The 230,686-nt window shown below is 45.4% G+C and carries 192 protein-coding genes and 1 pseudogene (1 of these 193 cut by a window edge); 99 read left to right on the top strand and 94 right to left on the bottom strand.

What is annotated here, in order from left to right:
• Positions 1-1,447 carry the 3' portion of an isoleucine--tRNA ligase gene (gene ileS, locus AC23P2_RS03820; RefSeq protein ID WP_487771966.1) on the top strand. Its footprint begins 2,006 nt before the window's first position, so only the last 1,447 of its 3,453 coding nucleotides appear in the window; its start codon lies beyond the left edge, outside the window; the stop codon is at positions 1,445-1,447.
• A gap of 40 nt (positions 1,448-1,487) precedes the next feature.
• On the opposite strand, the gene AC23P2_RS03815 is transcribed toward ileS, so the two are convergent.
• The gene (locus AC23P2_RS03815; RefSeq protein ID WP_487771965.1) at positions 1,488-2,012 is read right to left on the bottom strand and encodes an NADPH-dependent FMN reductase; all 525 of its coding nucleotides are present in this window, start codon (positions 2,010-2,012) and stop codon (positions 1,488-1,490) included.
• Positions 2,013-2,112: 100 nt separating this feature from the next.
• Between AC23P2_RS03815 and AC23P2_RS03810 the strand changes: the two genes are divergently transcribed.
• The 3 genes from AC23P2_RS03810 (at position 2,113) to AC23P2_RS03800 (ending at position 5,149) form a co-directional block, all read left to right on the top strand.
• A complete protein-coding gene (locus AC23P2_RS03810) occupies positions 2,113-2,769 on the top strand; it encodes a bifunctional 4-hydroxy-2-oxoglutarate aldolase/2-dehydro-3-deoxy-phosphogluconate aldolase (RefSeq protein WP_487771964.1) in 657 nt (218 codons plus the stop codon).
• 147 nt (positions 2,770-2,916) lie between these two features.
• The gene (locus AC23P2_RS03805) at positions 2,917-3,462 is read left to right on the top strand and encodes an RNA polymerase sigma factor (protein ID WP_487771963.1); all 546 of its coding nucleotides are present in this window, start codon (positions 2,917-2,919) and stop codon (positions 3,460-3,462) included.
• Positions 3,463-3,523: 61 nt separating this feature from the next.
• On the top strand, positions 3,524-5,149 hold the full coding sequence (locus AC23P2_RS03800; protein ID WP_487771962.1) for a hypothetical protein: 1,626 nt from the start codon (positions 3,524-3,526) through the stop codon (positions 5,147-5,149).
• Here AC23P2_RS03800 and AC23P2_RS03795 read toward each other — a convergent pair.
• The 4 genes from AC23P2_RS03795 to atpD form a co-directional block, all read right to left on the bottom strand.
• Positions 5,146-6,006 (bottom strand): SDR family oxidoreductase, encoded by an 861-nt coding sequence (locus AC23P2_RS03795; RefSeq protein WP_487771961.1) that lies wholly within the window; start codon positions 6,004-6,006, stop codon positions 5,146-5,148. The two genes, AC23P2_RS03800 and AC23P2_RS03795, sit on opposite strands and share 4 nt — an antisense overlap.
• Positions 6,007-6,024: 18 nt before the next feature.
• The gene (locus AC23P2_RS03790; RefSeq protein WP_487771960.1) at positions 6,025-7,554 is read right to left on the bottom strand and encodes a 4Fe-4S binding protein; all 1,530 of its coding nucleotides are present in this window, start codon (positions 7,552-7,554) and stop codon (positions 6,025-6,027) included.
• Positions 7,555-7,711: 157 nt separating this feature from the next.
• Complete coding sequence (gene atpC / locus AC23P2_RS03785; RefSeq protein ID WP_028525889.1) at positions 7,712-7,951, bottom strand: ATP synthase F1 subunit epsilon; 240 nt, start codon at positions 7,949-7,951, stop codon at positions 7,712-7,714.
• Between the two features lie 78 nt (positions 7,952-8,029).
• Positions 8,030-9,550 (bottom strand): F0F1 ATP synthase subunit beta, encoded by a 1,521-nt coding sequence (gene atpD, locus AC23P2_RS03780; RefSeq protein WP_487771959.1) that lies wholly within the window; start codon positions 9,548-9,550, stop codon positions 8,030-8,032.
• Between the two features lie 360 nt (positions 9,551-9,910).
• Between atpD and AC23P2_RS03775 the strand changes: the two genes are divergently transcribed.
• Positions 9,911-10,984: an endonuclease/exonuclease/phosphatase family protein gene (locus AC23P2_RS03775; protein ID WP_487771958.1), complete on the top strand. Its 1,074-nt coding sequence runs from the start codon at positions 9,911-9,913 to the stop codon at positions 10,982-10,984.
• A 4-nt stretch (positions 10,985-10,988) separates the two neighbouring features.
• On the opposite strand, the gene AC23P2_RS03770 is transcribed toward AC23P2_RS03775, so the two are convergent.
• Complete coding sequence (locus AC23P2_RS03770) at positions 10,989-12,182, bottom strand: ATP-binding protein (RefSeq protein WP_487771957.1); 1,194 nt, start codon at positions 12,180-12,182, stop codon at positions 10,989-10,991.
• Between the two features lie 337 nt (positions 12,183-12,519).
• Between AC23P2_RS03770 and hemA the strand changes: the two genes are divergently transcribed.
• Positions 12,520-13,791 (top strand): glutamyl-tRNA reductase, encoded by a 1,272-nt coding sequence (gene hemA / locus AC23P2_RS03765; RefSeq protein WP_487771956.1) that lies wholly within the window; start codon positions 12,520-12,522, stop codon positions 13,789-13,791.
• 210 nt (positions 13,792-14,001) lie between these two features.
• Here the strand turns inward: hemA and AC23P2_RS03760 are convergent, their stop codons facing one another.
• Entirely contained in the window at positions 14,002-15,126 is a 1,125-nt protein-coding gene (locus tag AC23P2_RS03760; protein ID WP_487771955.1) for a DmpA family aminopeptidase, read from the bottom strand.
• Between the two features lie 239 nt (positions 15,127-15,365).
• Between AC23P2_RS03760 and AC23P2_RS03755 the strand changes: the two genes are divergently transcribed.
• Positions 15,366-16,952, top strand: coding sequence for a hypothetical protein (locus AC23P2_RS03755; RefSeq protein WP_487771954.1), 1,587 nt, complete (start codon positions 15,366-15,368; stop codon positions 16,950-16,952).
• Positions 16,953-17,025: 73 nt separating this feature from the next.
• Here the strand turns inward: AC23P2_RS03755 and AC23P2_RS03750 are convergent, their stop codons facing one another.
• On the bottom strand, positions 17,026-19,044 hold the full coding sequence (locus AC23P2_RS03750; protein WP_487771953.1) for a plastocyanin/azurin family copper-binding protein: 2,019 nt from the start codon (positions 19,042-19,044) through the stop codon (positions 17,026-17,028).
• Between the two features lie 113 nt (positions 19,045-19,157).
• Positions 19,158-20,087, bottom strand: a complete 930-nt coding sequence (gene mdh, locus AC23P2_RS03745; protein WP_028525897.1) for a malate dehydrogenase — start codon at positions 20,085-20,087, stop codon at positions 19,158-19,160.
• 276 nt (positions 20,088-20,363) lie between these two features.
• Between mdh and AC23P2_RS03740 the strand changes: the two genes are divergently transcribed.
• The 5 genes from AC23P2_RS03740 to AC23P2_RS03720 all read left to right on the top strand — a co-directional run bounded on the left by AC23P2_RS03740 (position 20,364) and on the right by AC23P2_RS03720 (position 25,448).
• Positions 20,364-20,993: a Cj0371 family chemotaxis-regulating polar lipoprotein gene (locus AC23P2_RS03740; RefSeq protein WP_487771952.1), complete on the top strand. Its 630-nt coding sequence runs from the start codon at positions 20,364-20,366 to the stop codon at positions 20,991-20,993.
• 18 nt (positions 20,994-21,011) lie between these two features.
• On the top strand, positions 21,012-22,184 hold the full coding sequence (locus AC23P2_RS03735) for a glutathionylspermidine synthase family protein (protein WP_487771951.1): 1,173 nt from the start codon (positions 21,012-21,014) through the stop codon (positions 22,182-22,184).
• 422 nt (positions 22,185-22,606) lie between these two features.
• Positions 22,607-23,218, top strand: a complete 612-nt coding sequence (locus AC23P2_RS03730) for a Crp/Fnr family transcriptional regulator (RefSeq protein WP_487771950.1) — start codon at positions 22,607-22,609, stop codon at positions 23,216-23,218.
• A 524-nt stretch (positions 23,219-23,742) separates the two neighbouring features.
• Positions 23,743-24,861: a DUF6973 domain-containing protein gene (locus AC23P2_RS03725; RefSeq protein ID WP_487771949.1), complete on the top strand. Its 1,119-nt coding sequence runs from the start codon at positions 23,743-23,745 to the stop codon at positions 24,859-24,861.
• Positions 24,862-25,013: 152 nt separating this feature from the next.
• On the top strand, positions 25,014-25,448 hold the full coding sequence (locus AC23P2_RS03720) for a hypothetical protein (protein WP_487771948.1): 435 nt from the start codon (positions 25,014-25,016) through the stop codon (positions 25,446-25,448).
• A gap of 102 nt (positions 25,449-25,550) precedes the next feature.
• On the opposite strand, the gene AC23P2_RS03715 is transcribed toward AC23P2_RS03720, so the two are convergent.
• On the bottom strand, positions 25,551-26,093 hold the full coding sequence (locus AC23P2_RS03715; RefSeq protein ID WP_487771947.1) for a hypothetical protein: 543 nt from the start codon (positions 26,091-26,093) through the stop codon (positions 25,551-25,553).
• 436 nt (positions 26,094-26,529) lie between these two features.
• Between AC23P2_RS03715 and AC23P2_RS03710 the strand changes: the two genes are divergently transcribed.
• Positions 26,530-26,964, top strand: coding sequence for a hypothetical protein (locus AC23P2_RS03710; protein ID WP_487771946.1), 435 nt, complete (start codon positions 26,530-26,532; stop codon positions 26,962-26,964).
• Between the two features lie 69 nt (positions 26,965-27,033).
• Here the strand turns inward: AC23P2_RS03710 and AC23P2_RS03705 are convergent, their stop codons facing one another.
• Complete coding sequence (locus AC23P2_RS03705) at positions 27,034-27,996, bottom strand: YheT family hydrolase (protein WP_487771945.1); 963 nt, start codon at positions 27,994-27,996, stop codon at positions 27,034-27,036.
• A 338-nt stretch (positions 27,997-28,334) separates the two neighbouring features.
• On the opposite strand from AC23P2_RS03705, the gene AC23P2_RS03700 reads away from it, so the two are divergent.
• Entirely contained in the window at positions 28,335-29,492 is a 1,158-nt protein-coding gene (locus tag AC23P2_RS03700; protein ID WP_487771944.1) for a cysteine desulfurase family protein, read from the top strand.
• 2 nt (positions 29,493-29,494) lie between these two features.
• Here the strand turns inward: AC23P2_RS03700 and AC23P2_RS03695 are convergent, their stop codons facing one another.
• The 5 genes from AC23P2_RS03695 to AC23P2_RS03675 form a co-directional block, all read right to left on the bottom strand.
• Positions 29,495-30,526 carry a flavin reductase family protein gene (locus tag AC23P2_RS03695; protein WP_487771943.1) on the bottom strand — a complete coding sequence of 344 codons (1,032 nt, stop codon included), beginning with the start codon at positions 30,524-30,526 and terminating at the stop codon, positions 29,495-29,497.
• Between the two features lie 51 nt (positions 30,527-30,577).
• The gene (locus AC23P2_RS03690) at positions 30,578-31,660 is read right to left on the bottom strand and encodes a redoxin domain-containing protein (protein ID WP_487771942.1); all 1,083 of its coding nucleotides are present in this window, start codon (positions 31,658-31,660) and stop codon (positions 30,578-30,580) included.
• A gap of 129 nt (positions 31,661-31,789) precedes the next feature.
• Positions 31,790-33,499, bottom strand: a complete 1,710-nt coding sequence (lysS, locus tag AC23P2_RS03685; RefSeq protein WP_487771941.1) for a lysine--tRNA ligase — start codon at positions 33,497-33,499, stop codon at positions 31,790-31,792.
• 428 nt (positions 33,500-33,927) lie between these two features.
• A complete protein-coding gene (locus AC23P2_RS03680; RefSeq protein WP_487771940.1) occupies positions 33,928-35,037 on the bottom strand; it encodes a glycosyltransferase family protein in 1,110 nt (369 codons plus the stop codon).
• Positions 35,034-35,846, bottom strand: a complete 813-nt coding sequence (locus AC23P2_RS03675) for a UDP-2,3-diacylglucosamine diphosphatase (RefSeq protein ID WP_487771939.1) — start codon at positions 35,844-35,846, stop codon at positions 35,034-35,036. The genes AC23P2_RS03680 and AC23P2_RS03675 overlap by 4 nt, the downstream gene beginning before the upstream one ends.
• A gap of 148 nt (positions 35,847-35,994) precedes the next feature.
• Between AC23P2_RS03675 and AC23P2_RS03670 the strand changes: the two genes are divergently transcribed.
• The 11 genes and pseudogenes from AC23P2_RS03670 to AC23P2_RS03620 all read left to right on the top strand — a co-directional run bounded on the left by AC23P2_RS03670 (position 35,995) and on the right by AC23P2_RS03620 (position 47,296).
• A complete protein-coding gene (locus tag AC23P2_RS03670; protein WP_487771938.1) occupies positions 35,995-36,333 on the top strand; it encodes a PadR family transcriptional regulator in 339 nt (112 codons plus the stop codon).
• Position 36,334: 1 nt separating this feature from the next.
• Positions 36,335-37,009: a hypothetical protein gene (locus AC23P2_RS03665; protein WP_487771937.1), complete on the top strand. Its 675-nt coding sequence runs from the start codon at positions 36,335-36,337 to the stop codon at positions 37,007-37,009.
• The gene (locus AC23P2_RS03660) at positions 37,000-37,377 is read left to right on the top strand and encodes a hypothetical protein (RefSeq protein WP_487771936.1); all 378 of its coding nucleotides are present in this window, start codon (positions 37,000-37,002) and stop codon (positions 37,375-37,377) included. Before AC23P2_RS03665 ends, AC23P2_RS03660 begins: the two co-directional genes overlap by 10 nt.
• A 53-nt stretch (positions 37,378-37,430) precedes the next feature.
• Positions 37,431-37,667 carry a hypothetical protein gene (locus AC23P2_RS03655; protein ID WP_487771935.1) on the top strand — a complete coding sequence of 79 codons (237 nt, stop codon included), beginning with the start codon at positions 37,431-37,433 and terminating at the stop codon, positions 37,665-37,667.
• 6 nt (positions 37,668-37,673) lie between these two features.
• The gene (locus AC23P2_RS03650; protein WP_487771934.1) at positions 37,674-38,354 is read left to right on the top strand and encodes a hypothetical protein; all 681 of its coding nucleotides are present in this window, start codon (positions 37,674-37,676) and stop codon (positions 38,352-38,354) included.
• 263 nt (positions 38,355-38,617) lie between these two features.
• Positions 38,618-39,220: pseudogene (locus AC23P2_RS03645) on the top strand (SPFH domain-containing protein); the annotation flags it as partial.
• Positions 39,221-39,556: 336 nt separating this feature from the next.
• Positions 39,557-39,739, top strand: coding sequence for a type II toxin-antitoxin system antitoxin (locus tag AC23P2_RS03640; protein WP_472488252.1), 183 nt, complete (start codon positions 39,557-39,559; stop codon positions 39,737-39,739).
• Positions 39,740-39,745: 6 nt separating this feature from the next.
• Positions 39,746-40,894, top strand: a complete 1,149-nt coding sequence (gene hemW / locus AC23P2_RS03635; RefSeq protein WP_487771933.1) for a radical SAM family heme chaperone HemW — start codon at positions 39,746-39,748, stop codon at positions 40,892-40,894.
• A gap of 74 nt (positions 40,895-40,968) precedes the next feature.
• A complete protein-coding gene (mtgA, locus tag AC23P2_RS03630; protein ID WP_487771932.1) occupies positions 40,969-41,721 on the top strand; it encodes a monofunctional biosynthetic peptidoglycan transglycosylase in 753 nt (250 codons plus the stop codon).
• 248 nt (positions 41,722-41,969) lie between these two features.
• Positions 41,970-46,325 carry an Ig-like domain-containing protein gene (locus AC23P2_RS03625; protein ID WP_487771931.1) on the top strand — a complete coding sequence of 1,452 codons (4,356 nt, stop codon included), beginning with the start codon at positions 41,970-41,972 and terminating at the stop codon, positions 46,323-46,325.
• 77 nt (positions 46,326-46,402) lie between these two features.
• A complete protein-coding gene (locus AC23P2_RS03620; RefSeq protein WP_487771930.1) occupies positions 46,403-47,296 on the top strand; it encodes a hypothetical protein in 894 nt (297 codons plus the stop codon).
• On the opposite strand, the gene meaB is transcribed toward AC23P2_RS03620, so the two are convergent.
• From meaB to AC23P2_RS03575, 9 genes are all read right to left on the bottom strand, one after another.
• Complete coding sequence (meaB, locus tag AC23P2_RS03615) at positions 47,289-48,281, bottom strand: methylmalonyl Co-A mutase-associated GTPase MeaB (protein WP_487771929.1); 993 nt, start codon at positions 48,279-48,281, stop codon at positions 47,289-47,291. The genes AC23P2_RS03620 and meaB overlap by 8 nt on opposite strands.
• Positions 48,282-48,296: 15 nt before the next feature.
• The gene (locus AC23P2_RS03610) at positions 48,297-48,974 is read right to left on the bottom strand and encodes a 2-C-methyl-D-erythritol 4-phosphate cytidylyltransferase (RefSeq protein WP_487771928.1); all 678 of its coding nucleotides are present in this window, start codon (positions 48,972-48,974) and stop codon (positions 48,297-48,299) included.
• 4 nt (positions 48,975-48,978) lie between these two features.
• A complete protein-coding gene (gene queA, locus AC23P2_RS03605; RefSeq protein WP_487771927.1) occupies positions 48,979-50,022 on the bottom strand; it encodes a tRNA preQ1(34) S-adenosylmethionine ribosyltransferase-isomerase QueA in 1,044 nt (347 codons plus the stop codon).
• Between the two features lie 136 nt (positions 50,023-50,158).
• Complete coding sequence (locus AC23P2_RS03600; protein WP_487771926.1) at positions 50,159-50,719, bottom strand: hypothetical protein; 561 nt, start codon at positions 50,717-50,719, stop codon at positions 50,159-50,161.
• Between the two features lie 26 nt (positions 50,720-50,745).
• A complete protein-coding gene (locus AC23P2_RS03595) occupies positions 50,746-51,960 on the bottom strand; it encodes a GTP-binding protein (RefSeq protein WP_487771925.1) in 1,215 nt (404 codons plus the stop codon).
• Positions 51,961-52,056: 96 nt separating this feature from the next.
• Positions 52,057-54,432: a TonB-dependent receptor gene (locus AC23P2_RS03590; protein WP_487771924.1), complete on the bottom strand. Its 2,376-nt coding sequence runs from the start codon at positions 54,430-54,432 to the stop codon at positions 52,057-52,059.
• Between the two features lie 106 nt (positions 54,433-54,538).
• Positions 54,539-55,543, bottom strand: coding sequence for a toxin-antitoxin system YwqK family antitoxin (locus AC23P2_RS03585; protein WP_487771923.1), 1,005 nt, complete (start codon positions 55,541-55,543; stop codon positions 54,539-54,541).
• 117 nt (positions 55,544-55,660) lie between these two features.
• Positions 55,661-57,211, bottom strand: coding sequence for a DUF1501 domain-containing protein (locus AC23P2_RS03580; RefSeq protein ID WP_487771922.1), 1,551 nt, complete (start codon positions 57,209-57,211; stop codon positions 55,661-55,663).
• A gap of 25 nt (positions 57,212-57,236) precedes the next feature.
• On the bottom strand, positions 57,237-58,613 hold the full coding sequence (locus tag AC23P2_RS03575) for a DUF1800 domain-containing protein (protein ID WP_487771921.1): 1,377 nt from the start codon (positions 58,611-58,613) through the stop codon (positions 57,237-57,239).
• A gap of 139 nt (positions 58,614-58,752) precedes the next feature.
• Between AC23P2_RS03575 and AC23P2_RS03570 the strand changes: the two genes are divergently transcribed.
• The 8 genes from AC23P2_RS03570 to AC23P2_RS03535 all read left to right on the top strand — a co-directional run bounded on the left by AC23P2_RS03570 (position 58,753) and on the right by AC23P2_RS03535 (position 65,917).
• Positions 58,753-59,502: a copper homeostasis protein CutC gene (locus AC23P2_RS03570; protein ID WP_487771920.1), complete on the top strand. Its 750-nt coding sequence runs from the start codon at positions 58,753-58,755 to the stop codon at positions 59,500-59,502.
• A 99-nt stretch (positions 59,503-59,601) separates the two neighbouring features.
• Positions 59,602-61,542, top strand: a complete 1,941-nt coding sequence (nagB, locus tag AC23P2_RS03565) for a glucosamine-6-phosphate deaminase (protein WP_472488291.1) — start codon at positions 59,602-59,604, stop codon at positions 61,540-61,542.
• 105 nt (positions 61,543-61,647) lie between these two features.
• Entirely contained in the window at positions 61,648-61,977 is a 330-nt protein-coding gene (locus AC23P2_RS03560; RefSeq protein WP_487771919.1) for a DMT family protein, read from the top strand.
• A 69-nt stretch (positions 61,978-62,046) separates the two neighbouring features.
• Positions 62,047-63,813, top strand: coding sequence for a T9SS type B sorting domain-containing protein (locus AC23P2_RS03555; RefSeq protein ID WP_487771918.1), 1,767 nt, complete (start codon positions 62,047-62,049; stop codon positions 63,811-63,813).
• 33 nt (positions 63,814-63,846) lie between these two features.
• Complete coding sequence (locus tag AC23P2_RS03550) at positions 63,847-64,047, top strand: hypothetical protein (protein WP_487771917.1); 201 nt, start codon at positions 63,847-63,849, stop codon at positions 64,045-64,047.
• Between the two features lie 349 nt (positions 64,048-64,396).
• A complete protein-coding gene (locus AC23P2_RS03545; RefSeq protein WP_487771916.1) occupies positions 64,397-64,549 on the top strand; it encodes a hypothetical protein in 153 nt (50 codons plus the stop codon).
• An 11-nt stretch (positions 64,550-64,560) separates the two neighbouring features.
• On the top strand, positions 64,561-65,709 hold the full coding sequence (locus tag AC23P2_RS03540) for a cysteine desulfurase family protein (RefSeq protein WP_487771915.1): 1,149 nt from the start codon (positions 64,561-64,563) through the stop codon (positions 65,707-65,709).
• A 19-nt stretch (positions 65,710-65,728) separates the two neighbouring features.
• Entirely contained in the window at positions 65,729-65,917 is a 189-nt protein-coding gene (locus AC23P2_RS03535) for a hypothetical protein (protein ID WP_487771914.1), read from the top strand.
• A gap of 115 nt (positions 65,918-66,032) precedes the next feature.
• Here AC23P2_RS03535 and AC23P2_RS03530 read toward each other — a convergent pair whose 3' ends face one another.
• The 11 genes from AC23P2_RS03530 to AC23P2_RS03480 form a co-directional block, all read right to left on the bottom strand.
• On the bottom strand, positions 66,033-67,322 hold the full coding sequence (locus AC23P2_RS03530; protein WP_487771913.1) for a DGQHR domain-containing protein: 1,290 nt from the start codon (positions 67,320-67,322) through the stop codon (positions 66,033-66,035).
• A 12-nt stretch (positions 67,323-67,334) separates the two neighbouring features.
• Positions 67,335-67,793 carry a hypothetical protein gene (locus tag AC23P2_RS03525; protein WP_487771912.1) on the bottom strand — a complete coding sequence of 153 codons (459 nt, stop codon included), beginning with the start codon at positions 67,791-67,793 and terminating at the stop codon, positions 67,335-67,337.
• A gap of 18 nt (positions 67,794-67,811) precedes the next feature.
• Complete coding sequence (locus tag AC23P2_RS03520; protein ID WP_487771911.1) at positions 67,812-69,386, bottom strand: helicase HerA-like domain-containing protein; 1,575 nt, start codon at positions 69,384-69,386, stop codon at positions 67,812-67,814.
• A gap of 42 nt (positions 69,387-69,428) precedes the next feature.
• Positions 69,429-70,289, bottom strand: coding sequence for a hypothetical protein (locus AC23P2_RS03515; RefSeq protein WP_487771910.1), 861 nt, complete (start codon positions 70,287-70,289; stop codon positions 69,429-69,431).
• A 94-nt stretch (positions 70,290-70,383) separates the two neighbouring features.
• The gene (locus AC23P2_RS03510; protein WP_487771909.1) at positions 70,384-70,671 is read right to left on the bottom strand and encodes a hypothetical protein; all 288 of its coding nucleotides are present in this window, start codon (positions 70,669-70,671) and stop codon (positions 70,384-70,386) included.
• Positions 70,668-71,654 carry an HNH endonuclease gene (locus tag AC23P2_RS03505; RefSeq protein ID WP_487771908.1) on the bottom strand — a complete coding sequence of 329 codons (987 nt, stop codon included), beginning with the start codon at positions 71,652-71,654 and terminating at the stop codon, positions 70,668-70,670. Before AC23P2_RS03505 ends, AC23P2_RS03510 begins: the two co-directional genes overlap by 4 nt.
• A complete protein-coding gene (dndC, locus tag AC23P2_RS03500; RefSeq protein ID WP_487771907.1) occupies positions 71,647-72,984 on the bottom strand; it encodes a DNA phosphorothioation system sulfurtransferase DndC in 1,338 nt (445 codons plus the stop codon). Before dndC ends, AC23P2_RS03505 begins: the two co-directional genes overlap by 8 nt.
• Before the next feature lie 213 nt (positions 72,985-73,197).
• Positions 73,198-73,659 carry a thioredoxin family protein gene (locus AC23P2_RS03495; RefSeq protein ID WP_122933486.1) on the bottom strand — a complete coding sequence of 154 codons (462 nt, stop codon included), beginning with the start codon at positions 73,657-73,659 and terminating at the stop codon, positions 73,198-73,200.
• Positions 73,660-73,740: 81 nt separating this feature from the next.
• Positions 73,741-75,480 (bottom strand): 3-keto-alpha-glucoside-1,2-lyase-like domain-containing protein, encoded by a 1,740-nt coding sequence (locus AC23P2_RS03490; RefSeq protein ID WP_487771906.1) that lies wholly within the window; start codon positions 75,478-75,480, stop codon positions 73,741-73,743.
• Positions 75,481-75,562: 82 nt separating this feature from the next.
• Entirely contained in the window at positions 75,563-80,428 is a 4,866-nt protein-coding gene (locus AC23P2_RS03485) for a PKD-like domain-containing protein (protein WP_487771905.1), read from the bottom strand.
• An 82-nt stretch (positions 80,429-80,510) separates the two neighbouring features.
• Complete coding sequence (locus AC23P2_RS03480) at positions 80,511-83,516, bottom strand: serine hydrolase domain-containing protein (RefSeq protein ID WP_487771904.1); 3,006 nt, start codon at positions 83,514-83,516, stop codon at positions 80,511-80,513.
• Positions 83,517-83,827: 311 nt separating this feature from the next.
• Here AC23P2_RS03480 and AC23P2_RS03475 point away from each other — a divergent pair, with 311 nt between their 5' ends.
• The 7 genes from AC23P2_RS03475 to AC23P2_RS03445 all read left to right on the top strand — a co-directional run bounded on the left by AC23P2_RS03475 (position 83,828) and on the right by AC23P2_RS03445 (position 95,263).
• A complete protein-coding gene (locus tag AC23P2_RS03475; protein WP_487771903.1) occupies positions 83,828-86,626 on the top strand; it encodes a TonB-dependent receptor in 2,799 nt (932 codons plus the stop codon).
• A 41-nt stretch (positions 86,627-86,667) separates the two neighbouring features.
• On the top strand, positions 86,668-88,422 hold the full coding sequence (locus AC23P2_RS03470; protein WP_487771902.1) for an Ig-like domain repeat protein: 1,755 nt from the start codon (positions 86,668-86,670) through the stop codon (positions 88,420-88,422).
• Between the two features lie 51 nt (positions 88,423-88,473).
• On the top strand, positions 88,474-89,055 hold the full coding sequence (locus AC23P2_RS03465) for a hypothetical protein (protein WP_487771901.1): 582 nt from the start codon (positions 88,474-88,476) through the stop codon (positions 89,053-89,055).
• Positions 89,056-89,251: 196 nt separating this feature from the next.
• Positions 89,252-91,021: an Ig-like domain repeat protein gene (locus AC23P2_RS03460; protein WP_487771900.1), complete on the top strand. Its 1,770-nt coding sequence runs from the start codon at positions 89,252-89,254 to the stop codon at positions 91,019-91,021.
• Positions 91,022-91,144: 123 nt separating this feature from the next.
• A complete protein-coding gene (locus AC23P2_RS03455) occupies positions 91,145-91,267 on the top strand; it encodes a hypothetical protein (protein WP_487771899.1) in 123 nt (40 codons plus the stop codon).
• A gap of 97 nt (positions 91,268-91,364) precedes the next feature.
• The gene (locus AC23P2_RS03450) at positions 91,365-94,166 is read left to right on the top strand and encodes a carboxypeptidase regulatory-like domain-containing protein (protein WP_487771898.1); all 2,802 of its coding nucleotides are present in this window, start codon (positions 91,365-91,367) and stop codon (positions 94,164-94,166) included.
• 56 nt (positions 94,167-94,222) lie between these two features.
• Positions 94,223-95,263 (top strand): DUF3500 domain-containing protein, encoded by a 1,041-nt coding sequence (locus tag AC23P2_RS03445; RefSeq protein WP_487771897.1) that lies wholly within the window; start codon positions 94,223-94,225, stop codon positions 95,261-95,263.
• A gap of 5 nt (positions 95,264-95,268) precedes the next feature.
• Here the strand turns inward: AC23P2_RS03445 and AC23P2_RS03440 are convergent, their stop codons facing one another.
• Complete coding sequence (locus AC23P2_RS03440) at positions 95,269-96,687, bottom strand: S8 family peptidase (protein ID WP_487771896.1); 1,419 nt, start codon at positions 96,685-96,687, stop codon at positions 95,269-95,271.
• 163 nt (positions 96,688-96,850) lie between these two features.
• Here AC23P2_RS03440 and ribH point away from each other — a divergent pair, with 163 nt between their 5' ends.
• The 5 genes from ribH to AC23P2_RS03415 all read left to right on the top strand — a co-directional run bounded on the left by ribH (position 96,851) and on the right by AC23P2_RS03415 (position 99,879).
• Positions 96,851-97,330: a 6,7-dimethyl-8-ribityllumazine synthase gene (gene ribH, locus AC23P2_RS03435; protein ID WP_487771895.1), complete on the top strand. Its 480-nt coding sequence runs from the start codon at positions 96,851-96,853 to the stop codon at positions 97,328-97,330.
• 6 nt (positions 97,331-97,336) lie between these two features.
• A complete protein-coding gene (hisH, locus tag AC23P2_RS03430; RefSeq protein WP_487771894.1) occupies positions 97,337-97,924 on the top strand; it encodes an imidazole glycerol phosphate synthase subunit HisH in 588 nt (195 codons plus the stop codon).
• Between the two features lie 70 nt (positions 97,925-97,994).
• Positions 97,995-98,732, top strand: a complete 738-nt coding sequence (locus AC23P2_RS03425; protein WP_487771893.1) for a DUF2490 domain-containing protein — start codon at positions 97,995-97,997, stop codon at positions 98,730-98,732.
• A 26-nt stretch (positions 98,733-98,758) separates the two neighbouring features.
• A complete protein-coding gene (locus AC23P2_RS03420; RefSeq protein ID WP_487771892.1) occupies positions 98,759-99,229 on the top strand; it encodes a rhodanese-like domain-containing protein in 471 nt (156 codons plus the stop codon).
• A gap of 71 nt (positions 99,230-99,300) precedes the next feature.
• A complete protein-coding gene (locus AC23P2_RS03415; protein ID WP_487771891.1) occupies positions 99,301-99,879 on the top strand; it encodes a methyltransferase domain-containing protein in 579 nt (192 codons plus the stop codon).
• A 72-nt stretch (positions 99,880-99,951) separates the two neighbouring features.
• Here the strand turns inward: AC23P2_RS03415 and AC23P2_RS03410 are convergent, their stop codons facing one another.
• The 4 genes from AC23P2_RS03410 to AC23P2_RS03395 form a co-directional block, all read right to left on the bottom strand.
• Positions 99,952-100,203: a hypothetical protein gene (locus AC23P2_RS03410; RefSeq protein WP_487771890.1), complete on the bottom strand. Its 252-nt coding sequence runs from the start codon at positions 100,201-100,203 to the stop codon at positions 99,952-99,954.
• 362 nt (positions 100,204-100,565) lie between these two features.
• Positions 100,566-101,186, bottom strand: a complete 621-nt coding sequence (locus AC23P2_RS03405; RefSeq protein WP_487771889.1) for a hypothetical protein — start codon at positions 101,184-101,186, stop codon at positions 100,566-100,568.
• A gap of 322 nt (positions 101,187-101,508) precedes the next feature.
• Entirely contained in the window at positions 101,509-101,766 is a 258-nt protein-coding gene (locus tag AC23P2_RS03400; protein ID WP_487771888.1) for a hypothetical protein, read from the bottom strand.
• 13 nt (positions 101,767-101,779) lie between these two features.
• Positions 101,780-102,283, bottom strand: coding sequence for a hypothetical protein (locus tag AC23P2_RS03395; RefSeq protein WP_487771887.1), 504 nt, complete (start codon positions 102,281-102,283; stop codon positions 101,780-101,782).
• A 514-nt stretch (positions 102,284-102,797) separates the two neighbouring features.
• On the opposite strand from AC23P2_RS03395, the gene AC23P2_RS03390 reads away from it, so the two are divergent.
• Complete coding sequence (locus AC23P2_RS03390; RefSeq protein ID WP_487771886.1) at positions 102,798-103,169, top strand: helix-turn-helix domain-containing protein; 372 nt, start codon at positions 102,798-102,800, stop codon at positions 103,167-103,169.
• Position 103,170: 1 nt separating this feature from the next.
• Here the strand turns inward: AC23P2_RS03390 and AC23P2_RS03385 are convergent, their stop codons facing one another.
• Entirely contained in the window at positions 103,171-104,538 is a 1,368-nt protein-coding gene (locus tag AC23P2_RS03385) for a dihydroorotase (protein ID WP_487771885.1), read from the bottom strand.
• 74 nt (positions 104,539-104,612) lie between these two features.
• Here AC23P2_RS03385 and AC23P2_RS03380 point away from each other — a divergent pair, with 74 nt between their 5' ends.
• The 10 genes from AC23P2_RS03380 (at position 104,613) to AC23P2_RS03335 (ending at position 120,075) form a co-directional block, all read left to right on the top strand.
• Positions 104,613-107,054: a TonB-dependent receptor gene (locus AC23P2_RS03380; protein ID WP_487771884.1), complete on the top strand. Its 2,442-nt coding sequence runs from the start codon at positions 104,613-104,615 to the stop codon at positions 107,052-107,054.
• A 118-nt stretch (positions 107,055-107,172) separates the two neighbouring features.
• Positions 107,173-108,096 (top strand): DUF4249 domain-containing protein, encoded by a 924-nt coding sequence (locus AC23P2_RS03375; RefSeq protein ID WP_487771883.1) that lies wholly within the window; start codon positions 107,173-107,175, stop codon positions 108,094-108,096.
• A gap of 135 nt (positions 108,097-108,231) precedes the next feature.
• Positions 108,232-108,960: a hypothetical protein gene (locus tag AC23P2_RS03370; RefSeq protein WP_487771882.1), complete on the top strand. Its 729-nt coding sequence runs from the start codon at positions 108,232-108,234 to the stop codon at positions 108,958-108,960.
• On the top strand, positions 108,957-111,719 hold the full coding sequence (locus AC23P2_RS03365; RefSeq protein ID WP_487771881.1) for a TonB-dependent receptor: 2,763 nt from the start codon (positions 108,957-108,959) through the stop codon (positions 111,717-111,719). The genes AC23P2_RS03370 and AC23P2_RS03365 overlap by 4 nt, the downstream gene beginning before the upstream one ends.
• 24 nt (positions 111,720-111,743) lie before the next feature.
• Positions 111,744-112,859 carry a DUF4249 domain-containing protein gene (locus tag AC23P2_RS03360; RefSeq protein WP_487771880.1) on the top strand — a complete coding sequence of 372 codons (1,116 nt, stop codon included), beginning with the start codon at positions 111,744-111,746 and terminating at the stop codon, positions 112,857-112,859.
• 16 nt (positions 112,860-112,875) lie between these two features.
• On the top strand, positions 112,876-115,245 hold the full coding sequence (locus tag AC23P2_RS03355; protein WP_487771879.1) for a hypothetical protein: 2,370 nt from the start codon (positions 112,876-112,878) through the stop codon (positions 115,243-115,245).
• Between the two features lie 353 nt (positions 115,246-115,598).
• Positions 115,599-116,282 carry an RNA polymerase sigma-70 factor gene (locus AC23P2_RS03350; protein ID WP_487771878.1) on the top strand — a complete coding sequence of 228 codons (684 nt, stop codon included), beginning with the start codon at positions 115,599-115,601 and terminating at the stop codon, positions 116,280-116,282.
• Positions 116,283-116,319: 37 nt separating this feature from the next.
• A complete protein-coding gene (locus tag AC23P2_RS03345; RefSeq protein WP_487771877.1) occupies positions 116,320-117,324 on the top strand; it encodes a FecR domain-containing protein in 1,005 nt (334 codons plus the stop codon).
• A 36-nt stretch (positions 117,325-117,360) separates the two neighbouring features.
• The gene (locus tag AC23P2_RS03340; protein ID WP_487771876.1) at positions 117,361-119,268 is read left to right on the top strand and encodes an STN and carboxypeptidase regulatory-like domain-containing protein; all 1,908 of its coding nucleotides are present in this window, start codon (positions 117,361-117,363) and stop codon (positions 119,266-119,268) included.
• Positions 119,269-119,364: 96 nt separating this feature from the next.
• Positions 119,365-120,075 carry a porin family protein gene (locus AC23P2_RS03335; RefSeq protein ID WP_487771875.1) on the top strand — a complete coding sequence of 237 codons (711 nt, stop codon included), beginning with the start codon at positions 119,365-119,367 and terminating at the stop codon, positions 120,073-120,075.
• A gap of 76 nt (positions 120,076-120,151) precedes the next feature.
• Here the strand turns inward: AC23P2_RS03335 and AC23P2_RS03330 are convergent, their stop codons facing one another.
• The gene (locus tag AC23P2_RS03330) at positions 120,152-121,597 is read right to left on the bottom strand and encodes an APC family permease (RefSeq protein WP_487771874.1); all 1,446 of its coding nucleotides are present in this window, start codon (positions 121,595-121,597) and stop codon (positions 120,152-120,154) included.
• A 242-nt stretch (positions 121,598-121,839) separates the two neighbouring features.
• On the opposite strand from AC23P2_RS03330, the gene AC23P2_RS03325 reads away from it, so the two are divergent.
• Positions 121,840-122,241 (top strand): group III truncated hemoglobin, encoded by a 402-nt coding sequence (locus AC23P2_RS03325; protein WP_487771873.1) that lies wholly within the window; start codon positions 121,840-121,842, stop codon positions 122,239-122,241.
• Between the two features lie 220 nt (positions 122,242-122,461).
• Positions 122,462-122,773 (top strand): isoamylase early set domain-containing protein, encoded by a 312-nt coding sequence (locus tag AC23P2_RS03320; RefSeq protein WP_487771872.1) that lies wholly within the window; start codon positions 122,462-122,464, stop codon positions 122,771-122,773.
• Positions 122,774-122,831: 58 nt separating this feature from the next.
• Here the strand turns inward: AC23P2_RS03320 and AC23P2_RS03315 are convergent, their stop codons facing one another.
• Entirely contained in the window at positions 122,832-123,254 is a 423-nt protein-coding gene (locus tag AC23P2_RS03315; RefSeq protein WP_487771871.1) for a hotdog fold thioesterase, read from the bottom strand.
• An 80-nt stretch (positions 123,255-123,334) separates the two neighbouring features.
• Here AC23P2_RS03315 and AC23P2_RS03310 point away from each other — a divergent pair, with 80 nt between their 5' ends.
• From AC23P2_RS03310 to AC23P2_RS03300, 3 genes are read left to right on the top strand one after another with little or no spacing between them, the layout of a single operon-like run.
• On the top strand, positions 123,335-123,979 hold the full coding sequence (locus tag AC23P2_RS03310) for a histidine phosphatase family protein (protein WP_487771870.1): 645 nt from the start codon (positions 123,335-123,337) through the stop codon (positions 123,977-123,979).
• A gap of 7 nt (positions 123,980-123,986) precedes the next feature.
• The gene (gene pyrF, locus AC23P2_RS03305; protein WP_487771869.1) at positions 123,987-124,886 is read left to right on the top strand and encodes an orotidine-5'-phosphate decarboxylase; all 900 of its coding nucleotides are present in this window, start codon (positions 123,987-123,989) and stop codon (positions 124,884-124,886) included.
• Between the two features lie 3 nt (positions 124,887-124,889).
• Positions 124,890-125,867, top strand: a complete 978-nt coding sequence (locus AC23P2_RS03300) for a bile acid:sodium symporter family protein (protein WP_487771868.1) — start codon at positions 124,890-124,892, stop codon at positions 125,865-125,867.
• Between the two features lie 63 nt (positions 125,868-125,930).
• Here AC23P2_RS03300 and AC23P2_RS03295 read toward each other — a convergent pair whose 3' ends face one another.
• Genes AC23P2_RS03295 through cysS form a run of 5 tightly spaced genes read right to left on the bottom strand, consistent with a single transcriptional unit; the run spans position 125,931 to position 132,943 of the window.
• On the bottom strand, positions 125,931-128,204 hold the full coding sequence (locus tag AC23P2_RS03295) for a GH92 family glycosyl hydrolase (protein WP_487771867.1): 2,274 nt from the start codon (positions 128,202-128,204) through the stop codon (positions 125,931-125,933).
• Positions 128,205-128,241: 37 nt separating this feature from the next.
• Positions 128,242-130,620, bottom strand: a complete 2,379-nt coding sequence (locus AC23P2_RS03290; RefSeq protein WP_487771866.1) for a T9SS type B sorting domain-containing protein — start codon at positions 130,618-130,620, stop codon at positions 128,242-128,244.
• Positions 130,580-130,798, bottom strand: a complete 219-nt coding sequence (locus AC23P2_RS03285) for a hypothetical protein (RefSeq protein WP_487771865.1) — start codon at positions 130,796-130,798, stop codon at positions 130,580-130,582. Before AC23P2_RS03285 ends, AC23P2_RS03290 begins: the two co-directional genes overlap by 41 nt.
• A gap of 25 nt (positions 130,799-130,823) precedes the next feature.
• Positions 130,824-131,387: a DUF192 domain-containing protein gene (locus AC23P2_RS03280; protein ID WP_487771864.1), complete on the bottom strand. Its 564-nt coding sequence runs from the start codon at positions 131,385-131,387 to the stop codon at positions 130,824-130,826.
• 20 nt (positions 131,388-131,407) lie between these two features.
• Positions 131,408-132,943 (bottom strand): cysteine--tRNA ligase, encoded by a 1,536-nt coding sequence (cysS, locus tag AC23P2_RS03275; protein WP_487771863.1) that lies wholly within the window; start codon positions 132,941-132,943, stop codon positions 131,408-131,410.
• Positions 132,944-133,150: 207 nt separating this feature from the next.
• On the opposite strand from cysS, the gene udk reads away from it, so the two are divergent.
• Complete coding sequence (gene udk, locus AC23P2_RS03270; protein ID WP_028525988.1) at positions 133,151-133,768, top strand: uridine kinase; 618 nt, start codon at positions 133,151-133,153, stop codon at positions 133,766-133,768.
• An 8-nt stretch (positions 133,769-133,776) separates the two neighbouring features.
• Here udk and AC23P2_RS03265 read toward each other — a convergent pair whose 3' ends face one another.
• Entirely contained in the window at positions 133,777-133,998 is a 222-nt protein-coding gene (locus AC23P2_RS03265) for a PspC domain-containing protein (RefSeq protein WP_028525989.1), read from the bottom strand.
• Positions 133,999-134,302: 304 nt separating this feature from the next.
• Between AC23P2_RS03265 and AC23P2_RS03260 the strand changes: the two genes are divergently transcribed.
• From AC23P2_RS03260 to AC23P2_RS03240, 5 genes are all read left to right on the top strand, one after another.
• Positions 134,303-134,506: a cold-shock protein gene (locus AC23P2_RS03260; protein ID WP_028525990.1), complete on the top strand. Its 204-nt coding sequence runs from the start codon at positions 134,303-134,305 to the stop codon at positions 134,504-134,506.
• A gap of 124 nt (positions 134,507-134,630) precedes the next feature.
• Entirely contained in the window at positions 134,631-136,961 is a 2,331-nt protein-coding gene (locus tag AC23P2_RS03255; protein ID WP_487771862.1) for a T9SS type B sorting domain-containing protein, read from the top strand.
• 58 nt (positions 136,962-137,019) lie between these two features.
• Positions 137,020-139,485 (top strand): OmpA family protein, encoded by a 2,466-nt coding sequence (locus tag AC23P2_RS03250; RefSeq protein ID WP_487771861.1) that lies wholly within the window; start codon positions 137,020-137,022, stop codon positions 139,483-139,485.
• Between the two features lie 95 nt (positions 139,486-139,580).
• Positions 139,581-141,068 carry a GH3 auxin-responsive promoter family protein gene (locus AC23P2_RS03245; RefSeq protein WP_487771860.1) on the top strand — a complete coding sequence of 496 codons (1,488 nt, stop codon included), beginning with the start codon at positions 139,581-139,583 and terminating at the stop codon, positions 141,066-141,068.
• A gap of 290 nt (positions 141,069-141,358) precedes the next feature.
• A complete protein-coding gene (locus AC23P2_RS03240; RefSeq protein ID WP_487771859.1) occupies positions 141,359-142,381 on the top strand; it encodes a lytic transglycosylase domain-containing protein in 1,023 nt (340 codons plus the stop codon).
• A gap of 104 nt (positions 142,382-142,485) precedes the next feature.
• Here the strand turns inward: AC23P2_RS03240 and AC23P2_RS03235 are convergent, their stop codons facing one another.
• From AC23P2_RS03235 to AC23P2_RS03210, 6 genes are all read right to left on the bottom strand, one after another.
• Entirely contained in the window at positions 142,486-143,019 is a 534-nt protein-coding gene (locus AC23P2_RS03235; protein WP_122933394.1) for a YceI family protein, read from the bottom strand.
• Between the two features lie 157 nt (positions 143,020-143,176).
• The gene (locus AC23P2_RS03230) at positions 143,177-143,956 is read right to left on the bottom strand and encodes a polyprenol monophosphomannose synthase (protein ID WP_122933393.1); all 780 of its coding nucleotides are present in this window, start codon (positions 143,954-143,956) and stop codon (positions 143,177-143,179) included.
• 95 nt (positions 143,957-144,051) lie between these two features.
• A complete protein-coding gene (hemE, locus tag AC23P2_RS03225; protein ID WP_487771858.1) occupies positions 144,052-145,086 on the bottom strand; it encodes a uroporphyrinogen decarboxylase in 1,035 nt (344 codons plus the stop codon).
• A 120-nt stretch (positions 145,087-145,206) separates the two neighbouring features.
• Entirely contained in the window at positions 145,207-146,613 is a 1,407-nt protein-coding gene (locus tag AC23P2_RS03220) for an FGGY-family carbohydrate kinase (RefSeq protein WP_487771857.1), read from the bottom strand.
• Between the two features lies 1 nt (position 146,614).
• Complete coding sequence (locus AC23P2_RS03215; RefSeq protein WP_472488177.1) at positions 146,615-147,889, bottom strand: sugar isomerase; 1,275 nt, start codon at positions 147,887-147,889, stop codon at positions 146,615-146,617.
• A gap of 115 nt (positions 147,890-148,004) precedes the next feature.
• Positions 148,005-150,137 carry a bifunctional aldolase/short-chain dehydrogenase gene (locus AC23P2_RS03210; protein WP_487771856.1) on the bottom strand — a complete coding sequence of 711 codons (2,133 nt, stop codon included), beginning with the start codon at positions 150,135-150,137 and terminating at the stop codon, positions 148,005-148,007.
• A 136-nt stretch (positions 150,138-150,273) separates the two neighbouring features.
• Here AC23P2_RS03210 and AC23P2_RS03205 point away from each other — a divergent pair, with 136 nt between their 5' ends.
• A complete protein-coding gene (locus tag AC23P2_RS03205; RefSeq protein WP_487771855.1) occupies positions 150,274-151,245 on the top strand; it encodes an NAD(P)H-quinone oxidoreductase in 972 nt (323 codons plus the stop codon).
• 114 nt (positions 151,246-151,359) lie between these two features.
• Here the strand turns inward: AC23P2_RS03205 and pheS are convergent, their stop codons facing one another.
• The 7 genes from pheS to AC23P2_RS03170 form a co-directional block, all read right to left on the bottom strand.
• Positions 151,360-152,400 (bottom strand): phenylalanine--tRNA ligase subunit alpha, encoded by a 1,041-nt coding sequence (gene pheS / locus AC23P2_RS03200; protein ID WP_487771854.1) that lies wholly within the window; start codon positions 152,398-152,400, stop codon positions 151,360-151,362.
• 46 nt (positions 152,401-152,446) lie between these two features.
• The gene (locus AC23P2_RS03195; RefSeq protein ID WP_487771853.1) at positions 152,447-154,057 is read right to left on the bottom strand and encodes an amidohydrolase family protein; all 1,611 of its coding nucleotides are present in this window, start codon (positions 154,055-154,057) and stop codon (positions 152,447-152,449) included.
• Positions 154,058-154,136: 79 nt separating this feature from the next.
• On the bottom strand, positions 154,137-154,511 hold the full coding sequence (gene hpf / locus AC23P2_RS03190; protein ID WP_487771852.1) for a ribosome hibernation-promoting factor, HPF/YfiA family: 375 nt from the start codon (positions 154,509-154,511) through the stop codon (positions 154,137-154,139).
• Positions 154,512-154,697: 186 nt separating this feature from the next.
• Positions 154,698-155,534, bottom strand: a complete 837-nt coding sequence (gene kduI / locus AC23P2_RS03185; RefSeq protein WP_487771851.1) for a 5-dehydro-4-deoxy-D-glucuronate isomerase — start codon at positions 155,532-155,534, stop codon at positions 154,698-154,700.
• A gap of 9 nt (positions 155,535-155,543) precedes the next feature.
• A complete protein-coding gene (locus tag AC23P2_RS03180) occupies positions 155,544-156,605 on the bottom strand; it encodes an NAD-dependent epimerase/dehydratase family protein (protein ID WP_028524828.1) in 1,062 nt (353 codons plus the stop codon).
• A gap of 2 nt (positions 156,606-156,607) precedes the next feature.
• A complete protein-coding gene (locus AC23P2_RS03175; RefSeq protein WP_487771850.1) occupies positions 156,608-158,563 on the bottom strand; it encodes a KUP/HAK/KT family potassium transporter in 1,956 nt (651 codons plus the stop codon).
• 229 nt (positions 158,564-158,792) lie between these two features.
• Positions 158,793-160,244: an NADH-quinone oxidoreductase subunit N gene (locus AC23P2_RS03170; RefSeq protein WP_487771849.1), complete on the bottom strand. Its 1,452-nt coding sequence runs from the start codon at positions 160,242-160,244 to the stop codon at positions 158,793-158,795.
• A 39-nt stretch (positions 160,245-160,283) separates the two neighbouring features.
• On the opposite strand from AC23P2_RS03170, the gene AC23P2_RS03165 reads away from it, so the two are divergent.
• Entirely contained in the window at positions 160,284-160,925 is a 642-nt protein-coding gene (locus AC23P2_RS03165) for a hypothetical protein (RefSeq protein WP_487771848.1), read from the top strand.
• A 68-nt stretch (positions 160,926-160,993) separates the two neighbouring features.
• Here AC23P2_RS03165 and AC23P2_RS03160 read toward each other — a convergent pair whose 3' ends face one another.
• A complete protein-coding gene (locus AC23P2_RS03160) occupies positions 160,994-162,181 on the bottom strand; it encodes a phosphoglycerate kinase (protein ID WP_487771847.1) in 1,188 nt (395 codons plus the stop codon).
• Between the two features lie 191 nt (positions 162,182-162,372).
• Here AC23P2_RS03160 and AC23P2_RS03155 point away from each other — a divergent pair, with 191 nt between their 5' ends.
• The 7 genes from AC23P2_RS03155 (at position 162,373) to AC23P2_RS03125 (ending at position 174,810) form a co-directional block, all read left to right on the top strand.
• The gene (locus AC23P2_RS03155; protein ID WP_487771846.1) at positions 162,373-163,071 is read left to right on the top strand and encodes an RNA polymerase sigma-70 factor; all 699 of its coding nucleotides are present in this window, start codon (positions 162,373-162,375) and stop codon (positions 163,069-163,071) included.
• Positions 163,068-164,075, top strand: a complete 1,008-nt coding sequence (locus tag AC23P2_RS03150) for a FecR family protein (RefSeq protein ID WP_487771845.1) — start codon at positions 163,068-163,070, stop codon at positions 164,073-164,075. Before AC23P2_RS03155 ends, AC23P2_RS03150 begins: the two co-directional genes overlap by 4 nt.
• Before the next feature lie 35 nt (positions 164,076-164,110).
• The gene (locus AC23P2_RS03145) at positions 164,111-167,608 is read left to right on the top strand and encodes a SusC/RagA family TonB-linked outer membrane protein (protein WP_487771844.1); all 3,498 of its coding nucleotides are present in this window, start codon (positions 164,111-164,113) and stop codon (positions 167,606-167,608) included.
• Positions 167,609-167,620: 12 nt separating this feature from the next.
• Entirely contained in the window at positions 167,621-169,084 is a 1,464-nt protein-coding gene (locus tag AC23P2_RS03140) for a RagB/SusD family nutrient uptake outer membrane protein (protein WP_487771843.1), read from the top strand.
• Positions 169,085-169,218: 134 nt separating this feature from the next.
• Positions 169,219-170,277, top strand: a complete 1,059-nt coding sequence (locus AC23P2_RS03135; RefSeq protein ID WP_487771842.1) for a cellulase family glycosylhydrolase — start codon at positions 169,219-169,221, stop codon at positions 170,275-170,277.
• A 163-nt stretch (positions 170,278-170,440) separates the two neighbouring features.
• Entirely contained in the window at positions 170,441-172,147 is a 1,707-nt protein-coding gene (locus tag AC23P2_RS03130) for an arylsulfatase (protein ID WP_487771841.1), read from the top strand.
• A gap of 164 nt (positions 172,148-172,311) precedes the next feature.
• On the top strand, positions 172,312-174,810 hold the full coding sequence (locus AC23P2_RS03125; protein ID WP_487771840.1) for a glutaminase family protein: 2,499 nt from the start codon (positions 172,312-172,314) through the stop codon (positions 174,808-174,810).
• A gap of 137 nt (positions 174,811-174,947) precedes the next feature.
• Here the strand turns inward: AC23P2_RS03125 and AC23P2_RS03120 are convergent, their stop codons facing one another.
• The 3 genes from AC23P2_RS03120 to AC23P2_RS03110 form a co-directional block, all read right to left on the bottom strand.
• Entirely contained in the window at positions 174,948-175,286 is a 339-nt protein-coding gene (locus AC23P2_RS03120; RefSeq protein WP_487771839.1) for a HigA family addiction module antitoxin, read from the bottom strand.
• Between the two features lie 152 nt (positions 175,287-175,438).
• The gene (locus AC23P2_RS03115) at positions 175,439-176,044 is read right to left on the bottom strand and encodes an NAD(P)H-dependent oxidoreductase (RefSeq protein ID WP_487771838.1); all 606 of its coding nucleotides are present in this window, start codon (positions 176,042-176,044) and stop codon (positions 175,439-175,441) included.
• A gap of 169 nt (positions 176,045-176,213) precedes the next feature.
• Positions 176,214-177,842 (bottom strand): NADP-dependent glyceraldehyde-3-phosphate dehydrogenase, encoded by a 1,629-nt coding sequence (locus AC23P2_RS03110; RefSeq protein WP_487771837.1) that lies wholly within the window; start codon positions 177,840-177,842, stop codon positions 176,214-176,216.
• Positions 177,843-177,961: 119 nt separating this feature from the next.
• Between AC23P2_RS03110 and AC23P2_RS03105 the strand changes: the two genes are divergently transcribed.
• Positions 177,962-178,864: a LysR family transcriptional regulator gene (locus AC23P2_RS03105; protein ID WP_487771836.1), complete on the top strand. Its 903-nt coding sequence runs from the start codon at positions 177,962-177,964 to the stop codon at positions 178,862-178,864.
• Between the two features lie 70 nt (positions 178,865-178,934).
• A complete protein-coding gene (locus tag AC23P2_RS03100) occupies positions 178,935-179,657 on the top strand; it encodes an RluA family pseudouridine synthase (protein ID WP_487771835.1) in 723 nt (240 codons plus the stop codon).
• Positions 179,658-179,886: 229 nt separating this feature from the next.
• On the opposite strand, the gene AC23P2_RS03095 is transcribed toward AC23P2_RS03100, so the two are convergent.
• Positions 179,887-181,173 carry a serine hydroxymethyltransferase gene (locus AC23P2_RS03095; protein WP_183974361.1) on the bottom strand — a complete coding sequence of 429 codons (1,287 nt, stop codon included), beginning with the start codon at positions 181,171-181,173 and terminating at the stop codon, positions 179,887-179,889.
• Positions 181,174-181,301: 128 nt separating this feature from the next.
• Positions 181,302-181,877 carry a ribonuclease HII gene (gene rnhB, locus AC23P2_RS03090; RefSeq protein WP_487771834.1) on the bottom strand — a complete coding sequence of 192 codons (576 nt, stop codon included), beginning with the start codon at positions 181,875-181,877 and terminating at the stop codon, positions 181,302-181,304.
• A 75-nt stretch (positions 181,878-181,952) separates the two neighbouring features.
• Here rnhB and AC23P2_RS03085 point away from each other — a divergent pair, with 75 nt between their 5' ends.
• The 9 genes from AC23P2_RS03085 to AC23P2_RS03045 all read left to right on the top strand — a co-directional run bounded on the left by AC23P2_RS03085 (position 181,953) and on the right by AC23P2_RS03045 (position 191,603).
• Positions 181,953-182,729: a polysaccharide biosynthesis/export family protein gene (locus AC23P2_RS03085; RefSeq protein WP_487771833.1), complete on the top strand. Its 777-nt coding sequence runs from the start codon at positions 181,953-181,955 to the stop codon at positions 182,727-182,729.
• Between the two features lie 6 nt (positions 182,730-182,735).
• Positions 182,736-183,476, top strand: coding sequence for a tyrosine-protein phosphatase (locus AC23P2_RS03080; protein WP_487771832.1), 741 nt, complete (start codon positions 182,736-182,738; stop codon positions 183,474-183,476).
• 24 nt (positions 183,477-183,500) lie between these two features.
• Positions 183,501-185,945 (top strand): GumC family protein, encoded by a 2,445-nt coding sequence (locus AC23P2_RS03075; protein ID WP_487771831.1) that lies wholly within the window; start codon positions 183,501-183,503, stop codon positions 185,943-185,945.
• Between the two features lie 176 nt (positions 185,946-186,121).
• Positions 186,122-186,817 carry a tetratricopeptide repeat protein gene (locus AC23P2_RS03070; RefSeq protein ID WP_487771830.1) on the top strand — a complete coding sequence of 232 codons (696 nt, stop codon included), beginning with the start codon at positions 186,122-186,124 and terminating at the stop codon, positions 186,815-186,817.
• A gap of 107 nt (positions 186,818-186,924) precedes the next feature.
• The gene (locus AC23P2_RS03065; protein ID WP_487771829.1) at positions 186,925-187,839 is read left to right on the top strand and encodes a PfkB family carbohydrate kinase; all 915 of its coding nucleotides are present in this window, start codon (positions 186,925-186,927) and stop codon (positions 187,837-187,839) included.
• A gap of 293 nt (positions 187,840-188,132) precedes the next feature.
• On the top strand, positions 188,133-188,975 hold the full coding sequence (locus AC23P2_RS03060; protein ID WP_487771828.1) for a CPBP family glutamic-type intramembrane protease: 843 nt from the start codon (positions 188,133-188,135) through the stop codon (positions 188,973-188,975).
• Positions 188,976-189,011: 36 nt separating this feature from the next.
• Positions 189,012-189,992: a porphobilinogen synthase gene (hemB, locus tag AC23P2_RS03055; RefSeq protein ID WP_487771827.1), complete on the top strand. Its 981-nt coding sequence runs from the start codon at positions 189,012-189,014 to the stop codon at positions 189,990-189,992.
• 104 nt (positions 189,993-190,096) lie between these two features.
• Positions 190,097-191,035: a fasciclin domain-containing protein gene (locus AC23P2_RS03050; protein WP_487771826.1), complete on the top strand. Its 939-nt coding sequence runs from the start codon at positions 190,097-190,099 to the stop codon at positions 191,033-191,035.
• 61 nt (positions 191,036-191,096) lie between these two features.
• Positions 191,097-191,603 carry a DUF3299 domain-containing protein gene (locus tag AC23P2_RS03045; RefSeq protein WP_487771825.1) on the top strand — a complete coding sequence of 169 codons (507 nt, stop codon included), beginning with the start codon at positions 191,097-191,099 and terminating at the stop codon, positions 191,601-191,603.
• Between the two features lie 83 nt (positions 191,604-191,686).
• Here the strand turns inward: AC23P2_RS03045 and AC23P2_RS03040 are convergent, their stop codons facing one another.
• The 3 genes from AC23P2_RS03040 to AC23P2_RS03030 form a co-directional block, all read right to left on the bottom strand.
• Positions 191,687-193,294, bottom strand: a complete 1,608-nt coding sequence (locus tag AC23P2_RS03040; RefSeq protein ID WP_487771824.1) for an ArnT family glycosyltransferase — start codon at positions 193,292-193,294, stop codon at positions 191,687-191,689.
• Positions 193,295-193,433: 139 nt separating this feature from the next.
• Positions 193,434-195,794: a penicillin-binding protein 1C gene (gene pbpC / locus AC23P2_RS03035; RefSeq protein WP_487772255.1), complete on the bottom strand. Its 2,361-nt coding sequence runs from the start codon at positions 195,792-195,794 to the stop codon at positions 193,434-193,436.
• 65 nt (positions 195,795-195,859) lie between these two features.
• Positions 195,860-196,162, bottom strand: a complete 303-nt coding sequence (locus tag AC23P2_RS03030) for a DUF4286 family protein (protein WP_487771823.1) — start codon at positions 196,160-196,162, stop codon at positions 195,860-195,862.
• Between the two features lie 156 nt (positions 196,163-196,318).
• Between AC23P2_RS03030 and AC23P2_RS03025 the strand changes: the two genes are divergently transcribed.
• A complete protein-coding gene (locus AC23P2_RS03025) occupies positions 196,319-197,035 on the top strand; it encodes an AlbA family DNA-binding domain-containing protein (protein WP_487771822.1) in 717 nt (238 codons plus the stop codon).
• A gap of 224 nt (positions 197,036-197,259) precedes the next feature.
• Here the strand turns inward: AC23P2_RS03025 and AC23P2_RS03020 are convergent, their stop codons facing one another.
• On the bottom strand, positions 197,260-198,951 hold the full coding sequence (locus tag AC23P2_RS03020) for an amino acid permease (RefSeq protein ID WP_487771821.1): 1,692 nt from the start codon (positions 198,949-198,951) through the stop codon (positions 197,260-197,262).
• A 73-nt stretch (positions 198,952-199,024) separates the two neighbouring features.
• A complete protein-coding gene (locus AC23P2_RS03015) occupies positions 199,025-199,654 on the bottom strand; it encodes a TIGR04282 family arsenosugar biosynthesis glycosyltransferase (protein ID WP_487771820.1) in 630 nt (209 codons plus the stop codon).
• Positions 199,655-199,728: 74 nt separating this feature from the next.
• Here AC23P2_RS03015 and AC23P2_RS03010 point away from each other — a divergent pair, with 74 nt between their 5' ends.
• The 4 genes from AC23P2_RS03010 to AC23P2_RS02995 all read left to right on the top strand — a co-directional run bounded on the left by AC23P2_RS03010 (position 199,729) and on the right by AC23P2_RS02995 (position 203,906).
• Positions 199,729-201,678, top strand: coding sequence for a DUF3857 domain-containing protein (locus AC23P2_RS03010; RefSeq protein WP_487771819.1), 1,950 nt, complete (start codon positions 199,729-199,731; stop codon positions 201,676-201,678).
• Positions 201,679-201,736: 58 nt separating this feature from the next.
• Positions 201,737-202,285, top strand: a complete 549-nt coding sequence (locus AC23P2_RS03005; protein ID WP_487771818.1) for an SPOR domain-containing protein — start codon at positions 201,737-201,739, stop codon at positions 202,283-202,285.
• 98 nt (positions 202,286-202,383) lie between these two features.
• Positions 202,384-203,499 (top strand): GDP-mannose 4,6-dehydratase, encoded by a 1,116-nt coding sequence (gene gmd / locus AC23P2_RS03000; protein ID WP_487771817.1) that lies wholly within the window; start codon positions 202,384-202,386, stop codon positions 203,497-203,499.
• Between the two features lie 86 nt (positions 203,500-203,585).
• Complete coding sequence (locus AC23P2_RS02995) at positions 203,586-203,906, top strand: hypothetical protein (protein WP_487771816.1); 321 nt, start codon at positions 203,586-203,588, stop codon at positions 203,904-203,906.
• Between the two features lie 47 nt (positions 203,907-203,953).
• Here AC23P2_RS02995 and rlmB read toward each other — a convergent pair whose 3' ends face one another.
• The 4 genes from rlmB to AC23P2_RS02975 all read right to left on the bottom strand — a co-directional run bounded on the left by rlmB (position 203,954) and on the right by AC23P2_RS02975 (position 206,351).
• Complete coding sequence (gene rlmB, locus AC23P2_RS02990) at positions 203,954-204,742, bottom strand: 23S rRNA (guanosine(2251)-2'-O)-methyltransferase RlmB (protein WP_487771815.1); 789 nt, start codon at positions 204,740-204,742, stop codon at positions 203,954-203,956.
• An 87-nt stretch (positions 204,743-204,829) separates the two neighbouring features.
• A complete protein-coding gene (rpmA, locus tag AC23P2_RS02985) occupies positions 204,830-205,090 on the bottom strand; it encodes a 50S ribosomal protein L27 (protein WP_028524866.1) in 261 nt (86 codons plus the stop codon).
• A 45-nt stretch (positions 205,091-205,135) separates the two neighbouring features.
• A complete protein-coding gene (rplU, locus tag AC23P2_RS02980) occupies positions 205,136-205,447 on the bottom strand; it encodes a 50S ribosomal protein L21 (protein ID WP_487771814.1) in 312 nt (103 codons plus the stop codon).
• An 88-nt stretch (positions 205,448-205,535) separates the two neighbouring features.
• The gene (locus AC23P2_RS02975; protein ID WP_487771813.1) at positions 205,536-206,351 is read right to left on the bottom strand and encodes an Fpg/Nei family DNA glycosylase; all 816 of its coding nucleotides are present in this window, start codon (positions 206,349-206,351) and stop codon (positions 205,536-205,538) included.
• Between the two features lie 161 nt (positions 206,352-206,512).
• Between AC23P2_RS02975 and AC23P2_RS02970 the strand changes: the two genes are divergently transcribed.
• Positions 206,513-207,778 (top strand): DEAD/DEAH box helicase, encoded by a 1,266-nt coding sequence (locus tag AC23P2_RS02970; protein WP_487771812.1) that lies wholly within the window; start codon positions 206,513-206,515, stop codon positions 207,776-207,778.
• A gap of 58 nt (positions 207,779-207,836) precedes the next feature.
• Here AC23P2_RS02970 and AC23P2_RS02965 read toward each other — a convergent pair whose 3' ends face one another.
• Positions 207,837-209,114, bottom strand: a complete 1,278-nt coding sequence (locus AC23P2_RS02965) for a sensor histidine kinase (protein WP_487771811.1) — start codon at positions 209,112-209,114, stop codon at positions 207,837-207,839.
• 6 nt (positions 209,115-209,120) lie between these two features.
• Between AC23P2_RS02965 and AC23P2_RS02960 the strand changes: the two genes are divergently transcribed.
• Positions 209,121-209,807, top strand: a complete 687-nt coding sequence (locus AC23P2_RS02960; protein ID WP_487771810.1) for a 2'-5' RNA ligase family protein — start codon at positions 209,121-209,123, stop codon at positions 209,805-209,807.
• Between the two features lie 7 nt (positions 209,808-209,814).
• Here the strand turns inward: AC23P2_RS02960 and AC23P2_RS02955 are convergent, their stop codons facing one another.
• The 7 genes from AC23P2_RS02955 to AC23P2_RS02925 all read right to left on the bottom strand — a co-directional run bounded on the left by AC23P2_RS02955 (position 209,815) and on the right by AC23P2_RS02925 (position 218,484).
• A complete protein-coding gene (locus AC23P2_RS02955; RefSeq protein ID WP_487771809.1) occupies positions 209,815-211,257 on the bottom strand; it encodes a sigma-54-dependent transcriptional regulator in 1,443 nt (480 codons plus the stop codon).
• A 208-nt stretch (positions 211,258-211,465) separates the two neighbouring features.
• Entirely contained in the window at positions 211,466-212,638 is a 1,173-nt protein-coding gene (locus AC23P2_RS02950; protein WP_487771808.1) for an ABC transporter permease, read from the bottom strand.
• 5 nt (positions 212,639-212,643) lie between these two features.
• Positions 212,644-213,930, bottom strand: coding sequence for an ABC transporter permease (locus AC23P2_RS02945; RefSeq protein WP_487771807.1), 1,287 nt, complete (start codon positions 213,928-213,930; stop codon positions 212,644-212,646).
• Between the two features lie 17 nt (positions 213,931-213,947).
• Entirely contained in the window at positions 213,948-214,613 is a 666-nt protein-coding gene (locus tag AC23P2_RS02940; RefSeq protein ID WP_487771806.1) for an ABC transporter ATP-binding protein, read from the bottom strand.
• Between the two features lie 24 nt (positions 214,614-214,637).
• Positions 214,638-216,113: a TolC family protein gene (locus tag AC23P2_RS02935; RefSeq protein WP_487771805.1), complete on the bottom strand. Its 1,476-nt coding sequence runs from the start codon at positions 216,111-216,113 to the stop codon at positions 214,638-214,640.
• A 7-nt stretch (positions 216,114-216,120) separates the two neighbouring features.
• A complete protein-coding gene (locus tag AC23P2_RS02930; protein ID WP_487771804.1) occupies positions 216,121-217,371 on the bottom strand; it encodes an efflux RND transporter periplasmic adaptor subunit in 1,251 nt (416 codons plus the stop codon).
• A gap of 153 nt (positions 217,372-217,524) precedes the next feature.
• Positions 217,525-218,484: an Rpn family recombination-promoting nuclease/putative transposase gene (locus tag AC23P2_RS02925; protein WP_487771803.1), complete on the bottom strand. Its 960-nt coding sequence runs from the start codon at positions 218,482-218,484 to the stop codon at positions 217,525-217,527.
• A 243-nt stretch (positions 218,485-218,727) separates the two neighbouring features.
• Between AC23P2_RS02925 and AC23P2_RS02920 the strand changes: the two genes are divergently transcribed.
• From AC23P2_RS02920 to AC23P2_RS02905, 4 genes are all read left to right on the top strand, one after another.
• A complete protein-coding gene (locus tag AC23P2_RS02920) occupies positions 218,728-219,192 on the top strand; it encodes a (2Fe-2S)-binding protein (protein WP_487771802.1) in 465 nt (154 codons plus the stop codon).
• Positions 219,193-219,202: 10 nt separating this feature from the next.
• A complete protein-coding gene (locus AC23P2_RS02915) occupies positions 219,203-221,332 on the top strand; it encodes a xanthine dehydrogenase family protein molybdopterin-binding subunit (RefSeq protein ID WP_487771801.1) in 2,130 nt (709 codons plus the stop codon).
• Positions 221,333-221,462: 130 nt separating this feature from the next.
• Positions 221,463-222,854, top strand: a complete 1,392-nt coding sequence (gene lpdA, locus AC23P2_RS02910) for a dihydrolipoyl dehydrogenase (RefSeq protein WP_487771800.1) — start codon at positions 221,463-221,465, stop codon at positions 222,852-222,854.
• Between the two features lie 161 nt (positions 222,855-223,015).
• Positions 223,016-223,789, top strand: coding sequence for a hypothetical protein (locus AC23P2_RS02905; protein ID WP_487771799.1), 774 nt, complete (start codon positions 223,016-223,018; stop codon positions 223,787-223,789).
• Positions 223,790-223,792: 3 nt separating this feature from the next.
• Here AC23P2_RS02905 and AC23P2_RS02900 read toward each other — a convergent pair whose 3' ends face one another.
• The 4 genes from AC23P2_RS02900 to AC23P2_RS02885 are packed head-to-tail and all read right to left on the bottom strand — an operon-like array spanning position 223,793 to position 227,146.
• Positions 223,793-224,299 (bottom strand): hypothetical protein, encoded by a 507-nt coding sequence (locus AC23P2_RS02900; protein WP_122933517.1) that lies wholly within the window; start codon positions 224,297-224,299, stop codon positions 223,793-223,795.
• A gap of 56 nt (positions 224,300-224,355) precedes the next feature.
• Entirely contained in the window at positions 224,356-225,486 is a 1,131-nt protein-coding gene (locus AC23P2_RS02895; protein ID WP_487771798.1) for a hypothetical protein, read from the bottom strand.
• 39 nt (positions 225,487-225,525) lie between these two features.
• On the bottom strand, positions 225,526-226,677 hold the full coding sequence (locus AC23P2_RS02890; RefSeq protein WP_487771797.1) for a Ppx/GppA phosphatase family protein: 1,152 nt from the start codon (positions 226,675-226,677) through the stop codon (positions 225,526-225,528).
• Positions 226,678-226,696: 19 nt separating this feature from the next.
• Entirely contained in the window at positions 226,697-227,146 is a 450-nt protein-coding gene (locus AC23P2_RS02885; RefSeq protein WP_487771796.1) for a hypothetical protein, read from the bottom strand.
• A gap of 370 nt (positions 227,147-227,516) precedes the next feature.
• Between AC23P2_RS02885 and AC23P2_RS02880 the strand changes: the two genes are divergently transcribed.
• Entirely contained in the window at positions 227,517-228,176 is a 660-nt protein-coding gene (locus AC23P2_RS02880) for a porin family protein (RefSeq protein WP_487771795.1), read from the top strand.
• Between the two features lie 92 nt (positions 228,177-228,268).
• Here the strand turns inward: AC23P2_RS02880 and AC23P2_RS02875 are convergent, their stop codons facing one another.
• The 4 genes from AC23P2_RS02875 to AC23P2_RS02860 form a co-directional block, all read right to left on the bottom strand.
• A complete protein-coding gene (locus tag AC23P2_RS02875) occupies positions 228,269-228,649 on the bottom strand; it encodes a LytR/AlgR family response regulator transcription factor (RefSeq protein WP_037301173.1) in 381 nt (126 codons plus the stop codon).
• 255 nt (positions 228,650-228,904) lie between these two features.
• A complete protein-coding gene (gene mscL / locus AC23P2_RS02870; protein ID WP_183974274.1) occupies positions 228,905-229,243 on the bottom strand; it encodes a large conductance mechanosensitive channel protein MscL in 339 nt (112 codons plus the stop codon).
• A gap of 58 nt (positions 229,244-229,301) precedes the next feature.
• On the bottom strand, positions 229,302-230,192 hold the full coding sequence (locus AC23P2_RS02865; RefSeq protein WP_487771794.1) for a DUF3078 domain-containing protein: 891 nt from the start codon (positions 230,190-230,192) through the stop codon (positions 229,302-229,304).
• Between the two features lie 33 nt (positions 230,193-230,225).
• Positions 230,226-230,597, bottom strand: coding sequence for a hypothetical protein (locus AC23P2_RS02860; RefSeq protein ID WP_487771793.1), 372 nt, complete (start codon positions 230,595-230,597; stop codon positions 230,226-230,228).
• Between the last annotated feature and the right edge of the window lie 89 nt (positions 230,598-230,686).

Here is a 230,686-nt window from a genome sequence, read left to right as displayed (position 1 = left end):
CTCGTTTGAAAACGTGGTTTCGACGGGCTTGGTGTTGGACAAAAACGGCAACAAAATGTCGAAACGTTTGGGCAACGCCATCGACCCTTTTGAAACGATTGATAAATACGGCCCCGACGCTACGCGTTGGTACATGATTACCAATGCCGAACCGTGGGACAACCTCAAATTTAACCTCGACGGTATCGCTGAAGTACAACGGAAGTTTTTCGGAACGTTGTTTAATACGTATAACTTCTTTGCGCTTTATGCCAACCTCGATGGCTACAAAGTAGAGCAGTTCAACCGCGTGCCACGCGAACAACTGAGCGAACTCGACCGCTGGATTATTTCCAAAGTTTATACGCTTGTGAAAAACGTAAGCGAGCAATTTGACGGTTATAATCCGACCAAAGCAGGTCGCTTGATTCAAGATTTTGTGTGCGACGACCTTTCCAACTGGTACGTTCGTCTCAATCGCCGCCGTTTTTGGCAAGGAGAAATGAGCGATGACAAACGCGCTGCGTACGAAACGCTCCAACATTGTTTGGCGGCTGTAGCACAATTGATGTCGCCGATTGCGCCTTTCTTTGCCGATTGGCTTTACCGTAACCTTACCGACCACGTACGTGCCGAGTCGATTGAAAAAAATACGCCGTTCAAACACGAATCGGTACATTTTACCGAGTGGCATACCTACGACGAGTTCTGGGTAGATGCTGAGTTAGAACAATCGATGCAGTTGGCACAAGACATCTGCTCGTTGGTACACTCGCTCCGTAAAGGCCATAAAATTAAGGTACGTCAACCGTTGACCAAAGTCTTGATTCCTGTACTGAGCGATAAAGTTCGTGAACAAATCGAACACGTTGCTCCTATCATCATGAGCGAAGTAAACGTAAAAGGTGTTGAGTTTGTAAGCGATGATTCGGGTATTTTAAAGAAAAAAATCAAGCCAAACTTCAAAGCACTTGGGCCTAAATACGGCAAAAACATGAAAGCCGTAGGAGAGCTAATCAATGCGATGAACGAAGAGCAAATTCGTGAAGTTGAAAGAAATGGGCAAGTGACTTTGACAAGCGGCGATACGACGTTTGAGATTCTTTTGGCCGAAATCGAAATCTTGACCGAAGACGTACCAGGGTGGTTGGTAGCGAGCCAAGGTAGCCTCACCGTAGCGCTTGATGTTACTATCACCGACGAATTGCGCCGCGAAGGGATTGCCCGTGACATTGTGAACCGCATCCAAAACTTGCGCAAAGACAGTGGCTTAGAAGTAACCGATAAAATTTCTATCCAGTTGGAAAACAACAACGCAGAGCTTGCCGACGCCGTTGCGACCAACAAAAACTACATCTGCCAAGAAGTACAAGCCGTTCAGCTCGACCTCGTCGCTGACCTCAACGGCAGCGCTTCCGAAATCGAAATGGATGAGTTTTTACTTAAAGTGAAGATTGAAGTAGTGTAATCTTCCAGTTGCGTTCGGGCGATAGCCTGAACGCAACTGGCTAAAATTTAATCAATAATTCGGCTTGTTCGCGGAGGAGTTTATTGATGAGTGGGTCAATTACTTCACCATCAACAAAATTCTTTTTCATAAACGGAATTTTGACCCGTTGGGCAAGCACGTGCATTCCTAAGTAGCTAAAGACGTCGATCAAGTGGCTCAGTGCCAAAGCCGACCCCTGCACGCCATCCGAAATTCCGACCAAGGCTGCCTTTTTGTGAAGCAGCTCGCTAGGGTAGCCAAGCCCGTCGATAAATACTTTGAGCGCCCCAGGAAACGAACCGTTGTACTCGGGGACGATAAAAACATATTTATCAGATTGCTTCATTAGTTGGCGATATACATTAAAAGACTCATTTTTGCCGTTGTTTTCGTACAAAGCCGACCGAATGAAATCATCGGGCAGGTCTGCAATATCTAAAATCTGGCTTTCGGTACGGAGTTCAGAAAGCAGGGTTTGGTAAAATATAGCCACCTGTTTCGATTTAGAACGGCGGCGATTTGTACCCACAACAATGGTAATCATAGAGTTTTGGAGAAAATATTTTTAAATGTAACTCAAAACTCACCGTAAATTGTTCTGAAAAAGTTAACCAAATTGCGATTTCTCAAAAAACTATCTACACATGGCTCGTTTTTCTCGTCTTCACGTATATCAAACCTTACTCGATGTTCCTATTGTTCCACTTTTTAGCAGCCAAGATATTGATGTTTGCAAAAACGTCCTGAGCGCTTGTTACAAAGCAGGGATTCGGGTTTTTGAACTTACTAACCGTGGAGATTTTGCCCATGAATTATTTGCTGAGTTGGTAAAAACCGCTCGTACAGACTACCCCGACTTGATTTTGGGGGTAGGAACCATCATCGACCCTGCCACAGCGGCGTTGTACCTGCAACTAGGCGCCAATTTTATTGTCAGCCCAAGTTTCGATGCCGACGTTGCCAAAGTGTGCAACCTCCGAAAAATTGGCTATTTGCCAGGCTGTGCTACGTTGACCGAAATTTCGACGGCAGAGTCATGGGGCGTTGAAATCATCAAATTATTCCCAGGCGATACGCTTGGGCCTTCGTTTGTGAAAGCATTGAAAGCACCTATGCCGTGGACGACCGTACTCGTGACTGGCGGAGTAGAACCAACTGAAGAAAGCCTGCGTACGTGGTTTGGCGCGGGCGCAGATGCTGTAGGGATTGGCTCACGCCTACTTACCCCCGAAATTCTCCAAAAGAAAGATTGGGAAGCCCTCGAACTTCGCGTAAAAAACGCACTGGACTTAGTAAAGTAAAGTGCCCGTGCTAAGGGTTTCTCAAAACCCGCCTCTCGTGTGCTGAGGGTTTCTCAAAACCCGACCCTTTGTGTCCCAAAACAAAAACTTTGAAGTAGATTCCAACCATTTTAGCTTCTACAGCGTCATAAAGTCAGAACGGATTGCATGAAAGATGAACGTACGCTAGTTGAGGGGTGTCGAAATAAAGACCGCATTGCCCAACGAACGCTCTATGAGCGCTTCGCTGGACGGATGTTTGCGGTCTGTCAGCGCTATACCCGTAGCCGTTTCGAGGCCGAAGACGTACTTCAAGAAGCATTTGTGAAAGTTTTTACGCAAATCCATACCTTTCGTTATGATTGTCCGTTGGAGGCATGGATAAAGCGAATCATGATAAATACGTCGATTTCGTATTTACGGAAGGAGAAAGCTTATTTAGATCAAGCCGACGTGGACGACTATGCGGATGCGGTTTCGGAAGGGGAAACGACCATCTCGGGCATGGAATACCAGCAGCTCCTTGGCATGGTTCGTGAGTTGCCTGCGGGGTGTCAGTCGGTATTTAACCTGTATGCCATTGAAGGTTATCAACACAACGAAATTGCCCAGATGTTGGGAATTTCGGAAGGAACCTCCAAATCGCAGTATGCTCGGGCAAAGCAGCTTTTACAAGCCAAGATTTTAGAAACAAACAATACGAACTCTTCGTAGAGAGAAAAGAAGTGGGGGAAAAAACAAAGAGTTTGTACATCAATTGAATACTACAACCAACATGGCTTCTTCGGAAGAACATACTTTTGAAAACGAATGGCGGCGACGTTTCGACGATGCTTCTGAGACGCCACCTCCTGTACTCTGGGAGCGAATAGAGGCGCGCTTAGAGGAGGAGGAAGAAGAGCGCGTCATGGTGATTCCATTCTGGCAACGGACACAGCAGCTACGCTGGGTGGCCGCTGCGAGTGTTACCGCTTTGCTTTTGGCCGTGGGAGGATGGTGGCTAAAAACTAACCTTCCCGAAAAATCAGTGGCTGCTTCGACGGAGTTGGGTCAACAACCGCGCGCTGTAGAGGCCACTAAATCAGAAAACCTAAGTGTGTCGTCAGCCAAAGAAAATGACCCAAAAACAAGTTTAGCCACAAAGAGCGAACCTGTGGGGCCTGAGGTTGCCGCAGAGACGTCAACGAAAGTGACACGGGAAAAAGAACAAGTCGCTTCTTCACCTTTGTTGGGAGAGACTGCACGGCTTATGGCTAGTTCGTCTAAAAGAAATGGAGCCCAAAAAGTAAGAGCTGCGAGACAAGAATCTAAGCAACCTGCTACACCAGCTTTGATTTCGCCTTTTTCTGAACAAACAATCGCTTCAACAACGACCCAAAACGCAACGCCCAGCAGCGGTGGAAAAATGAGTGCGAAAGGGGGGACTTCAGCCGAAATACCAATGGCAGTTTTGTCAGAAGGAGGGCAGACTGCTGTTCTATCAGAAACAAAAGTAAGCCCCAAAATGACATTGGCGTTTTTAGAAAGTAAACAATTGCGGCAGTTATTAGGGCATCCAAAGCGCCAACTTTGGGTGGCTGTTCCTTCGGCACCTGCTGCGTTTGAGAAACCAAAACAGTTGCCCAAAGAATATTGGGCGTCGGTAGGCGTAATGCCAGCAAGCTACAATGCAGGGGTCGAAATAGGCAGCAGGGGAATGTTGGCGGCTGCAAGCAACACACCTTTATATAACAACTCGGCGTCGTTTAACAACTCTGCAAGAGCTTCTTCAGGTACTAACCGCTCGGCGCTTTCTTACGCGTTCCAGTGGCAAGGAGGAGTGCAGTTATCCTCACGTTGGTCGTTGGAAAGCGGAATCAACTACCTTCAAGGAAACTCTATTTATCAGGGGGTAAATGCCTTTAGTACGTTGAGTAACAGCTATATTAATAGCCTTGAAAGCGCCATTAACGTGAGTGATAATAATATTCCTCGCTATGATTTTGCGACGATTGGCTCGGACAAATCACTCGTGCAGACCTTATCTACTACGCAGGATATTAGCAACTCATATCAGTTTGTACAAGTACCAGTCCAAACGGGTTTTGCGCTTATTAAACCCAAACGTAAATTTTCATTGTGGCTTTTGGGGGGAGTTATCAATAATATTTTCTTGAAAAACTCTTTCCAGACTGGACAAGATAATACGGTGACTGTAAGTGGAAATGACAGCCCTTATCGCCGCTTATCGTTTGCGGCTACTACAGGTATGCGCCTTCAATATAAAGTAAACAAACGCTGGACTACCTTGTTGTCTGGGAATTATCAGCGCTCGGTCGGTTCAACAACCCGAGCCAATGCGGCTTTCCAAGCTCGTCCTCAGCTCATGGGCGTAGGCGCGGGAGTTCGTTATGGATTTTAGTTGACATTTTTGGCAAACTGAGCCATGGTTGTGGTCGGTTTGCCAAGTTCTTCCCACGTACTTTGAGCAGCGAATGGTTCGGGATGTTCAATCATTGCTTTGATGACGTGGTAGCCATAGTCTGCTTGGCGGTTTAGCACTCCTGCCATTTTTAAAACCCACAGCGGTAGTTTTGCCGTTTTTAAAGAACGTTTGGGGTAATGCGCCCGATAAACTTCTGCGGCTTCGTCAACCGTCAACGCTTCTGGCCCTTGTACGATATATTCTTTGCTTTGGTTGGAAAGAACCAAGAACGACTGCGCTACTTGTTTTCCATAATCAGCTCCAGCAATCCAGTAGTTTTTCACAAGTGGCCCACCTGCCAATAAAATTCTTCCTGCCTGAACCATTCGTTCGGGGAAAGTTTCCATAAACGACGATGGATAGAAAATGGTGTAAGGAATCCCCGTTGCTTTGATGCGCTTAATGGCTGCTCGTTTCCAGTCAAAAATCCACCATTGAAACCCTTGGTAAGCTTGAATAATGGAAGATAAATAGGCAATGCGTTGAATCGGAAATTCACCAACGACCGAGAGTATATTTTGGAGGCCATCCCGCTCGCCAATAAAATCAGTAGGCTGTGCCGTTTGTTCAAACGAAAGGCTTAAATAGACGCCTTCGGCTCCTTCTAGCGCCTTACGAATGGCCGACGTGTCAGCCAAATCTCCTTTGATTAAAGTGACCGATGAGGGTAAAACTTCTTTCGCTTTTTGTAGGTTTCGTACCAAGGCAGTTACCTCAAAGCCTGCTTCTACAAGGGCGTGTACAACGGGTTTGCCCAATAACCCTGTAGCACCAAAAACGGTAATTTTTTTCATACAAAGACCTTCATTTTACTACTTATTGCCAAGTAAAACCTCAGGAGCGACCATTACCCGCGAATTTTCAGAGGCATTTTCGAGGTTGAGAACACCACGCGGGCATACGGCAGAACAAACGCCACATCCTACACACGACGACCGCACGATGTCTTGGCCGCGTTGGGCGTAAGCGCGCACGTCGATACCCATTTCGCAGTAGGTCGAACAGTTGCCGCAGGAAATGCACTGACCGCCGTTGGTCGTAATGCGGAAACGTGATTTCTTTCGCTGCCACATGCCAAGGTACGCCGCCAACGGACATCCAAAACGGCACCAAACGCGGTTACCCATCATTGGGTATAAACCCGTTCCGACAACACCTGCAAAAATGCCTCCTATCCAAAAGCCGTATAACGAACGTATGCTGTAGCTATCAATAAAAAGCACCGTGGAAGAACCGCTAAAGTAAGTATATAAAACCATGGCAGTCATCACTACTGCTGCCCCCAACACTGCATGGATGAGGTAGCGTTCTATTTTCCAGGCCGCCAAAGATTTATCCGAAAGTTGTCGATAAGGGTCACCGAGGGTTTCGGCCAAGCCGCCACAGCCGCATACCCAGGAGCAATACCAACGTTTTCCGAAGAAATAGGTCAAAATAGGCACCCCTACGACGAACAATACAATGCCCCAAACCAACATGAAAATGCCCAAATTTCCGCTTTGGAGAAGGCTGTTGAGGTTATAATCGAAGAAAAAGTCGTAATCAAGCGGCCAAATATTTTTGAAATCGAAGTAAGGTTTGTTGAGACTCACCAAGATTTCGGGCAGGAGAAAGGCAACGGCCGTTTGAAAAAATACTACTGAGGCCGTCCGCACTTGCTGGTAGCGGTTGTGGCGGTATTTGATGGCCATTCTTACCCCCATAACCAACACACAAACCGTATAAATAAACCCATACAAAAACCACCGACTCGCTTCTGCACCATTAAGCGCTCGACTGATGGGGTCAACGAGCATTGTCCAGTTGGCTAAGTATTGAGGATAATAATACAGCGCAATGTAAAAAAGAATTAGAAAGGCTCCGATAATCTTGGCAATCCACCCACGGTTGGTGGAAGCATCTTGAAAAATACCGTTGTTTTTATTGCCTGCCAATTGGGTAAGTGCGGGAAGAATAAACAAGAGAGCGCCAACGATAACCAGCCCAAACGTTAGCCCAAACCATAACCAAGGCTGCTGTTTGAGCGAACCTGAAGCGGCGGCTTTGGTTATGGCGAAGCTGTACTCATCGTAGATGACTTTGTCCCATTGTTGGGCAGTGCGGTATTCGTTATTAAGGTTATTGAGAATGGTATCAAAGGCGTACGTAAATTCCCAGCCCGAGTGGAAGGTTTTTTGAACCAAAGGCTGCAAACGTACCCCCAGTGTAGCTTGGTGTTCGGGTTTGAGTTGGGAAGAAATTAGGGTAGGAGTGACGGTAAACTCGTTGAGAGTAAGGGTGTACAGCCACAACCCAAAACCTGCTAAAAGTAGATACAAACCCAGCCGAGATAAAAGTGCCATTTTCTTCAAGTATTTACGGCGAAGATACAGGAAAACCGCTTCACCTTCCCGAAAGTTCTAAAACTTTCGGGAAGGTAACCAAACTTTCGGGAAGGTGGAAAAACAAAAAGCGCGAGACAGGTTGCCTCGCGCTTTAGCGTATGTTACAAAGTGATGTTTACAAAATTGCTTCCGCCAACACCAACACTTTATTATTTAATACTTCTACCACACCACCATCTACGGTAAAGGTTTCTTTGCCGTTACCTTCAATGATGATACTGCCTTTTCCAAGTGTACTTACAAGCGCGGCGTGGTTGTTCAAAATTTGAAACTGACCTTCCGTACCAGGAAATGTTACCGCAGTAGCCTCACCTGAAAAGACTTTTTTGTCGGGAGTGATGATTTCTAGTGTCATAGTGTATCAATTTGAAAATTTGAAAATTTGAAAGATAAACGCTCTATTTCCAAATTTTCAAATCAACTCATTTTCAAATTATTTTCCCGCAGCTTCTTTCAACAAACGCTCACCTTTTTCGATAGCATCTTCGATGGTACCAACCAAGTTGAAGGCCGATTCAGGAAGGTGATCGTAAGCCCCGTCGATGATTTGATTAAAGCCTTTGATGGTATCGTTGATATCAACCAATACACCTTTCAAACCTGTAAACTGCTCTGCTACGAAGAACGGTTGAGACAAGAAACGTTGTACACGACGAGCGCGGTTTACCGTTTGTTTATCTTCTTCCGACAATTCTTCCATACCCAAGATGGCGATGATGTCTTGCAATTCTTTGTAACGTTGCAAGATTTGCTTCACACGCTGAGCACAGTTGTAGTGGGCATCACCGAGCGTTTCGGCCGAAAGAATACGGCTCGTAGAATCTAGTGGATCTACCGCAGGATAGATACCCAGCTCGGAAATTTTACGGCTCAATACCGTTGTCGCATCTAAGTGGGCAAATGTTGTTGCTGGAGCAGGGTCAGTCAAGTCATCGGCAGGTACGTAAACGGCCTGTACGGATGTAATTGAACCACGTTTTGTTGACGTGATGCGCTCTTGCATGGCACCCATTTCCGTAGCAAGTGTAGGTTGGTAACCTACCGCTGATGGCATACGTCCCAAAAGGGCTGATACCTCAGAACCTGCTTGTGTAAAGCGGAAGATATTATCAATAAAGAAAAGGATGTCGCGACCTTGGCCTGTACCGTCTCCGTCACGGAAGTACTCAGCAATCGTCAAACCTGACAATGCCACACGAGCACGCGCTCCTGGAGGTTCGTTCATCTGACCAAACACGAACGTAGCTTGAGAATCTTTGAGTACGTCGTAGTCAACTTTGCTCAAATCCCAGCCACCTTCTTCCATACTGTGTTTGAAGCCTTCTCCGTATTTCATGATACCTGCTTCAATCATTTCACGCATAAGGTCGTTTCCTTCACGAGTACGCTCACCCACCCCTGCAAATACCGACAAACCTGCGTATGCCTTTGCAATGTTGTTGATAAGCTCTTGAATCAATACGGTTTTACCTACACCCGCACCCCCAAAGAGACCGATTTTACCCCCTTTTACGTAAGGAGCCAACAAGTCGATTACTTTGATACCTGTATAAAGTACTTCGGTAGCAGTTGCCAAATCCTCAAACTTAGGAGCAGCGCGGTGAATCGAAAGTCCGTTTGACTTATCAACAGGCTTTAGTCCGTCGATAGGATCACCTACTACGTTAAATAGACGGCCTTTGATATCGTCGCCGATGGGCATTAAGATGGGGCCACCCATGTTTGTTACTTCCATGCCACGTTGGATACCTTCTGTACTATCCATTGCGATGGTGCGCACGCGGTCTTCGCCAAGGTGCTGCTGACATTCCAAAACTACCGTTTGTCCGTTCGGCTTGGTTACTGCCAAAGCGTCAAGGATAGCTGGTAAGCGATTGCCTTCCCCTTCAAAACTCACGTCCACAACGGGGCCAATCACCTGCGTTACTTTGCCTATGCTTGTTGTGTTTGCCATTATTTGTTAAATAAGCGTTATTAGTTGTTTGCGTTCCGCCGCTGCGGTTGTCCGTTAATGTTATCGTTACCCGCTAATTTTGAAGGAATTCCACTCAACGGATACGCGGATAACTATTAACTCATCCTTTCAGGCCGCAAAATTAGGCGTTTGTTTTCTGAAAGCCAAAATTCAGTTATCTCTATTTTGGATATTTTTTATAGAAATGCGCTATTTTATTCAAAATTGTTGTGCGAAAACGAGTTTACCCCACAAATCGGAGTATTATAAATCCAAATCATAACAAACAAATTAAAGAGGGTGACTGTTGACTTAGCAGTATTTTGTTAGTAACCTTGTGAAAGTTACCACTCCTACTGCTTGAAACTCTATTTGCAACTATCGGCGAGCCTTCTGCTCTTGGCAACCTTGCTTCCGTTTGTCCGAAGTGATTATTGGACTTTTCGGGTAGTAGAATTTCCACGTTTACAGAAATTTTTCCTTGGGCTAGTGGTACTTGGGTGGTACGTGGTCGTTATGTCGGTGGCGTCGTGGTTGGATTGGGGAGTGGTTGTGGCACTCATCGCAATGCTGGGGTATTTGGCGTGGCAAGTGTATCCGTTTACGCCTTTTGCTCCAAAACAACTCATCAAAACGCGCATCATCAATGCCGACCGAACTTTGAGTTTGATGATGTGGAATGTGTATCAGTACAACCGCAACGCAGCGCGTTTTCTTCGGCTTGCCCAAAAGGTGGACTCTGACGTTATTTTATTGGCGGAGACAGACTTGTGGTGGCAAGAAAATGTGCGCTCGTTGGAAGAAAAATACCCGCATCTAGTACATGTTCCGTTGGAAAATACCTACGGAATGCTTCTTTACTCCAAACTGCCACTGCTGGAGGCAAAGGTGCATTATTTGGTCGAAGAAGGTATTCCTTCAATTCATGCCAACATACAGCTTCGGTCGGGAGAAAAAGTGCAATTGTTTTGTATTCATCCGACCCCGCCCGTACCACAAGAAAACCCCCGCTCGACGGAGCGAGACAAGGAGTTGTTGCTCATCGCCGAACTTGCAAAAACAAGTACAAAACCTGTGGTTGTTTGCGGAGATTTGAACGACGTGGCGTGGAGTTACACCACCGATTTGTTTCAGAAAATGAGCGGCTTGCTCGACCCACGCCGTGGCAGAGGCTTTTTCAATACCTTCCATGCCAAGATTCCTTTCTTGCGTTTTCCGCTCGACCATGTTTTTTGTTCCACCGATTTTACGCTCATCAAAGTAGCTCGCCTTCAGAACAGTGGTTCGGACCACTTTCCGATGTATATAAAATTACAGTACGAACCCAAAGCTGTTTTGGTACACGACGAGCCGCAACCGACAGCGGAAGAAGAGCAAATAGCCCAAGAAAAGCTAGAAAAAGAAACACGGGATGAAGGCCCAGGGACTGAATAAGCCGTTACCTTCGTAATATGATTCGGAAGGTGGTGCCTTTACCTACTTCGGAAGATTTTACGTATAATTTTCCGCCGTGGTATTCCTCCACAATCCGTTTGGCCAGCGTCAAACCTAGCCCCCAGCCCCGTTTTTTGGTACTTACACCAGGTTTAAAAACTTTTTGCCAACTGCCGCGCGGAATCCCTTTACCCGTATCACTGATGTCGATAGCTACTTCCTGTTTATTGAGGGCAAACATTCGGACGTTAAGCTCGCCTGCGCCCGTCATGGCATCGACGGCGTTTTTACAAATATTTTCTACCACCCATTCAAAAAGGTTACGGTTAAGGTACATCGAACGCTCAGTGTCTAACTCGTTGATAAACTGTAGTTTGACTTTTGTGGAAATACGCCGCTTGAGGTAGTCTAAGAATGGGCCAAGGACTTCTACCATCTTTTCGTACTTCATGGTAGGTGCCGAACCGATGCTAGAAAAACGCGCCGTAATCATTTCGAGTCGGTTGATGTCTTTCTCAATTTCGCGGGTGTATTCTTCAGGGTAGCGCTCGGGGTCGGTTCGGAAGAATGACACCCAACCCATCAGTGACGCAATGGGCGTGCCTAGCTGGTGAGCAGTTTCCTTAGCGAGCCCTACCCATACGCGGTTTTGTTCGGCAGCCCTTGATGAACTGAAAATGAGGTATGCCAAAAATGCCAACACGAGTAAGCTTAGAAGCTGAGCATAGGGGTAATAGCGCATTTGCACCAACAAGGGGGAGTCGCTATAATAAATGTATTGTTTTGTCCCCATGACGTCAACCACAATAGGAGGATTTTCCTCTTTCATTTCGTCGAAGGCTTCCTTCAAAAGTCGGGTGTGCTCGGCTTCCGAAACGTTGCTGGGAATGTCGAGATTGATGTCGCCTTGGGGTTGCATGTCTTCACTGACCAATACTGTAGGGATTCGGCTTTGTTTGATATTTTCCCTAACGATTTCGAAAAGTTTGGTGTAATCTTCGGTTAAGTCGGGGTGATTGGCTTGGTATTCAATGAGTTGGGCAAAAATGGCGAGCTGGCGGTGTTCTCGGGTATCGAGGTTGTCAACGATGTTGTAGGTATAAAAAATCGAAGCGATACCGATAAGCGCCAAGTTGACACCAATAAATAATTGGTACACGTTTTTTTGGCTGTAAATGTCTATCGTTGGAAATTTCATGGGGGATACCGAAATTTTTTTTGTAAAATAAGTACAACAGAAGCATCTAATTGCTTTTGTAAGTCGTATGTAATATTGAACGAAAAATCAAAAAGTAAACATATACCTTGTGAATTGGGCTGTCAAAGGAAAAAGTTTTTGATGACTATCCAAAATATGACAAAAATCAGTTTCACAACCCGTATAAAGTCATCTTTTGAATTTTAAAAATGGTTCTAATTGCGGTGTAGCTTCTTTTAGTAGTTTATACTCATTCTAAATTATTTTTTACTCGGATTTTATTTCTTCAAAACGCGTTGTTTGAGGTAACTTTGTGAACTTTTTTCTGGCAAGTGACATGGAATATTTACAGTTTAGAAGCGTTGGCATTTCGTATAAAACAGCCCCACTAGAGATTCGTGAGCAAATTGCATTAAATGAAGATGAAGCTAAAGGCTTGATGCTCAAAGTGCAAGAGTTCTTCGGTGGGACAGATATTTTGGTGGTTTCGACTTGTAACCGTACTGAAATCTATTATAATGCGGCGGCCAACTGTAACGTTGATATTGCCAAATTACTGCTTATTCAGAAAGGGCTAACCAATACCGAAGCCTATCTACCTTATTTCATCGACTATACCGAGCCAAACCAAGCCGCTCGTCACTTGTTTGAAGTTGCCACGGGGCTGCACTCGCAAGTAGTAGGCGATATGCAAATTCCGAACCAAGTAAAACACGCTTACCAATGGTCGGTTGACTTGGGCATGGCAGGTCCGTTTTTACACCGTTTGCTTCACACTATTTTCTTTGCTAATAAGCGTGTTGCCCAAGAAACTTCTTTCCGTGATGGTGCTGCTTCTACGTCGTACGTGGCAGTAGAGTTAATCGAACACGCAACGGCGTTGAAAGCTAATCCGTCGATTTTGGTGTTGGGAGTAGGAGAAATTGGAACCGACGTTTGTCGCAATTTGAAAGAAAAAGAATACACAAATATCACGGTAGTCAACCGTACTCGGGCTAAAGCGGAGCAGCTGGCCAATGAGTTGGGTTTTGGCGTGGCTGATTTTGAGCATGTGGAAGAGGAAATCCTTAAAGCAGATGTGGTGATTTCGTCGATTTTACGCGATGAGCCTTTTATCAATAAAGCCCTCCTCCAAAAGAAATCATTGCATTCGTTCAAATACGTGGTTGATTTGTCGGTGCCTCGCAGCGTGTCTGCTGATGCCGAGCAAGTACCTGGTGTGATTGTGTATAACATCGACAATATTCAGGCCAAAGCCAACGAAGCGCTCGACCGTCGTTTGGCATCAGTGCCGCAAGTACATACGATTATTGACCAAGCATTGGAAGAGTTTAGCGATTGGTCAAAAGAAATGGTGGTATCGCCAACGATTCAAAAGCTAAAAAATGCCCTTGAGCAGATTCGTCAAGAGGAAATGGCGCGTTTTATGAAAAATTTGAGCGAAGACGAAGTCTCAAAAATTGACAAAATCACGTCGAGCATGATGCAAAAAATCATTAAGCTGCCCGTTCTTCAATTAAAAGCAGCTTGTAAACGCGGCGAAGCCGAGACTCTGATTGATGTTTTGAACGACTTGTTCAACCTCGAACAACAACCAGAGCGCCGTTAGTCGGGTGTCTGTTTCGGGTTTGCAGTTTTGGGTTTCGGGTTTCCAGTTTTGCTACTAGTCGGGTTGTGAGCAACCCTCAGCATGGCGAAAAATTCGACATTCTGCACTCTGCACTCGACATTCTATCAGTCGGGTTGTGAGCAACCCTCAGCACGGTAAGCAATCCTCAGCACGGCGAAAAATTCGACATTCTGCCCTCTGCACTCGACATTATTTTACTTTTCCATATTTCTTTAAAATCTCCAAAGTTTTAGACACAGGAAGCCGATCAATGGTATGCCCTTGGTGGCCTTTGGTTGTTTGGGCCATGAACAACGAATTGATGATGGCTTCTTCGGTGGCTTCCATCGCGGCTAGAAACAACGGTGAGGTGTCGTCGTTGCGGAGAAGGGCGTAGTTTTCTAGCGATGAGGTTGACTCGTGCGGAATCCGATAAGCCGTCGAAAACGCAATGACGTAGTCGCCGCTGCCGTTGGCCATGATTCCTCCCGTTTTGCCCAATCCTAATAAGGCTCGTTTTGCCAAACGTTTCAGGTTCCGAGCGTCCAAGGGGGCATCGGTAGCTACCACAATCATGCAAGAGCCATCGCCCGATTTGTCGAGGGTTTCTTTGAACGAATACTTGCCCAGCTCCACGCCAACGGGTGCGCCTGCCACTTCCAAAACCCCGCCAAAATTGGTTTGTACCAAAACGCCCACCGTATAACCTCCCAGTTTTTGGGGAAGCTTGCGTGATGACGTCCCAATTCCACCTTTCCAGCCAAAGCACACCGTACCCGTTCCTGCTCCCACGCAGCCTTCTTCTTGGTTGGTAGTAGTGGCGCGTTGGATGGCTTGAAGGACATCGGCGGTTTTTACGTGGCGACCTCGTATGTCATTTAAGTAACTATCGTTGGTCTCTCCAACGACAGGGTTGACCGAGCGGACATTTTCGTTTCCTTTTTGTTGCAACGTCCAATCCACCAAGGCGGCACTGCCAGCGGGGACGCTCAAAGTGTTGGTCAGTACGATGGGCGTTTCGAGGTTGCCCAACTCCGCGACTTGGCTGTAGCCCGCCAATTTGCCAAAGCCATTTCCCAACTCAATTGCCGCGGGTGCTTTTTGTTGAAAAATGTTGCCGTCGTGGGGTAAAATAGCCGTAACTCCCGTTCGGATGCTATCGCCAACGGCCAGCGTTGTATGTCCTACTTTGACGCCGTTGACGTCGGTAATGGCATTTAATTTGCCCGTAGGAAGCACTCCGATACGAACTCCCAGGTCGCGTGCACGCTGGGCGGCGAGTGGAAAAGGCAGTGAAAAAATGACACTTATTAGCAGTAGGTAGAGGCGGTGCATGATTTTTTTGAAGTATTTAAAGAACAAAAGGGCCTGATTTCGTAACAAAGAAGTAATTAAATAAATAAGTAGAATAAATTGGCGAGTGAAAACAAGGTTCTTGAAAATATGCAATTAAACGTTGGTATGATTTAAGTTTTTCTTGGATAAGTATAGAAATAAAACAATTATTTGAAAAGACGTAAAATCATTGGTGTAATTTTGCGTTTAATTCAATCAGATGAGATTTTGAAGCTACCATGAGATATTCCATTCATTTCTTTTTCCTGTTATTTATTCATTTTCAGACAATCGTATGCGCCCAAGACAACCGCTCTAATTTCCACATTGAGCTGCCTAATGAGCCAAACTGGAACGTGGTGCATGAAGGAAGTCGTATTGAGTTTCGCCTAAAAGCCCTAGGGGGGAAGTCGGATTCGCTGATTCACTTCACGGTAAAACAGGGCTTACTCGATGACATGAAGTTTGACTCGACTGGGTATTTTGAGTGGGTTCCTTCGTATGATTTGGCCGACCGAACCAACACGCAGAAGTCGATTCAGTTGATTGTTGAAGCCAAAAATAGCCAAAATGAAACCGCAACACGTTCGTTTGATTTGAGGGTCATTCACGTCAATCGGCCACCACAAATCGACATTCTGAAGCCGTTTTACGTCCAGAATCGTACGCAGAACATTTACCAAATTGATGCTAATGCGTTGAAGGATGAAGACAACGACCCGCTTGCGATTATTCCCGTCACAGAAACCCTGCCCGAAGGCGCCAAGCTATCGGCAGCGGGCGAATTGACGTGGCATCCTTCGATGACTCAATTCAATAGCTTGAAAAATAAGCCCATCTACATCGACTTTTACGTAGAGGATCAACCAAGCAAAGCGCGGGCCAAAGGACGCCTTAAATTAGAGGCTACTCAAATGGACTTGCCGCCCGATATCATTCAGATTCCGAAGGGAGATGCCTTCAAGGCCAAGGAGAATACGACCATTAATTTGAAGTTCTTTTTGTCGGACCCTAACGGTGACGATGACATTGAAGCCTTTGATTTTGTGACTGATAACCCCGACGTACCTTCCAAAGCGTTGGTGAAAAATACCAATAACCAATACGAATTTATCTGGACGCCTACCTACGATTTTGTAAAAGACCCGCACGATTCGTTGTCGTTTTATATCAATTTTTTTGTGTTGGATAAAGAACAAAATCGAAAAGAACAGAAGATTCGGTTTACGATTATGAATGCGGTCAACGAAATTGAACGTGACCGTCAGTTATATTCTTTGTACCGAAACTCGTTGGTAGAAGCGTGGAATTTGGTGACCCAACTTTCTGAAAAAGAGCAAGAACTCAAGAGGGCGTACTTAAAAGCAAAAAAAGGAAAGAAGAATCGCTCGATGGTCAATGCGTCGTTGGGGGCTACTACGGGTTTGTCGCCTGCGTTAATAAAAACGGCTCAAACCAAAACGATTGTAACGGCGATTGGGGGAACGACCATTGCCACAATTGGGGCACTGGAAGCGGCCGAAGTAATTGGAAAACCATTGCGGGATTTGCTCGACCGTTACAATTATGTATTGGAAAAGAAAATAGAGATTCAGAACAAAGGCGATGTTTTTGCGCGGGAGTTTGCGCTGAAAGCAGCCCGTCGTCAAAACGATTATGCCAAAAAACGCGATGAATTTAGGGCGGCTTTGGCTATCAAAGGCTTGGTAACGCTGGATTTGGATGCGGGTTGGGAGAATAAAAAGGAAGCGACGGATAAGGCGATTGGAAATACATTCAAAGATTTTACACCGTTGGAAGTAGGAAATCGCTCGCGTCCGCAGTAATCCACTTGGTATTTCACTCATAAAAAAGGCGTTCCAAACAATTTTTGGAACGCCTTTTTTGTATCATATCTGTTTACTTCACCACTTTCATTTTACCTTGCATCAAGGTATGGTGTCCTGGAAAAGTACAAAGGAAAGTGTAATCGCCAGGTTCAGAAGGAGCGACAAAATAAATGGTCTCACTGGTTTCTGGCTGGAGAATGTTGGTGTGAAACAATACATTCGCCGATTTAGGAACGTATTGCATGTCAGAACCTTTGAGTCCGAGTTTAATGGCTGCTTCGCCCGTTGGATTGGCGGTGCCAGGTTTTACAAGGACGCAGTTGTGAAGCATGTCGTCGTTGTTGTTGAAAACCCACTTGATTTTGCTTCCTGCTTTCACCTGAACATCCGTAACGTCGAACTTTAACCCAGGTTTTGTGCCCAAAATAATTACTTGGTCGGGGCCATTGCTCCAACTCGCAGGCTGTTCAATCACCCGTTTAGGGCTATTACTGGCTTTGGCAGGAGTCGTCGTAGTGGCAGCAGGCATGGTATGACCCGCGTGGGCGTTGGCATCGGCCATTTTGGCGGGCGCAACCACGTTCCATTGCGACGTTGGAATTTTTTCACCGTCAGGAATTTCGTTCAATGTATAGTATCCTACATTGTGCAAAAGAGGCAAACCTGCTGCTGAACGAATGCCCTCGGCTTTGACTTCGTGGATATAGCCAAGTTTTAAGCTATCCAATACAATCCGCGCTTTGAGGCCGTTATCCGCGACTTGAATGTGCTTAATCACCCGCTCAGAAGCGCGGATGATAGGGCTGCCGTAGGTGCGATGATATTTGTAAGTAAAGGTATTAAACTGATATGAGGCAGCGTCTTGGGCTGTTTTCTTGTCAACGGGTAACGTAAACTCTACTTCAAAACCATCGGGAGTTGCTTTTACGGTTTTCATTTCAAACGGTGTTTTACCCGTCCAAACCAAGCGTTGAATCCCAAAATTGTCTTTTCCCGTCGCCGACCAGCCACGGCTTGTTTGTCCGACAAACATCGAGCCGTCGAGCCCCCAAACCATTCTCAAAATTCCCGATTGGAATCCTTCGCGGAAGGGGAAACAGATTCCTTGCCAGCGTCCTTTTACTTTTTCGAGCATAACACGCATGATTTTGCTGTGCCCTTGGTCGCCGACAAACAATTGTCCTTCAAAAGGCCCAAATGCCCCTTTGGTCATGTCTTCGCGAATATCGGAGGTAGAAATTCCCATCAATGTATGCGGAAACCATACGGCAGGAGCTTTCAATCCAGGAACACGCTTGGCTACTTCGTAAAGCGGCTCGCCCGTATCAGGAATGTCTTCTGTCTTGAGTTTAACAGGTGATTCGGGCTCTTGGCTCCAGCGCAAACCTGCGGGGTTTCCCGCAAAATCGCCCGATTCGAGGTGAGTCATGCGCCCCGAACCTACCCAGTCACCTTGGTTTTCGGTGTAAAACATATCCCCGTTTTGGAGTGCAACATAGCCCGCAGGCGAACGAAGCCCCGTGGCGATGGGGGTCATGTTTGCTTTATCGTCAAACTTCAGCAACCAGCCGCGCCATTTGGCTAAACTCGCGCCACGGCCAATCCAGTCGAGGTTAAGCGTGACGAGCAAATCACCGTTGGGTGCTTGTACTGGGCCGTACGAATATTCGTGATAATTTCCCGATAGTGGCCATTTGTAAAACGATTCGTAAATGTCAGCAACGCCATCGTTATCTGAATCAACAAGGTGCGTGATTTCGCCGCGTTGAGATAATAAAAATGAACCATCGGGGCGGTACAACAATCCAAGTGGCTCGTGGAGACCGTGGGCAAAGCGTTTGTAAGAAGGTTGCCCCGAGCCTTTAAGGTAGGGATTTGTAATCATCCACACTTCTCCACGGCGGGTAGAAGCAGCAAGGCGGCCGTCGGGTAAGACTGCCAATCCACCCACTTCCAATTGAACTGTTTCGGGGATAGGCAGGGTAACAATACGGTAATAGTCTTCTTCGGTCATGGGGCGGTTTTGGGCCTGCCCTGCGAGTACCGATGTCAACAAAACAATGAGAGAATAAGCAATTCCTTTTTTCATGAACAACTATCTTAATTTTTCAATACAAAGGTCTAAAAAGTCCGTCTTTACCCAAAATAAAAGCGGAGTACTTCGAGTACTCCGCCCAATTTTTCTCCTCCAAAGAGGAAATATTACATCGTTGTAAGCACATTGTTCATCGCACGAACAGCATCTGCTGATTTTGCAAAGGCAGCTTTTTCTGATTCGCTCAAACGAAGGCTGATGATTTTTTCCCAACCACCTGCACCGATTACCACTGGTACACCCATGCAAATGTCTTTTTGGCCATACTCGCCATTGAGATATACTGAGCAAGGGAAAATACGTTTTTGGTCACGAACGATGCTTTCTACCAAAGTAGCTACTGCTGCACCTGGTGCATACCAAGCCGACGTACCAATCAATTTTGTCAAAGTAGCACCGCCCACCATGGTGTCAGCGGCTACTTGTTGCAATTTTTCTTCTGACAAGAAACGGCTCACAGGGATACCGTTGTAAGTCGCCAAACGAGTCAAAGGAATCATGGTAGTATCACCGTGACCACCGATTACCATGCCGTGAAGGTCGTTAGGTGACGCATTCATAGCGAATGACAAATACGTTTTGAAACGTGCGCTGTCCAAGATACCACCCATACCGATGATACGCTTCTTAGGCAAGCCCAACTCTTTGAACGCCAAGTACGTCATGGTGTCCATTGGGTTAGAAACGATGATGATGATGGCTTTAGGAGAGTATTTCAAAATGTTTTCTGCTACGCCTTTTACGATACCTGCGTTGATACCGATAAGTTCTTCGCGCGTCATACCTGGCTTGCGAGGAATCCCTGAAGTAATTACAACGACGTCCGAACCTTTTGTTTTTTCATAGTCACCCGTTGAACCGGTAATTTTTGTATCAAACCCGTTCAAGGTAGCTGTTTGGAACATATCAAGGGCTTTTCCTTCCGACAAACCTTCTTTGATATCGAGCAATACTACTTCTTGGGCCAATTGACGGCGGGCGATGTTGTCAGCACAGGTAGCACCTACTGCACCTGCCCCTACTACGGTAATTTTCATTAGGAATATGAATTTTTGGTGAATTAACAGTTTTTTAAAAACGCCGTAAAGATAGGGTGAAAACCTTTTGAAGCTACTCTTAGCGGTATTTTTAATGCTAAAAATAGATAGTTTGATGCCGTTCATCCATTTTTCACAAGGAGACTGTTCTTGGAAATTGCTGTTCATCCCAAAATGATTGTGAACCGTATAATCACTACCTTACCTTTGTATTACTGTTTTCGGCCATGAAATGTTAATTTTAACCAATTGATTATTACTACAACCTTTACTAATATGACACTTAAACGAAACGGGGCGGTGATTAAAACCGTTCGAGAAATTACGATAGGAGCTGCTTTGTCGGTGGCGTTATTGAATGGAGGAATGTTGCTTCAAAGTTGCGGAGGCTCGTCGGATGATGACCGCCAACAAGCAGAAGCGCCCTACAAAGGCCGTCCCGTCAAAACTTACATCACCGAAATGAAACCAGGTGAATTTAAAATCACGGATGAAGTAGAGGTGAAAACTGCGTCGGAAGCGGGGGCGATTGTGCGTTACTTCGACGGCCGCCGCGATACCCTGAGTGTAGCAGAAGCACAAAGACTGGTAAAAACCGACTCCACAACGCGGGATTATTACAACAACCCTAATCATTATCATAGTCATTATCACCGTAGTTCGCTGTCGAACGCACTACTTTGGGGCGGAATGGGGTATATGCTAGGGCGTAACAATTCATCTCAATTTTATAATGAACAACGTGAACGTCAGTACAGCTCGGGGGCGTATGCCAACTCGTCGGTGTATTCGCGTTCGTCTGGTATTCACGACAACTACCACAGCCACCGCAAAAGCGTGGCGTCGCGGCCAAGTAGTAGCCGTAGTGGATTTTTCAGTCGCTCAGGGCGCAGTTTTGGGGGCTAATTTTTTTATATAACAACCATGATACGAACAAATTATTTGAACAATAGCCCTGAAACCCAGCTCCGTAATGTAGGGTGGGATTGGATGCTTGGGGCCGATACGCTGCCTTATTTGACCAACGAGGCTGTGGCGATTAAGGCGTACGAGGCTGAGGCGTACTACAACGCCGCTAACGAACTCTACGAAATTTTTGCCGAAGCGGCCCAGCACGCCATCGACCGTCAGCTTTGGAAAGAAATGGGCATTCCCGAAAACCTCATTGAGCTGGTCAAGCTGACGTGGGAAGATGAGCGGCATTGGCACATTTATGGCCGTTTTGACTTGGCAGGTGGAGTAGGGCGGGAGCCTATCAAACTCATTGAGTTTAACGCCGATACTGCTACTTGTATTCCTGAAACTGCCGTAGTGCAGTGGGCGCACCTCAAAGCCAACCAAATGGACGAGAGTAAGCAGTTTAACAACGTTTATGAGGCATTGAAGGCGCAGTTTTCGGAACTTCGCCAGCGCAATCGTCACTTAAACCCGACCTTGTTGTTTTCGACCATGCGCGATGCTCCCGAAGATGATACCAACGTGGCCGTATTGGGCGAAGCCGCGCGGGAAGCAGGCTTTGACGTGGAGTTTAGCTACATCGACGAGATTGAGTTTTCGCCTACGGAAGGGATTTTTAGACAAAATCCTCAAAATGGGCAATTTGAGTCCTTCGATTTTTGGTTCAAACTTGTGCCTTGGGAGTACATCGGTTACGAAGAACCAGAGTTGGCGGGCTTACTGACAAGTATCGTTAAAAACGGGAAAGCGGTCATCATCAATCCCGCCTACACCTTGCTTTTTCAGTCGAAATACATTTTAAAATTACTCTGGGATTTATACCCTAATCACCCATTACTATTGCCGACTTCTTTGCAGCCTTTTGCGGACAAAACGAGCGTTGAAAAGGTGCTTTTTGGACGAGAAGGAGCCAATGTTCGCATCATTGAGAGCAACGGCTCGGTCGTTTCGTCGGCAGACGGTGACTACGGTGAGTACGAAAAAATTTACCAAGAATACGTCGAATTTTCGCGCGATGCCCTCGGAAAGCGCTACCAAGCAGGTGTTTTTTGGGCTGGAGAAGGCTGCGGCTTGGGCTACCGTCGCGGCGGCAAAATCATCGACAATACCGCCCAGTTTGTGGGGCACATTGTAGAATAACGACTTCGTAACAGAGTGCGCCTGGTTGTGAGCAACCAGACGCACAGCGATGGCGCGAGCGTTACGCTCGTGCCATTTATTTAGAGGCTTCTAGCCTTGTTTTCTTCCCTTCATTGGCTTACGGAGAAGATTAATTAAAATTGTACTTTTCCGTTTTATTGCTTTCTTCGGTACTCCTGTAGTTTATTGTTGATACCAGGCAAATGGGCTGTAAGTGGATGTCTTCGTTTCCGTGAAACATTGGAAAAAATGCAATTTTGTGTTGATTTCACGGGCAAAAAAGTAGGTTTCACGGTTTTTGTCAAAAAAACGGAATTCTTAATTTGGAATTCTCCTATTTTTTTATTCAAATTTGTTATAGCAGTACTTTTGATTTCTTTTGAAATATTGTTGTATTTTTCAAGTAAACAGCCTAGGTAGTTATGATAAGTTTTATCCAGCCCACTTGTTTTAGTACAGCGATTGACAAACACCTGTCGCTCTCGCCTGATTGTAAGTTTGCCTTGATGGAATGTGTAACACAACAGAGATTGGAAGGGCAAGAACTCCTTTTGGAAAAAGGGCAGACCAATGACAGGTTTTATTGGGTAGAAGAGGGATTGATTCGTTTTTTTGCAGATGCAGATGCAGATGCAGATGCAGACGATGATATAACCACTGGGTTTTGTAGCGAAGGTGATTTTTTCTGCGCCTTCAGCAGTTTTTTTTCGCAGAAACCCTCGACAGAATCCATCTGTACGGAAGAACCTACGATTTTGTTTTCGATTGGGTATAAGGACTTGCAAAAGCTTTTTGGCTTATATCCAGAACTGAGCCACGCTTTTTGCAGTTTGTACGGTCATTTATTGGAAGCATATCACGCCCATACAGCTTTGCTTCATTATCGTACGCCTGTTGAGCGTTATGAGGCATTTTTGGGGTTACGTCCACATTTGTTGAACCGTGTCATGGTCAAACATATTGCTTCTTATTTGGGTATTCACCGCGTTACCCTTTGTAAAATACGCAAACAGCTTACCCCCAAAAAAGCATAAATTTTGTTGTTTACTGAATTTAGTAGTTTAAACTACATTGGGTTAAAAAAAGATTGATTTGCTTTAGTAACAAGTAAGCCCCCCTGCATCTTGGCGGACGTGGAAGGCTTATGGGTCTAATCTTTCTACATATAAAAAATATTTTTGTACGTAATACTGATTCAGAATAAATATGAAGCAATTTTGGCCTGCCAATAACTTGGATATAAGTGCTTTGTTTAACAAAAGTTGTACATTTAAAATGTAAATCACTATATATGTATTGATTTTTTAAATATTTCAAAAAAATAATACACTGAGAATCAATAAGAAGGCAGTTCTATTGAAGTATGCTTGTGTTTTTAATAATATGTTTAACTTAAAACGTTTAATTTATGAATAATTTTTTAAAATTTAAAAAATGTTTATTGTTAATAACAATTTTATTTGTTTTTTCTTGTAACTAGCATGGGCTTGATCCTAAAATAAATAATGAACCTTTAAAGATAAAAGATTTTACAATATCTGAAGCTCAGAATTGGTATTTGAATAGTCAAAAAAATGCTCGAATAAATGGAGAAGATAAAAAACCTATTTGGGGAGATGCCAACAAGGCGCAAATTAATGAAAATCAGGACGCAATTATTGTACCTGTTGTGATGAAAAATCCTGTTGGGTATAAAATAAATGACAGAAGGGAGGGAAAAGAGATAAAAGAAAATGATAACTTTGTAAGTGCTGATGTAAAGATAGATTATGTCTTTATAAAAGATTACACTACTCAAGAAATTAAGCAACTAGAACGAAGAATAATAAGTGATGATGACTACTACTTGAAAAATAAAAAAATTAAAGTTAATTCTAATGATTTTGATGGGTATGTTTATTTTTTTAATCAGAATGAGAAATTGGAGTATGGTCTAATTTATAAAAATGGTAAGATACAAGGTACGATTGGGAAAGCACCAAAAAATGCCAAAACTAGTGCACAAATTGAAGTATGCACAGCATGGTATAGTAGGACTTGCTATGGAGTAATTTGCGGGGAGTGGCAATATACGCACACTACCTGTGAGACTTATTCTGTAGCAACAACCACCTCGGCTGGTTCGTCTATTTCTTTAATCGGTATAAGTAGCGGTGGAGGTGGAGCCACTATCCAAGATATTTTGTCTGTTTCCTCTGACCTTACAAATCAGTGGAATCAACTTACTCAGGCTGAACGAAATTATTTTACCATCAAACCTTGGTTATTAATAGATGCTTTGAGTGCAAAAAAACGAGCAGGGTTTTGGACAGAATATTATTACTGTACACCTCCTAATTCGGACTATCTTACTGGCGATAACAATGCAAATGCATTTAAACACTCTGTTTGGAGTGCCACTTTATCAATGCTTGTAGGCCCTCGAACTGCTTTGGAGATTACTGATGCCCATGAAGATGACGAATATCTTTTAACATTATCTGGGCAGATGGATTTACACAATAACGACTTGGGAATCAATATTTATAAGCAACTAAGCGTGAGTGATAGAAATCAAACAAAGATAGTGGAAAAGGTCTTACAATCTATTGCTAACGGAGAAGGGAAAAGAATATATACAACTTCATCAGGAGCACAGCATTTAAGCCCAACCAATGCCAGTGATAAATGTAATTAAATAAAATAGATAGCATGAGTATTCATTTGTGCTATCTATTTTATTGTCTGATTGATAATATTTTGTAGGAAGGCTAGATGTAGGTGAGGTATAGGCTGGCATCTACATTCGCCTAGCCTATTTTCTTATTAAATAAAATAACCAAATAGTATATGAAAATATTTTTAAAATATATCCTTGTTTATCTGAGTGTTGTATTGGCGATTGTATTGCTAATAGTTGCTCCTGTGATTTTTCGGAAATGTGACGAAAATGTTGATGATTTTGCAGAATTTGAGGTAGTTAACGTTACTAAACCTATTATATTTAGAGACCAGATAACTGGATATCAAAAATGTACTGGCACTTCTCCAGCAACTATAGATTTAGTAATAAATGGAACGTTAGATGGATGGGCAACAGTTACCTTTAGCCGTTCTGCAAGCGGAGCAGTAACATCTTCTGATTTAAACTTTAAATTAGATAAAGGAAAAGTATATATAAATAAGCGTTTAAAATATTATTCCCAAGATGTTTGGATAAAGTTTACTCCAGAAGGTAGCCGTAATGGAAAATTAAAAATAAAATCTAGGATAAATAATTTGTAAGTATTTTAACTAGGAAATATTTAATTTGCTTTTTTGTATCAATAAGTTTTTGCTTTTAGGTAGTACTCTTTTGCAATACATTTGCCAACCAACTGTTGATTGCTAGCTATTTTCGGGATACATTTCAAATGTAAATCTGTATTTTAATGATAAAAATTGTTCAAATTTGAAATTCTTAAAAGAACTTGGGGGGTAAAAATGCCAGTCATTATTTGGGTTTGTAATTTCTTGTACTCTAAATTTGATAGGGGTTGTAATTACCAAGCCTTTCATTTGATGGTTATCTCTGAATTTTTCTATTGCTTCTAGCTCTATTCTCTTATAAAGAGACTCAGTGTCTTCTTTAGAAAAAGTTATTTTGAATGGGATTAATAAAATTGGAGTCTCTGCGTTTAATTTCCCTTTTAATGCTAAATAGAGCGATTGGTCGGCTTCAAATTGGTAAGACTTACTTTTGTGTTCATTCACAGTTAGTTCGTCTATTTCTTTATAGTTCACCCCTAGTTCTCTAAATACTTCTATTAAATGCGTATTATACCCGAACGTAGAAACATCAATAAGATTAACAGAAAAAGCAGTTCGGAAGGTGATATTAGTGGGGGTAAATAGTTCTTTGTGTTGGATAATTATGTCTGTGGTTTTCATAAGATATATAGAATTAGTAAAAATTTCAAAGTATTTGATAGAATGTTGATTTTTCAAATTTACAAAATATACCTATAAATTCATTTTAAATTCTTTAAATATTGTAAAATTTTCTTAACATTTAAAGAGTTTAAAATAAGAAAATATCTAATACTATTACTGGGAAAAATTTTTCATGACAATAATTGAAATATTTATGAACTTTTATATGCTCTTTTATTTAAAAATTTAATTTTTAGTAATAATGATAAAAATTGTAACAAAGACAGCTTTTGAAATCTTAAAAAATGAAATATTTTTCAATGATATAAATATTAGATGTCTGATTTCAATATTTACGTAATACATATAAACAGTTGCAAATATTAAATTTATCTTAAAAATTAACCTTACAACGCAATTAATTGGGGTGGTTACGTTGTGCAAATTTTAAAAAATGAAAAAAGGAATCCATTTATTTTTGATGCTACTAGCTGTCGGTATCTCTTGCAAGCCCGACTATGTTACTGTTGGCAAGAAGCTTGAAGGCTCTTGGCGTTTGGAGTGTTTCCAATACATAGATGAAAATAACCGATTAATAGTTGTCGATACACCTCCAGCTATTGTGTTGAATTTTACCGATTCAAAAAGAAATGGAATTTTGTCTTTGGGAACAGATTCGCGTTCTTTTGAATACAACTTTGGCCCTGACCAGTGCAACATTGATGTAGCGGATGAAACAACACTCCCCATAGAAGCTATTGGAAAAGTTCAGGTTTACTCTTACGCCTTTAGAGATAAAAAGAATATTCAGTTTTCTATTGACAAAGAGTACAACTATTCGACCAAAAAGATAATAAAGAATGTGGAATATACTTTTGTAAAGCAATAAGGACTAATTTTTTAGCTTAGGAAAAGCTCGTTTAAAACACAACCTCTGGATGTGAGTATCCCGCTGCACCTAGCCATTCAAAAACTCCAACGCCCTACGTTCGGCCCACGAAAATTCGTCGTTGGCGACCATAAAACCGACGTGGCCACCTTCTTTGGGCGTTTCGACAAAAATAGACGGGTTTTTCTCCGCCAAAAACGTAGGTACACAATCGGCGTTGAGAATGGGGTCGTTTTGGGCATTACAAATGAGGACTGGAATACTGACGTTTTCAATAAAATGAGCAGCGGAAGCTTGTTCATAAAAATCGTCGGCATCGCGGTAACCGTTGACGGGGGCGGAGAAAAAATCGTCAAAGTCCTTCCACACTTTCACCTCTTTCAGTTTGGTTAGGTCGATTCGGTTGGGGTACAGTCGGTCTTTTTCCGTGATTTTTTTGAGGAGTTTTTTCTTGAATCGCTCGCGGTAGAGTCGGTTTTGGGGTAAATCTAACAACTGAGCGCTTGTTTTTAAGTTGGTTGGTGCCGAAAAGGCCGCAACTCCCCGCACAACGTCAGGTAAATTGTTTTGCCTGATACCGACGTACTTCAGCGAAATATTCCCGCCCATGCTATACCCCACGAGCGAAACGTTTTCGTAGTGCTTGGTGCGCAGCGCATGGTTGATGACCTCGGCAATGTCGCCTGTTTCTCCGTGATTGTAAAGCCTAAAAGCGCGATTCATCTCACCACTGCACGAGCGGCAATTCCACGCCAAAACATCCCAGCCGTTTTGGGCAAATAACTTCGCCGTTCCTTTTACATAATGCCGATGTGAGTCGCCTTCGAGGCCGTGGGTGAGCACCACCAACTTTTTGCTACCCGTATCGAGCCAGTCGAGGTCAACAAAGTCACCGTCGGAAAGTGTCAGTCGTTCACGTTCATACGCTACCCCTTTGACTTTACGAAAAACACTTGGAATAACGGTTTGCAAATGCCCATTGAACAAATAACGCGGTGGGCCAGGATAAGTCGAACGGTGAATGACGGGCATACGGAGATTTTTTTTGCACAAAATTGCGGCTATTTTGGCGAAAAGCGTGTGCCCGTGGGATTAAAATGTGCTTCATTCCTAGAAACTTATCTTTCATTAGAAGATGTTATGGATTTGGAAATTGGCTCATTGGGCAATGATTTATTTTGCATATTTCTACGAAAAGCAGATGTACGCTTTCCCAATGACTTCATTTTCAAAAAAATATAAAGACAAAGAGAAGTTAAAAACCAATACTCAATCGACTCGGTAGGTTGTTGGGTTTAAAGATTCCCTTTATTTTTGCGTATAGTTGTTGAAACAACTAAAGTTTTCCACCTTTACTAATCTCTTTTTGTATGATTCGTTCAGTTGCCGACCGTATTTATTTAGACAACGCCGCTACCACTCCTATCGACGCGGAAGTAATCGAAGTTATGCTCCCTTGGATTACGGAGCAATACGGCAACCCGTCGTCGATTCATGGGCATGGGCGTATCGTAAAATCGGCGATTGAACAAGCACGCAAAACCGTGGCGGGACTGCTCAATACGTCGCCTTCCCAAATTTTCTTTACCTCGGGAGGAACTGAAGCCGATAACACGGCCATTCTTTGTAGCGTGGAGGCGTATAACCTTACCCACGCCATTACTTCGCCGCTGGAACACCACGCCGTTTTACATACGTTGGAGTACTTGGCCAAAGTAGGAAAAATCAAACTAAGCCTGGTCAATATCGACAAAAAAGGCCACGTGGACTTAAATCATTTAGAAGAATTGTTGAAGACCAGCCCACGCTCGTTGGTTTCGTTGATGCACGGCAATAATGAGATTGGCAACTTGTTGGATTTGAATGCAGTGGGGGAGTTATGTGAGCAGTACAACGCTATTTTTCACAGTGATACAGTACAAACCATGGGGCATTTGCGCCATGATTTGAAGAACTTAAAAACGAACTTTTTGGTCGGGGCGGCGCACAAATTCAATGGCCCTAAAGGAGTTGGATTCTTGTATGTCAATGATGTGCGTATTCATCCTTACATCCACGGCGGTGCGCAAGAACGGAATATGCGTGGCGGAACAGAAAATGTATATGGAATTGTGGGTTTGGCCAAAGCCTTAGAAATTGCCTACCGCGATATGGACAGCCACCGCGCACACCTCGAAAACCTTAAAAAGCGAATGATTGCGGGCTTCCGCGAAAAAATAGAAGACGTTCGTTTCAACGGCGACTCAGCTAACCTTGAGCGTAGCAACTACACCGTTTTGAACGTGAGTTTACCTCCATCGGATGTCAACGATATGCTGTTATTCAATTTAGATATTGCCAAAATTTCAGCTTCGGGTGGAAGTGCGTGTTCGAGTGGTTCGGAAGTCGGCTCGCACGTATTGTCGGCGTTGGGAGTGGCTCCCGAGCGCGGCAATGTTCGTTTTTCGTTTGGCAAATATAATACCGAAGCCGAAATCGACTACGCCGTAGCGACGGTAGCAGATATGTATAAAACGGTTGGGGTATAATTTTACCAAGAAATTGTGACTCCTTCGGTGAGGGGGTGTGCCATGCAAGTCAACACTTGTCCGTTGGCGATCTCCTCATCGGTCAGTACTTCGTTATATTCCATTTCCACTTCCCCTGAAGTACAAAGCGCGATACACGCGCCACATCGCCCTGCGCGGCAAGTATAAGGCAATGGCCAGCCTGCTACAAGACCTGCGTCAAGTAACGTTTGATTTTCGCGGACGGCAATCGTTTGTTGCGCTCCTCTAAAATTCGCCAAAATCGTTTGGGCAGGATAATGTTTAGGCGTGGGAGGTTTGGATTCAATTACAAAATGCTCGCGTTGAAGTTGGTCTTTGTGAAAACCCATCGTCAACAAACTGATTTCCACCATTAGCATATAATGGAACGGCCCACAGGCATAAAAGCGAGCATCGGAAAAAGGTGCTCCGTTGAGGGTTTGTTGAATAATTTCTTCCAATAAGGTGCCATTGAGGCGCGCCCAACGCAGATTTTTGGCATTTCCCCACAAAAAAATAACCTTCAATTGTTCCGAATGGTCGGTTTGAAGAGCGGTAAGTTGGGCGTAAAAAATGGTGGATTCTACCGACTTGTTGCTGTAAACTAGGGTAATCTGGGTAGAAGGGTGATTGGCTAAAAGTTCTTTGGTCAAGGCCAAAAGTGGCGTAATTCCACTTCCAGCAGCCAACAAAAAGACGTGCTTTGGCGGATGAGCGGGAAGCACAAATCGACCTGCGGGAGGCAGACATTCCCAAACGTCGCCCACGCGGCTATAATCGAGCAAAGGGCGGGAAATCAGGCCATTGGGAACACGCTTTATCGTAACTGACGGAAGCGTATCGACTGATGGAGAAGAAGAAAAAGAAAATGACCGACGAACTTCGTGCCCGTGTTCTTGAAACAAAAACGTCAAAAATTGCCCCGCTTGGTAAGTCAGCGGCTGTCCATCGACCGAAGCTAACACAAAGGTTTTGGCATCTTCGGTTTCTTCGATGATGCCTTTAATGGCTAATCGTTGCGTAATGGGAGTCATAAGGGTATAAAAAAGGCGAGGTGCTTGACCTCGCCTGCAAGTAGTCAAGTATTATTTTACTTCTTTGTCGGGCATCAGTTCGGCGAGCTTTTTGGTGAGTGCTTCACCTCGTAAGTTCTTGCCGACGATTTTACCATTGGGATCTAATAAAAAGCTGGCAGGAATCGAATTGATGCCGTATTGCACAGCCACTTCGTTTTGCCAGTATTTCAAGTCCGAAACGTGTGTCCATGTCAATTGGTCTTTTTCAATGGCTTTAAGCCAAGGGTCTTTTTTCTGATCAAGTGATACGCCCAAAACCGTAAACCCTTTGTCTTTGTAAGCGTTGAATGCCTTTACCACATTTGGGTTTTCTTGACGACATGGGCCGCACCATGACGCCCAAAAATCTACCAATACGTACTTTCCACGTAAAGATGAAAGCGAAACGGGCTTTTCGTTGACATCGTTTTGGGTAAACTCCATGGCCATTTGCCCAACCGCCGTTTTGGCGTTTACGTCAATTTTTTTCTTCAAATCTTTGGCAAAATTTGACGTTAGTGCGTCACCTTTTAAGTACCCATACATGCTCGACAATTCGCTATCTTCACCGTAGAAGAAACGGCTACGAACTAGCCACGCACTTACCAACGACTCAGGGTTTGATTGAATAAACTCTTTAGCTTTGGCGGTAATTTGATCATCAATTTTATCGACTTGTTCGTTGAACTCCTTGTAAGGTTGCTTTTTTTGGTAGGCATCCATGAGTGCAGCCATAACAGGGCGTCGTTCGTTGTTAAGCGCTGCAATAGAGGCAGTATAACGCGACAAGTCATCGTTGATACGGGTTCCTGATACGCTTGAGTTTTCAAGTTCTTCGAGGCTACCAGCAAACGTTAGTGTGGCGTTTTTTTCCACAAAAAACGAAGTTTGCGTTTTGCCTACGCGTAGGTAAGCGGTGGTAAGGTCTTCGATTTGTCCTTTGAAATTAAATTCACCATTGACTGATTTGAGTGAATCGGTGGTTTTTCCGTAGCGGAGGTAAATGGTCTGGTCTTTTACTCCTTTGATGGCACCTGTCACCGAAAAGGGTGCGGGGTCGGCTACGGCTAAAAACGGAAGTAGTGCGAGGCACGACAATAACAGTTTTTTCATCGCGAAATGGTTTTGAGTTTCAGTGAAATGTAAATGTTTCGGAAAGATAAGGGGTATTTGGTAGAGTGCCAAATTGGGTAGGGGTAAAACTAAAAAAGCGGAGAATGTTCTCCGCTTTTTGCAATTATTTTAGCCAATCCAAGCCTCTACGTCTTCTTTTTTCGGCATAGGAGCGTCGATTTTCAATTTCTTGCGGAGACCACCCAAGTCGTTGAACACCTTGTTGGGGTTGGCGGCTTTGAGGGCGTCGATGGTCAAGAAACCCATTTTTTGGAGGGCAGGTACCCAAATCGCAGGTACACCTTGCGCCAAGTAATCGGCTTCGGTAGCCATTTCTACTTTCTTTTCTGGGCGCATTTGTGGGAAGAACAATACTTCCTGGATGCTCGTTTGGTCGGTCATCATCATCGTCAAACGGTCGATACCAATCCCAATTCCCGAAGTAGTCGGCATGCCGTATTCGAGCGAACGGATGAAGTCCTCGTCCATCGCCATCGCTTCTTCGTCGCCGCGCTCGGCCAAACGAAGCTGCTCCTCAAAGCGCTCGCGCTGGTCGATAGGGTCATTGAGCTCAGAATACGCATTGGCCACTTCTTTTCCGTTGATAAACAACTCAAAACGCTCCACCAAACCAGGTTTGCTGCGGTGCTTTTTGGTCAATGGCGACATCTCGACGGGGTAGTCGATGATAAACGTTGGTTGAATCAAGTTGCCTTCTACTTTGGCCCCAAAAATCTCGTCGATAAGTTTGGCTACGCCCATGGTGGCGTCGGTTTCGATGCCCCACTCTTTGCACTGAGCGATGAGTTCTGCTTCGGTTTTGCCTTCTACGTTTATGCCCGTGTATTTTTCGATGGCTTCAAAGATGCTCAAACGCGTGTAAGGCCCCGCAAATTCGATTTCGTTGCCCCACGATTGTATTTTGGTGGTACCGTTTACGGCGATGGCTACTTTTTCGAGGATTTCTTCGGTAATGCCCATCATCCAATTGTAATCTTTGTAAGCCACATAAAACTCCAACGACGTAAATTCTGGGTTGTGGGTACGGTCCATGCCTTCGTTGCGGAACATTTTTCCGAACTCATACACCCCGTCAAAACCACCGACAATGAGACGTTTGAGGTAAAGCTCGTTGGCGATACGCATGTACAACGGCATATCGAGCGTGTTGTGGTGCGTTTTAAACGGACGAGCAGTCGCTCCTCCGTGGATGGGCTGAAGGATAGGCGTTTCTACTTCTAACCAGCCCTTATCGTCGAAAATCCGACGCATGGTGCTGATGATGCGAGCGCGTTTGATAAAAATATCTTTGACGTGGGGATTCACAATCAAATCCACGTAGCGCTGGCGGAAACGTTGTTCAGGGTCGGTAAAACCGTCGTAGGTTTTACCATCCGCTTCTTTTACCACAGGAAGTGGGCGAAGCGATTTGTTTAAAATTTTAAATTCCTCAACGTGGATTGAGATTTCGCCCGTTTGAGTGGTGAAGACGTACCCTCTTACCCCGATGATATCACCGATGTCAAGCAATTTCTTGAAAACAGTATTATAAAGCGTTTTGTCTTCGCCTGGGCAAAGGTCATCGCGACGGAAATACAGCTGAACGCGGCCTGTGCTGTCTTGTAATTCAACAAATGACGCGCTTCCCATGATACGGAAGCCCATCAAACGGCCTGCAATAGAGATGTTTTTATAACTCAGCTTATCGTTTTCGTAATTTTTATGAATATCGGCTGCCGTAGCGTTTACCTCAAATAATTCGGCAGGATAGGGGTCAATCCCCATTTTCATCAAATCTTCGCGCTTTTGGCGGCGGAGGAGTTCTTGTTCGCTCAACATTTACTTGGTTGTTTTAAGCCCCTTACCCCTCGCTGGGGAAATTTATAGATACGGGACTATTCGTTGTTTTTTTTAATATTGCTGCAAAATTAGATAAAAGCCTCCAAAACCCACTCACTCAATGAAAATCTGCAAAATCATCATCAAAGATTTTCACCAATAAATGATAGAATGTTATAGGTAACCACATTAAGATGAAAGGCGACTATTCATTGCTCCAGATGAGCTAAATCTTCGTAGGAAGAGGAAGTTAAGTATGAAAAAAAGCCCCATCGGGGCGACCGACACTCGGTGAAAGATGTCACCCCGATGGGGCTTTTAGGAGATATTTGTTCGCTTTTTCTACTAAGATTTCGCCTCTCTGAGGCTTCTTTGTTTTAATACGTTTAACCTAGTTTTGGAATCAATGAGGCTAAAAGCCAGTGTTTTTACACCTTCTCAAATTCAGATGCAATAACCTCCAAAACCTGATTCCCAAGCGCAATTTCTTCTAAATGGACCAGAAAAAGAGAGGTTGCCTGGCCGCACCATTCTTGAAAAGGGGCTTGGGCAGGTACGTGATTGGGAAGGTAATCGAGGAGCAGCGACAAGTCAAATTCTTCGGCGGTAATCCCCGCGCCTGCCCCTTGTGCATCGAGCGCGTTGCAGGCTTGTTCGTAGTGCGCAGGCACCATCAGGGCAGGCTTTCCCAAATACATAGCCTCACAGACCGATTCAAATCCAGCGGTAGTTACCAAGGCCGTGCAACGGGACATCATATCCAAAAACTTAGCTCCATCGACTTTATGAAATGTGAGTGTTTCGTCGAAATAGTGGTCGGGTTGGTCCCAAAAGCAATGTAAATGCACTTCGGGATGTTGCAAGTGCCAGTCAATCACCGTCTTACTCATGGCGGCGTAAGTGACATAGACCAGAAAAAAAGGTTCTTGGGTAGGCGTTAGCGCTTTGACCGCTCCACGAAGGAGGGGCGGGACGGTCACGATGCGGTGGTGGGTAGGAATAGCAGTGGGATAAAACGAAAGCGCCAGCAGTTTTTGAGCGCGCACCGCCGTAAGGCGTGTATTGATTTTTAACAACCAATGGTCTAAGCTGCGTTTGGCAGGAAATGTAAAATCGTTGCGCAAGAACAAATAATGGTGCCCAACGGCGACAATCGGAACCGCAGGTCGATAGGTGAGTGCGTACAAACCACCAAGCACATCATAAAAATTGACAATCACGTCGGGTTGATGATTTTGAACGTGGGCGTGAATTTCTTTGAGGCTTTTGACGTAGAGAGGAATCCGAAAAAGATGATGCGTAATCGTTTTGGAAAAACTAATACCCCGTTTTCCCATAATCAAGTGTGGGCTGTTAAAAGGGTGAATGTCAGCGGAAAATGAATCGTAAAAGAAAGCAGGTAATTGCCGCCCTTTTCCGATTCCGACGAGTCCAGCGGCTATTTCGTGGCCATTGGCTTGGAGTAGTTGGGCGAGAGAAATCGCCTGTGTTAAGTGGCCGCGCCCCTCTCCTTGAATAATAAATAGAAACTTACTCACGATGCAGCTCGCTCTTTTACGCCAAAAAATTCGGATACCGTTGGTTCGTCTGCTTTGCCCATTTGGGCTTCATTATAGTAAACCAACGTCCAGTTGCCGTCGTGGTCTTCGACCAAAGCAGTGAGCGATTCGACCCAGTCGCCTGAGTTCATGTAAAGTATGCCGTCAATGTCGCGCATGGCGGGTTGGTGTATGTGCCCGCAGATGATTCCGTCGCAGTTACGAGAGCGTGCTAGTTCAGTCAGTTTTTCTTCAAAATCAGAGACGTAGTTAACAGCCGCCTTGACTTTTTGTTTGATTAATTGCGAAAGTGAATAGTAAGGAAGCCCGCACCAATCGCGGTAGTTGTTGTATAACTTGTTGATCCACAGTAAGAATGTGTAGCCTGCGTCGCCCAAATACGCCAACCATTTCATGTGCGTTGTGATGCTGTCGAAGACATCGCCGTGGGTAACGTAAAACCGTTTTTGTCCCGATTTTAGGATGTAGTCTTTGCGAATTTGAAACTGTTTCCCGAGGCGTAAGGGCATGATTTGGTCCAAAAAATCATCGTGATTACCACGAATATAAATGACCTTGGTGTGGTAATCATCCATCATTTTTAGCACCGTTTTGAAAAAAGCCGTGTGCCGACGCTTCCACGTACCGTATTTTTTCAGCTGCCATCCGTCGATGATGTCACCGTTTAAGACAAGCCGTTTGCATTTGTATTGTTTCAAAAAATGGGTGACTTCTTTGGCCTTGGAGCCACTGGTACCGAGGTGAACATCCGAAATCACGATGGTACGATAGTGCGTCTTCTGCTTCATGTTCGCAAATTGCACTTCACCTATTACTTAATTATTGCCTGATTATTAATGTTTTACTAAATTTTTTGGCGGAGGCTAACAAATGGGTAATGTAAAAAAAATAATACCTCAGGTTTTGATGTATCAATTCCTGAGGTATATTTGTGGCATGAACAATTCACAACTATACAAGGGCAGCCTTTCGCTGATTATTCTGAAATTATTAGAAGAAAATAAGCGAATGTATGGCTACGAGATGACGCAAAAGGTCAAAGAGCAGACCAACGGAGAGCTTGTCATCAACGAAGGAGCGCTGTATCCCGCGTTGCACAAACTAGAAGCCGACGGGTTGCTGACGGTGGCGGTAGAACAAGTGGGCAACCGCCCGCGCAAGTACTATTCGTTGACGGAGAAAGGCGAAGCCGAAACCATCAACCGCTTAGAAGAACTCGCCGATTTTGTCAAACACATGCAATTATTACTTAATCCTAAACTATCGCTTGGCTAAAATGAAACGAGAACTGAGTTATGTCGATGTGAGTCGCATAAGTACCTATGTGGAAGCAATGGGAGTAGATTTCTATGATGTACAAGTAGAAATTGTAGACCACATTGCGTCTGAAATAGAGATGCAATTGGAGGCTCTTCCTGAACGAAAATTTCAAGAAATGTTTGATGAAACGCTGGCAAATTTTGGAGATTTTGATACAATTGTCTTTGAAAAACAATCGCAAGTGATGCGGCAGTACAATCACTATTTCAAGCAGACAATAAAAGCGTTTTTTAAATGGCCTAGAATTGTTTTTACAGCTTCACTAACTCTACTTTGTTACATAACACTCACGACTGTGCCTTCTTCTAGCATCGAAATAGTAAAAGATGTCCTTTTTTGGGGAAGCATGGGGCTTGTATTTGGCTATTGTGGGTTAACTTACTGGCGTAATCATCGTCAATACCACAAGCTTTGTACAACTCACATTTTAGGATGGTTTCCGCTTTTTGTACAGTTTCCACAAGGACTTATTTGGTTGACAAAGTACGCCGAAAAATACCGAGAAGAATACCCATTGATGTTTGCCTTTGTGTATTCACTTTCTTTCATTGCAATCTGGGCATTTATAGAATCGTATGAAAAGATACGGAGTTATGGCAGAGAAAAATACCTGAAAGTGTTATGGCAATGATATTACAACTAACAGATAACCAGATAAATGCCTTGTATGCCTTTGTAGAGCGTAAAAATGTTAAATTTTACGATTTACAAATTGAATTGGTGGATCATTTGGCCTCAAAAATTGAGCAAAAATGGATAGAGGCTCCTACGCTTTCTTTTGAGGAGGCATTGGCGAAGGTATATGAAGAATTTGGAAAGCAAGGCTTTTATGAGTTGATTCAACGTGCCCATGTTGCTGCGCGTTCCAAACACCAGAAAACTTGGTGGCGATACTTCAAACAATATTGGCAACTACCTCAACTTGTTATTACATTTTACTTTGGGGTGGTGTATGGATATTTTTTGAACGTATTGGTTATAAAGAGGGCATGTGGATAAACTTAGCCGCAATTCTTACGCACGCGCTTGTGTCTATGTATGGTTTTTTTAGAATGATTCGTAAACAAACCCTACGCCTAACCGTCATGCCTTACTTGCGTACTTATCCTTTTGAAGGATGGATTTTGACCCTTTTGTTCATATTGACCTTTAAAAGTTCAACCCCTGTTCCAGTTGAATTGATGAGTGGTATCATTGCCATTAATTGGTTAATGATAAAAGCTGCTTACGATGCTGATGCCGCTTTATTAAATGAGCAGCGTAGTTTGTACCCTAAAGCTTTTGCGTAAATAATCATGAAAACACAACTAACAGATACCCAGATAAATACCCTTTACGCCCTTGTTCAGAAAAAAGGGGTTACTCCTTTAGATGTTCAAATTGAACTCGTTGACCACTTGGCGACCGATATAGAAACACAGCTAAATAATGAAGCCGCAATCGGTTTCGAGGAAGCCTTGGAACGTAGCTCGTCCAAATTTGGTCGTTGGGGGTTTGATTATTTTTTGCAAAAAGCAGAACAAAATGTTAGTAAACGGCAATCCCGATTAATGTGGGAGGCATTCCTGAGCTTTTTTCGCTGGCCTAGAGTTATGTTTACAGCTACGTTTGCTGTGTTATTTTGGTACCTTTTAGTGAATGGGTTAGACCCAAAAATTGTTCGTAAAGCTGCACTGGCAATTTGGATAGTTATTGGCTTAGGTTATGGCTTTTTTGCGGTTTGGCGGCACTCAAAAATGAACAAACAAGTCGCACTGGCTAAACCGCCTGTATGGCTTGGGCTGTGTGGTCAGTTGCCTGGCCTTCTTAATATGTTATTAGGGGAGTTTTGGCAAAATAGCTATTCTACCGAAGCATACGCGATTTGGGCGACTTTTTTTGTAGTACTCTGTACAACGTTTACGTGGGCGACGATAGAAATCTACGAACACCTCATGGCCGAAAGTAAGCGCCTTTATCCGCAAGCTTTTGCGTAACTCTAAACCCCCGTGCAGACGGTTACTGATAGAGAACCGTCATACGAAACGTTCTTCCTTCGCGCATCACGAGGTTTTGAGAAACCTCGCTTGGCAGATTTGAGAATCTGCCAGCACAGTCCATCACCATTTATTCCGTCAACCTCATTTCACGAAAAGCCCCGTATGCCGTTTATAAATGCTATTGGCCGTTAGTCCGATAGCAGGAGAAAATTTGCGCTTTTTAAGATAGTATTGTAATATCATTTTAATATCAAAATACTATGAAAGAAAAAGAACTTACCTCAGCCTCTGGTTACGCATTTATTGGAATGGGATTCGCCTTATGGATTTTTGGTGGAATGATGGCGAGCGCCCAAACGGGCCTGTTAGCAGGAATATTGTTCTTGCTAGGGTGCATTATGTTCGTGGGTTTGACGGTTATCAACCCCAACGAAGCGGCTGTTACTACTTTCTTTGGCGAGTACGAAGGAACCATGAAACAGAATGGGTTACGTTGGGTGAACCCCTTGTATCGTCGTCGGAAAATAAGCCTGCGAGCGCGTAACCTCAATGGCCAAAAGCTAAAAGTAAACGACAAGATGGGAAACCCGATTGAAATTGCGGCGGTCGTTGTGTGGAACGTGGAAGATACGGCTCAGGCGGTATTTGAAGTCGATGATTATCAGAAATTTGTTGAAATTCAGTCGGAAGCAGCAGTGCGGAAATTGGCGGGTTCTTATTCTTACGATACCATCGAAGATGAAGAAGCTGATATGACCCTGCGCGACGGTTCGGGTAAAATCAACGATATGCTCGAACACGAACTAAACGAGCGTTTGGTGCGGGCGGGTGTAAAAGTCCTCGAAGCGCGTATTAGCCACTTGGCGTATTCGCCCGAAATTGCGGGGGCAATGTTGCAACGTCAGCAGGCGTCGGCGGTGGTAGCGGCTCGTAAACAAATTGTGGATGGTGCCGTGGGAATGGTCGAAATGGCTTTGGCTAAACTCTCTGAGAAAGAAATCGTTCACCTCGACGAAGAACGCAAAGCGGCCATGGTGAGTAATTTGCTGGTGGTTCTTTGCGGCGAAAAATCGGTGAGCCCCGTGGTCAATGCGGGAACGTTGTACAACTAAGCTTTTGTACTATTTGTACTTATGGAATGTTTAGAGATTTGTCTGAACATTCCTTTTTTGCGTTATTTACCATTATCTTTTTATTCAATGGCAACCGAAAAAAAGGCGTTTGTGCTCAGAATCAGCCCCGAAATGCTCAAAGAATTGGAACAATGGGCTCAGGAAGAGTTCAGAAGTACCAATGGCCAAATCGAATACGTGCTGAGTGATGCGCTCAAGAAACGAAAAAGAGCGCCGAAACAACCTAAGAGCCCAGCCTCGCTGGAGTAAGTACCCATGCACTTATACCTTCATATTCCTTTTTGCAAACAAGCTTGTCACTATTGTGATTTTCATTTCAGTACCCAGTTGAAATCAAAAACGGAGATGGTCGCGGCTATTTGCCGAGAAATCGAATTACAACGCGACTATCTGCCAACGCGAACGCTCGAAACCATTTATTTTGGAGGAGGAACGCCCTCTATTTTGACTCCAAACGAATTGGAACAAATCATCGAAACGATTCACCGCTTTTTTAAGGTAGAATCAGGGGCTGAAATTACCCTTGAAGCTAATCCTGACGATTTAACATCTGAAAAGCTCCGCGTGTTGAAACCGTTTGTGAACCGTTTAAGCATTGGTTTACAGTCGTTTTATGAACCATATTTGCGTTTTATGAATCGGGCGCACAACGCGCAGGAGTCGGAGCAATGTGTAAAGCTGGCCCAAGACCACGGGTTTGATAACCTGACGATTGACCTGATTTATGGCATGGGCCAGGCACATTTGGGGATGGTTCCAACGGTCAGTGACGAACAACTCTGGCAGCAAGACCTCGACAAAGCAATGGCGCTCGGAACGCCGCATATTTCGGCCTACAACCTGACGATTGAGCCCCAAACAGCTTTGGGAAATTGGCTCAAAAAAGGAAAAATAAAACCCGTTGACGAAGACCTGTCGGCGCGGCATTTTGAGCAGATGGTTCGCTTCTTGAGGCAAGCTGGGTACGAGCAATACGAAATTTCCAACTTTGCTAAAAATGGCCAATATGCCCGCCACAACAGCAGCTACTGGAAGCGGCGGCCGTACTTGGGCGTTGGGCCGAGCGCGCATTCATTCAATGGTATTTCGCGCCAGTACAACGTGTCTAATAATGCCCTGTATCTTCGTGGTATTCAGCTCGAAAAGCCTGTTTTTGAACTAGAAGAATTGTCAGTTTTTGACCAAGTCAATGACTATATTTTGACGAGCCTTAGAACGATTTGGGGCTGTGATTTGGCGGTTATTTGGGGCATAGGGAAAGTTGACTTGCTGGAAGAACAAAAAGCGTACGTTGAAAAATTTCTTGAAAAAAATTGGGTAGAAGTAAGGAACAATGTGCTGTATCTCACAGAGAAGGGGAAATTATTTGCCGACCGAATTGCCTCAGATTTGTTTTTAGTTTGAACAATTGGATTCATTTTTCGATTTTTGTTACACTAATAAGTCACACTATTTTGATAACCACTTTTTAGTCCTCTATGGCTGTTAACCGAATTCGTCCCAACACTCCTCCATCTGCACCCTTGCCCAAAACAAAAAGTTGGAAGTCTATTCTAACGCGTTTTGTGCTAAAGAGCATATTGTATTTTCTGGTTGGGTCAGTGATTTGGGTGACAGTGCTCAAGTTTGTGCCCGTTTGGTTTACGCCATTCATGCTTGTACGAAAAGTGGAGGCCATTGCGGATGGTCGCAGCAGTAAAATTTATTCAGATTGGACGCCCATTGAAGACATGTCGAAGGAAGCGCCTTTGTCGGTTGTAGCTTCCGAAGACCAGCTTTTTCCCGAACATTGGGGCTTTGATTTTAAAGCGATGGGCAACGCATTTCAATCCAATTTGAAGGGGAAAAAAATCAGAGGAGCAAGCACTATTTCACAACAAGTAGCCAAAAATGTCTTTTTATGGCAGGGCCGCAGTTACATCAGAAAAGCCTTAGAAGTATATTTTACGCTTTTAATTGAGGTAATCTGGGGAAAAGAACGTATCTTAGAGGTATATCTTAACGTAGCTGAAACAGGCAATATGACTTTTGGGTATGAAGCCGCCGCTCAACGTTTTTTCCAAAAATCGTCGGCAAACCTAACTCGCACAGAAGCAGCACGCATTGCTGCCGTATTGCCAAGTCCTTTACGTTTTTCAATTAAAAACCCGTCGAGTTATACGCTGAGACGTACACAGCAAATAGCTCGCCAAATGCGAATGTTGGGCCGAGATTATACCGCAAAACTGTAAGAATATGCTTATATTCTAAGGTGAAATTGCTCAAAAGTGGCTCATTATGTGTATGTTAACTTGTTTTTGTGTCGGCAGAAAAGTATATTCTACTAGATATATCAACTTTTGGCATAATTATTGCCTGTAAAATTATACTGTACCAATTACCCTACGTAAATTTAATTGATTGATTTTCACAGAGTTGTCCTCTTGTGGTGGCAAAACTGTAACATCATTTTAACGAGTATTAACGATGTAGTAGGGGCATGATTCGAAATGTTTTACGCATTATTGGGTGTGCGGTATTTTGGGCCGCGTGGCTGCTTCATTTTGAAGTACGCGCTCAGGCTGTACCCTGCGGAACTCCCCACGAAAATACGGCAGAGATTCAAAGCCGAGAAAATCGAGTCATTCAGCTGAAACAAAAGTTTGCCGAACAATATGCAACGGCTGCAATCCAAACGGTTCAGTATATCCCAATTAAAGCGCATGTACTAAGAAGAACAGATGGCACAGGCGGACTCAGCATCGCAGATCTCAACATCGCACTTGCTCAAGTCAATTCATACTACACTAACGTAGGCAGCGGACTCCAGTTTTACTTCTGCGGTTCTCCCAATTACATCAACAACACGAACCTCTACGATTACGACAATACGGAGGAGTCCACCCTCTGTAATGCCAACGATGTGACGAATGCCATCAACGTTTATTTCCCCAATACCATACAGTTTGGCAGTTTGGCCGTATCAGGATACGCGTACTTCCCAAGTACGTTGGCAAGCACCAATCGGCTTTTCGTACAAGCCAGTAATGCCACGGATTTGCGAACATTTACCCACGAATTAGGCCATTATTTTAATCTATTACACACTTTTCAAGGAAGTACAGACCCCAATTTAGCCAACCGTGAATTGGTTCAGGGAGGCAACTGCGCAACAAAAGGAGATTTGGTTTGTGATACTCCCGCCGACCCATACGGACGGGATTCGGTAAGTTTGCTCGGCTGTAGTTACACAGGAACGGCGCGAGATCCCCAAAATCAATTGTACAATCCCTCGCTCTCTAACATCATGTCGTACTATCCCATTGCGTGCGGTAATACTTTTACGGCAGGGCAAATGAACCGAATCAGCGGAGGGGTTTTGTTACGAACCGATGGCGCAAATCAGTATTCGCTCACTTGCGGCTCGACCGTCACAGGAGCTAACGTACCAAGCAACTTGGCAGGCACACTGGGGCCATCGGGAGTGACGCTGACATTTACCGATAATTCATCCAATGAGTCAGGGTTTATTATTGAGCGCTCAACGACCTCCGCCACGGCGGGTTTTGTGCCTATTGGTGGCATTGCCCCCAACGTTACGACCTACTTAGATCAAACAACCACCGCTTTTACGACTTATTATTATCGCGTAAAGGCATCCAACTCTTCGACCGACTATAGTGCTGTATTCATTATCACTACTGGGCTCAACTATTGTACTCCAACCTACACTACGCCGTGTTCGACGCTCCAAGTATTGATTGATGATTTTATCTTGAAACAGGGAGCCACAACCATCATTAACAACGTCAATTCTAATTGTTCGGCAGGTAATTTTGGAGATTATACATCCACGCCTTACAATGTAACCGCAGGTAGTACATACACGTTTACGGCGAGGGCTACTTCAGGTGGCGTTGGTACTTATTTTGACCAACACATTACAATATGGCTTGACTATGACCAAGATGGGGTTTTTGAGGCATCCGAAAAGGTGTATCAAAGCACGGATATTTCTTCGACAAGGATGAACCCTACGGCAACCAACTCATTTACAATCCCAGTGACGGCAAGCGGAACGGTACGTATGCGGGTACGGTCAAGTTATAACTCGGGGTCGGGTAGTACTGTCACCGATCCTTGCGTGAACCTAAATTATGGAGAAGCAGAAGACTATAGCTTAATTGTTTCAGGGGCGTCGCCGCCTTCCATTACAACGGGTAGCGTCACGCCCAGTACCGTATGTGCTGGTCAAAGCATTAGTGTTAGTTTCACAACGGCCAATTTAACTTCTACTTCGTACGTCGTTCAGTTGTCGGATGCGGCTGGAAATAATTTTGTTGATATTCCAACAACAGGAACAAGTAGTCCATTGACTGCGACAATTCCTGCTGGAACGTTAAGTGGAACAGGCTATAGAGTTCGTGTCAATTCTGTTTCGCCGAGTGTAACGGGTTCAAGCAGCGCAACTTTTACCATCAATAGCATTCCCAGCGCTCCCTCCGCGACGACGCCAATTAATTATTGCCAAAACCAAACGGCGGTAGCGCTGACGGCCACGGGCAGTAATTTGTTGTGGTACACCGCAGCGACGGGCGGTACAGGTAATTCGACTGCGCCAACTCCATCAACGACGTCAGTGGGTACCACCAGTCATTGGGTATCTCAAACGGTAAGTGGCTGCCAAAGCAATCGCACAAAAATAGACGTCATTGTCACGGCCACGCCCAGCGCTCCCTCCGCGACGACGCCGATTAATTATTGTCAAAGCCAAACGGCGGTAGCACTGACGGCCACGGGCAGTAATTTGTTGTGGTACACCGCAGCGACGGGCGGTACAGGTAATTCGACTGCGCCAACTCCATCAACGACGTCAGTGGGTACCACCAGTTATTGGGTATCTCAAACGGTAAGTAGTTGCGAAAGCAATCGCACAAAAATAGACGTCATTGTCACGGCTACGCCCAGCGCTCCCTCCGCGACGACGCCGATTAATTATTGTCAAAGCCAAACGGCGGTAGCACTCACGGCCACGGGCAGTAATTTGTTGTGGTACACCGCAGCAACGGGCGGTACAGGTAATTCGACTGCGCCAACTCCATCAACGACGACAGTGGGTACCATCAGTTATTGGGTATCTCAAACGGTAAGTGGTTGCCAAAGCAATCGCACAAAAATTGATGTGAATGTGACGGCTACGCCAAGCGCTCCCTCCACGACGACGCCGATTAATTATTGTCAAAACCAAACGGCGGTAGCACTGACGGCCACGGGCAGTAATTTGTTGTGGTACACCGCAGCGACGGGCGGTACAGGTAATTCGACTGCGCCAACTCCATCAACGACGACAGTGGGTACCACCAGTTATTGGGTATCTCAAACGGTGAATAGCTGCGAAAGCAATCGCGCAAAAATTGACGTTGTCGTGAGTTCTACTCCACCAGCGCCTTCAGTAACAACTCCTGTGAATTATTGTCAAAGCCAAACGGCGGTAGCACTGACGGCCACGGGCAGTAATTTGTTGTGGTACACCGCAGCGACGGGCGGTACAGGTAACGCTACGGCACCGACACCTTCAACGACGACCGCGGGCATAACCAGTTATTGGGTATCTCAGACACTAGGCAGTTGTGGTAGTAGTACCCGAGCAAAAATAGATGTCGTCGTTACAGCCACGCCAAGCGCTCCCGCCGCGACGACGCCGATTAACTATTGCCAAAACCAAACGGCCGTAGCACTGACGGCAATGGGTAGTAATTTGTTGTGGTACACCGTAGCGACGGGCGGTACAGGCAACGCCACGGCACCGACGCCTTCAACGACGACCGCAGGCCTAACCAGTTATTGGGTATCTCAAACGGTAAGTGGTTGCGAAAGTAACCGTACTAAAATTGATGTGAATGTGACGGCTACGCCTGCTGCTCCTACAGCTACGTCGCCAATTAACTATACGCAAGGACAAACAGCAAGCCCATTAACCGCTACGGGTACATCTTTAAAATGGTACACCGTCCCAACGGGAGGAACATCTAATACGACAGCCCCCACACCATCGACGACAGTAGTGGGAACAACCAACTATTATGTATCTCAAACGCTAAGTACTTGTGAAAGCCCAAGGGCAACCATTGTTGTAAACGTTACTTCTACGTCAACCTCTGTGGCGTGCCCAACCATAAAGATATATTTGGAAGGCGTTTGGGGAAGTACCGAGATGTCAACGACGCTCAACCAACAAGGACTATTACCTGGACAAACGCCCGTAAGTCCCTTTGGCGTAGCGACTCCTGCTGGTCAGCCTTATAAAACAGCTCCTTGGAATTATTTGGGCACAGAGACGGTAAGTTCTTACGACAGCGATGTGGTGGACTGGGTGTTGATTTCACTACGAACGGATGTAACCAATGCCTCCTCAATGGTTTATCGTACGGCAGGTTTACTTCGTAAAAATGGTAATGTGACCTTAGTAGCGGCTTGTCCTACCTTGTCCACTTCGCAGTCTTATTATGTACTGGTAGAACACCGAACACACGTGGGGGCGGCGTCTCATATACCTGTAGCCATTGCAAGCAATAAAATTACGTACGATTTTACCCAGCAACAGTCCTATATTCCTTCCAATGCACCTGCGTCGGGGCAGATGCAGGTTGGAGTTGTTCACTGTTTGTTTGCGGGAGATTCAAACAAATCCTCTTTTTCTGAAATCAATGCCAATGACTCAAGTACTTGGCGCCTGGACAATGGGAAATTTGCGCGCTATTTACTGACTGATTATAATTTAGATGGAGAGGTAAATGCCAATGACGATATTCTTTGGCGGAAAAACAACGGAAAATTTTCAGGCGTAAGTTTCTAAACCGGCATATTAATTGTGCAATATAAGTGGCAGGCTGTTAAGGGCTTTACAAAAATCGAACCAATTATTCGGAAAATATGAAAAAGTTTAATCTTCTATCTTTTTTATTTGTCGGGGCGCTATTGATGAGTGCAACTTTTGCTAAGGCCCAAGGACGTTATGAAGTGAGGCTTGTTCCAGGGAGTTATAACTGCGCCAAAGATTCGGTGACGATGTGCGTAGAAATCCGTGCTACTTCTGCCGACAGTGCCTTTGTAATGGGAAATGCCAATATTTTGTTGACTTATCCCACAAACCAGTTGAGTAACCCCGTTTACAGAAGTCGTGGAGTATTTAGTGGAGGTACCTATTCGTTGCTTGGAATGACCCGGACGCCAGGAGACCCAACCAGTGCATTAAGTATTAACATCGTAAATAATGGGGTGAATGGAGAAGGAACAACGGTGGATACCAACTGGAAAACGGTGGCGTGTTTGGCGTTTAGTACCGCAGGAAATACCAGCAAATGTTATAGTATGTCGGTGAGCTCAAGCAATCCTTCAACGGTCGTGACAATGGCCTATCCTGATCCTGCTGACCCACAAAACAATATGTCATTGACAAGGCAAGTGTCGCAAGGAGCGTTGACGCCTATCAATAACCAGTGCCCAGCTACACCTACTGTGTCGTTGTCGGGCGGAGGAACAATCGCAGCGGGAGGAAGTTCTACTTTGACCGTTACGTCTCAAAATAGCGTGTTACCAGCGACGGTAGCGTTAAGCGGTGGAATTTCGGTAATGCTGACGCAACAAGAGCCTAGCAAGACGATTACGGTCACCCCAACAAATACAACTACTTACACGGTACAGAGCGTCACGGGCGATTGTGGAACTGGGACTGGACAAGGAACAGCGACTGTCACTATTCAAAGTTCTGGCACAGACTGCTCAAATGTTAAGTGTGTACCCGTAACTTTCCGAATTATTAACTAGGGAAGTTTTTAAAAATATCTAAAAGATAGGTGGCTGCTTTAATAGGCAGCCATTTTTCGTTTTCGACCTGTGCCTCCATCTCGTGAAGTTGCTGGAGAACTTTGGGGTGCTGATAAAACTGCTCTTCTAAAGCATACCGAATCAGGCTGTGCATCCATTCAAGGCTTTGCTGCTGACGGTTTCGGTGGAAAAAGCCGTTTTGTTGTACTTGCAGCGTAAACCGCTCAATCATTGTCCAAATATCATCCAAGCCTCTATTTTCGAGGGCTGAACAGGTTTTTACCTGTGGATACCATCCATTTTCAGTGGGGGGAAACAAGTGAAGTGCATTTTGGTATTCAACTACTGCTCTTTGGGTAGCAGGCTGATTGGTGCCGTCGGCTTTGGTAATGACAACGGCATCGGCCATTTCCATAATTCCTTTTTTAATGCCTTGAAGTTCATCACCTGCGCCTGCGAGCATTAACAAAAGGAAAAAGTCAACCATTCCTTTGACCAAAGTTTCAGATTGACCCACGCCCACGGTTTCGATAAAAATTACTTCAAAACCAGCGGCTTCGCACAAAAGCATCGTTTCGCGGGTTTTGTTGGCTACTCCCCCGAGCGAACCACTGGAGGGCGAAGGCCGAATGTAGGCCAAGGGGTCGTGGGAAAGTTCTTCCATGCGGGTTTTATCACCCATGATACTTCCCTTAGAGCGTTGGCTGGTGGGGTCAATGGCCAAAACCGCGAGTCGTTTGCCAAGACCCGTTATTTTTTTGCCAAAAGCTTCAATAAACGTGCTTTTTCCAACACCTGGTACACCCGTAATCCCAACGCGAATAGAACGCCCAGTATGCGGCAAAATGAGCTCTAAAACTTGCTGCGCTAGTTCTTTATCGGAAGGAAGCTGACTTTCGATGAGGGTGATGGCACGACTTAAAACCATTCGGTTGCCCGAAAGAACGCCTTCAACATAAGCCTGAACTGAAAGACGATGTCGCAAGGGAGTGACTTTTAGTTAGTGATGAGAACCTAAAAAAGCCTCTGCCCAAAGGATGTCTTCGGGCGTTGTGATTTTAATGTTTTCGTAGGCACCGTCGATGAGAGTTACTTCACGGCCCGCAAAGTTGAGAACGCTGGCACAGTCGGTGAAAAAAGGCTGCTCAGGAGCGTCAAACGCTGGTCGCATCCAATCGAGTCGGAAAGTTTGGGGCGTTTGAACGAGTTGGTAAGAAGCGCGTTCGGCTGATTGATTGCTACCGTCTTCGGCCACAAATCGGAGAGAATCTTTGAGCGGAACGCTCGTTACGGCAGCGCCTTTTTCGGCGGCAACCTCAAACCCTTTGGCAATGATTTCGGGGGTAACAAACGGGCGAACCCCGTCATGAACAGCGACGAGTCCTTCTTTTGCGCTGATGCGTTGAAGTCCGTTTTTAACCGATTGAAAGCGGGTACCACCGCCAGTAACGGTGACAATCGGAGGGTAGAATTCGTGCTTGTCGCAGAGCGCGTACCAAGCTTTCATTTCGCTGGCTGGGAGAACCAGAATGAGCTGCAAAGAGAAATCATACGAAAGGAATTTCTCAATGGTGTGCATTAAGATGGGTTTTCCGCCAATTTCAATAAATTGCTTTGGCATCTTTTTTCCCATGCGTGTTCCGCTTCCCCCAGCGACGATAATGGCAAATTTTGTCATTTGCTTAGATGATCAGCATGGCATCACCGTAGCTGAAAAATTTGTATTTTTCTTTGATGGCGATATCGTAAGCTTCCATGATTAGCTCATGCCCACCAAATGCGCAAGTCATCATCAATAGAATTGACTCAGGCAAGTGGAAGTTGGTCAATAGCGCGTTTGAAATCTTGAAATCGTACGGAGGGAAAATAAACTTATCCGTCCAGCCTACAAATGGCTTAACGCGATTGTTGGCTGAAACCGAAGATTCAAGCGCTTTAAGAGAAGTTGTTCCAATGGCACAGACTTTCTTCTTATTGTCCAATGCGTTGTTGATAATCGCTGTACTAGGCTCAGAAATGGCATAGTTTTCTGAGTCAGTTTTGTGCTTGGTCAAGTCTTCTACATCCACTTGGCGGAAAGTACCCACACCCACGTGTAAAGTGATAGGAGCGAAATTAATTCCCTTGATTTCCATGCGGCGCTGAATCACCTTTGTAAAGTGCATTCCAGCGGTAGGGGCAGCTACGGCGCCTACGTGTTGGGCAAAGATGGTTTGATAACGTTCACGGTCGGCATCTTCTACCTTGCGCTTGATGTCGCGCGGGAGGGGAGTTTCACCTAGTTCGTCGATGGCGCGCATGAGTTCGTCGTGGTTGCCATCATACAAAAATCGAATTGTACGGCCCCGCGAAGTAGTGTTGTCAATGACTTCTGCTACCAAATCGCTATCGCCAAAATACAATTTGTTTCCTACCCGAATCTTACGTGCGGGGTCAACCAATACGTCCCAAAGGCGCATTTCGCGGTTAAGCTCACGCAACAGAAATACCTCGATTTTAGCACCTGTTTTTTCCTTCTGTCCGTACAAACGAGCAGGGAAAACTTTGGTGTCGTTGACAACCATCACGTCGCCTTCGCTGAAGTAATCTATAATTTCGGAAAATTTCTTATGTTCAATTTTCTTAGTTTGACGATTTACCACCATTAAGCGGGAGTCGCCACGATCGGCTGGATAGAGAGCAACAAGGCTCTGAGGAAGGTCAAACTTGAACTCGGACAGTTTCATATATCTTTCTTATCTAAAAGACACCTCAAAAAATTAAGACCGCAAAAGTAGTAATAAATAAGCGATTTTCAGTTACTTTGGTGCTTTTTTTTAGAGACCCCCCTTCCTCAGAGGTTTTGTGAATTGAGTTGGCACTTTAAGGAACGAGTGTCAACGGAAAAGTAACGTTGGCATCGTCGCTACCAGGGGTAACCGTTCCATTTTTTACGGGTTGGCCATTAACGGGTGGTTGGTGGCGGAGTTGTACTTTGATTGTGCCTGTACTTGCTGCGCCAGTTACCAATGTACCAGTCAAACCAACGGGTAGGTTACGGCTGTCTTTATCAGTAGCAGTGTAAGTAAACAAGCTAGAAGCGCTTGGTGTTACAACTACCAAGTGTTCGTCGGCTTCTTCCAAAATCTCACTAGTGATGCTTTCTGCTGGCGACACACTTTCGTTTAAAAATTCTACCTCCAACTTGTAGGTACGACTTGGGCGTAAAGAAATAGCACTGATAGTTGGGGCAGTACCACCGTCTCCGTCCAAATCCTTCCATTCAAAGGTCTGTGCCGTCGTAGTTCCGTTTTCGGTAAATTTCAAACGTACAGTTGTGATTAGTTCGTTTTCGTCTTCTGGAGCAGGTTCTTCTTTTTTACAACTTCCAAGCGTTAAAACTAAACCTAGTAAGATGAAAAGTCGGGTGTGATAAAGTGACATAGTTTGATGGATGTGTTTAATGAAAATTATAAAACAGGAAATGGGTCAAAAAAGCGTTTGTTGGCTTCCATTTCTTTGATTTCAGTTTCGGTGCAAAGACAAGCAATGAGTTCTTGCTCAATCGTTTTTGGGTTTAAGTCTTGTCCAATAATCACAAGTTCGTTTTGGCGGTCGCCAAAGCGTTTATCCCATTTACTTTCGATTGATTTTTTATTTGCAACATAAGCAGAGTAGCGGATTCGCTCGTTAAAAGGCATGCTACACCACCAAACACCCGCGCTTTCGGCGCGGAGTGAGCCGCCTGCTTGGCTCCAGTTAATGGCTTCGTCGGGACGAGAGGCTAGCCAAAAAAGCCCTTTGCTGCGGATGATACCCGCGTGCCAATCGTTGGAAAGGTAGTTCCAAAAACGCTCTGGATGGAAAGGGCGCTTGTCGCGAAATACGAACGAACTGATTCCATATTCTTCGGTTTCGGGGGTGTGGCCTTTGCCCGATGCGGTGTTTTGTAACTCTTGAATCCAGCCTGCCGATTGCTCGGCTTTGTCGTAGTCAAAAAGGCCCGTGTTCAGAATCGTTGAAGGAGGTACTTTGCCAAAAGTTGTTGGAACAATTTTCGCAACAGGGTTTAAGGACTTGATGATGGCGGTCAACTCTTGCAGTTGCGCTTTGGTGACCAAGTCCGTTTTGTTCAATAAAATGATGTCGGCAAACTCAATTTGGTCGGTCAACAAGTTGACAATCGTCCGATAATCTTGTGGGTCTTCACTGAGTTGGCGTGTTTGAAGTGTATCTACTGAACCAAAATCTTTGGCAAAATTGAAGGCATCCACCACCGTGACCATGCTGTCGATTTGTGCCCATTGAGACAAATCAATGCCGTTTTCTTCGTCCACAAACGTGAAAGTTTGCGCCACAGGAACAGGCTCAGAAATCCCCGTGCTTTCAATGAGCAGGTAGTCAAAACGGTTTTCTTTGGCCAGTCGCTCTACTTCTATCATCAAATCTTCCCTGAGCGTGCAACAGATACACCCATTCGACATTTCAACGAGTTTCTCTTCGGTGCGCGAAAGGGTATTTTCTCGCGCTACAAGTTGTGCGTCAATGTTGACTTCACTCATGTCGTTCACAATGACCGCGACTTTAAGTCCTTCTTTGTTGTGAAGTACGTGGTTGAGTAGGGTGGTTTTACCTGCCCCCAAAAAACCTGACAGCACGGTTACGGGCAACTTTTTCTGTATCATTAATGAGAGTTTTTGCAATAGTGTTGCAAATGTAGTTAAAGTTTTAATTGCATCAATGTTGCAATTAACTTTTAGTCAGAATTTTTTGCGGAGGAATCAAAACGTATAGCGAAGTTTCAGGGAGACATTGCGTCCTTGTTCGGTTGCAAAGTAGCGAAACCGATTGAGGTAATCTCGGTACGAAGTATTAAGCGCGTTGTGAACCGAAAAAGTCCAATGTAATTGCGACGATTCTCTGCGCGAAAGCATACCACCCATGTTCATATTCCATAAATGGTAAGCCGAAGGAGGTTCCATGAAATCACTGTTAGGCGGTACACGGCGTTGTTTGTCCACCCAAAGGTGGCTGAGCATTACATAGGTATCTTTGGAAGAAAGCACTTTACCAACGTTCCAACGCAGTTCGTTTTCGATGCGATTGGCGGGAATAAACACCAAATATCCCTGCTCACGGCGGTCGTAAGCGCGTAAATAAGAGAGTTTTAAACTATGGGAAAAGCGTTGTGGGATGACATCCCACTGAGTATCAAGGTCAAAACCCGTAAAAGTAGCGTCGGTTTGAGTGTATTTGAAGTACGGAAATGCGCCACGGATGGTCAAAATGGGTTCGGCTTGGGGCTTTAGGTAAATAAAATCAGAAATTTGGTTGTGATACATTCCCAATTCCCCCTTAAAACGTTGGCTAGTGTATTCTACACTTCCGATGAGGTTATAAGCCACTTCGGGTCGAAGGGTTTCTTCGCCTTCTTCGTACGAGGCCGCTCCGTGATGAACGCCTTTGCTGTACAATTCATTGGGCGTAGGCGGACGCCAAGCTGTCCCGAAATTGGCTCGAAACGACAACTTTTCGTTGGGGGTATGAACTACGCCAACGGTGCCCGAACCATTATTAAATGAGTGGTGGCGCGGGTCAGGAGTAGTGCCAACGAAGCGAAATACATCCAATTGACGCCAATCAAAACGAGCGCCAGCTTCCAACTCCCAGTGTTGAAATACCCAACGTTCTAGCCCAAAAATGCCGATATTGGTTTGCTCAAAATCAGGAATCAGTGGCCGCCCGTCCGTAAAATTGTACTGATACAGTCCACTTAATCCAAGTTGTCCACTCATTTTACCGTTGCCAAGTGGCTTGTGGTCAAGCACAAGGTCGCTGCTAAGGGTAGTGATACGGAATAGTAGCGCGGGGATAGTGGCCGCTTGCGGGCCGTGCAAGTCATACTCGGCCCGACGGTTAAATTGCCGCCCGACGGTCCAGCTAAGTCGGTTGCCGTTAAAATTATAAAATGCTTTTCCTTTAAGAAGGTTATGGAGAATGAGCTGGTTGGGGCGTTCGATGTGGCGGGTAAAGCCCGTTTTGATAAATGGTTCGCCGTTTTTGATGACGTTTAATAAATCGGAAGTACTCCCAATGTGCGAGCCCGAAAAAATGCCAATATTATTCTGAAATTGGCTAAAAAATGCTTCAACGCCAAAGCGGCTGCTTCGGTAGCCTGTTGTGACCGAAAAGTTGTTTTCTCGCACGCCCGTATTGGCCATAAAATAGTCGGGCGTTCGGATATTTCCACCGTTTTTGAGCGTGCCTTGAATACGCCAAGCCCAGCCTTTCCACTGAGGTAATCCTCCTTGCAATGTACCTGATACAACCCCAACGCGGCCATTAGAAAATGCAGCAGCATTCACTTCGCCACGCAGGCGTGGGCTTTTTGGCAGCTCGTCGGGCTCAACCAAAATAACGCCCGCAATGGCATCAGAGCCGTAGCGAACGCCCGCCGCACCTTTGACGACGGTTAGGCGTTTGGCAATAAATGGGTCGATTTCGGGTGCGTGTTCTGAGCCCCATTGTTGGCCTTCTTGGCGAATCCCGTTGTTCATAATGACGACCCGATTGCTGTGCAGACCGTGGATGACGGGTTTACTAATCGTCGCCCCAGTTTGGAGGGTCGTGACGCCCGATATTTTTTTGAGTGCATCGCCAAGGGTTTCACCGCGTGTGAGGTCGAGGGCTTGGCCTTCTAAAAGGCTACTTTTCTGTGAAAGAGGCGTTTGGATGCGCCGTGCCACAATTTCGACGTCCTGAAGGTGAACTTCATCTTCGCTCAGGTTGAGGTCTTCTTCGGCGCTGTGTTCAAGAACAATAGACGTTTTGATGACTTTGTACCCAACAATTCGGCATTCGAGGGTGTATTTTCCTTGGCAAATTTGGTCGATTTTATAACGCCCTGAAGTGTCCGTTGTGGCAAAAAAGGAAGTTCCTTCGATGCGTAAAATAGCCCCAACGATGGGTTGACGGGTTTCACGGTCTTTGACTACTCCCTTGATGAGACAGTGGCAATCTTTCGTGGTTTGAGCGTAAGCGGAGTGAAACAACAAAAAAAGAACCCATCCAGCGAAGAATTGATGCTGCCAACGGCGTTTTGTGCGCGTCGGGTGCAGTGGGAATATTGGGAAAGAAGGAGGTTCTTTTTTATTCATTTTGGACAAAAGTACTTCATCTGCAACGAAGTTGCAACTGTAAAAAGTTCACTAAAAAACCTGTTGGCGAAATTCTTTCTAAAAAGAAGTTCCAACAGGTTTTAGCTTATTTTTCAGACTCTTCGGCGGTGTCGGCGTCTTTGGGGCGTTCATAAATGAGTTTGCCCTTATCGTCCCATTCGTTGAGAACCACTGCTTCGCCGTCTTCGTACCAGTAGCGAGGGTAGCGGGTTACTTTTTTGCGTTGGCGGCGGTATTGGTAGTATTCGTTCCAGGTTCCGACGGGGAAGTCGTTGTCGTATTGGCCTTTGACCATGAGCTGGCCTCCGTCATAAAACATCAAATAATCACCTTTGCGTTTACCAAATTGAATTGGAATCACTTCCCGCACTTTGGTGTGGGCCGAATCATAATATGTCACCCTCGACTCGGCAGGAAAGCCATGTTTCCATTTGCTTTTGTCCAACAATTTATAATCACCATCGTAACTTTCCCAGCGTCCATCTTTGGTGCCGATGTAATAATTGCCTTCTTCGACCAAATTTCCCGACACGTAGCGTTTGTACGGGCCGTGCAAAATCAGCGCCGCTTCTTTGTCTTTCATCACAGATTTGGTAATGATACGGTTGCGGGTATCGTACCAATACACGTCCAGCCCATCGTAGGTACGAGGTTGGCGGTACTCTTTCAAAACGTGAAATTCGATTTGGGTAATGCGGTCGCCACTCCCCGTGCTAGAAGTCATGCGGTTGATGGCAAGTCCTTCGTAATCGGTATGGTATTTTTTCTTTTTCTGCCTGCGCGCCTTTTCTTTTTTCTTAATATCCTTGATTTTGAGGCCAAGGTCGGGCAGCGTTTCACTGAAAAACTCTTTAGCATCTGACGGTTTGACGGATTTTCCTCCGACAGTAGCACCAACTCCAAGGTTAGGTGTGGCGATGCCTGCTTTTTGGAGCATGCTATCAGCCTGCGCTTTTCGTTCTTTAAGTTGTTGTGATTTGGTTTTACTCGACGAAGGGTTTTGCTCTTGTGCAGCAGCTGTAAATGCCAAACAAAGCGTAACAAATGCAGGAACAAAGCGGAAAGAGGACATACTCGAATGCAAAAACATGGTAATTCTACGTGTTTGATACGAAACTAACGAATCATTTGCCAAAATTATACCAAATTTTAGAACGTTGCGCCGTTGATTTTGTTGTGTGCCCAATTATTCCTCTTGTTTCTGGCGTTATGCTTTTAAAATGCGAATCACTTTTTGCCCTGCGTCGCATTTCATTGCACACAAATAAGGGCCTGGCGTCCAATAACTTCCTTCAACAATTTCTGAATATACTCCCGCGGCCATGTTGCCTTCCTTTAGGGTGCCTACTTCACGCCCCATCATGTCATATAGGCTGATTTTGACGTACATGTCTTTTTTGAGTGAGTACAAAAGAGTGGTGTAGGTCGTGAATGGGTTGGCTCCGCTTTGGTCAAACGTAAACTCTTGGTTGGTAGCCACGTATCCACTTGTCGATTGGCGGAAAATGGGAAGCGTTGAAAAAGTTTTTCCTCCCATAATGCCTTGTACAGTGTTTGTTTCGACGCCGAGGTGGTCTTGCAAAATACTGGCGTAAAGTTGCCGAAAATCGTACTCAAACTTGATGTCGCCGTTGCCATCGAGGTCGCTCAATACTGGATTTTTCCCCAATACTCCACCCCGAACGCCCGAGCCAATCACGAATAAAGGTGCTGCCGAACCGTGGTCGGTACCCATAGTGCCATTTTGTGATACCCGTCGGCCAAACTCCGAAAACGTCATGACCACCACTTTGTCGGCCAAGCCGCGTTTTTCCAAATCTTTTTGGAAAGCAGCGACGGCATCTGATACAGTTCGGAGCAGATTGGCGTGCGTACCAGTGTTGGTGGCATTGGCTACTACTTGGTTGGCGTGGGTATCAAAACCTCCAATCGTGGTAAGATAGATAGGAGTTTGAAGCCCACCGCCAATAAGCTCGCTCACAATTTTGAGCTGACTCGCCAAGTTTGTCGTAGGGTAGGTGTAAAGATTTTTGAGGGACTTGTCCCACTTTTGTTTGATAATGCCCGAGTAAGCCACCGATTGGGTCGCTACTTGCCGCATAAAACGGAGTTCGTCGCCCGCAAGCGTATCTGGAACAGGCTCATTGTCGATGGACGTTCCTGTTACTAGGTTGTAAAAATTGGTTGGGTTGCTAAACACTACCCCCGTTGACCCTAAGTCTGTTTGAATCAACAATGACTCCACCGAACCAAGCTGAATGGCCATGGGTTCTTTGGGAATTTGCAGGGGAAATCCTGGGTAAAGTTTGGTGAGGTAACGCCCAATCCAGCCTTCGTCCCAAAATTCGGCGGCGTCGGAGCCTGTCAGCCAAATATCGGTAGAACGAAAGTGTGAACGATTCGGGTTGGCATAACCAACATTCTGGACGACAGTCAGTTTGCCTTTATCGTACAGTTCTTTGAAAGCCGCCATCGCAGGATTGAGCCCCATCTGACTTGTAAGGGGTAACACGTTTTCCTTTTTGATGGCAATGTTGGCGCGCTTGTTATAGTACAACGGGTTTTCGTAAGGCACGACGGTATTCAAGCCGTCGTTTCCACCTGCGAGCTGGACTAGCACCAAGATTTTTCCGTTGGTTGCTTCCATGTCGATGGCAAATGGATTATGGGCAAAAGCTTTGACGGACATTCCGCCCATTCCAAAAGCGACCCCACCCGACAAAAAGCTTAATTGCTGTAAGAATTCTTTCCGATTCATAAGTTGTTTTCAGGATTGAAGGGGGTTACGCAAATTGAAATTCGGGCAAACGCATAATCGCCTTGAGCAATGCTTTGATTTGGTTGTCGGCACCAGGGGTGCTCGTGGACCAGTTAGCGAGAATTGTACCGCCCAGCAATGTCGCAAGGAGCGATTGTTTTTTGGCAGTACTTACAGGAAACTGCAAAAAGAGCCCCACCATATCGTCCACCAACTTGGTGGCATCTTCCGATGTTTTGAACGTACGAGCGTAGGAAACAGGCGTATTGATTTGTTTAAATTGGGTAGCTCTAGCATTACCCATGGTGTTGACTATATAATCGGAAAGGCTGCCGCGCGTGACAAAGGTGGTTGAGCTGATCCAATCGCGTTGCCCTACCCATCCTTGCACGTCTGGGGGATAAAAAAGCTGCTGTTGAAGTGCTTGCGTTTGCGTATAGATGTAAGGCCAATCGTTGGAGGTATTTACTTGCTCGCTGGTTAAATCAAATGCTTTGAGCATTCCAATGGTGACTTCCATGGGGTTTTTGATTTTGGCGCCTCGGTACTGTGGATTAAAAAACTCCTCAGAAGTAAGCATGAACTTTAATACGGGGCGGACTTCGTAATTGTTTTTACGAAACACCTCCGCCATCTGTTTGACAAAAGATTCGTTGGGTTTATAAAACACAAATTCTTTGAACAGCTTACGGCAGACAAATTCGGCCGCTTCGGGTTTTTCGAGAATCAGGTCCACCACGTCGCCGTGTTTGTAGTTGCCCGTTTTTCCAAAAATTGTTTTATTGGTATTGGCAAAGCGGTTTTGGTTGAATACTGCATTGAGCCCATTCACTTGCCAACCCGTAAAAGCAAGTGCGGCTTGTTTGATGTCGTTTTCGGTATAATTCCCAACGCCAAGGGTAAACAACTCCATGATTTCGCGGGCGTAGTTTTCGTTGGGAGTGTTGCCATTGCTCAAGCGGCCATCCAGATAAATCAACATGGCAGGGTCGATGGAAACGTCTTTGGTTAATTGCCTAAAATTTCCCCATGCCGAACGCCGAAATAAGTTGTTTTGAATGTACAAATGCTGCGGGTAGTTGACCTTATCTCGTGCCGAAACGAAGTGATTATGCCAGAAAAGTGTCATTTTTTCTCGCATATTTGTACCTTCCGACAGCATAAGGTCGTACCACCAGTACGTCATGGCGCGGTAGCGGTCGCCTTCGAGTGAGTTATTCACAGGCGTTTCTGTTACCCAGTCTCCTGGAGAGCGAGGAAGAGGTCGGTCGGCCAATAACTCCTTCTCAACAAAGTCGTTGAGCGTTGTATATGATAGCGCTTTGTCGAGGTCTTTGCGAGAATAACCAAACAAGCAACGAGACAGCAGGTGTTTGGCGTTAGAAACATCCCACACTGGCATAGTAGATAGTGATTAAAGGGTACTTTGCTGGTAGCATTTTAGGTTAGACAAAGGTATATAAAAAAGGTTTAATTAGGGAGGTAAGCCTTTTTTAGTAGCCCAATGAATCAATAAAAAAACAAACCAAAAATAAGTAAGAATGCAGGTAGAAGTTTGTGCTTTTTCGATTGAGTCGTGTTTGAATGCCCAGCAGGCGGGAGCTACCCGCATTGAGTTATGTGGCGGGTTATACGAAGGAGGAACTACACCCAGTTACGGGTTGATAAAAAGAGCCAGAGAAGTAACAACGCTTCAACTATACGTCATGATTCGCCCCAGAGGAGGGGACTTCTGCTACGATGACGAAGAGTTTTTAGTGATGAAACAAGACATCGAATTGGCCAAAGAATTAGGGGCAGATGGTGTCGTGTTTGGGTTGCTTTTACCAACGGGCGAAGTGGATGAAGTACGTACGGCCGAATTGGTCGCATTGGCGAAACCCTTACAAGTAACTTTTCACCGTGCTTTTGACGTGGCCAAAGAGCCATTTGAGGCATTAGAGGCGGTTATTCGGACGGGAGCAGTGCGTATTTTGACGTCGGGACAAGAAAATTCGGCTTTGGATGGCGCGGAGTTATTAACACAATTAGTCAAAAAAGCCGCAGGACGAATAGACTTAATGGCAGGAAGTGGAGTAAATGTTATGAATGCTGTGCGATTGGCGCAAACAGGCGTGCAAGCGCTCCACCTAACGGGCAAGGCCGCTCGAAAAGGCCAAATGATTTATCAGAAGGAAGGGGTGAGCATGGCTTCTGTATTACCCACCGACGAGTACGAGATTATTTACAGTGATGCGCTCAAAATCAGGTCAGTAGTTGAAGCTGTGAATGATAAAAAAGACAATTATTAAATTTTTTTATTAATTTAAGTCGCTTATTATCTTACAAATAGATACCTTTGTAGCCGTAAACTACTCCTTCTTTTGACAAACATGATTACCGAACCTTTAATGATTCAAGCACAAGCCGCTGACAGCAATTTGTCAAACGGTATGGTAGGTCAGGCTATCACCTACGAAAAAATTCCGACTCAGATTTACGCCGATGCCAAAGATGCTTCGCGCGCCGTGGCGCAAGAAATCGCTGATTTGATTCGGGCCAAGCAGAAGGAAGGCAAAAATTGTGTGTTAGGCTTGGCGACGGGGTCGTCACCTAAAACGGTGTATGCCGAACTTATCAAAATGCACCGTGAAGAAGGATTGAGTTTCAAAAACGTAGTGTCGTTCAATTTGGACGAATACTACCCCATGCAGCCCGATTCGATTCATAGCTACGTGCGTTTTATGCGCGAGCAATTGTTTGACCACGTGGACATTCCAAAGGAAAATTATTTCATTCCTGACGGAACGGTACCTTCGGCACTTATCGCTGATTTTGCCCAGCGTTATGACAATAAAATGAACGCAATGGGTGGTATCGACTTCCAACTTCTTGGAATTGGAGGAAACGGCCACATTGGTTTTAACGAACCAGGGTCGTTGATTAATTCACGTACTCGTTTGATGACCCTCGACCACTCTACCCGCGCTGCGGCGGCCATGGAGTTTGGAGGGCTGCACCATGTACCGAAAAAAGCGATTACGATGGGGGTTTCGTCCATCATGAACGCCAAACGAGTGGTATTGCTGGCTTGGGGTGAGCGCAAAGCTCCAATGATTAAGTCGTCGGTAGAAGGCCCCGTGAGTGAGCTTGTGCCTGCGTCGTACTTGCAAGCACACCCTAACGTGGCGTTTTTTGTAGATACGCGAGCTGCTTCAGAACTGACCCGAGTGAAATCACCGTGGTTGGTGGATACTGTTGAGTGGGACAACTCAATGATTAAGAAGGCGGTAACGCATCTTTCGTTGACACTTCAAAAACCAATTTTGAAACTCACTACCAAAGATTACAATGACAATGGTATGAGTGATATGTTGGCTGCCCACGGTTCGGCATACGATATTAATATCAACGTTTTCAATCAGTTACAGCATACCATTACAGGATGGCCAGGTGGTAAACCAAACGCCGATGATACGCACCGCCCTGAGCGCGCGCATCCTGCGAAAAAACGGGTGATTCTCTTCAGCCCACACCCCGACGATGATATTATCTCGATGGGTGGGACTTTCCAGCGTTTGGTGGATCAGGGACACGAAGTTCACGTTGCGTACCAAACGTCAGGGAACATTGCCGTTGCTGACGATGAAGCGTTTCGCTTTATCGACTTTGTGGTGGATTACAACCAGAAATTCGGCATTGAAAGCCCTGCGGCGATGAAGATTTTTGAAGATGCAAAAGCGTTTTTGAAAACAAAAAAAGACAGCGAAATAGATACGCCAGAAGTACGTTATGTAAAAGGCATAATTCGTCGTGGCGAAGCAAAAGCAACTTGCCGTTTTGTTGGAACGGGGCATTTCCATTTCCTTGACATGCCGTTCTACGAAACAGGTACAGTACAGAAAAAGCCAATTGGCCCAGAGGATGTTAAAATCATTGCCGATTTGATTGAAGAAATAAAACCACATCAAATCTACGCGGCGGGCGACTTCGCCGATCCGCACGGAACGCACAAAGTGTGTTGGGATGCTATCGAAGCTGCTTTGGGACAATTGAAACACAAAAACTTCATGAAAGATTGCTGGGTATGGTTGTACCGTGGCGCTTGGGCGGAGTGGGATATTCACGAAATCGAAATGGCCGTACCAATGAGCCCCGACCAAGTAGTGAAGAAACGGATGGGTATCTTCAAACACCAATCACAAAAAGACGGGGTGGTGTTCCAAGGCGAAGACTCGCGTGAGTTTTGGCAACGCGCCGAAGAACGCAACAGCGGAACCGCCAAACTCTACGACCAACTTGGCTTGGCTGAGTACGAGGCGATGGAAGCATTTGTTCGTTGGCATTTCTAAACTAGCGTATAGGTTTCCAAACCAATAATTTTTGAGCATCGGTCGGTGAATAACTGGCCGATGCTTTTTTGTGACTTATCTTTGGTTTTTCAAACTCATTCTTACATGCGCACACTTGTTTTGTTGTTTTTTTCCAATGTCTTTATGACAACGGCTTGGTATTGGCACCTCAAATACAAAGAAACATCGTTGTGGAAAGTCATCCTTATTAGCTGGCTAATCGCCTTTTTGGAGTATTGTATTGCAGTGCCTGCCAATCGCATCGGCTCGTACGAATTCAATGCTTTTGAGCTTAAAACCATACAGGAAGTGGTCAGCTTGACTGTGTTTGTAGGGTTCGCCGTTTTTTACCTCAAAGAAGAGCTTCGTTGGAACTATCTTGTGGGCTTTGCCTTGATTATACTTGCTGTTTTCTTTATCTTTAAGAAGTGGTAATGCCTTCACGTGCAACAGTTTTTTTGAGATGTGCGTATAGGTTGTTAGGGCACTCAAAAAACGACGGCAATGAAGAAAATTCTATGGATATTAGGGTTTTGGTGGGGAGGTTGGCTGTGGAGCTATGGTCAGGTAGATTGTGGAAATATCGGTTTTGAGACGGGAACAACCCAAGGTTGGACATTGACCAACGGAAGCATTGGTCTTGCAGGCATTCAGCTTATTTATCTAAATGAAGTTGCAGGTACGTACGACAATGGCCACCTGATTACCAAACGAAGCGATGGCAATGACCCCAACGTCACACGTGAGGCTTTGCCAATGGTGGCGCCAGGGAGCCAATATTCGATTCGGATTGGGAACGGCACAGCTAACCGTGGGTCGAAATTTGACCGAATTAAAACCACCTTCATTGTTTCACCCGATAACACCCTTTTCCAGTATCAATTTGCGGTGGTTCTTAACAAAGACAGGGATGATACCCATCTGTCCCACCAAAAACCTGGCTTTAGTTTGCTGATTTATGATGAAAATAAAACGCCGATTGCGTGTAGCTATTACGATGTGCAACTAACTAGAGCAGGGGTAGTTGCGGGATTTAAAGTAGAGAGCACCACGGTAGAATACCGCCCTTGGACAACGGGTGCGATTGATCTTCGTAATTACATTGGGCGAAAACTGACGGTTGAGGTGACAGCCCACGGGTGTACACAACGAGGCCACTATGGCTATGCTTATTTTGATGCTCAATGTTTAAAAGCAGAAATCAAACCTACCTCGGTATGCCCCGACGCAAACGGCGATTTGACGCTCGTTGCTCCCAACGGTTTTGCCTCCTACAAATGGAATACGGGCCAAACAGGCACGAGTATTAAAATTAAGCCTAAAATAGGCGATAAGTACTTCGTGAAAGTGGTAGCGCCGTCGAGCTTGGATGAGTCTTGTGAGTTACAGTTGGATTATACTGTCAAACACCAAAAAGCAGACACGACCATTACCAAAACCATTTGTGAGGGTGACAGCTACACTGTGGGAACTACGGTTTATCGAACCTCAGGAAAGTACGTTACAAAAATAGACCGTGGGGAAAGTTGCGACAGTACGGTCACGCTCAATCTCACGGTTAAACCCCTGACGCGGTATGCCCAAAAAGTGACAATTTGTGAGGGGCAAAGCCTGACCGTAGGAACGTTTAATTATACGACTGCGGGGATTTATACAACGACCATCTCGCGTCCTTCACTTTGTGACAGTATCGTTACGACGACGTTGGTGGTGGACAAAATAGAACTTTCTATACAACCCACCGAAGTAGTAGTGGCAGAAGGAGATAGCGCCCAGCTACGTGCGACGCTGGTTTCGGCTTTTGCCAATGCCAACTATACCTATCGCTGGGAGCCTGACCGTGGGCTTTCGTGCCCTACCTGTGCGGTGACTTGGGCTTACCCCGAAATGACGACAAAATACAAGCTGACAGTCACCAATGCGGATAATACCTGCCAAAAAGTGGCCGAAGCCCGCGTTAGAGTTAGTCAGTGTGGGATTTATACGCCCGATATTTTTTCCCCCAACGACGACCGCCAAAACGATGTGTTCTTTGTCCAAGCGGGCGATTGCGTCAAACAAATCAAAGAAATGACGATTTACAGTCGTTGGGGCGAAGTCATTTTTCACCAAGCCAATGTTCCCATTTCTCAGCCTGCGTATGGTTGGGACGGTAAATACCTGGGGCAGTTGCTAGGAGTAGGTACGTTTCCCTACCGAATCACGATTGAGTTTACCGACCCCGAAGTGAACCCCTACACGTACACGGGTGTTGTGATGTTGATGAAGTAAGGATAGGCTACTACTCGAATCGACCCAGGCGTCTTGCAAACAAACGGCTTGACCTGCACCTCAGTTTCTGTTGAACCTTCGCACGTACTGACGGCCTTGGGAATGACTGAGATCGAGGCGTTTTCGTGTATTCATTTCAGCTTGGGGCGGTTTAATCAGGCCAATGAAATCCCGCAGGTAGTAGAGGCGGTGAAAGAGGTATTGGGGCAGTTGCGGGCTATGAGTGGGAGATAAACAAATATTTTTTACGTCTTTGTCACGCTGGAAGCGTCTGAAATCGTTGTGGGAAGGGAGTTGTGCGTTATAAACGCAAACCAACTTGGTTTTTTAGAGATTCGCCCCGAAGGCTTACGGGATGAGCGCAAAGCAATCATCCAACAGCCCCAGCGGGGCGAAATCTTAGTAGAAAAGCGCCATTCTCCCCGTCCAAGAAGCCCCGTAGGGGTGGCATGAGGTTCGCTAATTTGTCACGCTGCAAGTACTTGGAATCGTTGTGGGAAAGGTGTCAAGTGTTATAAACGCATCTTTCAGAGGTTCGCGTTACAAACGCAAACCAGCTTGATACCCATAACCATCCGCAAAGGTGCTGATTTTGCAACCCGCCTACGGGTGGGACGGTAAATACCTGGGGCAGTTGCTAGGAGTAGGTACGTTTCCATACAAAATTACCATCGAATTCGTCGCCCCCGAAGTGAACCCCTACACGTACACGGGTGTTGTGATGTTGATGAAGTAAGCTATTTCTCGATGATTTATTTAGACAACAACGCTACTACCCGAATCGACGCTCGTGTTTTAGAAACAATGATGCCGTTTCTAACCGATAATTTTGCCAATGCTGCTAGTACGCACGCTTTTGGCGTTGGAGCAAGTGAAGCTGTTAAAACAGCCCGCCAACAATTAGCGGATTTAATAGGTGCCCAAACCCATGAAATTGTATTTACGTCGGGGGCTACGGAGGCCATCAATTTAGCTATCAAGGGGGTAGCCGAACAATACCAAGCCAAAGGAAAGCACATTATCACACTCCAAACTGAGCATTCGGCGGTATTGGACGTCTGTCAATACCTAGAAACCAAAGGTTTTGAAATAAGCTACTTATCTGTTCAATCTGACGGGTTACTAGATCTTGATTTATTGAAAAGCACACTTCGTAAAGACACAATTTTGGTAGCGGTCATGGCCGTCAATAATGAAATTGGGGTCATTCAACCGTTAAAAGAAATCACGCTATTAGCTCGGGCAGTTGGGGCATTGCTAATGACCGACGGCACGCAAGCGGTGGGAAAAATGCCCCTGAATGTGGACGAGTTGGGAATTGATTTAATGCCAATGTCTGCTCATAAATTCTATGGCCCTAAAGGTGTAGGAGCGCTATTTGTGCGACAGCGACGACCAAATCGTGTTAAATTAGAAGCACTTTTGCACGGGGGAGGGCACGAAAACGGGAAACGTTCGGGTACGCTCAACGTGGCTGGCATTGTAGGTATGGGTAAAGCGGCGGAAATTGCCCAAAAACAACTCAACACAGATGCCGAACGCGTTGGACAACTGCGAGATGTCCTCGAAAATGCGCTCTTAGCCATCCCTAACACTCGTCGCAATGGCAGCCAAACGCACCGTCTTTACAATGTCACCAATATTCTTTTTGAAGGCTGTGATTCTGACGCACTTATCATGGGTTTAGAAAACATCGCTGTCTCCAACGGTTCGGCCTGCACCTCGGCTTCTGTTGAACCTTCGCATGTACTGATGGCCTTGGGAATGACTGAGACCGAGGCGTTTTCGTGTATTCGTTTCAGCTTGGGGCGGTTTAATCAGGCCAATGAAATTCCGCAGGTAGTAGAGGCTGTAAAGAAGGTGGTGGGGCAGTTGCGGGCGATGAGTGGGGGGTAAACAAATATTTTTTACGCCTTTGTCACGCTGGAAGCGTCTGAAATCGTTGTGGGAAGGGAGTTATGCGTTACAAACGCATTTTTCAGAGGTTCGCCCCGAATGCTTACGGGAGGAATGCAAACCAATCATCCAACAGCCCCAGCGGGGCGAAATCTTAGTAGAAAAGAGCCATTCTCCCCTTCCAAGAAGCCCCGTAGGGGTGGCATGAGGTTCGCTAATTTTTATCACGCTGCAAGCGTCTGAAATCGTTTTTACAAAGGTGTTATGCGTTAAAAACGCACCTTTCACAGGTTCGCGTTACAAACGCAAACCAACTGTAAAAGCTAATCTTTACGATTTAATATTTTACTTAAAATTTCTTCTTCACCTTCTTTCAGTGTAACAGGGAAGCCATTTGCCCAAAGCATTAGCTTACGTAAACGTGAACGACCCACACCAGAAGCTTGAAAATAATTATTAGTAAAATCTGCATTTTTTAAAGGTTCCAAATATTTATTAAAGTCGTTTTCATTTTGATTGATTTCTAAAACTTTTTTTAACAAATCAAAAAGAGCCAAAATGCCAACGGTTTTAATGATATATGAGCCTTCTGATGCTTTTCCCCAGAGTTTTTCGGCAGCAATTTTAAAAAAGGATTTTACAGTTTCATAAATACTATCGTCTTGAATTGCAAGATACTTTTGTCTTAAAGGAGAATTGTCTTTAATATCATTAAGCATTTGCCTTTCTCTTCCACCACCAATACCAAAAGGGAATGTTTTCTTTTTAGTCAATTCATTACGGTCTCTTTTCGGATTTGCAGATATTAAGTTGAGAATTCCATCTACTATAGTGGCCATTGAAACATACCAGCTTGAATTGTTTTTAAACAGCCCTTTTGGATCTCTGGGAGCCACTTTAATTCTTCGATAAATAGGAGAATCTGACTTCATATTTAATTTTCGCGCCAGAAAAACGGCCAGTTTATCGGGTGTCCACGCATCAGATCGTTCTTCTTCAACATTAAAACCAAATTGTTCTAATGCTAAACTTCTATCTACTTTCTTTTGGTTACCATTAATTGTAGCAAATAGGAAAGCTTGGTAAGCATTATCCGCACCAAAAAATATTGAACATGGAATTTCAACGTCAAGCCTTTCTGGATTTTTACTTTTTTCAAAAGCATGAATTCTGTGCTGACCATCAATAATAGCAGCTAAAGGTCTATCTGTAGGAATAATGATTTTAACAAGACCTTGCTCTTCATTAATTATTTCAACTGTCCATTCATAAGATGCTTCAGTGGTGCTTTCACTGATTGCATCTTGTTGGTTACTTTCGAATTCCTCATCCGAACCAAAATAACTGCGACCATCTGGTGTGTAATTAGCTGCAAGTACAACGGAATTAGGAAATGCCATTTCCACAGAATCAATATAATCTGCGATTTCCTTCAAGCGTTTATCGCTTTCAGCTCTTTGAGAACCTCCTAAAAGATTCTTTCCAGAATCTCTCCGATACTCTAACGCTTCAGAAAATGTTACTTTTAGTAAATCTTCAGCAGTCATTTTAGTAACATAAAAGTCCCCAATTGGTTGTGAAACTTTTAAAGCGTATATTTCTTTAAATATCATATCTAAAGGAAATTATTTAGTTGGGTCCCCCCCTAAAGAACTGTAAGGGTCGGAACTTGGGGGCATATAATAAGAAATCCACCAAACTATATAAGCCGCGAATAAACCTATGATAGAACAGTCAATGGCTTTTGATGTATTTTTATCCTTTACATTTTTCATTAAAAAAAACACAACAATGGTGATAATTACTACAAAGATTATCCAACCATAAAATTCAATACTTTTAAACGGATGGTTGGTCATTTTAAACAGTTTTTTTATCCTATCAATAATTCCAACAGTAATTAAGCCAAGAAAATAAGTCATTAAATTTAAAGGCGTACTTTCATAAACTGCTTTTGAAACCGTCGTAGAGTTATAATAGTCAATAGCAGCAGGTAGCCATACTCCAATAGAGTTGAATACCATAATAGCTATAATAAAATAAAATATTTGTTCAAATAAATTGCCCCAAAAACCCTTTTCCATGGATAATTCAATTTACAGTTAAACATTCTTCCAAAACTGCCCCACCTCAAACAACTCCCCACGCGAAAACTCCTTTAAATTCGATACCGCTTGGCCTTTTTCGATGCGCTCCATGCTGCGGGCTAAGACCGTGCCTTCGCGTTCGGAGAGGCCGAGGAAACGCTGCATGGTTTTGAGGTTTTTGTCTTTGATGTTGAGCAAAAAAGCGTTTTCGCACTCGCTCGAAAAATCAAAACTCGGTTGGTTGAACTCCTCAATTCCCTGCGATACCAACATCACCACTACACCCTTAGAACGGATTTCGCGGAGCATACTTTCCAAGAGTCCGTGGCTTTTTTTGTCTTTGAACAACACGTGGGCCTCGTCAATCAGCAATACGTAGCGCAGGGCTTGGTAGTCGCCGTTGAGGGGGGCGTTTTCCATGTTCATAAACGTGTTATAAACGTAGTTTATCGCCAAAAACGTCGCCGTAAAACGTACCGTTTTGTCCAAATCGCCTGAGAGACTAAAATAGTAATTTTGATTCAGAAAGTTGTGGTTGGGCGTGGGCTGCGAATCAAATAACTCGTATTCGCTCAAACTTTGAATGATTTGGGTCAGCGTGTCGGGTTTTTGGCCCGTTACCAAAAACAAGCGTTCGGCAATATCCCCTAAGCTGGGGTAAGTCCCTGCTTTGGCAAAAGCAAAGGCTTCTTTGGTGGCGTCTTTCAGCATTTGCGCCTGTGCCGCCCCAATGCGAGGGGCGTAGGTGGTTACGATGTCCACAAACTTGCTGATGCCCATCAGGCGTTCTTTCTCGTTGATAAGGTTGATGAATGCCAACGGATTCAGTGGAAAAGGCTGCTGCGGGGCGTTGATAAAGGTAGTATTGGTACGTTCAAAAAATGGACGCATTTGTACTACATCGTCCTGCTTTAAGCCTTTGAAGTCCAAGTACATAAAATTAATAGTTCCGCCCGAAATCTCCGAAAACTGCCGCAACAGTTCCAATGCAAATTGGGTTTTGCCCGTGCCGCTGCTGCCTGCCACGGCGGTGTGGGCATTGTTGCGGATGCTTTTGTCGTTGAGCGTTACGTAAACGGGTTCGTTGTTGTCTAAGCGCGTACCTACGTGCAGTTTGAGTGGGCCATCAAACGCGCCTTTTTGGAGACGCAGCGAACTGTTGGGAACACTGCCCAACACGTTGACTTCGGCGAGTACGTCGGTGCCACGTTCGATGTGTTCCATCAAAAAATCAAAGCCGCTGTATTGACGATTTTCGGCAAAAATCTTGAACAAACGCTCCAAACCGTCGTCAATGTGCATTTTTAGGTACTTCGGAATGTCGCGGTCGGTATGGTGAATGTTGTAATGCTGACAAATCAACGCTACGTACAAATCTCGGTACGCCCCAAACAGAATGTCTTCTTTGTATTCTTTGCCTCGGCTGTCTTTGGCCATTTCGAGCGATTCAAACCGAATGCCTTTAGAGAGTGAATACGATAGCGCAACCCTCGCCACAAAGTTTTCGGGACCACCCTGCGGAAAAAATTTGCGGGTGAGTTCCGTTACGACGGTTTTGTTGGCTTCGGATGTTTTTATATTGATAAGCATGGCGACAAATTCCCTCCCTCACTGGGGAGGGTTAGGGTGGGGTTAATTATACAACTCGTTATATTTCTCAAACAACTCAGTGGGTGCTACGGGTACAAACTCCGAATGGTCGGAGGTACGATTGACGATGAAATACGCCCCTGCCACATGTTCTATGAGTAAGCTATATTCGCGTTCGGTGAGTTCTTTGTTGATAAGCGGGAAAATAATGACTTGCTCCGCAATACTCGGGTAAAAGAACTGAATGATATTTCTGGCGTGTTCTTCGTCGAACTTCTGCATCGGCGAATCAATGAATACTGGAAACTCAATTTCAGATTCTTCCACCAATCCGCGTAGCAAGGCGGTGGCGTACATTTGCTGTTCGCCTTTGGAAAGTGAGTCTTTACGAATGCGTTCTTTGCGTTTGTTGAGCAGGTGAATGTCGATGTCTTCGCCAATGATTTCGACCTCTACTTTGTGGACAAACCCTTTTTTGTGCATCAACATTTGCAGCCCTTTCAGAATCTGCGTTTCCAACGATTTCTTCTTACGTTCTTTAAACTTCGCGACGTACTCACGCAGACCGTTGGCCAGAAGATCCGAAATGTTGTCTTTGGCTTGGTTGCGTGCTGAGATGTCAAACTTTTTGGTCAACTCGCTTAATTGACGTTCTTTTTGGGTGATTTCGTTGTGTTTGACCCCAATTTCGATTTCCAACTCACGAATACGTCCGTCTAATTCAGCGATTTGACGTTCCAATTCTACTTTTTTGTCGCGGTCAGCCTTCACAACGGCATCGTCGGCAATGGCTTCGGCATCGGCAATGCGGCGGCGTACCTGTACATAATCGTTACGTACCTGGTTGTAGTTTTGGGTGATACGCTTAAATTTCTCACGAAACGAAAGTTTGAGGTTTTGCAAAAGCGTATTGAGTGCCTCGCGCTGCGAGTCTGAATAATCGTGTAATACCTTGAAGTCAGCAGGAATGTCGGGAAAGACTTGAAGAGGAAAGGTTTTATTGTTTTTTTATCTTTTCAGCGTATGAGCTGGTAAAAGGCTCAGAATTAAGCAGTTTGTTAATATTTTCGGCTATTAAAATAGCATGTTCTTTTGTGTCAAGTTTTGAAATCCTATTTGGATGAATAATTGGTTGACCGTTTTTGTCCTTTTTCTGCTTCCATTTTGGCCCTGAAATCCATAGTTCTCCATTTTCAAAAACTTGGTACATAATATAGCTATCTCCCTGTTTTCCAATAGCAACATCACCTTCCCATTTCAGAGAATCTATAATTTCTTTATTCATTTTTTAAACACATTTTTTCGATGCCATTCAAAATTAGCCAATGACGGCCAAAAATCCCTATCGTCTGGCAGACAGATTGTTTTACCTTCAATTTTTGAAAAACTATACTCACTTTGAGTATTTTCCTTGAAGGAAGGGGAAAGTATCACTTCATAGCTGTCATTGACCGAAATCAAGCCTCGGTCAAAAGCGCGATGAAGGTTGGGGCAAAGTGCAATTCCATTGCTCAGACTATTGTCGAAACTTTTGGCAAATGGTACAATATGACAAGCATCTACCATCGTAATTGTAAACAAAGCCGAAACCCGAAGCCCTGATATACAGCATGATTCGTTGTAAATTTTCACCAGTTCGCGCCTAAAAATCGTCCCTCGGTTATAGACTTCGATTTGATATGTTTCGGGGTCAAGACGTTTTTTGAGGTTTAGTAACTTGGTTTTGTATTCAGCGGAAGGTTCATAAACTTCGTTTTTTAAATTATCTAAATAGCCATCTTCTTGATTTTCAATCGGCTGTGTAGATTTTTGGGGAAAGTATGTTTTTAAAACCATTTGTTTTAAAACTGCTCGACTTTCTTTATTTAAAAGCAATGAGGCCAAATTTTGGTCAATTTCAGCATAAGCAACGGCGGCACTCAAATTACCAAAACTTCGCATGGAGCCTGGGTTTTCAATCCATATTTCACAACCAACATTAGGGATTAATTGCCACCAACTTCCTTTTTCGCCCGACAGATGATAAAATGGTAAAGCAAATCGTTGGTCGTGGTTGGTTGTTACAAGTTGATTCCAAAATACTGAAAAAGAATGAGTTAACTCTGGTGTAATAAAGATACGATTGTCCGTAATTCGGTCTAATTCGTATTCATGAATAATGGCAAGAAGTAAAATAGGTTTGTGAGGAGCACCGCCTTTTTTTGAATCACGGTGAAGATGCGTGAAAGCGTGAATGTAATATTCTAAAATTTGAACGAGGTTAGGCATACGTCATTTTCTTCTTCAACAAATATTCATCCAAGAGGTTTTCAATGTCATTTTGGAGGCCGCGTTTTTTAACCATGAGTGATTTGGTTTTCATGATTTTGAGCGATTTCTGAATCAGTTCTACGTGGTCGGGCTGAAAGACCTCGCGCAGTAGCTTTTCCTCTTCCCGAAATTTGTCTTCGTGCTTACTCATATCAATCGGTGTTTCGTAAATGCGATTATAGATATCAGATACTTTATGATTGAATATCCCGTCGCGGTACCATAACACCTGTATCGCTACGAGTTCCTGATGTGAAATAAGTTGCAAGGTTTCACCCTGCTGTAATTGTATTTCGCGTTGTGCTTTCAATACCATTTCAAGTATTTTAGCACGATAGTCAGCTGTGTAGGGACCCCAATCTTCCTCTTTGTCTGCTTCTCGGATTTTAAGCCGATCTTGACGACGAAATACCTCTCGTACTTCGCGGTTATTACGGTTGAGTACGAGTTCGTCGCGCAGTTCCATCAGCGGCCACATCCATTCTTCACCATTGGTAATCAATCCTTCCATTGATTTATCCCGATTTACCACGGTACATACCCAACAACCAAAACGGCTATTACCACAAGAAGGAGTTGTATCATCAATTACTAAGGGGCAATCACCACTGTTTGCATTACGGTAGAGTGTTACCAACTCTTTATGTGTACCACCCCACGGGGGCGGGACTTGCATCAGGTATTGCCACAGCTCATTGGTTTCAATATCTTTAATTGGAGCATACACAAAAGCATTAGGTAAAATATGCTTACGGAGACGCTGCCCTTTTACCTCGTATTTTTTTATACTTCGAGCACGGTTGGCACTTTCAGCCGAACGAGTTCCTAACAAAATAATTACTTCACCTTTTTGGCTTATTTGCGTTTTGATAAATCGCGTAGTGGGGTCAATTTTAAGGCGCTCCGTACACCAGCGAAATGAGTTACTAGGAGCAGGGTAGCCTAGCCCTAAAAGTTTTACCCAAAAAGTATCTTCCAATACAGGCGTAGTGCGCTGTATTTTAAAGGGCATACCTTGTGCGACGCCCGCTTCCTCGATTCGGTGCAAAGTACGTTCAATAAATTGAACAATTCGTGGATTTTCTACCAGTGTATCATTACACACAATGTACACATCCCGAAAATAACGAACGCCTTCAGGTATTTTTTTCAACGCATTCCAGACCAATTGCAAAAGCATGGTAGAATCTTTACCACCGCTAAATCCGATAATCCACGGGCGATTATCGTCCTCTGCAAGGTACTGATCCAAGATTTCTTCTTCTATAAAAGACAAGATTTGAGACATACTAAAGTTCGTTATCAACTAAAAGCACTAATGGTTGTTTTTTTAACCATCGGGCAAATTAACCAAAAAAATGACTTACTAATGCGAGAAAGGGGCATATTTCGTTGTTTGATAAATCCAACAAAGCCTGTGCCATATATTCTCCAAAAAATACAACTAACGACAAAAAAAGCCGTGAAACTCACGGCTTTTTTTGTCGGGTTAAGTACCAAATTACTTTTTGCCAGTCACCGCTTTGGCGAATTTAATAAGCTCTGGGCCGTCCATGATGGCGCCTAAGTGCGTGGTAACTAATTTGCCATTTCCATCCACAAAGAAAAGCGTAGGGTAGCCTTCGATGGGGTAGCGGCTGGCCAATTGTGGGCCTTCGCCGATTTCCATGTCCTTTTTCACGTTGATGAACGTAGCGTTGAAATAATCGCCGACGTCTTTGCGCGTAAATACATTTTTTTGCATCATTTTACATGGGCCACACCAGCTTGCGTAGGCATCAAAAAAGATGATTTTTTTCTCTTTTTTAGCCTTTTCGAGCACTTTGGCCCAAGGCAAATCCACAAATTGAATGCCATCTGCTTTAGGGGCAGTGGTAGAAGGTGCAGGCGCAGAGGGAGTGGTCGCTGCCATGCCTGTAAACAAAACAGCGGCTATGGCGAGAACAAAAATGAAACGTTGCATCGGTTTAGATAATTAGATTGTCAATTCGTTTGAGCATAAAACGCAAATTTCGTGCAAAATGGTTTGCTCAACCCATAAAACTTACCAAATCAATGAATAACGTACGGTACCATTGAGTGGTAAAAGCAATTCTTGTTGTCCACCAACGTTGCGAACTACGGGCTTACTCTTAGGGTCTATTCGTACAAAATAACTTTGTCCATTTACTTCGTAAAGTCCTTTTTCGAGCTGTGAAATGCTATTTCCACTCACCAAACGTACGTAGCCGTTGGGAAGGTTTCCGTTGATAGTACGCGTTAAACCGCCATTATCGGGCGTTATTTCGTCGGTAATATCGGCATTATTGAGGCGATAAGTGGTGGTTGGTACACCGTCGGGCGATAAGCGATATCCTTTGTAGGTGAGCTGCGAGAGAGAATCGGGCCAAGCCGCATTCATATCGGTCAGCACTGCCCAATCTACCTGACCTTTGGTCGTTGTTGTTGTGCCCATTGGGTGTAAAATTTGCGGTTCGCCGCGTTCGTACCACATTTCGGTAACGTTGGCAAAAGGCCCTTTCCAAAACTGCAACAATGAACCCCAATTGAGGTCTAACGTATAATGTACACCTTCAGGCGTGCCTACCGAAAGGCAGTGGGTGCGTTTGTTTTTTTCGCCTTGGCGTTGGATAAACGAGCGTACCAACTCAGCTTTGCCTCCCGTCGCGGTTACTTCGATGGTCGGGATGGGCTGTGGTTCGGGCACCGACGACAATACGTGAAGTGGGTACGGACGGACGCCTTGGGTCGAAACCATCATGCCAAGGGCAGGGCGGCGCCAGGTAAATTTGTGGAAATCTAGGCGGAATGGGTGTGAACCTTTGGTCAGATGCACTGTGGCTGGGACGTAGTTTTGCTGAAAATCATTCCATTGGTAAGGAAGTACTTGTTTGCCATCTATCTCCAGCGAAGCATTCGACATGTAGATAAGCTGAATCAGGTAGTCGCCTTCTTGGACTACGTCCATGTTTCCTTCATAAACCAAATAAAAGCTGTTGTTGCCAACACCCCATTCTCTGGTCAGGATAGAGGTTGTGTCTTTTTTGAGAATATTTTCACTCAACAATGCCTTCGGGCGGTCGTTTCCTGCTTTGTAAAGGGTATAAGTGAGGTTTTTTAGGGTCAATGGGTGCGTATCGTTCAGCAATTGATAATACACATTTTTAAACGCCACATTGCCTGAGGTAACCTCCAAAGCAATGCTTGATTGAGAAGAAGGAGCTGCACTTAAAAAAGTGTTTTCTTGAATCACCGACCCATTGAGGGTGAGTTTTTCGATTTGTGCTGCCGACGTTTTGGTGGGGCGTTTAAACTGAACCAATAATTGCTGCCAAAGTCCAGGTGCTTTACTGGCATTTTGAAGGGGCATAAGTCCTGCTATCGACCCACTTGCGCTACCATCGAGCTTGGGATTTTTCCAACTATCGCTCAGCTGGATGTCATAGCCACCTGGAAGTTTCACTACGGCACTTCCTGCGGGCGATAACATAAAATCAAGTTGCAGAACCACATCGCCTGCGCCTAATTCAGTGGTGGCTTTCGCCGCAGAACTGCCGACCAAAATCCCCGCTGCTTTGTCAGAAAGAGCGGTTGTTTTTACAAAATCTTTTTTGTCGGGGTGCATCGTCACCGCCTGTGCTGACTTCCAGCTTCCTGTGAGTTGAAACGCTCCTCCTTCGTGGGTGGGGAGCTGGGTCATGCCATTTTTTTGGGCATGTACTGAAAAAGCAAAACCGACTGCCAAAAGAAGACAGCCGGCTTGATATGCAATGCGTATTTTCATAGTCAAAAGTGCTTCGGCTTACTTGTTTACCTTTTGCAAAGGTACGTTTGTTTCGACAAACAAACTCCGAAGTACTTAAATTCTACTGCACTTTTACGATTTTTCGTCGCGCTATGCGCCCATTTTGTTCTGCATTTAGGAAATAAACCCCTGGGGTAAGCGTCGTAAAGTCAACCTCGTCTCTGCTGGTGGCCGTTTGTTGCCGTAACAAAACGCGCCCGTAGCCATCGGTGACGGTAATCGACGCAGGCGCACCTCCTTGGATTTCGATGGTACAACGCGTTTGAACTGGCACAGGATAGACGCTCAGCCAATCGCTTGACTGGTTTGGATTGACCGACAGCAACGGATTGACCGTTAAGGTAAGGCGCGAGGTGGCTGGGCCGTTTCCGCAACCGTTGCTAATCGAAACGATACGATAGAGGTTTGTTTTTGCAGGACGTACGGTAAACTCAAAAGGCGAGACGGTCGTTGAAAACGTGGTGTCTTTTTGGGCCAAACTATCACGGTAGGTCACGCGCCAAGGATTTTCTCCCGTAAAGGCAATCGAAAGTTTGGCGCTTTCAGTTTCGTAAATGTTCGCTGGCCCCGAAATGGTCGCCGTTGGTAATTCCCGCACTACAATTTGTACAGGGCTTACTTTTCCTTTTACCGTAAAGTTAGAGGCAACCCCAATCACCCGCACAAAGTAGGTTCCTGCCGTGGCCGTGGCGGGTACTGTGGCTTTTAATGGCGTACTTGAGCCTTCCGTCGAAATGGTTTGGAAGCTGGCATCGTCGTTTGTCTTTGAGATTTGGACGCGAAACTGGGTATTTGATGGGAAGAAATCCGATGAAAAATAGGGAATATCGAACGTTTGCCCCGCACATACGGTAGTAGCACTTGGATTACCAACGTCGATGGTGGCTACCCGTACATTGATGGTAGCACTTCCCGCTGGACTCCCTTCACCGCAATTATTGGTAATTTTTGTTACCGTAAAAATGGTAGATTCCAACGGGCTCACTGTGATGTTGGTCGGGTTTTGAGACGAAGTAAAGGTCAGCCCATTTGATAGCGTGTACGTCCAAGGGCCTTGGCCTGTAAATGCAATTGACAATGGCGCCGACTGGCCTTGAGTGATGGTGCCTTCGCCGCTAATGGTTGCACTTGGGAGTGGCTGAATGACAACTACAATTTCGGCACGTGGACTTTCACAGCCATTGGTGCCTGTTTGGGTCACATAAAAATTGTAAGTACCTGGCGTTTGTGTTGGTGGAATATTCGGTGTGCTCTGAGGCGTGCCCCCTGTTTTGTTGGTATTGTACCATTTTAAGGCGGTTCCTGTAGCAGATAGTGCCTGTGGAGTGGCATTCTGACAAGTCACGATGGGCACTTGACTTACCGTAGGCAATGGCGTCGTGCGTACGTTCACCCGAATGTCAGTACGAGGGCCTCGACAGCCATCGCGTAGTTGTAACACCGAATAAGTTCCTTCAAAGCCCGTGTCAGTGGTAATGGTAGGAATAACCCCCGTTTCGCTGCTGTTAGGATAAATCCAAAGCAACGACTCGCCCGTTCCTTGCACTTTGGCATCCAACTGAATGGCGGGGTCAAACTGGCAAAGAAGGTATTCTTGCTTTGTGACTTGGGCCGAAGGAGGGAGGGGTTTTACGACTACTTGCACTTGGCTACGCTGGCTTTCGCAGGTATATTGATTGGTCTGCGTAACGTAATAGCTTGTTGTGATGGAGTTATCGGTTGAGTTGTTGGTCGATGGGGTAGGGGCTACGCCGCTTCCACTGCCACCCGTTGCTTCGGTGTACCATTTGATGTTGCTTCCATTGGCGACCAAAGCCGTGGCGTTGGCGGTTGCACAATAGACAACTGGTGAAGCGGAGGTTGGGTTGGCAGGAGTTGGGTTGACAACGAAGGCAAAGGTCGCTGTTTTTCCAGTACAAAGAGAGGTTGCTGGAACAACACTAATGGTGGTTGACACTACCCCCTGCGAGTTATTTAAAGCGTTAAATCCAGCCGCAATATTTCCTGTGCCTGCCACGCCAAAGCCGACGTTGGTAGGAGTTGACCAAGTAAATGTCGTGCTTGGCGTTGCACTTGTAAATGCGATAGCGTTTCCTTTTTCTCCCGCACAAAGGGTAATATCAGCGATGTTACTAGCAACTGGGCTTGGATTGACTGTAATGGTAAACGTCTTGGCTGTTCCTTCGCAGGTATTGGCGGTTGGGATGACGCTTACCGTAGCGGTTGTGGCGGCAGCGATAGGGTTTGCTACTGTATAACTTGTGATATTACCCGTGCCTGTTGTTCCAAAACCTACGTTAGTCGTGCTTGTCCAGGCGTAGGTGGTGCCTGAGGTAAGGCTTGAGAAAGAGATAGCAGGAGCAGTTACCGTTCCACAATACGTCAAATTGCTAAGCGTCGTGACCACTGGCGTTGGGTTGGCAGTGACGGTGAATGTTTTTACAGGGCCAGTACACGTCGCGGTTTTGGCCGTAACACTCACAGTTGAAATGATGGGTGCTACACCGGCATTGGCTACTGTAAATGCTGCAATATTTCCCGAACCCGACGTTCCAAATCCAACATTGGCCGAAGATGTCCACGTATAGGTACTTCCCGAAGTGGGACTCGTAAAAGCAATGGCGGCGCCTGGGGCAGTATTACAGTAGGCCACATTGTTTACGGTCGTTACTTTAGGCGAGGGGTTTACGGTAATGGTAAATGTTTTAGAGGCTCCTACGCAGGTATTGGCAGTAGGCGTAACGGTGATGCTGCCCAAAACGACAGAGGCGCTATCAACAGTTGTAAAAGCCGAAATATTTCCTGTACCCGCCGTTCCAAAACCTACGTTGGAACTACTTGCCCACGCGTAAGTAGTTCCCGCTGTGGAACTGGTAAACGGAATCGCACTCGCACCTGCATTGCCACAATAAACGGCATTCGCGACGGTGCCAACAACGGGCGTAGGATTGACAGTGATGGTGAAAGTTGACGCTGGGCCAGTACATGTTCCTGTACTCGGTGTGACAGTGATAGTACTGATAACAGGGTTTGAGGTGGCATTGGTGGCGGTATAAGCAGGAATATTGCCCGTTCCCGAAACCCCAAATCCTATGTTTACTGAACTTGCCCAAGTGTAGGTCGTGCCTGTAACAGGGCTAGAAAATGTGATGGCCGAACCCGAAGCCGCATTACAATAGACGGCGTTGGTAATGGTGTTGACCGTTGGGGCGGGATTGACAGTAACAGTGAAAGTTTTTGGTGTGCCTGGACAAGCTCCAACGCTAGGGGTAACTGTCACCGTCGCAACGACGGGGGTAGTGTTAGAACTGATGGTGGTGTAGGCAGGGATATTGCCAGTACCTGACGTGCCAAAGCCCACATTTGCGGTGCTTGTCCAGCTGTAGGTCGTACCTGCCACAGGGCTAGAGAAACTTATCCCTGCTACTGGAATTCCACCACAAAAGGCGGCATTGGCCACGGTATTTACGCTGGTAGTGGGGTTGACAGTGACGCTAAAAGAAGTGCTGTTGCCTGTACATCCTCCCACCGAAGGGGTGACAGTGACTGTGGCTACTTGTGTACTTGCTCCTGCATTAATTGCCGTGAAAGAAGGGATATTTCCAGTGCCTGAGGTACCAAAGCCGACGTTTACTGAGCTAGTCCATGCGAATGTTGTACCCGCCGAGAAGCTTGTCAAGGCGATGGCAGCGTTGCTGTTTCCATTACAAGTAATCACATTTGAAATGGTGTTGACGGTAGGTTTGTGCTTGACCGTGACCGTGAAAGTCGTTGGAGTACCTGAGCATCCACCTACGCGCGGTGTAACAGTAATGGTGGCAGTGACGTCAGCATTGCTATTGTTATTGGCAATAAAGGCAGGGATTGAACCCGAACCCGAAGTGCCAAACCCAATATTGGCAGACGATGTCCAATCAAACGAAGCACCTGGCGAAGAACTGGTAAAGTTGATGGAAGGTGCTGATGTATCGTCGCAATAGGAAAGGTTTGAAATAGGATTGACGGTAGCATTGGTCGGGTTGACCGTCACGTTGAATGACTGGGCTGGCCCTGGACATCCGTTAAGATTGGGGGTCACGGTGACGGTCGAAGTCACCGAAGAAGTACCTGGGTTGGTAGCGGTGAAAGCAGGGATAGAGCCCGAACCAGAGTTTCCAAATCCTACGTTGGCCGAACTGGTCCAGGTGAAGGTCGTACCAGCAGTTGGGCTGCTAAAATTAATCGCCGAGTTGGCCGTGCCATTACAAACATTGAGGTTTCCTACGGCGTTGACTGTTGCGACGGGGCGAATGGTCACATCAAAACTAGAAGCAAGTCCTACACAGCCATTGACCGAAGGGACAACGGTCACATTAGCAGTGACATTTGAAGTTCCATTGTTGACGGCGGTAAAGCTAGGGATATTTCCTGAACCCGATGTGCCAAAGCCAATGTTGGTGGAACTTGTCCAAAAGAACGTTGCACCAGCACTAGAGCTGCTAAAAGAAATACCACTCACACCTGCTCCACTACAAGCGGTTACATTACCGACAGGGTTTACGGTGGCAACGGGGTTGACCGTAAATGACGCACTGCCTGCCGAAGTAGTCAGCCCTGAAGTGACGCGTATTTTGTAACCTGATCCTGCACTTGTACCCACGGGGATGTTGGCCGAAATGGGACTAGTATTGCCCGAGCCAATGACGTTGGGAGTAGCAGGGAAGACCCCCGCAGCGTCCGATAGCTGCACCGAAAAAGTAGGAGTTCCTGCAAAGCCTGTTGCACTAAACGATACCCGTACTCCTTGGCCAGCGCAATAGCCACCCGCAGGGATGACACCCGACGTACTGGTGACTATAACGGAGCTAATACTTTGAGCTGCACTCTCAAAAATTACCCCACAAACCAGCAAAGCGGCGCAGCTTAGAAAAAGTAGTTTTTTGAACATAATCCGTTAATGTATTGATTTTGATAAAAACGCTTAAAATTACCTCTTTATTGATACATCATCACTTTTCAAAGAATGAGATTTATTTTCCGTCTTTGAGAATGGCCTGATAGACGATTTCGTGAACCCTCCGACGGATTCGTTTTCGGTTGATTTCATTGTTTTCGGCATTGGGATGCACGCGGTTTGACAGCATCACAAATACCAGTTCTTCTTTAGGGTCAACCCACACCATAGTGCCCGTAAAACCCGAATGCCCAAACGAATTAGATGAAGCAGTCGCCGCCACAAAATTGCTCTCCCCGCTGGTGGGAGCTTTGTCCCAGCCTAACCCACGATGATGGGCCGAGTCGTACATTTTAGAAAAGAAGGGTAGGGTTTCTTCTTGAAAATACCGACGGTCGCCGTAGTGTCCTTTTTGTAGGTTCATTTGCATCAAAATGGCCAAGTCATAGGCTGTGCTGAACAAACCCGCATGGCCTGCAACTCCGCCATAAACTGCCGCCATTTGGTCATGAACTGTACCCCGAAGCAACTGATTTCGGTACGAAAAGTCGTTTTCAGTAGGTGCAATCTGACTTTCTGGAAAACGCCCCAAGGGCAAATAGGTCGTCGTCATCATTCCGAGTGGTTCGTAGAAATTTTGACTCAAAAACTCATCTAACGGCTGATTGGTGATTCGTTCTACCACTTTTTGTAGCACCAAAATCCCCAAATCACTATACACAAACGAATGCTTCCCATTGACTTCTTTGCGCATCGGCGACTGGATAATGCCTTTCCAGACCGAATCGCGCAGGGCGGGTTTGGCAAAAAGCTTGGGGGCAATTTGCATCGAATAGACGCTGTCTCGAATCGAGCTGTAATACTCGGTCATCAGCCCGCCGCCGCCTGTTTTGGTACGTTCCCAAAGTTTGGGATAAAATGATACCAAGCCCGACCGATGCAGCAGTAAGTCCTCGATGGTAATTGCCGCTTTGTTTGTTCCTAGAAGTTCAGGCAAATAGTGTGCCGCTTTTTGTTTTAAGTCCAAAACACCTTCTTCGTGTAAGTACATCACGGCTTGGAGGGTAGCCGCTACCTTGGTCACCGACGCTACGTCGTAGAGGGTTTCGTTGGTTACTTTTTCGGTGAGGTTATCGTAAGTCAAGGTGCCATAGCTCCGCTGAAACACCATGCGTCCTTTGCGCGTCACTACTACTTCACAGCCAGGGAAAATGCGCGCCTGAATCGAGCGTTCGACGAGGGTGTCGATTTTGTTCAAAACCTCAGTACTCATACCGACTTGTTCGGGATAGCCGATTTGTAGGCGGTTGAGTGGTTTGGTGATGATACCCGTTCCTAACTCATACGTGTTTTCAACGGAAACGGGCAATTTGCCTTTGAATGGCAACGCTCCAAAAATCTGCTCCGCAGCCACTACTTCAAGATCGGGGAGGTTCTCGTAGGCACATACTACTGCGGAGGTAATGGGCAGTTGTTTCAAGGCGTAAGGAGTGGCAAAAATGCTCACAATCACCTTGGCTTTTTGTTGCAAGCGGTTGAGAAGCTCAACCGTGGCTGGCGTAATGGTAAAAGGACGATTAAAGTTGCGTCGGGTATCGTGCAAACTAACCATCACCACGTTGGCATTGGCTGCTTGTGCCACCAGACCTTCTATCTCTTGGTTGGTGGTAGGTTTGTCGGCATACACAATATGCTTGAACGCGGCATATTTGCTCAAAGTTTGTTGGAACAGATTGATACCGCCGCCCCCGATGGCAATCGAGGCAAAACTACAAGTGTCGAGCGATGAAAGTGGCAAGAGTTGGTTGTCGTTTCGTACCAAAGTAACGGCTTGTTCGCACAAATCACGCGTGAGGGCTTTTACTTCGGGGGCTTGCAGTGATGCGTTGAGGGCGACAACAGGAATTGGCTTGATAAGGTGCAAGCCTGTCCAGTACTTGGCCCGTAATATTTTTCGTACTTTTTCGTCGATGACGTCCACAGGAATCGTCCCTCTCGATACCCCTTCTTTGATACGCCGCACCGACTCAATCACGCTTTCGGGGTACAGCAGTACATCATTTCCTGCTACCAATGCTTTTATGTTAGCTTCAACGGGCGTTCGGCCACGCGTTACACCTTTCATGTTCATGGCATCAGTAAAGACCAATCCCTGAAAGCCCATTTGTTTTTTGAGTAAATCGGTTACTATTTTTTCAGAAAGCGAAGAGGCAAGGTGAGGACGATTGTCAAGAACAGGAACGTATAAATGCCCCGTGATAATTCCCGTAAGGCTGTCGGCAATCAGTTTTTGAAAAGGATATAAGTCAGTTTGGGTTAAATGGTCGGTCGAGTGTGAAAGTACAGGTAAGGTAAAGTGGGAGTCGGTGCCCGTATCGCCATGTCCAGGGAAGTGTTTGGCAGTGGCAATCACCCGTTGGTGTTGAAGCCCTTTCATATACGCAGCCGCTTTTGCGGTTACATTCTCACGGTCTTCTCCAAACGAGCGTAGTCCAATCACGGGGTTACGCGGGTTTGAGTTGATGTCGGCCACGGGTGCGAAGTTGACTTGGATACCCGCTAACTGGCACTGACGGCCAATCATCCGCCCCATTTTATAAATATATTGATTATCCTGAATGGCGCCGAGGGTCATTTGTTTGGGAAAATCGTCGATGCTGTCGAGGCGCATTCCCAGCCCCCATTCGCCGTCGATGCCCACCATCAAGGGTACTTTTGAGAGTGCTTGATAACGGTTTACGAGTTTTGCTTGGCGGGAAGGCCCTCCTTTAAAGAAAATGAGCCCGCCGATATGATGATTTTTGATGAGATTGTCCACGTGCCGATAATAGGTTTCATTACGGTCTGAGTAGGTGGCAATCATAAAAACCTGCCCGATTTTTTCTTCAAGGGTCATTTGGCTAAAGACACTATCTGCCCAGCGATTTGCTTCAAAAACCGCTTTCGAGGGAGCATTGTCTTCTTTTAGCGCCCATTGCGTAGGCTTTTCGTCTGCCTCTTTGTGATAAGAGCCTACTAGCCCCATCACAACGCCCACACTTATGATCACTCCTGCAATAGAATTCGTCCAAAAAATCTTCATTTCACTGATTTAAAAATAGCTACAAAGTTACTAAAACCTCTCCACAAAAATTGTACAAAACCGATATTCTGGTACAATTTAACCTGAACTGTTTATTATTTATAAACTAAATTTAACCAATGCGCCATTTCTTGAAACAGGTTGAATTATAGGTACTTATCCGCTAATTTTTCAAATATAACCTAGCCGTAATACTGGGTTAACATTGACTTAATATTGCACTTCTACCTTTGCAGCGCAATCCTGATAAAGGATTTATGACACCAAATTGAATCAAATATTACAACTCACAAATGTTGACCATTCAAAAAATGTTACGACAATTTACTGCCTTATTGGCGATGCTTCTTCTGAGTTTTGCCACTTTTGCCCAAACAGGAACACTTCGCGGAACCATCACCGATGCCAAAACAAAAGAAACACTCATAGGCGCTACCGTTCGTGTTGTAGGAACCCAATTGGGCGCTGCCACCGACGTAAACGGATTCTTTTCGTTTGCCAAAGTCCCCGCAGGAAGCTACAGCGTAGAAGTAACCTACGTTTCTTATAATACAGAAACGATTTCAAACGTAAAGATTGAGGCTGATAAAGTAACGGAAGTCAATACAGCACTCATCGAGTCTGCCGCTACCCTCGCCGAAGTAAAAGTAGTAGCAAGACGCCAAACCAATACTGAAGTATCGGTCATTAGCGAAATCAAAGCTTCACAAAATATTGTTAGTGGTATTTCATCGCAGCAAATCGCTCGTTCGCTCGATCGTGACGCGGCGCAAGTAGTAAAACGCGTGCCAGGAATCACCATTGTAGGTGATCGTTTTATCACGATTCGTGGTCTTAACTCGCGATATAACAACGTGATGCTTCACAATGCCTTCACGCCTTCAATGGAAACCGACGTGAAAGCATTTTCGTTTGATGTTATTCCTAGTGGCCAAATCGACCGTCTTCTTATTTATAAGACACCTTCGGCAGACCTTCCTGGCGAATTTGCGGGAGGAATTGTTAAAATTTATACCAAAAGCATTCCTGATCAAAATAGCATTACCCTTGATTACAGTTTAGGTATTCGTCAAGGAACGTCCTTCGGAGAATTTAAAGAATCAAAACAAGGCGCCAATTATTGGACAAGTTTTAACAACGGTTATTTAGATCTTCCAAACAATTTTCCTAAAGACTTGCGTGCTGTGAGCAACAACCCTGCCTTAATAGAATTAGCAGGCCGCTCGCTTCGTAACGAATGGGTGCCAGTAACTTCTACTGCCACGCCTGATCAACGTGTTTCTCTTACAGGAAACTTTAGAATGCAACTTGGCAAGGTTCAAATCGGTAATATTACGACTGTTAATTACAGTGAAACACGTCAGTTTACAGCCACTGATCGTAACGATTACAATATTGGCGCGGGTAATTCTATCGAAACATTATTTGAGTACGACGACCAATCGTATTCCCGCAATAACCGCGTAGGTATTTTGCACAACTGGGCGTTTCGTTTTAATAGCAATCACACCATTGAATTTAAAAACTTATTTAATCAAATCAGCAATGGTCGTTATGTGTTCCGTTCGGGTCAAGACATTGCCCAAAACTACCGTCCTAACAACCACTCATTCGACCAAGTATATCGTGGTATTTACTCAGGTCAGTTGACAGGTAAACACAAATTTAACGATGACAAAACAGTGATTGATTGGGTAGCTGGTTATAATAATTCATACCGTGACCAACCCGACTACAAGCGCTATCGTTCGGATGTTTTAGATGCTTCTACGGGAAGAACCGAGATTTATATTCCAGTAGGGCAAGCACAAGCTTATTTCTTGGGACGTTTTAGTTCACAAATGGACGAAACAGGATTGACAGGTGCGGCCAACCTAACGCAGAAAGTTGGAGCGGGAGACAAAGAAATTGAGCTTAAATTTGGAGGGTTCTTTGAGCAGAAAGACCGTACTTTCAAAGCGCGTAACCTAGGATACGTTCGTGGCGGAAACTTTAATCCTGCCCTTGCTGGTAGCGATATTAATACGCTTTTCCAGAATATTCGGAACGATGGTGGTATCCGTATCGACGAACAAACCAACCCCAACGACTCCTACACATCGTCTAATACGCTACTTGCGGGCTATGGTTCTGTCAATATTCCATTCACGAAAAAGTTCAATGCTATCGTAGGTGTGCGGGTTGAAAATAACCGCCAGCAAATGAATAGTACGTATTTAGGAGGAGCAGCAGCACGAGTTGATAACAAAATCACAAGTGTACTACCATCTGCAAACCTTACTTATAATTTTACAGAAAAGACCCTTTTGAGAGCAGCTTACGGCATGACTGTAAACCGTCCTGAGTTTCGCGAGTTAGCTCCTTTCTCATTCTTTGATTTTGATTTCAACGTCGTTTACGAAGGAAATCCAAACCTCAAAATTGCGACTATCCAAAACATGGATTTACGCTGGGAACACTATCCTACTCCATCTGAGCTTATTAGCGTAGCTGCTTTCTATAAGTACTTCGACACGCCTATCGAGTCAACGGTTGACTTGGGTTCTACGGGGTTAGGTTCTAAAACGTTTATCACTAACAATGCCGCAAGTGCTTACAGTACAGGTATCGAAATCGAAATCAAAAAAGGATTAGGAAATGTACTTCCAGGCTCACGTATCTTTGAGAAAACGAGCTTGTTGTTCAATACGGCACTCATTCGTAGCCGTGTTAGCCTTGGCGACCGTGGAGTTGGCCAATCAGATAACCGCCCGCTTCAAGGACAATCACCTTACATTGTCAACGTAGGTATTAACTACAACGACACGAAAAAAGACTTCCAGCTTAATATCCTCTACAACGTTATTGGCCGTCGTATCATCGCTGTAGGTTTTGAAGCATACCCTGACTTATATGAAATGCCACGTAATATCCTAGACGTAACTTTCTCGAAGGGATTAGGCCAGCGTTGGACGCTCAAAGGAGGTATTCAAGATATATTGAATCAACCTTGGCGCATCATGCAAGATTCTAACAAAGACAATAAGTTTGAATCTGACAAAGATTTCTTTGTTCAGAAGTACCGCACAGGCCAATTGGTTAGCCTTGGCTTCTCGTATCGCCTTTTATAATTTATAAATCAATTAGTAAGTAACACAAAACAAACAAACCGATGAACTTTCGTCGTCTAGCCCACACAGTCCTCACCCTTGGGGTTCTGTCAATGGCATTGATTTTCAATGCTTGTAAAAAAGAAGAAGAAATCGGACCAGCACCAGTAATCTCACCTGGTAGTGCGCTCACAGGAGTAGCAGGTTCTGTTGCCAAAATCACTGCTACCATCAATGCCGCAGAAGGTCTTCAGACATTAACAGTATTGAAAAACGGCCAAGCATTTGATAGTAAGGCATACACGGCAGGTGAAACAGCTGATAGCTATACCAAAGATTATACAGTAGAAAACTTGCCAGTAGGCTCAAGTGTTGTATTTACATTCCAAGCCACTGATACTAAAAACCAAACTTCAACCGTAGCGACTCAAGTAGTGACAGTTTCGGCAGTACCTGCAAAAACAGTGGTAGAAGTAAGAGGCGTACTCACTGGAAACGTATCTTGGACAAAAGATAAAATTTATAAACTCATCGGTTTTGTTCGCGTAGGCGCAGACACGACTGAGACTTTCTCATCGACCGCTGGAACAGGTACATTGACAATTGAAGCAGGAACCACCATCATTGGTGACCGCGCATCAAAAGCAACATTGATTGTTCAGCGTGGTAGCAAAATCATTGCAAACGGAACTGCAGATGCTCCTATCGTTTTCACTTCTGAGCGTGCTGCTGGTCAGCGTGAGTCGGGTGACTGGGGTGGCTTGGTGATTTGCGGAAGAGCCGTAAACAACCAATCGACTGGTGATAAAGGAATTCAATTGGAAGGTAGCTACAAAGGCTGGCACGGTGGTTCGGATGATGCCGATAACTCTGGCTCGTTGAAATATGTTCGTGTAGAATACGCTGGGGTGCCTATCAACCCTAACCAAGAAGTAAACTCTTTCACATTCGGTTCAGTTGGTAGTGGTACCACAATGGAATACTTACAAGCTTCTTATGGTTTGGACGACTCTTTTGAGTGGTTTGGTGGAACCGTAAATGGTAAATATCTTATCGCTTACCGTGGTTTAGATGATGATTTTGATATGGATTTTGGTTTCCGTGGAAATCTTCAGTTTATCATTGGGATGCGTGGTGCTACTTTGGCTGACCAATCGGGTTCAAATGGTTTTGAGGTTGACAACGACGGTCAAGGAACTGCGGCAACGCCTTTTACGTCTCCTGTAATTTCAAACGTAACTTTGATTGGACCAAAAGAAACCAATGCAACTTCGATTAGCCCTCAGTTCCAAAACGGTATGCACTTGCGTCGTAACAACAAAATCAAAGTATATAACGCAGTTGTAACTGGTTATCCTAACGGTATTTTTATTGATGGAACAACTACTCAAGCGAATGCCAATTCAGGTGACTTGGTTCTTAATCGTGTCGTTTTAGCTGGGGTTGCTGGCTGGGGTACAGACGGTTTTGGTCAAGGAACAACGGTAGCTCCTATCGGCTTTGCGGTACGTGATGTAAATACTGCGACTCCTGCTGTGGCTATTACAGTTGGTACTGCGAAGCCATCAGAGTGGTTTGCTGCACAAGCTGGTAACAAAATTCAAAATTCATACGCTGGTTTAGGTTTAAACCAATCTATATTCCAAGCAGGTACTCCTACTCTTACTTTAAGCAACGGCGGTACACTTGCAACAGGTGGCGTTGTGCCAACAGGTTCGTTTTTCTCGGCAGCAACTTTCATTGGTGCTTTTGGGTCGGAAAACTGGACTGCAAAATGGTCTAACTTCAACCCTGGTACAACAGATTATAGCAAATAATAATTGCTTCTTATATTTCGGGGAGTCTTTTTATCCAGACTCTCCGAAACTATGAAAACACAATTTTCAACCGCGTTCTTTCTCTTTATTGTTGCTTTAAGCGCCCTGTTTTTTGGGGGTTGTAAAAAAGACCCGTACCAAGCAAAAACGTACTTTTCACAAGCCGAACAAGATACGTTGTTGACCAACATCATTACTTATACGAGTCAATACGCCCGTGGAGCGACTAATGCCACCCGCTTCGATGCCAAGTTTCGTCAGGAGTATGTAGGTCGGTTGTCGCAGTATAAGTTGGTTAACTATTTCATTGCACCCGACTCTACGCATTATTTCTTTATCACCCGTCCCGTAGGCAGTGGGATGTTTAGAAGAGGAGTAGGAGGGAAGTTTAAATTAGGGGCAAAGTTGATGCCCACCGAGTACGAAGAGCTTTGGTGTACACCTCATCTTAAGGAGGAAACCGTGGTACTTGAACGAGGCGGATTTTTGTTCAAAGCAATGACAAAAGAAGGAAATATCGACAAATACTTGACCATGAAAATGTACGTTGAGTGGCCTGACTCCACCCTCAAGTACGATAAAAACATTCACGAATGGGTACCTAGAAATAACTCAGGTATCACGTCGGAATAAATTCATATTGGTGTCAGATTATTCTTAAAAGTCGAGGGCCTTGCTCTTGGCTTTTTTATAGTATTAAACTAGTTGAATATGAGGTGTTTTTGTTCGTTTGTGTGGTGCTGCAATGGAGCTTAAAACAACCAGAAACGTTGCGCGGAAATCAGTGGTGGACTTAGATTAGATAGATGTAAAGATTCTTAGCCAATCAATGATAACCAAAGTGGAATTTATAAACGTAAACCGTTCAATAGTTACGATGGTAGTGTTGGGTCTGGCTTTAGCTTTCAACGCCTGTAAAAAAGAAGAACCTATTGGTCCTGTCCCAATCCTCACGGCAGGTATTGCTGCTAATGGCTTTGTTGGTACTACTGTTAAAATTACGGCCAGCATCAACGCCCCCGAAGGCTTGAAAACCCTTGTTGTATTGAAAGATGGACAGGTTTTTGACCGTAAATTGTATAACAACGCCGAAAAGTCCGATTCTTATAGCAAAGATTATGTGATTGAAAACCTGCCCGCAAGCACATCGGTTGTGTTTACGTTGCAAGCCACCGACCTGCGTAATCAATCTTCAACCATTGCTACGCAATTGGTAACGGTATCGGCCGTGCCAACCAAGCAAGTGGAGGAAATAAGAGGCGTATTGTCGGGTAAAATTACATGGACAAAAGATAAAATCTATAAACTAATTGGTTTTGTGCGGGTAGGTGGCGACACTTTGTCCGATACTCCTTCCAACGTAGCTACGGGCGTTTTGACCATCGAACCAGGTACCGTTATCATCGGCGACCGTGCCTCAAAAGGTACATTAATAATTCAGCGTGGTAGCCGAATCGTTGCAAACGGAACGGCAGAGTCTCCTATTGTGTTCACCTCGGAGCGTCCAGTAGGTCAGCGTGAACCAGGCGATTGGGGTGGTTTGGTAATTTGTGGAAAAGCCGTAAACAACCAAGGTACAGGAGTACAATTGGAAGGTAGTTTCAAAGGCTTCCACGGGGATACAAACGATGCCGACAATTCGGGTTCTTTGAAATATGTCCGCGTAGAATTTGCGGGAATACCGCTCAATCCCAGCACTGAATTAAGCTCTTTCACTTTTGGTTCGGTAGGTAGCGGCACAACCATAGAATTTTTGCAGGCATCTTATGGTTTAGGTGATTCTTTTGGATGGTTTGGTGGTACTTTTAACGCCAAATATTTGATTGCTTACCATGGTTTGGACGACGATTTAGACCTTGATTTGGGCTACCGAGGCAATCTACAGTTTATGGTTGGTATCCGTGGTGCTGCATTGGCCGATCAATCTGGTTCAAATGGCTTTGAAATAGATAACGATGCCCAAAGTACCTCCAATATCCCATTTACCGCCGCTACTATTTCAAACGCAACATTGATTGGTGCCAAAGCAACTGCTGAAACAGTGATTTCAGCACAGTTTCAGAACGGTATGCACTTGCGTCGCAACTGCAAAGTAAAAATCTACAATAGTGCCGTCACCGCTTATCCAAATGGCGTTTTAATTGAAGGTAACAACACCTTGGCCAATGCTGCCAATGGTTCGTTAGTATTGAATCGGATTTGGGTGATGGGGGTAAAAGGTTGGGGGGCAAACGGATTCGGTTTGGCAACATCGGGTACACAAAGCGTTCCTTACGGCTTTCCTGTGCGCGACTTTTCTACGCACACAACGCCTGTGGCACTCAATAACATTGGTAGTCAAAAACCCTCGGCTTGGTTTGCTGCCCAAACAGGCAATAAAGTCATGGATAGTTATGATGGGAGCGGTTTGAGTGCTAGTTTGTTCGCAACGGGTACTCCTACTTTTACCTTGTCCAACGGCGGTTTATTAGCTACTGGTGGGCTTGTACCAGCGGGGGCTTTCTGGTCGCCTGCTACGTTTATCGGTGCTTTTGGCTCAGAAGACTGGACGGCTACTTGGTCTAATTTTAGCCCAGGTACAACCAATTACAACATATAATCGCCCTTTTTCAAGGAGTTTTTGCGTGAACTCCCCGAAATCTATGAAATACAATTTGTCAAATTCGTTCTTTGTTTTTTTGTCTTAGTGTAGGATTATGAAGGCAATCCTTACCAAGTAAAAATGTATATCGACAAATACTTGACCATGAAGATGTACGTTGAGTGGCCTGACTCCACCCTCAAGTACGATAAAAACATTCACGAATGGGTACCTAGAAATAACTCAGGTATCACGTCGGAATAAATTCATATTGGTGTCAGATTATAAGAAAGACTGGGGGCGATTGTTCTCAGTCTTTTTCTTTATACCCCTACGTTGAAAACTACTAACCCACATACTTATGAACTCTCGTTTACTTACTCTAGGTATTTTAACCCTACTTTCATCCGCTGTTTTTGCCCAAAACGGTACAATTCGGGGTGTTTTGCGTGACGCATATACGCAACAACCTGTTAAGGAGGGCTATGTTCAAATTCAAGAAAGAGGCATTCGTGTTTTTACCGATGAAAACGGGTATTATACCCTTTCCAACCTACCAGTCCAACTGTATCGAGTTGATTTTTCGGCGCCAGGTTATCGAACAAGGTCGGTGCCTAACCTTAGTGTAAAGCCCAGTCAAATTACGAACGTCAATATCGTACTTGAGCCTATCTATATCCAAAAAGGACAACTCGGTCGTTATGCAAGTTTAGAAACAGAAAGTATCGCCGAGAGTCAAGCTGCTCAATCTATCGTGAGTGGATTAAACAAAGGGCAACTTCAAAAAGCAGCAGAACAAGAAACCTCTTATTTACTACGCCAAATTCCTGGATTAGCCATCAGCGATGCTCGTTTCTTGACGATTCGTGGCCTAAACCCTCGCTACAACAATTTCCAGTTTTCTACTACTTTTCTATCGACAACCGAGTCCGACACCAAGTCATTTCCTCTCGATTTGTTACCAGCTCAAGCACTCGAAAAGATTACCGTCTTCAAAAGTCCTTCTGCCGAACTTCCGAGCGATTTTGCGGGAGGTGTTGTTCAGTTTAGTCCCGAAACAATGCCTGTCCAAAATTCACTCCAAGTGGAACTTACCGCGGGCTATCGCCAGGGGAGTACGTTTTCAGCTTTTCGAAAAGCCGACAATGGTCCGCATTATTCATTAGGATTCAACAACCAGTACCAAGATATTCCTACCAATTTCCCCAAAAACCTTAATTCTCTAGGGGGGAATACCCAAGCATTGGCCAATGTTGGTACCTTGTTGAAAAATAACTGGGTAGCTAACGCATCAACAGCCCAGCCTAATCAGCGGCTTGTTTTATCGGGTGGGCTAAAACTACTCGACACTCCAAGGCTTAAAATAGGTAGCTTTTCGGCGTTTAGTTATCAAAATCAATACAGTAAATTTCAAATTGAGCGGGGAGATTATAACCAAAATCAGGGAGGAACAGAGTCTCCCATTTTTCAATTCAATGATACCCAATACAACCAAACTATTCGATTGGGAATTTTACATAACTGGGCATTTCAATTCAACAAAGCTCGTATAAATTTTAACCACTTATTGTCTCAGTCGAGTATTGGGCGATATGTAGCTCGTACGGGGCAGCACATCGAGTTTAATTATCTTCCTAATGACCACGCATTTAACCAGATTTACGCAACACATTATTTGGGTCAGCTCGAGGGGAATCATCCGTTGAATGACGAAAATACCGCCTCTGTTGATTGGAGCGTAAGTTATACCTATTCTCACCGAAACCAGCCTGATTTTCGGCGTTATCGCTCCGACTTTGAACCATCCACTGCTACAAGTACCTTGTACGTTCCCACTGGGCGGGCGTTTTCATTTTTCTTGGGACGTTTTTCTTCCCTCCAAACCGACAACAGTATCGCAGCTAACCTTGCGTTAAAAAAGCAAATTTTACTCAATCAACAGGAGGGACGGAAAGGGCAGTGGAGCGTGGGGGTATTTGCCGAACGTAAAACGCGTTCTTTTGCGGCTCGAAATTTGGGATATATTCGCTCGGCTACTTCCACTTTTTCCACGGAACTGCTCGCTGGTTCTATCGACGAGCTCTTTGCCCCTGCCAATCAAAATCCCGTGACAGGCATTCGGATGGATGAACTTACCAATGCCAGTGATAGCTATAAAGGAGACCTGCAACTTTTGGGAGGATTTGCAAAACTAAGCTTGCCTCTGACGACAAAACTAAGTGTGATAGGGGGCTTACGAACAGAAAAAAGTCTTCAACAGCTTACAAGTAATGAAGTTAGTAATGAAGCCATTGTACGCACCCTTGACAACCTAAATATCCTTCCTTCTGTCAATGTTACTTACAATCTTTCCACCACGACTTTGTTGCGTTTGGCGTACGGGCAGACCATCAACCGACCTGAATTTAGAGAACTTGCTCCTTTCAACTTTTTTGACTGGGACTATAACTATATAGTGAGAGGAAACGAGCTGAAACAGGCCCAAATTCACAACTTTGATGTTCGTTGGGAACGTTACCCCTCTCCCAATGAAGTTATTAGTATTGCCGCTTTTTTTAAATATTTCCAAAATCCGATCGAAACAGTCGTTGAAGCTGGCGGGGGAGGAACAGGAGGTTCCAAAACATTTACATTTACCAATGCCCGAAATGCAACCAACGCAGGAATAGAGGTCGAAATCCGAAAGTCGCTCGCTCCTAATCATTCTTCGGCCTTACTTAAAAACTTACATCTTGTTTTTAGCGGCTCAATCATTGCAAGTAATGTAAGTTTAGGGGAAAAAGCATTGGGACAATCGACAGCTCGGCCACTTCAGGGGCAAGCTCCATTTCTCATCAATATGGGATTTAATTATACAAACTCAACGCGTGATTTCAGTGCCAATTTGTTTTACAATGTGATGGGTAAACGAATTTTTGCGGTTGGTTTTGAGGGGTATCCTGATTGGTACGAAATGCCTCGAAATGTAGTAGATATTCACCTTACGAAACAATTCAATCAACGATTTTTGGTTCGTTTGAGCATAGATGATCTATTGAATCAAAGCGCCGTTATTTTGCAAGATGGTAATCAGAATGGGCGCTACGAACGCTCCCGTGACCAAATCATTCAGCGTTATTCTCCAGGGCAACTCATTCAAATTGGAGTTGGGTATAAATGGTAATTTTGTGCGAGCGAGTAGAAAGTTTTAACAAACTGATTTTCAGTCTAAAAAGAACCATGAAGTCTGTTTTTGTATTTCTCTTTCTACTCGTTGGCTGGACATACTCTCAGGTGTTTGGCCAGCCTTCGCTTGGTCAACAGATGCGTACTTCCGCCGAGGCGTTTCTTAATAGCTTGTCAGCCGAGCAGAAAAATGAAGCCAATCTGGCGTTTGATTCGGACTGGCGTTATGATTGGAACTATACCCCGCGTTCTCGTAAGGGGCTTCCACTCAAAAAGATGAACGAAGCCCAGCGAAAAGCCGCTATGCAGTTGTTGGAAGTGGCTTTGAGTGAAGTGGGAAAAGCAAAAGTCAACGACATCATAGCGCTCGAATACGTACTGCGTCAAGTAGAAAAACGCCCCGAAAACGACACCTATCGCGACCCTGAGAACTATGCTTTTTTGGTATTTGGTACACCCTCAGCCAAACAGCCTTGGGGATGGAGCGTAGAAGGGCATCATATATCGCTGCATTTTACCCTCGTGGGTGAGGCGATTGAGTTTTTACCCAGTTTCTTTGGGAGCAATCCTGCCCTGGTGCTCCCTGGTTTTGTCCAAGAAGGAAAACAAGTGCTAAAAGAAGAAGCCGACGCTGCGTTTGCCCTTTTGCATTCGTTGACCCCCGCGCAACTTGCCAAAGTGGTACTTTCGGACAAAGCACCAAGCGATATTGTCTCAACCAACACACGGCGTGTCATGCTCGAAAAACGCGAAGGGATGCTTTGTGGAGAAATGACAGCCCATCAGCAAGAACTTTTCACCCAGTTACTCCAAGTATATTTTCAACGTTATCACGTTACGCTCAAAAACCAAGCCCTCAAGAAGCTCAGCAAAGCCGATTTAGCGTCCATTGCCTTTTGTTGGATGGGCGATCAAGAACCTATCAGAGGCACAGGTCGAGGGCATTATTACCGCATTCATGGGCCTACGTTTTTGATTGAATACGACAACACCCAAAACAACGCCAACCACGTTCATACCGTCGTTCGCGATTTAACCAACGACTGGGGCGAAGACCTTCTCAAAGCCCATTACGAAGCGGGGCATCGAAAATGAGCGCCCTACTTAACAATCTTTGCCGTAACAGGTACACATTTTTGAGTGACACATTCGCTCGCAAGCGCATCGGCTTTTTTAAAATTGGGAATGCCGTAACCCAGCAAATAGTCAGGTGACTGGGCTTGCGTACCCGATTGTTTGAGGTAGTTCATTACCTGAACGTTGGTCAGGTTGGGATGCGCTTGCCAAAAACCCGCTGCCATCCCTGCCAATAATGGTGCCGCAAAAGACGTCCCTTGACTGTACGCATAACTACCACTGGGCGTAGCCACGACGACAAAACTACCCTGCGCGGCTACATCGGGCTTCACTCGCCCATCGGCGGACGGACCAATGGAGCTAAAACTGGTTCGAATACCCGCAGGATTGACCGCGCCTACTGCCAGTACCGAATCACCGTCGGCTGGTGCAGTAATGTATTGCCAAGGGGAACTTCCCGAGTTTCCAGCCGAAACCACCACCAAAATACCCGCCTGCGCGGCCAAATCAGCGCCACGGGTGGAGAGCGCTACGTCGCCGTTCATTTGGGTATAGGTATAGTTTTGGGCAGGGTTGTCAAACTCACTGTAGCCCAAAGAAGAATTGATGACATCCACCCCAAGACTGTCGGCGTACTCTGCGCCAAACACCCAATAGGCTTCTTCTATCTTAGTTTCGGTGGCATCGTCTTCGGTGCGAAGTAATACATACGAAGCTTTATAAGCGGTGCCAATGAGCGTATCGGGCATATAACTTGCCATGCACGAAAGCACGTTGGTACCGTGGCTGTGGTCATCGTACACATTCGTTTCGTTATCGACAAAATCAAAGGTTGTAAGCACCCGATTTTCGTTAAACAATGGCTGCAAACTTGGGTGTAGGTTGGCATTCTGAAATCCGCCATCAAGTACGCCAATGAGCATTCCTTCGCCCCGATACCCCGCCGAGTGCATACTATCGGCACAGAGCATTTTTACTTGATTTTCCGAAAAACCGTACCCTTCGGTCGTGGTTGTTCCCCACTTGTCCGTTTTATTGTTGGAAAGATTTTCAGCCGATACCCGTGCGTTGCGAATGTCGCCGTTGCCTTCTATGCCTTTGACAAAAGGCAATGCCAAAATTTGCGAAAGTGTGGTGCTGTTGGTTTCGACGAGCACACCATTGAGCCAACGCGTTTTGTACAAAACCTTCGCGCCTAAGTTTCTGATTGATTGAATGTAAGAAGTATTCGGGGGGAAATCGCGTTCGGAAACGGCAATGTGTTGCCGCTGACGGCGAGCAATGGCTCGGGCCGATAAGTATTGCTGTGGATTGGCCGTAGAATACGACGACCCTGTTTTGTCTTTGAAATAAACCAAGTAACGATTTTGGCTTTGCGCTGTTTCAAAAGCCATTATCCATATACCGACTACTAATAAAACTTTGCTGAAAAGGTTGCTCATCGTTTGTTGTTATTCACCTTTTAGCTCTGAGCAAAGATGATGCTAAACTTTACAAATCTTGGAGGCTGGTCTGATAAAAAATGGAATGTTGACGCTAATACCCTAATTTTGCGGAGGGATAGGTTTTTCTTTCCCCCAAACATCGTAAACGACCAACTCACCCATGTCATCTGCTGATAAAAATCTGAGCGTTTTTACCACCGACGGTTTGCCTGACATCACCAACAAAAAATTTGTGATTGTAGTAGCCGAGTGGAATTCGGAAGTAACCGAAGCTTTGTTTCAAGGAGCCTACAAAACGCTTGTTGACCACGGAGCGCAAACCCAAAATATCATTCGTGCCAATGTTCCAGGAAGTTTTGAGCTTAGTTTTGGCTCACAAGTATATGCCCAAAAAGCCGATGTGGACGCCGTGATTGCCATTGGCTGCGTGATTCAGGGAGAAACCAAGCACAATGACTACATCAACAACGCCGTAGCACATGGCCTCACCGACGTGGCCTTGAAATACAACAAGCCCGTTATTTTTGGCGTACTTACCCCCAACACCCTCCAACAAGCCCTCGACCGTGCGGGAGGCATCCACGGCAACAAAGGCGATGAAGCCGCCATCACTGCCATCAAAATGTTAGGTCTTAACTAACTACCCATGAAAACTGTCATCATCAAATATAACGCGGGCAATGTGCAGTCGGTGATGTATGCCCTCGACCGTATCGGGGCGGCGTACGAATGGACCGACGACCCCGAAACCATTTTGGCGGCTGATAAAGTGATTTTCCCAGGCGTAGGCGAAGCCAGTACGGCCATGGCCTATTTGAGAGAACACCAACTCGACCAGCTCATCCCGACCCTGCGCCAACCCGTTTTGGGCACTTGCGTGGGGATGCAACTCATGTGCCGCTATTCGGAAGAAAACGACACCACTTGCATGGGGATTTTTGACGTGGACGTACTGCGTTTTCCGCGCGTATCGGGTTTTAAAGTGCCCCAAACGGGCTGGAACGATATTTATGAGTTGAATAATCCACTTTGTACAGGACTCAACGAGCACGACTACGTGTATTACAACCACGGGTATTATGCCCCCCTTTGTGCGCAAACGGCCGCCAAAACCAATTACATTTTGGAGTATTCGGCGATGCTGCAAAAAGACAATTTCTTCGCCGCTCAGTTTCACTCCGAAATCAGCGGAAATGTAGGGCAACGGATTTTTGAAAATTTCCTGAAATTATAATTAGAGATGTGTCGCTCATCACTTATCAGAGCGGCACATTTTCCTACGACTCAAACCCTTACGTATTTCCTTGCGCTCTTTTCTACTGCTTTTAGTTGGCATTTGCCTATCTCTCAACGGGCTTTCGCAAGAGGCTCATTATCCGCACTTTACTTTGTGGTCGCGGATTCAGTTGGCCAAAGAACCTACTCCCAACTGGAAAATTTCTGGCACGCTCCTCTGGAGACGTCAAAACAACTACACTGATAACCCTCACAATCCCCTGACGAACCCGCTGATGGTGGGCGGGCAAACACAGCTAACTTACCGCAATACACCGAATACATTTTGGGTACACATTGCTCAGGTCAGTTATATGAAAACCAATCAGTTATTGGGTAAAACGGAAGATTTTAATGCCCCCATCGGGCAAGAAATTAGGTATGCAGGTGGGATAGAATTTAACCAAGAAAAAGAGGGTTCTAAATTTACGTTCAGGGAGCGGTTCATGCAGGAATTTCGTTTTTTTAAAGCCAATAATTATCGACCGGTAGGCAGGGTACGCGCCCGCGCTACTGCTCGGTACGAACTTACCCCTTTTATGAGCCTGAATGGAGTGACTGAAATCCTTTTCCACAACCCGCCTTTGCTTCCTAATCAACGGGCGTTTCGTTTTCATCAGTTTTGGCTCGGAGGCAGTTTTTTGTGGAGCTTAAGCGAACGAGTTAGCCTCGAAACAGGTTATACCTTCATTCATGGTCGTCGGGCTACCAATGTGGAGTTTGACGAGCAAAACATTCTTAATCTTCACTTAGCCGTTGATATTTGATGCGCGCTTTTGTTTGCTTCTTACTTATGTTTTCGTGGTTGAAACCCAACGCTCAAACCAACAGCCGTGCCTATAAAGTAATGCTGGAGGGAATGTACAAACACACAGTACCTACGCTGAGTTGTAATGAGTTAAAGAAAGAACTTAAAAACGTTGTGTTACTCGATACCCGCGCCAAAAACGAATACGATGTAAGCCATCTTCCAGATGCGCGTTGGGTAGGCTACGATGAATTTAATCCAAAATCCGTGGCTGATTTGCCGAAAAACACCCCAATTGTGGTCTATTGTACAGTGGGTGTTCGTAGTGAACGGGTGGGCGAAAAACTCAAAGCCGCAGGTTTTCAGAACGTTCGCAACTTGTACGGGAGCATTTTTGAGTGGGTCAATCAGGGTAATACCATCGTGGATAACCAAGGCAAACCTACCCAAAAAGTTCATGCCTACTCCCGTGTGTGGGGCGTGTGGCTCAACAAAGGCGAGAAAGTGTATGAGTGAGATTGGAGTTGTGAGAGATGAGTGATAAACGATGAGTTATGAGAGATGAGTGATAAGACTGATTGAAAACTATGGATAATTTTCTAAACAAAAACTACTGGGACGAACGCTATTTACTGGGGCAAACGGGCTGGGACATTGGCCACGTATCTCCTGCGTTGAAGCAGTATTTTGATACGCTTACCGACAAGCACCTCCGTATTCTTATTCCTGGGGGTGGAAATAGCTACGAGGCTGTCTATCTACTTGAGCAAGGTTTTAAGAATGTCACTGTCGTTGATATTTCGGAAGTGGTATGTCAGCGCTTGACGGATAGCTATGGGGAAAAAGGGTTACGAGTCGTTTGTGCTGATTTTTTTGAACATTCAGACACATACGACCTCATTGTGGAGCAAACCTTCTTCTGCGCCCTTTCGCCCTCATTGCGAGGGGATTATGCTCGGAAAATGGCTGAATTGCTGTCGGAAGATGGACTACTCGCGGGGCTTTTGTTCAACCGTACATTTGAAGGTGGGCCACCTTTTGGCGGAAGTGTGGCAGAGTACCAAACCCTTTTCGACAAAGCTGGTTTTAAGGTTGCCTTTGATTTAGCTCCTGCTTCTATTCCACCACGCGCGGGAAGTGAGGTGTTTTTTAGGGCAAAAAAATAGACGCCACCCACAAAGGCAGCGTCTATTGGCAATCCTAAACCTAACTACATTAAAAAAATAGGATACAAATGATTAGTCGGCAAGGGTGGTTAGAAACCGAACGATTTTAGAAACCGTCGAAACCGCTTGACGAGTGCCTGCGGCACCGTTCTGCGCTTGCTGCGTCACTTCTTTCAAAAGCGAACGCTGTTGCACTACTTCCTTTTTGACTTGGCTTGCCTCTTGCATGGCTTTGCGGGTAGCAAAAACATTGTGTGGGCGGCCAATCGCAAAGGCGGAAGAACTTAACAAACACAGAACGGCGGCGAAGGTAATGGCTTTCATGACTGTATGAGTTTTGATTGTGATTTTAATGGTTGATTTGTTCTATGGCTGAATGTCGGAACGCCGAATCGTTGAAACAAAGATATATGTTTTGTCTGGTATTATGCAATACAAAGTACCTTGTTTTTTGTTTGAATCGTGTTAAGCGGCAAATTTTAAGGACGAATGGTAAGCTATTTTTTTTGTACTGAAATAATTCCTTTCATCCAATAACCGTTGCCCTTAGCGGCGTCGATTATATGATGCAAAGGTGATACGAAAGGTTGCATCACACCAAAAAAATTTGACAAACTGGCTCTTCTGCCCGATGAATCGGGTAAAATGCTGGGTGAAACGAAAAAGGGATTGTTGAGGTGAATAGGTTAGGGTTCTCTTACGTACATGATTTTTCTTTCCCCCAGCACCGTCAATACATCGTTGTTGATGTTGTACCGTCCTTCTTTTGATTCAAGCACAAATGCTCCCGATATAAAAATGGCAGAATAGAGATACTCATTTACGATGTACCACCTAAGTTCGAGGGGAAGAGAATCTTTTTCTGAACCTAGACCCGTGCCTTCTATTCGCATCTCTCCCTCTTTAAAGAAGTGTTTTTTAGTGTGGCTACGAGGCAGTTCATTTTTATAATCTGTCTCAGAGATAACCTTCCATGTTCCTACCAAATCGGTATCAAGCTTGGGTTTTGCAAAATACGCTTCTAAATGGAAGGTAGTATCGTTGTTTTTACGTTCTAACCTTAGCGAGACGGTCGTTTCTTGAAAAGGGGGAGTGTGGTTCAAAAAAACGATATTCGCGTCCAATTTATCGCTCCTCACTGTTCCCGCCAGAGGGGAGGTACCGAGCGTTTTATGATGTAAAAGGGTTTTTAACTCCCCGTTCATTAAAGTCCCCTCTAAAACATGATTGCTGTAATAACTGGTGTGAAGCGTACCTGTGACCTTCTCCTTAGAAGCTTTGAGTAACAACACACATGGCTGTTCCATGAATATACCCTCATATAAGCCTACTAGATTCTGTTGGGTGTAGGCAGAGGTAAATAACGAGAGATAGCTAAAAAGAAAATGGAATAATCGCATTGAGGAAGGTTGATGACTGCTAAATAATCAATATCTTAAATTATAAAAACCGTATAAGTCATATAAGAGATTATAAGATGGTTTGATGTTCTCAACTTATATGCCCTTATATGTCTTATATGGTTGCAAAATAACTACCTTTCAAACCGCTTTTCTTTTTAGCAATTCGACAGATTCATGGAAAAGTCACTTTTAAAAGAAGACAACCAAAAAGGATTGAAGGATGACATTATGTTTTCCCCAACCTACCGATACTATTTATCAAACCATAAGCGATAATGACTAAAGCTAGGGTTGTAAGCAACAATACAAAAAAGTCGCTTTTAGGATCAAAGAAAGACCTAGCAACAGCGTAAGCTCCAGGGACAATCAGGCACAAATGAAGGCCGTAAGCAATCGCTTTTCGTTGGGAAGAATCGGATATTTTTGCATTAGATATACTAATGAATAAAACACCTACTGATAATAAAAAGTATCCGTAATTCATAGATGATTTAACGCTACTTAAAAATTTTTGAAAATGCCCTTGTGCCTGGAATTGAACCAGCAGCTCCCCATATGACAGCCTGGCCACCTACCTCCCACCAATCAGTATCTTGATTATTTCTTTGACTCCACAGAGAAGAGCCTGCACCAGCTAATGCCCCCACAGCATCTAAACCTACCCATAATGGTACTGCTAATGAACCAGAAACTCTACCATTAGGAGTTGATGTCCAAAAATTATATGAATTTTCTGCGACTGAAATCATGTATGAAGATACTCTTCCTTCTCCTTCCTCAATTTTAAATGAAGAACTCAACCAATTATTTTTAATTTTTTGTAACTGAGGTAAAAAATTACTGTAGTCCCCTAATTTATCGGTTTCTTCAATTATTTGTAAAGTCTGTAGTAAGATTTGGTTCTCTTTTTCTGAGATAATCTTACCATCAACAAGCACCTTAATATCACTTCTTAAACCGTCAATGACTCCTGACGTTCTGCCTCCTCTGTTCTTAAACACAGAGTATTTAGCATTTGTTGTTGATATGGCATTTTTTAAAGTTTATTTTCCCCCTTGCACCATTACAAGGCAAGACGAAAGTAGAAGGCCGCTAATACAAAAACAAGGTGTCGGTGCATGGATATATTCAGAAAAGATGAATATTCTGTATATATCTAAAAAATACGCTGATTATCAGGTAGATAAGTGGATATATTCATTGGTTTTTGGTTATTGACAACATCACTATCAAATCTACCTATAATAAAGCATATATAGTATAAATAAAACAAGAATCTTTTCTGTACGTATAGTATCCATGGTTCAGAAAAACACATTTTGTTCACGGCAAAAAATATAGGTTTCACGGGCTGAAATGTAGATTTCACGGTTTTGGAGGTGTTAGAGAGCAGAAGATAAGGGCTGTTTTGGAACTTTCAAAGGCAATATTGACAACGAATGATTTATTGGTAAAATTTGTAGAAATGAAAAACTCCCCTTGAAGCTGTGTCAAACAATTATCTACCTTTTACGTATGAGATATTACATAGGGGCAGCCCTCCGCCAAAAACGAGTGTCATTGAACTGGAAACAAAAGTATGTGGCTACTGCATTGGGTATTTCGCAGCCACAATTAAGTCGTATCGAAAACAACCAAGAAGGAGTTACTCAAGAAGAACTTAAAGCAATCGCTCGGCTTTTTAATACAACTACTGAGGAGTTTCGGTGCGCAGCAGCTATTCACTTGTCATTACACAACAAGCCTAATGAGAATGAAACGATTCAAGAAGCGTTAATTCGTCTTCAAGAGGTCTCTCAACAACTGATAGGTATTATGCTAGAGCTTCAAACTGATATGCAGTCGTTGAGAGACGAAAATTTTTACTTACGTAGGCGCACAGGCTAGCCTACCGCTCAAACCGCAAACGCTTCCCCTTTGCTGATTCGTCAAAAACGCCATTGGCATACACCAAATGCCCCGATACAACGGTATGCGTTACGCGGGAATGAAGCGTTGTTCCTTCTAAAGGCGACCAACCGCACTTGAAAAGAATGTTCTCTTTCGTCACTGTCATAGTGTCGTTCAAGTCCACCAATACCAAATCGGCCCAGTACCCTTCGCGGATGTAACCACGGCGGTCGATGGCAAATACGTCAGCAACGGCATGGCTCATTTTTTCTACTACGCGTTCGATTGAAATCTTACCCTGTTGTACAAACTCCAACATCATATTGAGTGAATGTTGTACCAACGGCAAGCCCGACGGGGCCTCCCAGTAACCTTTCGATTTTTCATCCCACGTATGTGGCGCGTGGTCAGTCGCAATAACGTCGATGCGGTTATCGAGCACCGCCTGTAAAATCTGAGCTTTGTGATGCGCGGCCTTAATCGCGGGGTTGCATTTTATTTGTGTTCCCAAGCGGCGGTAATCTTCCGAATCAAACCAAAGGTGATGCACACACGCCTCCGACGTAATCCGTTTTTTACGTTTTTCGGACATCGCCACGGTTGAGTCTCCGTAAGCCCCCACCTCAAACAGGCTGGTTTCTTCACCCGTCGAAATATGAAGTATATGTAGGCGCGTTCCGTGTTTTTTGGCCAATTCTACCGCCATCGACGATGATTTGTAGCAGGCTTCTTCGTTGCGTACCAGCGCGTGAATGTCAGGTCCCCATCCCCCAACGGGGGCATTGTTTTTGTAATATTCAACATTTTTACGGACAGTATCTTCGTCTTCGCAGTGCGTTGCAATCAAGCAAGGAGCGTTGGCAAACAGTTTTTCGAGTACCTCTGGAGCATCGACGAGCATGTTTCCTGTGGAGGAGCCCATAAAAATTTTTATCCCACAAACGTCGGGACAAATGGTTTTCATTACCTCGTCGTAGTTATCGTTGGAAGCGCCCATAAAAAACGAATAGTTGGCCAACGACGTGTTGGATGCAATTTGGTATTTGTCTTCTAACAGCCCCTGTGTCAGTGCATTAGGGACAGTGTTTGGCATTTCCATAAATGAAGTTGTTCCACCCGCTACTGCCGCTTTGGCCTCGGTATAAATCGACGCTTTGTGGGTAAGACCTGGCTCTCTGAAATGCACTTGGTCGTCGATGACTCCTGGAAGTAAGTATTTTCCTTGGGCATCAATCAGTTGCGAGGCTGATAAATGGCTCAGATTTGCCCCGATTTGTTCGATAAAACCGTCTTTGATAAAGACATCTTGCGTGGTGATTTTGCCCTCGTTGACAAGACGTGCATTGGTAATTAGAAGCGTAGCCATACTATATAACAAAAAAGCTCGTTAAAGAAATTGAAGTCAAACTTAGCACTCATTCACTAAACAGCCATCACCTTATGCGTTTATTTTTATGGGCTTGCCTGCTCTCTCTATCTACGTATGCACAACAACGTTATACCATCAGCGGCTACGTCCGCGAAACTGGTAGCCAAGAACAGCTTATCGGTGTCAATGTTTACTTGCTTGGAACGACCACAGGCACCACCTCCAACACCTACGGCTTTTACTCGCTTACCCTCCCCGCAGCCGATTCGGTCACACTGGCTTTTTCCTTTGTTGGCTACAACACCGAAATCCGCACGGTTAAACTTCAAAAAAACCTCGAACTCAACATTTCGCTCGAAGCCCTCGGAAGACAGCTCAACGAAGTGGTGGTCTCTGGCAAACGCGAAGCCGACAAAGTGAGCCAATCGCCCCAAATGAGTCGTATCGACATTCCTGTGCAGCAAATCAAAAAAATCCCTGCTTTTCTGGGCGAAAAAGACGTGTTGCGGGTTATTCAGCTCATGCCAGGGGTTCAAAAAGGGTCAGAGGGACAAACGGGCATTTATGTGCGCGGCGGTGGCCCTGACCAAAACTTGATTATTCTGGACGACGCGCCCGTTTATAACGTCAGCCATTTATTTGGGTTCTTTTCGGTTTTTAACGGCGATGCCCTCAAAAGCGTCGAACTCACCAAAGGTGGATTTCCTGCGCGTTTTGGCGGACGGCTTTCGTCGGTGTTGGAACTGAATATGAAAGAAGGGAACAAGGAAAAACTACACGGCGAAGGTGGCGGCGGACTCATTGCCAGCCGTTTGACGCTCGAAGGCCCGCTCAAGTTTCGCAAATCAGCCCCAGCCAAGTCTTCTTTCTTGATTTCAGGACGGCGTACCTACCTCGACTTACTAGCTCGGCCACTCATTGCAGCCGAAAGTAACGGAGCGAGTTCGGGAGGCTATTATTTTTATGACCTCAACGCCAAGTTGAATTATGATTTTGGGCAAAAAAATAAACTCTACGCCAGCGGGTACTTTGGTAAAGACCGTTTTTTCTTCCGCGATAAAAGTACTTCTTCCACCAGCGAAGGCGGTCTCAATTGGGGAAATGCCACGGGAACGCTGCGCTGGAATCACCTTTTTAACGAAAAATTATTCTCCAATGCCTCGTTAATTTTTAGTAATTATCAGTTTCAGATTTATGCCAAAGACAGCGAAACAAACGCTACCACGACTAACCAATACGAACTTCGTTATACGTCGGGGGTGAGGGATTGGGGATTAAAATACGACGTTGATTATTTCCCTAACCCACAGCACGCCTTGCGATTTGGGGTGTCGTCAACCCTACACCGATTTACGCCCAGTGCAGTGGTGGTAAAAGACTCAGACATCGACCGTTTTTCAAAAGAAATTGAAGCCATCGATAACCTAGAATCGGGCGTTTATGTGGAAGATACGTGGAAACCTACGTCTTGGTTCAAGATGAATGCAGGGTTACGTTTGAGTTATTTCAAAGCTGAAAACCAGCATTACCTCCGCCCCGAACCACGCATTTCGACCGCCTTTATGCTCCGCCCCGACTTGTCGTTTAAGGCATCGTACGCGCGCATGAACCAATACATCCATTTGTTGTCTAACACAGGCATTGGCCTTCCTACTGATTTGTGGGTGCCATCGACCGACAAAATCGCTCCGCAGCAGTCGAGTCAAGTAGCCGCAGGTTTTGCCAAAGATTTTGAAAAACAAGGGCTTGCGCTCACCATAGAAGGGTACTATAAAAACATGAACAACATTGTCAACTACAAGGAAGGCTCTAGCTTTTTACTGATTGACGACCCGTCGAGTGTCGATAAAGTACGTTGGGACGATAACATCACCAGCGGGCGCGGCTGGTCGTACGGCGCGGAAGTGTTGTTACAGAAAAAAACAGGAAAGTTTTCGGGCTGGATTGGTTATACCCTATCGTGGACACAATGGCAGTTTGCTGAACTTAATTTTGGACAAAAATTCTTCCCGCGTTACGACCGTCGCCACGATTTATCGGTGGTTGGTATTTACGAAATCAGTCCGCGCATTACACTTTCAGGAACGTGGGTATATGGCACAGGCAATGCCCTGACGCTACCGCAGAGCAATTACAAGGCGTATCAACATACCCTAACACCGCAGGTTCAATACACCGACACGGGCAATGGTACCTATGCCCCCTTCATCTCTAATTCGCCTTTTAGCTACGGCCGTACGGTCAACGACTATGGGCCTAAAAATAGTTTTCGGGCTGAGCCTTATCACCGTTTTGATTTGAGCTTGCAGTTTCACAAGAAAAAGAAATACCACGAACGTACTTGGGAGTTGAGCATTTATAATCTGTATAACCGACGCAATCCGTTTTTCTATAATCTTACCTCACGGCCTGTCTATGATGCCAATGGGCGTCCTACGGGTAGCCAAAATGTCCTACAGCGCATTTCGATTTTCCCAATTGTGCCAACGGTGAGCTATAATTTTAAATTTTAAACTTAGGTCAGACGGTAGTCAGACCTCTAGTATCGTACGGCCTGACTACCGTCTGACCTCTAGTAAGTATCGTACGGTCTGACTACCGTCTGACCTCTAACCTCGTAACAACAAAAACATGAAACATATACGCATTTTCGGAATCATTCTTCTTGCTCTTGGTTTCTATTCGTGCGAAACCCTCGTCAACGACGTTGACCCCGACCGTTTGCCCCAAACCGATTTGAAGCTCGTGGTGCATGGGTACTTGTCACCCCAAGATACCCTGATCACCATCCATGTATATTATAGTAATACTTTTTTTGGGAATGCTTCTTTTTACGGTCTTCCAGCCACTTCAATGAACGATGCCACCGTAACACTGTCTTCGCAAGGGAAGAGCATTGTACTCCCTTTTAGTACCAAAACCAGCAATTATAGCATCCGCTCTAGCGAATTTCCCATCGTAGAAGGGCAAACTTACACGCTAAAAGTGGAGCGAGACAACCGAGTGGCAGAGGCTTCATGTACCGTACCTCAGGCTGTGCCAATTCAGCAGGTACTTCAAGATTCGGTAGCACGCAGCAACTCATCTAACCCTGCTGCTCCCAAAGATTACTTATATACGTTGAAATGGAAAGACCCCGCAGGACAGGCCAACTACTATCGCGTAGGTGGATACGTTTACCAAACCCAACGAATCCAGACAAGTCCAGGGAAGTTTAACGATCAGCCTAGCTTCAGCAATTTGAGCTTTCGGGAAAATAACCGCTCACGCGAGTTCATGACTGACAAGGATGTAGATGGTGGGCAACTCAGTTCTGGTCCTGGGCGATTTTTTAATTATTTTTACTCCAACACGACTCCATCACCTTTCACTTTTCATTTTGTAGAACTGTCGCTCATTAACTGCGACAAAACATATTACGATTACCATGAGGCCATAGAAAACTTTAACGAAGACAATCCGTTTGCCGAGCCCTTGCTGATTCCGTCCAACATCAAAAACGGGTTGGGTTGTTTTGCTGCCTTTAATCGAAGTTCCGTTGTTATAAAGAAATAAGTGGATCAATTGCAACACCCACATTAGTAGATGCGTAAAAGTAGCTGATATTGTGGGTGTTTGCTTTACAGTAATTATCCTATAAAATCAGCTTTTAAGTTCGGTATTATTTTGCACTTCCTTTATTCACACTACATGAGCAAACTTTTCCTTTCGTTTCTCTTTGTTTCTCAATTGGCACTTACAGTACTGGGGCAAACGGCCAAAGTAGCCGCTACTGCTCCACAAAAGCCTATTACAGAGACTCTTTATCAAAATGCAACGGAGCTTTCGCAGCACCTGTATAATGGTCAGCGGTACCATATCTATGACAGTCGCTCAAAAGACCATCAGTTTTTTCAGGTAGAAGATTGGCGGCCAGGAAGTTTTGACTACGATGGGCAGCATTTTGAAAATATCCCAATCATGTATGACATCGTCAAAGACCTCCTAGTGATTTATTACCAAGGGCGTTCGGGATTGATTCAGCTACAGAGCGAACGGGTCAGTCGTTTTTCGTATATCGATCACCATTTTGTGCGAATTGAGCAAAATAAAGCGCTCGGGACGACCGTGCCAACGGGTTTTTATGACTTTCTGTACGATGGCAAAACCAAGGTAGTGACCCGCTGGACCAAGCAACGGCAGGAACAAATTGAGAGCAACAGAGTGAATGTCTATTTTTTGCCCAAAAACTTTTTTTATATTCAAAAAGAAGGGGAGTTTCATCTTATTACGTCCAAAAAATCGGCATTGGCCTTGTTTGGAGAACATAAAAAAGAACTAAAAAAACACCTCCGCGAAAAGCGTATTAAGTTCCGAAAAAACCGCGAAGAAGCCCTCGTTACAATTGCTAAACACTATGATCAACTTGTCCACCCATGAAAAAACAGCTACTTATTTTCTTCTTGCTCAGTGTCTTTGGTAGTGTGACATGGGCGCAAAACAAAACCGAAAAACGAATTAGTATTACGCTCACCGAAGGTACTTTTGAACAGTTTGTGAAAGAGGCAGAAAGCCAAACAGGTTGCTTTTTTTACTATGAAAAAGGATTAATAGATAGCCTAAAAATTACCATTCAAGCTCAAAATCAGTCGCTGACGAGTGCGTTGTTACAGGTGTTCAAAGGTACCGATTTTAAGTTTTCTATGGATGAGCAGCAACGCGTTTTTGTTACCTCAGATCAGGCCATCATCACGGCGCTTCCTTCTAATCTCTTTGAAGGAGATGACACTCCTGCTGATCAGAATCAATACGTAGCTCCCACCACCGACGAGTCGGACAAACTGCTATCGACGGCGGAAAGTAAGACCTATAACATTGGTCCTCAGCGCCAGCGTATTATGGAAGGCAAGTCGGCTATTTCGGGTTATGTGCGAAACGCCGTTACGGGAGAGCCCGTCATCGGTGCGGCCGTCTATATCGAGTCTCCGTCGATTGGAGTTACGACCGATGCCCTTGGCTTTTTTGCGCTCAAGATTCCGAATGGCAAACATACCCTCAAAATAAAGAGCGTTGGGATGCGTGACACCTACCGCCGTATTGTGCTTTATGGCGATGGGAAACTGGACATTCAAACCCAAGAGAGCGTGACTGCCTTAAAGGAAGTGTCGGTTGTGGCAGGAAAAGATGTCAACATTGCAGGTACGCAAATGGGGCAATTAAAATTGAGCATCAAAACCATGAAACAAGTGCCAACGGCGTTTGGCGAAACGGATTTGCTTCGGGCGGTATTGACGCTTCCAGGGGTGAAGTCGGCCAGTGAAAGCAGCGTTGGGCTCAACGTACGGGGAGGTTCTACCGACCAAAACTTGATTTTGCTCAACGATGCAGTGATTTATAATCCGTCGCACTTATTTGGATTTTTCTCTGCTTTTAACCCCGATGCCATCAAAGAAATTGAGCTTTACAAAAGTACAATTCCTGCACGTTATGGTGGGCGGTTGTCGTCGGTACTTGAAATCAATGGCCGTGACGGCAACAAGAAAAAGTTTGTCGGTTCGGGTGGAATTGGGCTTTTGACAGGGCGTTTGTCCGTCGAAGGGCCTATTATCAAAGACAAAACATCGTTCTTGGTGGGGGGGCGTTCAACTTATTCTAATTGGCTTTTCAGACGTTTGGACAACAATGCTTTCAACAAAAGTACCGCCAATTTTTACGACGTCAACCTCCAAGTGAGCCACGAGGTCAACCAAAAAAATAGCTTGACGCTTTCGGGTTATTTTAGCAATGACAAATTTAAACTCTTTGGCGATACTGCCTACGCTTACCGAAATCAGGTAGGGTCGTTTAAATGGAAACATACCTTCAACTCCAAGCTGTACGGTACGTTTACGGGGGCATTTAGTAAGTATAATTATTCGGTGGGCACTTCGCGCGTTCCCATCAATGCCTTTGACCTTACCTTCGACATTCAGCAGAGCAATGCCAAGCTTGATTTTACGTATTTTCTCCACCCAAAACACACGCTTGATTTTGGGGTAAGCAGTATTTTATACAAACTTTCGCCTGGCACTATCACGCCTGCGGGAGAAAAATCACTCATTCTTCCTGATGTTTTAGAACAAGAACAAGGCGTCGAAAGCGCAATTTACATTGAAGATCGCTATGACGTTAACTCGCGACTTTCGTTGAGTGCGGGCCTGCGCTTTTCTACCTATTCATTTTTGGGGCCTAAAACAATCAATAATTATACGGCAGGGTTTCCCATTGAAAAAATCTACCTAGATGGTACGACCGAATACGGAAAAGGCAAAAATATTCGTAGTTATCAAGGCCCCGAATACCGCATTTCGGGCCGTTATCGACTAACAGATAATACGTCAGTTAAAGCAAGCTATAACACGACTCGCCAGTATATTCACTTGTTGAGCAATACAATGGTCATGTCGCCAACCGACATTTGGAAACTCAGTGACCCCTACATTAAGCCGCAGTTGGGTAGTCAGTGGGCGGTAGGGTTTTATCGAAATCTTCGCGGCAATAAGCTAGAGTTGTCGGTTGAAGCATACTATAAAACCATCCAACATTTCTTGGATTACAAAGGTGGAGACTCGTTGATCATGAACCACCACATCGAAGCGGCGGTCATTTCGACAACAGGGAAAGCTTATGGAGTGGAGTTGATGGCCAAAAAATTGACGGGAAAATTGAACGGCTGGGTAAGCTACACCTATGCGCGTACCTTACTTAGGGCCGACGACCGCACGTCGCCAGAAGCACCAAACAACGGAGACTATTATCCAAGTAACTATGATAAGCCCCACGATTTTACGCTTGTTAGCAACTATAAGTTTTCGCACCGTTTTAGTTTGTCCTTCAATTTTACTTACAGCAGCGGGCGGCCTTATACCCCGCCTATCGGAAAGTACGTGCTAGAAGGAGTGCAGCGTATTTATTATGCCGAACGCAACCAATACCGAATCCCAGATTATTATCGGGTGGACTTTTCGATGAACGTAGAGGGTAACCACAAAGTCAAAAAGTTGGCGCATAGCTCGTGGACATTTGCGGTGTACAACTTGCTGGGGCGAAAGAATCCTTCGTCGGTGTATTTCCGTTCGCAAAATGGCATCATTCAGGGGTATATGCTGTCGATTTTTGGCCGACCGATTCCTACCATTACGTATAACTTTAGGTTTTAACCTCTTCATTTTCACACTAATTACATGAAAAAAATACTTTCGTTTGTCGTTATAATAGTAGGGATTTTGGCGCTTGAAGGGTGCGTGGTGCCTTTCTCTCCTCCAGAGGTCTCGACGCCTGGCCGATTTTTGGTTGTGGACGGTTTTCTAAATACCAACGGAGTCGATAGTAGCAGCGTGATGCTAACCTATACCCAAGTAGTTTCTAATAAAAATACTTTTACAACAGAGCTCAGAGCGCGGGTGACTGTGGAGGGCAACAAAGGCAGTATTTATACTTTTACCGAAATCGGGAAGGGACTGTATCGGCTTCCTGCTCAAAGAGTCAACTTCTCTGAGCAGTTTCGGATTCGTATCAAAACTGCTGCCAACAAGGAATACCTGTCGGACTATGTCGAGGTGAAACAAACACCCCCGATTGATAGCATAACGTATAAAATTGCGGCTGATAAAAGCTCAGTGCAGGTTTTAGTCAATACCCACGACCCCCTTAACAAAACCCGCTACTACCGCTGGCGTTTTGAAGAAACTTGGGAGTATCATTCGCCCTTGATATCGGTCTATGAAATCAAGAACAAAGCCATCGTAGATCGTACTTCTCTTATTAACGTTTGTTGGCAAACGGCCCGTCCTTCTACGATTTTGTTGGCATCCACCGCAAAATTATCGCAGGATGTTATCAACGATTTTCCTGTGACAACGATTACGGCTGCTTCCAACAAACTCCGAGTAAGGTATAGCATTTTAGTAAAACAAATCGGGCTGACGGAAGATGGATTTGCGTATTGGAATTCACTTTCAAAGACGACCGAAAAAACAGGAAGCCTTTTTGATCCACAACCGTCGCAAGTGACAGGGAACATCAAAAATACGGCCAATGTGCAGGAGTTGGTATTTGGACATTTTAGCGCCGTTTCGCCCCAAGAAAAACGATTCTTCGTCCCTGTGACGCTCGGATTTCCCGTTTTCTGCCCGCCTTCAGATACCCTTAGTTTGGCCGATGCCCTCAAATGGACGGATATTATTGTGAGTCAGTATTACCCAGAAGGCGCGCGCTTCCCTGATTATATCGTTGGTACCTCCGAATGTGCTGATTGCCGAAGACAAGGTGGTACGCTTGTTCGTCCTAGTTTTTGGTAAAAAACCTCCTTATGCTATGAAATCCCGTTTTCTACTGACTTTATATTCTATTTTTTTGCTTGGGGGAGCCGCAGGAGTGGCCCAAAACCCGACGCAGCAGCTGACCAACTACCGTCAGCAAGTACCACAAGAAAAACTATTCTTTCACCTCGACCGACCGCTGTATCTGGTGGGTGAAATGATTTGGTTTAAGGCGCACTGCGTGGATGCGGCCTTGCATACGCCATTGGACATGAGCAAAGTGGCTTATTTGGAGGTGTTGGACAAAGACCAAAATCCTGTGTTACAAACCAAAATCACGCTCGACGGTGGCAAAGGAGTGGGTTCGGTGTTCATTCCGCCGTTTTTGGCCAGCGGTAACTACTTGGTGCGTGGCTATACGCAATGGATGAAAAACTTCAGTTCAGAATTTTATTTCCAAAGCCCCATCACCATCGCAAATCCGTTTAGCAAACCAGCTGCCGCCCCCACTACGGCAAAAGCAACAACGCCTTACGATTTGCAGTTGTTTCCCGAAGGAGGGCATTTGGTGCAAGGACTCGAAAGCAAAGTGGCGTTTAGGGCTGTGGGCGAAGATGGAAAAGGAATAACATTTCGGGGACGGGTTGTCAATCAACAAAACGATACTGTAGCCCGTTTTGAGCCGCATAAATTTGGTATGGGCACTTTTGGATTTGCCCCGCAAACAGGTCAGTCGTACCGTGTTTTGTTGCAAGATGCTCAGAGACAATGGTTTGTTTATAGATTTCCTGATGCGTTGGCGCAAGGGTATGCCATGCAAGTGAGCGAGTCAACGGCTAATACGCTAGATGTCATTGTTCGAGCCCAAGGGAAAGAAGGTGCTGTATCTTTATTGGCACATACCAAAGGAATTGCTAAACATGCCGCTCAGGCTACTTTCCAAAACGGTCAGGCGCGCTTTAGTCTCAACAAAAACTTGCTTGGTGATGGCACTTCGACTTTGACAATTTTTGATAACAACCAAATGCCCGTTGCTGAACGCTTGTACTTTAAGCGTCCAAAAGAGTCGTTGACGGTTTCGGCCCAAGCGAGCAAAAGCCAGTTCAACGTTCGCGAAAAAGTAGAACTAGACCTTGGAGCGCAGATAGGCACCACTACGACTGCCGCCGATTTGTCGGTGTCGGTCTTTTTGGTGGATTCACTGCCTGCGCCTTCACCTGTGTTTATCGACAGTTATTTAGGGTTAAGTTCCGACCTCAAAGGCAACGTTGAGTCACCCCATTATTATTTTCAAAACGATGATGATGTCGCACTCGATAACCTGATGCTGACCCATGGTTGGCGACGTTTTACTTGGGATGATGTCACGCAGACCAAACCAAAATTTGCCTTCCCTCCCGAAATGACGGGGCATTTTATTACGGGAAAAGTGGTGGACGCCAAAACGGGCGCGGCTGTTCCTGACATTGATACTTATTTGGCCGCTCCAAGCAAACGCCCTCAGTTGTTTGTTTCAACGAGCGATTCTTTGGGGCGTATTTTGTTTGAATTAAAGCACTTTTTGGGGGCAAAAGAGGTCATTGTTCAGACCAATACCCGCAAAGACAGCACCTATCGCATCGAAATCAACAGCCCTTACTCCGACAAAATGTCTTCGTATGTATTGCCTAAGTTTTCGTTTGATGCGTCGTGGAAAAACGATTTGCTGACCCGTAGCATTAATATGCAAACCCGTAATTCATTTTTGCCCAAATCGGCTCAACAGATGATTACCACCGAGGCTGATACTTTGGCCTTTTTTGGAAAACCCGATGAAAAGTATCAACTAGATGCCTACACGCGTTTCCCTACGTTGGAAGAGGTAATGCGGGAGTATGTGCCAGGGGTGGCTGTTCGCCGCCGACAAGGGAAGTTTATTTATAGGGTGTATGACAAACTACAGTCAAATGTCCCGTTTGAGGAAGAGCCGCTTGTGATGGTGGACGGCGTGCCGATGTTTGATACCGACAAAGTATTGACCTTTGATCCGCTAAAAATCAAAACTTTACAGGTGATTGATGGCCTTTACTACCTTGGTCCAGTATCGTTTCCAGGCATTGTGAGTTATTCTACTTACAAAGGTGATTTGGCAGGTTTCCCCATCGACCCACGCGCGTTGGTGCTTTCGTACGAAGGCGTACAGGGAAAGCGGGAGTTTTATGCACCGCGTTACGATGCGGCCGAGCAGCTTAAAAGTCGTGTCCCCGACTTTCGTAACCATCTCTACTGGAATCCGCAGGTAATGACGACAAGCAACAAACAAACCCTCAATTTTTACACTTCAGACCAAGTAGGTACGTACCGAGTTGTTGTACAGGGCCTGACCGACAAAGGTGTTGCAGGTAGCAAAACGTTTACTTTTGAGGTCAAAAAATCGTCTTTGTAAAATACGTAGCAGGGGAAAAAAATCTTCATTCATTAGGGGTAATCTCAGCCCTAATCAGGTTAAACGCATTTAAAAAAAGTAGCCTCAGCGAGGCTAAATCTTAGTAGAAAAAAGGGCAAAGGTCATTCAAAAGCCCCATTGGGGTGACATCTTTCCCCGAACGTCGGCCGCCCCGATGGGGATTAGGGGGATTTAATTCATTTTACTACTAAGATGTAGCTCCTCTGGAGCACTAAATAGTGACTTTTTATTGTAGTGCGTTCAACCTGATTTTACCAAAGATAACATTCTTTTCAAAAAATATTTCTTCGACTCATAGGGGGAAGGCCAGACTTGGGTTGTCATAGGAGCAAATGAGTGCTTTATCCGTCGTTTTCGACAACTCGTCACAAAAAGAAACAGTAGGTTGGCCGCAAAATCGTACTTTTGCGCCAAAACGAAGGGAATCCTATTACGTGCAATTGTCGGACACACAAATACTTATAGCCATTAGGGAAGGCGACGAACGGGTTTTCGAACAAATGTTTCGGAAATACTACGGAGGACTATGTACCTACGGGCGGTCGATTTTGCGTGATGAGGAAGAATCAGAAGAGATTGTTCAGAACGTATTTGTGGGTATTTGGGAGAAACGCGCCGAGTTAGAAATTACCCAGTCGTTGAAGTCGTACTTGTATCGGGCCGTGCATAACCACTGTTTGAATCGTATTAAACACCAAAAAGTGCGCGACGAACACCAACAATACACGCTTTATTCCCAAGAAGAAGCGTACGAGTCGGTGAGTCAGACGGTGTATAAAAACGAACTCGAAAGCGAACTTGCCAAAGCGATAGGGAAGTTGCCCGAACAATGTCGGGTGATTTTTAAGTTAAGTCGTTTTGAGGAATTGCGTTACCAAGAAATTGCTGATCAATTGGGGCTGTCGGTCAAAACCGTCGAAAACCAAATTGGGAAAGCGCTCAAAATATTACGCGCCGAATTGGCAGACTTCCTGCCTGTGGTAGCGATTATCTATTGGTTGACCAGAAATCTGTGAGGTTTACGAAAATTTAGTGCATGACAAAAATTTACCCATGAGTGCAAACGAACCCATTTCGGACGATTTACTGGCGCGGTACGTGGCGGGAATTACCACCCCCGACGAGCAAGCGCAGGTAAAAACATGGCTGGCCCAATCGACCGACCATGTGCAGGAATTGGCGCGTTTTGAGCGGGTATGGGAGGCTTCGGCGCAGGTGCGCACTCCTGCAATGGAGGTGGACGTGGAGGCAGCTTGGAGTAAGGTAAATAAGCGAATAACTGTTAAAAACGAGCAGTTTGAGCCGAAAGTGTTGCCGTTGCGAAAACCCTCTTTTGCCGCATGGCGCGTAGCAGCAAGTGTGCTGGTTGTGCTAGGTTTGGGTTGGCTGGGGTATCGTTGGATGACCCCGATCGAAAAAGCCGAAATCGCTGTGGTGAAGACCCAAAGAAATACGTTAGAGCAAACCTTGCCTGACGGAACAAAGGTGTTTTTAAATGAAAATTCTACCTTGACTGCTGCCGCTGATTTTAACGAAGAAACGCGCACGGTCACGCTGAAAGGGGAGGCGTATTTTGACGTCAAACGCGATGAAACGCGGCCTTTTATCATCAATGCCAACGGTACTGAAGTACGGGTGTTGGGGACATCTTTCAACGTAAAAGCGTACGACAGCCACGTTCGAGTGGCGGTCACGAGCGGGAAAGTGCAGTTTTCGACCCCAAAACAAAAAGTAGTGTTGGTGAAAGACGAAGCCGCCGCTACTTCCGAAGCGGATACCATCATCAAAATGCCTGCGTTGAATTTCAACGAAATGGCTTATCGAACGAGGGTGTTTGTGTTTGAAAAAACCAATTTGAGCGACGTCGTTGCGTCGCTGCGCGAAGGTTACCACGCCGATATTCGCCTCAGCAGTCGTCGGTTAGAAAATTGCCTGTTGACGGCGCGTTTTGAAAAAGAAAGTTTAGATACCACGCTTTCCGTCATTGCCGAAACGCTGAACCTACGGGTCGTTCGGCGGGGAAATTCCATCTTATTGGATGGAAGCGGATGTGAATAATGTGCTTCACAATCAACTGTTTACCAACTGACAGCCATGAAAATTTGCTTACAAACCATTGGGTTTTGTCTCGTTTCTCTTTTCTGTTTTGCCCAAAAATCGGTATTAGATAAACCCGTTACGGTACGCGTTGCCAACGAACGTTTGGAAGAAACCCTCAAAATGATTGGAGACAAAAATGGGTTTAGTTTTTCGTACAATCCCAGTGATTTTGACCTCAATCGTCGCGTGTCATTGAGCACGTCGGGAAAGGCGGTTAGGCAAGTGCTGGACGAGATTTTTAAAGGAACAGCCACCTACAAAGAACGCCGTAATCACGTTATTCTTCAGAAAGTTACCCCAACAATCGAGCCTCCGAAAGAGGTATTTATCAACGGATATATTTTTGACCAAGAAACGGGCGAACGCATTGCCCAAGCGAGTATTTACGAAAAACGAACGCTGGTTTCTGCCGTGTCTAATTCAATGGGTTATTATCGGTTGAAATTGCCAGCGGCCTTGCCCAATCCTCGTTTGGAGGTGCGGAAAGAGAAATACCTCGGAACGAGTATGCCCATCAACAACCAATTGTCGTTGGACATTGGCCTGATTCACATGAAGATAGATGGTAAGACTGAGCCTATTCGTCCGCAAACGCTTCCTTCGACGACAGTAGCACGGAAAGATACCTTCAAGGTGAAAGTGCCAGTGGCACCGCTGCCTGTGTTTGTGGCTTCGGCAGATACCAACGATGTTCCTGCCCAAAAACGCGAGTTGAGATTAGATAAAGTCCAAGAAACTTTCGTGGACGCTTTTACGACGGCCAAGCAAGCCGTTCACATCAAAAACGTGGATGATACGCTCTATCGCCCCTTTCAAGTGTCGTTTTTACCGTTTATTGGCACCAACCACGTGTTGAGCGGACATGTTGTTAATGCGCTGTCGTTCAATGTGATAGCGGGTTATTCGCTAGGGGTCAATGCTTTGGAGTTTGGAGGGCTGGCCAACTTGGTGCGTTGGGATGTCCACGGGGCACAGTTTTCGGGTTTTGTCAACCTCGTTGGGCGCAATGTCTATGGCTTGCAAGTATCGGGTTTTGGCAATGCTGCGTTTAGAAACGTGGAAGGGATGCAGTTTTCGGGTTTCGCTAACCTCACGGGCGGGCACCACAGCGGGATTCAGGTGGCAGGTTTTGCTAACCTAACGGGACGTAGTTTTAGCAACGGCCTCCAAACGGCAGGCTTTGCCAGCGTGACACTTGGGAGTTTGCACGGTGCTCAAGTCAGCGGTTTTGCCAACGTTGTGCTCGGAAATACGCGTGGGATGCAACTTAGCGGCTTTGGAAACGTCGCACTCCGTCGTTTGAGAGGAGTACAAATCAGCCCGTATTTCAACTATGCGGGTATTCACGAAAAAGGACTACAATTAGGTTTATTCAACTATGCCGACTCGTCGGGAGCAATTCCGATTGGACTTGTTAGCTACGTCCGCCGCAATGGCTACCGTCGTTTTGAAATCAGCAGCGACGAACTCAACTACGCTAACCTAACCTTTAAAACGGGCGTACGTGGTTTTTATAACATCGTGACGCTAGGAGGTAGTTTTGGAGTGGCCGACAAACCCCTCTATACTTTTGGCTACGGAATCGGCAGTTCGGTGTATTTTGGGCGAGGCTGGGCTGGAAACTTGGATATAACCGCCAACAAAATCATGGAAGCGACCAACCGCTTTGATTCTTCAAACGGCATGTTTTATCGGCTGAGTCTGGGATTGGAAAAAAAATTGTCAAGACAGCTGGCGTTGTTTGCAGCGGGTACCTGGACGGCGCTCACAGCGGAGCCTGGTTACGTCAAGGCTGACTTATCGCGTCTGTATCAGCCACTTCCAGCCACTACTTTGCGCGATGGTCTTGATTTGACCAATTGGCTCGGTTTTCAGGCGGGAATTCGGATTTGTAATCGTTAACAATCATTAACGACGCGCGCCGTTACTTGCCAAAATACGGAGCGTCAAAAGGTCGTTAATTAGGAAATAATCGTTTACAAAACCATCTTCGATGCCATGAAAAATTTCGCTTTTATTCGTTCAAATGTTGCTTTTATAGTAGGATTGATGTTCCTCGCCGTGACTACCCAAGCGCAAGTGTCTATTGGAGCGCGTGGCGGAGCATCGTTGGCCAAAACCACAGGAAACGGTGGTTTCATTGAAAACTTCACGGGAAATCTTAATTATATCGTCAGTGGAAACGGCGGGGTATTTTTGCAAGTGCCCATCTCTGGTGGTTTGTCATTCCGTCCTGAAATCGCCTATACGCAAAGTGGAGCAGGTATTTCTTCCAACGATTTGTTGGATTTGGTAGGTGTAAACCTTCCGTTGGGCGGGTCGCTCAAACAGCGCCTTACGTACATTCAAGCGCCGTTGTTGTTGCAGTATGAGTTTGGAGATGCGGGCAATCGGGTGAAACCTTACGTGGTAGCAGGCCCTACGTTTAGTTATTTGGCCGATGGCAAAATCGTGAGCCGTGCCGATTTGATTATTTTCCGTACCCAGCCCAACCGCACGAGCATCGGTTTGGGAGGTTTCAATCGGTTTGAAGTAGGTGGAGCAGGAGGGGTAGGATTAAGCTTCGATTTGGGAGGTGCCAAACTTTTTGTAGAAGGTCGTTATCAACGCGGTTTTACACGGGTATATGATACACCAATGGTGCAAGTACCTGTACATAACCAGAGCTTTACGGCCTTGGCAGGTTTTTCGATTCCATTGGGGAGATAGAAAATTGAGTTTATTGGGCATAAAAAAAGTGGATGAGGTCAAGCCTTATCCACTTTTTTTGCGCGCTTATGAGAAGTTATTCTTGATTCAAATTACTTGTCTTACGACTATATAAAAAGTAAATCACTACCCCTAACGCTCCCCAAACAAAGAAAGCGATGATGGTATCAGAACGTAAGTTATACATTAAGTATAGGTTTGTCAAAATACCAAGTGTTGCAATGATTGGTAAAGCAGGGGCTTTGTAAGGGCGTTCGATGTTTGGTTCACGCACGCGCAATAACCAAACCGCGCCACAAATCATTGCAAAGGCCAAAAGAGTACCTGAACTGGTCAGCTCTGATACTTTGTCAATGGGAGTAAAGGCTGCCACACAAGATACTACAAATCCTACTAAGATAGTGCTTTTCCAAGGGGTTTTGAAAGTGGGGTGTATTGCTGCAAAAAAGCTTTTAGGTAATAAACCGTCTTTAGCCATACCTAAAAAGATGCGGGTTTGAGAATACATCATAACGAGCATTACCGAAGTTAAACCTGCCAAAGCTGCTATCGTAATGATATATACGGCCCATGTGATGCCATTGTCAGCAAAAGCTTGCGCTACGGGTGCTTTCAAGTCAAGTTGGTCAAATTTAACCATTCCAGTAAGTACCAAAGAAACCAAGATATAAAGAATAGTACAAATGACCAATGAAGCAATAATCGCAAATGGAACATCCTTTGTGGGGTTTTTAGCCTCACCAGCCGAAGTAGAAACGGCATCAAAACCAATATAAGCAAAGAAAATGATACTGGCAGCGGTTACCACACCTTGTAAACCATAATGACCTTGGCCAGCGTCGTCGATTATACGTTCAGGGATGAAGGGAGTCCAGTTGGCAGTGTCCACGTAAAAAGCACCTACTACAATTACAAAGATAACAGCAGTGGTTTTGATGGCCACAATGATGTTGTTGGCACCTGAGGCTTCTTTAATGCCTTTTACTAGGACGGAAGTTACAACCCAAGCAATTAAAAAAGCGGGTAAGTTGCAAGCAAACCCTCCATCGTAACCTTTGGAAGCAGCTGTGATGGGGTCATTGACAAGCCAAATGGGCAAATGAACATTAAAAAGATGAAGGAATTTTTCTAAATAACCCGACCAGCTTACGGCTACAGTCGTGGCCCCCATCATATATTCCAAAATTAAGTTCCAGCCAATAAACCACGCAAAAAACTCGCCCACGGTGCCATACGAATACGCATAAGCGGAACCTTCAACTGGTAAAATTGAGGCAAATTCGGCATAGCAGAGGGCCGCAAAAGTACAGCCAATGCCCGCAATCACGAAAGAAAGTGCCAAAGCAGGCCCAGCAAACTGATTAGCGGCAATACCTGTAAGCACAAAGATACCCCCACCAATAACCGCCCCTATGCCAAGTGAGGTAAGTTCCCACCGTCCCAGTACACGTTTTAATTGGTTGTTTTTAACATCAGCTTCAAAGGCCGATAGGGGCTTTTTACGCCAAATAGAATTACTCATATGAATTTGGTTTTTAGAAAATTAGGTTTGGTTTGTGATTCAAATACGGTTGAAAAATACGCGGTTATCGGGTTGTTACCAAATAAATGAGACGAAAAGTTATTTGATAACGAAATGTTTTGCTTTTTGAAACATGTGATAGTGAATAACTTAGCGCGCAATTTTGAACGCTGGTGCTGACTTTTGTCATACTCGTTTCGCGACAAAGGCACCTATTTTGTGACACTTTTGTTAAAAAACGTATGCGAAAACAACTTGAAAACCGAGCTGACGTAGAACTATTAGTGAACAGTTTCTACCAAAAAATACGAGAAGATGCCGAGCTGGGTCATATCTTCGATGAGGTCGCACAGGTGTCGTGGGAGTTACATTTACCCAAGATGTATGATTTTTGGGAAGGGATTCTCTTCGGAACGCTTAACTACAACGGCCGCCCTATGCCGCCGCACTTCCGCTTGACGACCAAATACACGCTTACGCCCGAACACTTTGACCGATGGCTGGCGCTATTCTTTCAAAATGTCGATGAGCTTTTTGAAGGAGAAAAAGCCGATGATGTCAAGTACCGTGCATACAGTATTGCCACCATTATGAACAACCGGGTGCAGCAGGTCAATGAACAAGTTCGTGTCGAGAATCAGTGATGTTATTTGCCTCAAAGTCAAAATTTTTAGCCTGAATTGTAGCCGATATACTAAATAGTTTTTTGGTTTTTGGTAAATTATTTTTGCTGTTTTTTGTAATGATGAACTATTTTATTGTATTATATTAACAATATCTTAATGTAAGTGGCTGTATATCATTGACTTGATTTGGATTTATTTTATATCTTTGCCCCTGCGAACTAAATAACCAAATAACGCTATGGCAATTGCAAAACAAGTATTGAAAAGCAAACCTGTTTGTAAAGTAACGTTCTCTCTTTCAGCTGACGAAGTCGCTGGTGCAAAAGATGTTGCTCTATTGGGAGAGTTTAATGGTTGGGCTACCGAGGCCGCTACAAAATTGAAGAAACAAAAAGATGGTTCATATAAAGCTATTGTAGAGTTAGAAACTGGAAAAGAATATGCTTTCCGTTATTTGCTCGACGGTACTACATGGGCCAACGATGAAACGGCTGACAAGTTCGTTCCAACGGGTGTATCTTACGACGAGAACTCAGTAGTGGTTCTTTAATCGGTGTGACAATTTTGAACAAACCCCTCCAAGCGTCATGTTTGGAGGGGTTTGTTGTTTATGGAGTTGAAAGAATGGCCATCGTTAGGCGACTGATGCAGACGAGTTTGCCGTCTTCAGTTGTGATGCGGATTTCCCACACGTGCGTGGTACGGCCGATGTGAATCGGGGTGGCTTTGCCATATACCCAGCCGCTTTTGACGCCGCGTATGTGATTGGCATTGATGTCAAGACCAACGGCATACTGATGCGCCGATTCGGGTAAGATAAGGTACGAAGCAATACTGCCAACGGTTTCGGCCAATACCACCGACGCCCCACCGTGAAGAATCCCAAAGGGCTGATGCGTGCGGTGGTCAACGGGCATTCGAGCAATGACGTAATCGTCGCCTACTTCTACGTATTCGATGCCCAAATGACCCGCAATTGTATTATTATCTAACTGTTTGATGCGTTCGAGCGCATTATTTTTGTTGAACATAGCTAAAAGGGGTATTTTTGTCGTGTCGTCAAAACTAGGCGATTTCATTCGATTTTAAACGGATTTTACGTAGATTTTACATGTCTTCTAAAGTTATTTACCTCATCCGCCACGGTGAAACCGACTACAACCGACGAGGAGTTGTGCAGGGAAGCGGAATAGATGCTGAACTCAACGAACTCGGCCACGCGCAAGCCCACGCGTTTTACCAAATCTATCAAGACGTCGCTTTTGATAAAATTTATACCTCCAATCTCATCCGCACCAAGCAAAGTGTTAAAGGTTTTTTGGAAAAAGGGCTGCCGCACGAAGCCTACGAAGGGCTCAATGAGATTAGTTGGGGAGTGAGAGAAGGGCGCACACCCAACAGCATGGACAACGACTACTACCGTTGGTTGATTGAAAGTTGGCAAAAGGGCGAAATTGAGCTACAAGCTGAAGGAGGCGAAAGCCCCGTGGATGTCCAAAGTCGTCAATTGCCCGTCATTGATTTGATTCTTTCTCGCCCCGAAGAAAAAACGGTCTTAGTAGCGATGCACGGTCGGGCCATGCGGGTGCTGTTGGCGACCATCTTTAAGCGCCCATTGCACGAAATGGATGAGTACTTACATACCAATTTGGGGCTGTATCTCCTGCATTACGATTATACTACCGAAACTTTTTCGATTCAAAAACACAACGATATAGCTCATTTAGAGTTAGTTCCTCCGCATTTATTAGCCTAACCAAGCGATGACCAGAGACCAACTGATTGAACAGATAAAGCGAAAAAAATCTTTTTTGTGCGTAGGACTCGACCCCGACCTCAAAAAACTACCAAAGCATTTGTTGAAAGAACCCGATGCTATTTTTGAGTTTAATAAACGCCTGATCGATGCCACCGCGCCGTATGCCGTAGCGTATAAACCCAACATCGCGTTTTATGAAGCCCTTGGGCCGCGCGGATGGAATAGCTTACAGCGCACCTTAGCCTACATTCCAAAAGACTGTTTTACGATTGCCGACGCCAAGCGCGGCGACATTGGTAACACTTCGTCGCTGTACGCCCAAGCTTTTTTTGATAAAAACTCGTCGGGAATGTCGTTTGACAGCATCACGGTGGCACCTTACATGGGTCGCGATTCGGTGATGCCGTTTTTGGAGTTTAAAGACAAATGGGTGATTTTGTTGGCTTTAACCTCAAATGAAGGAAGCGCCGATTTTCAGACTCATTTGCTCAATCCCCAATTGTCACGCAACGACGATGATGAATTGGGGTTGGCCAATAGCCAGATTGTCGTAGAAAATCAAAATGAATACGTGTTTGAGCGCGTGCTGCGTGTGTCGCAAGAGTGGGGAGGTGCCGACCGCCTCATGTATGTTGTGGGTGCTACCAAAGCCCCGATGCTCAAGCAAGTGCGGAAAATTGCGCCTGACCACTTTTTGTTGATTCCAGGCGTAGGAGCGCAAGGCGGAAGCATGGAAGAAGTGTGCAAATACGGCATGAACAAAGACTGCGGATTGCTCGTCAATGCCGCTCGAAGCATTATTTACGCCTCTTCTGGTACTGATTTTGAGCAAAAAGCCACCGAGGAAGCAAAACGGATGCAGCAAGAAATGGAAGCCCAATTGAAGGCATTTGGGATTATATAAGCTATGATACAGTTACTCGCAAAGGTAGGCATCAACGGTTTTTTCTTTTGCCTGATTGGAATGATTGGGCTTGCCTATCTTTTCCCTAGTTTCGGTACCGAACAAAGCCCGCTTCACTTGCCTCAAATTGCTGAATACGGTGTGTCGGTGATTTTCTTTTTTTACGGCCTGAAACTAAGCCCCGAAAAGCTAAAAAAGGGGCTAAGTAACTGGAAACTTCACCTGCTGATTCAATTGACGACGTTTGTGTTTTTTCCGTTAGTGATTATTGGGCTAGGCAAGGTGCTACCAATCGACACATCGTCGCTGTTGTGGACGGGAGTGTTTTATTTGGCGGCCTTGCCTTCTACGGTCTCATCGTCGGTCGTCATGGTGGCGATTGCGGGTGGAAACCTACCTGCGGCGATTTTCAACGCCAGTATTTCAAGCATCATTGGCATTTTTATTACGCCGCTTTGGATGAGCAGCGTGTTGGAACAGCAAGACGCCAACTTTGACGTGACGCACGTGATTATTCGCTTGTGTTTGGAGGTGTTGCTGCCCGTGGTGCTAGGGTTTTTGCTCCACAAAAAAATGGGTAAATGGACCGAGAAGTACAACAGCGCCCTTCGTCTTTTTGATCAAAGTATCATTTTACTGATTGTTTACACTTCGTTTTGCGAGTCGTTTACGGGAAATATGTTTAGCAACCACGCTGCGCCGGAGCTTTTCCAGTTGGGAGTGAGTATGTTGGTATTTTTTCTCGTAATGTTTGGCCTCATGAACGCCATCAGTTACGCCCTGAAGTTTAACCGACCCGATCGGATTACGGTCTTATTTTGTGGTTCCAAAAAATCCTTGGTACAGGGGGCGGTGATGGGCAAAGTCCTGTTTCCGAACCCTGAACTGTTAGGAGTAGTGCTTCTGCCCCTGATGATGTACCACGCCCTGCAGCTGATGGTGGGGAGTATGATTGCGCAACGGATGGGGGATGGGAGATAACACAAAAGCGTTATGTAAGACTTAGCTTACATAACGCTTTTGTGTTATCTATAAATGAGTTAGCTACTTCCTAGAAAACGAATACGGAAAACTGCTCACTTCCGTACCACGGGTTTGATTAGGCGTGGGCGACATGGTAAAGTTCAAACTTCCGCCTTGTTGTAAGGCGTGGTGCTCCACGAAGTTCTGCGTATGAGGTTTGCCATTAAAGACTAATTGCTTCACATACACGTTTTTGTCGCTGTTTTCGGGGGCCGTGATGGTGAGTTTTTTGCCGTTTTCAAACGTCATCGTCGCGCGTTTGAACAGCGGACTTCCCACTACGTATTGCGTGGTGCCTGGGCATACGGGATAAAAACCTAACGCACTAAAAACGTACCAAGCCGAAGTCTGTCCGTTGTCTTCATCACCACAGTAGCCGTCGGGAGTAGGTTGGTAAAGCTTATCCATGATTTGGCGAATCCAGTACTGCGACTTCCACGGTTGGCCCGCGTAGTTGTACAAATACGGCATGTGCTGAATCGGCTGGTTTCCGTGGGCGTATTGGCCCATGTTCATAATTTGCATTTCGCGGATTTCATGGATTACAAACCCGTAGTAAGATTCGTCGAAAACGGGCGGTAATACAAATACACTGTCTAGTTTTTGGGCAAAAGCTTCGCGTCCACCCATCAACGACGCCAAGCCGTCCACGTCGTGGAACACCGACCAAGTATAGTGCCAGCTGTTTCCTTCGGTAAACGCATCGCCCCACTTAAACGGATTGAACGGCTTTTGAAAATCACCTGCCTTGTTTTTGCCGCGCATAAGTTTGGTTTCGGGGTCAAACAAATTACGGAAGTTCTGATTGCGTTTGGTAAAAAGTGCGATTTCGCTTTCGGGGCGTTTTAGTGATTTGGCCAATTGTAAAATACAAAAATCGGCGTAGGCGTATTCAAGCGTACGGGCCGCATTTTCGTTGATTTTCACGTCGTAGGGCACGTACCCAAGTTCGTTGTAATACTCGTGGCCAAAACGCCCAACTGAACTCAACGTACCTGCGTGGTCGGTATTTTTGAGAATAGCTTCGTAAAGGGTATTAATATCGTATCCGCGAATCCCCTTGATATACGAATCAGCAATCAACGAGGCGGAGTTCGAACCAATCATACAATCGCGGTGGCCTGGGCTGGCCCATTCGGGCAAGAAGCCACTTTCTTTGTACGCATTGACCAACCCTTCCATAATTTGGGCGTTTAGTGTCGGGTACATCAGTGTGAAAAATGGAATGGCCGAACGGAAAGTATCCCAAAAACCATTGTCGGTAAACATGTAGCCAGGCAAAACTTGGCCGTTATAGGGGCTGTAGTGGACAACCTGGTTTTGGGCGTTTAGCTCATAAAATTTACGAGGGAAAAGCAAAGCGCGGTAAAGGCACGAGTAAAAGGTGCGGATTTGCGCATCGGTGCCGCCTTCTACGGCCAAGCGACCGAGTTCTTGGTTCCAGGCTTTCTGACCTTTTTGAAGGGTAGCGTCGAAGGTATCGTTGCCAAGCTCACGGGTGAGGTTGAGCGCGGCTTGTTCGGCACTAATAAACGACGACGAAACTTTGATTGTCACTACTTCGCCTTTTTTGGTTTTAAACCCAATGACTCCACCTGCGTGATCGGCTTTCATTTCGAGGGTATTTTTTGACAACGTTTTGTCTGACCAAGTGGCTGAGTAAGTAAACGGTTTGTCGAAACGTAGCTCAAAGTAATTCTTAAAATTGGGCGGAACGCCACCGCTGTTTTGGGTGCTGTAACCAATGATTTTTTGTTGTTCAGGAATAATCTTGATATACGAACCCTTGGCGAAAGCGTCGATGACGACAAAAGCGCTGTCGGTTTTGGGGAACGTCAAACGGAACTGCGACGCGCGTTCGGTAGGAGTGATTTCTACCTGGGTGTCGTGGTCGGCAAGATAAACGCTGTAGTAATGAGGCTTTACTACTTCTGCTTTGTGCGAAAACCAGCTTTGGCGAGCATCTTCGGTAAATTTGAGTTTTCCCGTCACGGGCATGATAGAAAACATCCCGTAGTCGTTGATCCATGGGCTAGGCTGGTGGGTTTGTTTAAAACCCCGAATTTTGTTGGCGGTGTACATGTACATCCAGCCATCGCCGTTTTTGCCCGTTTGGGGGCACCAAAAGTTCATACCCCACGGCAATGCCACGGCAGGATAGGTATTGCCAGTCGAAAGTTCGTGGCGTGAGTCGGTTCCCATCAACGGGTTAACCCACTGGGTATAGTCGATTTGGGCGTACGAAAATGTAGCCCCTAATAGGAGAAGGAGGGTGGTACGAATAAATGTTTGCATGAATAACGAGTAAATTTGACGCGATTTTACGATAAAATTATCGAATCACGCTCAAACTCCCCGTGAATTTGTGCGCTACCTCCCGAAGATAAATTTGGTAGTAGTACATTCCGACGGGCACGAATTCGCCGTTCCAGCGGCCATCCCAAGGCGTGGTGTAGCCTTTGCTACTAAAAACGACATTTCCCCAGCGGTTGAGTACTTCTATGGTGCAGTTGGGATATTCCGTGATTCCCCCAATTTCCCACGTATCATTATTGCCGTCGTTGTTGGGCGTAAAGCCGTTTGGAATGTTCAAGTCAATGACGAGTACGGTGATTTTTTTCTCCGAAACACAGCCTTCGGGTGTACTTACGGTGAGGGTGTAGGTGGTGGTTCGATCGGGGCTTGCGTAGGGGCGTGGCGCAGCGGGATTGCTCAAGCCAATGCTCGGAAACCACGAAACTGTCGAATTGAGCGGGGGAAGTATTCGTAGTTCTACGCTGTCTCCTTTCACGATGATCCATCGGTCAGTACCATCGATGCGGGGCGGGGGCGATAACCTTGCCAAACGAGTGGCTTTGCCCGAACACCCTTCGGGATTGGTATAAGTGTAGGTGATGGGGTACGAACCTGCGGCTAAGTTTTGTGAAACAAAGCGATTGCCTGTTACGCCATTGCCGCTGAACACGCCACCTGCGGGCGTTCCTCGGAGGGTGATGGCTTGGAGAGTAGTGGTACAAAGTGGAGCAATAGAGTCTAACGTAACTTTGGGGGAAGGCTTGACGACAATCTCTAAAACGAGCGAACGCGTGGCACAGCGTGTAGCTGTGTCAACCACTGCCACGCTGTATTTTCCTGATTTTTGCGGGTATAATTCGTTGGTAATGACCGAAAAAATAGGAACCCTGTCTTGGTACCAAACGTACTCGTAAGTTTTGACATCGGGAGTGGAGAGTTTCACCGAATCGTTGGTACAAAAAATGGGCGGCCCCGAAATAGAAATGGGAGCAGGTGGGCCAGCGACCAATTTGATAATAACACTGTCTTTGGCTTGGCATTGAGAAACGCCGTCGGTGGCGGTTACTTGGTACATACCAGCTTGTTTGACATAATATAAGGTAGAGGCGTTACTTCCTACGGCTTGCCCGTTGTATTTCCAAGCCACGGTAGAGCCTGCCGCCGTTTCGATGCTCAAATTAGTGCTATCGCTATCACAAAAAGGAAGTGGGCGGCTTGAGGTTATCTTGACAGAAGGTGTACTTTTGAGGTTGACAGTGGTGGTGTTGGTAGTAACCTCTTCAGCGCTGCAACTTTGGGCAAAACGTTTGAGAAGCGTATAAACGCCTGCTTGTTTCACAACTAGAGATGCTGATGTATTCCCTTCTATTTTTTTTCCGTCGCGCTGCCATTCGTAAGCCCATTGTGGGTCTTCATCGTCGGGTTTTAGCACTGCGCTGTCGATTCCACACATGGTTAATGCCGATACGTGTCCGTTGGACTGAGTCGTAGGAACGACGCCAGAAGTGGCTGATTTTACGTTGATAAAAACAGCCGAAGGAGGGGTGGAAACGCAGTCAACGACTTGGAAAACAAACTCTCTTCGTACTTCGCCGATTTTTGCTCCGTTGCGGTATTCTTCACAACGAACGGCAAAGGCAAACGAACCTAGCTGCGAGGCGTTGACGGTAATTTTACCCGTTTTAGGGTCAATAGTTAAGGGTGTTTTGCCAGAAATCGCTTTTGTACTGTCAAAACCATTGGCCCAAGCGGTGCGTTTGTACGGGCCTGACTGCGCCTTGGTAGGGAAAGTCCCGCCGCCATCGGTAGAACCAATAAATGGCGTGACGATGCTGTAGGTAAGTTCGTCTTTGTCGGTATCGGTGGCACTGAAATCGGCTTCTACATCTTTTCCTACGCAGATGTATTTTATTTCGGGTGCTTTAAAAACGGGGGAACTGTTGACGGTGGCAAGCGGAGGTAGTTCGGCGTAAAAAACAAGTCCAACGCGGCTGGGCGTTTGAATATTAAGCAAGTTGCCGTTGCGACAGCATTCTTCCCATGCCAAATAAAAGCCGCCCGCAGCGTTGTAAGCCGCTGTCGAAAATGTAGCATTGACCGTGTAACGAATCAAGGTGTTTTTAGCATCCGACGGACTGCCAACGCAACGAGCATTGGTGTAGGGGAGTTCTTGTTTTGCAACGCGCACGAGCGTTAAATCTTCAATTCTGCTGTTATCGCTTTTACGAAAAATCGACACAAAGGCGTTGTCTTCAGTGCTGCGGAGGTTTGCGTCGTAAATGAGCGTGAGCGTGATGGTGAAATCGTTAGAAGAAGTGCTACGGCGGGTCACTGAAATGTCACCGCCAATGATGTGATTGGCCCAACTGTTCATACTACACACCACCAAAACCACCGCTGTTAACCAACTTTTCATTGTAAAGGGAATTTATTTTGCTGGAAAGTGCGTCAGAGACGCTACGCCATGCCTGCCCCGATTGGATGGAAAATGCGTCAGAGACGCTAAACCGTATCCGCCCCGACTGGATGGAAAATGCGTCAGAGACGCTAAACCATATCCGCCCCGACTGGATGTCGGGGCGAGTATTGGGCAATAGCAAGCAAAATTTACGCCAATTTTTAGAAAGCAATCGTATCACCCACTTTGACACCATATTTGTCGCAGTAGCCGCCGTTTACTTCCACTACGTATTGTGCTTCGCCATAGGAAGGCAAACTTTCCTCTGAATAAGGCTTTGCATTTTTCTGAATAGAGACGATTTTTTTGCCAGCGTCAACGTAAATAATGTCCAGCGAAATCATCGTGTTTTTCATCCAAAACGATTGCGGTGTAGCTTGTTCAAACACAAAAAGCATTCCTACCGAATCTGAAAGATACGGCCGAAACATCAGCCCTTTGGCGCGTTCTGCATCGTTTTCAGCAATTTCAACGTCGATTTTGCGAAGCTGTTGACCTCCACGTAAAAAAACAACTTCGCCTTCTTTCGTAATGCCGCTGCTCGTAGCGGCTGGAGCCGTAGCAGGTGTCGAGCTTTCGGGGAGCGCCGATGGCGCAGGGGCGTCGGCTACTGGTGCAGCTTCGTTAGGGTCTGCTACTAGCAGAGGTCTTGCGATGTACAAAACCCCTGCCAGTACAAAAATGGCTAACAAAATATAACTGAAGTAAGCGCTTCTCTTTTGCATGAATGTGATTGGGTTATGACTTACTCCTCGTATGCCCAGTCGATGCGGTGTTTCATGTCACGGATGACTAGGTTTTGAGCTTTGAAATACGAACGAATTTGGTCCACTTTCTCGTATTGTTGGGCGGCTTTGTATTCGCGGTACAGGTTGAGCATTCCATTCAAAACGGCATCGTTTTCACTGCGTTCTTCTACCAAGCCCAGAATTTCTTCCGTAAAAATGATAAAATTGTTTTTGAGGGCAGCAAATCCGTCTTCTCCCAATGCCGCAGGAACAAGCTGATTCAAATAAAGCATGTTGATGTATTTCAACATGTTAAATAGCTGCGCGATAGCCACGGCCGTGTTTAAGTCGTCGTTCATGGCATCGTAAAATCCTTGAACCGACTTCTGGATGTCAGCGACTTTCTTCTCATCCACCTGAACGCAAGGCGTTGATACTTTCAAACCTACTTCATCGCTGCTAGTGGTTACTTCGGCAGGGATATACACCATTTCTTTGATGGCTTTTAACCCATTCATTAGGCGTTTATAGGCTTTGTGTGAGCCTTTTAAGGCGTCGTTGGAGAAGTCAAGCGTACTTCTGTATTGCGACTGTAGCATGAAGAAACGGCTCGTCATAGGACTGTAGGCTTGGTCGAGCAGCGGGTGGTCGCCAGCAAACAGCTCGCGCGGTAAAAACGAATTTCCCAACGATTTGGACATCTTCTGCCCGTTGACGGTGAGCATGTTGGAGTGCATCCAATAACGCACAGGGTCGGTACCGTTGATGCCCGTTCCTTGCGCAATTTCGCATTCGTGGTGTGGAAATTTAAGGTCCATTCCACCACCGTGAATATCAAATTGTTTTCCTAAGTATTTGGTACTCATGCAAGTACACTCTAGGTGCCAGCCTGGAAATCCTTTGCCCCAAGGTGATTCCCACTGCATGATGTGCTCGGGAGCGGCTTTTTTCCAAATGGCAAAGTCGAGCGGATTGCGTTTTTCGCTGGTTCCTTCGAGTTCGCGGGTTTCGGTCAAAAGTTCGTCCAATACCCTGCCCGAAAGCTTTCCGTAACTGTGGCCTTGGCCGTTATATTTATTGATATCAAAATAAACCGAACCGTTTGATTCGTATGCCAATCCTTTCGAGATTAAGTCTTTGACCGCCTCGATTTGTTCAATCAAGTGGCCTGTAGCGGTAGGCTCAATGCTCGGCGGACGGAAATTGAGTTGGTCCAACACTTGGTGAAAATCGTTGGTATAGCGCTGGACGATTTCCATGGGTTCCAATTGTTCCAATTTTGCCATGCGCCCTATTTTGTCTTCACCTTCGTCGCCGTCGCCTACGAGGTGGCCCACGTCGGTAATGTTACGCACGTAGCGCACTTTATAACCTATGTGTGAAAGGTAGCGAAACAGCGTGTCGAACGTCAAAAAAGTACGTACGTTCCCAAGGTGTACGTAGTTATAAACCGTCGGTCCACACACGTACATTCCTACGTAAGGGGCATTGATGGCTTCAAAAAGTTCTTTCTGTCGGGTGAGGGAGTTATAAATTTTGAGTGGTTGGTTCATGAGATATATAAGTTGCTACTATTCAAGTTTTAGACTAAAATTTAAAACAGGTTAGCAGCAACATCGGAAGTAGGCGATAGTAAATTTTGTGATGGGCATAGTTAGAAATAGAATAAATGAATGCAAAACTAACAATTTGTTGTGGCATCGTGTACAAAATCCGTGCTGGAAGTTCAGTATTTGCGGATGGAACTGTAACTTTACCGGATGAAAAAACCTTTTATCGTTGGTATCACGGGCGGGAGTGCATCGGGAAAAACGTATTTTTTGAATAGTTTGATGGGCGCATTTTCAGAAGATGAAATTTGTCTCATTTCACAAGACCACTATTATCGTCCTCGGAACGAAGTCCCTGTGGATGAAAATGGGGTTCATAATTTTGACTTACCTATTGCCATCAACCATCGTTCGTACGCCGAACATATCATTCAACTTCGAGAAGGCAAACCAGTTGAAAAACTAGAATATACCTTTAACAATCCCAATATTATTCCGCAAATGCTAACTTTTCGGCCTACTCCCATTATCGTGGTCGAAGGTATATTTGTGTTTTATTTCAAAGAAATTTCGGAGTTACTTGATCTGAAAATATATATTGACGCCAAAGAACACATCAAACTCAAGCGACGTATTATTCGTGATCAGGTGGAGCGTGGATACGACTTGACCGACGTGCTTTACCGTTGGGAAAACCACGTTTTTCCTACTTACGAACAATTTATCAAGCCTTCCAAAGCAGATGCAGACCTGATTATTCCTAATAATCGTCATTTTCACCGTGGCTTAGAAGTCGTAAAATCGTTCTTAAAAACAAAAGTATCCTGATTAGTAACTTACCATTCCCAAATGGTAGGATTTTTGTGACGGCGCAAATGTTTGCCAATTTCCATCCAAAAAGCCATGGCTAAATAAATGATGATGGGAGAGCCAAACGTCAGGAACGAGGCATAAATGAAGTAGAGGCGAATGCTGCTGACCGAAATGTTGAGAACTTCGCCCAACCTCGAACAAACGCCAAAGATTTGGTTTTCAATAAAATATCGGAAACGGTACATAATAGCGTTTTAGAAGAGTTTAGAAGCGAAATTACAGAACGAAAATGTGAATGTCAAGCCTTTTAATAACAAGTTAGATAACTTGACATGTAACATTTATTTTATAATTTTGTTTCAAGGTTGCATCAAAACTTCATTGTGAATGCAATGCAAAGATAGTCAAGGCATTTTTCTGATAGTGAGCCTTTTACTTTTTAACTCATTGATTAGCGTTTGTCGGGCCTTTGTAATGTTCTTATAAATGAGGTGATTGGCAATCAATCCCTTAAATTATTTTCTCATTTTTCTTAATTTTAGTAGTACAATGCAAACAGGAACAGTAAAGTTTTTTAATGAAGCAAAAGGGTATGGTTTCATTATACTTGACGAACCGGGCGACAAACAACAAGAAATTTTTGTACACGTGACTGCTTTAGGCGGCCTTGTCATTCGTGAGAAAGACCGCGTTGAGTTTGAGGCTGTGGAAGGCAAAAAAGGCGTGAATGCAGCGAAAGTAAAGAAAATATAATCTTTACGTTGGCAAAACGTGATGGGGAACGCCTTAAAGCGTTCCCTATTTTTTTGTCCAGATGCCTTTGGCACGATTTATGATATTTTTATTAACTGAAAATTTTTAGGGTTTACAGTTATTTATGAAAGTATCATTACCAATCGGCTTGTTTTTCTTGGCAACACTCCTAGCTCAGCTCAGTTGGGCAAGCAGTGTGCAAGATTGCGATGGATTGTCGGCCCCCACGATAAGTAGTGAAAAGCAAGTAACGTGTGCTGGACAGCCGATTATTTTGAAAGCAGCAGGGTGCAGTGGAACCGTGATTTGGTCGAATGGCAAAACAGGTAACCCACTGACGGTATATCCGTCACAGACAACCACCTACACCGCCTATTGTCAAAAAGATAGCTGCAAAAGTGCTTCATCAAATGCTCTCCCCATTACTGTTACGATTCCAGCAACGCCTGTTGTAAAAGCCAATAAAACGAGCGTCTGCTTGGGCGATACTGTTACCCTGACGGCCACGGGCTGCACAGGGAACTTCATTTGGTCTAATGGCATGTTGGGGGCGAGCATTCAAGTGCAACCCATCAACACCACAAAATATACGGCCACCTGCCGTACCGAAGGCTGCGTAAGTTGCTTTGCTGACGACGTCATCGTGTCCGTTGTAGGAGGAGAACCATTGCTGATTTCTGCAACGAAAGCGGCAGTATGCAAAGGCGAAAGCAGTACACTGACAGCCCGAGGAAATTGCAGCGGGCAAATAAAATGGTCAACGGGAGAAATCGGAAAGAGCATTACGGTCAAGCCCGAGACGTCCACTAATTATTCAGTGTTTTGTGCATCGTCGGTTTGTAAAGCGGTAGAAAGTACCCTACTACTGGAAGTGGCACCGCCCGTAACGCCCGTACTAAAAGCATCCAAAACCGTCATTTGCCAAGGAGAGGAAGTAGTATTAACCGCAGAAAGCTGCAACGGTGCAGTGCTTTGGAATACAAATGCCCAAGGCCGAACCCTTACCGTAAAACCAACGCAGCAAACCCAATATACGGCTATTTGTGTGCGTGGCGAGTGCCAGAGTGGCGTGTCTCAGCCAGTGGTTATTTCGGTACAGAGCCAAGCCCCTGCTACGCCCGCTGTGGTTGCCCAACTCAAAAATAGTTGCCCATTTGTGACGGTAGATTTATCGAGCGCGCTTCAACAAAAAGCCGCTGAAGGGGTTTATTACGAAGCCCGAATGGGTAACTCGCCTACGTCAGCGTTGGTAGCTGATGTGGGAGCCATCTCCGAAAATCGCACTTACTATTTATTCGCACGTAATGCCAATGGTTGCTACAGTGCGCCAGCGGCGGTGGCGGTGAGCATTACGCCTTGCGACAAGCCATTGGCAGTGTGTATTAATAACCCCGCGACGGCAGTCATTACCATTACGGAGCGTACAACCATTGGAAACCACTACCTTGAAGGTAAAATCGGAGGCTCGGCCAGCTCGGGAACTTGGAGTAGCAATGGCACAGGAACGTTTAATACCACCAACGGACTGTCAGTGATTTATGCCCCTTCGCCCGAAGATCGTCAGGCGGGAAAAGTGACGATTCGGTTTAGCAGCGACGACCCCGATGGAGCAGGCCCTTGTCAGGCAGGTTCGTCGCTGGTTGAGCTCAAAATAGATGCAAATACCGACAGGCCGAAAGAAATGGTTGGGGTTAATAAAGTAGTAAAAAGTTGGAAACGACTCAGTACCAATTTGTTCGAAATCGAATACAGCATTCAGGTAGTCAACATGGGTGCCAACGACCTCGTGGAAGTGCGGATGGTCGATAGCCTCGACAAAGTGTTTAACAACGGCGCTGTGATTGTGGGAAAACCGTCGGTGGTGGTGATGGACCCTGTCACGAACACCGAAGTAAAATGGGGACTAGACACTACCTTCACGGGTAGAAATGGCAACTATGAACTGCTGATTCCTGAAGAGTGTAATCTAACGGCAGGGCAGGCACGGGAGGTCAATTTCAAAACAACCATAGATTTTACCAACGCCCAAGACTCGGTTTTCTACAACACAGCTTTTGTAACAGCATTGGACATGAACGGCCATCTCTGCGCTGATAAATCTGCCAATGGCAACTGGCCCGACATTAACCAAAACGAAGACCCTACCGATGATGCAGAACCAACGCCCATCGCTTTAAATACCCTCCGTGGTGACGATAAAGATGTGTTTATTCCTGAAGGTTTTTCGCCTAACTCAGACGGCATCAACGATTTTTTTGTGATTAAAAAGCCAACCGCCCTCAAGGCTTCGGTGGAGATTTACAACCGCTGGGGAGGGATTGTGTATCAGGCCGATGACTATAAAAACGACTGGAACGGAGGCCCGCAAGGGGCACTTACGACAGGAACTTATTTCTATGTTATTAAACTGAGCGATGGACGCGAGTTTTCAAGATTTTTGACAATAAGCCGTTAAGTATCGTTCGTTAAAAAATTATTAAGGAGGACCCTACTGGGTAAAAATGCAACCACCCATGAATAAACTCAAGCATCTTTGTTTAGCTGCATTGGTTTCAGTTTCAGCAATGGCACAAACGCCCGTTCGTGAGACGTTGCTCCAACAAGCCAATCGTCAGTTTGATACACAAGCTTACGCCAAGGCAATTGCATTGTATCAAGACGTTATCGACGATGGGTTGCTTCCCGCTAGCCAACGTCAGATAACCTTTCTCAACATGGGGTATGCGTATCTCCAATTGGGCGATAGCGAAAGAGCAGCTAGTTTTTACCAGCAAGCATTGGCCGAAAAAGGGCTTTCGGGAGGGCTTACTACGCACTATTTACACTACGCAAAAGTGTTAGCCAACCTTGGACAGATGCAGGAATCGCAACGGTATTTTGAGCGCTACCAAGCTGAAAAACAGCAAGAAGGACGGCAAATGCAAAGTGCTCAAACCTATACCAAAAAACGAATTACGTACCGTTTAGATTACTTGGGAATTAATACTTCTGACGCCGAATTTAGTCCTATGTACTATAAAGAGGGCTTGGTGTATTTATCGGGGAAGACGTCGGTGTCTTCGGAATCAACTCAAAAAGGATACCTCGATTTGTTTTATATTCCTAATCGCGATGAAATCAAGGCAACGACCACGCTTCATTCGGATGGAACAGAAACAAGTGGCAAAGAAACCAACAGACCCACAGCCTCAGCCTCCAAAAGCAGCCGTCTGGGCAGCGATGCCTACACGCGCCCTACTTCCAACGATTCACGTACTTTGGGCAGCTATAACTCCTACGGACTTAACACCGAAGCGGCTACGTCCACGGGCGAGGTGGCCAAACCAGGGAAGCCAGTTTCGTTTAGCAAAGAATTGAATACCCGCTTTCACGAAGGCCCTGCAACTTTTAGTGCCGATGGCTCACGCATCATCTTTACCCGTAACAACTTCAATGAAGGTCAAAAAGGGATGAGCGAAGATAACAACATCAAATTAAAGTTATACACAGCGCAGTGGGGAAATGGTGACTGGACGAACGTGCAGGAGCTTGGGTTTAACAGCGACGAATACTCTACCGCCCACCCAGCGTTGAGCAAAGATGGCAATTTGTTGTATTTCGTTTCAGATATGCCAAAAGGTATGGGAGGGAAAGATATATACGTGTCGCGTTGGGAAAATGAACAGTGGTCGAAGCCCGTCAATATGGGGAAAGAACTCAATACCCGCCAAGATGAAGTATTTCCGTTTGTGGATGAAGTAGGGAATCTCTATTTTTCTACGTCAGGAAGAAAAGGTGGATTGGGTGGCCTTGACTTATACTATGCTGTGCTGAGCAAAGACGGAACCAAGGTGATTGAGGTCATTCATTTGGATGCTCCTATCAATTCTAAAGCCGATGATTTTGGCATTGTAACCGACGGGGCGCGTACTACGGGGTATTTTAGCAGCAACCGCCGCGAGGGCGACGATGATATTTACCGCTTCACGCGTGAAAGCTCGTTGTACGAATGTCGGGAGCTGTTATTGCGCGTGTTTGATGCAGAAACCATGCAGCGCCTCGACAGTGCAACGATTGCCATTCGTTCCAAAATAGGAGGAGAGTCAACCGAGAAAACACTTCAGACCGATGCCGATGGCTGGGCACATCTTTGTTTGGCGTCGGATAACGATTTCATTTTTACGGTGTCAAAAGAGGGTTTTATTGATAATACGGTCGGTTTTTCTACCCATCATCTGACCGACGACAAACCCACACGGCTAGAACTTAGTTTGGCACATCCTGCGGTAGTTCAAACCATGGTGAGCCAAAACGAAGACCCTCAAAAAAAAAAAACATCCCTGACTGATTCGCTTCAACACCTCAAACATTCGCGCGTTAGGGGAATCGTACGAACCGAAACCGACCGTCAACCGATTGAAGGAGTATTGGTAAGGTTACGAAACGAATGTGATAAAAAAATATACGAAACGATTACAGGGCCTGATGGTAAGTATGATTTTGAGATTTTGGAAGGCTGCGACTATACCTTGATTTACTCCAAAGACACCTACGGTACAAACACCCTCAAAATCGCCAGAGTACCGAAGAAAACCGCACCAAAAGTATTGTCAAACGACGTGGGGTTACTAAAAAAGGGGGATATTGTGCAATTAGATAACATCTACCACGACCAAGGTAAACGCACCATTAGCCCTGACGCCGCCCGTGAACTGGACAAGCTAGTGGCTACGATGAAGCGTTACCCGTCGTTGCAAGCGGAGATTCTTTCGCATACCGATAGCCGTGGTGAAGCTAGTCGCAACAAAACAGTATCCCAAAATAGAGCACAAGAAATTGTTAACTATATGGTAGCAAAAGGCGTGGCCCGTAAGCGATTAAAAGCAACGGGAATGGGCGAAAGTATGCCAGTAAACGGGTGCGTTGATGGGGTGATTTGTACGGAAGCCGAATACAGACGCAACCGCAGAACCGAATTTAAAGTGGTAGAAATCAGATAAACAACGCTTTTTTTGAGCAAACGCCATAAATCGTCTATTTTTGGTGCGTCGGTAGGTGTATTGCCTTTCCGTATAACCATTATAACTACGAAAAAATGGGCTTTCGCTCTTCGCTTAGTAAGCCGCTGGCTCGGTATATCGCTAACCAGCAACAAGGGTGGATGTACAACGCACCCGCCGCTCAAGACAAATGGCGTCAGCGCCTGATTGGTCAAGCCAAACATACGGTGTTCGGACGAGACCACTTTTTTAAGGATATATATTCGTACGAAGATTTTAAACAAGCCGTCCCTGTTCGTGATTATGAAGACTTGAAAGGGTATATCCAACAAGTCATCGACGGGCAAGACGATGTCTTGTGGCCTGCTAAACCGATTTACTTTGCCAAAACATCGGGTACTACTTCTGGTACTAAATACATACCTATTAGTAAAGACTCTATCTCCAATCACATTGATTCGGCGCGTAATGCCCTTTTGAATTACATTCATGAAACAGGCAAAGCGGAGTTTTTAGACCAAAAACTTATCTTCTTGTCGGGTAGTCCTGTTTTAGATACCAAAGGAAGCGTGCCCACGGGCCGTTTGTCGGGTATCTCTAACCACCACGTGCCCGCTTACCTACGCACCAATCAAATGCCTACCTACGAAACCAATTGTATTGAGGAGTGGGAAGAAAAACTAGAGCGTATTATCGACGAAACGATTCATCAGCCGATGTCGCTTATCTCGGGCATTCCGCCTTGGGTGCAGATGTACTTTGACCGTATCATTGCGCGTACGGGCAAACCCATCAAAGATGTTTTCCCTGATTTTCAATTGTTTGTTTATGGTGGGGTAAATTTTGAACCTTATCGTGCCAAATTATTTGACTCGATTGGTAAAAAAATTGATTCGATTGAAATGTACCCTGCTTCGGAAGGTTTTATTGCTTACCAAGATTCCCAAGATGCTGAAGGGTTGTTGTTGTTGGCCGATACAGGTATTTTTTACGAGTTTATTCCTGCCGACGAATTTTTCAACGAAAACCCGACTCGCTTGAGCCTCGAACAAGTGGAAGTGGGTAAAAACTACGCCTTGATTATCAACAATAATGCGGGACTTTGGGGGTATTCGATTGGCGATACGGTTAAGTTTGTTTCCAAAGACCCTTACCGTTTGCTGGTAACGGGACGCATCAAACACTTTATTTCGGCTTTTGGCGAACACGTCATTGGCGAAGAGGTGGAAAAGGCACTTCAATACGCGATGCAGCGCCACCCCGAAACGGAAGTCGTAGAATTTACCGTGGCTCCGATGGTGACCCCTTCAGAAGGACTACCTTATCACGAGTGGCTCATTGAATTTGCAACACTTCCTAATAACATGGAGCAGTTTGCAAAAGATATTGATGAACGTTTGGCAAAATTAAACGTCTATTACGATGACTTAATTTCGGGAAGTATTTTACGGCCGCTTAAAATCAATGCCCTGCCCAAAAATGCGTTCATTGATTACATGCGTTCGCAAGGGAAATTAGGTGGGCAAAACAAAGTCCCTCGTTTGGCAAATGACCGAAAAATAGCCGATGCTTTGGCCAAATAACCAATAAAAGCCCCAAAGGCCAGAAGAAAGGTTGCTGTAAAAAGGCAGCCTTTTTTTATTGATTTTTGCCCGTAAAAACAGCTAAGAATTAGGCACGGTTTTTGATTTCTTTGTGATAAAACGTAGAGTGGTTTTTTGCAACTACCTGATAATCTACCGATAAATAATTGGGTAATTGTACAATTTTTTACTAACTTTACGTTAACAAAGCAAAATCAGCTATGGAAAAGCGGCGTCCTGTGACTTTTTTAAGACTATACGTCGCAATGTTTAACTAACCAAAATTTGTTTTGAAAAGGAAACAATGTCTTATTCTTTCAACACTTCTGTTGTACACAGTAGGAGCGCAAGCCGAGGGCTTTAACGAATCTACTTGTATCCGTTTTTGTGACGAACCATTGCCAGTTTACGAAAAGCAGGTACTTACTTATTTTCAATCTGCGTTGATGCATACAGCTAGTATGCCCCTTCACGAGATAAAACCTCGCGCGCAGAAATTCTTTCGTGTGATTGAACCGATTCTAAAGCAGTACCAAGTCCCTTCAGATTTTAAATACCTGTGCGTAGTCGAAAGTGCACTTGAAGCAAAGGCAGTTTCACACCGAGGTGCTTATGGGTACTGGCAATTTATGCCACAAACAGCCCGTGCGATGGGCTTAGTCATCAACGGAAACGTCGATGAGCGGGAAGATTTAGTGAAATCTACACACGCTGCTTGTCAGTATTTTGTCAATCTGTACCACGAACTTGGGTCGTGGTCGATGGTAGCCGCTGCTTATAACGCAGGGCCTACCAAAGTAAGAAAATACTTGGGTAGGCACGGTAAAACGGGGTATTACAAACTTCGTATCAGTGCCGAGAACCGTAAGTATCTCTACCGCGTATTGGCGGCAAAAGAGCTCTTTACGCGCCCAGAGGTATATGCACCAGTGATCCTGGAAGAGATTTCTCTCGTTAAATTTATGAAGCAGTTTGGACTGGCTTTGGGCTTGGTAGCACCACCTAAAATTAAGGTAAAACCAAATGCTACCAACGAATTGCAGCTTGCGGAAGTTGTAACTTCGCTCAATGAAGCGATGGTAACAGGCTTTGAAGAGCTAATACCGCTTTCGTTCAAACGAACAGGGGTATTTCATTTTCCTTATAATGAGGAAAAAGCAGATCTCGAATTGGCACAAAATTCGGAAAAGCACCAGCGCTACATTTGGTGGCGTGCCATCCGATTAAACTACCGCCGCCGCAACGACCTCAAAGCGCTGTTGGCTGAGTCGCGTAGCTTAGACTTGCAGATGCCTTCGCCTTTGGCGGCGTAGGGTCTCCAATATTACCAACAAAAATGGCGATTTTCATTTGAAAATCGCCATTTTTGTTTTTTAGTAGGTTGATGAAGAGAGGTGTTACTTTCTATCAATGCTCATTACGCTTGTTTCGCTACTTGGATATTGAAGTGAAGTTTTACTTCGTCACTTACTACCACACCACCTGCTTCGGTTACTGCTCCCCAGTTCAAACCAAAATCTTTACGGTTGATTTTTCCTGTAAGTTCAAAACCTGCTTTGGTATTTCCGTAAAAATCTACCATTTGACCACCGTAGTTAACGGCAAGGCTGATAGATTTTGTTACACCTCTAAGGGTCAAGTCTCCCGTAAGTGTAAATTCATCATCACCTTTTTGAACAAATGACGTAGAAGCAAATGAAAGTGTAGGGAAGTTTTCTGCATCAAAGAAATCAGCGCTCTTCAAGTGACCATCGCGCTGTTCCATGTTGGTGTCAATGCTGTTTACATCGGCTGTAAATTGGATGCTCGCACCGTCGAAGCTATCGCCTTCGGTTTGAACTGAACCTTCAAATGATTTGAAGCTACCCGTTACGGTTGAGATCACAAGGTGCTTTACTTTAAACTGTACTTCTGAGTGTGTTGGGTCGATTACCCATGTTGAAGTTGCCATTGCTGTATTGTCTTAATTGAGTTATATCAAAATTGATGATGCAAATATATATGTATATACATATAATGTCAATACATTTTACGAAAAATATTTTTTACAACATAAAAAAACCGCTTTAGGAGTGTCTAAAGCGGTTTTTGGGAAAAATAAAATTGGATTACGCCATTTCAGTAATGCCCATGATAGGCACCTCTTTCGGCTCATTATGGCGAATGTAGGTTTTAAAGAAGCTGCGAATTTTAAGATAAAGTACGCCTAGTACGGCTTCTTTGAAAATTTTGGTGGACATTTTAGAAACGCCTTTGGTACGGTCGGTGAAAATGATGGGCACTTCCGTAATTTGGTACCCGTATTTCCAAGTATTAAACTTCATTTCAATCTGGAAAGCGTAGCCCACAAACTTAATGTCGTCGAGACCAATGCCTTGAAGCACTTCGCGTTTGTAGCAAATGAAACCCGCCGTAGGATCCATGATTTGCATACCCGTTACGAAACGCACATACACCCCCGCAAAGTAGGACATTAGTACGCGCCCCATTGGCCAGTTGACCACGTTAACACCCTTGATGTAACGCGAACCAATCGCCATGTCGCTACCGCCTTCGGAACAGGCTTGGTAAAGGCGTTCTAAATCAGCAGGATTGTGCGAGAAATCGGCATCCATTTCAAACAGATAGCGGTATCCTTCCCGAATTGCCCACTTGAAACCGTGGATATAGGCCGTGCCTAGTCCTTGTTTACCTTTTCGTTCCAAAATATGTAAGCGACCAGTAAATTCGTTTTGAAGCTCTTTTACTTTGAGTGCAGTGCCATCGGGCGAGCCATCATCCACAATCAGGATGTCAAAAGGCTGCGAAAGACCCATCACACGGCGAATAATCGCTTCAATGTTCTCAATCTCGTTGTACGTCGGAATCACTACCACACACTCTTTCATAGCTTTAGCGGGTTTGGGGATAATAACTGCTCTAATACAAAAACGATTCCAAACTATGATAAGTATGTGACAAAATCGTTAAAAAGAGTTAATTTTTATAGGTTGCTAGAATATTCCTTCACAGTGTCAATAAAACAACGCACTTTGTCTGGGTCGGTGTCAGGATAAACGCCGTGTCCTAAGTTAGCGATGTAGTTCTGTGTTCCAAAAGTATCTATCATCTTACGCACCTCTTTGCGAATTTGGTCATAAGGCGCGTACAATACGCAGGGGTCGAGGTTGCCTTGAAGGGTTTTGTTAGGAATTAGCACGCGCGACTCAGCGGCGTCCATGTTCCAGTCCAGTCCTACCACCGAACAGCTCAATTGTCCAATTTCTTGGCGGGCAAAAAACGCTCCTTTGGCAAAAACCGTAACGGGGGCTTCGTTAATGGCATCGCAGATTTGTTTGATATAAGGCAACGAATACTCGCGGTATTGCTCTGGAGAAAGAATTCCTGCCCATGAATCAAAAATCTGAACCAAGTTAGCACCTACGGCAATTTGGGCTTTTAAATACGCAATGGTGCTGTCGGTGATTTTTTGAAGCAACTTATGTGAAAACTCAGGGTCGGCATACAGGGCTTTTTTGGCTACCGAAAATGTCTTTGACCCACGGCCTTCTACCATGTAGCAAAAAATAGTGAATGGAGCGCCCGCAAAGCCAATGAGTGGTACGCGGCCGTTGAGGTCACGCTTCACGATTTTGATGGCTTCCAGCACATAGCCTAAGTCCGCTTCGGGGTCGGCAATGCGCAAGGCGTCGATATCGGCCGTAGTTTTAACAACGTTCGGAAATACGGGGCCGCGTTTTTCTTCCATTTCATACGGCAATCCCATGGCCTCGGGCACTACGAGAATGTCAGAAAAAATGATGGCAGCATCTACGCCCAACAAATCAACGGGCTGGATGGTCACTTCGGCGGCTAGCTCGGGCGTGGTGGCCAATTGGATAAAACTCCCTGCTTTCTCGCGCACAGCACGGTACTCGGCTAAAATTCGACCCGCTTGACGCATCATCCAAACAGGTACACGTTCGGTTTTTTCTCCGCGTGCAGCACGCAGAAACAAGTCATTTTGTAGTAATTCCATACTGCAAATGTACGAATAAGCGGGCAGTTGAGATGGGGGTAGGGGTAGAAATATCCGTTTAATAAAAAAGCCGCCAGCGGGTTTGACTCCAATTGGCGGCTAGGGGTTTATAGAGAAAGGTTACGATGCTAATCCGTCGAGGGAAAGATGGCTATTGTAAAAACGTAAATCAATCAAATCGGGAGGGAGTGTTTTGGTGTTCCAGTGGCGGTGAATGCTCAACGCCGCCCCCAACGAAGTCGCCTGGGCTACCGATGCCGCAAATACCTCTAGGTCAGGAAAAGCCCCTGCCAACAGATTCATATAAATTGGGTTTTTGGAAAAACCACCGTCCACAAAAATCCGCTTGACAGTTGAGCCTCTTAAAACCAACTCCGTCGAAATGATTTGCTGACCGACAATGTCCAAAATCAACTGGTGATACGCTTGCTCATACGATTCAAAGGCCGACAAATCTCTTTTTCCAAACAACCCTTCCGTCATCGGAGGTTTTGAGAGGCTTTCAAAGTCGATGCCTTCGGTTTTTTTCTCGGTTTTGAGTTGCTGAATGATGGCTGCATCAAACGCTACTTTTTTGTAAAAATCAAGGTCTTTTCCGAAATGCGTCGCCAATCGCTTGGTTTGTAGCTCGTGTTCGTAGCCCGCAAACAAGCGAGATGCCTTCACAGGTTTGCCGTTGTACTGCATGTAGCACAAACAGTCGTATTGAAGCTCTTCGGCTGTGAGTGGCGTATGATTGTAAGGGTTGAGGCTAATGCACCACGTGCCCGTTGAAATCAATACAAAGGGCTCTAAAAAGCTAACCAAGTACGGAATCAAAGCCGATGAACTATCGTGCAAACCGACGCCCACAATGCGCTCTTGCTCATTGAGCACATGAGTTGAAACCACGTCTGCGGGTTGAATAGGAGCAAGTTTATCCCCGATTTGCTCCTTGGATACCCAAGCGTGGTAATCATTCGTATCAAAATCCCAAAGGTTGGTATGGCAACCAATGCTCGTAATATCGGAAGCAAATTGCCCCGAAATCAGCGAACTTACGTATTGGGGTAAGTGCAGGGAATACTTTATTTTTTCAAACAACGCAGGGTTTTCGTGCTTCAGGCGATAAATAATCATGCCCGAATTGAGGCTACCTAAAATAGGGGAGGCCGTTTTGCGAGAAAATTCCTGTTCGCCGCCGTAGGTATCATAAAATTGGTTCTTGAGTGCCTCAGGGTACGGTTTTAGGTAATTGTACAAAGGAGCAACGGGCTTGCCGTCTTCGCCTACGTGAACAAAACTTGCTCCGTAGGTTGAAAAATTAATGGCTTTGACGTCGTAGTCTTCTAGCGATAACACTTCTTGGAGCGATTGGATGACCCAATCAGTCAAGAGGTCAACGTTTTCGCAAGGGTCGCCGTCTTCGTCGGTTGTTTCGGGAAATTGCCCCGATTTTTCCAAAACGATACGGTAGTTTTCGTCAAAGAGAAATACTTTTTTGTTGGTTTTACCAATGTCCAATACGGCACAAACAGGAGTTTTCATCTTACAGACCAGTCGCTACAGTTTTAAGACCACGTTCGGCGATGAGATTTTCGCGTACTTTTAAGTGACGGAAAAGCCCCAGCGGGTTCAATGCCCCGCCTGCCCGAAGGCGAGCTTCGGCTACGATTGCGCGAACGTCGGTACGGAACGCATTTTGGAGAATTTCTTGGCAACGAACCACATCGCTGACGGCTTGGGCTTCTTCAAGGGCTTTTCTATCGACCGAAAGCGCTTGGGCATAAGCCATCATAATTCCTTCTACAGACTGTAGTAAGTCTTCTAATGGGTCTTTGACGTTGTGCGAAGCATCAATCATCCAGCCCAAATCAGTCGCATGATTCATGCCACGGGCGTCCATACCGTCCACCAATTCATTGAAAATAAGGAACAACTGGTAAGGCTTCATGGCACCTGCCGTGAGGTCGTCATCGCCGTATTTAGAGTCATTGAAGTGAAAACCACCGAGTTTTTCTTCCATCAACAAAAGCGCAACGATTTGCTCAATGTTGGCGTTGGGCAAATGGTGTCCCAAATCAACGAGCGTATAGGCGCGGTCGCCGAGTTTTTGTACGTACGAATACGATTGCCCCCAGTCGCCTACGGTCGTCGAATAGAAGTTAGGTTCATAGGCTTTGTATTCCAAGAACATCTTCCAGTTGTCGGGCATGGCCGCATAAATCTCGTGAAGACTTTCAAGGGTATTTTGGTAAGCTCTACGGAAATTGAGTTGTCCAGGAAAACACGAACCATCCGAAAGCCAAACGGTCAACGATTCCGAACCAAGCTCGATACCGTGCTTAATTACTTCAATGTTATGTTCAATGGCTTGTTTACGAACGCCTTTATCAACGTTTTGTAACGAACCAAACTTATAGCTTAACGCTTGGTCGGCTTGGTCTTGGAAGGTATTGGAGTTAACGGCGTCAAATTTCAAGCCGTGTTGTGCTGCCAGCGCTTTAATTGCTTTGGCATCTTTTGGAATATCCCAAGGAATATGGAGCGAGATTGCGCCCGATGCTTGATTCAAGGCGTGTAATAAACCTACGTCTTCAATTTTTTCTTCGAGGCTGCGCGGTTCGCCACCACCAGCAAAACGGCCAAAGCGCGTTCCGCCCGTTCCAAGTGCCCACGAAGGAATGGCGATTTGAAAATCAACCAATTTTTGAATGATGGCTTCGGCATTTTCAATTTCTGAAACAGCGAAGCTCAAACGGCGTTGATGTCCCGTAAGTAGGTCATCGTTGTGCTGTTGTATTTTATACTTTTCGAGTTGCATGGTAAGAATTGGGATGAAGAAGTCAAAAAGCAGGTTATACTGATAAAATCTAACGCCTGAATTCAGGCGTTAGATTCGAGTATTAAACTAACCTATGATGAAAAAACAATTTTTTTTAGCGAACAAACGCCATGGCTACTCCGCCATCTACGTTCAAAACGTTACCCGTTGACTTGCTGAGTAAGCCTCCTACGAATGCGAAACAAGCGTTGGCGATATCGTCGGGAAGGATGGCTTCGTTGAGAAGCGTGCGTTTGGCGTAGTACGCAGGAAGTTCTTCGATGGTAATGCCATAAGCTTTGGCGCGCCCTGCTGCCCAGCCACCTGCCCAAATGTTTGAATCAGCGATTACGGCGTCTGGATTGACGGTATTAACGCGAATTTTATCTCCGCCCAATTCGGCTGCATTCAGGCGACTCAAGTGTAACTGAGCTGCTTTGGCCGAGCCGTATCCTGCGTTGTTTGGCCCCGAAACAAGGGCATTTTTACTTACAATATTGATGACATCGCCCCCAAAACCTTGCTTGCGCATCACTTCTACGCCCGCTTGCGTCACAAGGAACTGCCCTTTGACGAGGATGTCGTACAAGCGATCCCAATCTTGAAGGGTATGGTCTTGGATGGGTTTTGAAATACTGATACCTGCGTTGTTGACGATGATGTCAACCCCGCCAAACGCTAAGGACGCGGCATCCATCGCATCCACGATGCTGGCGGCGTCGGTTACGTTAAGGAGCGTAGTCGATACGGAATCTCTGCCAAACTTCTTGACAAATTCGTCTTTCGCCCCTTCAAGGCGTTCTTCGTTGATGTCATTAAGAACTACAACGGCGCCTTCTTCGGCAAACTTTTTGGCGATAGCTTTACCAATCCCGCCTGCGCTACCAGTCACCAACGCTACGCGTCCTGATAAAGCTTTGGGTTTGGGCATCCGTTGGAGTTTGGCTTCTTCCAACAACCAATATTCAATATTAAAAGCTTCTTGACGGGGCAATGCTGTATATTCTGAAACAGCTTCGGCGCCTTTCATTACGTTGACGGCATTGATGTAGTACTCAGAGGCCAAACGGGCCGTCGTTTTATCTTTTGAGAAGGTAAACATCCCCACGCCTGGGTACAAAATCACGACGGGATTAGGGTCGCGCATGGCAGGGCTATTAGGGTGTTTGCAAGCTTCGTAATATTCGGAGTACATCGCACGGTAGGCTTCAAACGCAGGCGTCAATTTAGCTTTGATGGCCGCTACGTCTGATAGGTCTTCGTCGGGAGCAAGTTCAAGCACCAACGGAGAGATTTTTGTGCGGAGGAAGTGGTCTGGGCAAGAAGTCCCGAGGGGAGCCAATTTGTCCAAATCGTTTGAGTTTACAAACTCCAATACGCGTGCATCGTCGGTGAAATGTCCCACCATTGTGCGGTACGAAGAGCAGAAACCACGCAAAATGGGTGCTAACTTAGATGCTTGTTTGGTACGGGCTTCCACAGGAAGGCTCTCGATTTTTGGGCCTCCGAATACAGGACGCGTCTTACCATAATTTGCTTCTAAGTATTCGGCGCATTTTTCAATGACTTCGAGGGTATTGAGGTAACTTTCGTACGCCGTGTCACCCCACGTAAACAAACCGTGCGAGCCAAGCATAATACCACGTAATTTGACACCGCGCGAAGCGGCCTCTTCCAAACAAGCGCGGAGCTGAAGGCCAAGCTCAAAACCTGGGCGTTGCCAGCCTACCCAACCTACTTCACCACCAAACAATTCTTCGGTGATTTTCTTCCCGTCTTTGGCCGCGGCAATGGCAATGGCTGCATCTGGGTGAAGGTGGTCGATGTGCGCAAATGGTAAAAATCCGTGGAGAGGAGTATCAATAGAAGGTGCTTTTGAGGCGAGATCAAAGATACAGTGGTTGAACAATTCTACCATTTCATCTTCAAACTCCACACCACGATAAACGTTTTCGAGGTTTCGTAAGCGCTCCATGTACAATGCCGCGCATCCTGACTTTTTGAGCGTACCAATGTCTCCGCCTGAGCCCTTTATCCACATTACTTCGACATCTTTGCCAGTAAGTGGGTCTTTATCCGTAATTTTAACGGACGTGTTACCGCCTCCGTAGTTAGTCAAACGAAGATCGGCGCCCAGAATGTTGGAACGATAAATAAAAAGAGCTACTTCGTCGCCCGCGAGTTCGGCGGCTTTGGCTTCGTCCCAAAGATAGCTCACATGTTTGAATTGCGTGGTAGTCGCTGACATGGTGTTTTGTGCGATTATGAATAGTATAGTACCTGTTCTGAGATTGATAGTACAAATTTAGGTGACGCTTCTTGGGATAGTGTCATGTACCTTCATGGACTATTTTTATATTTTCTTATCTTTTATTTTTACGACCATGAAAGCAATGATTGTTACCCAAACTGGAGGGCCTGAGGTTTTATCTTTAGAAGACCGTTCTGTCCCTATTTCTACTGGTACAAAGGTGCTTATCCGTGTTTATGCGGCGGGCATCAATCGTGCCGATATTTTGATGCGTCAAGGTCGTTACGGGATTTCGTCGCAGCCACCTACCGAGCCGCTGGGGCTTGAAGTGGCGGGGATAGTGACCGAAATTGGCGAAAATGTGTCGCGCTGGAAAGTGGGTGATAAGGTGTGTGCACTCATCAAAAATGGCGGATATGCCGAGTACGCCTTGGCCGAAGCAGACCATTGTTTGCCTGTTCCAATGGGCATGTCGTTTGAAAAAGCTGCTTGTTTGCCCGAAACGACAATGACGGTTTGGAGCAATGTGTTTCAACGAATGCAATTAAAAACGGGCGAAAATTTTTTGGTACACGGAGGCACGAGCGGGATCGGTGTCACGGCGATTCAGTTGGCAAAGGCGTTTGGCGTGCAAGCGTTTGCTACGGCAGGCAGCGATGAAAAATGCCGTTTCTGCGAAGAGCTTGGCGCAGTTTGTTGTGTCAATTACAAAACGCAGGACTTTCTGGAGGAGCTAAAACCCTACGGGATGGACGTGATTTTGGATTACGTGGGAGGCGATTATACGGCCAAAAATATCCGTCTGCTACGCACCGATGGTCGTTTGGGCTTTATTGCGAGTTTAGGCGGGGCACAATCTCAGTTCAATATTTTGGAAGTAATGAGCAAGCGAATCACGATTACGGGAAGTATGCTTGCCCCGCGCGACGACGCGTTTAAGGCGCAGTTGGCGGCCGAGGTGGAAAAACACGTTTGGCCGTTGATAGAAGCTGGTACGTTTGAGCCTATTTTGTATAAAACTTTCCCGTTAGAAGAAGCCGCTGAGGCACATCGCCTGATGGAAAGCAGTGAGCACATTGGGAAGATTGTCCTTCGTATGAAATAAAAAGGTCGGGTTGTAAGCAACCCGACCCACGTTTTGTGCTGAGGGTTGCTCATAACCCGACCAATGTTTTGTGTGGAGGGTTGCTTACAACCCGACCGAAAACATTCAATCTTTTTAAACTCCTTCAAACTGACGCAAGAAACGAACGTCGTTTTCTGAATAAAGACGAAGGTCGCGAACGCCGTAACGGAGCTGAGCAATGCGCTCAACGCCCATCCCAAACGCAAAACCTGTGTATTCTTCGGGGTCGATGCCGCAGTTGGCCAATACGTTCGGGTCAACCATGCCACTTCCCGCAATTTCTACCCAACCCGTTCCTTTTGAGAGGCGATACGTTTCTTCGGTATCGGTACCTAACCAAATGTCAATTTCGGCGCTAGGTTCGGTAAAAGGGAAAAATGAAGGACGCAGACGAATCTTCACGTCTTTGTCGAACATCTCTTTGGAGAAATGATAAAGGGTATCTTTTAAGTCTTTGAAACTTACGTTTTTATCGATGTAAAGCCCTTCTACTTGGTGGAAGAAGCAGTGAGCGCGGGCCGAGATGGCTTCGTTGCGATATACCCGCCCTGGCATAATGGCGCGAATAGGCGGTTTTTGACGCTCCATCATCCGAATTTGTACGTTGGACGTGTGCGTACGCAATAGCATATCTTGAGTAGGGTCTTCGGCGTTTTTAGCCACAAAAAACGTATCCTGCATTTCGCGGGCAGGGTGGTTTTCGGGGAAATTCAACGCAGTGAAGTTGTACCAGTCTGACTCGATTTCGGGGCCGTCGGCTACGCTAAAGCCCATGCGCTCAAAAATTTCGATGATTTTGGCGCGTGCCAACGTCAGCGGGTGAATGCTGCCTAGCTGGTTTGAAGCAACCGGTAGGGTTAAATCAATGGCTGGGCCAGCATTGCCACCGTCGTTTGACTCGAATTCTGCTTGAATGGCCGTAAAACGGTCAGTAGCAAAGTTTTTGAGGGCATTCAGTTCTTGCCCTACCACACGACGGGCTTCTTTTGGGATGTCTTTGAGTCCTTCAAACAAGGCTTCGACCGCCCCTTTTCGACCTACAAATCGCTGGCGGTATTGTTCTAACTGCTCTTTGGTAGCAACTTCAAACTGCTCAATTTCTTGATATATCTCTTTGACGCGTTCTGTTAGCATGGGGGTGATTGGTGACTTTAATAGGTGCAAAGTTAAACATTCTTCCCTATTTATTGCTACCTGATACTTTGCCTGCTTTTTGGGGAATACCAGGCTGAGTGATTTCAAAATTCTCCTCTTTTTTAGCGTCAGCCACAATTTTACGAACATCAGCCAAAAGCTTTTTGGCGTCATAAACAATGCCATCTTTGACGGTATATTTTACGCCACCCGTACGAACTACCTCGTTTTTGTCGTTCAGACGAATCGCGCCTGTGCCGTAAAGGACTTTCAAATTGGCCAGTGGGTTTTCTTCGGTAATGACAAAATCGGCCAATTTTCCAATTTCAACCGAACCAATTTCTTTGTCCATTCCCAGTGCTTCTGCTCCTTTGATGGTGGCTGCCCGAATGACTTCCATCGGGTGGAAACCTGCTTCGCGGAGCAGTTCTAGCTCGCGGATGTACGCAAAACCGTACAGTTGGTAAATAAAGCCTGAATCAGAACCCGTTGTTACGCGACCACCTCGGTTTTTGTATTCGTTGATAAACGCCATCCACAACCGATAGTTTTCTTTCCACGCTACTTCTTGTTCCGTGCCCCAATTGTGCCAATACGACCCGTGCGAAATTCGGCTTGGGCCATAAAAACGCCAAAGCGACGGCAGGGTATATTCGTCGTGCCACTCTGCGCGGCGGGCGAGCATCAGTTCGCGGTTGGCTTCGTAGATGTTGAAAGTAGGGTCGAGGGTAAAATCTAGTTTCAACAATTCTTCCATCACGTAATTCCAACGTTCTGAACCTGGTTTAGCGGCTTGCTTCCACAGTTTTCCTGCTTCTTCAAAACGATTTTGCTCATTGTTATAATTATAGTCAGCAGGGTAGTTTTGTACGGTTTTGTCGTCAAAAAGGGCTTCTGGTAAGCCATACCAGTGTTCCATACTGGTGAGCCCCGCTTTGGCGGTCGCTAGTACGTTCATACGCGCTACTTCGGTTTGGGCGTGGTGGCAAGCCGAGCCAAGGCCGAGTTTTTTGTTTTCTTCCAGTGCCGCCTTGAACACATCGGGTTCGGCGCCAAAAAATTTGATGCCATCGGCACCTTTTTGGGCGTTTTGACGTACCCATTCGCGGGCCTGTTCGGGGCTTGTGATGAAATCTTTCGCGCCTTGTCCAAACACCGTGTAAGCCTTGATGCGTGGGGCGGTAATCAAGTTTTTGTTGCTTTTTTCTTTTTGGTCAAGTACCCAGTCGAGCCCGTTGCCGCACGACGGGTCGCGAACGGTAGTGACACCGTGGGCCATCCAAAGTTTAAAAACATACTCGGCGTTGGCTCCTTGCTGAACGCCACCGATGTGTCCGTGCATATCCACAAACCCAGGCATGAGGTACATGCCTCGGCAGTTCAGTTCTTTGTCGGTGGAGCTTGCTTTGATGCCGTCTTGGGCGGGCATACCAGGGTAGCCTGCTTGGCGAATTTGGACAATTCGGTTGTTTTCAACCAAAATATCCATGGGGCCGATTGGCGGTGAACCGGTGCTATTGATGATGGTAACGCCCCGAATAATAAGGCGTTTGTGAGGGCCATCACCTTCGGCGCGGTTGGGGGCTTTTTGGACTTGAGCCAAGAGCCCAAACACTTGAAAGCAAAGAAGAGAGGTTAGGAGAAGTTTACTTTTCATATAGTGTCAAAAAGGTTGATGAGCAAAAATTAAAAAAGAGCGAGGACCGCATCCTCGCTCTTTTTTGTGAAAATCTGACTTATATTTCGTCGATTTCTACTTCTTCTTCTACTTCTGTGCCGCTTTGGGCATCTTTGATGGTTTTATTTTCTACCCCTTGGCGTTTCTCTTTGAACTTCTTGATTTGGCTTTTGAGGGCTTCAAGGGCGAGGTCGGTGGCTTCTTCAAATGACTTGCCTTTTTCTTTGACAAATAGCTCACCGCTAGGTACTTTAATTTTTACTTCTAGGATTTTATCTTTGACTTTACTGCTTTCGCTTTTATCTAATCGGAGATAAACTTCTCCTCCTGTTATTCGGTCATAGAACGTTTCGAGTTTTTCAAGTTTTTTCTGAATGAATTCTAGCAGTTTTGGATCTGCGTCGAAGTGGATAGCGTGCATTTGCAGTCTCATAATTTTACGCTTTAAGTTTAACAATCATTTGCAACCGCATTCGTGGATTTAAAAAGGGTAAAAAATAGCGGTCTGTCACAAACAGACCGCTATTTTCAGGACTTCGGTCCACCTGTCACGATTGTGAGTCTAAACTGTGTATTTATTTTGAGAAAATCAAGGACTGCGGCTACTTTTTTTGAAATTTTATTTCAACTCGCTCAGGGCCAACGTATCCATGTCGGTATAGACATAGTTCTCTCCTGCCATCGCCCACAAGAACGAATAACTTGTTGTACCAGCACCCGCGTGAATCGACCAAGGGGGTGAAATGATGGCTTGCTCGTTGGCAACCAATAAGTGCCGCGTCTCGGCGGGTTCACCCATAAAATGGAAAACGCGGTGGGCGTCATCTAAGTCAAAGTAAACGTAGATTTCGGTACGGCGGTCGTGGACGTGCGGCGGCATGGTGTTCCACACGCTGCTGTATTTCATGGACGTCATACCCATCACCAGCTGACAACTTTCGAGGCCATCGGCATGGATGTATTTATAAATGGTACGCGTATTGGCCGTTTCGGGTGAGCCCATATCGGCTGGGCTTGCATCGGCGGCTTTCATCATGGCCGTGGGTACGGCGCGGTGAGCGGGCGTTGAAACAAGGATAAACTTAGCAGGAAATTCAGGGTCAAGGCTTTTGAAAGTGACGGTTTTATTGCCTTTACCAACGTACAAGCAGTCCCGCTTTTGAAGGGTAAACAACTCATCTTCGACCATCACAAAGCCATCGCCACCGATATTAAGAATGCCCAATTCGCGACGTTCTAAAAAATAGTCGGAGCGAAGTTCGTCGTAGGTTGGCAGTTTGTGCAACTGGCCGACGGGCTTAATTCCGCCCACAATCATGCGGTCGTAGTGAGAATATACAAAATGGAATTGGTCGGGGACGAACATTTTTTCCATCAAAAACTCTTCCCGAATACGTTGAGTCGTATAATTTTTAAAATCGACGGGATTGGTCGTATGGCGTACCTGAATGTGCATGAGTAAAGGTTATTTTAAGATTGGTTCTAAGGCTTTGTTGTTTTGGTCGAGCCATTCGGTGATTTCTTCTACAATTTGGCGAACGCCAATTTCTGGTTTCCAACCTGTCAGACGAGTCACTTTGCTGTTGTCTGTAATGTACATCCGAATATCCGCCGTGCGGGTTTCGGGTACTTGTTTGATTGGAATGGTTTTACCCGTTACTTCTTGGCAAATTTGGGTCAATTCTTGGAGCGACGTGCTGCTTTCTACGCCTCCACCTGCGTTCAAAATTTCGCCATTTACTTGGTCGATGTTGTGTAATTGCCAATCAATCAAACGGTACAAATCTGCTACATGGAGCATGTCGCGGGTTTGTTTTCCCGTACCACCGTAGCCAAAATACCCGAGTTGTTGTTCCCAATAGTGTTTGGCAATCCAAAGTACCATCACACCTTGATCGACTTTTCCCATTTGCCAAGGCCCAGTGATGACGCCACAACGGTTGATGATGGTACGAAGGCCATAAAACTCGTTGTATTCTTGAATCAAAAGCTCAGAGGCGAGTTTGGTGGTGCCGTACAACGAACGAGCGCCGTCGAGCGGGAAATCTTCGGCAATTCCCTTAGACGATACGCCTTTTACGGGTTGGTCGTCGGTGAGAGAAAAGCGCGTTTCTTCTTCCACAAAGTTCAACGTTTCAATCGTTTTGATGGGGTAAACGCGGCTCGTTGAAAGGAATATAAAATCAGCTTTGTGCTTGAGGGCGTAGTTGAGGCAGTTGACCGTCCCGAACAAATTGGTATTGATGAGGTAGTCGGGCGTTCCGTCAAGCCCTGCCAATACAGAAGGCTCGGCCGATGCTTCGATGACCGCATCGACGGCGGGCAGCGAGTCAAAGTCTTCTTTGCTACGAATGTCTCCGTGGACATACGTAATGCCCGCTTGGGTCAATCGAGAAACGTTAAGTTCTGAACCTTTTCTTTTTAAATTATCTAAGCAAAAGATTTCGTACGATGGGTAATTGGTTTTTAGCGCAATGGCTAGTGATGAGCCTACAAAACCAGCTCCACCTGTGATTAATATTTTCATTTTTAACTATAAATACGTTTTAATTTAATGTTTTCGGCTGGACGAATAATGAGCGGTACTTTCTCGATTTTTACCGCGCTACTGTCAAGTCCAAACCATTTGTCTTCGCTGGTGGTAAAGCCTTTGATAAAGAAATACGCTTTCATAATGGCTTGTTCAAACAGCGGAAGTTCGTTTTCGAACGACAAGAACTTCTCTAATACTACAAACCGAAAATCGCCGATAACATTGTGTCGGTTGAGCGATTCATAGCGGCTTGTGATGTCAACTTCCTTGTTTTTTACCATTTCTTCAATCACTTTTTTGAAGTAAAGGTTGACCCGTTGTTCGATGCGGAACCCTAGGCGGAAGTTTACCCGAATGACATCGTCAGGCTCGATGACATTTACTTTGTACTCCATTGTATATGGGTCATCGGTGGTATCGACGTGGACAAACCAGTAAATATCGGCGCGTTTGGGACGCTTTTGGAAGATGGAGTAAATCACTTTTGATTCAATTTCCGACATACGCGACGCGTTACTCATAAAAATAAGGTGGGTAGCGTATTTTGGAATCGAAATGTCTCGGCTTAGTTCTTTGAGCGAATCTACGTAGTCATTGAGTTTGACGTATTCGGTCAAACGGAGTTTGATATAAAATGCTCGGTACCACACAAACATCAATCCTGCAATCATGGAGCCAATAACGAGGGATACCCACCCACCGTGCGTGAATTTTACGAGATTGGCGATCAAAAATGAGCCTTCTATGGTAATGTAAATTGCCATAAAAATAATTACTCCCCACATTTGGTATTTTTTGGCGTAGAGGTAATACGACATCAATATAGTAGTCATCAACATGGTCAGGGTAATGGCAAGGCCGTACGCAGCCTCCATAGCAGATGACTCCTTGAAATACAATACCACACCTACGCAGCCCAACCACAACAATAAGTTGACGCTTGGTACGTACAACTGTCCTTTTTGGAGACTTGGATAACGCAAACGAACTTTAGGCCAGAAGTTGAGGCGAATGGCTTCGCTTACCAGCGTAAATGACCCCGAAATCAAGGCTTGACTGGCAATAATAGCCGCCGAGGTCGCAATCGCAATTCCAGGAAGAAGAAACCAGTCGGGCATAAGCTCATAGATAGGACGGCGTCCATCCAGCGATTCTCCTGCGTGTGAAATTAGCCAAGAACCTTGACCGAAGTATTGGAGAATTAAGCAAATCTTAACAAATACCCAACTTACGCGGATGTTGGCACGACCACAATGCCCTAGGTCAGAATAAAGGGCTTCTGCCCCCGTTGTACACAAAAATACCGCTCCTAACAACCAAAAACCTTCTGGTTTTTCAAACAATAACTGATAGGCGTAATAAGGGTTGATGGCCCGTAAGATAGTCCAATCTTTGGCAATCCAGATGATACCGAACGTGCCCAACATGGAAAACCAAATAAACATAATGGGACCAAAAGCACCGCCCACTTTGTTGGTACCGAAAACCTGCACCAAAAACAGCGCGGTAATAATCCCAATGACAATAGGGATGGTTTGAATATCAGGATAGATAATCCGTAACCCTTCAATGGCGGAAGAAACCGAAATAGGTGGCGTGATGATACCATCGGCCAAGAGGGCAGCTCCCCCAATAATGGCAGGTACTGTGAGCCATTTAGCATGACGGCGTACGAGGGCATAGAGCGCAAAAATCCCTCCTTCGCCGCGGTTGTCGGCTCGAAGAATCAGTACTACGTATTTGACAGTAGTTTGGAGGGTTAGTGTCCAAAAAACGCAGGAAAGGGCTCCCAAAACCGTTTGAGGCGATATGATAGGGTCTTCCTTAAAAATGCTGTCCATCACGTACAGCGGAGAAGTACCAATGTCGCCGTAGATAATCCCAAAAGCAATCAATAACCCAGCGGCTGAAGCTTTGTCTAGGTGGTGGTGATGCCCGTTATTACTTTCCATGAAAAAAATATTGTGAATGAATAATTGAAAACACTATCTGGAAGGGTGCTATTGGTGAAAGAAGACCAAAAACATGGATATGCCCTAAAGCGTAGTTTATCAGTGGGTTTTTTAAAAAATCGGACAAATATAAAAGTCTGTAACATCCGTTGTTCTCGGAAGGCCAAAATTATTCGTCATACCTACTAAAACCGAGGTAAATACCTGCTAAAAGTCATAAAATCACCCACTAAAGCTGCTTTATCCATAGCATCAACCAGTCAGTTTTTAGAAAAAGCGCAACGATAAGCACCGTCAGCGCTACTACCAAGGCCATTCCAGCAGGCTTTGGGGTGTCGTGGTTAGTTTCTGGCGCCTCCTTAAAAAACAGATAAAAGGGTATTTTGAAGTAATAGACCAAGGAAATGACGGCGTTGAGTAGCCCTACCACCAAGAGCGTGGTAAGCAAAGAAGAAGGGGCGGTGGTATTGGCTTCCCAAAGGGCAGAAAAAACCAAGAGTTTGGAGGTAAAGCCCGCCGTGGGAGGTAAGCCTACCAAAGCCACCATGACTATGACAAAACAAACGGCAAGCACGGGCAGTTGTGCCCCTTTGCCTGACAAGGAAAGTAATGTTGGGCGGCCAGAGCTCACCAAGTCAACCAATAAGAACGCGGCGAGGTTGGTCAAGACATAAATAACAATATAGAACGTAGCGCTTTCAAAACCTGCTTGGCTGAAAGCCACCACGCCTACGAGTGCAAAACCCGCTTGTGCGATGCCTGAATAAGCCAAGAGTCGCTTGAGGTCGTTTTGCCAAAGTGCCGACAAATTTCCTAGTAAAATGCTGCTAAGTGCCAAGAGTGCCATTAGTTGCTGGAAATCGGCAGGGAGCGCGCTCAACAACCGCATCAATAAGAGCAGCGCAGCGGCTTTGGGGGCAGTTGATAAAAAGGCAACAATAGGCGTAGGGGCTCCTTCATATACGTCGGGTGCCCACACGTGAAAGGGAACCAAGGAGAGTTTGAAAAGAACGCCACCAAGTGTCAGAAAACCGACAATCAATATAATGACGGGGTGGTTTTGGGCAAGATGATTGGCAAAAACTTCGCTTGTGAGGTCGAGTGAGCCCGTCATTCCGTATAGAAATGAAAGGCCATACAGCATAATGCCTGAGCTCAGTGCACCAAAAAGTAAGTATTTAATCCCTCCTTCGGCGGCCAACTTTCCTTTGCCAAGGCTTGCCAACAAATACGAACCAATTGAAACAAGTTCAATCGACAAGTAGAGGCTAAGGCCATTGACGGCCATGGTCATAAAGCAAAGCCCCAGTACAATGGCGAGTAGAAGGGCGTAAAACTCAGGCGGTAATTGGGCGTGAGTGACGCGTATATGTAGAAGAACAAAAAGGGTAGTGATCAGTACAAGCCCCTTGAAAAAAACAGCCTTGGTGTCAAGATAAAGCAGGTGGTGAAATAAATAGCCTTCGGGGGCGTTCCATTGGAGAATGACCAACAGCAGCCCAGCTAAACTTAGTCCAAACGCTGAAAACCACAAAATGGCGGATGTCTGCTGTGACCAACGCGTTAGTTTCAATACTAACTCGGCCGTAACCAACAGCAGAAAGGCAAAAGCCAGCCATGTTTCGGGCACAACCCGTGGAAGACTTTCGATGATATGGAGTAAATGCTCTTTGAGTTGCAAGGTCGTTCGATTAATTTGCCAGCAAAAGTACAATTCAACATGAAAAAGTCATTACTCTGTCTCGGATTGATTTTAGCGACCATCGCTGCCCATGCCCAAGGAATGTTCATTCAAGACATCAACGGGCGTCCTATTTTTGAAAACGGCTATACCGAAATCGAAGGCTCGCCTTACCTGAAAGATGAGTGGGTGAGAGGAACGGTGAAAGCCAAACACAACGGCAAAACCTACGAGTTGGCCAAAATGCGGTACGACACGTACAAAGATGAACTGGAGTACGAAGAGAACCAAAAATCGTATCGGTTTAGCAGTGAGATTACCGAATTTGCCACCACAGATGGGGTTTTTCGTAACAATTTCCCTGCTTATGAGTCACTTTCTGGACGAAATTTTTACCAAATACTGTCCGACGGAAAAGTGAAGTTGTTGAAACGAACAGTGACAAAAATACAGACCGAAAAACTGTATAGTTCAGCCACAACGACGAAGCGTTTTGCCAAAGAAGAGTTTTTGTATTTGTATAAAGACGGAGCGATTATTCGTCTTAAAAAAGATAAGAAGGCGTTGTTAGAAGCTCTCAGCGATAAACAAGCCGATTTGGAGGTGTTTATCAAAGAGCAAAAAATTAAATTCTCGAAAGAAGAAGATTTCTTGCGCGTGATTGAGCGCTATGAGCAGTAAAATAACTTAGGCGTCAGAGACGCAAAACCATGCCCGCCCCGACGGAACGTCGGGGCGAGAAAAAATAGTTAAGCTAATGCCGCTACCCCTGGAAGCACTTTGCCTTCCATATATTCGAGAAGGGCACCACCACCTGTCGATACGTAGCTTACGCGGTCGCCGTAGCCAGCGTTGTTGATGGCAGATGCTGAGTCTCCTCCACCGATGAGCGAAAACGCATCATTTTGCTCCGTCGCCTGAACCACCGCTTCGGCAATGGCGTTGGTACCTGTGGCAAAGTTCGGAAACTCAAACACGCCCATTGGGCCGTTCCAAAGAATCGTTTTAGAATTACGAACGGTTTCTTCAAACAATGTGATGGTTTCTGGGCCGATGTCCAAACCTTCCCATCCATCTTCGATTTCTCCCGTTTTTACGATTTGGCGGTTGGCATCATTTGAGAAAGCATCCGCGCAAACGTTGTCCAAAGGCATTAAAATATTCACGCCTTTTTCTTTGGCTTTTGCCAAAATTTCAAGCGCTAATTCTTGCTTATCGGCTTCCAAAAGCGATTTTCCAATCCTTCCACCCAAGGCTTTGGTAAAGGTATAAGTCATACCACCGCCGATGATAAGGTTATCTACTTTGTCTAATAAGCGCTCAATGATAAGGATTTTGTCCGAAATTTTGGCACCTCCCATGATGGCCGTAAATGGGCGTTCGGCTTGTTCCAACACGCGTTGTGCGTTGTCGATTTCGGCCTGCATGACGTAGCCACACACGCGGTCTTCAAAAAACTGACCGATAACGGCCGTCGAAGCGTGGGCGCGGTGAGCAGTTCCGAAAGCGTCGTTTACCCAAACATCGCCTAGTTTTGAAAGTTTTTCGGCAAACTCAACGTCGCCTTTTTCTTCTTGCTTATAGAAACGAAGGTTTTCCAACAACAAAACTTCGCCTGGCTGAAGCGCGGCCGCTTGTTCGGAGGCCGAAGCACCGATGCAATCGTCAGCAAATTTTACAGAGACACCCAAAATCACTGAAAGTGGATTGATAAGGTGCTTGAGCGAATATTTTTCGGTCGGGCCATCTTTCGGGCGACCTAAGTGCGACATCAAAATGCAAGAACCGCCGTCTGCCAAGATCTTACGAATGGTAGGTAGCGTAGCTTGAATACGAGTGTCGTCAGTAATTTCAAATTTTTCGTTGAGAGGAACGTTGAAGTCAACGCGAATGAGGGCACGTTTGCCCGCAAAATTGTACGAATCTACGGTTTTCATAGGATTCAAGTGGGTTGAAAGATTATTTTTCAGGGCAAAAATAGTTTTTTCGCTCTATTAACCCTAGTAAAAGGCCATTTAGCCGTGTTTTTGGTGAAATTCTTGGAAAAAGAAAAAAAAATCTACGAATTGACTAAGGGGAGAAGCCGCTTTTTGTGACTTACCTTATAGAACCCGAAAAAAAACGATCCATGGCCGAAAATCAACCGAGCCAACCCCAGCCTTCTAACCGTCCGTTTCAAAGGCCAGATGTTGAGCCAATACTCCTTGACGTTGAGTATCTTATCCGACAAGCGTTTGAGGAAGATGCACGGCGAGGCTATGAACTGTTGTTTCGGCGCTACTATCGCCCGCTGTGTAGCCAGGCGGTGCGTTTTGTGTATTCAAGGGCGGTGGCCGAAGATTTGGTGAGCGAAGTATTTTTTAGCTTTTGGAAAAACCAAGCGCAGCTTCACATCACAACCACCTACCAAGCTTATTTGTATTCGGCCGTTCGGAAGCGGGCGTATTCGTACTTACAGCGCGAGTTTCACCAAGAGATGACCATTACCGACGAGAATGCAGAAGGTATCAATAACAATGTAGAGATTGATCCAGAGCAGTTGTTGCAATATACCGAATTATACCAGCGCATCGAAGAAACTGTGCGTACGCTGCCTCCGCAGTGCCAGCGGGTGTTTGTGATGAGCCGCTTTGAGGGGAAAAAACACCGCGAAATTGCCGACGAGTTGCAGATTTCACCCAAAACGATTGAAGCCCACTTGAGCCGAGCCTTGTCACAATTGCGACAAGTACTGCGAATGGGGCTTTTTTGCGGACTCATGTTTTTTGTTCCAGCCACTTCGCCTTCCGAAATATCCACACCATCACCAACCTATTGTCATCAATGAACAAGGCCATAATGAAAGAACTGCTGTTTGCGCATTTTAGCGGACGCTCAACGGCACTTCAGCGAACGACGATTGCCGATTGGCTACAACATCCCGAAAACCAGCTTTTGTACGTGGCTTGGCTCGACGAATGGGAGCGTCAGCACCTTCAGTACATGGCCGAAGAAGAGGAGGCTTTGGCATTACTAAACGAGCGCATTGAGGTATGGGATCAGCAACAAAATATAGAAGAAACAGAAGAAAGCTCCGAACTGCCCGTTCGCCGAAGGTTTACCTTTAGCCAGTGGCTGGCGGCGGCTTCGGTGGTGTTGGTATTGGTGGCAGGAATGTATGCAGGAAGAAGTTATATTTTTTATCAAACGATTGAAACGGCTTTCGGAGAAACTCGCCAACTGACCTTGCCCGACGGATCGCAAGTTTCGCTCAATGCCCATTCGTCTTTGCGTTTCCCTCGGTTTGGATTTGGCCCACGCTCACGGGTAGTGTGGCTGACGGGTGAGGCTGCTTTTTCCGTAAAACATACTCCAACGCACCAACGGTTTTTGGTGAAAACTGCCCGTGGGGTACAGGTGGAGGTGTTGGGAACGGAGTTTAATGTGTTTGACCGCCCCAGCGGAACCAAAGTCATATTGAGTAAAGGGGCAATTCAGCTCAATTATACGGGAGCTAAAAAAGCGGTGAGAAGCTTGCGGTTGAAACCAGGCGATGCCGTCAACGTGGATGCTAAAGGAAATCTGACGCAGATGCGCATCGACGAGCCCGAAGTAAGTTCAGCTTGGAAAGAACATCGCTTCAATTTTAACAGCACGCCCGTTCGGGAAATTGTGGAATTACTCCACGACAACTACAACTTGCGGGTTGTCCTTAAAAATCAGGAGATTGGCGAACGAACAGTGACGGGCTCGTTTCAGGCCGATGATGCAGACGAGTTTTTACAAGTAGTGGCCGAATTGCTCGAAATCAACTACAAACAAAAAGATTCCACGGTTACATTTTTTGAATAAGACCCAAACTTTACCCTTTTCTAACTACACTGTTTATGCGCTCTATTTTTATCCCAACTACGCTGGTAGGGTTGCTTACTGGCGCGTTGTTGGTCGAACCTCAACTTGCCAATAGTCAGGCAATGGCGATGGTCAGCTCACAACAACGCCCCACATACTCCGCTCCATCAGCGACGACCACCCGCCTTTCGGATGCCTTAAATGGGCTGAAAGCCAAGTACAAAGCTGACATTTTGTTTGAAGACCGAACCGTAGCTAATCTGACTGTTCCGACCGATGTGTTGGCGGGAGCTACTTCGCTTGAAAATGCGCTCTCTCGTTTGTTAAAGCCCTTTAACTTGCGTTATAAACAAGTAAAAACAGGAACTTGGGTGGTATTGGCCAAAAAATCGTCGGCTTCGGTCGGGGAGGCCCGATTTCCCGTTACGCCTATCAACGAAGAAAATCAACCCCAAACCGACCCCGCCTCCAACAGCTCATTGACCACGGTTGAGACGTTAGGGCCGCTCGAAACCCGTGCCGAAGAAGTGACCATTAGTGGAACGGTAACCACCGCAGATAATAACGGGGTCATCCCAGGAGCAAACGTAGTTGTAAAAGGAACAGTCCGTGGTACAACCACGGATGCCAACGGGCGTTATCAATTACGTATTCCCGAATCGGTAGGAAAAGCGAGTGGATTGGTGCTGGTGTTTTCGTACGTTGGTTACGAAGCACAAGAAGTGACGGTGGGCAACCGAACCGAAATCAACGTTCAACTGAAAGAAAGCGACCAATCACTCAATGAGGTAGTGGTTGTAGGATACGGAACCGTACGCAAAAGCGACTTGACGGGCTCGGTGATGTCGTTGAAAGCCCAAGATTTGACCCGTGGCTCCAATATCAACCTTCAACAAACCTTGGCAGGGCGTGCGCCTGGGGTGCAGGTTTACCAAAAAAGTGGTGAGCCAGGTTCGGCTATGAGCGTGCAAATCAGGGGAATAACTTCCATTACGGGAAACAACGATCCGCTGTATGTAGTAGATGGCTTGCCCGTAAACGATGGAACGGCGATTGGGTCGGCGAGTGCGGGGGGAACTACCAGCAACCCCAACAATCGCACACCACTCAATAGCTTAAACCCTGCTGATATTGAGTCAATAGAAATTCTAAAAGATGCCTCTGCTACTGCCATTTACGGTTCGCGCGGAGCAAACGGAGTGGTACTCATTACTACCCGTCGAGGCAAGGATGGGAAGCTCAAAGTAGAATATAATGGAACACATGGTGTACAAAAAGTGGCCAATACGCAGCGTTTTTTGACGGGAACGGAATATACCGATGTCATCAATTCCATCATTGATTTGGGAAAACTTTCGACCCCAAAAGTGACGGGAACCAACGCCAACACCGATTGGCAAAGTTTGTTGCTTCGTGATGCTCCCATTCAGTCACACGACCTTTCGTTTAGTGGGGCAGGAGGCAATACCCGTTATTACATTTCGGCGGGTTATTTCAACCAAGACGGGATTATGCTCAAATCGGGAACGAGTCGTTATAGCGCCCGAATGAACCTCGAAAACGGGGTGGCCAATAAATACAACGTAGGGGTAAGCCTGAACACCTCTTACACCAGAGATTACTACAATGCAACGGGAGTAGGGCTAAACGATAACGCCAGTGCGCTGTACATGGCCCAAAATTATGACCCAACGGTGCCTGCTTATAACCCCGACGGAACGTACTATCGCTCGTCGTTGATGGCACCGATGGATAGCCCGTTGGCGGTGATTAATGGACAGTATGGGATGGGAGATACGTACCGTACGTTTGGAAATATTTATGCCGAATATTATTTCTTGCCTTCGCTTTCGGCCAAAGTCCGCGTAGGAGCTGATTTCAACGACAACCAACGCTATTTTTGGATTGACCCCAGTACGTTGACGGGGCTTTCGTACAACGGTTATGCCGATGTTCGCGATGGAAAACGAGGTTACTACCTGACGGAAGGAACGCTAAATTTTAACAAAGAAGTTAAAAACCATCGCATTAGCGCCGTGGCAGGAGCTACCTACGAACGCTACACTTCAAGTTCTATCATTGCCAATTCGCGTTCTTTTGCCTTGCCCGATCTCACGTTCAATGCGCTCGGTACGGGTGATAATACCCTGAATGGCGTAGGAAGTGGTCGTCAAGAAAATAAATTGGTGTCGTTTTTAGGGCGGGTGAACTATTCGTTTAACAGTAAGTATCTGCTAACGCTGTCGATGCGGGCCGATGGCTCGGCGCGTTTTGGCCCCAACAAACGTTTTGGTTATTTCCCGTCGGCGGCTTTGGCGTGGCGAATTCAGGACGAGGCTTTCTTGAAAAATGTAAACTTCTTGAGCGAACTTAAACTACGCGCCAGCTACGGCGCAACGGGCAACCAGCCGACCATCAACTATTTATATTTCTCTACTTTTTCGGCAGGACGCAATGCCGTTTTCAATGGCAACCGCTACAGTTCGTTGCAGCCATCGCGCAGCGCCAATCCTGACTTGCAGTGGGAGTCAGCCGTGCAAGCTGACTTAGGGATTGATTTTGGTTTCTTCAATGGTCGCCTTACGGGTAGCATCGACTACTATAACCGTAAAACTTCTAACCTTCTTTACGACATTCCACAACCAGCGAGTACGGGTTTTGGAAGCCGCATCGAAAACGTAGGAAGTATGCGTAATACGGGAGTTGAGCTTGCTTTGAAGGGTATTTTGACCGATAAAAACGGTTTCCGTGTCGATGCTGGTTTTAATATAACAACTCTCAAAAACAAGGTGTTGAGTCTTGGTAAAGTGCCTCAATTTATCGGGTCTGGCCCAGGCAGTATTGGCCAAGTGAGTATTCTGAAACCTGGCGAATCCATTGGCTCGTTTTATGGCTACCTCGTGGACGGCGTTTGGCAAACGGGCGAAGACTTTACCCAAGCGCAATCAGGGGTGCGGCCAGGCGATTTGAAATACCGCGACCTTGATGGAAATAAAGTTATCAATGCCAACGACCGAGTGGTGCTTGGCAAATCGCTGCCCGATTTTTTCTATGGTTTCAACACCAGTGCTTCGTACAAAACCTTGGCATTGGATATTTTCTTGGAAGGCTCACAAGGCGCAAAAATGCTGAACAGTAGCTTGGTGGACGCGTATTATCCAGTAGATTATCGTCGGAATAAATTGGCGGTTCCGTACCTAAACCGTTGGACACCGACTAATCCTACCAACGATTACCCTTCGTTTTTGCCCAACGACGTGCAAGGCCAACGCCAAGTAACCAACAAAACCGTCGAAGATGCTTCGTATTTACGTGTTCAATCGGTGCGGTTGTCGTACAAAATTCCCGTACCTAAAAACCGCTATTTGGGCAGTGCTTCGGTGTTTGTGAATGGTCAAAACCTGTACAATTTTACCAAGTATTCAGGTGCTGACCCAGCAGCCAATGCTTTGGGAGACAATATTTTACGGATTGATTACAATACCTATCCGCTAACGCGTACTTACACAGTGGGGGTTAATTTGCAATTTTAAATGACAAATCAAATGAGACAATCATTCAAATATAGCTTAATCATCGGAGGGTTTCTGATGTTGACTTCATGCGAAAAAGCACTGGAAGTATCGCCGAGGTCTGAGTTTTCGCCCGACAACGTACTCACGTCGGAAAGCGGCATCAAAGCGTTGCTTTTTTCAGCGTACGCACACCAGCAAACTCAATCTAATTCGCGCTATGTAATCAACGATTCGGAAGTTTGTACCGACATGGGTTTTAACACGGGTGGCGCTGAAAATGGACAACTTATTCAGTTAATTAATTTTACGTGGGATCCGACGCTCGGAACGTTGGCGGCCGATATGTGGGATCCTAACTACCGCGTGGTACGTGATGCCAACGGGGTGATTGAAAACATTGGGAATGTGACTGCGGCGGAGTCAACCAAAAAACTTTATAAAGCCGAAGCGCGGGTCTTGCGGGCCCAGGCGTATGCACTTTTGATGACTTTTTTTGGAACGGTACCCCTGCGGACTTCCACCACACAACCCGCTGATTTGGCACGGGCAACGGAAGAAGAGCTAAAGGCGTTTGTCGAAAAAGAAATCACGGAGTCGATTCCCGATTTACCTGACCCAGGCAAAGAAGAAACCTATGGGCGTTTCAGTAAAGGCGTGGCATACAGTATTTTGGCAAAATTTTACCTCAATACCAAACAATGGCAAAAAGCGGCCGATGCTGCCAAAGCCGTGATGGATTTTAACTACTACGCCCTTAATCCTGACTTTGTGGGGATGTTTAGAGTCGAAAACGAAGGTGCGGCCAACCGTGAAATGATTTTGACCCTCCAATGTCGCCCCGAAGATCCTTTTGGTAATTGGTACCAAGCAGGAGCACTGCCTCCAGGCTACAAAAGCAGCCCGCAGTTCCCGAATTTTATCTATAAAACCACTATGTCGAATTTTGCGACGCAGTACCGCTTGCGGACGGCATTTACCAGTTCGTTTGTGCCTAACGACAAACGTTTGCAGTTGATTTGTACCAGCTATGTTAATACCAACAACCAAACCGTCGATTTATCAACGGGGGATAATGCGCGTAGTTTTAAGTATTGGGATAACAATACCGTTGGGAATAACAGTGGAAATGATGTCCCAATACTGCGTTATGCCGATATTTTATTGACCAGAGCAGAGGCGCTGAACGAACTCAATGGCCCCACAACGGAGGCATTTACGTTGATCAATCTCGTTCGTACACGGGCAGGAATTCCCAATTTGACCCAGACAGACACTCCCACAAAAGAGGCTTTTCGGACGGCCATTTTTAGAGAAAGAGGCTGGGAGTTTGTTTCGGAAGGCAAACGCCGAGAAGACCTCGTTCGTCAAGGGACGTTTATCTCATTAGCACAAGCGCGCGGTATCACCAATGCCAAGCCCGAACGCGTGCTGTTTCCGATTCCACAAGCGGAAATTGATGCCAATAAGCTTTGTGTCCAAAGTCCTGGTTATTAATGGATTAATGGGGTGTTAGGTTTGTAATCAATGGCAGAAAAGCATAAAGGGTATTAGTTTTTGGCCAAAAGTGTCTTAAACTATTGATTGTAAACTTTTCACTGTGAACTAACTATCTAACAAATCATCATTTTATGAAACAAGTAACACTTTTTGCGATTGTTTTGCTCCTCACGGTATCTACCCTCAAAGCACAACCTCGCTGGACGGCTCAACAGGCAAACGACTGGTACAAAAAACAGGGTTGGATCAGAGGTTGTAACTTTCAGCCAAGCACGGCCATCAACCAATTAGAAATGTTTCAGGCGGAGTCTTTTGATCGCCAAACCCTTGATAAAGAACTAGGCTGGGCCGAACAATTGGGCTTCAACGCCATGCGGGTGTATCTGCACCACATTGCGTGGACGACCGATGCGCCAGGTTTTAAAAAACGCCTCGACGAGTACCTCGCTATTTCGAGCAAGCACGGAATCAAAACCATTTTTGTGTTTTTTGACGACTGCTGGAACGACGAATACCACCCAGGCAAGCAGCCTGCCCCTAAAACTGGCGTCCATAATAGCGGCTGGGTACGCGACCCAGGTACGATGATTCACAACCACCCAGATAGCTTGGGAATGTTGGAAAAATACGTAAAAGACGTGATGACGACTTTCAAAAACGACAACCGTATTTTGTTGTGGGATTTGTACAACGAACCAGGTAATAACCAATACTTCGCCAAAAGTTTGCCTTTGTTGAAATCGGTGTTTGCGTGGGCAAAAGAGGTAAATCCTTCGCAGCCAATCAGTGCAGGTGTATGGAGCTGGGGTGAAAAATTCAAAGAATTGAACAAGTTCCAAGAGGAGAACTCAGACGTGATTACGTACCACCACTACGGCTACGTGGACAAGCACAAAGAATTGATTGATAAACTTCGCCAGTACGGACGCCCGATGATTTGCACCGAATACATGGCGCGTCGCAACGGTAGCTTATTCCAAACCATCATGCCGATGCTGAAGCAAGAAAACATCGGTGCCATCAACTGGGGCTTTGTAGCGGGTAAAACCAATACGATTTATGCGTGGGGAACACCAATGCCCGATGGCAAAGAGCCTGAGTTGTGGTTCCACGACATTTATCGCACCGACGGAACGGCTTTCAGCCAAGACGAAATCAGAACAATTAAATCCTTGACAGGGAAAAAATAACAATTCTTTGGTAATTGTTGACACAGAGTTCCACGGAGTACTTCACAGAGTTTCACGGATTTTGAAATTTTTTTTGTTTTTGATAATCACCGAATGAACCTCTGTGTAAAACTCTGAGATACTCTGTGTCCACAAAAAATATCGAAGTACTAAAATTAAGAGTATGAAGAAAAAAGGGGTAGTGGCTTCGGTGGGTTTAGCCGTGGCAGTGTCGGTAGGGCTAACGGCGTTTTATTCAAAACCGTCGCGTTCAAAAGCGGATGCACGTCCGAACATCATTATCATCATGGCCGACGACATGGGGTATTCGGACCTAGGCTGCTATGGCGGCGAAATCAAAACCCCCAACATCGACTACCTCGCCAACAACGGGCTGCGTTTTACTCAGTTTTACAACACATCCCGTTGTTGTCCAACGCGCGCCAGTTTGCTAACAGGTTTGTACAACCACCAAGCAGGCATTGGTAAAATGACCGACGAAGAATCGACACCAGGGTACCGTGGGCATTTGGCCGAAAATACCGTGACCATTGCGGAGGTATTGAAGGCTGCGGGTTATCAAACGGGTATGACAGGAAAATGGCACGTGTCGAACACCATCGTTCAGAAAAACCCCAAAGATCAGCTCGATTGGCTTAACCACAAAAAGGACTTTGGCGATTTTGGACCGCTAAACCAGTACCCTACTGCGCGTGGTTTTGATAAGTATTTTGGGAACATTTGGGGCGTAGTTGACTTTTTTGACCCTTTTAGTTTGGTGAATGGGACAAAACCTGTGACGCAAGTTCCAAAGAATTACTACCACACGGATGCCATTAGCGACTCCACAGTAGCTTATATTCAATCGTTTGCTAAGTCGTCGTCGCCGTTTTTCTTGTACGTGGCACACACCGCCCCGCACTGGCCGCTGATGGCCCTGCCTGAAGACATTGAAAAGTACAAAGACACGTACAAATCGGGCTGGGATGCGATTCGGAAAAACCGTTACGAACGAATGGTGAAAATGGGTTTGATTGACCCCAAAACCACGCCATTGTCGGAGCGTTGGGATAAACAACAAACGTGGGAAGCAAACGCCGATAAAGAATGGGACGCACGCGCCATGGCCGTTCACGCGGCGATGATTGACCGCATGGATCAGGGCATCGGCCGTATGTTGCAGACACTACGCGAAACGGGGCAGTTGGAAAATACCCTCATCGTCTTTCTTTCGGACAATGGGGCAAGTCCAGAAAACTGTGCGGCTTATGGCCCAGGTTTTGACCGCCCCAACGAAACGCGCGACGGTCGGCCTATCTCGTACGATTTGAAAAAACAAGTGATGCCAGGGCCACAGACATCGTTTGCGTCGATTGGGCAGCGTTGGTCAAACGTAGCCAATACCCCTTACCAGTACTGGAAAGCAGAATCATCCGAAGGAGGTGTTCGCACGCCAATGGTGGCGTTTTGGCCCAAAGGAATCAAAGCGAAAAAAGGAAGTTACAGTGCTCAAATGGGGCACGTAATGGACTTTATGCGTACCTGCGTAGAAATTTCAGGAGCAAAATACCCGCAGACGTTTCAGGGGCGTACCATTTCGGCCTCGACGGGGCAAAGCCTCGTGCCTGCATTTCAGGGAAAAACCAACGGAGGGCATACGAGCCTGTTCAATGAGCACTTTGGCGCGCGTTATGCACGGTCGGGAAGTTGGAAGCTGGTTTCAGCAAGCCGCGATACTACGTGGCAGTTGTTTGACTTGGCCAATGACAAAACTGAAACCAATAACCTCGCGGCCAAGTACCCCGAAAAAGTAAACGAATTGAAAAAACAGTGGCAAACATGGGCTAAAACCCATCAAGTTTTGCCCAAGCCTAGCACGGTCAGACGATAGTCAGACCGCAGTAGCTAACTATGAAGTTGTCAGACAAACCTCCTGAGGGAGAGGTAGAATGTTTGTTTTCTTTCCAGAACATAAGCAGTTTCTGGTAGAGCAAGCATCACCTCTCCTTTTGGTATATATTAAATTAACCTCTCAAATTCATTAATCATCACTGTATGTTTAACAACAAACCCGCCATCTTGTTACTTGCCCTGAGTGGATGCCTTTCCCTGACGGACGCAGTCGCACAGACGCTACGTCCGCCTTCGTACCCACTTGTTACGCATGATCCTTATTTTAGTATTTGGAGCAACACCGACCAATTGACCGAAGGCCCCACTCGCCACTGGACGGGGCGTCCGCATTCGCTCGAAGGCATTGTTCGGGTGGACGGCAAGTCGTATCAGTTTTTAGGAGCTCCTCCAACTTTATACCAAGCATTGTTGCCAACGGGCGAAAACAAACCGTACGAAGCGCTTTATACTACAGTGAAGCCATCGGCGGGCTGGGAACAACCTGATTTTGTTCCCCAAGGCTGGAAAACGGGCTCGGGTCCTTTTGGTGACTCGCCTGCTTCGCGTACACCGTTTCACAATGGAAAAATTGACAAAGACGGAATTTTTATCCGTCGCGAGTTTAACTACGACGGGCAAGTGGATGCTTCTAAGCTTTTGCTGACCCTTATCAACGACGACGATGTGACGGTGTACCTCAACGGTACGCGTATCTTCACAAAGCCTTGCTGTGCAGGCGAATACATCCATTCTCCGCTTTCGGCCGAAGGCCAGAAGGCGCTTCGTAAGGGGCGTAACGTGTTGGCGGTGCATTGCATTAGCCCCATCGGGGAGTCGTTTGTGGATGTAGGGTTGGTAAGTGTCGTTCCTACGGCGCAGGCGGTCACAGCTACGCAAAAGAAAGCCACCGTCACGGCGACCCAAACCAGTTATGTATTTACCGCAGGGCCTGTGGAATTGGACGTTAACTTCTTGTCGCCCCTGTTGATGGATGAATTGGAAGTAGCCGCTCGTCCCGTAAGTTATGTGACGTTCTCCACGCGTTCGTTGGACAATAAACCCCACTCGGTACAAGTGTATTTTGGCGAATCGGCCTTGGTCGCTACCAACGTGCCTTCGCAAGAAGTAGTGGCCGAAACCAAGAAAGACGGCAAGCTCGTTTATGCGTCCGTAGGAACCAAAGAGCAGCCTGTGTTGGGTAAAAAAGGTGATAACATCCGCATCGACTGGGGCTATGCGTACTTGGCCGTGCCTGATGCGGCAAGCAGTGTGGTGACGGGGAATCCTGACCAATTGAAAAACGATTTTAAAGCAAAAGGTCAATTGACGGCTACTTCTTCGACGGTCTCAGGAACAGCGGGCGAGTTGGCCATGGCGACGGTCGTAAACTTTGGCAATGTTTCGGGAAAAACCACGGCTAAACACTTGCTTTTGGGCTACGATGATGTGTATTCGGTACAGTATTTTGGTCAAAACCTCCGTGGATGGTGGCGCCGCGACCCTGCTACGACCATGCTGAAAACGTTACAAACCGCCGAGACAGACTACCAACGTTTGGTCACTAAAAGCACGGCATTCGATAAAAAAATGTACGATGACGCGACCAAAGCGGGTGGAAAATCGTACGCTGATTTGTGCCAATTGGCCTACCGACAAGCGATTTCAGCCCACAAAATCGTGGCAGGGCCGAAGGGGGAAGTGTTCTTTTTGTCGAAAGAAAACTTCTCGAATGGGTCGATTGGAACGGTGGACGTAACGTATCCATCGGCTCCGATGTTTTTGTTGTACAACAACGAATTGGCCAAAGGGTTACTGCGCTTCATTTTTGATTATAGCGAATCGGGACGTTGGAAAAAAGACTTCCCTGCGCACGATATTGGTACGTATCCGCTTGCCAACGGCCAAACTTACGGCGAAGATATGCCCGTGGAAGAAGCAGGAAATATGATGATTTTGACGGCGGCTTCGGTAAAAATGGACGGTAATCCAAGCTTTGCGCGTGAACACTGGCCGATGTTGACCAAATGGGTGGAGTTCTTAAAACGCGACGGTTTCGATCCTGCCAACCAACTTTGTACCGATGACTTTGCGGGGCACTTGGCGCGTAACGTTAACTTGTCGGCAAAGGCCATTGTTGGAATTGCGTGTTACGCTCAAATGGCTGCGCAATTGGGTGAGCAAAAACTAGCCGATGAGCATTTTACGTTGGCGCGCACCTTGGCCCGCCGTTGGATGGAGATGAGTGCCGACGGTGACCACTATGCACTTACGTTCGACAAAACCGCAGGAAGTTGGAGCCAGAAATACAACATTGTTTGGGATAAATTGCTCGGTTTGAACGTGTTTCCGAAAGAAGTTGCGCAAAAGGAAATCGCGTTTTACCTCAAAAAACAACAAGCGTACGGTCTTCCGCTCGACAGCCGCAAGACGTACACCAAGTCGGATTGGATTGTGTGGACGGCAACCATGGCTGATTCGGACGCCGATTTTAAAGCGTTGGTTGACCCCGTATGGAAATATGCCAACGAAACCCCAACCCGCGTACCACTTTCTGATTGGCACGAAACTACCAACGCCAAGCAGGTAGGTTTTCAGGCTCGCTCAGTGGTAGGAGGGTATTTTATCAAAATGCTGGCAGAGCGTTTGGAAAAAGGGAAGTAGAGAAGATTAGTCTTTCCAAGTTTCAAAAACTTGGAAAGACTAACTGTTTTTCAAAGCTAAGGTTAAACGTATTTAGAAATCCTCCAGAGAAGCGCAAGTAACGAAACAAAGCTCCATCGAGAGATAAGATGTCGCAGCTATCCCAACATTGCTTCTAACAACTTTATTTGACGAGGCTCGGGAAGGTTAAGTTTTCGGATTGACCTTTGGGCATTGTGGTAGGCTGTTACACGATCGTATTGGCGTTGTAGATTCAACCAAAATTCAGCTGAAATATCCAAGGTTTGTTCTAACCGTAAGGCCATCTCAAGTGATACTCTTCGTTTTTTGTTTAATAATTGGCTGATAATCGCTTGACTTACCCCCATTTGAGTGGCGAGGGTTTGCTGAGTCAGATTTCTTGCCTCTAATTCGTCTGCCAGTAGCTCTCCTGGATGAGTAGTTTCCGAAGGTATTAATTCACTTGCTTTCTTCATGATAAACCTACAGATTAAACTAAACAATCATGTGGTAAAATTATAACATAGTATGTTATAAAACAAAAAAACATATTTGCCAAGACGAAATTGAAGAAATAAATACCAAAAAAGTCTTTCCAAGTTTTGAAACTTGGAAAGGCTAACTGTTTTTACTTCCCAAACACAGTACGAAGGTGCTCAAAATACTCTACTTTGAACGAAGCAGTCAGCTCAGGCGAGCCGTTTTTTTCAACATCGTGAAAATGCTTGCTAGGCAGCGGTTCTAGTCCACAAAAAGCATTCATGCGGTGGAAGGGAAACAACACGCCATCATCGACACTTCGGCCTTGAAAAAACTCTTCGGGCAGCGTAAAAGCAGTTTTAGGAGCATTCCAAGTCGTAGTGACTAGGTAGCGAGTTCCTTGCATCAAGCCGCCCGTTCCGTAGTTTCGTTCGGGGTTACTGGCCTTTCGTCCGTCGCTGTAATACAGTCCCTTCCGATGTCCAGCCGTAAGTACTTTATCGAAATATTCTTTCAAAGAAAAAGGAAGGTACATCCACCAAATGGGGAAGTGATAGATGACGACGTCGGCCCACACAAATTTCTCCACTTCTTCGTTGGCGTCGTAGTTTTCTGCTCCTACCTGCGTGATTTTTAATTCAAAGCCATTTTCAGGGGTAAAAAATTCACTGTCCCACTCGGTAAGGGTAGTGTTGAGGCGGCCACCCGAATGGGCAAACGTTTTTCCGCCGTTGATAACCAATATTTTTTGCATTGTTTTTCGGTGTTGTGAATGACAATGCAAAGGTATTTGAAGGGTATATGTAATAAAAATAATACAAATTATAGAAACGTATAAATAATATTATATAAAAAATAGTTTACCCGCAGACATTTGCCAACTGTGCGCAAGCAAGTACATCTGCGGGTAAAACTAGAAAACCTTAAAAAATGTAATCAGTACTCAAAAAGTTAGAATCGTGGTCTCGCACGATGGTATTTAGCAACACCTTGTTACTTTCGGTCAATTTGGTGGCTACCAACGAACGAATCGAAAAGGAACGAAGCGCGTCAAAAACCGAAAGTGTTCCTTCGGCGCTGTCTTTGCGCCCCGTGAAAGGAAATACGTCGGGGCCTCTTTGCGCCTGACAGTTGATATTGACGCGGCTGACAAGGTTGACAAAAGAATCAATCAACTGAGCCACTTCCTTGGAGTCTTCACTAAAAATACTTACCTGCATTCCGTGCGAGGCATTGACTTGGTAGTCGATGGGTTCGTCGATGGTTTCAAAAGGAACGACGGGAATAACGGGGCCAAACTGCTCTTCGTGGTAGAGTTTCATTTGATTGTTGACGGGATACACCACCGCTGGAAACACAAACGACGCTTCGGTATAGCCTCCGTTTTCGTTCTGGACACTTGCCCCGTGCGCAATCGCATCGTCAATGCACGCTTTTAAATAATCGGGTTTGTCTTCTTCGGGTAGGGGCGTGATTTTGACGCCATTTTCCCAAGGTAAGCCTGGTTTTAAGGCCGAGACGGCTGCATTGAGTTTTGCAACAAACTCCGTGGCGATTTCTTTTTGTACAAAGATGAGCTTCAACGCCGTACAACGCTGCCCGTTGAACGAAAGCGCCCCAAGGATACACTCGTTTACGGCCACGTCGATGTTGGCATTTTTGGTGACAATGGCCGCATTTTTGGCGTCAAGGCTCAAAATAGCGCGGAGGCGGTTGACTTTTGGGTGCAATTTTTTTAGGCCGTTGGCTACTTTACTTGAGCCAATAAAAGCCAATACATTTACCTTCCCGCTTTCCATAATGGGCGAAATAATTTCTGACCCTCTTCCGTACAGCGTGTTGACGGTTCCTTTGGGGAAAGCTTCTTTAAAGGCATTGAGTAAAGGATAGTGCGCCAGTACCCCATGTTTTGGAAGTTTGAAAAGAATGGTGTTGCCCATAATCAGGGCAGGAATGAGCGTAGTAAATATCTCGTTTAACGGATAATTAAAAGGTCCCATGCTCAGTACCACGCCCAGCGGCGCTCGGCGGATTTGGGCAATGGTTCCTTCGGCTTCTTGAAAACGCGACGATTCGCGGTCGAGGTCTTTGAGGGCGTCAATCGTATCGTTGATGTAATCGACAGTACGGTCAAACTCTTTGGTGGCGTCGGCTAGCGTTTTCCCGATTTCCCACATCAATAGTTTGATGACTAAATCCCGCTGTTGAATCATCAAATAAACAAACTTCTGCATACAATTAATCCGCTCGCCGACGGTCATCGTAGGCCATTCGCCCAGCCCATTGTTGTAGGCATTGACAGCGGCATCCAACGCTTCCAAGGCTTCTTTAGGCGAAGTACGCGGAATACTTCCCAAAAGTTTACGTTCCAAACCATTGTCGGTTGGAATGCAAACTGGCGAATAAATAGACGTAACGGGGCCATCCCACTGGACAAGTTCACCGTTTAAGAGGTATTCTCGCTGGTGTACTTCTTCTAATCTAAATTCTTGGGGAATGGCATCTTCTCTTTTAAAAATGGGAGAGAAGGGGAGGTGGGCTGTTGTTGGCATGAGATAGATGTTTTAGTCTCTTTTCAATTAGGTAACAACAACCGTTTAAGCTGGGTTCTAAAGCATTTATATATATTTTTATTTATAGTATATTTGTATTAATATCAGAAAAATTATAAATGCAAACAAACTTAGAGTGGTTTCGCACCTTTAAAGCAATTTACGAAACAGGAACGCTGAGTGGGGCAGCTAAGCAGCTTTTTGTGTCTCAGCCTGGGGTTGGGCTTCACCTCAATGCCCTAGAATCTTACACAGGATATGCCCTGTTTGAGCGAACGGCCAGAAAAATGATACCTACCGAAAGGGGGCATCTTTTATACCAACAGATGCAACATTCGCTCAATGTGTTGGAAGATATTGAAAGCCGTTTTCGCCGAAAATCGGGCAAAGACCGCCCGACGGTGAGCATGGGAATGTGCGTAGAAACGTTTCAGCAGGCGCTAGAAAAGCATATTCCCGAATTGGATTTTAACTTAATTATGCAATTTGGCGAAAGCGAAAAGCTGATTGATGCGCTGGAAAACGGGGTGATTGATTTGGTATTGTCCTCCCAAAAGAAAAATGCCCTCAACATCGAATGGGAGGCGTTTACGACGGAACAGTTGGTGGTGGTAGCGGGGAAAAAAACGGATTTGACCGACTGGCAAACCCTCAATTTGAATAACAAAGAAGCGTTGTTGGATTGGTTTGGCGAACAAATCTGGTACAATACCGCCTCCGATATGAAGCTGCTGAGTCGGTTTTGGGAAGCTAATTTTGAGACCCAACCCGAGTTTGTTCCCAATTATATTGTCCCCAATAAGTTTTCCATTATTCGTTGTTTATCGGTGGGCAAAGGCTTGGCCGTTTTGCCACACTTTATCTGCCACGAGGCCCTCAAGCAAGGCGACATTACCCTGCTCTGGCGAGGCTACACCGAAGTCACAAACACCCTTTATTTTGGGAAAAGAAAGAATAGCTTACAGGCGGCACCAATCGCCCGTATCGAAACCCTATTGAAAGGCGAATTTAGTGAGGCGTAACTAACTCGTTCAAGGAATTATGACAGAATTGTTGTTGTTTTGTTCTTCTAAGTGAAAAAAACGTCCCAATATGCTCCGTTACGAGTTCAAAGACCTCATATTGTTTGAAAACGAAGACTACATCGTTATCAATAAACCTCCGCACGTCGCTACCATCAACGAACGTACCGCTGATAAGTCGATAAGTATTTTGCGCATGGCCAAAGAATACAGCCATGATGCCCAAGTTGCCCACCGCCTCGACAAAGAAACGTCGGGCGTGTTGGCTATTGCCAAAAATCCTGCGGCATATCGGCACATCGCCATGCAGTTTGAGTACCGTGAAGTTACCAAGCGTTACCATGCTGTTGCCAACGGTGTACACGATTTTGACAGTATCTCGGTATTTTTACCCATTGCGCCGCTCAAAGATGGTACTGCCGTGAAAATAGACCGTCAAAATGGAAAAGCAGCCGAAACCGTTTTCTTTACAAAACAGGCATTTCGGAAACATACGTTGGTAGAATGTATCCCCATTACGGGTCGAATGCACCAAATTCGGGTGCATTTACAGTGCCTCAAAGCGCCAATCGTTTGCGATCCTACCTACGGCGGAGCAACTGTTTATTTGTCAGAATTGAAACGGAATTACAATTTGAAGAAAGATGCAGAAGAGTTGCCCATCATTCAGCGCGTAGCTTTACACGCCTTTTCGCTCACATTCAGGCTTATGAACGACGAAACAGTTGTCATCGAAGCCCCTTATCCTAAGGATTTTGGGGTATTGGTGAAGCTGTTGGAGAAGAATAGTTAACAGCTTTTGTCATACCGACGAAGTTTGTCATACCGACGAAGGAGGTATCTAAACCATAGGCACTTTTTTGTCGGCATACGACGAAGTGATAGACCTTTCCTTCGTCGAGGTGACAAAATGTTTCGGTTTCCTGTTTAGGGTTTGGGGTTTGCTGTTTAGGGTTTGAGGTTGTGAACACCTCCAACAGTAAACCCCAAACAGTAAACCTTCAAACAGGAAACCGAAAAAACTACTTATAAAGAGGCACTTCTGCCATCCAGTTGTTTACTTCTTGTTTTACGGCGTCGATTTTTGCTTCGTTTTCAGCGTTCATCAATACCGTATCCATCAAATCCACGATACGCTCCATATCTGCTTCTTTCAAACCACGGGTTGTCATGGCAGGCGTACCTACACGCATTCCCGACGTAACCATCGGCGACTTTGTATCGAAGGGAACCATGTTTTTGTTCACCGTAATGTCGGCTTTGATAAGCGTATTTTCGGCCAACTTACCTGTCAAACCTTTGCTGCTCAAGTCAATCAACATCAAGTGGTTATCGGTGCCGTTTGAGATGATTTTGTAACCTTTATCGACAAATGCTTTCGCCATTGCTTGGGCATTTTTGCGTACTTGGTGAGCGTATTCGGTGTAGTCATCGCTAAGCGCTTCGCCAAAAGCGACGGCCTTGGCTGCAATCACGTGCTCAAGTGGCCCGCCTTGTGTACCAGGGAAAACGCCAGAATCCAACAACGAAGACATCGAGCGAATGTCGCCTTTTGGTGTTTTGAGGCCAAATGGGTTTTCAAAATCGTTGCGCATCATGATTACCCCACCACGAGGCCCACGAAGTGTTTTGTGGGTAGTAGTAGTAACGATGTGGCAATGTTCCAATGGGTCGTTCAATAAACCTTTGACAATCAGACCTGCTGGGTGAGAAATATCAGCCAACAACAACGCGCCGATTTGGTCGGCGATGGCGCGCAAGCGAATATAGTCCCAGTCGCGGCTATAAGCAGACGCCCCGCAGATAATCATTTTAGGGCGCTCTTTCAAAGCTGTAGCTTCTACTTTGTCCCAATCAATAAGACCAGATTCTTGTTCTACACCGTAGAAAAACGGCTGGAAGTATTTACCCGAAATATTCACAGGCGAACCGTGCGTCAAGTGCCCACCGTGTGCTAAGTTAAAACCTAAAATTTTGTCGCCAGGCTGCAAACATGCCAAGAAAACGGCCGTGTTTGCCTGTGCTCCCGAGTGCGGCTGCACGTTTGCCCACGTAGCACCAAACAGCTCCTTGAGGCGGTCAATCGCAATTTGTTCGATTTGGTCCACCACTTCGCATCCACCGTAGTAGCGTTTGCCTGGAAGGCCCTCGGCGTATTTGTTGGTCAATACGCTTCCTTGTGCTTCCATTACTTGCGGAGAAGTAAAGTTTTCAGAAGCAATCAGCTCAATTCCAGACTCTTGGCGGTGGTGTTCTTTGGCGATTAAATCAAAAATTTGGGTGTCGCGGGCAATCGTGGTAGAAACCATTGTATGTACGATTTTGGGATGATACAAAATACGATTTGGAAGAAATTTTCCGCAAAGGTACTGCTTCCGAACCACATAGACACACCCAAGCTTGAGAAAATTAGAATTTTGTAGGGTACTGGGCTGATTTACAACAATCGAAACGACATTCGATGGTAAGAACAGGGGCCAAACTCCCGAATGCCTGCCCGATGCACGGGCGTAGGATAGCCTACATTTCTTTCCCAACCATAGTGAGGAAACTCAACCGCCAAACGCTCCATGAGGTCGTCGCGGTAGGTTTTGGCCAGTACTGAGGCCGCCGCAATGCTCATAAATTTGGCATCTCCTTTTACAATGCAGGTGTGGGGTAAAAACGGATAAGGCGTAAAGCGATTTCCGTCCACCAACAAATGCTCGGGGCGTAGCGCCAATTGATCAACGGCACGGTGCATGGCCAAAAAGCTGGCTTTAAGGATGTTAATTTTGTCAATTTCTTCGTTAGATACTTCGGCGATGGCCCACGCTAAGGCGGCCTCTTGTATGTCGTTACGCAGGGTTTCTCGTTGCTTTTTATTCAACTGCTTCGAGTCGTTGAGCAGTTCGTTGGAGTAGTCTTTGGGAAGAATCACGGCCGCTGCTACCACAGGCCCCGCTAGGCAGCCCCGCCCCACTTCGTCGAGGCCCGCTTCGGTGAGTTCTGCATGGTAGAAAGGTTTTAGCATACATCGGGTATTTTGGACAGGCGGGCAATTTACGTATTTTTGTTTCGAGGTTATCCCTCCTCGCTATTTTTTGCTATGCGTTTTATCGTTTTGCTTCTTCTTTTTTGTGGCCCTCTTTACGCCCAAAAAAATACCTCAGATACCACAAAAACCACTCAGATGATTGGTAGTCAGCCTGAGTTGTTGTCAGATACGACAGAGTACCGTCTTAAACCTGGGGATCGTTTGCGAATCCGAAGCCTCAACGCGCTTGAGATTATTTTCCCGCAAAGTGGCAACATCGCCGTGGCCTCTACGTCCATGTCGTCAGGACAGGCAGGGGCTTCTGCCTATTTGATTACCGTTGACCGCCATGGCCAAATCGTTTTACCACAGGTGGGGCGCGTCAAAGTGGCGGGACTGACCAAAACGGACGCCACCAAGGCCATAGAACAGTATTATAAAAACCTCATCAACGAGCCCATTTTTGACATTGAGATTTCTAACCTACAAATCAGGGTATTAGGCTCAGTAGGGAGACAAGGCATGATTTATCTTGAAAATGAAAAATTGACCTTGGGAGAGGTCATTGCCATGTCGGGAGGGATTGATTTTGCAACGGCCGATAAAACCATCAAACTGATTCGGAAACGCTCAGGCGTGCAGCAAGAAGTCAATTATGACATCCGCAACCTTGGCGACCCCGCCGTGGCTAATATTCCCGTTTTTGACGGAGATTACGTGTTTGTCCCGCCTTCTAAGTGGAGCCTTCGGATTGTTAAAAACCAAAGATTCTCTAGTATATTGTCGCCAGTAGTCATTGGACTTAACGCCGTTGCGGTTGTTTTAGGATTGTACCTTACACTTAAATAGCAGCAGATGTTTTCGTTTTTTAAGAAAAAATCTTCTAGCGCAACGGTTCCTTTTTCACTCGATTTCATGGAAAGTGATTGGCATTGCCACGTGCTTCCTGGCATTGACGACGGTGCGCCCGACGAAAACGTGACCTTGGCAATGTTGCAGGAGTACGTACAATTAGGCATCAAGAAAATTGTGGCTACGCCCCACGTTCGGGCCGATTATTTCAAAAATACCATTGAAACTATCCAAGCTGCCGCCGCAAAAACCAACGCACTCATTGAAACCCATTCGCTTCCTTTGGTGCTGGAAGCATCGGCGGAATATTATGCTGACGAAAATTTTGTCCAACTCATTCAGGAAAATCAGCTGTTACCCATCGAGGGGCAGTATATTCTATTTGAATTTTCGATGCAAGCGCCTAGCCTTTGGGGGCACAAACTGATTGAAAAAATTCAACAAAAAGGATACACGCCCTTGCTCGCGCATCCCGAGCGCTACCGATACTGGCACGGCAAGCCGAGGGAATGGCAAAGTCTAAAAAACAGAGGGGTTTCTTTTCAGCTAAATTTGCTGTCGTTGGTGGGGCAGTATGGTTCGGCAGAACGAAAAGCGGCCGAACAATTGATGGAAAAAGGGTATTATGAGGCATTTGGTACCGATGCACACGGGCTTCATCACTTACAAAAATTGAAGGATTTGGAGCGAAACCCACACTTTGACACGTTACAACAATTACCTTTGCTCAATCGTTTGGGGTAAACAAATTAGAGGGAAACAGCTATTATGCAAAACGGAAACTGGAGCCAATCACAAGATAGATACACTGAAGTATCCGCCGACATTGACGTTAAGCGGATTCTTAAAGTCATTCTAAGTCGTTGGTATTGGGTGATTGGTGCCTTGGTTTTGACCGTCGGCGGATGTGCTATCTTTCTTCAAGTGGCCCATCCGCGTTACATGGCCGAGATGGTGTTAAAGTACAATGATAAACAAACCGAGCTCGACGAACTTAACCGCCTCATTCAGTCTGATGAATCTAATTTAGAGTACCTTACCGAACTGTATGTCATCAAATCGGAAGAAGTCATCAACGGGGCGATTAAAAAGCTCAATTATCCGTTTACTTTTTATCGTGAACTTACCTTTCGTCACGATGACGTGTATCCATATCAGCCTTTTACGGCACAGATTATCTCTTACGACCACAGTAAGTTTCAGTTTGGGCTTTTTGAAATCAAACAGTCTGGCCTAATCACCTATAAGACCAAAGACGAAACGGAAAACCTAACCTTCGATTTATCGAAAGATACCCTAGTTTCGGTACGGGGACTTTCGTTCAGTGTCAAATCTGTCGAAAGGCTTTCTCAGGATTATGTATTTTCTTATAACGACCTTAACGACCTGCGTGGGCGCCTTGACGGCGGGATTAAAGTAACCGAAGAAGGAGCGAGTTTGCCCATTTTAAACGTGTCCTTTTCGTACTACAACCGACAGTTTACGCAAGATTTTCTTCAAAAACTCATTGAATCGTACGAAGAATATAACCTTGAACAAAAGAAGAGGTCGTCCAATTTGACGATTAATTTTATTCAGGAACAAATCAAAATCTACGCGACGGCACTTCAAAAAGCGTCGTCGGAGTTAGAACGGTACAAACAACGCAGTTCGGTGCCTAGTTTGCAAGCTTCCATGTCGGACGTAATGGGGCAAATGACCCAACTTGAAGCCCAAAAAAACACCCTAGAAATTGCAAAATCGTACATTAATTTGCTCGAACAAAGCCTGAGCAATCGTTTTGAGCCCGTCAATGTGGGTAGTTTAGGACTTGATGGTACCAGCGACGGTGTCCTTCTCAAGTTAGTCTCAGATCTCAATCGCCTTATTCTTGATCGGAAAGCTTATATCATTGGTAAAAACCTGAGTGTCAATAATCCGATTGTAAAAACTGCCGACGACGAGATTGACCGCGTGCGGGAGCAGATTCTCGCCAACATCAAGGTACAGCGCCAAAAAAATGAGAGTACACTGGGCATTATCAGCCAGAATTTGGCGCTAATTAAAAGCCGAATGAATGCCTTGCCATCGGTAGAACGCGAGCTGGGGTACCTTCAAAATGACCGTGATGTTAACGAAAAAATATACCTTTTGTTGATTAACAAAGAGATTGAAACCTCGATTGTAAAAGCGGGTGTTTTACCGTCGTTTACGGTACTTACCCGCAGTTATGCGTATCAAATTTACCCACAAGCGCCGCGCCTTATTTCGGTGTCGCTCGTTTTGGGGTTATTGATTGGGTTTGGTTCAATCTTTTTGGCCCGTTTTGCCAACGGAAAATTTACCGAAATTTCCAAAATTGGCGCTGCCGAGCACGTCAATTTGCTGGGACTCATTCAGCGATTTCCGCACAAAATCTCCCAAAACGAAAAAGATTTGCTGCATTTTCTGGAAAACCGTTCGTTGTTTTCTGAATCGGTCAACAGCATTCGTACCAACCTTAGCTTTTTGACCGACGTCCCAAGTCAGCAAGGAAAATTGTTGGTGATTACATCAGAGCTTTCGGGCGAAGGTAAATCGTTTGTGACGCTAAATTTGGCGACGTCTTTGACCAAAATTGGGAAAAAAGTGCTGGTGGTTGTGTCGGACTTGCGGCGGTCGAACATGCACCGTTATTTTAACCACAACAACAAAATTGGGCTTAGCACGTACCTGTCGGGAAAAGTAGATGATTTTCACCAGACGATACACCATTCGGTCATCGAAAACCTCGACTTTATTCCTGCGGGGCCTTCGCCTTTTAACCCGACTGAGCTTATTCAAAATGAGCGCTTTGAGGCATTTGTTGCCAGTGCTCAGCAAGAGTATGATTTTGTGTTGGTGGATACGGCTCCCGTTGGTTTGGTGTCGGACAACGTTCCTTTGTTGAAGAAAAGCGATTTGGTGATTTACATCATCCGTTGGTTGTACTCGAACAAAGAATCGTATTTGTTGGTCAACCAAATTGCGGAAGAATATAAAATTAAAAACGTGGGCGTTATCATCAATGATTTTTACAAAGATGACCTCTACGCCAACCTCATGCCAGCGGCTTATTATTCGTCGAAAGGCTACGGTTACAGCTACAAGCAGACTTACGATTACTACGGCAAGAAAAATAATTACTACCACAACGAGACGCCATCCAAATCTATTTGGCGAAAAATGATTCGTTGGGTAAAAAAAGAACGCTAGAGAATGCGCAGATTTTGGCTGTTTTTTTGTTCTGACGAAATTTTTGGCACTGTTGTTGTCGAGCAAAAGAACAAAGTCACTTAAATAGGCGCTCAATCCGTATAAAAAATAGCTGAGTTCTTTTTGAGTTTCAAGAGTTTTCCTAATTTTGCACTCCAATTTGAAAATCAATAGTAATGAGCAATAAAGACACAGATTCGGGGCTTGATTTTTTAGAGAGCCCAGAAGGTTTGGCAGGAGAGTTAACCAAGTTTGAAAAAAGCATCGAAAAAAACCGCAATATCTTCGTCATTGCGGGGGGAGCAATTGTCGTTGCATTAGCAGGATGGTTCGGATATAACTATTACGTAAGTAGCCAAGATGAGCAAGCTCAAGCTGCTTTGTACGCTCCTGTTTTTGCCTTTGAATCCGATTCGCTTAATAAAGCACTCAAAGGAAGCGCAGGTAACCCAGGTTTGGCGGCTATTGCTGACGAATACGGTGCGACACCAGCAGGTAACCTTGCACAATTTTATGCAGGTGCAGCTCTTTTGAAGCAAGGCAAATTTGATGAAGCCATTGAGCGTTTGAAGTCTTTCAGCTCGTCTGATTTGTTGGTTCAAGCCCGTGCTTACTCATTGATTGGTGACGCTTACATGGAAAAAAATAGCGTTGAGGATGCCATCAGCTACTACCAAAAAGCAGTTGATTATAAGCCAAATGCGTATTTTACACCTTCATACATGATTAAGCTTGGTGTGGCTTACGAAAAAGCAAAGAAAAACACGGAAGCGATTGAAGTATATAGCCAGCTGATTGAGAAATATCCTCAATCGTCAGAAGTGCTAAACGCGAAGAAATTTAAAGGTTTCCTCGAAAGCGCTGCCGAATAAGTACAATATGGAAAATTAAGGAAAAGGATAAGGCTGCTATGGCTTTATCCTTTTCTTTTTTAGAACAATACAATCATCTATTTTTTTACTGATTAACAACGAAAACTATGAGTTTGCTAACCGTTGGGTCGGTTGCTTTTGATGCCATCGAAACCCCTTTTGGAAAAACCGATAAAATTGTAGGTGGCGCGGCTACTTACATCACGCTGACTGCTTCGTACTTCACCAAAAAGAACAACATTATCGGGGTTGTGGGCGGTGATTTTCCAAAAGAAATGATTGAGACCTTAGAAAAACACGGTGTCAACACGGAAGGATTGGAAATCAAACCAGAAGGAAAAACATTTTTTTGGTCGGGTAAATACCATAACGACATGAATAGCCGCGATACGTTGGATACACAGCTCAACGTATTTGGCGATTTTGACCCTGTTATCCCTGCTTCTTACCAAGATTGTACCTACTTGATGTTGGGCAACATGGTGCCAGCGCTTCAAATGGCGGTATTGGATCGCCTCAATAACCGTCCAAAGTTTGTGATGCTTGATACCATGAACTTGTGGATGAACATTGCCCTCGAAGACCTCAAAGCCGTCATTGCGAAAGTAGATTGCTTGACGGTAAACGACGAAGAAGCGCGAATGCTTTCGGGCGACTACTCGTTGCGCCGTGCGGCAAAAACCATCATGGCGATGGGGCCTAAAACCCTTATCATCAAAAAAGGCGAACACGGCGCGCTCCTTTTCCAAGGCGACGAAGTATTCTTCTGCCCAGCGTTGCCGTTGGAAGAAGTATTTGACCCAACGGGCGCTGGTGATACCTTCGCAGGTGGCTTCATTGGGTATTTGGCAAGTACCGATGACATCAGCTTTGCCAACATGAAACGCGCGATTGTGTATGGCTCGGCCATGGCGTCGTTCTGCGTGGAGAAATTTGGCCCTGAGCGCATCATCGACCTTACGCAAGCCGAAATCGACGCGCGTGTGCAAGAGTTTGTGCTCTTGTCATCGTTCCATATTTAATAATTAGTCCCGATATATTTATAAGGGGTGTACGAAACTTTGCAGGTGATTAGCAAAATTAAACACATAGACCACATAAAATTTTTACATAGCACACAAATCTAAAGGTCGATGCGTCGGGCTGATTTCTTTGTTTACTATGTGTTTATTCTAACTGTGCCCTACGTGTTTTAAAAGGAATCCTACTAAATCCTGCATTTATTCGTACACCCAATTTATAAGAGTAATTACTTCTCTTCTATCGGGGCTTTTCTATTAGAAGGTATTTATCAAAAATCGTTACTTGCCAGGCGATGAAACGGGAAATTCTTTCAGAAATAATAACCTACCTCTTCCTATTACTGATAGGGGTAGGACTTATTAGATGGATTTTTAAGAAACTATTTAGAAATCGTACTTCCCTTATAATCATCCTTCGCTTTTGGGCTTTTCTTCGGCAGCCTTATTATACCGACCATGCAGTTCCTGTTTCTATAACGCCATTGCGTTGGCTATGGCAGTTATTTAGAGTAAATTTTGGAATTACTCTTTTTGTAACGATTATTTCAGTTACATTAGCCAAACTCATAGAGCAATTAACTTCTCTCAATTTTCATCGAGACCATGTGTATAGTACGCCTTACCAAACACTGTTTTTCTTGGTAATATTTGCCCCAATTATAGAAGAAGGGATTTTTAGATTATCGCTACGGCTCTCTCCCTTTAATTTAGCTTTCATGATTGGTCTTGTAGGAGCATATTTAGCTTTACCAGTCCTATCCTCATGGTTTCAATTTAATACTTATATTGTCTTGGCTATTGCATCTTGTGTGCTATTTATGCCAACGTTCGTTTTGGTAATACGTCAAGCATCTATAATAGAGTGGCTTTATCCAAGATTCAAAAAACACTTTCGTTGGATCTATTATTTCTCGTCCATTTCCTTCGGATTTATTCATCTCAGTAATTTCGACAATATAACCCTGTTTCATTACCTGCTGGTCCCATTACTGACACTGCCTCAGCTATGTTCAGGTTTTTTTTGGGGTTACATTCGAATGCGCTATGGAATTGGGTATAGTATGGCACTCCACGCACTCAACAATCTGATACCTGGATTGTTATATATACTATCGCATCGGACCGAACTCTCTTAGAAATACAATTTATTGCTCAAAATCAAAAATCAGTTCATGAATTACGCCATTACTCGTCGCCCTCGTCGCAATCGCCAATCGGCGGCCATTCGTGCGCTTGCGCAAGAAACTACCCTATCCGTCAACGACCTTATCTACCCGATGTTTATCGTGGAAGGAAGCGGCGTACGGAGCGAAGTAAAATCGATGCCAGGCATTTACCGCCACTCGCTCGATACCCTTTTGGAAGAACTGAAAGAGGTCACTGATTTGGGCATTAAGTGCATCGACTTATTCCCGAATTACCCCGAGGATAAAAAAGACAAATACGCCACCGAAAGCTACCGCGAAGGAACGTTGTATCTTGATGCGCTCAAAACCATCAAAGACAAATTTCCTGAGTTGGCGTTGATGACCGACGTCGCCATGGATCCTTACAGCAGCGATGGGCACGATGGGTTGGTTGAAAATGGAAAAATTCTCAACGACGAAACCCTCGACATCTTGGCCAAAATGGCGGTTGCCCAAGCACGTGCAGGAGCCAACATTCTTGGCCCCAGCGACATGATGGACGGTCGCGTAGGTTTCATTCGTGAGGCGCTTGATGCTGAAGGTTTTACGGACGTGAGTATCATGTCCTATTCGGTCAAGTACGCCAGTGCGTTTTACGGCCCTTTCCGCGACGCGCTTGATTCGGCACCCCGTTTTGGTGACAAAAAAACGTACCAAATGAACCCTGCCAACGTACGCGAAGCCCTCATAGAAGCGGAACTCGATTACCAAGAAGGGGCTGATTTTTTGATGGTCAAACCTGCATTAGCGTACTTGGACGTCATTAAGACGTTGAACCAAAACTTTGATTTGCCGATTGCGGCCTACAATGTTTCGGGCGAGTATGCGATGATTAAGGCGGCGGCTCAAAACGGCTGGCTCGACGGCGATCGGGCTATGTTAGAAACGCTCATGTCGATTCGGAGAGCGGGAGCCAAGATTATCCTCACGTACTTTGCTAAAGAATTTGCGTTGCTACAAGCGTAAAGCACTACAATTTTCGCCTTTTCTATACGTTTTGTGAAAAGTCACATCCTCGGCTGTAAACGGGTGTGGCTTTTTACTCTCAGCTATAAACATACATTAGAAAGATGAAAAAACTCATTGGGGGCTTGATGTTATTGATTGTGGGTTTGGTCGGTTGTAAAGAAGATGATCCTCAGCCCAAGAGCATTTCCGACGTATTGATAGACCAAGCCGACTTGACTATTTTGCGGGCGGCCATTAGCCACGCGGGGCTTCAAGATGCGTTTAAAACCAGTACCGTTACGTTGTTTGCGCCCAACGACGAGGGGTTTAAAGCTTCAGGCTACGCCGATGCGGGAGCCATCACTTCCCTTCCTCCTGAGCAAGTCCGTGCCCTGATTACCAACCACGTCATTACCTCATCACTGCCTGTAGAGTCGATGCCATTTGGGCTGAACAACCCCGTAAAAATGATGTCCAACGCACGCTTGTTTTTATCAAATCCTGATGGGGTGCCGTACCTCAATCAGGGCAAAAGCGTTAAATCAGACATTCAGGCCAATAATGGGGTGATACATATTATCAATAGGGTGATTCCAATTCCCACGCAGTCGTTGGCCCAAATCATCAAAAATACCCCCGACTTTAGCCTGTTTCGTCAGGCAACGCGGCGTGCCATTGCGGGCGACCCTCGTCTAGCTACATTTTATGCCGATACATTAGGTTCTTTTCCCGTTGACCCTGCTTACACGATGTTTTTACCCACTAATCAAGCCATGATTGCGGGGAAATTTTCGCAAGCAGAAATCAACGCCACTAGCCCGATTGTTTTGGCGCGAATTGTGTCGTATCACATCATGTTGAGTCGGCTTTTTTCAAGTTTTATGGGAAATTCTACCTTGAACATGTTCGACGCTTCTTACACGGCAACCCTTGCCTCCAAATCAACGGGGTTGACGATTACAGGGCGGGCAAACCCGACTCAGCCTGCAAATATTACCAAAACCGACATCACGGCCACCAACGGACTTATTCATGTGATAGATAAAGTTTTGATTCCGTGAGGCGGGAACGTAAATTTGTAAAAAATTGTATTGAACGTACTGTCAATTCATCCACGAACGCATGAAAAGTCTTGTAGTTGCTATTCTGATTAGCGCCGTTGCTTTTACGGGCTTTATAACTAATCAAACCTCCGAGCAAAATGAAGGAGGGGCGAAGTTTCGGTACCGCGCACTTTCGGGAAACAACCCCGTGAAAATTTCTTGGGAAACACTCCGAGATGTGACTTTTAAGAAAAAATGGTATCCCGAAGAGTCTGTTTATATGTTATACCCAACATTTGGGCCTAACATTAATAAACTCAATGGAAAAGAAATATTGTTGACGGGTTATGTACTTCCCATCGACGCCGAGTCGAACCTATACGCTTTGTCGGCTTTCCCATTCAGTGCTTGTTTCTTCTGCGGAGGCGCAGGGCCTGAGTCGGTAGTAGGGTTGAAGTTCAAGAAAAATGGCCGTAAGTTTAAGACCGACGAGCGTCATACGATGCGTGGTATTCTAAAACTAAACGCTGATAACATCTACGAATTGAACTATAACATCGACGGCGCAGAAATTGCCGACGAATAGAATCCTAAAACACTCAAAGAAAAGCCCCTGAAGCATTACGTTTCAGGGGCTTTTCTTTGAGTACTAACAAATCTTCTTTCCACTTACCGAGCCAATTGACGTCCATCGTACACGGCCAAAATAGTGTTCCCATCCACTTTAATATTGTACAACTCCTTCGTGTAGGGTGAAGCATCTGACCGATAACGAAACTCTGTGATAAAATAATCACACTCCAAGTCGGCGCGCTTCGACGTGTCTCGCACGGAGGGTTTTAGGTAAATACAATCTAGTCGCTCCCGCTCCGATTTATCCAACATCATTCGATTATAAACCCCTGGCGTCAGGTTGGCAATGACCTTAATGTGCGGTCGTTTGTCGTGTTGGACAATCCATTCTAACCCTTGTTTGTACGATAAACCCCAGTAGTCGATTTCAAAGTTTTTAGCGATGGGCTGGCCCGCAAACACATTGAAGTATGTTTGCTGAAACGGATGGTTGAAGACCATCCACCCGCCAATTAGGACCAATTGCACGAGTACGATGGCTTGACTAACCCTCAACACCAACGGCTGCCGTTTCCCCCACTCAAAAACCTCATTTAAGCCATATAAGGCAATCATCAGAAACGCGCCGTAGGTAAAATAGAGCTGTCTCCAGCCGTCGTACAGCGTAGAATTTAGCAAAATGACTAGCGCAAACGGAGCGACGCTTATCACCAAGAAGGTAAGTTGCGTACGCCAAGGTTCAAAGTTGTCCCAAAGCGCCGAGAATCGTTTTACGCTGTCTTTTAGGATGCTTGCCACCCCCAGTATCCACAGCACCAAGTAAAGAAGTGGAGTGGTAATGACGACGTACCCGATGATGTAATACCACGGTAGCCCCATCGCCATCATTCTCTCGCCAAAAAATAACACCTCGATGTTGGCCCGAAACTTACTCATATTGGCAAGGGCAAACTGAAAGTTGGCCAGCGGAGCCTCCCACAGAAACGGCCAAAACATCACCGTAAACGCTGCCGTAAGCACGACATAAACGCCTAATTTGAGCGCGATGGCGCCAGATTTTTCCCGTAAACGAAATCCATCTATCACGCCCCAACCCAGCGCAATAGCAGGAATGATGATGCCCGTAAGGCGGATATTGATGGCAATGGCCGAACAAATACTAAACAGCAGCAAGTGACGCCAAGCGTAGGTTTTGAGGAATTGGAGCAAAAAATAGGTGCTAATGATAAAAGCCGAAAGACAAACGATGTCTTTGCTATTGTAAAAAGACTCGGCAAATATCCTCGGACTTAGCATCAAAAACAACGTTCCCAGCCACGGAAGCCATTTGTTGGTAAAAATGCTGGCGGCGGTGGCGTAAAAAAAGAGCGTAGAGAGGAAGAAAACCAAGAAGGTCATCAAGTGACGGTAGTGGTACAGTTGTTGGCTTTTGTCGTCGGAGTTGTAGCCGAGGGCTTTTTCGCCAATGACCAGCGGGATGTCAAACACCACCCCGTAGTCTCTATCATAGTACTCCTGCAACTTGGGAATATCTTTGCTGGGCGCTAAAAACCCCAATTTCTCACCCACGTATTGGATAGAAACAATCCCATTGGCCCGATTGATTGGTTCATCAAACGAAATACCGTAGTCTTTATACGTGGCCAAGCCGAGTAGGAGATAGGCACTAAAAAAAGCAATGACTTGCCAATTGGTTATTTTCATTCTTTATGTGATTTGTTAACAAGTGTACAAAGATACCATCTTCGGTTACAACTACATCGTTACAATAAAAGCGACTATTTATTGCTCCAGAGGAGCCAAATCTTATAGCCACTCATTGTCTATTCTCTGCTACTACCTATCAGTTTACGGCAATTACCTTAATCCTAATATCAGTATTTCGCCCTTTGTCGTCGCTGCACGAGATTTTTACGTTGCCTAAGGGAGGAGTTACAAAAAGGGGCGTTTGCGGGGAGGTTTTCTGGTACAAACGGTCGTTGAGGTACCAATACACCTCTTTCACGTCGTTGGCTGCTTGGCAAGCGAGTTGTAATTGTTGCCCTTCTAAAAAATACTCACTGCCGTCGTTGGGACTAGTGATAATTGGAGCACCTACTTCCAATACCCGCGTACACGCAGGATTATGCGGCGGGATTTTGACGTAAGGAACGCGGTTAAGTTCGTAGTACGCTATCAGCTCGGGGGCAAGATTGGGGTACAGTTTTTTGGCGTAACCAGTATCAGGCAGGCACTCCGTACAGTACGAACGCTGTCCCGTCGGGTCGGTAAACACCCATTTTAAGTGTTGACACTTGCGCGTATGTGACACGCCCATGATGGCGTAGTCGAGGAGTTGGTGCGTACAAAACTCGCTCGGTACGTCGCCGCTTTCTGCACACACTTTTCGGCGAACAACGTCAGGGGCTGATTTGAACCAACCCGTGGGAGAATTATAGTCGAGGGTGTTAAAGATATCGAACAACAGAGGGGTGGCAATATTAGCGCCGTTGAGCTCAGGAACGCCCGCTCCCGAAAAGTTCCCCACCCATACCCCTACCGTAAAACGGCGGTTGTAGCCAATGCTCCAAGCGTCTTTTTTGCCGTACGAAGTACCCGTTTTCCACGCAATGCGCGGCAAATGGTAGGTATTATCAAAGTTATTGGGCAAATCGGGGCGCGTTACTTGCGTTAAGATGTTGTTGATAAGGTATGTGGCTTCTGGAGAAATTAATTGCTCTTCCGCACGGATAGTTTTGTCCTTCAGGGTATTAGCTTTTTTGCTCCCTTCTCCTGAAAGGAGAAGGGCAGGGGGTGAGGTTATCTTTACTTTGTCTTCCACAGTATAATGCAGCCCCCTTAATTGTCCTTCGTGCGCAAAGGCCGCAAAAAGACGAGTCAGTTCTTCGAGGGTAACGCCACAGCCCCCCAAAATCATCGACAAGCCCAATCCTGCTGATTGCTTTTTGACCGTCTGAAAGTCAGCTTTTTTCAAGTACTCAATCAATACCCCTGGGGTAAGGTCGCTGAGGACTTTTACGGCGGGGATGTTGAGGGAGTTGGCGAGGGCAAACTCAACGGTCACTTTGCCATTGAACCGTCGGTCAAAATTTTCGGGCTCAAAGCCGCCAAAATTGGTCGGAACGTCGTTGAGGGTCGTCTTCGGTGTAATCAATCCTTTATCAAACCCCACGGCGTACAGCAAGGGTTTCAGCGTACTACCTGGCGAACGTACCGCCCGTACTCCATCCACTTGACCGCCGTCGTAGGGGTTGTTAAAATCGGCCGAACCTACGTAGGCTTCTACGTTCATGGTTTCGTTGTTGATCACTACCACCGCCGCGTTATGGATGTTCATGCTTCGCAGGCGATTCACGTAGTTGCGGGTGAGCTGCTCGGCTTGGGTTTGGCGCGCAGGGACGAGGCTACTTCGGACGATGGGGAGTTGAGGATATTGTTTCCGTAAACGAATCGCCAAGTGTGGGGCCAATTTGGGTGCTTCCCGACGCTCGGCTTGGAGAGGTTCGCGCAGGGCGTCTTCAATCACCTGTGGTTCAAACAACCCCGCTTTCTCAAAGCGTTGCAGCCATTTGTTTCGTTCTTGTACGATGTAGGGGTTTTTACGCCCCAAACGTAGGCTAGAAGGACGGTTGGGGATAATTGTCAGCGTCGTGATTTCGGCTAAACTCAACACTTGGGGCAATTTTCCAAAGTACAACATCGAGGCTGATTTAATGCCTTCGACGTTGCTGCCGTACGGAATCAGGTTGAGGTACAACTGTAAAATTTCGTCTTTGGAGTAGTGCGCTTCCAGTTGTAGCGCTCGCAACATCTCAATGATTTTGCTCCCGTACGTCCGTTTTCGGGGTTCGAGTAGGCGCACCACCTGCATCGTAATGGTGGATGCCCCCGAAGTTCGTCGTCCCGTGGTGAGGTTTTTAGCCAAGGCCCTACCTACCGACACGGGATTGATGCCAAAGTGGTAGTAAAAATAACGGTCTTCTTTTTGGAGAATGGTCTGGCGAAGTAGGGGCGTAATCTCGTCGAGTTCGGTGTAGAGTCGCCATTTGTCTTCTTCGTTGAGGAAGGCATGCAGCACTGTACCGTCTGATGCCGTCACCAACGTTGAGTAGCGAGGATTTACCCGAAAAGGGAAGGTTAAATCAATCAAGAAAAACAACAAAATAAGGCTTGAAGGAAGCCAAAAAGCCCATTTTTTTGTCATGCCCAGGGCACTTTTCAACAACTGTTTGGTGGTTTTAGAGGCATTCGGCATGACAAAAAACAGCGTTAAACTTCTTCCAGAAGCGTTCTAAATGACACGTACTTATTAACGTAACGGTCGTGGTGTTTCTGTTGAAGCTCCGATGAGTGAAGTTGTTGATACGTAAAATAAGCCTCCATTGATGGAAAATAGTATTGACAGGAATACGTGATTCCTTCACTCTCAATTTCGGTAAGTAAGCGAAGCAATTTGCTGCCTTCGGGTAGTCCTGTTGCCATTACTTCGGGCATGTGTATTGCCTTCATCCACTTCAACCAGTCTTGTTCGATGGCTGGGTCAATGTTTACTGTGACGCTATACAGAATCATATTTGCGTTTTTTTTGTTTTAATTGTGGGTGCAATATTTAAAAAAATGAGCAGCTTTTCGGTACCACAAAAAAATAATGTTCGAGCCTTGGGGACTTCGTCAGGAAATAGTAGTTTTAGTCAACACATTCGTTCCTCCGAATTTAGACCCTTTCCCATGGACTACAAAACACTCCGCGAATTGGTCAGACAGGGTGAAGGAAAGCACATTGAGTTTAAACTCAAGACCAATCACCCCGAAAAAATTGTCCGAGAAATCGTCGCTTTCGCCAATTCGGGCGGTGGCTACCTTTTTATCGGAGTAGGCGACGACCGTAGCATCAAGGGCCTCAAGTACGCCGACGAAGACGAATACCTGCTCGTGCGAGCCATTGAAAAATACTGTTCTCCTGGCATTGAGTACGAAATCGAACGAATCCCTATTGGGGAAGAACGCGATGTCTTGGTATTCACCATTTTGCCTAGCCCCAAACGCCCTCACTACGTTTTGCAACCCGCCGAAACTTCCTTGGCGATCGCAAAAACACCAACCACGGGCACGCAGAAGGGTAAGCCACACGCAGTGCCCCAAAATAACCTCGTCAAAAAAACCTACATCCGCGTAGCCGACCGCTCGATTCAGGCGAGTTGGGAAATGCGGGAAATCTTACGCCGTCAAGACGATGATCGTAACGTCAAGTTTCAATATGGCGATAAGGAGCGAAAGCTTATGCAGCACTTAGACCAGCACCAAAGTGTGACAGTAGCAGATTTTGCAAGCGTGGCGGGAATTTCGCGAAATATTGCCTCAAAAACCCTCGTATTACTTGTTTTGGCCAATGTTTTGGATGTTCATCCCGACGAAACAGTTGATCGTTTTACGGTACACGCCTAGCTTAAAAACAAAATCCGCTTTCTCTAAAAAAGAAAGCGGATTCTTGTACTACCTAAACCTCTACCATTATACTAATTTCGATGTCACCAGTTCTATAGTCACATCGAATATGGTACTAATAAAACTTCATTAAGAAGAAAAATGTTCGCCAGCTTAGACAAATTTGCAAAAAAAGGTTCGCGAATAGCTGGTATCTGAACAAGGCTCGGTGCCTAGTTTTTCTATTATTTTCCGATCAAATTACTTTTCCGATAACCGTAGCCAAAGTAAATCACTAGGCCGATAATCAACCAAATCAGGAACATTATCCAGTTGGAGATGCCTAATTCGGTCATCAGATACAAATTGGTCAAAATTCCCAAAACAGGAAGTAAAGAAAAACTTTGTAGAAAACTTGCGATGGCTAAACCCAACCATGCCAACCACAGTACAATCAATAATGGCTTTTCTGTGAGGTGTTCTACAAAACCTCCTTGTGAGTAAGTCCAAGCCAAGGCCGCAACCATCAAGACGCCTACGGTATATTTCCCGTTTACATAAGGCACTTTAAACTTAGAGGGAGTTTTATGCTTGTCGAGGTACAAAATACCCGCACACACGATGATAAACGCAAACAACGTTCCTACACTGGTCAGGTCGGTGACAAATTTCATGTTCATAAACAACGACGGAATGGCTACCAATACCCCCGTCAAAATCGTAGAAAATGAAGGCGTTTTGTACTTGGGGTGAATTTTACCAAACGACTTTGGCAACAACCCATCGCGGCTCATCGTCATCCAAATTCGTGGCTGACCGATTTGATAGGCCAACAGTGCACTCGTCATGGCCACTACGGCACTTACAGCAATAATCCCTGATAATGACGACAAAAACGACTTTTGCCAGCCTACCGCATTTTGAGAAACACTTTTGAACACGTAGGCCAATGGGTCATCTACTTTGAGTTCTTTGTGCGATACCATACCGTTCAAAACGAGGGCAATTGTTACGTACAAAATCGTACAAATAATAAGCGAATAAATAATCGAACGTGGCAAGTCGCGTTGCGGATTCTGGCATTCTTCGGCCGTTGTTGAAACGGAATCAAAACCAATAAATGAGAAAAATACGGCCGACACACCTAGTAAAACCCCATTCATACCATTGGGGGCAAAGGGCTCCCAGTTTTCAGGGTTTACGTAAAAAGCACCAATGATGATAACCGCTAAAATCACAATCACTTTAAACAATACCAACGCATTGCCCGTCGTACGGGATTCTTTGATACCGATGTAGGCCAATACAGTAATAAAAACCGTCACCAATGCCGCAGGAATATTCATCAACACCTTGAATCCGCCAATCATGGGTGCCGTACGGAAGGCTTCTTCTTGAGACACCAAGCGTGGATTAGGCACTCCTCCTGCCTTTATTACTTCCTGAAATTCGTTGAATCCATCGCGGGCTGAGATAAAATCTGTGGCTAAGTATTCGGGGAAATGAATGCCAAATCGCTCTAACATTTCCATAAAATACCCCGACCAACCGATGGCAATCACCATGTTACTAACGGCGTATTCCAAAATTAGCGCCCAGCCAATAATCCAAGCCAATAGCTCCCCAAACGAAACGTAGGTATAAGTATAGGCACTTCCACTGACGGGAATTGTGGAGGCGAATTGGGCATAACACAAACCTGTAAACGCACAGGCAAAGGCAATAAAAACAAATAAAAGTGAGACTGCTGCTCCGCCGTCGTAGCTGGCGTTTCCGATGGTACTAAAAATTCCCCCTCCAATGATGGCCGCAATTCCAAACGAGGTCAAATCTTTTACACTCAAGACTTTGGCCATGCTGCCGTGGCCATCTTCGCCCGTTTTGATGTCGTTCAAAACTTGGCTCACCGATTTTTTCCGAAAGAGAGAGTTACTCATCGTGACTATGATTTAGGGTTTAGTTGTTGAATCGAATTGGTAAAAATAGGAATTATTGGGATACCTTCTAGCATTACGGTGACGGAAGCCGTGCAGATTCCCGTAAATAATCCTCCCACGTATCCACGTCCGACAGGGTTTCGCCCAGCCAAAGGGAAGTGGAGTGCGCTTGGGCATCCGCCAAAGTCTCCGCCAAAAGCGACGGCTGACTCCATGATTTGTTCTCAAACAAAAAGTGGTGCATCAGGTTCATTCCCAGTAAATAGTATCCACCATCATCGGCAGGGCCTATCACTAGATTGTGCTGCTGAAGCTCAGAAAATGCCTGAGAGAGGTGATGCGCCCGCAAAGCGAGGCAATCGCTGCCCACAATCACCACGCGTTCTGCGTTGTCGTTTAGTTCTTCTTCAAACGCGGCTTTCATTCGAGCCCCCAAATCGGGTACATTGGGTTGCATTTTTTTGAGAAAGCCCAAATCTGACCAGCTATCCTCAGGGTTTATAAAATCTCCGTAATAAATCACCACTTTTTTCTTTTGCGCTGCTTCATCGACCAAAAACCATTCATAAATCACTCTTTTTGTGTGACTTAGTAACTCAACATACACTTCTACGGCCTTTTCATCACCTACCGTAGCCGCCACTCGGGTCTTTACTTTTCCTCGAACTGGATTTTTTACAAAAACAATAAGCGTACAATTCATTCGTTTGCGTTGGATAGTTGACAGAAAGATAGTAAGATTGACAAAAATTAACGTTGTACCCCCTTGCAAATTTCATGAAACGACTCCTTTGGATAGTATTCCTCACCACATCAGTGCTCCACGCTCAAAATGTAGCTTTCAAAAAACTCATTGACAGCAGCCCTCTTGACACCAAACTGGCTACGTTGACCGATAGCGAACAAAAAGAATCAGGCGTGATGCTCCGTCACCAACTTTATGTTGAATATGCCTTCGATTCACTTGGGCAATTATCGTGCTTACAAGGTATTGTGAAGCGCATTCGCATCAATGACTCCAAGGCCATTGAAATGTACAATAAAATCGTCCTGCCTGTTCCTAACACCAACGACCTTATTTACCTCAAAGCCCGCAGTATTAGCAAAAACGGTACGGTCAAAGAAGTAGGAATGGAGGCCGTTAAAGAATTGGAAGAACAAGGACGGGTCTATAAGATTTTGGCCGTAGAAGGGCTTGAGATTGGTGGAGAATTGGAATACACCACGCTTTTTCGCCGTAGTAGTTCGCTGTTTGGGGGCGAAATTCTCCAAAGCGACATACCCGTTCGGAAAGTAGAAGTAAAAATTATTACCCCAGCTTACCTTCAATTTGAAGCCAAGGTGTATAATGCCCCAGCCACGATTTCGTCGGATACCCTCAACGAAAAGCGTACGCTTTCGGTGGGACTTCAGAATCTCCCGCCTATTTATGAGGAAAAGTACGCCAACCTCAAAGCCAATTTAATCCGCCTCGACTACAAGCTTTCGTATAACCTCAGTCGCGGCCCTGAGCGCCTCTATACGTGGCAAAGCGCCGCCGAAACGTTCTTTGATTACCTTCGGTCGGGGATTGACGATTCCAAAAAAGACATTGACGCGTTGCTGGCCAAAGAAAAAATCAAAGGATTAGCTCCTGAGTTGGCTGTAAAAAAGTTAGAAAATTACGTCAAAACCAACATTGCGCTGAAAGAAGAAGAGGATGCCGACGTGGCTTCGGACGTACTCAAAAAACAGTATGCTTCAAAAGCAGGCATGATGAAATTATACATCGCTGCCCTCGAATCGTTGAACATTCCGTACGAAATTGTCATTGGATGTAGTCGGACTGATGCGGTCTTTGATCCAAAATTTGAATCTTGGAATTTTTTGGATGAATACCTGCTATATTTCCCAACTACCAAGAAGTTTTTGGATCCAGGCAGCCCAATTTTCCGTTATGGAATGATTGACCAAACGATGGAAGGGAATCAGGCATTGTTTATCAAAAAGAAAAAAGAAGGCAACGACATTGTGCCCGAAAGTGAGGTTCGATTAGTACCCTTTTCAACCATCGCCGACAACCACGACGATTTGCTGGTGGACGTGTCGTTTTCGCCTACCATGGATCAAATTCAAGGCAAAGTAACGCGCCAAATGACGGGGCACCAAGCCGCTCAATTGCGCCCATACTATCATTTTGTGAAAGCGGAAGAAGAACGCAAAGCGCTTACCAACGAAATTGTGAAATCAACCCTCAAGCCTGACGTTACTTATACCAACCCCCAAATCAAGAATACCAATCTCAATTCAGACGAAGTCAACAAACCTTTTATTTTTAGTGTCGATATTGTGCTAAAAAGCGTGGTAGAGCGGGCTGGAAAAAAGTATTTGTTTAAAGTAGGAGAATTGATTGGGCCACAGGTAGAAATGTACAACGAACGCGCCCGTCAGTATCCTATTGATATGGGCAACGCTCACGCCTACAAACGCCTGATGAAAGTGAAGATTCCAGAGGGATATAAAGTGAGTGGTTTGGAAAGCCTTCGCCGCAACATTACGGATGGCAGAACTCCCGCAGTAATGGGCTTTATTTCTGATTATAAATTGGAAGGCAACCTGCTCACAATCACTATCGATGAGTTTTACAAGGAAGTATTACAACCGATTGATATATACGAACCGTTCCAGAAAGTAATCAATGCGGCGGCTGATTTCAACAAAGTAACGCTCTTGTTAGAGAAAAAATAAAACTCTAACGGAGATTCCCTACTTTTGTATTTCAGAAACAGATTAATCGCTTTTGAGCATGATTTTCAAGTATTTGGCATTGGGAATGGCGTCGGCAGTACTATTAATTGGCTGTGTTACCTCCAAACCCGTCGGCACGAAATCAACCACCACTGTGGATCCTTATAGTACGTATGACGAAGACTTTACGGCGATTCGTCCCCGTTACAAAGAAACTGTAACTTCGGAAAGCGCTACGGCCAAAAAGCCTGAAGTAAAACGCGTACTGTCGGATCAGCCGTTGCACATCAATCGTCAACTCGATGCAATCGTAGATACCATTGCGACCCGAAACAAGTCGGTGCGTTTTGCAGGAGGGTTTCGTATTCAAATTTACGTAGGAAATACGCGAAAGGAAGCCGATGAAGCTCGTTTGTATTCCTATCAAACCTTTCCCGAACTCAACCCCTACATGGTCTATAACCAACCGACCTATCGAATCAGGATTGGTGATTTTATGACACGTTTGGACGCTGAACGCTACCTTCAGCAGGTACGCAATCGCTATGAATCAGCAGTGATTGTGCCTGAGAAAATAGATTTGAAGAAGAGTCTATTGGTAAAATAGTTACTTTTGTCGTTCTGTTTTTGTCAAAAGATTAGATTGATTGCTTAACACATAGTTTTGCCTCCTTGTTGGTGGCGTGACTCTTTTTATAAATTACAATGAAAAAACGCGCACTCATTACGGGTATCACGGGTCAGGATGGAGCTTATTTGGCCGAATTTTTATTAAATAAAGGGTACGAAGTTCACGGTATCAAACGCCGTAGCTCAATGTTCAATACCCAACGTATCGACCACCTCTACGAAGATCCTCACGAAAGCGACGTTCGTTTGGTACTCCACTACGGAGACTTATCTGACTCGACCAATATCATTCGATTGATTCAGGAAATCCAGCCTGATGAAATTTATAACCTCGGGGCACAGTCGCACGTGCGAGTGAGTTTCGACGAACCTGAATACACCGCGCAAGTCGATGGCTTAGGTACGATGCGCATTTTGGAAGCAGTTCGTTTGTTGGGCCTTACCAAGAAAACGCGTGTATATCAGGCTTCTACCTCCGAATTGTACGGTTTGGTACAAGCCGTTCCTCAATCAGAAGCTACGCCTTTTTATCCACGCTCACCGTATGCTGTGGCCAAATTGTACGGCTACTGGATTACGGTCAATTACCGCGAGGCGTACGATATGTTTGCGGTAAATGGTATTTTGTTTAATCACGAATCTCCTCTTCGTGGCGAGACGTTCGTGACGCGTAAGATTACTCGCGCCGTAGCACGTATCGCTTTGGGACTTCAAGAGAAGGTATTCTTGGGCAATCTTGATGCTCAGCGCGACTGGGGTCATGCTAAAGACTATGTCGAGGCCATGTGGTTGATGTTGCAACAAGAGACCCCTGAGGATTTTGTCATAGCCACTGGTAAAACCACCTACATCCGTGATTTTGTGCGCATGGCATTTGCGGAAGTGGGCATTGAGTTGGAATTTAAAGGAGAAGGGGTTAACGAAACTGCTGTTGTTACAAAGTGTAACAACCCAAGTTATCAACTGCCTGTGGGCAAAGAAGTGGTAGGCATCGATCCACGTTATTTCCGTCCAACCGAAGTTGATTTGTTAATTGGTGACCCTACCAAAGCCAACACAAAGCTAGGGTGGATTCCTAAGTACGATCTTCCTGCTCTTGTGAAAGAAATGGTGGAAGCAGATTTGGACATCTTCAAGCGCGACCAATTGCTCGAACGCGAAGGTCACCGTACATTGAACTACTACGAATAGTATATATTTTTTTATAAACAACAACGCCCTGAAGCTTCGGCTTTCAGGGCGTTGTTGTTTACTCTCGACAAAAAATAGAAGCGTTAATGAGCTTTTTAAAGTTGTATGTGCGTTTTGGAAAGAATGAAAATGATGCTAAATTTGATAAAGCCATTGAGCAACTCCTAAATAAACCAAAAGAAACAATGGGAATCGTAGAGTTTGTATTAGAAAGAGAACGTCGCCTTGGAGAGAAAAAGGGCATCAAGAAAGGGCTTGAAAAAGGAATTGAGCAAGGACGCCATGAGCGTAATTTTACTTTTGTAAGCAGGCTTCTCAAAGAAACTGATTTTGATGACGCCAAAATAGCTGAGTTAGCTGGAGTTACCCTTGAGTTTGTTCAAATTGTACGTCAACAAAACGCATGAGGCGGATTTTGAAATAGCCCGCCTCATAACCATTTGGATATGTATGTTTATCCCCGTTGGCGGGCTGCCTCGTAGATAATCATTCCCGCAGCAACTGATACATTCAACGAAGCTACTTTTCCAGTCATTGGAATTTTTACGGCCATATTTGCGCGGCGAATCACATCAGTGGATACGCCGTCTTCTTCCGAGCCCATTACAATAGCCGTAGGCGTTGTAAAGTCAATATTTGAAGCAACTTGCGCTGCTTTTTCGGTACAAACCACTACCTGAACACCGCTATCTTGTAAATACTGCACTGTATCTATCAAGTTATTTTCACGGCAAACGGGAAGGTGATTGAGCGCACCTGAAGAGGTTTTGAGCGCATCGCTATTGATTTGGGCCGCTCCACGCATAGGGACTACCAACGCATGAACACCCATACATTCAGCCGTACGGGCAATAGCTCCAAAGTTACGAACATCGGTGATGCGGTCGAGGAGCAACAATAACGGTACTTCGCCTCTTTCATAGATGTCAGCCAACACGTTATGAAGCGAAACGTAGCGAATCGCCGACATAAACGCAATGACCCCTTGGTGATTTTTTCCAGTAATATTATTCAACTTTTCTATCGGAACGCGCTGAACTGGTATTTCGCGCTCGTTGGCTAGCTGAACTACTTCGGCGAAGCTCTGCTCGCGATAGACCATAATTTTATCAATTTCGGTCCCTGCGCGGAGCGCTTCTAAAAGCGGTTGTAACCCAAAAATAAGCTCTTTTTCGCGAGCCTTGTCCACGGGTCTAGTGGTATGAATGCGGCGTTTGGGATTTTCGTCTCGTTGGTATGCCATGGGAATATTTTTTAGAGCATGGTAGCAAAAAACCCGTCCGAATATCTTCAGACGGGTTTTTTACCAAAATTTCTCTGTAAAAAATGCTTATGCTTCAGCCAATTCGATATGAACAAATGACTTGTTGTCACGGCCACGGCTAAACTTAACCACACCGTTTGTCAAAGCAAAAAGCGTATAATCGCGGCCTACACCTACGTTACGACCTGGGTGGTATTTAGTACCACGTTGACGAACGATGATGTTACCCGCTACGGCTGGCTGACCACCGAAAATTTTAACGCCAAGGCGTTTACTTTCTGATTCGCGACCGTTTTTCGAACTACCTACACCTTTTTTGTGTGCCATTTCTTTAGGTATTTAAAAATTTCAAAAAGCTATTTAAGAAAAAAATTAAGCTACGATTGTGTCGATTTTAACCTTAGTCAAAGCTTGACGGTGACCGTTTTTCTTCTCGTATCCTTTACGGCGTTTCTTTCTGAAAACGATTACTTTCTCTCCCTTAAGGTGTTCTACGATTGTAGCCTTTACACTCGCACCGTTTACCGTCGGTGCGCCTACGCTGATGGCACCTGCATTGTCCACCAACAAAACTTTGTCAAATACGAGCGCAGCGTCCAAGTCACCTGCCAAACGATTGGTGAAGATTTCTTGGCCCTCTTCTACTTTAAATTGCTGTCCCGCGATTTCTACGATTGCGTACATGATGATTATGATTAAAACAGTTTTTTCCAAAAATGGAGTGCAAAAATAATGGATTCTGTAGGATTTAACAACTTCTGTTTGAAAAATATTAGGGAATTACTTGACATACAGGGCAAAAGTACGTAGCTCGCCCGCCTACTCGGGTCTGCACAATGTCGGCATGGCCTTCGGGGCAGCGTTTGTGCTGGTCAGGCGTATTAAATGGTGATGTATCCCATTCACGTGCGTGAATCAAAAACGAGCGTGGAAAAAGCCCATAATTCGCCTCGTGTTCGATGGCAGTACGCAATACAAATCCAATCGCTGAGTGAATCCGCTCAAGCTCTGACGTAGTAAGTCCATTGGCCAGCCGCTCGGGATGTACTTTGGCTTGAAACAAAACTTCATCGACAATCCAATTACCAATGCCAGCGACGGTGCTTTGGTCAAGGAGCACAGGCTTAATCGGAGACTTACGTTTTTGGATATTTTTAGTCAATTGTTCCAAGGTAATTTCTAAACCATCGGGGGCTATTTTTTTTCGTTTCAAATAATCTTCTACGCTAGCAATTAGCCCAATGCGCTCAAATTTTCGGGGGCAAATAAAACCCAAATTGAAACCAGAACGAAACACAAAAACGATGCGCGCGTGGCGAGGCCGAGGCAACGACGAGTGATAATATTCCAAATCGCCCGTCATCCCAAAATGAAGATGTAGCGTGTGATCTCTGTCCGTAAATGCAAATAAATTTTTGCCTACCCGCCGCGTAGCGACAAACAACTGTCCCACAAGAACTTCTGTCAACGTAGAATAGTCTGTAGTAAGCAGTTTTCGGTCTTCTACCTCGATGGCCTCAATCACTTGATTCAAGGAAGTGGCTTCAAAATAATGGCGGTAGGTTTCGACTTCGGGTAGTTCAGGCATAGTTAACTTGCATTAGTTTTTGTTTAGTAACCATTTTTGGCACCTATTTGATTTCGATTTGCCCTGCTTTTAAGGAGGTTTTTGGCCTAAAAGCGCACTTAGTGCCAAAACACCAATCTACTTCGTACCTTTGCAAAATCAACCTCTGATATTAGCTGCAAATGAAGTTTGAAGATTATCACATCTCTGGCGTTGTTAAACAAAACCTTGATAAGCTAGGTTTTCGCCGCCCTACCGATATCCAGTACAAAGCAATTCCTTCTATTTTGAAAGGGGAAGATGTGCTGGCCATTGCCCAAACGGGGACGGGAAAAACCGCAGCGTTTGCGATTCCGATTCTTCATTTGTTGCACGAACGCAAGCGTAACTCACGTCGCCCCGATGGCGTAAAATGTGTAGTTATGGTTCCCACCCATGAGCTTGCCATTCAAATCACGGAAGTATTTGAGCGTCTTGGCCGTGGCACGGACGTGAAAACATTAGGGCTATTTGGAGGGGTTTCGCAAGATCCTCAGATTTCTCGCCTTGACAAGGGAGTGGACATTGTAGTGGCTACACCTGGGCGTTTGTTTGACTTAGTGAGTCAAGGGCATCTTCGCCTCGAACGCGTGGAACTCTTGGTGCTCGACGAAGCCGACCACATGCTCGATTTGGGCTTTATCAAAGACATTCGTGATTTACTCAAACACTTACCACGCCGCCGACAAACCTTGTTTTTCTCGGCTACGATTGATGATAAAATCAAGAAATTAGCTTATTCTATCATTCATAGCGCGGCCATTCGAATTCAGATTTCGCCCAAAGACCCCGTATCAAAAAACATAGACCACTTTGTGACGCACGTTGAAATGGATGACAAACGCTTCTTTTTAGAACGCCTCATCAACGAACACGCGGACAGCAAAATTATGGTGTTTGTGCGAACAAAAGTACGTGCCGAACGCGTGGCCCATGCGCTCGAACGTATGGAGATTCAGAGCATGACGCTGCACGGTGATAAAGAACAAAAAGAGCGTTCGTTGGCATTAGGGGCCTTTAAAAGTGGAAAAACAAAGGTGTTGATTGCCACCGACATCAGTGCACGGGGTATTGATATTCCCAACGTTGACTACGTTGTTAATTACGATTTGCCCGATGAAATTGAAAATTATGTACACCGCATCGGGCGTACAGGCCGTGGAACACAACGCGGGAATGCGGTTTCGTTTTGCAGCACGGAAGAAAAACCCAAACTTGCCGCGATTGAAGAATACGTAGGAAAACCCATTACGGTGCTTCAACTCAGTAAAGCCGAATACGAGGGCATTGTGGACACGAGTAACGACCCCGCAGGAAATATTAAGTCACTTCTCCAAGAAATCGAAGACCTCGAAGCCGATAAAAAACTCCGTCAAGGGAGAAAAAGAGGGAAGAAAAAACGAGGGTAGGGGAGAGCAACGCCTCTCCTTTAAAGTTTTTTCTCAAGAAAATCTGACGGTGAAATAATTAAAACCCCACCCGAAACACCGTTTTGCCCACTTCTTCGGTTTGGAGGGAGGCGGAGAAACCGTGATTGTGCAAGATTTCACGTACGAGCGTAAGGCCAATTCCTTGGCCATTTTTTTTGCTGGAAAAAAACGGCGTAAACAACTGAGAAGCAACCTCGGAAGCAATGCCAGCGCCATTGTCGATAATCTCTAACTGCGACGGAGACGTTTTGAACGTAACCTTTCCCCCGCTGCTGATACTCTCAAACGCATTTTTAAGCACATTCACGAGTACTTGCTCGAGCTGCTGTCGGTCGGCTTCTATAAAAATCGGTTTCTCAAACAGCTCCCACTCAAACGTTATCTGACGTTCACGGGCTTGGTATTCCACTAACTTGGCAATCGTATGCAGGAGCTCGTGCAAGTCGATTCGGTATTTTTGAGGAGCAGGAAGACGAACGATGTCCGCGAAATTGCGCATAAATTGATTGAGGTGGTCGTTTCGGTCAATGGCCACTTGCACCGCACTTTGGACATCGGGGCTTTCGTCCAAATAGTACAAGGTCGAGTCTAAAATCGAGTTTACGGCCCCAATCGAATTGTTGACCTCATGGGCCATCAGGCGAATTACTTTTCCGTAAGCATTCTTTTCTGCCGCCAGAATCTCCGCCGTTAGTTCTTCCAACATCACAAAATACCTAGGAAAACCACGGTCGATAAAATGGGCTTTTTGGCATTTGAACAACGCTACCCCGTTGAAATTGAACGTGCGCGCTTCACCCGTTTTTAAGCGGCTCAAGGCTTGTAAAATGGGATGCGAGCTTTCGGTCAGTGACTGTTGAAGAAGCTGCCGAGCGGGCACTCCCAATATTTCTTCGGCCTTGGGGTTGAGGTCGGTGATGTGTTGGTCAAAATCCAACATCAATATGCCCGTTGGCGAAGTGGCAACGAGTTTTTGGAGAAAATAATGCTGTTCTTGTTGTTGCGTCCGTTCGGTACGAAGTTGGTCAATCATTTGATTATACACTTCAATGAGTTGATCCATTTCGTACTTGCCCGTTTTTAAAAACTTAACGTTAAAATCGCGGTCGTGAATGGCTTCAACTCCCGTCATCAACAGCTTTAGCGGCTGAATGAGGTCTTGATATACCTGCCATGCAAAAAACAGCGAAAGCAAAATGAACGCCTCCGAAAGAATAAACAGCAGCGGTTTTGTAAAAAAAATAGCAAACGAAAGTCCCAAGGCTACCAAATGAATGATAGCAATAAAAACAATAAATTTGGTGCCTAGTCTCATAACTCCATGAATTTAGAAGCGCATTACCATCAGATGTGGGTGAAGGCCAACGAAGGATTCGCGAAGGGTCTTTTTGAGTACGACTCGCTGATTGACTCTCCCGCTGATACACGTCGTGGTATTACGCTTATTGCGCGGCCATCGGACGAAAGTAAGCAGCGGGTTTGCGCGATGCTTGATGCCTTACTTCTCCAAGAACCTCAGCAATATTACTATCCTTTGGCGGATATTCACCTTACTGTGTTGTCGATTATTTCGTGTTACGAAGGTTTTTTGCTTTCAGCGATTCATCCGCAGGAATACATTGACCGAATCCATGAGGTTATCAAAAAATATGCAGGTTTTCGGGTGCGTTTTTCGGGCATTACTGCTTCCTCAAGCTGCGTACTTGTACAAGGTTTTCCGATGGATGACACCCTGGCAGCCATTCGCAACGACCTCCGAACCAGCTTCAAAACGTCGTCGTTACAGCATTCTATTGACAAACGTTATAGCATTCAAACGGCGCATTCGACTGTGATTCGCTTTCGTGTTCCGCTCGTGCAGCCCGTTGCTTTTGTGGAGCGTCTTCAAGCATTTTGTGCCCACGATTTTGGTACGTTTGACGTCAATATGCTAGAGCTTGTGTACAATGATTGGTACCAACGCACTGAAAATACGCTGCTGCTAGAATCGTTTTATTTGGGTAACTAGCCCAGCTTTACTCATCCTCAAAAGGGATATTAAACTTCTCCAATCGTCGATACAAGGCCGAGCGGGTGATACCCAGCGATTTAGCCACGCGCGCAACTTTACCTCGGTGAAACTCCATGGCACGACGAATCATCTGAATTTCCATTTCTTCGAGCGTCATGCTTCCTACGTCGGGGAGGGGCGAAGGAGGTGTGAGAGACGTCGAACTTTTACTCCCTTGGTAGTTTTGCTGAAAATCGCCAATCGTCAGTACGTCGTGGTGGCTAATCAGTACGGTTCGTTCTACCAAATTCTTAAGTTGTCGAATGTTGCCTGGCAAGTTCAGATTTTTTAACCACTGAAGCGCCTCCCGCGTCACTTCCAAATGAGGCCGTTGGTAGATTTGGCGTAAGTTATCCACAAAAAACTCAACCAATAGTGGAATATCACTGGGGCGCTCTCGCAAGGCAGGCAAATGCACCGTAATCAGGTTGATTCGGTACAGCAAGTCCTCCCGAAACGTCCCTTTTGCTACCATTTCTTCGAGTACACGATTCGTGGCGCAAATCACGCGTACGTCCACCGACTTCGTTTTACTACTTCCTAGCACTTCGTACGTACGGTCTTGCAGTACCCGCAACAGCTTGACTTGACTACTGGCATCGAGCTCACCAATCTCGTCCAAAAAAATCGTCCCTCGATTCGCCATTTCGAAGCGTCCCGTTCGGTCAAAACGGGCGTCGGTAAAAGCTCCACGCACGTGTCCAAACATTTCGGACTCAAAAAGGCTGGTCGAAACACCCCCCAAATTTACCTTCACAAAGGGCCGTTTACTGCGTTGGCTATTTTGGTGAATGGCTTCCGCAATCAACTCTTTCCCCGTCCCGCTTTCTCCCAAAATCAGTACGGAAGCGTCGGTTTGAGCAATTCTCCCAATCGTTTGTAAAATTTGGACTAACTGCGGTGATTCTCCAACGATTTGTCCAAAATCAAACTGTTTGTCCAACGCGCGGCGGGAAAGCGCAGTGGGCAAAGGGCGAGGGGTAATCGGTGAATAATTTGTGTTTTCCTCTTTCCTTTCCTCCTTGCCCTTTGCTTCAGAATTGGCCAGAGACAACGCTGTCCGAATCGACTGCATCAGGTGGGCATTTTGCCAAGGCTTATTGATAAAATCGGCAGCGCCGAGTTTCATTCCTTGTACGGCCAAGTCGATGGTAGCCCAGCCCGTAATGAGAATCACGGGCAGCGTTGGTTTCAAGGTTTTTAGCTCTTGAAGCATTTGTAATCCATCTCTGCCCGAAGTTTCGTTGGAAAAATTCATATCGAGCAATACCAATGTCACTTCGTGCCGCTTCAGTATCCGAAACGCGTCGTCGGGGTTGTGCGCAACGGCCACGTCAAGCCCCTCCTTCCGCGCTAAAAGCGAAAGCGAAGTACAAACGGCAATATCGTCATCAATAATTAGGAGCATAAAAAATGGGGCATTGGGCAGAGGGCATGGGATGATGCTATTTGAGGGCTTTTTGAAAATTCGTAATTTTTCTACTAAGATGTAGCTCCTCTGGAGCAATCAATAACCTTTCTACATTTTAATGCATTCAACCTTATAAAGAAATACGCTAAAAGCTCGAAAATTAACAAAGATACACCGAATTTAATACCCCCATGCCCTCTGCTTTTTATTCTTCATGAAGCACAACCGCAGGCTGCAACACTGACGCTTGGCGGCTTGGGTAGAAGGCACAAATACCTACCAAAACGTAAATCAAAATTACGGCCAGTAACATCCCAATCAAATATACACTTGCTTCGACGTCGAAAACATTGAGTAACGGAAATTGCACGGCAAAAAACAAGCCCAAAATCAAACCGAACGTGGCGATGACTGCCGTTTCTCCAATAAAATGCCATAAAATAGCCCCTTTGGTAGCACCCATGGCTCGACGTACACCGATTTCCTGCTTACGGCGATTGATGGTCTGAAACAACACCCCAAACATTCCTAAGGCAACATTAAAAACCAAGAAACCGCAGATAATCAACAAAATCAAGACAGGTACCAAGACCAAATTATTACGGTTAGATTTCATTCCGTCCATCTGCTGAATCTCAATCGTCCAATCTTTGCCAAGGCGTGCCAATTCGCGCACAATTTTGGCCTCAACCTCCGCCCCACTTCCTGGTTTAACCTTTAGCACCATCGTATCGTCCCACTTTTCAGAGGGGCGGAAGAGGCTATTATCCAGTTCTTGAAAATCACTTTTGTGTTTGTAATAATCGACTACGCCCACCACTTTCATTTTTTTACTTTTTTCCGCCTCTTCGCCCCCCCCGAAGATTTTCCCAACGGCGTCTTCTGTGCCTAACAAGTCTTTGGCCAAATGTTTGGTAATGACCACAGGGACAAAGGTGCCCGCCATATCGGCCTTGGTAAACCAACGGCCTTGGGCTACTGTCATACTCATTGCTTTGGGAAAATCGGGTTCTACTGTGATGACATCACTCGATACCGTTTTTTTATTATAGGCAAAACTGTTGCTCATCGTGCTAAAAGTAAACGGAGCGTTGGAACTTGTGTAAGAAAAGCTTTCTACCTCGGGATACTGCTTTAATTGTTGGCTAACCAGTTCTTTGTATTGTGCTTTGGTCGTATCGTTTGAGGTATTGAAGTTGATAAAAGCCACCCATACGTTGTTGGTTTCTAACCCAGCAGGCGTCATGTAGTTTTGAAAATTATACACTCCAAGCGAGCATACGGCAAACAAAATCAGGAAAGAAAAAAAGATTTCGGTCATCATCAGGGAGTTACTTTTTCTTCGCTTCCAGATGAGTTTAAACAAATGTTTTATCATGGCTTTTAATATTTTAACGCATCTACTACCTGTAACTTTGACATTCTCCAAGCAGGGTACACTCCCGATAACAAACCAAATACCAGACTTACCAGAATAGCTATTGAAAACACTTTCCAGTTGAAACTCAAGTCGATGTAAGGAATGAGGTCGCTCTGATTTATGTAAAAAATCACGAGCGACGATAGCACCAAGGCGATTACAGCACCGATGAGCGTCAGAATGATATTCTCAACCACAAACTGCATGACCAGTGTTTTACTCGATGCGCCAAAGGCTTTTCTTACCCCAATCTCAGACGCTCGTTCCATGATTCGACTCATGTTGATATTGACCAAATTGATGGCAGGAAGCGACATAAATAAGAAAATGATTCCGATCAGGAGCGAGATAATGAAGGCAGAACCATCACCGTCACCCGAACCTTTGAGCTCGCGCGTAAAGCTTACAAAATAGGTATCGGCAAACACGTATAACTTGTCTGGATTAAACCATTTGTCGCCTGTCTTTGTGGGTTTGATTTTGGCCGCAACGGCTCTAAATTCTTCCTGTAGTTTAAGCTTATCTTCTGGGTTGTTGGGTAAAATAAGTGCGATGTAATCTCCTCGTAAGGCGGTCTTTTTTAAATCGGCTTTCGACGTGTTGTAGGGAAAATACAAATCCGAAGTTGTGTGAAGACGCGTCACTGGGCATCCTTTGACAACCCCAATGATACGGTATTTTACGTTATCAATTTCAATCATTTTGCCCACCGCCGACTGGCCTTTTCCTACGTATTGGTCACGCACATGGTCGTTGATTACCACTACGTAGTCGTTGTTGGCGATGTTCTGAGCAGTGTAGCTTTTTCCTTCCAAAAACTCGAACGAGGTAACGTCCCAAAAATTTGCATCGGTATAGCGATACATTACCTTGATTTTGTGATTATTTAGGTAAATATTAAGGTTGTTGAACATACTCACTGCCGCTACTTTGGCAGGAGTTTTGAGCGTCCGAATGTAGGTGTTGATAAACGAAAAACTCACAGGTCCTGAGCTAGAACCGCCGTTTTTGGTGTCTTTTTCTTTAATATTCCATACATAAAGCGAATTGTCACGATTAGCTTCAGGATAACCAGCGGCGACCAAATGGTCAAAAAAAGCGGTCGTCACCACCAAAATGGTGAGGGTAAAACTGATACCAAACAAGCTGATGAACGTAAAAAACTTTCGACGTTTTAGCACAGCAAGGGTGATTTTGAGGTAGTTAGCCCCTCGCCCCCCAATGAGGGAGTTTGAGAATAATGTTTTCATTGTTTCGATTTGGGTTTTTAGGATACTTGTGAACCGTCAAACAATCGCACTAAGCGATGGGTACGTTTGGCCATGTTTTCGTCGTGCGTTACCATCACAATCGTTGCGTTATCGCGCTGATTGAGCGTGAGTAAAATGTCCATAATCTCGTTTCCCATGTTACTGTCCAAATTTCCCGTTGGCTCGTCGGCCAAAATGATCTCAGGTTGCCCTACAATGGCTCGCGCGATGGCCACGCGTTGCTTTTGTCCACCCGAAAGTTGGTTGGGATAGTGTTTCATGCGGTTGCTCAAGCCTACTTTTTCGAGCGCTTCCGAGGCCAAGCGACGGCGTTCGGTACCCGACACGTTGCGGTAGAGCAAGGGCAATTCTACGTTGTCCAATACAGGTAAGTCATTAATCAAATGGAAACTTTGGAAGATAAACCCGAGGGTTTGGTTCCTAAAACTCGCCAATTGCGCATCCGAAAGACCATTAGTTTGTTTTCCGTCGATTTCTACCTGTCCCTTCGAAGGCTCGTCGAGGAGCCCGATGATGTTGAGTAGGGTACTTTTTCCGCAACCCGAAGGCCCCATAATGGACACAAATTCTCCTTTTTCGACATTCAAATTCACTTTGTTGAGCGCAACTGTTTCTATCGTGGCTGTGCGATAGACTTTTTCGATATTTTTTAGCTGTATCATGGTTTATTGTTTTATTTAGTTACGTTAATTGGTTCTCCCCTTGGGGGCTAGGGGGCTATTGGTTTCAAAATCGTACAAAGTCAACTGACGGAGTCTATAATAGGCTCCCCAATAATCGCGCAAGGCATAAATATAATCGCGCTTGGCTTGGTCCTTTTCGGTAAAAGCAATGCTCAAGTCCGTAATGCTTAAGTTGCCTAATACGTAGCGTTCTTGGGCTATTTTGTATTTTTCTGAAGCAATACTGTCGGCTTCAATGGTGAGCGCCAACTGGTCGCGAAGCATCTCAAAGAGAGATACTTGAGTGTATATTTCCTGCCGAAAATTTTGCTGGTCTTGCTCCACAGCATACTGCGTTAGCTGGCGCTGTGCTTCGGCGGTTTTGGTACGCGACTTCGACCGTCCCCAGTCCAAAATCGGGATATCAAGTTGTAGTTCAACGGTTTGTTGGTCTTGGGGTTTACGGTACAGCTCAGGCACGGTTAGCCCTCGGTTCGAAAATCCCATCGTAGCCATCAGCGTAGCATTGAGCCCGTTATCGCCTTTGGCTTTGGATACAGCTCGCTCTGCTTCTAATTTTCGACGACTAAATCCGATGGCATCGGCCCGATTGGCAAATGCCTCCGTTATGGCCTTGTCCGTTGACAATACCATTGCAGTAGGAGGGCGTGGAGTATTCAAAACTATCTTTCCCTCGTTTTGAATACCGATAAAACTTTTCAAATTGAGCGACGCGATTTCTAAATCACGCTTTGACACGCCTACTGCTTTTTGGGTTTTGAGCAACTCCAACTGCAATTGAAGAATTTCGTTACGGCTTGTTTTTCCCAATTCAAACTTCTCCTTGGCTACTTTTAGGATATTATCGGTATTGGTCAAGTTCGTTTCGGCAATCTGTAAATTGACTTGTGCCAACAGCAAATCAAAAAACAATCCACTGGCCTGCAACGAGATTTTCTCCAACGATTCTACATAGGCTTGTTGGCTTTCATTAAACTTCAATGGCTCAATTTTTTTGTCCCACTTAAACGAGTTGAAACGAAGCAAAGGCTGCATGTACCCAACTGCAAAAGGAGTACCGTTGTAAAGGGTATTTTTACGGTCAAAATCGTCAAAACGCTGCAATTGCGACGTGGCATAAATACTTCCACCCGTCGCCGCAATACTCTGACTTAGGGACAAATTGAGGGACGAATTGTTGTTGCGTACGGGTTGAAACTGAATCGTCCCATCGGGCTGACGCACTTCAATAAACGACCGACTAAACGCGGGTAAATTCCCGTTGAGCGTCAATTGAGGCTTGTAGTTCGACAAAAAAGTGCGGTACTCCCAATACTTTGTTTCTTTTGTCGTAGCCGCTTGTCGCGCCGAAATCGACTGACTACGAGCCATTTCTACTACTTCCGAAAGCGTCAGCCCCGCTTGCCCCCAAAGTAGCCCCCCTTGTCCCCAAAAGGGCATTATAAGTGCAAAAAATGCGGATATATATATCTTTTTCATGCTGCTGTTAGGGAATAAGTTCGACCTCTTTCGCGTTTTTAAACTTGCTCATGTCCGAGATAATCACCTTCTCTCCCGCTTTAATACCTTCCAAAATCTCGACATAATCAAAGTTGGCTAAGCCCACCTTTACTGTGCGACGCTCGGCTTTTCCGTCGTTGCGAAGTACAAACACATCCTGAACAGGAACTCCTGTAAAACCAGCGCCATTGGCAACCCGAACGACTTTTGAGTGCGCATCCGTAATCGGAAAGACTTCGACCTTCATTTTAGGGCGTAGAAGCTTATGCCCTTTGTCGTCGAGTTGAATGTCAAAATTGACGATGTTATTTTGAACTGAAGGGGAGATATTCGTCAACGTACCTCTAAGCAATGTCTCATTGACCCTGACCACGACTCCCATACCGATTCGGATTTGTTCGGCATAATTATCCGAAATAGCTCCAATGATTTTAAAACCACCCAAGTCGGCCAAACGCGCCAGTACTTCCCCCTCTGATACTTTCGAGCCAATGTTTTTGTTGACGTAGGTCAATACCCCTGAGCGGTTCGCCGTGATATTTGCTTGTTGCAGTTTGCGCTGAAGCTCCTGTAAATCTTTCGCCTGAATTTGCGCTTCGATTTCTGACTCTTTGATGTCGGCTTTCACCGTTTGTTGCTTAATCCGAATATCATTTTCGAGTTGGCGTTTTTCGAGTTGGGCAATGCGCAAGGTCTGTTCTGCTTGCTCAATGGCTTCGCGCGTGCCACCTCCAGCCCGAAAGAGTCGTTTGGCATTTTCGACTTCAGCGCGAAAACTATTGATTTTTAACCCTTTGATGGAGTCGTTGATTTTCAAGTCATAAACACTTTTATCCAACTCCCAGCGAAGTTTGACAATGCCGTTACGCTTTAGTTCGAGTTGGTCTTTTTGTTTGTCAAAACTTAGTTGGGTAAACTCTTTGTCCAATTCCAGAATCTTGTCACCTACTTTCACTGAAGCCCCAGGCTCTAAGTACGTTTGCTGAATGACGGCAGTGATGGGGCTGGTAATAACGGCCTCAAAATCGGGCTGTACTTCCCCCGATGCTGTGAGGGTATTTTCAACGTCTCCTACTGCTGCGGTAGCGAGTCGCACGTCTTTTTGGTTTATGCTATTTCCAAAGGAATTTCGCAGCAACCACACTGCAAGGACAATTCCACCTGTGCCTACAGCTATCCAAAGCCAGCGGCGGCGCGATTGTTGCTTTTTACTTTCTTCTGGTAACTCTCTGTCCATTTTTGAAAAATTTTGGCTGTTTCTCTTTTAATGGCTTCAATACCCGTACCAGAAGTCAATTGTCTATTTATCAAAATATTAGCTTTATTTTAAAAAAGAAAAAGTGTTCGTTATCGAACACTTTGTTTGAAAATGGAACACGGCTTTTACAAACTAGCGCAATGCCTCTATTTCTTCTTGGGTCAATCCCGTTAAGCGCATAATTATTTCAACGGGCATGTTTTCAGCAAGTGCAGAACGTGCAATCGCCTTTTTGCCTTCCATCATTCCTTGTTCTCTTCCTTGTTCGATGCCTTGTTCTCTTCCCTGTTCGATGCCTTGTTCTCTTCCTTGCTCAAGTCCTTGCTCAAGTCCTTGTTTTAGTCCTGCTTGCAAACCCGCAAGGTGCCCCTCCGAAACTGCTGTATCAATCACATTTTTTAAATCTCGGTAATATTTTAAACTGGCTTCGTACCCTGCCAACTCAGCCGCAGAAAACTTCGCGATTTCGGCCGCTTCAAAGAGTTTAGTGAAAATTTTTTCTTGCAAAGCTACAGGGCGTTTTTCCAAATAAGGCAAGTGTTTTAGAACATACAACCACTTATCATAAGGCGTTTCGAGTTCAGCCTCAGTCTTCGTAAAATGGGGCATTTCGAGGTAAATAAACGTCAGTTTTTCGTAAAAAATACGATTGTGTTGGTCTTTCAGTTTTACTTCGTGGCGAACTTCTTTTTTATCGCTGTCTTCCGTAAAAACAAAGTCTAGTATCCCAACCGTATATATCTCAGCTAGTTTAAAATTCCAATCCCCACGCTGTGCTTGTTCTTGAATTGGGAAGGAAGCATAAAACACACTACGGTCTTTGAAATAGTTCTGCTTCGCTTTTTGCATTTCTACAATAAAACGCTCTCCGTTTGTTCCTACACAATACAAGTCAAAAATGGCTTTTCGGTCGAGTTCTTTTTGACCAATGTGTTCATTTTTGGAATAGGATAAATCAGCAATTTTGTGGCGGCTCGGTAATACTACTTCGTTCAAAAAATCAATCAGTAAATCCTTATTTGGTTCAGAGCCAAAGAGTTTCTTAAAACCAAAATCAGTAAAAGGATTAACGTATTTGTCTTGTAAGGCCATGAGCTACTAATTTTAAACAAAGTTACCCTTTTATAGATAAACTTTAACGATGAATTACTTTTGTATTAAGTCTAGCTTTTAGACTTAGACGAAATCAACCACCCAAAGTATCAAGCTGTTACCTAGTTGGGTTATTAATCTTGAATCTCCCACGATTCGTCGCGAAAAATAACCTTTCATTGGGTCAAGGCTAACTTTTTAGACTGACTTTATGTTATAGTTCCAACTTTAATCTTCTCTAACATGGCATTATTTCAACTCAAAATCAACGGCAAAAACTATCCTGTTGATGTCGATGCCAATACCCCACTTCTATGGGTATTGCGCGACCATCTCGACTTAGTTGGCACTAAATACGGCTGCGGAATGGCCATGTGCGGTGCTTGTACGGTACATGTCAACGGTGACGCAACGCGCTCGTGTGTTCTTCCAATTTCGGCAGTTTCTGCCGCCAACATCACGACCATCGAAGGGCTTTCTGAAACAGGGACTCATCCCGTCCAAGAAGCTTGGGACGAAGTGGATGTGCCTCAGTGTGGGTATTGCCAAGCGGGGCAAATCATGACAGCTTCAGCTTTACTTTCTAAAAATCCCAACCCATCGGATAAAGATATTGAGGAAGCAATGGTCGGCAATATTTGTCGATGTGGTACTTACCACCGTATTCATGACGCAGTAAAAGTGGCGGCAACTAAAATGAAAAAATAACCCTACGAACATGAGCACAAATCAATCCAGAAGAGATTTTTTTAAAACGACTGCCGCCGCAGGTGGTGGCTTGGTGTTGGGGTTTAGTTGGTTCTCCTCGGAGGCTTTTCAACCTCAAGTGGTGGGCACAGCCGCCGCTGACGCCATCGACTTTAACGCTTACTTAGCAATTTCTCCCTCAGGGACTGTTACCATATTTTCGCCCAATCCCGAAATTGGTCAGGGTATTAAAACGGCGTTTCCTATTATCGTTGCCGAAGAACTTGATGCCGACTGGGAAAAGGTAAAAGTGGAACAGTCACCGCTTGATACAAAAAAATTTGAACGCCAACTAACGGGCGGAAGCGGTGCGATTCGCCACTCGTGGGAACGCCTCCGCAAGGCAGGCGCTACGGCCCGAGCATTGCTTATCGAAGCTGCTGCCCAGCAGTGGGGCGTACCTGCCAGCGAATGTAATGGGCAAAAAGGAATGGTTGTACACAGTTCTGGTAAAAAACTTAGTTACGGTGACCTTGCCGTTGCGGCCTCCAAATTGCCCGTTCCAAAAGAAGTCAAACTCAAAGCCACTTCGTCGTTCAACCTCATCGGAAGCCGTGTAAAAGGGGTTGACAACAAGGATATTTTGACGGGTAAAAACCTATTTGGGATTGACTACAAACGCCCAGGTATGCTCCATGCTCAAGTTCAACGCCCGCCTGCGTTTGGCCTTAAATTGAAATCTTTTGACGCCACTGACGCCAAAAAGATGCCAGGGATTGTCAATGTGGTTTCGTTTGGAAATAAAGTGGCGATTGTGGGTAAAACCAACTGGGAAGTAATGCAAGCCCGCAAGGCGGTGAAAATTGAGTGGGAAAAAGAAAAAGACCTTGAAAGCTCTGCCGACCACGACCGTTTGTTCAAAGAAATGCTCAATAGCACCAACGTCACCGTTCAACGCAAAGATGGCGACGTCGAGGCTGCTTTTAAGAATGCCCATAAGGTTATTGAGGCAGAGTACCAGTGCCCATTTTTGCCCCACTCGCCCATGGAACCCATGAACTTCTTTGCCCATTTCAAAGGAGATAGCATTGAGTTGGCGGGGCCCAGCCAAACGCCCGAAGCAGCGCAGAAACAAATCGCCAAGATGCTCAACATTGCCCCTGAAAAAGTAACGTTGGAGCTTACGCGCATGGGGGGGGGGTTTGGACGCCGACTCAATACGGACTATGCCGTTGAAGCAGCGGAGCTTTCAAGCATCATCAAAGCGCCCGTGAAAGTAACTTGGACGCGCGAAGACGACATGACGGGAGGTATTTATCGCCCTGCTGTTCGTTATCGTTTCAAAGCTTCTATTGACAAAGCTGGCAATATGACGGGCTTCATGCTCCACGGAGCAGGTATGAACGCGGGTAATTCTACTCGCCAAGACAATTTCCCCGCTGGTGCTGTCGATAACTTGTTGATTCAATCCTCTGATCATAAATCTCCGATTACCACTGGCCCTTGGCGTGCTCCTATTACCAACTTCTTGGCCTATGCCGAGCAAGCGTTTTTGGATGAAGTCGCGGCGGCGGCGGGCAAAGACCCTGTTCAGTTCCGCCTTGAGCTTTTGGACAAAGCAGAAAAAAGCCCCGTCGGTAAAATCACTTATGAAACTAAGCGCTTCCGTGAGGTAATCAAATTGGCAGCCGAAAAATCAGGCTGGGGCAAGAAGAAGAAAGGCATTTCTCAGGGCTTTAGTGTTTATTTCTCTCACGCTTCGTACGTGGCGCAGGTAGCAGAAATGACAATGGCCAAAGGAAAGCCCGTGTTAAAGAAAGTGTATGCGGCCGTTGACTGCGGAATCGTCATCAACGAAAGCAGTGCCAAAAACCAAATTTACGGCGCAATCGTCGATGGAATTGGCCACGCCATGTACGGCAATTTAACCTTTAAAGACGGAGCTCCGCAACAAGAGAATTTCAACAAGTACCGCCTCATTCGATACAATGAAGTGCCAGATATTGAAGCTCATTTTGTGAATAATGGCATCGAACCAACAGGTTTGGGTGAGCCTGCACTTCCTCCAACGGGAGGGGCATTGGCCAATGCGATTTTCAAAACAACAGGAAAACGCCTCTACAATCAGCCATTTGCCGACCAAGATGGGCCACTCGGTTAGGGTTTGCGGATAGTTACTTGTCAAACCAACTTTTAAGCCTATTTTTGCGTTCGTTTTCAGGGAGGTTGTTTGCTTTCCCAGCAACAATCTCCCCACAATTCGAACATCCAACTACTCAAAATTAGAAGAAATGGCTTCACAGTACGATGTAATAATTATCGGCAGCGGGCCTGGTGGCTACGTAGCTGCCATCCGTGCTTCACAATTGGGCTTGAAAACAGCCATCGTTGAAAAAGAACACCTCGGTGGTATTTGCTTAAACTGGGGCTGTATTCCTACCAAAGCATTGCTTAAAAGTGCTCAAGTTTTTCAGTACATTAACCACGCCAAAGACTATGGTATCACGGTAGGTAGCGCAGAAGCTGACTTCGGTGCTGTTATTAAGCGTAGTCGTGATGTTGCCAACGGGATGAGCAAAGGGGTAAACTTCTTGATGAAGAAAAATAAAATCGACATCATTGATGGCCTTGGACGCGTTAAACCTGGCAAAAAAGTAGAAGTAGAAAACGACGGTAAGAAAACCGAATATACGGCCAACCACATCATTATCGCGACAGGCGGCCGTGCTCGCCAACTTCCTAACGTACCTATTGACGGTCAGAAAGTAATCGAGTACCGTAAAGCCATGTCGCTCGAAAAACAACCTAAATCGTTGTTAGTGATTGGTTCTGGAGCGATTGGTGTTGAGTTTGCGTACGTTTACGCAAGCATGGGCACGAAAGTAACCATCGTAGAATTTATGCCAAACATCGTTCCAGTAGAAGACGAAGAAATCTCGAAGGAATTGGCAAAACAATACAAAAAACTTGGCGTTGAAATTTATACAAATTCAAGCGTTGAGAAAGTAGATACAAGTGGCGCAGGCTGCGTGTCAACGGTAAAAACTCCTTCGGGCGAAATCAAAATTGAAACCGATGTGGTACTTTCGGCCGCAGGGGTTGTTGCCAACATCGAAAACATCGGCTTGGAAGAAACAGGCATCAAGTTGGAACGTGGCAAAATCGTTACGGACGATTATTACCAAACCAACGTTCCTGGCTACTATGCCATTGGAGACGTCACCAAAGGCCAAGCCTTGGCGCACGTTGCTTCGGCAGAAGGGATTATTTGTGTAGAAAAAATCGCAGGTGAACATCCGCACCCGCTCAATTACAACAACATCCCAGGCTGTACGTATTGCTCACCTGAAATTGCGTCGGTTGGATACACCGAAAAAGCGGCGAAAGAAGCGGGCTACGAAATCAAAGTAGGTAAGTTTCCTTTCTCAGCCTCGGGTAAAGCAAAAGCCGCAGGCGCTCCCGAAGGATTTGTAAAAGTGATTTTCGACGCGAAATACGGCGAATGGCTCGGTGCACACATGATTGGTACCAACGTAACCGAAATGATTGCCGAAGTAGTGGTAGCTCGTAACCTCGAAACGACAGGCCACGAAATCGTTAAATCGGTTCACCCTCACCCAACCATGTCTGAAGCCATCATGGAAGCGGCTGCCGCTGCCTATGGCGAGGTGATTCACTTGTAAGACAGAACTTTGGTAGTACCTAACTACCTTTAAAAAAAGCCCTTAGCTCGTTTGGTTAAGGGCTTTTTTCGTTCTTATTTTGCAATAATTAAACCACTCATCCGTTTTGGATTGCGAATTAACACCGCAATCACCACCTTCGCGTCAAATCTCACATAGCCATGACTCGTCTCTTATCCTACTTTATTGTATTCGCTACAAGTGCATTCTTTTTTGCCTGTTCTACTGAAAACGAAAAAAAGCCCGTTACCGAAGGCCCTGTTTATACGTTGGTTTTTATGGATAAAACCCAAAGTGTAAACGTGAACAAAGCCTTTGTTACGCAAAAATATCAGCAGATTCTTACCGATTTGGTCGAACAAAATATTCACCAGAAAGGCGATAAAATGGAAGTATATTTTATTCACGAAAACACCCAAAAAGCCCGCGCATTGTCGCTTACTTGCCGCACCGAGGTGGACGATGTTAGCCATATGAACGCCACTGACCGCGAGGCAGCTGAAACCACCGCTGACCTTGGCATTCAGCGGGAGCGCATGATTTTCTTGAAGCAATTGTTGGCAAAACTTAATGTGCAGAATGTAGGAGCTTCGCAGCGTCAAACCGACATTTGGGCGAGCTTGCCCGTTATTACCAAAGCCGCTGAAACGGGTGCTGAGGTACGGGTATATTACCTAAGTGATATGATTGAAAGCATGAAAGGCACCAATCGCCGTGATTTTCACTCTAACCCTCCTAAAGACAATGCACAAGCAGATGAATGGGCCAAGGCCGACGCAAAACAAATGCAGCAGTATGCCCTTAGTGCGGTGTCTATCAAAATTGCGTTGCCGTTTGAGCCTACAAGTAGCACCAAAGAAAACAACCCTACGGTGACGCAGTATTGGACAACTCTCCTTCAAGAGTTAGGAGCTGGTTCGGTAGAGGAATTGTAGTAGTTAGCCAAAGAGTTTGCGCCATCCCCATAGCAACAACACAAGCAGCAACGCAAAAATGACTAGCACGTACTCAAATTTGAGGTACGAGAAAACCACTATGCGCGTACGATCCACTATCCACATAATGGCAATGGTGGCAAAAATCATAAGTACTAAGCCACTCAGCTTTTGAAAACCTGGTATATAATCAAATGACACCACGTTTCGGCGAATTAGCCACAGGGTCAGAAACATGGAGAAAAAAGGAAGAATCTGGGTATAAATGTTGAAATCAAAGATGCTTCGCCGTTCAAATAGAAATAGATACACGTTGAGGGTCACGGAGAAAATCCCTGGAATACAAATCAAATAAATCAAGAACGCATAGAAGTAATTCCACGGGGGAATATGGCCTTCATTTTTACCTAGAAGTCCTGCCAAAAACGCCATCAATGGCACGACTGCAAAATAAAAAAGCACCCAGTCTGGGCGTTCTCCAATTCGGTCAAAAAATTGTTGTAAGGTCATGGGTTGCATCAAAAAAACTTCCCGAAAGGTTGTAGCTTTCGGGAAGTTGCATCATCCTAATTAAAAATATCCGTAATACCGCCACCCGCATTTTTTTGCTCAGAAGTGAGCTTATAATTTGGGTTTGAAATCCGATTAGAGTCACTTACTTCAAACTCGCCTCCTTTGATTTGGTTGGCAAACGTCTCCAAGCGAGCGTAAGCGCGTTCATCGTTTGGATTAAAGTCTCTTACAATGCTGTCCAAATCGCGAATGTTTGCTTGGGTGCTGGCAATATCGCTGGCAATTTGTCCCGAAATCACTTCCAACGCGTAGTCCAACTGCCAATCTTGGCCTTGACCTAGTACCTTGCGAGCACGAGTGGTAGCGTTGTTGGCCGCAGCCATCGCACGAGACTCTGTTTTAAGCAAGTTAATACTCGTTGCAAAATCTTTCAATTTTTCGTCAAACGCGTGGCCGTAGCCTACCAACTTGCGGTCAAGTTTGGCAAACACATTGGCACGAGACCCAAAAGTGTCCACCAATCGCTTGTAAGTTTCTGCTTCCGAAACTGCGCGATTTCCGTCGCCAATGGCTGCGTTAAGTTTGCCTTCAAGTTCTACAAAATCATCGGTTTCGCGTGCGTTATCGCCTCCTTTTTCCACCATTTTGTCCAACTTTACTTTCAATGCTTTGGCCTCTTCTTGGCAATACACTACTTTTTGACCTGCATCTTTGGCTAGTTTCTCGGCTTTCACCGCTTCTTGTTTCATTTGAATCTTACAAGCGTTGATTTCGGCCTTTACTTTTTCAAATTGTTGACGCGAATCTTTCATTTTGTCTAATTGGTCATCAAGTTCCGCAAAAGGATCCACTTTAATCAAAAACTTGTGTAATCCGCGCACCAATCGACGAAATAGTTTAAAAATAAACGGTGCCAACATTACGCCTAATACTACCGTACCTACAACCACCAATGCGGCCAGTGCCTTTGTAAAAGCCGCCACAATGACGGGTAGTACGAACATAAAAAAGCCGTATAAAATCCCCAGCATCAGGATAAGCCCCACAAACCATGCAATGGATTTTTCGCCTTTTTTCCAGTTAGCCATGTTTTCTGGCAACACTTTTAATTTATTTTCTCCGCCATCTAAATGTTTTAAGATAGGCAGGTCACTCAATTTTGTCAATGCTTGATTATTGTCCATGAGAAAAAGAAAATTGGTTATACTTTGTCAAAAATAGGTTTATTTAGCTTGAAAATCACCTTTGTATGTATCATATACGGTGGTGTTGATCCAATACGCATCTCTGGTAAAGTAGAAGGTTTTACGTTCTGGGTTGCCGATTTCTCGAATCGCTTGTAGCACCAACGATATCCCCGCTAGACACGCGTCGCGGTTATATACTTTTTTAGTGGCTTTGTCGAGGTCGCGCACCATCAACTCTTTCAGCTTCGCATCCTTGACGTTATCAAACTTTCGAGTTTCAAACTCCGACCAGCCGTCGGGAGTGCGAAGCATGTTGTAAAACTTCAACAAATCGTCGTACTTAAACTCGATGATTTCGTCCTGCACTTTCTCGGGTACCAACCACGTGATAAACTGGTACGAAACCCCGCCTGTGGTATAAATGATGTTGCGCGTAGCCGAACGAATTTCTGGGTTATCATTGAGCGACGAACGAATCAGCGGCGCAATTGAGTCTTCGACCATACTTTTCAAATCCTGAACGTAAGCTTCAAATCCGTTGGTACGTTTCAAGATACGTTCCGACAAGCGGCGGGCGCCGTACTCGATGTTATACGATTTGAAGGTATAACGTTCGCGGCCATCAGCACCTACGTACTTTTGCAAAATGCCTCCTTTGGTATTCCCACCGCCCACATCGACCAAAATTGCGGAATCGAAGTCTTCGCGGGCTAATCCTGCCCTTGCGCCGTAGGTCGCTTCCGCTTTGGCAGGCATATTAATGTTTACGCGCATACCGAGGTTTTTCTGGGCTAAGGCGTCTAAGTCACCAATGTTAGAAGCAATATTGACCCCCGAAGACGCATAAATGATAAAGTCTTTGTTGGTCAATTTATACACCGACTTCACATCTTCCATCATTTCTTGTACAAAGGCAATCGCTTCCTGAATATCAGCGGGGCGAAGCTTACCACCGTTGGTCTCCATGCCTTTTACCAGTCCTACGGTTTCTTGGCGGTCATAGACGAGTTTATAGCGCAGTTTGTTGTTTTGGAAATAAAAACCAACCACCGAAAGTTTCACTCCCTGCGAGCCAATATCAAATCCACCGCGATAACCTGCGTACTTGGGGGTTTGGGCTACTGTTTGAAGAGCTACCATGCAAAATGCAAGTAGCATGAGTAAGCCCTTATTTGTGTATTTTTTCATGTTTAGAGAAATTTTAACCCTAGATATCTACTTCAACATCTTCGTTGTTCTTCGACTTCTTTTTAGGTTTTGTTGGTTCTGCCGACTCTTTTTTCGTTACCGATTTCTTGGTCGTTGTTTTTGCTTTTTTAGGTGCCGTAGTCGTCACCTTTTTTGCAGGTTCGGCCGCTTTTGCCACCGCAGGAGCCTCATCAACGGCTACGTCGCTTACGTTAGGCTGAGCTTTATCTTCTACTTTTGCGGGCTCTTTGCTATCCGAAGCAACTTTATCCGTCGAGACCGAAGTACTTGCTCCATCTGATACCGCAATGGTATCAGCACTCGTCGTTGTTGTTGCTGTTTCTTCTTTTCCGTTTTCCAAAATATACCAAGCAGAGCCACCTAACACCCCTGCAACGACCAAAAAGATGAGTACTTTTGAAAAAGTAGTGAGTTGTGACCAAAATCCGCGTTCTTGTTGAGGTTCCATGATTGGTTAATGATTGTTAATTGTTTTTTGATGTAATAACTAGGCTGCCAAGTAACAGACGAAGTACTGAAACTATTTTAACAGAACCAAGCAAGAATAGCATAGCTATGAATTAATTTGCTGTAAAACAGTGGGTTTACTCGAATGTTTTGGCTGATTTACTGATTTAACGGTTCAAATGTATAAGGTAGTTGGGTGCTATTTGTAAGATTTTTATGAGTGGTTAAGGGGGTGTAAGAGGTGCGTTTTTTAAGTAAGATTGGTATCATTTTCAAATTTAGAAAATTCTGCAAACAATCTCGACGATACTGTGGGCGTTAATCCGTCATCATTGTTATTATTTTTACACAATAACTCTCTATAACAAACCATGAAAAAGGCAATTTTGGCGTTTTTGGTTCTATCTGCTGCTTTACAAGCCAATGCGCAATTTAATCGCAAATTAGTTTTTGTCGGTGTGCGCGGAGGAGCAAACTTCTCACAACTTCAAACCGAAGGACTGAGCATTACACGTCCCGGAGCATCTGTTCAAGATTTCTTTAAAAATAACTCAGGCAATCGCACAGGCTATGTGGTCGGAGCTTACGCCCGCATCGGCCGAAAATTATTTATCCAACCAGAGATTCTTTTGTCTTCTAAAGGAGGGACATTCGAAATTCTGAAAAGCGGTAGTTCGTCTCCAGTCAATGTCGATGTGAAGTTTAGCCAGATTGATATTCCTGTTTTGGTGGGTTTTAAATTGGGACCATTGCGTTTTAATGCAGGTCCAATGGCATCACTCAATGTTGCACAAGGAAGTCAATTGGGAGATGCCTTGAAGGTATATTCTTCTCAGAATATCAACAAGACCATCGAACAAGCCACTTTTGGATACCAAGCAGGTATTGGTTTAGACATTCGGTCGTTTAATATTGATTTACGTTACGAAAGTGGGCTTTCTAATATTTCGCAATTGAACTTACAGAACAATGCGCAGTTCAACAGCAAAGTGTCGTTGTGGCAACTTACGGCGGGTTTTACCCTGTTCTAAAATGAATTCGTCCTGCCGATGAGTCGGCAGGACGATATTTTATCAATTAACCCACTAAAAAAAATCTTTATTCTGATAGAATTGTTCTCTGATTAAGCTGCACGCCTCAATACCGGGCACACCTCGCGAATCCGACGGCGTGATATGGCAATCTCTCTCCCCCCTTGCAACCGCAATGATCGGTCATCCTCACAGTAATCTTGCAAAAATGCCAAGTTGATAATCCAAGATTTGTGAACGCGCAAAAACACAGTCTTGTCCAAAATATCGGCATAACTCTTCAGTGTTTTAGACACCAAATACCGTCGTCCGTCACTTGTATAAATATAGGCGTAGTTTCCTGAGCCCTCCATGCACACCAACTGACTCATAGGAATTACTATTTGACGCGTACCATTCGGAATAATAATGCTATTGTTTGAATGTGTCCCCGACGAAGTAGGGATGCTAGTAAGTAGAGGTTGTGTGTTCATGATAATGTCAGTTTTAGCGTGAGAGGGATAGGGGTTTGCTTTCTAATTTGACATCACAAACATACTAGAAAAAAAGAGGGGAGTAAAACGCGTACAAATACGTATATGGATGTAATTATTTGAAAATCAGTGAATTGTGAAGTTGTTTGGTTTGATAATGCCGTACTACCACTTGATAAAACACGTAGAAATACGTATATAAAAAAGCCCTGCTTACATGTCGTAAACAGGGCTAAGTTAAAAGGCAAAAGCTAATTATTCTTTGGGCGCTAAAGAGTTTGAAAGTTTTGCTTTGTTGGCCGCCTTCACAATGAGGAAGATTACCCACATTGTAATTAAAAATTGGATACCAACATTGATAAAGCTACCGTAGCGTATTGCCACTTCGGCGGTTTGTGTAGCAGGATCGGCGGCTTTTAGTACTACTTTGAGAGCCGATAAATCAACACCACCCACGGCTAGTCCTACGACAGGATTGATGATGTCATCCATAAAAGCAGTTACTACTTTTCCGAACGCAGCACCTACAAGTACCCCGACGGCCAAATCTAAGACATTTCCTTGGGCAATAAACTTTTTGAATTCTTGAAGCATAGTTAGTAGTTGTTTAGGGTTGTTTGGCTAATTTACAAAATCATTTTAAAGTGCCCAATTACCAGCTGTACAAAAAGCCAAAGTTGATTGATTGTGCCAACTGCATTTTGGCAATTTGATCTTGATCGTAAATGGCAATCAAGCCGATATTGACATTAAAGTACTTGGCAAACTTAGCGGTCAATTGCGCGTCTAGGCGATTATCAATAGCGGCCAAGTCTTTGGCGCTTGCAAAGGCTTGATAACGCCACTTTAAATTGACGTCTTTCACCAAATCTTTGTTGTAGTTCATCACCAATTGCATTATTGCCACCTCGTTCCGAATGGCTTTTCCACGCTCAACACCGTAGTTGGCAAACTTGTATTCTGGACTTAAACGGTCAATGTCCAAGTAGAGGTCTTTATTACCCAAAATTGTTTGGCGAATGGCACCTGGGGCAAATTGCATGTTGAAAAACTTATTAGGTTTCCACTCCAATCCGATGGCTTCGGTAATGTAGGCTGGCGTAAAGAACCCAGAGATAAATGGCCGTCTATCGTTGGTAAAGTCGCGGCCATTGGCTACTTGCGACAAAAAGTTTATATTGGCAAAAAACAACCATTGCGATTTCGTCCCTAGTTTATAACCGTACTTTGAATCAAAGAAAAGGCGGTCAATGCTTTTACGAAAAGCATCTCCTCGGTTTTGGATGGCTCCTAGTTGGAACTGAAAATCGTTCACCCAGTTGTTAGGCCCTTTGGTATATTCTCCTTTAGAGTTAAGATAAACTCCTAGGGCAATGTTGTTGATACCCCCGCCTTGCCAGCTATTACTAAATGTACCTTGGCTTAAATTTACCCCAAACTGTGATTTTTTCTTCCAGTAACTGGTGTCTTTTACTGCTTCTTGTGCCCAAGCCCCGAGCGTAGTAAGGGCCATCATTACAACTAATGTACTAACTTTTTTCATGGTAAAACTGATTTGTTTTCAGCGCTATTTGGTCTATTTATCAAAAATTTCTACTTTTTTAGATTGCAATGCTTGCAATGGGAAGACGGTTTTTGACTCGCCCGTTTCGAGGGTAATAGAGGTGGTGTCAAGGGCAATAATTTTTCCTTTGACATCGTCTATTTGAATAATCTGGCCTTCTTGGTATTTGTTTTTGTTGTAGAATGAGGAAAGTAGGTTGGCCAAAATATCTTTTGAGGCAAAGCCGTATCCAACTGCAAAAGCCAAAACAATGCCACCCATCAAAAGATTAAAACTCGACTCTAACAATTCGGTATTTACGCCTGCTTGGCCAAGGGCGCTGATGATGGTAATCACTAAGAAAAAGGTAAAGACAATCGTACCAATTAGTTTGGCCGAAGGCACATTAAAGGACTTATACTAAACTCATATCAAGTTGACGTATATTTGTATAATGAAAAACTATGTAGAGCTCATAAGTGAAAGCGAGGCAG

Source organism: Runella sp. R0.1_18 (genome assembly GCF_057652155.1).
Note: the sequence above shows the minus strand (reverse complement) of the source record. Positions and strands in the feature narration are given on the sequence as shown.

Excerpts from the sequence above, each read along its gene's own strand:
- AC23P2_RS03160 (WP_487771847.1), bottom strand. The coding sequence starts at position 162,181 with ATGAAAACCGTAGATTCGTACAATTTTGCGGGCAAACGTGCCCTCATT.
- hemW (WP_487771933.1), top strand. The coding sequence starts at position 39,746 with ATGCACTTATACCTTCATATTCCTTTTTGCAAACAAGCTTGTCACTAT.
- AC23P2_RS03265 (WP_028525989.1), bottom strand. The coding sequence starts at position 133,998 with ATGTACCGTTTCCGATATTTTATTGAAAACCAAATCTTTGGCGTTTGT.
- AC23P2_RS03070 (WP_487771830.1), top strand. The coding sequence starts at position 186,122 with ATGAGCAATAAAGACACAGATTCGGGGCTTGATTTTTTAGAGAGCCCA.
- AC23P2_RS03280 (WP_487771864.1), bottom strand. The coding sequence starts at position 131,387 with ATGCAAAAGAGAAGCGCTTACTTCAGTTATATTTTGTTAGCCATTTTT.
- AC23P2_RS03540 (WP_487771915.1), top strand. The coding sequence starts at position 64,561 with ATGATTTATTTAGACAACAACGCTACTACCCGAATCGACGCTCGTGTT.
- AC23P2_RS03350 (WP_487771878.1), top strand. The coding sequence starts at position 115,599 with ATGAGTGCTTTATCCGTCGTTTTCGACAACTCGTCACAAAAAGAAACA.
- AC23P2_RS03390 (WP_487771886.1), top strand. The coding sequence starts at position 102,798 with ATGAGATATTACATAGGGGCAGCCCTCCGCCAAAAACGAGTGTCATTG.
- pheS (WP_487771854.1), bottom strand. The coding sequence starts at position 152,400 with ATGCTAACAGAACGCGTCAAAGAGATATATCAAGAAATTGAGCAGTTT.
- AC23P2_RS03505 (WP_487771908.1), bottom strand. The coding sequence starts at position 71,654 with ATGCCTAACCTCGTTCAAATTTTAGAATATTACATTCACGCTTTCACG.
- AC23P2_RS03580 (WP_487771922.1), bottom strand. The coding sequence starts at position 57,211 with ATGAATCGGAAAGAATTCTTACAGCAATTAAGCTTTTTGTCGGGTGGG.
- AC23P2_RS03165 (WP_487771848.1), top strand. The coding sequence starts at position 160,284 with ATGAAAAAGTCATTACTCTGTCTCGGATTGATTTTAGCGACCATCGCT.
- AC23P2_RS03040 (WP_487771824.1), bottom strand. The coding sequence starts at position 193,294 with ATGAAAATAACCAATTGGCAAGTCATTGCTTTTTTTAGTGCCTATCTC.
- AC23P2_RS03205 (WP_487771855.1), top strand. The coding sequence starts at position 150,274 with ATGAAAGCAATGATTGTTACCCAAACTGGAGGGCCTGAGGTTTTATCT.
- AC23P2_RS02880 (WP_487771795.1), top strand. The coding sequence starts at position 227,517 with ATGAAAAAGGCAATTTTGGCGTTTTTGGTTCTATCTGCTGCTTTACAA.
- AC23P2_RS03400 (WP_487771888.1), bottom strand. The coding sequence starts at position 101,766 with ATGAATTACGGATACTTTTTATTATCAGTAGGTGTTTTATTCATTAGT.
- AC23P2_RS03585 (WP_487771923.1), bottom strand. The coding sequence starts at position 55,543 with ATGTTTTTGCATTCGAGTATGTCCTCTTTCCGCTTTGTTCCTGCATTT.
- AC23P2_RS03560 (WP_487771919.1), top strand. The coding sequence starts at position 61,648 with ATGCGCACACTTGTTTTGTTGTTTTTTTCCAATGTCTTTATGACAACG.
- AC23P2_RS03730 (WP_487771950.1), top strand. The coding sequence starts at position 22,607 with ATGATAAGTTTTATCCAGCCCACTTGTTTTAGTACAGCGATTGACAAA.
- AC23P2_RS03440 (WP_487771896.1), bottom strand. The coding sequence starts at position 96,687 with ATGAGCAACCTTTTCAGCAAAGTTTTATTAGTAGTCGGTATATGGATA.
- AC23P2_RS03610 (WP_487771928.1), bottom strand. The coding sequence starts at position 48,974 with ATGACAAAATTTGCCATTATCGTCGCTGGGGGAAGCGGAACACGCATG.
- AC23P2_RS03095 (WP_183974361.1), bottom strand. The coding sequence starts at position 181,173 with ATGGTTTCTACCACGATTGCCCGCGACACCCAAATTTTTGATTTAATC.
- AC23P2_RS03345 (WP_487771877.1), top strand. The coding sequence starts at position 116,320 with ATGAGTGCAAACGAACCCATTTCGGACGATTTACTGGCGCGGTACGTG.
- lysS (WP_487771941.1), bottom strand. The coding sequence starts at position 33,499 with ATGTTGAGCGAACAAGAACTCCTCCGCCGCCAAAAGCGCGAAGATTTG.
- AC23P2_RS03460 (WP_487771900.1), top strand. The coding sequence starts at position 89,252 with ATGATAACCAAAGTGGAATTTATAAACGTAAACCGTTCAATAGTTACG.
- lpdA (WP_487771800.1), top strand. The coding sequence starts at position 221,463 with ATGGCTTCACAGTACGATGTAATAATTATCGGCAGCGGGCCTGGTGGC.
- AC23P2_RS03770 (WP_487771957.1), bottom strand. The coding sequence starts at position 12,182 with ATGAAATTTCCAACGATAGACATTTACAGCCAAAAAAACGTGTACCAA.
- AC23P2_RS03700 (WP_487771944.1), top strand. The coding sequence starts at position 28,335 with ATGATTCGTTCAGTTGCCGACCGTATTTATTTAGACAACGCCGCTACC.
- AC23P2_RS02905 (WP_487771799.1), top strand. The coding sequence starts at position 223,016 with ATGACTCGTCTCTTATCCTACTTTATTGTATTCGCTACAAGTGCATTC.
- AC23P2_RS02975 (WP_487771813.1), bottom strand. The coding sequence starts at position 206,351 with ATGCCTGAACTACCCGAAGTCGAAACCTACCGCCATTATTTTGAAGCC.
- AC23P2_RS03520 (WP_487771911.1), bottom strand. The coding sequence starts at position 69,386 with ATGCTTATCAATATAAAAACATCCGAAGCCAACAAAACCGTCGTAACG.
- AC23P2_RS02970 (WP_487771812.1), top strand. The coding sequence starts at position 206,513 with ATGAAGTTTGAAGATTATCACATCTCTGGCGTTGTTAAACAAAACCTT.
- AC23P2_RS03175 (WP_487771850.1), bottom strand. The coding sequence starts at position 158,563 with ATGGAAAGTAATAACGGGCATCACCACCACCTAGACAAAGCTTCAGCC.
- AC23P2_RS02960 (WP_487771810.1), top strand. The coding sequence starts at position 209,121 with ATGAATTTAGAAGCGCATTACCATCAGATGTGGGTGAAGGCCAACGAA.
- AC23P2_RS03120 (WP_487771839.1), bottom strand. The coding sequence starts at position 175,286 with ATGAAGAAAGCAAGTGAATTAATACCTTCGGAAACTACTCATCCAGGA.
- AC23P2_RS03110 (WP_487771837.1), bottom strand. The coding sequence starts at position 177,842 with ATGCCAACAACAGCCCACCTCCCCTTCTCTCCCATTTTTAAAAGAGAA.
- AC23P2_RS02920 (WP_487771802.1), top strand. The coding sequence starts at position 218,728 with ATGGCATTATTTCAACTCAAAATCAACGGCAAAAACTATCCTGTTGAT.
- AC23P2_RS02900 (WP_122933517.1), bottom strand. The coding sequence starts at position 224,299 with ATGACCTTACAACAATTTTTTGACCGAATTGGAGAACGCCCAGACTGG.
- kduI (WP_487771851.1), bottom strand. The coding sequence starts at position 155,534 with ATGCACATTCAGGTACGCCATACGACCAATCCCGTCGATTTTAAAAAT.
- AC23P2_RS03370 (WP_487771882.1), top strand. The coding sequence starts at position 108,232 with ATGAGCAAACTTTTCCTTTCGTTTCTCTTTGTTTCTCAATTGGCACTT.
- hpf (WP_487771852.1), bottom strand. The coding sequence starts at position 154,511 with ATGAGACTGCAAATGCACGCTATCCACTTCGACGCAGATCCAAAACTG.
- AC23P2_RS03080 (WP_487771832.1), top strand. The coding sequence starts at position 182,736 with ATGTTTTCGTTTTTTAAGAAAAAATCTTCTAGCGCAACGGTTCCTTTT.
- rlmB (WP_487771815.1), bottom strand. The coding sequence starts at position 204,742 with ATGGCATACCAACGAGACGAAAATCCCAAACGCCGCATTCATACCACT.
- hemA (WP_487771956.1), top strand. The coding sequence starts at position 12,520 with ATGGAATATTTACAGTTTAGAAGCGTTGGCATTTCGTATAAAACAGCC.
- AC23P2_RS03105 (WP_487771836.1), top strand. The coding sequence starts at position 177,962 with ATGCAAACAAACTTAGAGTGGTTTCGCACCTTTAAAGCAATTTACGAA.
- AC23P2_RS03115 (WP_487771838.1), bottom strand. The coding sequence starts at position 176,044 with ATGCAAAAAATATTGGTTATCAACGGCGGAAAAACGTTTGCCCATTCG.
- AC23P2_RS02935 (WP_487771805.1), bottom strand. The coding sequence starts at position 216,113 with ATGAAAAAGATATATATATCCGCATTTTTTGCACTTATAATGCCCTTT.
- AC23P2_RS03720 (WP_487771948.1), top strand. The coding sequence starts at position 25,014 with ATGAAAATATTTTTAAAATATATCCTTGTTTATCTGAGTGTTGTATTG.
- AC23P2_RS03060 (WP_487771828.1), top strand. The coding sequence starts at position 188,133 with ATGAAACGGGAAATTCTTTCAGAAATAATAACCTACCTCTTCCTATTA.
- AC23P2_RS03570 (WP_487771920.1), top strand. The coding sequence starts at position 58,753 with ATGCAGGTAGAAGTTTGTGCTTTTTCGATTGAGTCGTGTTTGAATGCC.
- AC23P2_RS03495 (WP_122933486.1), bottom strand. The coding sequence starts at position 73,659 with ATGCAACGTTTCATTTTTGTTCTCGCCATAGCCGCTGTTTTGTTTACA.
- AC23P2_RS03690 (WP_487771942.1), bottom strand. The coding sequence starts at position 31,660 with ATGAAAAAACTGTTATTGTCGTGCCTCGCACTACTTCCGTTTTTAGCC.
- AC23P2_RS03050 (WP_487771826.1), top strand. The coding sequence starts at position 190,097 with ATGAAAAAACTCATTGGGGGCTTGATGTTATTGATTGTGGGTTTGGTC.
- AC23P2_RS03365 (WP_487771881.1), top strand. The coding sequence starts at position 108,957 with ATGAAAAAACAGCTACTTATTTTCTTCTTGCTCAGTGTCTTTGGTAGT.
- AC23P2_RS03405 (WP_487771889.1), bottom strand. The coding sequence starts at position 101,186 with ATGGAACAGCCATGTGTGTTGTTACTCAAAGCTTCTAAGGAGAAGGTC.
- AC23P2_RS03220 (WP_487771857.1), bottom strand. The coding sequence starts at position 146,613 with ATGAAAACTCCTGTTTGTGCCGTATTGGACATTGGTAAAACCAACAAA.
- AC23P2_RS03750 (WP_487771953.1), bottom strand. The coding sequence starts at position 19,044 with ATGAAAAAAGGAATTGCTTATTCTCTCATTGTTTTGTTGACATCGGTA.
- AC23P2_RS03795 (WP_487771961.1), bottom strand. The coding sequence starts at position 6,006 with ATGAAAAAAATTACCGTTTTTGGTGCTACAGGGTTATTGGGCAAACCC.
- AC23P2_RS03340 (WP_487771876.1), top strand. The coding sequence starts at position 117,361 with ATGAAAATTTGCTTACAAACCATTGGGTTTTGTCTCGTTTCTCTTTTC.
- AC23P2_RS03300 (WP_487771868.1), top strand. The coding sequence starts at position 124,890 with ATGATACAGTTACTCGCAAAGGTAGGCATCAACGGTTTTTTCTTTTGC.
- AC23P2_RS03665 (WP_487771937.1), top strand. The coding sequence starts at position 36,335 with ATGAAACGAGAACTGAGTTATGTCGATGTGAGTCGCATAAGTACCTAT.
- AC23P2_RS02865 (WP_487771794.1), bottom strand. The coding sequence starts at position 230,192 with ATGAAAAAAGTTAGTACATTAGTTGTAATGATGGCCCTTACTACGCTC.
- AC23P2_RS03760 (WP_487771955.1), bottom strand. The coding sequence starts at position 15,126 with ATGCACCGCCTCTACCTACTGCTAATAAGTGTCATTTTTTCACTGCCT.
- AC23P2_RS03675 (WP_487771939.1), bottom strand. The coding sequence starts at position 35,846 with ATGAAGCAGAAGACGCACTATCGTACCATCGTGATTTCGGATGTTCAC.
- atpC (WP_028525889.1), bottom strand. The coding sequence starts at position 7,951 with ATGACACTAGAAATCATCACTCCCGACAAAAAAGTCTTTTCAGGTGAG.
- AC23P2_RS02945 (WP_487771807.1), bottom strand. The coding sequence starts at position 213,930 with ATGAAAACATTATTCTCAAACTCCCTCATTGGGGGGCGAGGGGCTAAC.
- AC23P2_RS03595 (WP_487771925.1), bottom strand. The coding sequence starts at position 51,960 with ATGATACAGAAAAAGTTGCCCGTAACCGTGCTGTCAGGTTTTTTGGGG.
- AC23P2_RS03295 (WP_487771867.1), bottom strand. The coding sequence starts at position 128,204 with ATGCAAACATTTATTCGTACCACCCTCCTTCTCCTATTAGGGGCTACA.
- cysS (WP_487771863.1), bottom strand. The coding sequence starts at position 132,943 with ATGAACCAACCACTCAAAATTTATAACTCCCTCACCCGACAGAAAGAA.
- AC23P2_RS03135 (WP_487771842.1), top strand. The coding sequence starts at position 169,219 with ATGAAACAAGTAACACTTTTTGCGATTGTTTTGCTCCTCACGGTATCT.
- AC23P2_RS03375 (WP_487771883.1), top strand. The coding sequence starts at position 107,173 with ATGAAACATATACGCATTTTCGGAATCATTCTTCTTGCTCTTGGTTTC.
- AC23P2_RS03490 (WP_487771906.1), bottom strand. The coding sequence starts at position 75,480 with ATGAAAATACGCATTGCATATCAAGCCGGCTGTCTTCTTTTGGCAGTC.
- AC23P2_RS03740 (WP_487771952.1), top strand. The coding sequence starts at position 20,364 with ATGACACTTAAACGAAACGGGGCGGTGATTAAAACCGTTCGAGAAATT.
- AC23P2_RS03025 (WP_487771822.1), top strand. The coding sequence starts at position 196,319 with ATGGACTACAAAACACTCCGCGAATTGGTCAGACAGGGTGAAGGAAAG.
- AC23P2_RS02995 (WP_487771816.1), top strand. The coding sequence starts at position 203,586 with ATGAGCTTTTTAAAGTTGTATGTGCGTTTTGGAAAGAATGAAAATGAT.
- atpD (WP_487771959.1), bottom strand. The coding sequence starts at position 9,550 with ATGGCAAACACAACAAGCATAGGCAAAGTAACGCAGGTGATTGGCCCC.
- ribH (WP_487771895.1), top strand. The coding sequence starts at position 96,851 with ATGTCATCTGCTGATAAAAATCTGAGCGTTTTTACCACCGACGGTTTG.
- AC23P2_RS03085 (WP_487771833.1), top strand. The coding sequence starts at position 181,953 with ATGCGTTTTATCGTTTTGCTTCTTCTTTTTTGTGGCCCTCTTTACGCC.
- AC23P2_RS03255 (WP_487771862.1), top strand. The coding sequence starts at position 134,631 with ATGAAAGTATCATTACCAATCGGCTTGTTTTTCTTGGCAACACTCCTA.
- AC23P2_RS03065 (WP_487771829.1), top strand. The coding sequence starts at position 186,925 with ATGAGTTTGCTAACCGTTGGGTCGGTTGCTTTTGATGCCATCGAAACC.
- AC23P2_RS03130 (WP_487771841.1), top strand. The coding sequence starts at position 170,441 with ATGAAGAAAAAAGGGGTAGTGGCTTCGGTGGGTTTAGCCGTGGCAGTG.
- AC23P2_RS03525 (WP_487771912.1), bottom strand. The coding sequence starts at position 67,793 with ATGGAAAAGGGTTTTTGGGGCAATTTATTTGAACAAATATTTTATTTT.
- rpmA (WP_028524866.1), bottom strand. The coding sequence starts at position 205,090 with ATGGCACACAAAAAAGGTGTAGGTAGTTCGAAAAACGGTCGCGAATCA.
- hemE (WP_487771858.1), bottom strand. The coding sequence starts at position 145,086 with ATGGAATTACTACAAAATGACTTGTTTCTGCGTGCTGCACGCGGAGAA.
- AC23P2_RS03475 (WP_487771903.1), top strand. The coding sequence starts at position 83,828 with ATGTTACGACAATTTACTGCCTTATTGGCGATGCTTCTTCTGAGTTTT.
- AC23P2_RS03625 (WP_487771931.1), top strand. The coding sequence starts at position 41,970 with ATGATTCGAAATGTTTTACGCATTATTGGGTGTGCGGTATTTTGGGCC.
- AC23P2_RS02955 (WP_487771809.1), bottom strand. The coding sequence starts at position 211,257 with ATGCTCCTAATTATTGATGACGATATTGCCGTTTGTACTTCGCTTTCG.
- AC23P2_RS03510 (WP_487771909.1), bottom strand. The coding sequence starts at position 70,671 with ATGAATAAAGAAATTATAGATTCTCTGAAATGGGAAGGTGATGTTGCT.
- AC23P2_RS03815 (WP_487771965.1), bottom strand. The coding sequence starts at position 2,012 with ATGATTACCATTGTTGTGGGTACAAATCGCCGCCGTTCTAAATCGAAA.
- AC23P2_RS03325 (WP_487771873.1), top strand. The coding sequence starts at position 121,840 with ATGCGAAAACAACTTGAAAACCGAGCTGACGTAGAACTATTAGTGAAC.
- AC23P2_RS03310 (WP_487771870.1), top strand. The coding sequence starts at position 123,335 with ATGTCTTCTAAAGTTATTTACCTCATCCGCCACGGTGAAACCGACTAC.
- AC23P2_RS03800 (WP_487771962.1), top strand. The coding sequence starts at position 3,524 with ATGGCTTCTTCGGAAGAACATACTTTTGAAAACGAATGGCGGCGACGT.
- AC23P2_RS03210 (WP_487771856.1), bottom strand. The coding sequence starts at position 150,137 with ATGTCAGCGACTACCACGCAATTCAAACATGTGAGCTATCTTTGGGAC.
- AC23P2_RS03380 (WP_487771884.1), top strand. The coding sequence starts at position 104,613 with ATGCGTTTATTTTTATGGGCTTGCCTGCTCTCTCTATCTACGTATGCA.
- AC23P2_RS03735 (WP_487771951.1), top strand. The coding sequence starts at position 21,012 with ATGATACGAACAAATTATTTGAACAATAGCCCTGAAACCCAGCTCCGT.
- AC23P2_RS02925 (WP_487771803.1), bottom strand. The coding sequence starts at position 218,484 with ATGGCCTTACAAGACAAATACGTTAATCCTTTTACTGATTTTGGTTTT.
- AC23P2_RS03180 (WP_028524828.1), bottom strand. The coding sequence starts at position 156,605 with ATGAAAATATTAATCACAGGTGGAGCTGGTTTTGTAGGCTCATCACTA.
- hemB (WP_487771827.1), top strand. The coding sequence starts at position 189,012 with ATGAATTACGCCATTACTCGTCGCCCTCGTCGCAATCGCCAATCGGCG.
- AC23P2_RS03480 (WP_487771904.1), bottom strand. The coding sequence starts at position 83,516 with ATGAAGATTTTTTGGACGAATTCTATTGCAGGAGTGATCATAAGTGTG.
- AC23P2_RS03290 (WP_487771866.1), bottom strand. The coding sequence starts at position 130,620 with ATGAAAAGTTGGTTAACAGCGGTGGTTTTGGTGGTGTGTAGTATGAAC.
- AC23P2_RS03355 (WP_487771879.1), top strand. The coding sequence starts at position 112,876 with ATGAAATCCCGTTTTCTACTGACTTTATATTCTATTTTTTTGCTTGGG.
- AC23P2_RS03010 (WP_487771819.1), top strand. The coding sequence starts at position 199,729 with ATGAAACGACTCCTTTGGATAGTATTCCTCACCACATCAGTGCTCCAC.
- AC23P2_RS03755 (WP_487771954.1), top strand. The coding sequence starts at position 15,366 with ATGAGATATTCCATTCATTTCTTTTTCCTGTTATTTATTCATTTTCAG.
- pyrF (WP_487771869.1), top strand. The coding sequence starts at position 123,987 with ATGACCAGAGACCAACTGATTGAACAGATAAAGCGAAAAAAATCTTTT.
- AC23P2_RS03650 (WP_487771934.1), top strand. The coding sequence starts at position 37,674 with ATGAAAACACAACTAACAGATACCCAGATAAATACCCTTTACGCCCTT.
- rnhB (WP_487771834.1), bottom strand. The coding sequence starts at position 181,877 with ATGCTAAAACCTTTCTACCATGCAGAACTCACCGAAGCGGGCCTCGAC.
- AC23P2_RS03450 (WP_487771898.1), top strand. The coding sequence starts at position 91,365 with ATGAACTCTCGTTTACTTACTCTAGGTATTTTAACCCTACTTTCATCC.
- AC23P2_RS03015 (WP_487771820.1), bottom strand. The coding sequence starts at position 199,654 with ATGAATTGTACGCTTATTGTTTTTGTAAAAAATCCAGTTCGAGGAAAA.
- AC23P2_RS02915 (WP_487771801.1), top strand. The coding sequence starts at position 219,203 with ATGAGCACAAATCAATCCAGAAGAGATTTTTTTAAAACGACTGCCGCC.
- AC23P2_RS03465 (WP_487771901.1), top strand. The coding sequence starts at position 88,474 with ATGAAAACACAATTTTCAACCGCGTTCTTTCTCTTTATTGTTGCTTTA.
- AC23P2_RS03140 (WP_487771843.1), top strand. The coding sequence starts at position 167,621 with ATGAGACAATCATTCAAATATAGCTTAATCATCGGAGGGTTTCTGATG.
- AC23P2_RS03485 (WP_487771905.1), bottom strand. The coding sequence starts at position 80,428 with ATGTTCAAAAAACTACTTTTTCTAAGCTGCGCCGCTTTGCTGGTTTGT.
- AC23P2_RS03260 (WP_028525990.1), top strand. The coding sequence starts at position 134,303 with ATGCAAACAGGAACAGTAAAGTTTTTTAATGAAGCAAAAGGGTATGGT.
- AC23P2_RS02885 (WP_487771796.1), bottom strand. The coding sequence starts at position 227,146 with ATGGAACCTCAACAAGAACGCGGATTTTGGTCACAACTCACTACTTTT.
- AC23P2_RS03670 (WP_487771938.1), top strand. The coding sequence starts at position 35,995 with ATGAACAATTCACAACTATACAAGGGCAGCCTTTCGCTGATTATTCTG.
- AC23P2_RS03695 (WP_487771943.1), bottom strand. The coding sequence starts at position 30,526 with ATGACTCCCATTACGCAACGATTAGCCATTAAAGGCATCATCGAAGAA.
- AC23P2_RS03445 (WP_487771897.1), top strand. The coding sequence starts at position 94,223 with ATGAAGTCTGTTTTTGTATTTCTCTTTCTACTCGTTGGCTGGACATAC.
- AC23P2_RS03790 (WP_487771960.1), bottom strand. The coding sequence starts at position 7,554 with ATGGCACTTTTATCTCGGCTGGGTTTGTATCTACTTTTAGCAGGTTTT.
- gmd (WP_487771817.1), top strand. The coding sequence starts at position 202,384 with ATGAAAAAACGCGCACTCATTACGGGTATCACGGGTCAGGATGGAGCT.
- rplU (WP_487771814.1), bottom strand. The coding sequence starts at position 205,447 with ATGTACGCAATCGTAGAAATCGCGGGACAGCAATTTAAAGTAGAAGAG.
- AC23P2_RS03600 (WP_487771926.1), bottom strand. The coding sequence starts at position 50,719 with ATGTCACTTTATCACACCCGACTTTTCATCTTACTAGGTTTAGTTTTA.
- AC23P2_RS02895 (WP_487771798.1), bottom strand. The coding sequence starts at position 225,486 with ATGGACAATAATCAAGCATTGACAAAATTGAGTGACCTGCCTATCTTA.
- AC23P2_RS03415 (WP_487771891.1), top strand. The coding sequence starts at position 99,301 with ATGGATAATTTTCTAAACAAAAACTACTGGGACGAACGCTATTTACTG.
- AC23P2_RS03195 (WP_487771853.1), bottom strand. The coding sequence starts at position 154,057 with ATGAAAAGTAAACTTCTCCTAACCTCTCTTCTTTGCTTTCAAGTGTTT.
- AC23P2_RS03710 (WP_487771946.1), top strand. The coding sequence starts at position 26,530 with ATGAAAAAAGGAATCCATTTATTTTTGATGCTACTAGCTGTCGGTATC.
- AC23P2_RS03075 (WP_487771831.1), top strand. The coding sequence starts at position 183,501 with ATGCAAAACGGAAACTGGAGCCAATCACAAGATAGATACACTGAAGTA.
- AC23P2_RS03315 (WP_487771871.1), bottom strand. The coding sequence starts at position 123,254 with ATGTTCAACAAAAATAATGCGCTCGAACGCATCAAACAGTTAGATAAT.
- AC23P2_RS03555 (WP_487771918.1), top strand. The coding sequence starts at position 62,047 with ATGAAGAAAATTCTATGGATATTAGGGTTTTGGTGGGGAGGTTGGCTG.
- pbpC (WP_487772255.1), bottom strand. The coding sequence starts at position 195,794 with ATGACAAAAAAATGGGCTTTTTGGCTTCCTTCAAGCCTTATTTTGTTG.
- AC23P2_RS03320 (WP_487771872.1), top strand. The coding sequence starts at position 122,462 with ATGGCAATTGCAAAACAAGTATTGAAAAGCAAACCTGTTTGTAAAGTA.
- AC23P2_RS03420 (WP_487771892.1), top strand. The coding sequence starts at position 98,759 with ATGTTTTCGTGGTTGAAACCCAACGCTCAAACCAACAGCCGTGCCTAT.
- AC23P2_RS02965 (WP_487771811.1), bottom strand. The coding sequence starts at position 209,114 with ATGAGACTAGGCACCAAATTTATTGTTTTTATTGCTATCATTCATTTG.
- AC23P2_RS02950 (WP_487771808.1), bottom strand. The coding sequence starts at position 212,638 with ATGATAAAACATTTGTTTAAACTCATCTGGAAGCGAAGAAAAAGTAAC.
- AC23P2_RS03470 (WP_487771902.1), top strand. The coding sequence starts at position 86,668 with ATGAACTTTCGTCGTCTAGCCCACACAGTCCTCACCCTTGGGGTTCTG.
- AC23P2_RS03020 (WP_487771821.1), bottom strand. The coding sequence starts at position 198,951 with ATGAGTAACTCTCTCTTTCGGAAAAAATCGGTGAGCCAAGTTTTGAAC.
- queA (WP_487771927.1), bottom strand. The coding sequence starts at position 50,022 with ATGAAACTGTCCGAGTTCAAGTTTGACCTTCCTCAGAGCCTTGTTGCT.
- AC23P2_RS03245 (WP_487771860.1), top strand. The coding sequence starts at position 139,581 with ATGGGCTTTCGCTCTTCGCTTAGTAAGCCGCTGGCTCGGTATATCGCT.
- mtgA (WP_487771932.1), top strand. The coding sequence starts at position 40,969 with ATGGCTGTTAACCGAATTCGTCCCAACACTCCTCCATCTGCACCCTTG.
- AC23P2_RS03655 (WP_487771935.1), top strand. The coding sequence starts at position 37,431 with ATGATTCGTAAACAAACCCTACGCCTAACCGTCATGCCTTACTTGCGT.
- AC23P2_RS03215 (WP_472488177.1), bottom strand. The coding sequence starts at position 147,889 with ATGCAACTCGAAAAGTATAAAATACAACAGCACAACGATGACCTACTT.
- AC23P2_RS03385 (WP_487771885.1), bottom strand. The coding sequence starts at position 104,538 with ATGGCTACGCTTCTAATTACCAATGCACGTCTTGTCAACGAGGGCAAA.
- AC23P2_RS03620 (WP_487771930.1), top strand. The coding sequence starts at position 46,403 with ATGAAAAAGTTTAATCTTCTATCTTTTTTATTTGTCGGGGCGCTATTG.
- udk (WP_028525988.1), top strand. The coding sequence starts at position 133,151 with ATGAAAAAACCTTTTATCGTTGGTATCACGGGCGGGAGTGCATCGGGA.
- AC23P2_RS03100 (WP_487771835.1), top strand. The coding sequence starts at position 178,935 with ATGCTCCGTTACGAGTTCAAAGACCTCATATTGTTTGAAAACGAAGAC.
- AC23P2_RS03590 (WP_487771924.1), bottom strand. The coding sequence starts at position 54,432 with ATGAATAAAAAAGAACCTCCTTCTTTCCCAATATTCCCACTGCACCCG.
- AC23P2_RS02890 (WP_487771797.1), bottom strand. The coding sequence starts at position 226,677 with ATGAAAAAATACACAAATAAGGGCTTACTCATGCTACTTGCATTTTGC.
- AC23P2_RS03705 (WP_487771945.1), bottom strand. The coding sequence starts at position 27,996 with ATGCCCGTCATTCACCGTTCGACTTATCCTGGCCCACCGCGTTATTTG.
- AC23P2_RS03330 (WP_487771874.1), bottom strand. The coding sequence starts at position 121,597 with ATGAGTAATTCTATTTGGCGTAAAAAGCCCCTATCGGCCTTTGAAGCT.
- AC23P2_RS03530 (WP_487771913.1), bottom strand. The coding sequence starts at position 67,322 with ATGATATTTAAAGAAATATACGCTTTAAAAGTTTCACAACCAATTGGG.
- dndC (WP_487771907.1), bottom strand. The coding sequence starts at position 72,984 with ATGTCTCAAATCTTGTCTTTTATAGAAGAAGAAATCTTGGATCAGTAC.
- AC23P2_RS03005 (WP_487771818.1), top strand. The coding sequence starts at position 201,737 with ATGATTTTCAAGTATTTGGCATTGGGAATGGCGTCGGCAGTACTATTA.
- AC23P2_RS03235 (WP_122933394.1), bottom strand. The coding sequence starts at position 143,019 with ATGGCAACTTCAACATGGGTAATCGACCCAACACACTCAGAAGTACAG.
- AC23P2_RS03660 (WP_487771936.1), top strand. The coding sequence starts at position 37,000 with ATGGCAATGATATTACAACTAACAGATAACCAGATAAATGCCTTGTAT.
- AC23P2_RS03150 (WP_487771845.1), top strand. The coding sequence starts at position 163,068 with ATGAACAAGGCCATAATGAAAGAACTGCTGTTTGCGCATTTTAGCGGA.
- AC23P2_RS03250 (WP_487771861.1), top strand. The coding sequence starts at position 137,020 with ATGAATAAACTCAAGCATCTTTGTTTAGCTGCATTGGTTTCAGTTTCA.
- AC23P2_RS03810 (WP_487771964.1), top strand. The coding sequence starts at position 2,113 with ATGGCTCGTTTTTCTCGTCTTCACGTATATCAAACCTTACTCGATGTT.
- AC23P2_RS02875 (WP_037301173.1), bottom strand. The coding sequence starts at position 228,649 with ATGAACACACAACCTCTACTTACTAGCATCCCTACTTCGTCGGGGACA.
- mdh (WP_028525897.1), bottom strand. The coding sequence starts at position 20,087 with ATGAAAATTACCGTAGTAGGGGCAGGTGCAGTAGGTGCTACCTGTGCT.
- AC23P2_RS03575 (WP_487771921.1), bottom strand. The coding sequence starts at position 58,613 with ATGCCAGTGTGGGATGTTTCTAACGCCAAACACCTGCTGTCTCGTTGC.
- AC23P2_RS02930 (WP_487771804.1), bottom strand. The coding sequence starts at position 217,371 with ATGGACAGAGAGTTACCAGAAGAAAGTAAAAAGCAACAATCGCGCCGC.
- AC23P2_RS03455 (WP_487771899.1), top strand. The coding sequence starts at position 91,145 with ATGTATATCGACAAATACTTGACCATGAAGATGTACGTTGAGTGGCCT.
- AC23P2_RS03155 (WP_487771846.1), top strand. The coding sequence starts at position 162,373 with ATGGCCGAAAATCAACCGAGCCAACCCCAGCCTTCTAACCGTCCGTTT.
- mscL (WP_183974274.1), bottom strand. The coding sequence starts at position 229,243 with ATGCTTCAAGAATTCAAAAAGTTTATTGCCCAAGGAAATGTCTTAGAT.
- AC23P2_RS03335 (WP_487771875.1), top strand. The coding sequence starts at position 119,365 with ATGAAAAATTTCGCTTTTATTCGTTCAAATGTTGCTTTTATAGTAGGA.
- AC23P2_RS03360 (WP_487771880.1), top strand. The coding sequence starts at position 111,744 with ATGAAAAAAATACTTTCGTTTGTCGTTATAATAGTAGGGATTTTGGCG.
- AC23P2_RS03030 (WP_487771823.1), bottom strand. The coding sequence starts at position 196,162 with ATGATTCTGTATAGCGTCACAGTAAACATTGACCCAGCCATCGAACAA.
- AC23P2_RS02940 (WP_487771806.1), bottom strand. The coding sequence starts at position 214,613 with ATGATACAGCTAAAAAATATCGAAAAAGTCTATCGCACAGCCACGATA.
- AC23P2_RS03640 (WP_472488252.1), top strand. The coding sequence starts at position 39,557 with ATGGCAACCGAAAAAAAGGCGTTTGTGCTCAGAATCAGCCCCGAAATG.
- AC23P2_RS03230 (WP_122933393.1), bottom strand. The coding sequence starts at position 143,956 with ATGAAAGAGTGTGTGGTAGTGATTCCGACGTACAACGAGATTGAGAAC.
- AC23P2_RS03145 (WP_487771844.1), top strand. The coding sequence starts at position 164,111 with ATGCGCTCTATTTTTATCCCAACTACGCTGGTAGGGTTGCTTACTGGC.
- AC23P2_RS03125 (WP_487771840.1), top strand. The coding sequence starts at position 172,312 with ATGTTTAACAACAAACCCGCCATCTTGTTACTTGCCCTGAGTGGATGC.
- AC23P2_RS03045 (WP_487771825.1), top strand. The coding sequence starts at position 191,097 with ATGAAAAGTCTTGTAGTTGCTATTCTGATTAGCGCCGTTGCTTTTACG.
- AC23P2_RS03805 (WP_487771963.1), top strand. The coding sequence starts at position 2,917 with ATGAAAGATGAACGTACGCTAGTTGAGGGGTGTCGAAATAAAGACCGC.
- AC23P2_RS03715 (WP_487771947.1), bottom strand. The coding sequence starts at position 26,093 with ATGAAAACCACAGACATAATTATCCAACACAAAGAACTATTTACCCCC.
- AC23P2_RS03410 (WP_487771890.1), bottom strand. The coding sequence starts at position 100,203 with ATGAAAGCCATTACCTTCGCCGCCGTTCTGTGTTTGTTAAGTTCTTCC.
- hisH (WP_487771894.1), top strand. The coding sequence starts at position 97,337 with ATGAAAACTGTCATCATCAAATATAACGCGGGCAATGTGCAGTCGGTG.
- nagB (WP_472488291.1), top strand. The coding sequence starts at position 59,602 with ATGATTCAAGCACAAGCCGCTGACAGCAATTTGTCAAACGGTATGGTA.